Source organism: Methylocystis sp. Uni0008, assembly GCF_056838045.1.
In genome coordinates this window covers 1,771,831-1,985,951 of sequence record NZ_CM166370.1, presented here as the reverse complement: position 1 = coordinate 1,985,951, position 214,121 = coordinate 1,771,831, and the positions used below count along the sequence as shown (strand labels likewise).

The window sequence follows — 214,121 nt, the reverse complement described above, 5'->3', positions numbered from 1 at the left end:
GAGAGCCGGGCAAGCTGTTCGCGCATATAGGTCTCGAGTGCGTCGACAAGAGGGCGGCTCGAGGCATGTCGAACCGCAACGCGCTCCTGAGGGCTCCTGCCGTTGATCGCCCGCTCGATCGCAAACAGCGCGTCGATGCGACGAACAACCTCGATCGCGATCGGCGAGAGCGGTATCTCCTTCTTGCCGGAAGCCTTGCGACGCGCATTCTCCTCGAGATCAGCCATGGCGAAGAACGGTCGGCGTGCGTGAACCCAACAGGCCGCCTCCTGGATCGGACCCGGTTTGCGGTCCGCCAGATAAAGCTTGTTGTAGCCGTCATAGGCGTCGGCCTGCAGGATGCCGGCATAGCCCGCCAGATGGGTTTGCGGATGTTCGCCCTTCCGATCGCGCGAGTAGTAGAAGATCGCGGCCGGCGGCCCGGCGCCGCCGAACGGTCTGTCATCGCGAACATAAACCCAGCAACGCCCGGTGTCGGTCTTGCCCTTCGCCAGCACCGGCACTGTGGTGTCGTCCCCGTGCAACCGTTCGGCGGCCATTACATGGGCCTCGATGAGGCGACGGAGGGGATCGAGCGCCACGCAGACGGCGCCAACCGCGTCGGCCATTGTCGACAGCGCGATCGGCGCGCCCTCCAGCGCATAGCGCTCCGCCTGGCGGTTCAGCGGCTGGTGCTGTCCGAACTTCTCGAACACGATCATCGCCAGCAGGCTCGGCCCCGCCCACGCCCGCGGCACCGGATGGAACGGCGCCGGCGTCTGCGTGATCTTCTCGCAGTCCCGGCACGAGAACTTCTCCCGCACAGTCTCGATCACTTTCCATTGACGCGGGGTCGTCTCCAGCGTCCGCGTCACATCCTCGCCGAGCTTGCGCAAACGCGCGCCCCCACAGCATGCGCACGCGGTCGGTGGATCAATCACCACGCGCTCGCGTGGCAAATGCTCGGGGAATGTGTTGCGCTCCGGCCGCTTGCGCGTGAACCCCGCGACGGTGGTCGTTCTAGCGACAGCGTGCTCCGCGGCCAGTTCGTCTTCCGTCGCGTTTGCTTCCAGTTCTTCGAGTTCGAGCGACAACTGATCGAGCAGCCTTGCCGAGCGCTCCGACTTCTGCCCGTGAATCTGGCGCTGCAACTTTGCAATCTGAAGCCTCTGCGCGGCAATCAGCGCCATGTCTTCCGACGCTTTCGCCCGCGCCACGGCCAGCTCCGCTTTCAGCGCAGCGTTTTCGTCGAAAAGGGCTTTGGCCGCAGCATCCATGAAGCGAAGTGAATCACAAAACGCGTGATTTGTGGCGCCCCAAAATGCAGTCACCCCAGCTTTTTGCGCCTCACCCCGCGCTTTGCGGCCTGAAGGTGAGTTGCGGATTTCGCCAGTCGATCCCTTCCAGCGAAGGCATTCAGGAATATCCCCTCTGAGCAGGCTGATGAATCATCGGTCGTTCAGGTCCGCGACCCGCGACACCCGCTTTACGGGCGATCGTTTCGGGTCATCGGGCGCGCGAGATCTCCTGGCGGCGTCGTGTCCCCCTCATACGAGGTCGAATACCTGAAGGGCGCCAGTCTATTGATCCCAATAGCTGTAACGGAGCCCTATCAACAGGACACGAATCAAACTAAGCTGAGTATAGAGGCGCTTCGCGAGCTCGTTTCAGCCGCAGAATGTCTCGAAGGCGATGAGCATGGATCCGAAGGATCTTTGGGCGACGTTGCCGAACGCTCTGCGCCGCCAAGTCGTCGACGACGTCGCGGCCATTCTGGCGGAGCTCTCCCATGATGTCCGAACTGGTCAAGCCGGCTCACCTGGCGCGCAAGGCGGTCGTTTATATCCGTCAGTCGACGCCGCATCAGGTGGTGAGCAATCAAGAAAGCCTGAGGCTGCAATACGCGCTGCGTCAACGCGCTCGCGAGCTCGGATGGCGTGAGGCCGACATCGACGTGATCGACGCCGATCTCGGCCTCAGCGGAGCCTTCGCCGCCAAACGCAGCGGCTTCAAGGAACTCGTCGGCCGCGTCGGCCTCAGCGAGGTAGGGCTGATCCTGTCGATCGACGTGACGCGTCTCGCGCGCAATTGTTCGGACTGGTATCCGCTTCTCGATATTTGCGGCCTGCGCGGCTGTCTCATCGCCGACCGCGACGGCGTCTATGATCCCGGCAGCGCCAACGGCCGACTGCTCCTCGGCTTGAAAGGGACCATCTCGGAGCTCGAGCTCCACACCATTCGCAGCCGGCTCACGGCCGGCCTGCTCGCAAAAGCCGAACGTGGCGAACTCGCGCTCAATCTGCCCATCGGCCTGACGCGCGATCCCAGCGGCGTGGTCGTCAAAGATCCCGATATGGCGGTTCAGGACCGGCTCGGGCTGGTGTTCGAGCTGTTTCTGAAGTTCGGCGCCGCCGCCCAAGTCATGCGCAAACTCAACGAGCGCGGTCTCGATCTGCCGCGACGCGACCGGCGAGGCGATTCTTGCTGGGCGCGGGCGACTGTCTCGTCCGTGACCTCGATTCTGAAAAACCCCGCCTACGCGGGCGCTTTCGTCTATGGACGGACGCGGATGCATGCCGGCGGGCGCGAAGGCGCGTCGAAGATGAAGGCGCCGCGCCCCGTGGGTGAATGGCGCATTGTCGTGAAGGACCGATATCCCGCCTACATCGATTGGCCGACTTATGAAAAGATCAACGCCGCCCTGAAAGACAACCGAGCCGAGTACATGCGCATCAAGACCAGAGGCGCGCCTCGCGACGGCGATCTCTTGCTGCATGGGATCGCTTGGTGCGCACGTTGCGGACACAAGATGTACGTCCGTTACAAGAGTCGCGGCGGCGAATATGTCTGCAATCATCTGCGCTCCAACGAAGGTCTGCCGACCTGTCAGCACGTTCGCGCGGCGCCGGTCGACGCCGCCGTCGCCGAGGCGTTTCTGACGGCGTTGGCGCCGGCGGAACTCGATGCCCTGTCGAAGGCCCGTCGCGCACGATCCCAGGTGAACGCCGCCCTGCGGACGAGCGCCGAGCGCCAGCTCGAACGGAAGCGATACGAGGCGTCACTGGCCGAGCGACAGTTCAATCGCGTGGACCCCGATAATCGTCTTGTCGCCGCCGAGCTCGAACGCCGTTGGGAAGCGGCTTTGATCGAAGTCCGGGCAGCCGAAGAGGCGCTCGACCGTCAAGCTTCACCCGACGTCGGCGCGCGGCTCGGGATCGGTAAAGCCTTGGAGGGCAAAGTCATCAACTTGGCGGGACGTCTGCCGCAAATTTGGGACGACCCGGCCACTTCCGACGCCCGCCGGAAGGCGCTGCTGCGATGTCTCGTCGACAAGGTCATCCTCGATCGGGGCGGACACGACATCGCGACCGTCCGCATCGTCTGGCGTGGCGGCGCCGTTACCTGCCTCGAGGTCAGAATGAGAGTCGCCTCCCTCTCGAAGCTCGCGCGCGCCGAAGAAATGCGCGAGCGCGCGCTCACCTTGGCGCGCGAGGGTCTGTACGACGACGCAATCGCCGCCGTTCTCACGAGCGAAGGGCATCGCTCCCCGACATGCGAGGACAAGGTTCTCCCCGTCACTGTGCAGAAAATCCGGCTTGCTGCGCGCGTCGAACTCCCGCGCGCCCGCACGCGATGGACCCATAGCGCCGGCGCTCTTTCCGCGCAGGAGCTGGCGGCGAAGCTGAGCATCCCCGTAAACTGGCTGTATGTGCAAATTAGGAAACAGCGGCTGATGGTGGATCGGCAGCCCAATGGCGCGTATCTCTTCGGCGACGCAGAAAACGTCCTGGAGGGAGTTCGAGACCTTCGAAACCACATGATCGACAGCCTCGATCTCAGAATCTGTCGGCCTGACCAGGAGGGGCATCAACATGGGTGATCGAGCATATAGGCCATCTGCCCGGCCGAGATCGACACCGCGCCCGCGCTCGCCGCAGGCCAGATGAACTTTCCCCGGTCGAGACGCTTGGCGTAGAGCGACAGGCCGATCCCGTCGTGCCAGAGGATTTTGGCGAGATCGCCACGGCGTCCTCGGAAGATATAGAGATCGCCAGCATGCGGATCGCGCTTCAGCTGCTCCTGAACCTGAAGCGCCAAGCCCTGCATGCCGCGGCGCATGTCCGTGTGGCCCGTCGCGATCCAGACCCGGCAGCCCGCCGGCAGCGGGATCATCGGCGCAGCGCCTTCACGACCCGCGACAGCGCGGCTGTCTCGACATCGGCCCACACAATGATCCGATCCCCCTCGGCGAGCACGATCTCCATCTGGCCGGTCGACCCTGGAGCGGAATATTCCGACGTCGCGTCCGGCGTGATCGTTACGGGCAGGATCGGTGCGCGTTCCTGCGGCGTGGCCAGCTCGACGCCAAACTGCCGACGCCAGGTGAAGAGCTGGTTCGTGTTGAGGTCGTGCCGTCGCGCAACCTCGGCGATCGAAGCTCCATCCTCGAGGCTCTCGTCGACGATCCGGCGCTTCTCATCGAGAGACCAGGACCGGCGCCTGCGCCGGAGAGCCGGCGAATCGGCATCGTTGCGCGACATCGGCGATAGTGTCCGCTTGTAACAGTAGTGGACACGATCGTCGCGCCACCCGTCACGCAGCTATCTCAAAAACCGCAATCAACGCCAGGCGGCCCCCCGCGGAGGCATACAAAAGACCGGAGGTGACACTATTATAGCCAGAGTTAGAGCGTCCTATCCGGAGACTGAAAACGGCGATGCAAGAGGGGTCGGCCAAGGGGAAGCCTAAAAAGCTAACGCCGTGGCGACAGGAAATGGCTGAGTTCCCGGTCGCCTTCACCTCCGACGAATGGGAGGCGCTCAAGACCGCTGGGCACAACTCAACGGCAAGGATGCAGCACATTCTGCGCGAGGCGCTGTGCGTCTATCTCGCAACCAACAAAGAAGACTTCGGCAACCTTTCGGTTTTAATTCTCGAGAAAACCCTTCTGAGTCTGGACGCGCTCCAAAACCAAGCCGAGAGCTTGGATGAGCTTCAGGGCCAGGTTGAGAAAACGATTGCGGAGAAGGAGCAGTCTGACCGGCAAGATTGATGCGGCGGGATGCTATTCGTCGGACTACATTGGCGCGGAGTAGGAGGCGAAGAACGCGAAGCGCGGCATATGGTCGGGCGTGATGCGGCCGCCGTGGGAATGGCGAAAAGAACAACGAAGTGGTCTGTAGAAGGATTCGCGCGGTCCTCTTTTTTTATGTCGCCGTTCCTTTCGATGCGTCCGTTTGTGACCCGAACCAGTCACCTAGCTAACTCGCCGGCGTGCAAGAAGTGCTGGACGCGGAACAACAAAGCGGCGGTGTTTGGCGGCGGGGCGGTTATCGGAACGTTAGGCGGCCTGATAGGGCTCGGCGGGGCTGAATTCCGGCTGCCGTTGCTTATTGGCGCATTTCACTTCGCTGCGCTCGAAGCGGTCATCGTCAATAAGGCAACGAGCTTTGTGGTAGTTGCTTCGGCGTTGCCCTTTAGGGCAGCGGCGGTGCCGCTCGGCGATGTTGCCGCACATTGGCCGATTATTCTCAATCTGCTGGCCGGCAGCCTTCTCGGCGCATGGCTTGGGGCAGGCTGGGCAACGCGCCTCAGATCGGCAACGCTCTACCGTGTGATTGCCCTCCTACTCGTGGGCATCGCCGCCCTGCTGCTTCTCGGGCACGATCTGCACGCGGGTGGGCAAACTTTCGCAGCCGGCAATCTCCGAGTCGTCACAGGAGTGGTGGCGGGCTTCATCATCGGGGTCGCTGCCTCGCTTCTTGGAGTTGCGGGGGGCGAGCTTCTTATCCCGACTTTGGTTTTGTTGTTCGGCGTGAATATCAAACTCGCAGGAAGCCTCTCACTCGCGGTCAGTTTGCCGACCATGATTGTGGGCTGTCGATTTCCGCTGAGATTTGACCCGGGATTTCCATTGAGAACTGACCCGGCTTGAAGATGGTTTGAGGGTCAGGGGTTCGTCAAGTTCGGGTTTTCTCCTTTGCGGGTTTGTCGGCTTTTGCCGAGCTGTTTTTGAAGCGGAAGCTGTCGTTTCCGGTCTCGAGGATGTGGCAGCTGTGGGTGAGGCGGTCGAGCAGCGCTGTCGTCATCTTGGCGTCGCCGAACACGCTGGCCCATTCGCCGAAGCCGAGATTGGTCGTGATGATGACGCTGGTGCGTTCATAGAGCTTGCTCAGCAGGTGGAAGAGCAAGGCGCCGCCCGAGGCGCTGAACGGCAGATAACCAAGCTCGTCGAGGATGACGAGATCGGCATGGGTGAGCCGCGCCGCGATTTGCCCGGGCTTGCCTTGGAGCTTTTCCTGCTCGAGCGCGTTGACGAGTTCGACGGTGGAGAAGAACCGGACGCGCTTGCGGTGATGTTCGATGGCCTGGACGCCGATCGCCGTGGCGAGATGCGTCTTGCCCGTGCCGGGCCCGCCGACCAGGACGGCGTTGTGGGCGTCTTCCAGGAACTCGCAGCGGTGAAGCTGGCGAACGAGAGCTTCATTGACCTCGCTGCTGGCGAAGTCGAAGCCGGCGAGATCGCGATAGTTCGGAAAGCGCGCGGCCTTGAGCTGGTAGGCGGTCGATCTGACCTCCCGGTCCGCCGTTTCCGCTTTCAGAAGCTGCGACAGGATCGGCAGCGCGGCCTCGAAGGCCGGAGCGCCTTGCTCGGTCAGTTCGCTGACGGCCTGCGCCATGCCGTGCATTTTGAGGCTGCGCAGCATGATGACGATGGCGCCGGCGGCGGGATTATGACGCATGGCGCACCTCCCGGGCTTTGCGCAGGGCGTCGTAGCGCTCGACATTGGCCTGCGGTTCGGTCGTGAGCGTCAGCGCGTTGGGCGGCTTCACCGGCGGCGCGTCGACCGGCTTTCCGTCGACCAGCCGGCACAGCACGTTCAGGATATGCGTCTTGGTCGGCGCGCCCGCCTCCAACGCCAGTTCGACGGCGGTCAGCACGGCCTGCTCGTCATGCTGGAGGACCAGGGCAAGGATCTCGACCATCTCGCGGTCGCCGCCTGGCGTCTTGAGCATCCGCTGTTGCAAGGCGCGGAAGGCGGGTGGCAGTTTGGCGAAGGGCGCGCCGTTGCGCAGCGCGCCCGGCTTGCGCTGGATGACCGCGAAATAGTGCCGCCAGTCGTAGACCGTCGCGCCCTTGCGATCGTGGGAACGGGCGAAGACGCGCCGATGCTCGCAAACAACTTGTCCCTCGGCGACCACGACGATGCGCTCAGGATAGACCCGCACGCTGACCGGGCGATTGGCGAACGAGGCCGGCACGCTGTAGCGATTGCGCTCCAGGTGGATAAGACATGTCGGCGAGACACGCTTGGCGTATTCGACGAAGCCGTCGAAGGAGCGGGAAAGTTGCATCAAGTGCTGCGCTTCCTCGCGCCAGGCGTCGGCGACCGTACCCGGCTGCGAGCCATGCGGGATCTCGGCCCACAGCTCGCGGCACCGCGCCTCCAGCCAGTCGTTCAGCGCCGCCAGCGAGGGAAAGTTCGGCGTCGGCTGCCAGAGCCTGTGCCGCGCGTCCTGCACGTTCTTTTCGATCTGCCCTTTCTCCCAGCCGGAGGCGGGGTTGCAGAACTCGGCCTCGAACAGGAAGTGGCTGACCATGGCCGCAAAACGCGCATTGACTTGCCGCTCCTTGCCGCGCCCGACCTTGTCGACGGCGGTGCGCATGTTGTCGTAGATCCCGCGCCGCGGCACGCCGCCCAGCACGCGGAAGGCGTGGTTGTGGGCGTCAAACAGCATCTCATGCGTCTGCTGTGGGTAAGCCCGGAGAATGAAGGCCCGGCTGTAGGAGAGCTTGAACTGGGCGACCTGCAATTTGGTCCGCTCGCCCGCGATGACCGCCCAATCCTCCGACCAGTCGAACTGGAACGCCTCGCCGGGCAGAAACGCTAGCGGAACGAAAGCGCCGCGGCCACAGGTCTGTTGCTCCCGACGCCGCGCGGCTTTCCACTCGCGCGCGAAGGCCGCCACGCGGTTATACGAGCCGTCGTAGCCGAGGGCGGCCAAATCCGCGTGCAACTGCTTGAGCGTCCGTTTCTGCTTGCGCGACTGCGCCGCCTCCTGCCGCAACATCTGCGCCAGCTTGTCAGCATAGGGATCCAGCTTGCTCGGACGGTCAGGGATCTTGAACTTCGGCTCGACGCTGTCCGAGCGCAGGTGCTTGCGCACCGTGTTCCGCGACAGCCCCGTGCGTCGCGCGATCTCCCTGATCGAGAAATGTTGCCGATATCGCCAGCGCCGGATGACGCTCAATAACTCCATGTCGATCACTCCGCGTTCCCCCGCGATGGCCGAGGGGGAAAGGTTCGAACATGGGTCAGTTCTCGGTGGAAAAACCCGTGCTACCCGGGTCAACTCTCAGTGGAAATCAACACAAGCGGCGACACACCGGCAATGTGACACGGTCGGTCGTGATCGAAACCTCGCCGTTCATCGGCAATTTTTCCTTCGGCAAATCTGCGGGCTAGGCGAGGGCGCTCGGGCGTTTAGTGGGAAATTCCCAGTGTGTACTGAAAGACAATTCAGTGGCGTCCTTGCGCGGCGATATCCCCCATCGCCGCTATTACGAGAGCTTGAACGGTTCACCCCGACCGACGTCTACTTTGGACGTGGATCAAAAATCCGATCTGAGGAAATTTTCACTGATCCTTTCGACACAGTCGTCGGCTGCACTAAAATAGCAATGACTCGATTTCCGGAAGGACTCACAACCAATGATTTCGAGATCGGTGAACGTGATCGTGGGTCGAGAAAAGGCTTGGCAGCTAAGCTCTTCCGAATTGGTCAAGGTGCCCTATTCTCCGACGGCACATACTTCAACGACGGAACAACCTTTTCCGATGCGCCCGAGGTAGTTCAGATCGGCGTTCAAATCGCGCCGCTGCGTCATTCCCGCCAGCGGCTTTTACGAATGGACCGGCAAGCCCGGCGGGAAGACGCCGCAATATTTCTCGTCGCCTGACGGTCGCCCGCTCGCCTTCGCTGGATTATGGGAGGCGTGGCGCGATCATGAGCGCGGTGTGAAGATCGACTCGGCGACAATCATCGTCGGACCGGCGGGCGCGACGCCAGCGCATCGATGGCTGGGGACGACCTGGCGCGCTGTTGCGTCCGCCGCCCGAGATGGTAACGTTTCGGCACACACAAGTTCAATCTTCTTTCACAATTTGCGATCTGTGCTAAATTCAGGTGCGGCTTACTGGCGCTTCCAGGATGGCGTATATTTTGTAAGAGTACCGCGATGTTCGACTTGTCCGCATTGCTTGAGCGGCGCGGTTCACTACAGCCGCGGGCTGTTGTTTGCGCATTTTTGACAGCGATGTCGGCGATCCCCCCGGCAGGGGCGGAAGAGTCCAAGACAAAGCCGCCGATATCGCTTGAGGGGATCAGGGCGAGACCTGCCCCCAAACCAGAGCAGCCGCTGACGCGCGTTCAATCCGAAACCACTGCAAGCAAAGAGGCCGGTGAGAGGCGCCCCGACCAGACGCTTTACTGGGCCTGGGACGAGATCGAAAGCGTCCGCATCGGCTGGCACGTCAACGATACGACCACTGCCTTCAAAAAGGCGATTGACCGAAATGTTCCGTTGGTTCTCGTGGTCCACCAGGACTCGTGCGAGTACTGTTGGGATCTGATTGATGCTCTTACCTGTCCGAGCGTCAACCGCTTTGCCGGGAGCGCGGTGTTCGCCATCGGCTCTCACGAAACCGACAAGACGACCTCGGCCATCGCCTCCTCGCTCGATATTAACGCGTACCCCACTATTACGGTGCTCTATCCGGAAGCGCGGATGCTCGCCGAGGCCGGGCGAATAAACGGATATCATCCCGGCGACCAGATCGCCAAGTACTTGACCGAGGTCCAGGACACTTACAACCGCAAGAGTCACGATCACGTTGAGCCCAGTTGGCTGAAATCCTATGCCGAGTGGAAGCTCAAACCGGCGAGTTTGAATGCGGGCCTTTGGAAGCTGTCGAGGTCACCACGGCCGGCGCGGTGCGTCAAATGAGCCGTCAATCTTGCGTCTCGAGTTCCAGAACCAAGGGGGAAGTTATTTTGCGTTTCCTTATGGCTGCCGTGATCGGCATGCTCGTGCTTCTTGCGAAGCCCTCGCAATCTCAAGCGGAGGTGTACGAGCACATAAAATACTGCATGCGCTCTGCGAGAACCGCGATTGTCTGCGTCGTTCTGGAGCGCGGCGCGGAGATTGTCGTCGAGGTTGCTTTCAAGGCACTTTTCGACTCTGCGATTGAAGGTCGAGACAAAATTGAAGGCAAAAGGATTATTCCCGAGAAGAACGAGAAGGATCAGATCGAGCTTTACGGCGTGCGCTGGGAAGATCTCAAGCGCTTTCTCGTTTCGAACTCAAAAGAGTTCAAAGAGCCTGTCAATGAAGAGCAGGCCAGAAAGATACTCGCAGCATCCTGCGCCACAAAGATAACGGGCCTTTGCGCACTCCTCGACGTTTCGAGGTCCGCCGACTCTCTCCTGACCTGCTCCACGAACGCAACAAGAAGCGATTGTGACAAGAAGATCACCTGCAAGTGGACGGGTACGTCGTGCGTCTCCGTAGGCAGCGGCATGAAGGACCTTCTCAAGTAGCGCTGCGCATCCCAGCGTTCGACACGTTCATGGTCTGTCCCTGTCGAAAATTAGATCCGAGCATATTGATGATGCAGTCCGCCTAGCATCGGCATTGAGCGAATGGCTCCGCCGATCGCCTGTTGCTACATCCGCGCCCTCGGGCGTATCAAACACCGGAACACTAGTCGCCACTGGATGAAAGTTCGGGGGCATGTGTGGACATCCGATAATCGCGGTCGGCGCCTGATCATCCGATAGTGCCGCGATCCGGGTGGCGTCGCCCGGTGATTCGCACCATCTGAGGTTCATATGACCAATTTTCCACAATGCCGGCCGCAGACTTTGGCGGGGCCAGTGCCCCACAGTTCCGGAACAGATCGCCGCTATGGTGCGCGGACATGCAGGGGATGACGCCCGCATCGGCGTCGAGACCGGCGCGATGACGCCATGGCTCGTGCACGAACTCCGCAATCTAGCGGCTTGAAGTGATTTGTCTCGACGCAAGCGCAGCGATGGGGCGGCATTTCAAGCGCCATTTGCGAATGAACGCCTTTCGTTTCGTTTCGACATCCTGTTTCGTCGCGGCATAAATCATATCCTCGTAGTCATTCGAAATTTCCTCATGCAGCCATTCGGGCGCATGGGCGAGCAGATTGCGGTGCTTATGCAGCGTGCAGCGCTGGACCGGAACATTGGACCACAACGCCGCCAGCGCCTTTTCCAGACCGGGCGCGCCGTCGACGACCTCGTCAAGCGGTTTCGCTCTCGCCGCCCATGTTCTTGGTCGCCAGCAGCATCTTTGGGCCGTCGTCCCGCACGCCCAACGCAACGAGCAGCGAGATCGACGTGGCCTTCTTATCGAGCCGCTCACGCACAACCGTGCCGTCGAGAATGAGCCGAATGATCGGCTCATCTGTCCCAACCCGACCATTGAAATCGCTGTGCCTTTGTCGCGGTTTATTGTATGTATGCGGAGAACAGTAACGACCGGTTTACTGGGAGTGTGATGCGAACTGGTCAAATCGATCCGTGGTAGACGACTTCGCCGCGATAGAACGTGTCATGCGTTCGCACCCATTTACAGCGCCCCCAATTGCGCCGCACAAATGGATCTTTGACGCGTAACACGGGCGATCACACTAAAAGCCCAGAGCGCAGGCGTAAGCCATCAGCTCAGCATAGTGCCAAGAATCAGGTTTGAGAGTTGGAGCATGGCAAAATTACTTTTAACGGGGTTATTGCTGAGTTGCCTCGCAATCGCCTCAAGCCCAACTGATGCTCAACAATACGGGATTACGGTTTCTCCTGACCAGAGGTTCTCTGTTGACGGGTTGGCCGTCGGAGGCTCGGTCAACCCCGCGTCACGTGCATATAGATCGTATAAATGCAGACCCAGCGAGGACTACCCCGGGTTCACGTGGTGCGTGCGAAATCAGAGAAAGCACATCAATGGCGAAAAGGTCAGCGTGACGACGACTATTGTGCATTCGGCCGAGGGGTTCGTCGCTTACATCAACCAGTTCATCCAGCCCGCACATTTCACAATTCAAGAGATTGAAAACGAGCTCACTCGGCTCTCGACGCGGTTCGGGTCTGCGCCGCAAATGAAGAAAATGACGGACGGACCGGGCGGCTTGATGGCGCTTCTCGCCGCCTGGAACGATATCGACCTGCAGCCCTTAAATCGGCCCGATCTGAACGTGCTTGCCCAAGGTGGCTCTGTTCACGCTGGCGTTCTCGTCGATTTGATTGGAGACTTCCGCAACTCCGCACGGATGCAGCTGCCCGTGTATCGGGTTGCAGGCGGCAAAGGCTTTGTGTGGGTCGGAAGTTTCGATCAGCGGGGCAAGGGCAAACTTCGTTTCTTTGCTATGGACCCTTCTCTGATGCAGTTGAACACTGTCGCTATTCCACCCGCGCCGCAACCCAGGGAGATGCCAGACGACGGTGGAAAGCCTAACTCACGGGCGGGTGTATCTACTGGGACCGGTTTCTTTGTCTCGCAGAATGGTTTCGTGATCACCAATGCGCACGTTGTCGAGGGATGCAACGCCGTTCAGGTCAGCGGCGCGCTTTCAAAACCGGTAATTGCTGCCGTGACAACGCGAAACATAGCAGATGACTTGGCTCTGATAAAAACCGACTCCAAGCCGAGCATGTTTGCTTCACTTCGGGCCGGAGTTCGGCTCGGGGAAAGCGTCTCGGCATTCGGTTATCCCCTCACCGGCATCCTTGCGACGGGCGGCAATTTTACGACCGGAAACGTGTCCGCGTTAGCGGGACTTCGCAATGACGCCAAATATCTTCAGATCACCGCTCCTATACAGCCCGGCAACAGTGGCGGTCCGGTGCTCGACCAACAGGGTAATGTGGTGGGCGTAGTCGTTGCTAAGCTTAACGTAATTGAAATCGCTCAGGCGACGAATGATGTCGCTCAAAATGTGAACTTTGCGATCAAGGCATCGGTGCTGCTTAATTTTTTGGAAGCCAACGGCGTGCAGTATTCAACGGCGAGCTCGACGTTGCAGCATCTCCAGCCAGCTGACCTCGCCGACCGAGCCAAATCCATGTCCGTTCTGATCAGCTGCGCGACAAATCAGTAAAGCGAGCGGCTTTTTTTGACGAAGGGACCATTCTGGCGTCGACGCGTCAAGCACGCGCAGCCGGTGGGGATCGCACGCAACCAATGCGCTCAAAGGATTACGTCCTGGCGAGCCAAACCAGACGCCCGCACGCGCGGCGCGGCTCAGCTTTCTCAAGGGAGCGCTCGATATTGCCGCCACGGAGTCAAAAAAACGGTAAGCGCCGTTCCTCTCCCATGTCATTTGAAGCGTATGCATCCGGCGTGGGCCGCAGGGGCTGATCTCGCGCTGCGTCAGGCGTCCGCGCTCGATTTCAAGTCCTTGTGGATTTCGATGAGTTCGACGAGAGTTTCGATGCCGAAGTCGGTGAATGCGAGAACGCCGTCGTCTCCGATGCCGTAGACCCAGATGACGCCGTCCTCGGCATCCATTTCGAGAGCGACGTCGTGGATGAAGTCGACGCTCTCACCGAGACGTGCGGCGACGCGCTCGACGGTCGTGACGTGATCGACCTTGTTGACGTGCATGCTCAGGCCGCCAGCGCTGATGCCCGCTGAGCCGGCGGGCGCCAGTTCCACGGAAGCAGTTCATCAAGCCGGTGCGCGGGATGGGCGGCGATGCGCGCGAGGACATCGGCGAGCCATGCCTGCGGATCAACGCCATTCATCTTAGCCGTCACGATGAGGCCGTACATGGCCGCGGCGCGCTGTCCGCCGCGATCCGATCCGCAGAACAACCACGACTTTCTTCCCAAAGCGATGCCGCGCAATCCGCGCTCGGCGGCATTGTTGGACATGCAGACGCGCCCATCGTCGAGGAACAGCGTGAAGGCCGCCCAGCGCTTCAGCAAGTAGTTGATCGCCTTGGCCAGATCATGCCCGCGCGAGAGCCGGGCAAGCTGTTCGCGCATATAGGTCTCGAGTGCGTCGACAAGAGGGCGGCTCGAGGCATGTCGAACCGCAACGCGCTCCTGAGGGCTCCTGCCGTTGATCGCCCGCTCGATCGCAAACAGCGCGTCGATGCGACGAACAACCTCGATCGCGATCGGCGAGAGCGGTATCTCCTTCTTGCCGGAAGCCTTGCGACGCGCATTCTCCTCGAGATCAGCCATGGCGAAGAACGGTCGGCGTGCGTGAACCCAACAGGCCGCCTCCTGGATCGGACCCGGTTTGCGGTCCGCCAGATAAAGCTTGTTGTAGCCGTCATAGGCGTCGGCCTGCAGGATGCCGGCATAGCCCGCCAGATGGGTTTGCGGATGTTCGCCCTTCCGATCGCGCGAGTAGTAGAAGATCGCGGCCGGCGGCCCGGCGCCGCCGAACGGTCTGTCATCGCGAACATAAACCCAGCAACGCCCGGTGTCGGTCTTGCCCTTCGCCAGCACCGGCACTGTGGTGTCGTCCCCGTGCAACCGTTCGGCGGCCATTACATGGGCCTCGATGAGGCGACGGAGGGGATCGAGCGCCACGCAGACGGCGCCAACCGCGTCGGCCATTGTCGACAGCGCGATCGGCGCGCCCTCCAGCGCATAGCGCTCCGCCTGGCGGTTCAGCGGCTGGTGCTGTCCGAACTTCTCGAACACGATCATCGCCAGCAGGCTCGGCCCCGCCCACGCCCGCGGCACCGGATGGAACGGCGCCGGCGTCTGCGTGATCTTCTCGCAGTCCCGGCACGAGAACTTCTCCCGCACAGTCTCGATCACTTTCCATTGACGCGGGGTCGTCTCCAGCGTCCGCGTCACATCCTCGCCGAGCTTGCGCAAACGCGCGCCCCCACAGCATGCGCACGCGGTCGGTGGATCAATCACCACGCGCTCGCGTGGCAAATGCTCGGGGAATGTGTTGCGCTCCGGCCGCTTGCGCGTGAACCCCGCGACGGTGGTCGTTCTAGCGACAGCGTGCTCCGCGGCCAGTTCGTCTTCCGTCGCGTTTGCTTCCAGTTCTTCGAGTTCGAGCGACAACTGATCGAGCAGCCTTGCCGAGCGCTCCGACTTCTGCCCGTGAATCTGGCGCTGCAACTTTGCAATCTGAAGCCTCTGCGCGGCAATCAGCGCCATGTCTTCCGACGCTTTCGCCCGCGCCACGGCCAGCTCCGCTTTCAGCGCAGCGTTTTCGTCGAAAAGGGCTTTGGCCGCAGCATCCATGAAGCGAAGTGAATCACAAAACGCGTGATTTGTGGCGCCCCAAAATGCAGTCACCCCAGCTTTTTGCGCCTCACCCCGCGCTTTGCGGCCTGAAGGTGAGTTGCGGATTTCGCCAGTCGATCCCTTCCAGCATATAGGCCATCTGCCCGGCCGAGATCGACACCGCGCCCGCGCTCGCCGCAGGCCAGATGAACTTTCCCCGGTCGAGACGCTTGGCGTAGAGCGACAGGCCGATCCCGTCGTGCCAGAGGATTTTGGCGAGATCGCCACGGCGTCCTCGGAAGATATAGAGATCGCCAGCATGCGGATCGCGCTTCAGCTGCTCCTGAACCTGAAGCGCCAAGCCCTGCATGCCGCGGCGCATGTCCGTGTGGCCCGTCGCGATCCAGACCCGGCAGCCCGCCGGCAGCGGGATCATCGGCGCAGCGCCTTCACGACCCGCGACAGCGCGGCTGTCTCGACATCGGCCCACACAATGATCCGATCCCCCTCGGCGAGCACGATCTCCATCTGGCCGGTCGACCCTGGAGCGGAATATTCCGACGTCGCGTCCGGCGTGATCGTTACGGGCAGGATCGGTGCGCGTTCCTGCGGCGTGGCCAGCTCGACGCCAAACTGCCGACGCCAGGTGAAGAGCTGGTTCGTGTTGAGGTCGTGCCGTCGCGCAACCTCGGCGATCGAAGCTCCATCCTCGAGGCTCTCGTCGACGATCCGGCGCTTCTCATCGAGAGACCAGGACCGGCGCCTGCGCCGGAGAGCCGGCGAATCGGCATCGTTGCGCGACATCGGCGATAGTGTCCGCTTGTAACAGTAGTGGACACGATCGTCGCGCCACCCGTCACGCAGCTATCTCAAAAACCGCAATCAACGCCAGGCGGCCCCCCGCGGAGGCATACTTTGAAGCGGTGGAAGGGCTTGCAATCTTTTGCGACAAGGCATTGCATAGCTTTGGCGCAAAGCTTTGAAAACGATTGGTGGGTGTTGGGTTAGGTGATCAGGTCGTCGGCGCCGGCGGTGCGGATTTGAAGGCCCAGGGCATCAGCTCGTCGATGCGCGATTGCGGATGACCGTTGGCGATGGCCTCGAGAGTCGCCTTCATCCATGCGTAGGGCTCGACGCGATTCAGCTTTGCCGTGGCGGCGGCGATGCCCGCGCCCATTATCCCGAGCGCTGCAGCGGCGAACATCGCCCCGGCTGGATCGTAGCGATAACCGTAGCCTCGGCGGTAATAGCGACGGCTGGGGCTATCCCTATGGTGGGTGGGGGTGGGGCTATCCCTATGGCGGCTGGGGGTGTTGATAAAAGCGCTGTCAAAACATTTTTCGGTTTGAGAAGACGCTCATGAGTTCGGGGCGCCTCTCAATAGATGGGGCACTTTGAAAACAAAAGGCGCCGTATATCAACGGCGCCTTTTGTTTCTAACTGTCGGATTTCCTACTTGATCATCTTCACCGTGCGGCCGACTTCCGGTGCGCCTTGCTCGCCTTGCGGCGCTACCCAATCCGGGACCCAGGTGAGCGCGACGACCACAAACGCGGCGAAAGCGACCACCCACATGATGATCTTGCCGAGTTCCGCCCCGCTATGCACTGCAATCGCCATATCAGAACCTCCTCGATGCTGATCGGCCGCACCGCAATCGGCGCTCTGCGCCTTTTTTGCTGCGGCGGGCGAGGACCAACACATGGGGCGGGTTCAGGTTGGAAACAAGAACCAAAGCCAGAAGAAATTAAGCGAAACCATTGCGTTAGCCGAGGAAGCGATGACACCCCCGCCCTACGCTCTGCCGCTGCGGATCCCTGAGATGGTGCACAAGCTTTCGATGGCCGCGTTCCTGGCCGTGGTCTTAATTCTTCCCGGAACGGCCTTCGGCCAGACGTGCATCTACCGCCATAGTGATGCCGGGAGGTGTCGTGATGGCACTGGGACAGTCGAGTTTCACCGGATGGCCGTCCATATTGGCGCTACCAGAACGGCCGCTGACGGCATCGCGTTCAACGGGGCCGTTGGTAGGCGCGAGTGCTCTATTAGCGTCGACGAAAGGTATGGCGAACATGGCCAAATTTGATGCGGCCTCAATCATTCCCCTGCTTTTCTGGATTGTGTTCGTTGCGCTCGGCGTGGTGACGCATTTGGCTGGAGAGAAGCGCGTCGCTGATCGAGCTTACCCTGCAAGAGAAACAGCCGGCGAAGCGAACGCCACGACTAGATGACGAGCTTAGCGCTGTGGACGTGACGATAGCTTTAAATTAGGTCGCGCGGGGCTTCACGTCATATTCGCTCAGCGCTCGCCTGGACGCGTCCACATTTCGGGAGCGCGTCCATAGAGTGAAGAGGCGCGCTTAAATCAGCTTGTGCCTGCGGTCGGCGCGGTCGGCTTCGATTGCCCCGCGCATGCTAGCCGCGCTCTTGGTAGCGGCGATCTCGGATTGACGCGCGCCGCGTGAGTCCTCGTCCTCGATGCGCTCTTTGGCGAGTTGCTCCGCCGCCATGACGCCGTTGATTCTTGCCTGCAGTATCTTAGACGACTTGAAAACGACGACTAGCCTTGCTGAAACCGTGGCGTTCACGCCTGTTTTCGGATTGCGTCCGGGCCTCTCCTTTTTCGCACGCACCGAGAATGCGTAAAACGAAGAGAGCTTGACATCATCGCGCGCTACTAGGCGGTCGGAAATCTCGTCGAGCACCATGTCCACGTATTTCGCGGACTCAGCTTGCGACGTTCCGACTTTTTGATGAATTGCGTTTGCAAGGTCGGAGCGAGTCAAAGCGCGCTTAGAGCATTGATCGCCGAAACGGGGTCCATCAATCACCATCCAAATCACAATGCCCCAATGGATCGAAGCCAGACCGGCTCCCCTGTTGAAATTTCCAAACGGAATGCGTCTGAGCAGAGTTCATTTTCTGCTTACGTGAAGCTGCTCGCCAAGTTCGTAATTCTACTTAGTGTCCGTCCTGACATGCTCATCTCGTTCCAGAGTAGTTAGTTCTGGGCCTGCCGCGCTTGCTTGGGCACGCTCCAGAGCTAATTGGCTGTCGTGGCGACCTTTGTAACCTTCTTGCCGCGGTCTTCTGCCTTTATTCTGGCCAGGGACGCTCAAATCGTAAATGACGGGGCTTCCGCTTCCATTGCTAACGCCAGGTTGCTGATAGGCGGAACGGCGAACATGCCGTCGCGGGGTGGTCGAAATCCGATCCCTCGCCGACGCGCAATACACATCGCCGCACCGACAGTCTGTCGGGCTCGAACCTCGAAGGGATAGATCCTCATGGCCAAAGCCGAACTCGGCGAGAAGCGCCGTTACCAGTCTTGCGCGGCTCTCTTTTACGATCTCAATCGCGTGCCAATTGTCTGCCCCAAATGCGCCGCCGCCTTTCAGGTGATCGAGATCGTGCGTTCGCCGCCAAAGCGCGCGCCGTTTCCTCGGGCCGGTTTTGTGCGGCCGGCGCCCGTCTCGCCGGCGATCGCTGACGGCGTGTCATCGACGGACCATGCGCAAGAGGGTGAAAAGGAAGACGGCGAGGCTCCCGCGGTCTGAACCGTCGTCGTCTCCGCAGCAACCTCCATTGACGTTCGGCGCCAGCGCCGAGACAGTCGCCGAGAAATTGTGACATACGCCTTCGGTTGCTCGGCGCGGGTCGCGCGACGTGCATCTAATGCCGAATTGGCCGCGGCATCGTGCGAGCGCGGTCAATTCGGCCGCCGGCCCGCCCCGCTTGCCATTGAGGGATTAACGCATATGTAGCCGACGCCCTGTTGATCGGCAGGCATGTTCTGTCTGACTTGCCCGCGGCGTCATGGTCGCGGGCCTTTTTTCAGGCCGCTCGTGCGACGACGTGCCTAATTGAATTTCGCTGGGCTTGTGCAAAATTCGCGCATGATACGAGCGCCCATCGCGAATGCCTTGATCGCATCCGTCGTCTTCGCCGAAATTTTGGGCGGTATGATGCTGTTGCTTCAGCTTCAGCGCTGAGGCTTCCTAATCGACGCTTCGATTGGTCTCGGCCACACAAGCGAAGACGCCGACGCGTCGCCGAGCGAACGACGTGCTTCGCAAGACGGCATCGGCCCCAATCGCGGTTCCCAAAAACGCGCGTTCCGCAGTTCCGATCAAGTCGCCAACTTGGCGACATGCTCGGATCGCTTCACCGCCGACACAGCCGCGAAGACAGGACAGTCGGAGCGTGCCCCCGCGTTCATTGACCAGGCAAGGAAGCGCGAATGATTAGCTTCGCGCCTTGGCATTCAGCATAACCCAGCAGGCCCTTTTTCTGAGTTCCTGTGCCGGCGGGCGCATGGCCGCTCCACACGCAGCCCTTTTTCCCGTCGGACCGATCGTTCATTGTGACCGTATAAACGCCATCTGCGATCGAGCCTTCGAACTTATAGGTTAATTCACTGCCGTTGTTCGCCTGCATCGCCGCGGCGCCGCTGAGCTGGTTTCCTTCGATGTTAACGGTCCAATTCCCCTGTGAACCTCTGACTCCCCCCAAGTTTTCCTCCGTCACGAGCCATGTTTCACTCCCGGCCAAAGTTGGGCCGCCGAGCGCCAGGACCGCCGCCATAGTAGCGAGTGTGACCTTAAGCATGGTTTCCCCCTTTTGATGCGCCACTCATGACGCTAAGGCGCTCTGGGCGTTTCCGGTTAGGATTGGCGACGCGGACCGCCTGGCTCGCTTGCCATTGAGCGTGCGACATATATCTAGCGGACTCCTTTCAATCGCCAGGAGTCAGGTCCTTGCCCGCTGCCTGCCGAAGCCGCGCGGGCTCTTCGCGTGCGACACACGAAAAAGCCCGGCCATTGCTGACCGGGCGACATGGGCCGGCTGAGCCGGTCGAGACGAAGTCGCTACTGCCGCACGACGAGCACTGAGCATTTTGCGTGGTGAACGATGGCGCCGGCGTTGGAGCCAATGAGAAACCGATCCATTCCTGGCCGGTGAGAGCCTACGACGACGACTTCGGCGCCCCACTCCTCAGCCTCCGCCAGAACCTTTTGATAGACGGGACCGAACAGCACAACGGTCGAGATTCGGCCGGTCGGGAGATCGATGCTAGCCGCTAGGACCGCGATCTCCTTCTCAAGGCCTTGCCGGATATCCTTGTCGAAATTTCCTTTGACGCTTTGACGTAGTCGAGGAAGGCGATGGGAATAAGCGTCTGCACGTTGACCAGCCTGAGTTCGCTATTGAAAGCGCTGGCGAGCGCCGCTGCTTTGTCGATCGCCTGCTTGGTCATCTCAGATTCAGTGAGATCGATCGCGACAAGAATCTTTTTGAACATCGTCGCCTCCCTGGCTGACCCTTTTAGGAAGTAAGATGCGAAGCTCTAGTGCCGAGGCAACGGTCTCTTACGCACATCTTTGCGAGCATCGTGCTCTCCGCCGTTCGAAGGCGGCGGTCCAGGAACATTGCACAGGGTCCTGCGTTTACGGTGTGAATGGCGCCGCTGGCTTTTGCCTGGTGCGACGCGTCCGATCCATCTCAAAGAGCGTGAGAGGGAGTGTTGCTGGAAGGCGACGGGCGGCGTCCTACGCAGAGGAGAGCGCAATGGCGACTGCAACCTCAAATCCGAAAATCAACCTGATATCGAGCCAGCACATCGATGGCGCGGCCGTTTACGACAAGAGTGGCAAGGAAATCGGCAAGATCGACCATTTCATGATTGATATGGAATCGGGCCGAGTTCTTTATGCGGTCGTCGAATTTTGTGGCTTCATGTGCCTGCATCCCGGTCATCATCCATTGCCCTGGACATCGCTGAAATACGACAGAGACTGTCGTGGCTACTTCACGGATGTCACTCAGGACTTGGTTGAGAGCGCGCCAGACTACACCGAAGAAAGTTGGTTGGATCGCGAGTGGGAGACGCGCGTGCACCAGCATTATGCTGCTCGGCCCTATTGGCAGGAAGGGGCAGCCGCGACAAGGTGAGAGAAGAGAGTGCTCAATAAGCCTCAGTTAAGGCGTTGACGCATCTGGAAGCAGCAGAAGTAGCCAAGCCCGCAACAAAAACGCCCCGCCGTTACATCCACGGTCGGGCGTTCGCGACGGCGACGCCCGAAGCGTGGTCGAGGGGAAATCCGAGCATGCGGCGATACTTCGCTGCCCGTCGGCGATCGCGGCTACACGCTTTGCGGCCGGACGCAAGCGCGGGCCCGGCAGGCCGGCTCGATCGCTCCCGCGCGCTATCATCGCGTCGCCATCTGCGCTGGGCCCGCACCCTGGCGCGGCTAGGGTGACGAGAGGCATCCAACTCTCGTCGCCCGACCCGCGCACCACGCGAGGCAGCGCGCTCAGCTGGCAGAGGCGTCGACGGCCTTCCCGTTTTCTCGGTTCGGGCGCCGCACAGGACCGCTGCCTAAAGGTTCAGAACCTCGGTCCCAAGTATTTTCCGAACCAGCAAATAGGGGCCGGCGCACACACCGCTTATCCGCTGCGCCAGAGCGCATAGGCGAAGGTGATCACAAAAACCACGAAGAGCGCGACGCTCGGCCAATCGTAGCGCTCGCGAAGCGGCAATTTACGCCACTCACGTTCAGCGTCACGATCCCGGTTATCCTGCCCGCGCCAGCCCATGAACGATATTAGGCGAGTTTCTGGAGCCGCGGAAGCGATGCCACCCCCGCCCTCCGCCCCGCCGCTGCGGATCCGCAAGGCCGCCGAATCCTTCGTTGTCGAAGATGAGAACGGCGGCGCTCGCCTATGTCTATTTCGAGGAAGATCCGAGCCGACGCGGGCTCGTCAATCGGCTCTCTGGCGTCGACGCGAGCAGTGGCGCAGACGATAGCGCGGGCTTTGTCGGAGGTCTCCAGCACGTGAATTTTTCATGAAGTTGCAGAACGATTGTTCCGGGCTGGTAGCGCCCAAGGGGCGCAGCGTCAACGGAGTCGCCCATGCAACGCATTGTTTCCAGCTTTAGAATCTTCGCTGCATCGGCTGCGGTTCGCGTCCTTGGAGAGTTGCCGACGCGTGTTATCAGGCGCGTAAGGACTGCGCCCGAGGCATTTGTCGACGCGATAGAGCGCCTTGCGAAGTATTAGGAGGCGCACTTTGAGGAGCGGAAAACGCCAGCCGATCCATCCCTGGTCGGGGCGTTTCACGTGCACCTCTCCCGCACGAAAAGCCCGGCCATTTCTGACCGGGCTGAGGAACCAAGGAATTGCCGGCACACGCGGTGCCGGCGCATGCTTGTGAGATAGGGGCAAGCGCCCGGGACCGCAAGCTGCATTCCGCATGAAAAAGCCCGGTCGTCGCCGGCCGGGCTGGAAGTTAAGCCTAAAAGCGCCGACCCGGATGGCCCAACGCACGCCAAGTGTAGGCGCGTGAAGCCATCGAAGCAACCACCCGGGGGGCTTGTGCGATTGCTCCCGCGCGCTATCTCTGTCCGCCATCTGCGCCCGGGCCGCACCCTGGCGCGGCTAGGGCGACGAGAGGGGCATACATCTCTCGTCGCCCGATCTAGACGACAGGCTCATCCAATTCATGCGCCAGTCATCAAATGTCGTGGAATATCTCTCCCCGTTCCAGCGAGGAACGCTTACAGGAGGACATTTTGATGAACCGGAGAATTTTCGCACTCGCGTTGGGTTTGGGCGTTGCAGCATTCATCATCGCGCCCCGTGTCGCACTCGCAGAGGATCATTTGGCCGAGGCGATCAGCCATACCAAGGAAGCGATCGACCACGGCAAACAAGGTCATGCAGATGTGTTGGTGACGCATGCCGAAGCCGCGCTCAAACACGCTGAAGCGGCGGACAAAGCGAAGAAGAATGAGCACACCAAGGAAGGAATTACGCATCTGAAGGCGTCAATTACGGAAGGCAAGAAAAAGGACGCCAAAGCCGCGACCGGACACGCCGAAGAGGCGTTGACCCATCTCGAAGCGGCTAAGAAATAATCCAAACAACAAAAACGCCCCGCCGTTACATCCACGGTCGGGGCGTATGGCGTTGGGAGCGAATTCCGGCGCTCGGCGTCATGTCCGGGCGCGAGCCGCGCGTCAACAGACCCGATGTCGGCGATGACGATCCTACGCTGATTGCCGAGATTTTTGAGACCCGCGATTTTTAGGCGGAAAGTGCCTTGTGCCCCTCTTCGGAAGTCCAAGCCTCAATCAAGTTCGGCCCGTCGTAAAGTTCCACGCGGTGGCTGTCGGCTAAACCTCTATAGCGCGCGACGGCTCCGCCGAAGGAACTCCATGCCTGACTCGCACCGTGGTCTCGCAGTGTTCCGACTTGTTTGTCCTTTTTCCAGATGACGATGTTGTATCGAGGCTCGCTTGATCGATCGCCGTTCATTGTCGCGCTCCTAAATTCGAATCGCGTGAGACAATGCTCTCACGTTCGATGAGTCAGGATGATGGCGGCTTTGAGAACTTTCTGGCAGCCGAACTGCGCCCCGACGGTATCGCAAGCGCTAAGCCGCCAATGTAGGACAGCCGGCTTAGCTTGTTTGGTCGACGCGCCGCATCAACCCGACTTTCGGAGATATCGCCGATAGAAAAGGCCCCGCCGATGACGACGAGGCCTACGCCAAGTGAAATTGATGTTGTTCAACGTGACAATATTTGCTCTATCTGCGCCTTGGGTCAATCGGGCGCGTCCAAATTCCTTCAAAATTTTACGAACTTAGACGGGCTCGGTGTCATAATCGGTTCGCCGATGTCGGCCTCCAGAGCGCCGGCAATCTCGAGCAAGCAGTTTGAAGCGCTATGAAGCTTCTCCAGCAGGCCAACCTATCTTGCTGACAGGTCGTTGTGTTCAACTGGCGAAAGCGTTGTCCGCTTCGCGCCATAAGCCGCAGCCCGGCTGATTGTCACGGAGGACGGGAGCGGAAAGGGCCTCGACTCAAGAGCGATCCAAGAGCTGGCTGAGCGGCTCTTTGTGCGGTGAGCCAAAGCTCCGCAGTGCCGCGCGCGGATTCAATGCGGACGACGATCATTGGGGTTACCAATGCGTTTTGGCCGGAACGAGCGCGAAGCTAAACGTCCGCTTCGCGGCGCGTAGCCAAAGTGAGGTCAGGACATCGCTTACAAAAGAGGCGTCGCGGAGAGGAAAAAAAATTGAGTTTTTAGGCGCGGTCTCGCTACGCGGCTTCTCAGTCATTAGACGCCGGTTTGATCAGTCTAGCATTGTGCGTGCGTCAGCGCCCGGTGAGTCGGTAAACCAACAATCCGACATACTCCTTCACCGCAACATTCAACAACTCGAGGTTGCGTCCCAAATCTCACCCGATGTCGTCAGTAAACCGGCCGGAACGAAAATCTACGGGGAATGGAATAATGTGCCGCCAACCGGCAAGCTTGAAACTCCGCAGCGCTCGAGGCATGTGAAATGCGCTGGTCACCAAAACCCAGTTCTCATAGGGGCTTGGGCTGACCAACTCAAAGCTCAATTTGGCGTTTTCCGCAGTATTGCGCGATGCGCGCTCAAGAATGAGACGTTTGGGGTCAAGACCTTGCTCTTCGAATAATTGTTCGGCGATTTTAGCTTCTGATTGGTCAGCCTTGCCAAGGTCGCGCAGGCCGCCGCTACCGCCAGTGAAAAGAACGCGCGCATGCGGAAAGCGTCTTGCTAGTGCGAGCGCCGCCATATAGCGCTCTCCGGCTTCGTTCAGCAGCGGCTGACCCCAGAGAGCTGACTTACGCGCGTCTTCCGCGCCGCCGAGCACGATGATCCCTTCGACAAGAAAAAGCTGCGGATTGGGCGTGAAGCGCCCTTCCAGGGGCCGAAGCAGAAGCTCACCCAGTGGGAAAACCGCCATCACGACCGTAAAAGCGAAGGTCAGCATAACAGTGATCCGGGCCGACCTATGGCGTCCTCGAGAAAGTGCGAACCAAGTGAGCGCCAGACCAAAAACGATCCATGTTTCCGGCTCGATGATTGGCCAGATCAGCTTTGAGGCTATGAAGAATGCCGAGTCCCTTGTTCTCGCCAAAATTTCCGCAAGCAAAAAGTCCACTCCTCCGCCGAAAATGGATTGGATCTGCCAGGCATCTACGACCCCGACCAACGTAATTCCTTAGGGAAGAAGTCGGCGGTTTTGAAGGGACTTTCGGATGTTGAAACGACTCTTCGTTTGGCCCACTACATGGCCTTCAGCCTGGCCAAAACCTGAGCAGCCATTTCTTCTCGCCAGGTAAGAAGGGAGTCGGGCGGCCATTCACCCAGTCGTCATGTCCGAAATTATAGTATGGCGACAGCGGGTGCCCACTCTGGCCGGTCGGCATGTGAAAAACGCCTTTGTCCTCGTGTCCCGGCGCCACGACGAAGCGCTCCGCAGCGCCAAAGCCCGGACCAGAAACGCGGGGCTGATAGATGTCGCCCGCCAAAGGCTCGTCAGGCGGGTCGAGCAAGAGTCCGAGCGCGGGGACGGCCGAGGCCAAAGCATGCTTGATCGCAGTGTGGCTGAACGCCCCCCAGGTGAATGCTTGCAGTTTGCCACCGGCCTCGCTCTCGATCTCCAAGAGCAGTTTGGCGAGAGCCGCATCAATGACTTCGTCCCAGGTGGCGAAACCAGGCGGGACGAGGTGTCCAGGCCGTTCGCTGATTAGTCGCCAGGACGGTTCGTCGGCTTGAGGCGTCGCAAAGCGGCGCGCATGAGATCCCGCCTGCGGCGTTGCGATGACTGGCGTCGCCGCCGTGTAGCTGTCGTAGATCGACGCGATCAATTGATGCCGGAAGCTGCGCACGAGGCGATAGCCGATGGAATCGGGTGTCGCGCGGCCGCCCCAATTTTCGACCTGGAAAACGAGACCAGCATAGCGAGACTGATCCATCCGACTGCGCAACGACTGCAGCATGAGGTCCCGCCAACGCTCTAAAACCAATCCGCGATCGTCGAGCGCAATCGCGAGGAGGTCCCGCTCCTCGAAGCGCGGCTTCGCGAAAAGACCGTCTCTGATCTGCTTTGTGCGGGCGCCATGCGCATATCCACCGAACCCGAGCTTTTGCAGCGCCTCTCCTCGGTCGTGTCCCCAGTGATGGTGTAGCTGGGTGGGAGCAAGCCGTTCGCGACGCGCGCTTTTCATAGCGCCGTAGCGAGCGAGCGGCTTGCGGTGGTCATCGACGATTCGCCGGTAGGATCGGGTTGCGAGACTCTAACGCAACCGAGGAACCGCCGATGACCGATGAGATGATGAACCTGCGCGCGCTTGTGGAAAAGGCGCCCGACGCGGATATTTTGCGCGAGATGATCGGCTTCGCCGCCGAGCGGCTGATGGAGATCGAGATCGGCGCGCTGACCGGGGCCGCCTATGGCGAAAAGAGCGCCGAGCGCCTCACCCAGCGCAACGGCTATCGTGAGCGGACCTGGGAGACGCGCGCCGGCGCCGTGGAACTGCGTATCCCCAAACTGCGCAAGGGCAGTTACTTTCCCGGCTTTCTGGAGCCGCGCCGGATGGCCGAGAAGGCGCTGACCGCCGTCATTCAGGAAGCCTACATCCAGGGCGTTTCGACGCGCTCGGTCGACGATCTCGTCAAGGCCATGGGCATGAGCGGCGTCTCCAAGAGTCAGGTGAGCCGGCTGTGCGAGGAGATTGACGAGCGGGTGACGGCCTTCCTCGAGCGGCCGATCGAAGGCGACTGGCCATACCTCTGGATCGACGCGACCTATGTGAAAGCGCGCCAGAACGGCCGCGTCGTCTCGCTGGCGACGATCATCGCGGTGGGCGTCAACGCCGACGGCAGGCGCGAAGTGCTCGGCATGGATATCGGCCTCTCGGAGGCCGAGACCTTCTGGACCGAGTTCCTGCGCAAGCTGCGTCGCCGGGGACTGCGCGGCGTCAAGCTGGGCACCTCCAATAACCTGGCTTTTCGTGACTGGGTGTTGGGCGTGAGGCGGCTCGAGGCCATCCTTCCGGGGAGAATCGGTTCATGGGCTTCGAAAGCGGCGTCGCCCGGTGAGCGGCGCCGTCTTTGCCGCTAATTTTGCTACGCAGGCGCCCCTCTCTCGCGCAGCCAGACGAAGCGGCGCATGTTGTAGGCGAGATTGGCGAGCCCGATCTTGAGCCGCGCCCGCGCCAGGCCGATTGTTCGCACGAACAGGCCCATCAGCCCTTTCTGATGCGCGAACACATGTTCGACGGCGCTGCGCACTTTCGACTTCTGCGCATTGGCGATGCGCGTTCGCTCCGGCATCGGCTTGCCCTTGGGCTTCTTGCGATGAATGCGCGAGACGAAGCCGCGCCGCGACAGCATCGCTTCATTCTTCGCCGAGCGATACGCCGTGTCCGCATAGACCTCGCTCGCCGTGTTGGTTTTGTCGAGCACATCCTCCAGCCGCGCGCCGTCATGCGCGGCAGCGTGCGTCGCCGTCCATTTGCGGATCAGCCCATGCGCCCGGTCGATCGACACATGGTTCTTGTATCCGAATGCGGGGATGGCGAGATCGACCGGCGGAACAGAGCCGTCCTCCTCCCGCACTTTGGCTTTCGTATATTTGACCGTCCAACGCGCATCGCGATCTTTCTGTGCGAGCTTCGCCGGCTTGTCCTTCCAGCCCTCTGGAATGCGGCCGTCCTTGATCGCCTGCTTCTCGCCGTTCGTATTGCGCTGCTTGGGCGCGGCGACAATCGTGGCGTCGACGATCTGGCCCGACATCGCGAGAAAGCCGGCCTCGCGCAGCGCTGCGTCGAACTGCTCGAACAAGCGGTCGGCCGCATTTGCCTTCTTCAGCGCCTCGCGGAACGTCCAGATCGTATTGGCGTCGGGAACCGCGTCGGCCAAACCCAATCCGAGAAAGCGCATGAACGACAGGCGGTCCTTGATCAGATATTCGCAGCGCTCGTCCGACAGAGAATGCATTGCTTGCAGGATCAGCACCTTGAACATGAATACATGATCAAATGGCGGACGCCCGCCCTTGGAGCGGTCGGCCCGCGGGACTGCCGCCTCCAGCGCCGCCCGGAACATCTCGAAATCGACAAGCGCCTTCACGCGCTCCAGATCGTCGCCCTTCGCCGACAGCTCAGCCAGCCGTTCGTCGACATCAAAAAATCCGGGCGTTCCCTTCGCCATGGCCGCGATCCCCTTGCGACATGACCAAGTGAATCAACTCAACGCCGATTTGGCCAGAGGTTTTTGGAGGCGTCCAGCTTGTCGTCTCCGACGCGCATGAAGGGCTGAAGGCCGCGGTCGCCAAGGTTCTGCAATCGACCTGGCAGCGCTGTCGCGTCCACTTCATGCGCAATGCGCTCGCTCATGCCGGCAAGAGCGGCCGGCGCGTCGTCTCCGCCTTCATCGCCACCGCCTTCGCACAGGAAGACGCCGAGTCTGCGAAAGGCCAATGGCGCAAGGTCGCCGACCAGTTGCGGCCAAAGCTGCCGAAACTTGCGGCCTTCATGGACGACGCCGAGGCGCACGTGCTCGCCTATATGAGCTTCCCCGCCGCCCATCGTGCCAAGCTGCACAGCACGAACCCGATCGAACGGCTGAACGGCGAGATCAAGCGACGCACCGAGGTCGTCGGCATCTTCCCCAACGAAGCCGCCATCACCCGCCTCGTCGGCGCGATCCTGCTGGAACAGAATGACGAATGGGCCGTCCAGCGCAGCCGCTACATGACGCTGGAAACAATCGCGCCCTTGAGCGATGATCCCATCGTCGGGCTGCCTGCCGTGGCCGCCTGATCAACCCGGCCCAGACCGGCAAGCGTGATGACTGCGATCAGTTACACCACGCGCAGGGACACGATCCTCTCCTCCGACAACGCGCGCATTGGCGGTCCAAATCCGCCGGTTTTCGGGATTGAAAAGAGTTGGCGTTTCCTGCGGCGTAAGAAAGCCATTCCAACCCTTATCGCCACCCGCCCATGATGCAGGCGTGCGTCCGTCATGTCCGAAGCGGCGCGGTATGGCGCTCGTCACTGTCCAGCCGACGTTTCCGTCGGCGTCGCCCACCACGATATTTTGATGCGGTATGCCCATCCGATGCGCGATGTCGAGCGCTTCGCGCGCGCTTCGTGCGCGCTCTAATTCAAGAGAGCCTTGAAGATTGATGGCGATCGGATCATGGGCGACCCAGCGATAGGCGAGCTTGCGCCCCTTGGAATCCGACCCAATCACGGGCCCCCAAACGCTTTCCTCAACCATCAAGCTTTCGCTATTGGCGCAGGTGGCGCACAGCAGCTCTTCGATGCGATCCAGCTCCTTAGGGCCGTCCTGCGTTCGATAGCGATTTGTGTCTCCACCCGCCGGTTCGAGAACAACGACATCGCTTGTGTCCACCATGCTGTTTGTGAATCCCCATGCCACACGGCCATTGCTGCCGGCGACGACGGTCGGTGCGCCCGGCAGGGTCACGCCAGTGATGTCAAGCCACGGATCTTCCACCTTCAGCCGCGCCCTGAACCAGACGTTGGGTTCGCGCAGGCCCAGATGCATGTCGTTTTCGACGATCGCCGCGCCCCGCAGTCGCATCGCCGCTTCTGGCGTCTGTTGGCTTCGATCCAATACGCAAGCGACTTCGTCGATAGACATGACGTGCTCGATGGGAATGCAGCTCTCAATCGCGTCCAAAATTCGGTGGTGATATTCGACATAGAGTTTCGGCCGGGATTGGACCACGATCAACTCCGGGCACATCTTCCTGGCTTCGCCGATATTGGTTCCGGTCTTCACGCCATACGCCTTCGCCTCGTAACTGGCGGCGATCGCGCAGGTCGTATTCGATAGAAGGGGAGCGACTGCTATTGGCTTACCCCGCAGGTCCGGGTTTTCCTGCTGCTCACAGGACGCAAAATAGCTATTGAGGTCCGCGACCAGCCAACGCAGACGGGGCATATTGTTGGTCGAGGCTTTGAGCAGGCCCATACTTTGCCGCCCCCTCATGTCCTGGCGAATGCCTTGCCAGTCGTTCTTGCCGCCGAAATCTGTCTGTCCTCGCAACGACTCGCGGCGATCATGATCCTCGCGCAAGCCATCGCGTCGGATAAGGCTTCATGGTGATTGAGCTCAATCTCAAGTCTCTCACAGACGTTCGAAAGCTTCGTCGGATAAATGCCCCATGTCCGTCGAGCAACTTGTACGGTGCACTGAAATGGCTGTGATGGCATAGGAATCCCATAGGTTGCGCAACACGCTTGCAGGACCTTTTTGTCGAAGGCGGCATTGTGCGCAGCGAGAAATGTGGCCCCGCAAAGAAGCGATTCGACCTTTGACCAAATCTCTCCAAAATCGGCTTCCTTGGCCACGTCCTGCCAAGTCAGGCCATGGATATAGGTGAAGACAAATTCTTTCGTCGGCGGCTTGATCAAATGCACCGCTTTATCGACGATCATGCCGTCAACCACTTTCACGACGCCAAGGGCGCAGGCGCTGTTGGGTAGATAATTTGCGGTTTCGAAATCAATCGCTACGAAATTCATTGCCGTTCTCGGCCGCACGCTGAGAGCCATCTTGGATGGCGAAACCATTTCCTTGTTTCCTTTGCCGCAGCAAAGACCGTCAACCAGTCGCCTTGATGACGCTTTTCCTTGCATAGGCCCGAAGCGCAACGAGAAATTTTTCGCGGCTTTGTCCCATGGCGGTTCTCTTATTTCGGGGTTGGCTCAGGTAAACCTTTTGCTATCCTCGCAGAGCTCGGAAAAATCACAGCCTAGCTCTGGCGCCGGGTGACGTTTTACCTGGGCCGTAGGCTGTTCTAATCCCCCGGCGTCACCGCGGCAATGATCTGAGGCTTTCCCCTGAGCTCAGACACGGTCGTTTAGTGAGGAAAAATGCCCCAGGTGGATCTCAATCGAGAGCTATCCGATCAGGATTATGATGCGCTTGCCGCGATTCTCTCGCGCGTTATTGGCGGCAGGGTTCCAAATCTGGAGGCGCTCGACGGCTTTCTGACAGCCCTCGTCATTTGCCCTGAGCTCGTTCGGCCCAGCGAATTCGTCCCCTTCATTCTCTCCGGAAAGACCGAGGATGACGACCTTGTCTTCGAATCTGTTGAAGAGGCTGAAGGATTTTATGGCCTCTTGATGCGCTATTGGAATCAGATCAATCGCGCGTTTCACGAAGACGATGTTTATATGCCATATCTGCTTGAAGATGTGGAAGGCGTTGCACACGGAAACGAGTGGGCGAAGGGCTTTCTCGAAGGCACGCGTTTTCGCTATGACGCCTGGCAGGAAATCATCCATGATGAGGAGCGGAGCGGTCCATTCGTTCCAATCTGGGCGCTTGCTTACGAGAACGCCGAGGATCCGTCGCTTCGACCCTATAAGGAACCGCTATCAGTGGAAAAGCGGCAACAGCTGCTCGTGGCGATGATCGCGGGGGTAAAACATCTGTACGACATATTTCGACAGGATGCCGCGACTAGCCGTGCTCCGCATGCGCGCCCCTCTTCCCAAAAAGTTGGTCGCAATGACCATTGCCCCTGTGGCTCAGGAAAGAAATTCAAGAAATGCTGTGGCCAGATTACGTTTCATTGAACCCCAAAGCTATGGAGAGAGCATGATGGCTGACGACGCGAACCGGCCGCTCAACACATGGTGTGTTGGGGAAGAGGAAATTCGAATTCCGGATAAATCACTACAGGCTGCCGTGGAGTGGGCAGTCGTTTTTGAAAGACGGTTAAAAGAGAAGACTGTGGAATCAAATTCCCTGCTTGAGGAGTTGCGTGTCGCTCGTATTACCGCCGCCGTAACCGGCCAAATTTACGTAGAGGCATGGCACAAGCGCGGCGACATTGACCACAAGTTGGATCGGGGCGAAGAACTGATGCCACTATGGGAGGCCCGAGCATGAAGCGTCTCTGGCTCGTGCGGCTTGGTAAGCACGGTGAACAAGAAGCACATGCTCTTGATACAGGTGAGCTTGTCCTCGGTTTTCGTGTTGGGGACCTTATAACAGCCAAGGATCGTGAGGCCGTCCTGAAGCTTGTCGAGCAGGCGATGCCTGACGAGAAACACAAGACGCAGCTCAATTTCGCTGCACAGCTCAATCAGTTTAGCAACACGATCCAGACCGAAGACCTCGCTGTTGTCCCTTTAAAAACCTCGGGGAAAATCGCAATCGGTGAGATCGCCGGACCGTGTAAAATGACGGCGGAAGGATACCCCATGCGCCCTGTCCGCTGGCTCAAACCGGACTTGTCGCGGGATGATTTCCGGCAAGACCTTCTTTACAGCTTTGGCGCCTTCATGACTGTATGCGAGATTAGCCGTAATGATGCGCTTCAACGTGTTGCTGCGATCCTCAAGACGGGTCGCGATCCCGGATGGGAGAGCCGTGTTTCGGTAACCCCACGCCCGCTCGCATCAACTGACACCCCGAGTGGCGAAGACGTGGAGGTCGATCTTGAGGAGATCGCACGCGACCAAATCGAGCGGCGCATTGCTAGTGCCTTCGCTGGCCACGACTTCACGCGACTGGTTGGCGAAATCCTGAAAGCGCAAGGGCATGTTGTAAACATCTCACCCCCGGGTCCCGACCAAAGTGTTGACATTACCGCGGGTCGCGGAGGCCTTGGTTTCGAACCGCCCCGGCTTGTCGTTCAGGTCAAGTCTGGTGACTTCGTTGCGGACCAACCGACGCTTCAGGCGCTGATTGGCGCAGTTCACGACACCAGTGCCGATCAGGGTTTGCTCGTTTGCTGGGGTGGGTTTAAGCGGACCGTTGAGCAGCGTCGTAACGAGCTTTTCTTCCGCATCCGTCTTTGGGGACGGACCGAGATACTCGCGGCGCTTTTCGAGGTCTACGACCGACTGCCGGAACAGCTTCGCGCTGAATTACCACTACGTCGAACCTGGATGCTCGTTCCAAAAGATGAAGAGGTGGGCGCGTAATGGTACGCCCGCGCCGCAATGCGCGCAGCGGCAGGCTAAGCGTCGGTGGCGGACGACATAAGGCTTGACCGGCGGGATCTCGATCTCATCATATTCGCCAATCAATTCCATGTCGGCGTTCGGCGACACAGACCCGCCGCATAGGTCGCAACGAGTTGGTCTGTGGTCGCGGAACTCATCGGGATTGTCGGCCAGCCGACGATTGTGCGGCTCATGTCCAAGCTTCGCCCCGCCAGGACGGGAGTTCTCGCGTTTCTCTTTCTTGTCAGTCGAGGGAGGCTTCGACGAATTGCGCGACGTCTTATCCGGTCGTTGAAGCTGGATCACCAGCTCAATCAACTCGTCCTTGCTCAGGCGCTGCAAATCAGTGCGATCCATGCGCGCATGGATTCAGAGATCGGAGTCCGTGGCAAGGAGGACGCGCAAACCAGGAGCCGCGCCCTCGATCGGCACCCTAAAAAAGGGGGTGGGTAATTGCTGTTGTCGAGACCTTCCAAGATCGAAGCTGAAACGCCCTTCCAATCGCGTTCGAGACGGCGCGCGAGATTACGAATGAGCTTTTCGGCTTTGTCGGCGTCGTCCAGTTCCCAGGCTTGCCGCAAGACGCGCTTCACCGGCGCGCCTTGTGAATCTGGCAACGCTGGATCGCCGCATCGCGTCCGAAGGTCCGCCGGTTGGACAGTGCTTTCGAGCCGTCGATGATGAAGATCCGCGGCGCGCTGGGATCGAGCCCACGCTCGACGAGATTGTCGATGAGCGCCTTCACGGTCGTCGCGTTTTCCGTCGCGCCCTCGACGAGGCCGAGCGGGTGTTTGTCGCGGTTCGCGTCGACGCGGATCGCCGCGACGAGGATCAGGTCCTCGTCCATGTGAATGCCGTCGATCTGGATCGCCAGCAGATCGAGATCATCGAGCCTGCTTTCCATCCACGCCTTCATGCGCGAAGCCGACAGCGCGACGAAACGGCGGGACGTCGCCGACTTCGACAGCCCGGCCCCCTCGGGCGACGGAACGTCTCCTTGAGGCAGGCAGGCGAACCAAGACCTTCGGGAGTGTTGCCATGCCTGTAAATGCCGATGTTAATTTCCCCAGAAGCGCCGGAGTAAAATTCCCCAGTTGGCGGGCGTGGCGATCAGCCGAGGTCTTGATCGGCGCCTCCGTTTTTTGGCGGGCGTCCGCGACGACGCAGGGTCGGCGGGATTGGCGCGGGTTGGATGCTGGCTTTCGTCCGAACATGTTCGGGCAAGAGGTCGGCGTGCTCGCGCAGGCGATAGCTCGAGCCTTCGATCTGGAAGACGACGGCGTGATGCAGGAGACGGTCGAGGAGCGCCGTGGCGACGACTGGATCGCCAAAGATCTCGCCCCATTCCGCGAAGCCGCGGTTCGAGGTGAGGATCATGGCGCCCCTTTCATAGCGGGCGTTGACGAGCTGGAAGAACAGATTGCCGCCGCCGGGCGTAACCGGCAGATAGCCGATCTCGTCGACGATCAGCAGCGAGAAGCGGCAGAAGTAACGGATCTTCTCCCGCAGCGCCCCTTCGCGTTCGGCCTTGGCCAATGTTGTGATGATGTCGGCGAGGCAGGCGAAGTAGACGCTGCGGCCGGCTTTAACCGCCTCGACGCCGAGCGCCAGGCTGAGATGGGTTTTGCCTGTGCCGGGCGGTCCGATGAGATGAACCGCTTCGGCGCGATCGATGAACTGCAATTCGGCGAGCGCCATGACGCGGCTCTTGTCGAGCGACGGCTGGAAGGCGAAGTCGAAGCCGGCGAGCGTCTTGACGGCGGACAGGCGCGCCATCTGGAGCGCCATCCGGACGCGGCGGTTCTCGCGTAGCGTCAGTTCTTCGGTGAGCAGAATGTCGAGCGCGTCGAGCGCCGTAGTCTCGCCACGCTCGATGCCGCGCAGGGTGATGTCGAGGATTTCGAGGGCGCGCGGCATTCTCAGGCCGACGAGATTGCGTTTGACGCGGTCGATGACGGCGGAGGGCGTTGCATTCATCGTGAGCCTCCCTGCATCGCCAGCCGGCGCCCCACCGCGTCATAGAAGGCCAGCGGGCGTCTCGCGGCGTGATCGCCGGCGCGCAGCATGAGGGACGGCAATGCGTCGGGCGGCCGGCGACGATACGCTTGCAACGGCATTCTGCGATGCGCCGGATCGAGACGTTTTTCGCCGCGGCCTTCGAGCGGCGCATGGGCGGCGATCAATTCGCCGTCCTCGAAGATGCGGATGGCGTCGGCGAAGACATGGACATCAAGGACGCGTCGCCGGGTCGTGTCCGGGACGCTGTAGAGATTGCCGCCGACGCTGACCATGCCTTCATGCGACGCGCGCCGCTCGAGCCGAAGCACCGCCTGATAGGGCGTCGACGGCACCGGCTTGAGCGACGCCTTCTCTTCGGCGAAAGCCTCATCGACGACGCGCCTGGTCGTGGCGTGGACCCTCGGATTGGCGATCGTATCGAGCCAGATTCGGAGCTGGGCGTTCAGGTCATCAAGATTGCGGAAGGCGCCGCCGAGGAAAAAGTCTTCCCGGATGTAGCGGAAGGGCCGCTCAACCTTGCCCTTCGTTTTGGCGCGGTAGGGTTTGCAGGCGCGCGGCTGAAAGCCGTAATGGCGCGCCAGATCCAGTAGCGCGCGATTGTAGACAACGAGGCCATCCGGGTCTTCCCCGATAACGGCCGTCTTCATGCGATCGTAGAGGATCTCGCGCGGGACGCCGCCGAGCGCCTCGAAGGCGGCCATATGGCAGCGTAGGACGCTTTGCATATCCTGGTGCAGGACGAAGCGCGCCCAGATGAAGCGGGAATGCCCCAGGACCATGGAAAAGAGCCAGACGATCCGCTTGACGCCGAGCTCGTCGAGGAACTCGACATCGAAGCGGGCGAAGTCGACCTGAGCCTGTTCGCCAGGCGGCGTCTCGAAGCGCACCTCGAAGCCTTTCGAGCGCGGCGGCCGAAGTTCGCGCAGGAAGTCGGTGACCGCAGTGTAGCCGCCGGCATATCCGCGATCCTTGATCTCTCGCCATAGCCGGCGGCCGCTCAGCGCCGGATAGGCGACGAGGCGCTCCCGCAGATAGGCCTCGAAAGTTGCGATCGCGCGTTCGCGCGGCGGCCGCGCCTTGTAGCTGGGCGCCGTCAGCCCCGCGGCGATGTGCTTGCGGACGGTCTTCCGGTCGATTCCGAGCTGGCGCGCGATCGCGGACACAGAGACGCCCTGACGATGTAATTCCAGGATCATGACAATTTCCCCGAGTTTGATCACCGAGCCCTCCCTTCCGCCAAGGGGAGCAGCATCGGCGAGTCGGCGCCGCCCGGCCTTCCAGGGCATGCCCTGGAAGGCCGGGCGTCACGAAAACTGGGGATTTTTCAATCGGCACATTTGGGGAGTTTACGACCGGCACTCACACCATGCCAGGCTATTCGCATCTGCTTGATGATGAAAGAGACCAGATTGCCGTGATGCGGGCGGCTGGCCATTCGGTCAGCGCGTAGGGCCGCCAGCATCCCGTGGGTCGATGGGGCGTACGCCTTCCAAATTAGCCGGCCGATCAAGTTCTCTTCGCTCGGCGGGCGAAAGACGGGTTCGACATAGCGGATCGGGACAGTGGTCATGCGCGAGTGACGGGATTTACGGAACGGGCGCCGAGGAACAACGACCGAATTTAAGGCCACGAAAGCGATAAGCGGAAGCCTCTACAAGCAGACGCCCGTTCGCGGCATGCCAAAGCGTTTCAAACCTGGCGCGCGACACATTAAGACGAAGCGCCCTTGCTAAGAAGCAGTATCGCGCGCTGAAATGTGGCAAACAGGTATTATCGTAACGACAGACATCTATTTTAAGCTAATTTTGGCGCATGCAAGCTCTACAACTGCTTTGGCGTTGCAAATTATAGTGTATTTTAAGGCGCTTGACGCGGCGGCGCTGCTAGACTATACTTGTAACAACTGGCGGAAAAAGCGAGGCTAACGCTTAGCATCACCAACGCCATGGTGACATGTGCAAGGGCGCTGCGGCGCCTTTTGCGATTCATGGAGGGCGCACCTGACGTAACCTGAGCTTTTCAATCGACGAAATCGAAAGCCTAAGCGGCTCACAGGCCGCAATGACCGTCGGCGACGAGGGCAACATCACCCTGAAAAGCCGCCGGCCGTAACCATCATCCCTTGCCATCGAAAGCTTGTGCAAGCCGACGCCCTGGGCGGAGGTGGATGACTCACGCCCTGGCGTCATCAATGGAGACGCCAATGCTTGGCAAACAGGCCAAAATCATCTCGCCTGAAACCCTTGCGCGTATGCTCGATTACGCCAGCCAAACAAGGCAACCAAAGCGTGACGCCGTCATCGTGCTGTTGTCGGTGAAAGCCGGACTCAGGTCATGTGAAATCGCCGGCCTGCAATGGTCAATGGCGATGACCGACAATGGCGACATCGCCGATGTCATCGATATTCGCAGCGCCATCGCCAAAAAGGGGTCGGGGCGACGCATTCCCATGCACCCCAGCCTGCAACAGGCGCTGGGGGAATTGTGGCCAGTGAGGACATCCGACGTTCATATCGTCGCCTCGAACCGTGGCGGCCCCATGCGCCCCAACAGCATCGTCAATTGGTTCGTGACGATGTTTCATGACCTCAATCTCGAAGGCTGCTCATCGCATTCAGGCCGACGCACCTTCATCACCGCCGCCGCGAAAAATGTGCATCGAACCGGAGGAAGCCTGCGCGACGTGCAGTTGCTCGCCGGTCATCAGTCCATCGAAACCACCCAACGATACATCGACGGCGACAGCCAAAGTCAGCGTCAACTGGTGAACCTGTTGTGACGCGAAGGTCGCCGCTCGCCGAGTCATCGTCGCTGACTCCAACGAACCGAGCTTTCATCGCGAGGGAAAGGTCATGGGCAAAGCCGATCAACCACAGTCGCCCGAAAATTACACTGCTCGGGTGCGCGCGCTTAATGACACCCTGCGCACCACCCTGACCGGGGGCAAAGTGATGATAACGCGAGGGGTGGCGGCGCTTGAGGCCGAGGTTCTGCACCAAATCACCGACGCCCTGCGCGCCTACGATGATTTTGACGCCGACAACGACCCCTATGGCGAACACGACTTTGGCATGATCACTGTGGCAGGCCACGAGCTGCTGTTCAAAATCGACTACTACGACCGCGACCTTGCCCACCACTCAAAAAACGCCGCCGACCCCAATGTCACGAAGCGCGTGCTCACCATCATGCTCGCCGACGAATATTGAGCCACGGGGGAAAGCGGCATGCCAAATTTTCGCGTGAAGCTCGGCGCGTCGCTGCTTGAATCAATGACCCTGGCGACGGTCGAAGCCTTCAACTTTCGCGGCCCCCAATCGAGCAGTAAATGTGGGGTCGAAACCTATGGCTACATCTGGGGAAGCAAGAAGGCTTACCCGGACGGCCAAATCGCTTTTTTCCTCGACAAGCTCAGCGTCAGCCTCAGCGCCAAACGGGCGGCGTTGAGCGTTGTACCCAACCGTCGCGCCGGCAAAATCAAGGACGAACTGTTCAGGCAGTTGGCCCCTCACCAAACGCTACTCGCCGACTTTCATAGCCATCCCTACCCAAGTCACAAGGCCGTGGCGCAAAAGCTCGGGTTCGATTTTTCCGAAACCGATTTTGACGATTTCCTTAACGACGACTTCCTATGGGAAAGCGCCGACAACACCCCGATCATGCTGGTTCAATCCATATGCCGCCGCGAGCGGCAAAGCGCACATATGGGTTGGCGACGGCGAAACATTTTTCACTACGACGTTGCGGGATACAGGTTTTGGGTCAATGCAGCCGTCGGCTATCTTGATAGCAAGGGCAAGCGACGACACACCGGCAACCTGACGCGGTCGGTCGTTATCGAACCCACGCCATTCATCGGCAACTTCGCTATTTCCAGAATTGACTAACAACGCCGCTCAGGCTTTCAGTGCGTTTTTCCCCATCTGCACTGAAAGGCAAAAATCCAAAAATTCACTATGCCGATTGTCTTCTGGTCGGCGCGCTCCATTCTTCCCATAAGGTGTATTGCGTCTCGAGTGACACCCAAAACGGGGGCGGCAATGACCTACAGCAACCAAGATAGCGCTTCATCGCCACCCGACTGCAGCAGCGCGGTCTTTTTAGACGGAGCGGCCTTCAATGACGGGCAGATAGCGGATTTGTTAGAGGATGCGACAACCTCGGACGAATGGCGGCGCGCGGTGGCGGTGCTCGCTGAACAAGTGCTACTACGCATGGCCGGTTACACGGACAAGGAAGAGTTTGCAAAAGACGCCTGCAAATTCCTGTGGGATCGATTCCATTCCGATGCTAGAGCGGCTACACATAGAGGTCACTGAGGACGGATGGCTTCGACGCTGCATGTATTTGGCGCGAGTTCCAAGTCTGGGAAGAAGAAGGGCGGATGCATTGATTGCGTCTGCCTTTTTTGATCTGCGCCGCGCATGCCGCATTCTTGCCAGAGAAATTGAATTAGGACGCCTGTCGCGAAAGCGATATTCTAATTGAGGAAATGATGGTCGACAAAGCCAAACACGTTGCCTCCGCTGCTGATGCGCTTGCCGTATTTCAGCAGCGCTGCGGCACGAGTGACGAACATGCCGTCGCCGATCTCATTTGCGATCTTGGCCATTTGGCTATCGAGCGCGATCTCGACTTTCTTGGCGAGGTTAAGCGCGGCATTGGGCACTGGTTCGCGGAGCGCCATACGCTTGACGGCGATCGTCTCGGATCCGACGCATTCGTTGAAATCACAATTACGCCAAAATAGGCAAAATACCGCCAAGTCTCTTTGTCGCAGCCGCATGCGCGCTGGGCCGTGCTACCAACCCGAAGAAATAGTCGACTTTTGCGACGAGCAGGAAGCGCAACCAATGAACCACAAGCATCGGACAACCCTGCATGCGTTGTTCGCGCACCCCATGAGCAGCAACATCGATCCAAAGCTCGTCAAGTCAATGTTGGAAGAGCTTGGAGCTGAGATAACTCATACTCGGCACAACCATTTATTGGTTACGCTGAACGGCTTCACCCATGGATTCCACGACATCCATCATAGCCTTCCCAAAGACGAGGTTGCCGCCCTGCGCAAATTCCTGACGGATGCTGGGGTCGATCCTGCGCGCGACTATCCCCTTTAAACCCGCGCGGCGGCGCGCACGGGGCGCGGCTATTCAGGTTAATCCAGGCCCCTTCCAGTCTGTTTGAGTCGATCCCGCTGTTTTAATGGCGACAGTCAATCACCGAAATTCAGCAGTGATCATTGTCGCCAAATTAACCTCTCGGTTACTTTCGCAGCCATACCGTGCCTTTTCGACAATTGGAGAATACAGATGACCGACACGGTTGGGATCGCGGGTGATCGCATTCGCTCCCTCATTGAGCGCATCGAGCACATCGAGGAAGAGATCAAGGCGCTAAATGAGGGAAAAAAGGAAATCTTCGCTGAGGCAAAGGGCGAAGGATTCGATGTGAAGATTTTGAAGGAGATTTTGCGCCTGCGTAAGCAGGATAGAGACGAGCGCGACGAGCACGAAGCCCTACTCGATCTCTATCTCAGGGCGATGGAAGCCGCGGAACCTGAGCAAGCGAAAGCAGCATAGCGCAAAAACGCAGAAGACGTCGGAGGGCGCGCCACGCGAAGGAGATGGAGCGCCTTCCCGTGCCTTGTGCCCGGCCTCAGTTCTCGCCGAGCGCACGGATGCCGTCGAGTAAGACGCGCGTCGCAACGCAATCATCTTCGTTGTAGGCAAGGCTGCGATCTTTTGTTGCGATGTCATTGGTGCCGACTCAGTGGTTGTACCATTCGATAGATGCTGCGCCAGACGGGTTGGCGTCACGCCAGGTGAAGTCGAGGTACTTAGCAAGCGACTTGATCGAATAATCCCGCGTCGGCCACTCGGTAGCTCGTAGCACAACATCGAAATACAGGTCGATTGTCGGAGACCGCGTGGGGTCGAATAGTTCCTCGATTTCCTCAGATGCACACACCTCCGGGTATTTCGATTGCAACTTACGATACAGGGTGCGCTCATATTTCGAGTAGTAATAAATTGCCGCAGGACGCGATGATTTGATGTAGGCCCATGCATCGGCGAACGCTCGTCGCTCTGCCTCTTTTCTGTACGCGACGGCGCAATAATCGAGTGAGCGGCGCATATTGCGGCCGCGTGGCGGCGTAAAACCCGGCCAGTTTTAGGCTGTCTTCCCCAACTGGAAACGAGGTCGGAGCTGAAAACTGGGCGTCGCCCGCCTCCATCGTCGCGACGTTCAAGTTGAACAACGTCGATTTCCGTCGCTTACACCACCCAAACGCTGCAAGCGAAGCGCCTGAGTGCAGCAAACACGCTGCAGAGGATGTCATGGCGACGTTGTCGCAGTTACGTACGGCCCTCTTTCGCTAAGGCTAAGGTCCGAAATGTTGAACGGAACTGCGTGGAATTGACTCAAATTTTACCTAACAAAAATTTTGACGGCAGACCTTTCGAACTGTCGAATCAAAATCACTTTTTGCAGGCAATCCACGAACGGCCCGATTTGGCTGAAAGGTTGAACAGGAATTTTTCGGCAAGGGTTCGAGACTGCGAGAAAGGGATGTCACACGCCTACGTAATTGAGATCGAGCATGCGGCAGTTGGCCGGATCATCCGCGAAGCTGAAGGCTATCGCTTTTACGCCACCAAGCATTCGACGAGCTCACTGCAGCGAAATATGTTCGAGACCTCCTATCGAGCGTATCAGGCGGTTCTCGATCTGCATGGGCCCTCAATTGCCAATCGATCAAGGGTCACGCCGTTCCATTCGAGGGTCGCTGAAGAATGAGTGGGGATTCGAAACAGTGGAGTTTTGTAATGACCGCGCCGACCGCCACGGAATTGACCGAGCCGCAATCGCCCGAGCATGCATCCGACGTCCTACTTCGCCACTATCAAAAGATTGGCATCTCGGCAGTGGTTGCCGCCCTCAATGTGATAGCCGAGGCCGCACGATCAGAAGATGTTCAATCCGTCATAAAAGCCCACACCTCTCCACCTCGGTTCTTGGAGCCCGATGACCTTGCCGCTTGAACATGCGCGGCGAAACTTTCTTCACTCAAAGAAGCGATATATTGAGGCTCACGCGGACGCTCAGCGCCGTGTCGTCGAGTTAGTTTGACGCTCTCGCTCACGCTGGCAAACGTTGCTGAAAGATAGGCGAGATGGTGGCGCCGATCTTTCCCTTTGGCGATAACCCGATCTGGTTCAAGCTCTTGATCGCCGCCATCTGCCTATATTTCCTCGGCCCGCGCCTCGCGACAACCACGCTTTCGGCGGCTGGCCTAGCGGCGGAGGTTGACTGCCGACTTTTCCGTCTGCTGTCGTTCGTCTGTTCCGCAGCTGACTACCGTTCCGATCTCTGCGTCACCGCACGGACAGTCTCCGCTCTGCATGCTTGGGGGGAAAGAAATTTTTTACGGCGCCCCTTCCGCTGATTGTGAGCAATTACAACATTAGCGGCCGAAGCGGATACCGGATCCTGCGCATAATGCAAGTTCTGCAGCGAGGCCCTGGACCCAGCGCTGTGGTCCGTAGGATAGACGCATGAAATGAAGGGCGCCTCATGAATCTTCTCGACACCGCATATTCTGCACTGGCTTCCAACCAGCTTCTCGTTGGCGGCGTCGGCACTCTGGCTTTCGGCTCGTTGATGTACGTGCTTCGAACGGTTCCACAAAAAATGCTGGGCGTTGTCGAGAAGACAGTATGGACCACGGTGTCCGTCGAAAACATGTCCAACGAATATCGAGACGTCGATGCCTTCATTGAGCGACTGCGGCTCAATTTTTTCAGCAGATCTCTCGAGATCAAGGACGGCTACCTGAAAACGGGGTTCGGCGGGGGATGGGGAACCTATGATGGGATCCTCTTCAAATATTCGAAGACGAGATCCGAGCAGCGGCTCACGCATATCGAAACGATCGACATTTCCTTTTTGACTCGCGATCGAAGCATAGTCGAGCGGTTCATGAAGGACAGCAGGCCCGAGGAACACAAGAACTCCATTCACATTTCCCTGTATTCTGCCGCCGGAAGCGATGGTGGCCTTCGCAGGCGCAAGCGCGGACTCAATACCGTTTTCGTTGACGAGGAGATCAAGGATCGGCTCGTCCAACGCCTTACGTGGTTCATCAGCGCCGAAGAGTGGCACTCATCCCGCGGCATTCCATGGAAGCTCGGCATCATTCTTTACGGTCCGCCTGGAACTGGGAAGACGAGCCTGATACATGCGCTCGCTTCTGACTTCGGGTTCGACATCAAATATATCAAGTCGCTTCACGGAGTGGGTGCGGCATTCAAATCTGGAACTAAGAACGACCTGTTCGTGATCGAGGACATCGATACGATGACGGATCGCCTGAACCGAGCTGAGCCTAAGGAGAAGGAAGGAAGCAACCTCATTGAAGAAACTGCTGTGCGTGGCTCTCCGCTGCACGAGATCCTGAATTCTATGGACGGCATGCAGACGCCGGATGGTCTAAAATTCATTGTGACGACGAACCATCTCGACAAGCTCGATCCGGCGATTGTCCGACCGGGACGAATTGACGACGTGATCGAGGTCGGTCCGCTATCGCGCGAGAGCGCGCGGCAGATGTTCAAGGCGTTCTATGGACGCGACGGTATTGAGGGCTATTCACCGCGGACCGGCGCTGAGCTCCAGCAAATATTCTCGACGTTGGCGGCGGAGGACGCTGAGGCTGAGTTATCGCGAGCGGTGCCGAGCTCATCCGGCGGACTTCGCCATGTTGTCGAACGACGGACGCAACAGGTCGCGCTGCTGAGCGAGCTTACGCCGCGGCGGTCGCCGCAAGCCACGCCTCCATGGCCGAAGCTCGTAAAAGGCTTTGTCACGTTGTCGAACAATAGTCGCGAATGACCTGACGATCGCGCTCACGCTGCAGCAGCGGCCGAACGCCATGTGTCCAGGGATGATGCTCGAAAAGCTCGGTGCGTCCTCTCTGAGATGAGACGGCGCTGAACGTTGAACGTGTTGTGGACCGCTGCTTGGAAGGAGGCCGAAGGTTCTCTCGACGACCCAGCGTCGCGGCAGAACATTGAAGCCCGGATCGGCGTCGATCCTTCGCACGATCTCTACGGCGAACTCCTTGAACGCCGCCTTGTCCATGAGTTTTCTGCGATCATAGGCGCCGTCGGCGAACAGATGCTTGACACACGGCCAGCGCTTGCGGATGGCGTCGAGAATATGCTAAGCGCCCGCAGAGTCGGAAACATCCGCTGTCGTCAGATTGACCATGAACAGCCGTCCGTCCTCATCCACCGCAATTTGGCGCTTGCGCCCTTTGATTTTCTTGCCGGCGTCGTAACCTCGCGCATGCGCCGCCGGGGCCTTGGCTGTCGATGACGCCAGCCGAGGGACTCGAAGAGAGATATCTAAGTTAAAATCCCTGGTCTTCGCCATTGAGAGGTCGGCGAGCGGCGCTATTTTTCTCGGTGGTAAGGCGCTGCTCGAGTTTTTTTTTCGAAGGAGAATCGCAAATAGGAGGATCGCAAATGAGTTGGTTGAAAGCTATCACGGGTGGGGTAATCGGCGCTGAAGCACTGAGCCTTATCAAGCAATATGTTGAGAAAGAGGGCGGCCTCGACGCAGTCGTGAAGAATTTCCAGAATGGCGGCTTCAAGCGCCAGGTCGACTCTTGGATCTCGACGGGCAAGAACGAGGCGATCAGCGGCATCGAACTCGGTCAGGCGATCGGCATCGAAAAGTTGAAGAAACTGGCCGAAAGCGCGGGCGTCGACTTGAACAAGGCGCGCGACCTTATCGCCGAATACCTTCCAGTCGCCATCGACAAGGCGACGCCAGAAGGTAAGCTGCCGTCGCAAGATAAAGCGTAATCCGCCACGCGTCGTTGCGTTGAGTGGCGCTGGGGTGGCGTGTTCGAAGCCGCTGGTTGAGTTGCGGAGCCTTGCCCGCCCCAGTTCCTGGCGGCGGAAGGAACGCTGATGATCGGCATGCTCAGACATGAGTGGACAGGAAGCAAAGGTAATCCACGGTAATCCATGATAAAAATTGCCAAGTTCAACCTATGAGAAAAAAAATGAGCATCTTTGGATCCATAAAGGAAAAAATCTTCGGCAAAACAGCGACGGCCGCGTCGGTCCCCACGGGTTCGAGCGAGGCGGCCAAGATCGAAAACGTATCCATCGACCCAAATATGCCTGTCGTCGACATTGGCGCGCTACTCGATGGTCTTGCGGCGAAAGCGTCTCAAAAGCTGAACTGGAAAGTTTCCATCGTCGATCTGATGAAACTTCTAGACATAGATAGCAGTCTATCCGCCAGAAAGGAGCTCGCGAAAGAGCTGCATTATGAGGGCGATACGCATGATTCGGCCGCAATGAATATCTGGCTTCACAAGCAGCTCATGAAAAAATTGGCGGAACATGGCGGGAAGCTCCCGGAAGACTTGAAGAGCTGATCGAGAAAACCGCTCAATTCCGAATGGCTCAAAGGGCAATGTAGCAACCTAATTCTCGGGAGATATCGATGTCTATTATTACGGATTTGCTTGTACAGGCTGTCGCGGGAGCAATTGGCGGCAATGCCGTCGGTCGCGCATCCAAGAATATCGATCTAGGCCCGCTGGGAAATACAATCAGCGGTGCGCTTGGTGGCGGTATTGGTGGGCAATTGCTCAGTTCGTTGATCCCAGCATTAGCTGGTGCCGCATCAAGTGGCAATTTTGACATCGCGACCATGCTCGGTCAGGCGGCAGGAGGCGGCATAACGGGTGCTATCGTTACTGCCGTTGTCAGTGTTCTGAAGAAAAAACTCATGGGGTGATAACGGCTGAGCAATCCGATGCATGACACATAAGCACGCCGGGGAGACTGGGATGCTACAGGACTTCAAGAATTTCGTGCTTCGCGGGAATGTGGTCGATCTCGCGGTCGGCGTCATCATCGGCGCCGCCTTTGGCAAGATCGTGTCTTCGCTCGTCGACGATATCATCATGCCGTTCATTGGTAAGCTGACGGGCGGCCTAGACTTCTCGAACTATTATTACTCTTTCTCGCCCGCAGTGCATTCCGATATGACCTACGAGGAGGCAAAGAAACTCGGGGCGACCGTTGGTTTCGGGCAATTCGCGACGATCGTCGTCAATTTCCTTATCGTCGCTTTCGTTCTGTTCATTGTCATCCGTCAGTTCGAAAAGCTGAAGAAGCAAGCTCCAGCGGCTCCCCCGCCGCCCGCGCGCAACGAAGTGTTGCTCGAAGAAATTCGCGACGCCATTCGCGGACGCTCAAGCTCGCTCTGACTTGTCTGATCACGGGAGGCAGCGCCTCTGTCGCTTGGTTTACCTCGGACGCCGGCGTGATGTTGCCGGGGCAAGCCGAGCGCCGGCTGGGACTGGCGGACAAACTCGCCGCCGTCATCAAACTTGGCTTGTGACGGAGGAGACTGCGAGCCTCGATTTGATCATTTGATCGCCGCGTGATCGCCGCGCAATCCAGCGAGTTGTGCGCAAGTAGGCTCCAGTTCGACAAATTACTCAAAAAAAACCGCGCAGGGCGAGCGGTTTCCTTTGGCGAAAGCTCCAGAGGGGGTCCCTCGGCAGGAGTCAGTATTGCTTAGCTGCTCCAGCCGCCTTCTTGGAAGACGCGGGCGCTGCCGCTTTCGAAGGCGGCATCACTTCGGCCTCCGGAAAAGCGCCCTTCACTAAGTCGGAGTACATTTCTGCGATCTTTGTGCTCTGAGCGACGAAGTCATCATATGCAGACTTAACGAAATTAGACTGAAGCTGAACCGCGTCTTCGGCTGTCTTTACGCCGGCAAACTTTGCGAAATGATCGCGGCCCTTTTCGAATGACTTCTTTGCATAATCCGTCGTTTCGAAACTGATAGCCCCAAGCTTTGTAGCTGCTTCTCTTGTTGGTTTCGTGAACGCCTCAAAGGGGTTAGCGAAGTGCGACTGCATATCCTGGAATTTGTTAAACATGCGAAATCCTTCTTGCTCCGAGGGACAAGCGATATCTCGCTCCCCTCAAGTAAGCGCCATTTATGTGCATTGCACAATAAGGTCAAGAATCTTGGTGCAGCGCAAATGTCGCGTACGGAATTTCGATGCACTGGTGGGCCCTTTGGTACACACATTGGAGAGACCCGATGAAGCAGGAATGCGTGATAGCAATGGACGCGCTGTCGGTAAGATCACGGTGATTTCAAATTGGCAAGCATGAAGAACGTCTACAGCAATGGTAGGTAACCCGGTGCAGGGCAGGCGAATGCGATAGCACACGAGATGCGTAGTAGTTGACGAATATCAAACGTTAGGTGCTTAGAACGATCAAGGACGTGGCGGGTTGTGTGTTGACAATTTGCTCGCAAATCGTTGGTAACTAAATCGATGTTGACAACTGTGAAGCGCATAACACCCTGATTTATAACCATTAAAATGCGACTGAAAATCGCAGTGTCGGTGGTTCGATTCCGCCCCTGGGCACCATCAATCAGTTGAAAATCGGTTAGTTACGTTACGGATCGCGGCGCGGGCGCACCGGTCGTTTTCGGCTTGAGTCTCGTCCCACGCCGACCTCCGCTTATGCGCCTTTCGCCAGGTCGGGCATTTCGCGCGCGGCGATGCGCAGCTTTTCGCGAGCGCGTCGCGGTCGAGCTTCATTTCGGCGCATATGACTTTGAGCGACACTCCTCCGCGCTTCGCGGCTTCGTTGGCGCGCGCGGCTTGCGGGGCCTCGTTGCGCCGGGCTTGGTCGTTTCAGCTTTCCTGATCGTCCCTCCTTGGACGATCAGGAAGACGATGGATCGGGCGCGTCAGGCGAAATCCACAGCGCCGGCAGGTGCAGTTTGCGCGAGCATAAAGGGGGCCACGCCAGGGCCAACAGCTTGATATCGCCTTGCGGTTCGCATTAACTCGCCAATGGGACGCTCGGTAACAGTCGATGAGAGATTGGCGACTTCGGCCGCAATTGAGTTTCGGACATAAGGCTGCGCGCGAGGAGCGGGCGCGGCGTAATGAGCTTGCTCTACGCCTGGCGCTGCACACGGTACCCATGATCAGCTTCGAATGGGACATCGTGCGCGACATCGTGCGGCGCTTCGATCCATTTGACTCCGACCATTCCTCGAGCACAGGCATGTTTAGCCGTTTCGCCGCGGTCCGAGACGCTGTGCATCCGGAAGATAGAGGAAGGTTTTGTGCGGATATCGAAGCGGCGCTGCGCGGCGAGATGGAACGTTTTCAAACCGAAATCCGCGTCCTCAGTCCGCATGGACTGGTGACGTGGTATAGAGAACTGGGGATCGTCGAACGAGACCAGCTCGGGCGGCCGCTTCGGATGATCGGCGTCGCGCAGGATATTACGGCTCAGCGCGAGAAGCATGCACGGGAGCTAGCGCCGGCTCCAATCAGCGGGGACTCGATATTCCCGCTCAAGGCGCTGGTTATCGATAACGATCGCGACGCCGCGAACAGGCTTGCGCTGCTTCTTGGAACGGTCGGGATCTCTGTCCGGCTCGCGCGCAGCGGGGCGGAAGGCGTGGAGGCGCTGATCGAATTCGGGCCCCAACTGACGTTTGTCGAGATCAGCATTCCTTATATTGACGTAATTGAGATGATGCGTCGCATCCGTGAATTGCCCGACGGTAACAAGGTCTCGCTGGTGGCCCTCAGCACGCCGCATGTTGAGGCAGCCAGTCTATCGGGTTTCGACGGTCTGCTTACCAAGCCGGCCGGGTTTGAAGCGCTTCTCGATGTGTTGGAGAAGTTGACCTCGTCATGAGATGTCACGAGGCGAAAGGGCGCCGCAGCAGTCCGGATCGATCACCGAACGCTCGGCCAATTGGTTAACGGCGCGGATTTAGCTATATTAAGCGTTCCCGACCGCGGATGGTGAGCGCCCATGTCCCCCGTGAACCGCCATGTCCGAACCCTATTGGCGTCTGTGATCGCCGGCGCCTCGATTGCCGGTTGCGCCAGCACGCAGCCTTCTTCGACCTTGAACGCCTCCGCCACGGTCGCGCCGCCGCCTCAGGCCGCTCCGGGCGAGCCGGCGGGGCGCATGGACCTGGCCGCGGCGCCCGAAGGGAACCTCTACGGCGAGATGAAGGACGGCGGCTTCGTCGTTCCGGCGCTCAGACCGGGCCAGGTCGGTTCGGCGTTCCTCCGTAAGACCGTCGCCTATGCGACCAGGGAAGCGCCGGGGACGATCGTCGTCGATCCCACCAGGCACTATCTCTACTATGTCGAGGAAGGCGGCCGGGCGACCCGCTATGGCATCGGCGTCGGGCGCGAAGGATTCGCCTGGGCGGGCGAAGCGACGATCAAGAGCAAGCAGGAATGGCCTGACTGGTATCCGCCGAAGGAAATGGTCGAACGGCGGCCGGACCTCAAGAAACAGCTCGTTGAGCTGCAAAGCGGACTAGGGATGCACGGCGGTCCGGGCAACCCGTTGGGCGCTCGTGCGATGTATCTGTGGCAAGGGGATCGCGATACGCTTTTCCGCATCCACGGCACGAATGAGCCATGGACGATCGGGCAGAGCCAGTCGTCGGGCTGCATTCGGATGGTCAATCATGACGCCATGGATCTCTACCAGAAGGCGGCGGTTGGAACCCGGGTGGTCGTTCTTCCGGCCAGCGTCGCGCGCCGGTAAGCCTGCGGACGCTCAACGCGTCAGCTGCGCGCTTCGCCCTTTGCGCGCGGCTGAAGTCCGGCGCGCTCACTCGGCCAACGCCGGATAATCCGTGTAGCCCTCCGGACCCTTTGTGTAGAACGTCGCCGGCTGAGGCGCGTTCAAGGCGGCGTTGCTGCGAAATCGCTCGGGTAGGTCAGGGTTGGCGATGTAGAGCTTGCCAAAGGCCGCCGCCTCGGCGTCGCCGCTAGCGATCGCGGCTTCGGCGGTTTGCTTGTCATAGCCTTCATTGACGATATAGGCGCCGCCGAATTCGGTCTTGAGAAAGCGCCCGATGGCGTCGGGCCCGGCACGTTCGCGGGCGCAGATGAAGGCGACGCCGCGCTTGCCGAGTTCCCGTGCGACATAGCCGAAGGTCGCCTTTGGATCGGAATCGCCCATTGAGTGGGAATCGCCGCGCGGCGCCAGATGCATGCCGACGCGGCCCGGTCCCCACACGGAGATGGCGGCGTCGGTGGCTTCCAGCATCAGCCGCGCGCGGTTTTCGACCGGGCCGCCATAGCGATCCGTTCGCTTGTTCGCGCTATCCTGGAGGAACTGGTCGAGAAGATAGCCGTTGGCCCCATGCAGCTCGACGCCGTCGAATCCGGCGGCCATGGCGTTTTCGGCGCCGCGCCGATAGGCTTCGACGACTCCTGCGATCTCGGAAAGAGCCAGCGCCCGGGGAATCGGATAAGGTTGATAGGGGCGCAAGAGGCTCACATGGCCGGAAGGCGCGATGGCGCTCGGCGCTACGGGACGCGCGTCGTTGAGATAGATCGGATGCGACACGCGACCGACATGCCAGAGCTGCAGCATGATGCGACCGCCAGAATCGTGAACCGCGTCGGTGATGCGCCGCCATCCTTCGATTTGCGCGTCGGACCAGATCCCCGGCGTGTCGGGGTAGCCGACGCCCATCGGTTCGACGGACGTCGCCTCGGTGATGATGAGGCCGGCGGACGCGCGCTGCACATAGTAGTCTTTCATGAGCGCGTTCGGGACGCGTCCCTCGCTGGCGCGGCAGCGGGTAAGCGGCGCCATGATGACGCGGTTTGGCAGGTCGATCTCGCCGAGGCGCAGGGGCTGGAACAATGCTGACATCTGAGTCCTCGGAAGGCGTCGCTGACGGAGTGAAGCCGGAAATTGATCGAGACTTATCTATTTTCGCCTGAGCGGAAGCGAATGTCGCCTCCGCATCCGCCCATCCACTGGAACATTGGTCAATGACGACGAGCTACGACGCCATAGTGATCGGCGCGGGACAGAACGGCCTCACCTGCGCTTGCTATCTCGCAAGGGCTGGACTTTCGACGCTAGTGCTGGAGCAATATAGCGCGATCGGGGGCATGACCATTTCCGAAGAACTGACGCTGCCCCGCTTCCAGTCGGATGTGCACGCCAGCGGTTATCAGCTCGCCAACATTTCTCCGGTTCCCGCGGAACTCGATCTCGCGGGGCATGGCGTCGAGCTGATCGAGCCCGAGCGCGTCTATGCGCATGCTTTCCCAGACGGTCGCGCCATCGTGGTCGAGCGCGACTTGGACCGCACGATCGCGGCGCTCGAACCCTGGTCGCGTCGCGATGCGGAGACTTGTCGTCGGCTCTTCGAACTCTTCGGCCGAGAGAAGGCGAATCTCGTGCGAAGCATGTTCACCGCGCCGCCGAGTTTTGTGGCCACTGCACAGGCGCTGGCGTCGGCGCCGGGCGGTATGGCGCGGGAGCGGTTCTCACTACAGAGCGTGCGTTCATGGGCCAATGAAACCTTCGAAACCGAGGTCGTGCGGAGCCTCTTTGGCGCGTTCGGCCTCTTTGTCGGTTCGGCGCCCGACGACGCCGGCGGTGCGGAGATCGCCTGGCTCTTTGGAGCATTGCTGCAGCAGACCGGCAATAATCTGGTGCGCGGCGGCATGCATCAGGTGAGTCGCGCCCTGGGGCGCGTGCTCGCGGAACACGGCGGCGAGATTCGCACTGGCGCCGCCGTCGATCGCATCCTGCTCGACAACAACCGCGCTCGCGGCGTGCGGCTCGCGACCGGCGAAGAGATCGGCGCGCGAGAGGTCGTGGTCTCCTGCGCCGATCCCGGTCAGCTGGTGAACCGCTTTCTTGGCGCCGAAGTCGTCGGCAAAGAAATCGCGGACGCCATGGCCACCTATGAATGGGGCGACGCGACCATGGCGATGTATGTCGCGCTCGATCGCCCCGTCGAATTCGCCGCCGGCCCGGAGCTGCGGCAGGCGGCGCATGTTCATCTCAGTCCGCCGTCGATCGGCGCGATGGCTGAGGCCATGAATCAGTGCCGCGCCGGCGAACTCCCCAATGCGCCGCTCGTCGTCGCCTGGAATGAATCGGCCATCGATCCCAGCCGCGCCCCGGAAGGGAAGGCGCTCATGAAGTTCGTCGTGCTTGGGACGCCCTGGAATATCTCCGGCGACGCGACCGGAAAAGTCGCCGCCCGCGATTGGGACGCGGCGAAGGAGCCTTACGCCGCGCATCTTCTTGAATCGATCGAGCGCGACTATCTGCCGGGTCTGCGTCAGCACATCCTGAAATGCGCCGTCCATTCGCCGGTCGACATGAATCGCAAGCTGAGTAGCGCCGTCAAAGGCACGATCAGCCACGGCGCGATGCTGCCCTATCAGAAAGGTTCGATGCGTCCGGCGCCGGGCCTGGGGCAATACCGCACCCCGGTTCCGAACGTCTATCTTGGCGATTCAGGTTGCCATCCCGGCGCCGGCGTCTCCATGGCGCCCGGCCACAATGCGGCGAAGACGATTCTTTCGGATCTTAAGCTTGGATAGCGCCAGAGCGTCTACTTCGTGCAGCGTTCGGACAAAAACTTCGCGTCGATCGTGAAGCCCGAGCGACTGCCCTTCGCTGTCGCTCTCGATTGCGCGCGATACCAGCTCTGAAAGTCGCCGGTAAACAGCAAACTCGTCACTTCCCGCGACTCCTTCGGACCACATTCGAATGTGACGATGATCTGATCGTTCGCATGCGTGACGGAAGGCTTCGTGCAACTTTCGTCGTGAGCGCCGATGATGCTGTCGCCTTCCTCGATGCAGACGTCGTTGGACTGCAGCCCGACTTCGGGCGAGATCGTTGAAATGCGCCATAGCCCAGGACGGCGTTTCGGCAGTTCAGCGTCCGCGGCGATTACAGGCGAATGGGCTTGCGCGAACAGCGACAGAGCGACGGTGAAGGAAGTGAGGCGCCAGAGTTCCATCGACCTTCACTATCGCCAAAACGCAATTCGATCCACGTCGGACAACCGCGTTTCCGCTGTTTCCCGAATTGCGCAAGAGATTGTCCTGTTGCGTCCTTCCTTGTGTCGAACATAGGTTTTGAGCACGCGATGTGACGAGGTCCGAGGGATGCGATTGCTGGATGCGAAGCTGATCAGTCTAGCTCTTGCCGCGGGCGCGCTGCTCGTCGTCGCCGCGCCTGTTCGCGTCGGCTTTGCCGCTGAACTGTCGCGCGCGCAGATCGAACAAAAAATCGCGCAGTCGCACGGAAAGCCGATCGACCTCGCGGATCTCGATCTCTCCGGACTCGATCTTTCAGGCTTAGACCTGCACGGCGCAGACTTCTTCTCAGCCAGACTCGCGGACGCAAGGCTTGCAAAGGCGAATCTGTCGGGGGTCAATTTCACGCGCGCCGACCTGCAGAAGGCGGATTTCTCCGGCGCCCAGCTGAAGGCCGCGACTCTCTACGCTGCGCTTCTCGAAGGCGCCAATTTCGCGGACGCCGACCTTTCCGAGGCGCGGATCATCGGCGGCGGAAAGGGCGTGAATTTCCGCAACGCCAAGCTGATCGGCGCCGATCTCGGGGCCGATCCCGCCAATCAGGGCATGGTTCCCGTGCGCGCCGAACTGCCGGAGGCCAATTTCGACGGCGCCGATCTGACGCGCGCCAATCTCACGCATGCGGTTCTCACGGGCGCAAGCTTCACGGGCGCCATCGTAACCGGCGCGCGGTTCGATTATGCGGTGCTCGACGGGTCGAACCTTTCGCTCGGACGCTGACGCTGTCCTGCCAATCATTCCTGAAACGCCGAGGATTTTTTCCGCGAGACGTGAAGAGCGGCCTGAATTAAGAGCGCCCGAAGCCTTGCCCACGCGTCGTGATCATGAGCGCCAATCGTCTCCCATCGCACTTAGCCACGCCAGTCGCTCTGCTGGCGTTCTGGCTGTTTGGCGGACCGACCTGCGCGGCCGACCTCGAACGCGGTCGTTACCTCATTGAAGCGCTGACGGCTTGCGACAATTGCCACACGCCGCGCGGACCAGGCGGCTATGATCTCTCGAAACGCTTCTCCGGCGGCGCGCAGACGTTCACAGACAAGACCTATGTCGTGCGCGGTCCAAACATCTCGCCCGACGTTGAGACAGGGATCGGCGCGTGGACCGATGCAGAATTGCGGGCCGCCATCGTCGATGGCGTCGGACGCGAAGGACGCCTTGCGCCCGTCATGCCCTCGGACTCCTATAAGCCGCTGACGACAAGCGATCGCGACGCGATCATCGCGTTTCTGCGCTCGGCGACGCCGATCCGCGCGCCGCTTCAGTCGCCACAGCAGCGAAGCGGCGAATGGGCGCCGCATCCGATGCCCACAGCGACGGCGCGCTTTGATGAAGCATCCCTCGCAGACAAAACCACGCGCGGCCTCTATGTCGCGTCGCTCGCCCGCTGCATGGCGTGTCATAGCGAAGAGATCGACGGCGCGCTCGATTATGGCAATCGTCTTGGCGCGGGCGGCAAAATCTTTCGCAACGCCGCTGGCGTCGTCGTCGCCTCAAACATCACGGCGCATCCGGCCAGGGGCGTCGGCGACTGGTCTGACGATGAATTGAAGCGCGCGATCACAGAGGGCGTTTCGCGCGACCGCGCGCCGCTTCGGCCGCCGATGTCGACGCTTTCCAAAGCGCATTTCTCGAAAATGTCGTCCGAGGATCTCGATGCGCTCGTCGCCTGGATTCGGACGCTTCCGCCAAAGGAATGAATCAGCGCTGCTTCGATGCTGCGTCGCGTATCGCCGCCGCGAGCTCGCCTTCGAAAAGCATCGCCGAACCGAAATGCGTCTCGATATCGAAAGGCCGCTTGTGATTCATGTCCAGCGAAGCGCTGTGCATCGCGATGAGACGGCCGTCCTCGGTGAAGAGGCCGGAGCCCGAACCGCCGTAGCCATCGTTGCAATCGTGGCGCACGCGACGAACGTGGCCTTCGGTCGGTTCATCGACGCGATACACATCGCAGGATTCAGTCGTGGCGGGGAGGCGTGTATTGGCGTGTCCGGCCGGAGAGACCATCACGACCTTGAACCGCGCGCCAGTGACGATGTCCCTGACGTCCGGCGCGGGCTGAGGCCTCACGTTTTCGGGAGTCGGCTGCAGCAGGCGCAGCAAGGCCCAGTCGTCGGTTATGTGCAGACCCTTTGATTCGACAGAGGCGCCAATGCGCAGACTGTCCTCGTCAAAATAATAATCGCCGCCCGCAATCCTGAAAAAGCAATTCGTCACCGGATGCGTCGGCACGAGACGACGATCCACGAAATTATGCGCATTCATCACGACGAGATCATGCGAAGCGACGAGCCAGGCGGCCGCCGCGCGCTCCAGCGTGCCGAAATCGGAGTAGCACATGAGCACGCCGGCGCCCGAGAAACGATTTGCGTCACCCTCGGTCATCGCCTGGCGGCCGTCGCGAGGATAGAGCGCGGCCTGCGCCGTTTCCCCGGCGATGCGCGCCGCCATCGCCGCGGCCAGCGCTAGCATGATTACAGCGATCGCCCGGCGAACTTCGCGCCAGCGCAGGTTAGGCGGAAAGGAGGAATGAGCCTGGGATGCAGGCGAAGTTCTTGCCGTAAGAGCTTTCAACATTCGTTCTCTAGGTGGGGCGGGACAGATCCTCCTCAACAAAATCCGTGCGCGATTCCACGTCAAGCGCGCCGCCGATCGGGAAGCATCGGGAGCATCGATGCCGATCTTTCCCGAGACACATTACCGATAAATCGTGAAGACTCGGCCTTGCGCTTAAATTTATATGCCGGCGGATCGTCATCTCGAATTTGCGCCGACGCGCAGCGGGAATAAGCGACCGTCAATAAACCGTGACGGCTGCATTTTGGCCGTCTATCTGCGAGGCGACGTCGCCGTCCAAGAAGCCATGAAGGCGTCCGGGCGATGTTGCAGGAGGACTCGTCCATGAGGAAACTGCTGAATTCCGTGTCCTTGTTGTCCGTGCTGATGGCGGCGCCGGTCGTGACGATGTCCGCCGCAGTCGCCGAAGACAAGCTCGAAGCTCTGACGAAGAGCGAAAACAACTGGGCCATGCAGGGCAAGAACTACAGCGCCAATCACTACAGCGCGCTGAACCAGGTCAACGCCGACAACGTCAAGAATCTGAAGGTCGCCTGGTCCTTCTCGACCGGTCTCCTAAGCGGTCACGAAGGTTCGCCGATCGTCGTCGACGGCAAAATGTATGTCCACACGTCCTTCCCCAACAACACCTTCGCGCTCAACCTCGACGATCCGACCCGCATTCTCTGGCAGCACAAGCCCAAGCAGAACGCCGCCGCCCGCGCCGTCGCCTGCTGCGATATCGTCAATCGTGGCCTCGCCTACTGGCCCGGCGACGGCAAGACGCCTTCGCTCATCGTCAAGACCCTGCTTGACGGCCATGTCGTCGCGCTGAACGCCGACACCGGCGAGGAATACTGGAAGATCGAAAACTCCGACTTCAAGGTCGGTTCGACGCTGACGGTCGCGCCGCACATCTACAAGGACATCGTGCTCATCGGCAGCTCGGGCGCCGAGCTCGGCGTGCGCGGCTACATGTCCGCCTATGACGTGCGCACCGGCGAGCAGAAGTGGCGCGCCTATGCGACTGGCCCGGACTCTGACGTGCTGATCGGCGACGACTTCAACAAGGCCAATCCGCATTACGGCCAGAAGGGCCTCGGCACCGCGACCTGGGAAGGCGACGCCTGGAAGATCGGCGGCGGCACCAACTGGGGCTGGTTCGCTTACGACCCCGGCACCAATCTCGTCTATTACGGCAGCGGCAATCCTGCGCCGTGGAACGAGACGATGCGTCCCGGCGACAACAAGTGGACCATGACCATCTGGGGTCGCGATCTCAACACCGGCGAGGCGAAGTTCGGCTATCAGAAGACGCCGCATGACGAGTGGGACTACGCCGGCATCAACTTCATGATGCTCAGCGAGCAAAAGGACAAGGACGGCAAGCTGCGCAAACTGCTGACCCATCCGGACCGCAACGGCATCGTCTACACGCTCGACCGCACCGACGGCACGCTGATCTCCGCCGACAAGATCGACGACACGGTCAACGTGTTCAAGAAGGTTGATCTGAAGAGCGGCCTGCCCGTGCGCGATCCGGAATATGGCACGCGCATGGACCATCTCGCCAAGGACGTGTGTCCCTCGGCGATGGGCTATCACAACCAGGGTCTCGACTCCTACGATCCGACCAAGGAGCTGTTCTTCCTCGGCGTGAACCACATCTGCATGGATTGGGAGCCCTTCATGCTTCCCTACCGCGCGGGTCAGTTCTTCGTCGGCGCGACGCTGAACATGTATCCGGGACCGAAGGGCGACCGGCAGAAGGGTGAAGGCCTCGGCCAGATCAAGGCCTACAACGCCATCACCGGCAAGTTCAAATGGGAGAAGATGGAGCGCTTCGCCGTTTGGGGCGGCACCGCCGCCACGGCCGGCAACGTCGTCTTCTACGGAACGCTCGACGGCTTCATCAAGGCCCGTCACAGCGACACCGGCGAACTCTTGTGGAAGTTCAAGCTTCCGTCGGGCGTCATCGGCCATCCGATCGTCTATCAGCACAAGGGCGTCGAATATGTCGCCATCCTGTATGGCGTCGGCGGTTGGCCGGGAGTCGGCCTCGTGTTCGACCTCCAGGATCCGACGGCGGGTCTTGGCGCGGTCGGCGCCTTCAAGCAGCTCGCCAACTACACGCAGATGGGCGGCGGCGTGATGGTGTTCTCGCTCGACGGCAAGGGCCCCTACGACGATCTGAGCGTGGGCGAATACAAGGCGAACTGATCGCCTGCCGTTCCATCGATCGCTCCACCCCTAACAGGGCTGTGAGAAGCTGCTCGGACGCGCCCCCGTGCGTCCGAGCAGCGCGATCGAAACGATCACGGAAATAGAACCATGTCGCGTATCACTCGCTTGTCCATCGGCTTCGGCGGCGCTCTTCTGCTCGCTCTCGCGAGCGTCGGCGCGCAGGGCGCTTCTTTCGGCGGCTCCAGCGGCGCGGGGTCGGACGCCGCGTCGGAACAGGCGCCGCCTGCTGACCCCAATGCGCTGCGCATCTGCGCCGCGAAGAACCAGCCGCCGCTTTCAATGGAAGACGGCTCCGGACTTGAGAATAAGATTGGCGTCGCGCTTGCCGACGCCATGAAGCGCAAGGCGCAGTTCGTCTGGTCGCAGCGGCCGGCGATCTATCTCGTGCGCGACTCTCTCGACAAGAAGCTCTGCGACGTCATCATCGGCCTCGATACCGGCGATCCGCGTGTGGCGACATCGAAGCCTTACTACCGGACCGGCTATGTCTTCGTCACCCGCGCCGATCGCGACCTTGACATCAAATCCTGGTCCGATCCCCGCTTGAAGAAGCTCGGCCACGTCGTCGTGGCTTTTGGTTCGCCGGGCGAAGCGCTGCTCAAGGATATGGGCCAGTACGAAGACAACATGGCCTATCTCTACTCGCTGGTGAATTTCAAATCGCCACGCAATCAATACACGCAGATCGATCCGGCCCGGATGATCGGCGAGGTGGCGAGCGGCGCCGCCGATGTGGCGGTCGGATTCGCGCCGGACGTTGCGCGTTACGTCAAATCGTCGCCGACACCCCTCCGCATGAATCTGATCGAGGATGACGCGGTGAAGAGCAGCGGTGAAAAGGTGCCGCAGCGCTTCGATCAGTCGATCGCCGTGCGACGCGACGACAAGGCTTTGCTCACCGAAATCGACAGCGCTCTCTCCGCCGCTCAGCCGAAGATCGATGAAATCCTCAAGGGGGAGGGCGTGCCTCTCCTCCCCGTCACCCAATAGATGCGCGGCGCGCTAACGAACAGGACGAGAATTACGTGTTGAAAATGAAACGAAGCTTTTCCCTGTCCCTTGTCGGCGCTGCGGCGTGTCTCGTTACGCTGGGCGCCATCGCGGAAACCGCCGGGATTACGTTCCGCAACACGGTCACCGGCGAAGTGCTGAACTTCGACGACGCGCTGCCTGAGGGAAAAGACACTGAAGGCGTCAAGCAGTTCATGGCGTCCGGCAAGAATCCCTACAATGAGGATGCGAGCTGTCTGAAGCAGGGCGAACAACTGTTTCTTTCCGCCTGCTCAGGCTGTCACGGGCACCTCGCCGAAGGAAAGATCGGTCCCGGTCTCAACGACGACTACTGGACCTATCCGCAGAATGAAACCGACGAAGGTCTCTTCTCGACGATCTTCGGCGGCGCGCAGGCGTCGATGGGACCGCAGTATCAGAACCTCACGCTCGATGAGATGCTGAAGGTCATGGCCTGGATACGGCATCTCTTCAAGGATGCGCCGGAAAAGGCGAACTGGTTGACGGACGAACAGCGCAAAGCTTTCAAGCCTTATGCGGGTCACGAAACTCTGCCGGACAATCCGCCCGGCAAATGTCAGCCGAAGGCGAAGTAAGTTCCACGCCGCCGTCGCCGGGGGCGCAAGCACTGAGGCGCAAGCCTCAAATAAACGGAGGAAACAGGGATGCGTAAGATGCATTTCGCCGCGGCGCTCACCGTCGGCATTTTGTTCGGCGCGGGCAGCGCTCTCGCCTATGACGGCACCAAGTGCAAGGCGCCCGGCAACTGCTGGGAGCCCAAGCCCGGCTTCCCGGAAAAGGTCGAGGGTTCGAAATATGATCCCAAGCACGACCCGAAGGAAATCGCCAAGCAGCAGGCCTCTGTTCAGGGCATGGAAGAGCGCAACAAGAAGCGGGTCGAGAACTTCAAGAAGACCGGCAAGTGGGAATATGACGTGAGCAAGATCGCTCAATAGGTTTCATCGCGATGCAAACGCGATGATCTAGCGGCCACGATCTGGAGCCGGCGTATTCGACAACAGCGCATTGGCCCCATTCCCGAGATCGTGGCCGCCTTTTCTTTCTGGCGCGCTAAGGTCAGGCCTTGAACGATACGTTGCACGTCGTCCAGAAGCTCTCCGATTGGCGCGAGCGCGCCCTTGAGTTCGATCAGGAAATCCAGAAGGCTGTTATTGGCCAGGCGCGCGTCATCAGGCTGGTGACGATCTGCATTTTCGCGCGTGGCCATGTGCTGATCGAAGGCGACGTCGGAGTCGGCAAGACGACCTTGCTACGTTCGGTGTCGCGCGCGCTTGGCGGCGATTTCGCCCGCGTCGAGGGCACGGTCGACATGATGCCCAGCGACATTCTCTATCATACTTACATCGGCGAAGACGGACGTCCGCGGGTCGATCCCTCCGAACTGCTGCGTCTGGCCGAGACGCTGCCGGTTTTTTTCTTCAATGAGATCAACCGCGCCCGCCCGCAGGTTCATTCACTGTTGCTTCGGCTCATGGCCGAGCGAAGCGTATCGGCGTTTAACCGCCTGCATCACTTTCCCTATCTCAGCGTTTTCGCCGATCGAAACATGGTCGAGCGGGAGGAGACTTTCGAACTGCCCGCCGCCGCCCGCGACAGGTTCTTTATGGAAATTCCCATGGCGGCGCCCGACGATGAGGACGCGCGCCGCAGACTGGTGTTCGATCCTGGATTCCACGATATGGAAGCGCTCGTCGAGAGAGTGAGTTCGGGCTCGTTCGACTATCGCGAGATCCCCGCTGTGGCGCGCGTTATCCAGTCCCATGTGCGCTCCAGCGAGGCGCTTGAGCGCTATGTGCTGAAACTCTGGCAAGCTCTCGTCACGCCCGGTTCGGCTGGCGTATCGCTGCCCGACGTCGACGTCGACAGTCTCGTCAAGGGCGGCGCGAGCCCGCGCGGATTGGCGGCGCTGGCGCGGGCGGCGCGTGTGCGCGCCTGGCTCGAGGGACGCGACTATCTCGTTCCGGAAGACGTGCGTGACGTATTCATCGAAGTGATGGCGCACCGCATCTTTGTCGATCCGATCCATGCCCTGCGTGGCGATGACATCGTCAAGCGCCTGTGTCACGCGGCTTTCGACGCGACGCCGGTTCCATGAACGGCGTCGTCGATATTCTCTATCGGCCGCGCGGACGCTTCGCCGCCAATCACGTCGGCGCGCATACGTCGAGCGAAGTCGGCGGCTTTGGAGTTTTTCGCGACCAGGCCCCGTTCATGCGATACCCCGACGCGCGCCGCATCGACGTCCGCGCGACGCTGCGCGATCCGTTTGGCGGCACCTATGTGCGCCGGTTCGAACAAAGAGCTGCGGTCGATGTCTATGCGCTCGTGGACCTGTCCGCTTCGATGGGTTTCGTCGGCGCCGTCAGCAGATTTGAGATCGCGCTGGACCTTTGCGCTGCGCTCGCCTATTCGGCGACGCGGATCGGCGACCGTTTCGGCCTGTTCGCCTGCAACGAGGCTTTGATCGATCGGGCGACGTTTCTCGCGACGCGATCGCCAAGAGCGGCGCTCGCTAGCGTCGAAAAGCTCGGCGCGGAAGCGCCGTCTGGGTCGAGCGCCAAAGGCGTGCTCGCCGCTGCGGCGGCCCTCGGCTCCACCCGCAAGCTCGTGGTGCTCATCTCCGACTTTCGCTGGCCCGAGCAGCTGATCGAGCAGGCGTTCGAGGCGCTTTCGCTGCATGACGTCGCGCCGCTCGTTCTGATCGACTCGCTTGAAGCCGCGCCGCCGAAATGGGGAGCGCTGGAGCTTCGCGACGGCGAGAGCGGCCGCCGTCAATTCCTGGTGATGAGGCCCGCGCTCCAGCAGCGCTGGATTGACGCCGAGCATGCGCGTCGGCGCGATCTCGCCCGTCTCTCGGCGATGCGCAGTCGCGCGCCGATCTTCATTCAGGACAGTTTCGACCCCGACGATCTCAGCATTCGGCTGACGGCGGCGTGAGGTCGGCGATGCGCATCGCATGTGTCGTCCTCATGCTCGCCGCAACGCTGCCGGCGTTCGCGCAGGAAGCCACGGCACGCATCCGCTCGGCGCGGCCTTTCGGCTATTTCGTCGGCGATCTCATCCACGCGCGCGTCGACATCTCGGCGCCGCCCGGCGCGACGCTCTCTCGCGCCTCCTTGCCTAATCCGGGCGCGCTCACCGGTTCGCTCGATCTTCGAGACGTCATGCTTCGCGAGACGACCGAAAACGACGCGCGCTTGTGGCGGCTCGATCTCACCTATCAAAATTTTTACGTCGCGCTCGACGTGCGCGAAATTGAAATCCCCGGATTTGATCTCTCCATATCGACGGCGGTGGGCGCCGAGACCGTCGCAGTTCCGGCGTGGAGCGTCGGGGTCTCTCCCTTGCGGGAGATTGCGCCCAAGAAGCAGGAGCGCGCCGAGGACTATCTGCGACCCGACGGCTCGAGTTCATTCGCTGACGAAGCCACGCCGCGAAATCTCGCGGTGGGCGCCGGCGCCGGCGCCTTGCTGGCGCTTGCTTTCATTGCGCGTGATCGCGCCTGGCCGCCCTTCCGGCGGCGGAAGGCGCGCGTCTTCTCCGCGCTCGCCAATGATTTTTCGAGGCGGCGTATCATGGCCGCCGACGGCCATTTCGGCGCTGCGATCCAGTCGGTGCATCGCGCGCTCGATACGGCCCATGGCGCCACCCTGCTTTCGGGCGATCTTCCAGGTTTCCTGCACAAGCATCCAGAATTTGCGCCTTTGCGCGCCGACTTCGAGCGCTTTTTCACGGCCTCCAAGCGCCGCTTTTTCGGCGGCGAAACGTCGGGCGACGATTTTAGCGCGGAGCAGCTCGCACAATTCGTGAGCGCGCTCGCCAGGCGGGAGCGCGCGGGTTGAGCGGGCTCGGCTTCGATCACATTGAGCCGCTGTTTCTGGCGCCGCTGGCGTTGCTTCCCGTCTTGCGGACTGTCCTGCGCGGCGCGACGGTCCCTTCGCTCCTGTCTGCGCCCGCCGATGGGCTTTCAGCTATCGCGGGCGTTGTCCTGAAGCTCAGCGGCGTCGTCACGATCGGCGCCAGCCTCATCGGCGCGTCAGGCCCCTATATCGCCGGCGTAGCGGTGGAGCGCTTCGCTGAAGGCGCGCAGATCGTCATGCTGATCGACCGCAGCGGCAGCATGAACGAAACTTTCGCCGGCAGAACCCCGTCCGGGGACGAGGAATCGAAAGCGGCGGCGGCGAAACGCATTCTCAAGCGTTTCGTCGAAGCGCGTCGTCACGATCTCGTCGGCGTCGCGGCGTTTTCGACGGCGCCGATGCTGGTGACGCCGATCTCCGATCATGTCGGCGCCACCGAGGCCGCCATTGATGCGATCGATCGTCCCGGTCTCGATTACACGAATATCGCGCGCGGTCTTGCGATGGCGCTGTCGATGTTCAAGACGAGCGAGGCCGAACTGACGCGGGCCATCCTCCTCATATCGGACGGCGCCGGCGTCATCGATCCGAAGCTGCGCGACGATCTGCAGGCCGAATTTCGGAAGACCCATGTCAGTCTCTACTGGCTGTTCCTGCGCACGGAAGGCAGCAGAGGCATTGCCGATCAGCCATCGGGCGAAGACGAATCGCCGCAGGCCGCGCCGGAGCGCCATCTCGATCTCTTCTTTAAGAAGCTTGGCGTGCCATATCGGGCCTTCGAGGCTGAAAGCCCCGAAGCGACGGAGCGCGCGCTGAAGGAGATCGATCAGCTCGAACGCCATCCCGTCCGCTACGTCGAAGAATTGCCGCGCACGGACCTGAGCGCATGGGCCTTCGCCCTTGCGCTCGCCGCTGCGACGCTCCTCTTCGCAGCGAAGCTCGCTGAAGTTGGACTGGGCGTCGGAGGCCGCGCGCGATGACGGTTTTCTTGACGAAGATCGCGATCGTTCGAGACAAGGCGCGGGCGCTGTGGCGACAAATGCGATCGTTTGTTCTGATCGCGCTTTGCCTCGCTCTCGTCGTCACCACGGCCGTCTTGGTCTTCGAATGGCGAGGCGCCGTCGAGGCCAATGACACAATCGAAGCGCTGCGCGCGGGACGCGACATCGTCGTGGACGCCAACGCGAGGCCCGAGACGCTTCTCGCCCGCATCAGCTTTCTTGCGGCGCGAAGCGACGTCGATCGCGCGCGCGCGTCAGTAGAGGCGCTCGACCGCAGCGGGAGTTCCGAGGCGCGCGCGCGGGGACATTATCTCTTGGGGAACGCGCTGCTGCGCAAGGCGTTCGATCAGATTCAACGCTCGGAGCTCGAAGCGGCCAATCCATTCGTCAATCTCGCCAAACGTGAATACCGCCGCGCCTTGCAGCTCGCGCCGGACTATTGGGACGCCAAATTCAATCTCGACGTTGCGGCGCGGCTCGTCCGGGACTTTCCTGATTTCGAGAGAAAGAGCGGCGATGAATTGAGCGCCGATCCGAAGAAGCTCTGGACCGACATCCCGGGCAAGCCGAAGGGCCTGCCATGATGCGCCCGGATGTGCGCGATCCGAGACTCGCGCTGCTCGCCCTGGCGATGCTGTCGCTCATCGTCACCTTTCTGGCGCCGAGCGTAGTGATCCGGCGTCCGTCGTTCGATTTTCTCGCGGTCGTTGACATCACCGGCAGCATGAACGTTCGCGATTACGCGGCGTCAGGAAGGCCCGTCAGCCGTCTCGAGGCGGTCAAATCGGCGCTTCGCGTCATGCTCGCCGAGCTGCCATGTCCGTCGCATGTCGCACTCGGCGTTTTCAGCGAACGCAGGCCGTTCCTGCTTTTCGATCCGATCGACGTCTGCGCCGATTTCACGCCTCTGCAGGCCTCGATCGGCGCGCTCGACTGGCGCATGGCGTGGGAGGGCGACAGTCGGATTTCGGCGGGCTTTTTCCTCGCCGTCGCAATGGCGCGCGAGTTGAAGAGCGATCTTCTGTTTTTCACCGACGGCCAAGAGGCGCCGCCGCTGCCCGCTCACGGCGCGCCGACGTTCGAAGGGCGCGCAGGCGAACTGCGCGGCCTCGTTGTCGGCGTCGGCGGCTATGAGCTTTCGCCCATTCCGAAGTTCGACGACAGAGGCCGCGACATCGGATTCCTGGACGTCGACGACGTTCCGCACGAAAGCCGCTTCGGCTTGCCCCCGGAAGGCGCGGAGCGGCGCGAAGGCTACAATGCGCGTAACGCGCCATTCGGCGCGACGGCGGCCGTCGGCGTCGAGCATCTATCTTCCGTCAAGGAAGATTATCTGCGTTCGCTCGCCGAAAAGACGGGTCTCGCTTACGCGCATCTCGAAGACGGCAAGCGACTGTGGAAAGACTATGCCGCGATCGCCTCCGCCCGGCCGCGCGAAGCGGCGCTTGACTTGCGTCCGTTCTTTGGCGCCTTCGCGGCGATTTTCACCTTCTTGGCCGTCGCCGCGAATCTGCTCGCAAAGGCGTTCGTTCAGGCGCGCCGCTTCACACCATTCAACCGCTATCCGCAACCAGGGAGATCCAAATGAGAAAGATGCTGGGGCTTTTCGCCCTTCTGTTCTGCGCGCCCGCGCTGGCGCACGGTCCGACGCCGATCAAAGTCGACGAGTCGATCTTGATCGCCGCCGACCCCAAAGCCGTTTGGGCGGTGGCCGGGAAGTTCGACGGGCTCGCGAACTGGCATCCTGACGTTCAGAGCGTAAAGGCCCAGGGCGGAGACGCCGCCGGCTCCGAGCGCGAAGTGACCTTCAAGAAAGGCGGCGCCTTGAAGGAGGGGCTCGACGAATATGATCCGGCGGCCTCCAAGATGTCTTGGCGCATGTCGGATCCCAATCTCGATGCGCTGCCGGTCAGCTCCTACACGCTCACATTCACGATCGAGCCGACGCCAGCGGGCGGAAGCCAGGTGAAATGGTATGGCCGTCTCTATCGTGGCGACACGAGCAACGAGCCGCCGGAAAATCTCAATGACGACGCGGCGCGCACGGCGATGACGAACTACCTGCGCGACGGCCTCCAAGGCCTCAAGAAGAAGGTGGAAGGGAAATAGCCCGCGGCGATGCGCCTTCGAAAAGCGATCATTCTTGCGGGCGTCTGTGCGCTCTTCGCCGCTTGCGGCGAGGAGAGGCGCAGCGCCGAACAGGATGACGTCATCGAACCTGACGACCGCAAGGCGGCGGAGGTCTGGCTACGCGCCAACGATCATACGGAGCTCGCACTCTGGCTCGCTCAACGCGAAGCCGGCTCGGCCGTTGGCGAACGAGAACCCGCCGTCGAGCGCCTACGTGCAGCCTTGCGCTCGGCGCGCGCGCACTTTCTTGAATCCGACCGCATGCTCGCAAACCGCACCGCGCAAATCGGCGAGATGCTCGCGGCGGATGGCCATGCCGAGGATTTCGCGCAGCTGATCAACTCGCTCGTCGAGGTCGCCGCGTCGGCCGGGCAAAAGCAGACCTATGGCGAGCTTTGCCAGCACTATTACAATCTGCGTCACAGCGGAGTCGAACGCGACGAGGCGCTGCGCATGCTCGCTGACCGTTACAAGACGCAGAGGCAATTCAGGTAGCAGCGCTTAAACAAGCTTCATCGCGACCTTGTTTTCAACCGCGATGCGCAGAAGATCCGCCTTCGATCGCGCGCCGAGCTTGCGTTTGAGCAGGATGCAGTTGTTGGCGACCGTCTTGTAGGAGACCTTCAGAATATGCGCGATCTCCGTCATGTCCTTGCCGTCGGCGAGGTTGCGCAGGATCTCGATTTCCCGGCCGTTCAGCGCGTCGAGCGGGTTGCTGGCGCGCGCCTGGTCGGCGAAGGCGAGCTTCAACGCGAGCGTGCTTGAAAGATAGCGCTCGCCGCCCGCAACCACGCGGATCGCCTTGATGAAGACGCGTGGATCCTCGTTCTTCGCGACGTAGCCGCGAGCGCCGCCCTCGATCGCCCGCGCCGCGAATACCGGATCGTCGTTCATGGTGAAGACGATGATTTTCGCGTTGGCGTCGCGCTTCAAAATCCGGCGCAGAAGTTCGAAGCCGGAGACGCCCGGTAAATTGATGTCGAGCACCACCACGTCGGGCGCGGACGACGCATAAGCGTCCAGAGCTTCGTCGGCGTTGTGCGCCTCGAGCACTTCGATGTCTTTCTGCCCAGACAGCATGCCGCGGCAGCCCTCGATCACCATGGGGTGGTCGTCGACGATGAGAACGCGCATTCCTTTTTTCGCTTGTTTGAGGGCCAGAACGTATGTTGTGAGAACCGCGAGTCTTGTCAATCGACTGCAAGCGGCCGTCAACGGCAAAGCTGCTCGACGGCGAACAAGGGCGCCTATACATGCGCGGAATTTCGCTCAAAGCCCAATTGGGCGGACTGATCGGCGTCGTGCTCGTCGCGACCTTGCTGAGCAATCTTGCGATTCAGCTGCTGCACGCCGGTCCGCGCGTGCGCGCCGAAGCGGGAAGCAATCTCAGGCTGATGCGGGAAGTTGTCCTAACGACGCTTGCTAATCTTCCCCAAAACGAAGACCCCAGTCCCGCCCTGCGGCGTCTCTATGCGTCGCTTGGCGACCTTCGCCATGGGGATGTCGAGATCCTTGCGCCAAACGAAACTGCGCCCAGGGACTGGCTGGATAAAATCCGTCATTCCGATCGCGACGTTCCGGAGTGGTTCGTGAAGCTCGTTGGCGCCGCGCCGAGGGTAATGACAATCCCCGTCACCGTCGGCGGCCGCGCCTACAGCAATATCGTGGTGATCTCGAATCCGTTCGATGAGCTTGGAGAGATCTGGTCGGACATGGTGTGGCTTGCAGCGATCAGCCTTGCGGTCATGATTGTTTTCCTGACGATCGTCCTCCTGTTCCTGCGCTACTCGCTTGCGCCTTTCGATGCGCTGAAATCTGGTCTGGCGCAATTGGAAGCGGGCAAGAGCGGCGTGCGCCTATCGCTCAGCGGCGCGACGGAATTCAGATTGATAGCGGCCGCCCTGAATTCGCTCGGCGCGACGCTGGACCGCGTCAGGCGGGAAAATCGCGAGTTGGTCGACAGGCTCATTCAGGTGCAGGAAGGCGAACGCAAGGAAATCGCGCGCGATCTGCATGACGAGGCCGGTCCCTGCCTGTTTTCCATACGCGCCACATCGGCGGCGCTGCAGGAGCTTGTCGCGCATCCTGCGCCGGACATGGGGCGGCTGAGACAGATGAGCGCGACGATCGACAAGGCGAGCGAGTCGCTTCAGTCGCTTTTTAGGGGACTGCTGGGCCGGCTGCGGCCGAAGGGTCTCGAAGAGCTTGGTTTGGAGCCGTCGTTAAAAGCGCTCTTCGCGTCATGGGCGCTCACCCGTCCCGAGGTCGATCTGCGCCTCAACGTCCGTCATGATCTTTCTTCGCTCGACGAGGAGACGGCGCTCGCCGCCTATCGGGTGGTGCAGGAGGCGGTCACCAATATTTTTCGCCACTCCGGCGCGAATAAGGGCGAGGTCACGCTGGAATTCGGCTTCGACGCCGCGACGGAACCCTCCGAACTCGACGCGGAAACGCCGCCGCAACTGAAAATTACGATCGAGGACAATGGCGTCGGAATTTCGGAGCGCTTCGCCCCGGGAATGGGTCTGCTCGGCATGAATGAGCGCGTGCGCGCGCTTGGCGGCGCGCAGCGGATCGAACGGCCCCCGTCCGGCGGCACGCGGATCACGGTGACGCTTCCGCTGCGGGACGAGGGCGAGTGATCGGGCGCCGCGCAGGTCGGGAAAATACGGAAGCCTGAATGACGAAAGTTTGAAGGTGAAAGGCTGCGCGCCCTTCATTATTCTCGAACGGAGCCGCCCGTCGGCGGACACGAAATTGGAGGAGCAACGCCATGGCTTGGACGCAACCCACAATCGTTGAAATCTGTCTCGGTATGGAGATCACGAGCTACGAATCAGCTGAGATCTGATCAGCCGCCGTTCTCGGCGGGAGCCCCGTAAAGGGTCTGGCGTGAGCCGGGGAGTGGCTGCGCTGAGAAGCGCGATTGACGAGTGCACATGAGTCGGCGCCGTCGCTTGCGACGGCGCCGCTGCTTTATCAGAACTGAAGGCGGTTGACCGCTCGACGCGGGCGGCGGCGGTTGGCCGAGATGCGCCACGCGATCGTTGCTGGCGACACTCCGTAGGCGGCCCTAAACGCGAGGACCTGATGCGGCGCGCTCCGTCCCTTGAAGAGCGCTGGCGCCGCTCGCAGATTCGCTTTTTCGCCATCGCAGATAGGGGTTGGCGTTGCGCCGCCTCGAAAGCGCCGGTCGTCGAGCCGTCCTTCTGGCACTCGCGGCGCCTTGCTGCTAGCACATTGTTTTTGCAGGCCTTCGACGCTCCTGGCGCTTGCTCTCGACAAATTTGATCCTAATCTGGAGAGAATCGACCCGCCGAGGAGAATCGCATGGCGTCCAGCGATTTCCGTTTGCAGCTGGAAGGCTACGGCCTGACGACGGCAAATATTCTGTATCATCTGCCGGACTATCCCAAGATCATCCAGTCCTACGTCTGGCAGGAATACGATCTCCACCCTGACTTCCCCGAGTTAAGAAAATTTCTCGATTTCTGGGTGCGCAGCCTCGATGGGCCGTTGCATTCCGTGACCGTCGCGCATTCGCGCCTGATTAAGCCCGCCGAGATGAAGCTTCTCGGCGGCGAATTCAAAGTGCACTGACGTAGGCCGCCTTGCGAAAGGGGGCCCGCCGAGACAAAATCGGCGGGAGTGATCGCGAGGAAGGCCGTGAACGACGAGAAGGATACGAAATCATGGGTGGGCGCCCTGGAAGCGGCGGCGCTCGTCGCCGTCGTGGTCGCGGCGTTTCTGATCGCCAGGCACTATCGGGAGAGCCTAGCCGACGAAGAAGACTCGGCGCCGATCTCTCTGGCTTTGGAGCGAGAGGCGGCTGAGGTGAACGCGACGCTTCCCGAAATGGTCAGCGAAGGCGTTCGTCTGGACCAGACGAGCGCGGGCCCGGGCAATATCTTCAATTACAGCTATACCGTCGTCGACGACGAAGCGGCGCGCGCGTTGGTCGGCAACGCAAAGAAGCTCGCCGAGTTGAGAGCTCAGCTGCAGGAGCGCGTTTGTCTGACGATGCCGCACCATCGCACAAGCGGCACAACCATCCGATATTCGCTGAAGGACAATAGGGGCGAGACGATCGCCGACGTGTCAATCGAGGCGGGCGACTGTTGAGAAGAGGCCGCGCCCGCATTGGCGCGCCTCTTGGCTGCATGTGGGCTTCACTTGCCGGCGTTGTTTAGGGCAGGGGACGCTAGTCCTTTACGATGCGCGGCGATCCACCTTTCGAGCTCGGCGACGTGGCCGCGCTCTTCCTGCACGAACTCCTCGGCAAGCATTTTTATCTCCGGGTCTTGCGTCGTCTCTAGCACATGCTTGTAGTAATCGAGACCCGCGCGCTCAGCCTCGAGCGCGGTCTCCAACGCCTGTTCGCGGCCAATGAACGGGTCGGCGGCCCAGATCGCCGCCGTCTCGGGGCTCTCGATGTCGGGCCAGACGAATTCGGTCGGGCCCTTCTCGGGGATCTTTCGAAATCCGGCGCGCGCGCGGGCGTCCCCAAGATGGAGCCTCGAGTAGTCGGATAGCCGTCGAAACAGCCGCCCGACGTCGCGGTTGCCACAGGACTCCATCGCATCGGCGAGCTGTCCGAACCGCTCGGCGGCGTCCTGCTCCAACCTGATGGCGTAGGCGAGAAACTCCTCGACCGACTCCATATTCATTTCTCCTGGTGCGCGTTCAGCCCGGTCTTTGGCGTCGCTTACGCCACGTTCGCGCCTCTCGACGCCCATTCCTCTTGCGTGATCCAGGCCTCCAGCACCTTGACGTGCTCGGCCTCCTCCTTGACGAATTCCTTCGCCGCCGCCGCCACTTCCGGCGACTTCGCCATGGCGACGGCCGCGCAGTAGAATTCGTAGCCGCGCCGCTCCCCTTGTAAGGCCGCTTTCAAAGCCCCGAGGCGCATCAGCGCCGGGTCGCCGCGATGAGCGGCCTCTGGCGAGGCCTGGTTGGGCCAGGCGTAGTCCGGCGGAACGACCTTGTTTGAATCAATTGTTCCGGCGCGGGCTTTCGCTTCGGCGAGGTGACGCCGCGAGAAGGCTGCGAGCTGGTTGAAGAGCTTTGCGATCGCGTCGCCGCCGAATTGCTCGGCGGTCGTGGCGAGCGCTTCGAGATGATCAGCGGCGTCTTCTTCGACCTTGATCGCATAGCTCAACAACTCATCGACGGTCGCGATCTCCGTGCCGCCTTTGAAGCGGCCCGCCGCATGGGTGATATGCGGACCGGCGATAGGCAAAGTCTGGTCGCCCTCGAAACTGACGATGATGTCCTCGTGGCGCACGAAGCATTGGCACGCCAGCCGATAGCGCGGCGGCATATCGTTGACTTCCGCGTTTTCGATCTCTTCCTTGGTGATCTTGCCGAGTTGCTTCAGCATCTCCTTTTCCTTTTCGGTCAAGGCGACGCCGTATTTCGCGTGGCGATTGAGATGTCCGACCTCAACGAGGCAGGAGCCGCATTCGCCGTCCTGGCAGTCGAAGGGGATGGGTATCTTATGCGCTTTCGCAACGGCCAATATCGTTCCCCGATCGCCCGCGACGGCGTAGACGGTGATATCCCTCGGCATTACGGGCGACGAAAATGTGATGTTGGCCAATGTCTGCTCCTGTCGATGCGACCGCGTTCGGCGCACCGCCGTCGAGCAAGATGCAGACCAGTCAAAATTTTTTGACAAATGTAAAGGCGAGCCGCTCGCGGGCCGCATATGCGGACCGCCGCGGGTTACAATTGTCGTGTTTCCGACAGAGCTTTGACGCGCTGAGGGACTTAGAACTTCTTCACTTCGACGCCGTGCTTTTGCAGCGCGTAGCCGATCTGCCGAGGCGTTAGTCCAAGCAGCCGCGCCGCCTTCGCCTTGACCCAGCCCGCGCGCTCCATCGCGTCGATCAGACGGTCTCGATCCGAACGCGAGTCACGCTCGCCGACGCCGCAATTCTCAGCGCCTGGGCAGGCGTCGGGCGCAGCGTCGGCCGGGGGGCGCTCGCTTGTCGGAGGGGACGGCGGCGCCGGGGGCTGTCGGTCGCGCGGCGGCGCAATGATCGGCATGCCAGCGGCCGTTGCGGGAGCCGCCGATCGCTCCAGCGAACCGCTCCAGAGCACCGAGGAGAGACAGCCGTCGTTGCGACAGGAGAAATCCTTGTCGGTGATCACATTGCCTTGCGCCAGAGTCGCCGTGCGGAACACGCAATTCTCGAGTTCTCGGATATTGCCGGGAAAGGCGCAGGCGTTGAGCACATGCATGGCCGATTCCGAGAAGCTCAGCCGTCCGCCTTGCTCGGCGTTGAAGCGGCGAAGGAATTCCTGGGCGAGCGGCTCCAGATCGCCCTTGCGGTCGCGTAAAGGCGGCAGGAAGACAGGCACGACGCTGATGCGGTAGTACAAATCGGCGCGAAATTCATTTCGCTTGACCGCTTCTTCTAGATTTTTGTTCGTCGCGCACACAAGCCGGACGTCGACCTTCTGCGTGCGCGTGCCGCCCACGCGTTCGAACTCCCCTTCCTGCAAAACACGCAGCAGCTTCGCTTGGAAGGCGGGCGTGATTTCGCCGATCTCGTCCAGAAACAATGTGCCGCCGTCGGCCAGTTCGAAACGGCCCTTGCGCATGTTCACCGCGCCGGTGAAGGCGCCGCGTTCATGGCCGAAGAGTTCCGATTCCAGCACGCTTTCGGGGAGAGCCGCGCAATTGAGCTTGACGAAAGGCTTTGAGCGCCGCGCCGAGAGATTGTGAATCGCCGCGGCGAACAGCTCCTTGCCGGTGCCGGATTCGCCGCGCAGCAGCACGGTGGATTTGGCCTTGGCGACGACGCGGATCTTTTCGATCACCGCGCGCAGCGCCGGGCTGTTGCCGACGACGCCGTTGATGCCGCTGATCTTGGTTTCGACATGCGGAAGGCGGTCGCCTTTTTCGAGCCATGCCTTTTCCTGCATCAAGCGCTCGCGGTCGCGGGCGATGAGCTTGTGCAGCCGCAGGGTCTGCCCGACGAGATTGGCGATCATCGTCAGGAAGCGCACGTCATGATCGAACAGCGTCACTGAACGGTCGTCATAGACGCGATCCACCGTCAGCGTGCCGACGACGGCGTCACCCTCCTTGATTGGGACGCCGATCAGCGAGAAAGGCCGGCCGTCGGTCGGCCCCCATTCGGAAAAGTCTGAGCCCTGGAATAGCGGCGAGGCTGCGACGTTCTCGACGACGAGCGGCATTTTCGTCGCGACGATCTGCCCCACGGCGCGTTCCGGCAGCCTGTCGAAGAACCGCTTGGCGGAATCTTCGCTCCAGCCGGAGCCAACCACGATCTCGGGCTCGCCCGCCGCGCCGAGCAAAGCGACCAAGCCGTGCCGCATATCAAGAAAGCTCGAAAGCAGCGCCAGCACGCCTGCGAGCGTGTGTTCCAAACGGTTTGGCGACGCCAGGAGCTTCGATATTTCGTAAATGCCGACGAGAGCGGTGTCTCTCACGTCGAATTCGCGCGCCTTCGGCGCGCACGCGCCGCCTGCCAGCTGCAAACCCATCCGTTTTAGCCTCACGACATGCGTGGGTGTTTTCGCAGGTTTTGACGCAAGCATCGTGCCATACCGCTCTTGGCGGTTAGTCCGATGGAAAACAATGCGCTGCGGATGCAACGCGATCGGCGTGGGCGCGCATGCTTGATCAACTCTTGCGCCTTCTGCCGCGTCCTCCGGCGCCGCAGCCCGATCGAACGGCGGCTCGATCGCGCCGCCTTCCCTGCAATGGACGCCAATGTCGCCTTGCCGACGCAGGCGGCGGTCTCCGACACGCCCGGCGCCACGCAGCAAGCGTTTCCTACAGGCGCCGGAAGCCTGCGCGCATCGATGCATAATGGGATGCTGCGCAGGCCAATGCGGGTTCGCCACCATTTTACAGTTGGCGGAATAGGCTTCGAATTACGGAAGGCGCGTGGTATGCGCCCGGCGCCGCCGATGCTATAGACGAGATCGTGCAGTCCCATTGAATCGAAGGAAAGCCGGTGGAGTGGCTGATTATTGTGCCGCAGCCGTAGCGACGTCGGGCGCCGTCGAGGGGAGGCCATAGCCATAATCACTTCTCAGGAGCCGACGGCATGAAGATTTCCGCGCGTAACAGCCTTCCCGGGACGATCAAGAACATCCAGAAGGGCGCGACCACGGCGCATGTGACGATCGACGTCAACGGATTGACGGTCACAGCTGCGATCACCAATGAATCCGTTGATGAGCTTGGGCTCCGCGAGGGGTCCCAAGTCAAGGCGGTCATCAAGTCGTCGGACGTGATGATCGCGGTCGACTAGTTCCGACGCGGCCGATGGAAGCTATTGAGCGGGGACCCGCGAGGGCTTCCCATCGGCTCCGACGAAAGGAAACAGCCCCGCCTGAAAACATTGCGTCATGTGAGCGGCCTTAGCGGTCGCCTGCTCGGCCTGCGTTTTCGGCAATGTTTCACCGGCGGTTTCGCTAAAGAGTTCGAGCCAGCGCGTAAAGTGCGCAGGTTCTATCGGCAAATTGATATGCGCGGCGAAGGGCTGGCCCTGATAACGATCCGTGCCGAGCAGCGTTCTCGACCAGAAGTTCGCGACGATCCCCATGTGCTCTTCGAGACCGTTTATCGCCGTAAAGATCGGCCCCAATAGCGGGTCTTCGGCGCCCTTGGCGTAAAAGCGGCGCACGCAGTCGTCGATCGCAACCTCCAGTCTGGCGCGTTCAGCCGCGTCCTGAATCGGCGGAATGACCGGCTCCATGGCCTTCTCCCCTCGCTATGACTGGCGGCTGCGAACCTTCTCGCGCTAACGGGCGTTCAGAACGGCCAGCGGAGTCGTCACGACTTTCGTTCCTGGCGCTCAGCAGCGCATCGACGTTATCGCGCACAAGCTCGGTTCGCAGCGGCTTCGCCAGAAAACGATGCGCGCCGGCGGCCACGCACTCCTCGCCAAACCCGCTCGAAATTTGATCGACGATGACCAGGATTTCCGCATCTGGAATGCGCGCCAGAAACTCCTGGATCAGGTCCACGCCGTTGACGCGGATCACGCCTTCGGCAAGCACCAGCAGATCCGGCTGAATTCGTTCCGATTTTGCGAGCGCTTCGGTCGCGCTCGCAAGTTCATGCGCCTCATATGCGTCGTGGAGCGCGCATTGGATCGCCGCGCGGAACATTGCATTGTCGTCCACGACAAAGACGCGCCTGCGTTCGATGGCTTTCGCCATCCGTACGCCGATCTGCATGGCAGCCTCGCGCCTGATTTGACTCGATTAACTGAATGCAAGGCGCGTGCCGTTTGCGATCGCGCGGCTCCGGGCGCCAGAGCAGGGAAACAGCCGCGCGCGTTCAGCCGCACCCTCTGGCGCGCGGCTCTACGCCCTTTCCTGCTCGTGAATAGGAGGCCTGTCTAAGTAATGCCCGACAGTTTGGAATTAAAACGTTTCCAAACTAGCCTGTGTGGCAGCAAGGTGACAACTGTCGAAAAAAATACACGGCATCTGTCTGAAACTATACAGATTACAATACTTCCATTCGAACGTTTGTTCTGTTGACCAGCGTCACCGCCAAATTTAGCTTCAGTCAACTTCTTCGCGCAACGTGAAGATGGATAACGTATAACCCTCCCTGGCGGTTCCAATGAGCGACGTCAAATCTCCCCTTTCTCTAAGAATGTTGACCCAGTCGCTTCCGCGGAGTCGCGCCGGAGAGCTGACGTCGGTAAGGGCGCTGGGCGTCGCGGCGGCGCTTGCGTCGAGCGTCAGCGCTTCGGCTCTGGCGCAATCCGCTTCGACAACGCTGCCGCCGGTCAAAGTCGACGCGCCGCAGGAAAAGCCGCGAGCGACGGCGCCCGCCAAACCCAAGCCGATCGCCGCCGCTCAGCCGCGTCAGGCGCCCCATGCGGCCGCGAACCCCCAAGCGGCGGGTCAGCGCAGCGGCGCGCCAGGCGCTTCAGGCGGCGGCGGTCAGGGCGCGGGGAACGGCGGTTTGCCGATCCTTGCGACGGCGCCGAACGCCAATCCTTATGCTGATCCTGTCGCGCCCTATAAAGTCGACCGGCTGTCTTCCACGAAATTCACCGAACCGGTGCTCAATACGCCGCGCACGATCACGGTGCTCACCAAGGAAGTGCTCGACGACAAGAACGCCTTCACCCTGCGCGAGATCGGTCGGAGCGTGGCGGGCGTGACGCTGGGCACGGGCGAAGGCGGCAACGCCTTCGGCGATCGCTTCTTCATTCGCGGCTTCGACGTTCGCAACGACATTTTCGTCGACGGCATTCGCGATCCCGGCGTCAGCATCCGCGAGAACTTCTATACCGAGCAGGTGGAAATTCTGCGCGGGCCCGGATCGAGCTTCGCGGGCCGCGGAACCGCCGGCGGCGCGATCAACATCGTCACGAAACAGGCGACCGACCACGACTTCTACGATTTGAAAACGATCGGCGGCTTTTCCGATCACATGAAGCGCGTGACGCTCGACATCAATAAAGCGATCAGCCCGATCCTCGCGGTGCGCGTCAATGCGCTCTATCACGACTCAAATGTCGCGGGCCGCAGCTTCATCACCGACTATCGCGACGGCGTCGCCGGCTCGGTGGTGTTCAAGCCGCTCCCGGATCTGACGCTCACCGGGCAATATACGCATGTTTATCAGAACGGCCTGCCGGACTTCGGCGTGCCCTATAACCGGATCTGGAATCGACCGTTCCCGGAAGGCGTCGTTCCCCGCTACAACTGGTACGGATTCGTCGACCGCGACTTCCAGGTTGCGCTACAGAATTTCGGCACCTTCACCGCCCACTATCGCTACAACGACAATCTCGTCTTCGACAACCGCTTCCGGCAGAGCCGTTCGGTCCTGGATTATATCGGCTCGCTGACGCAAAGCGCCGACCTCTTTAGGGGCACGGTTAGAATCGGCGCGCAAAGCCGCTATCAGGTGGTGAACACTCTCGACAACCAGACGGAAGCGACGCTCAAAGTCGACACGGGACCTGTCAAACACGCGCTTGTTGCCGGCGTAGAATTCGCACGCGAAGGCGTGACGCGCACAAATTATCAGGGGCTGGCTTCGGAATTGAACGGCACGCCCTTCGTCGGCAACGCCGTGACCTGCAACCTCTACCTGCCGTGCACCTATCTGCCGTTTCCGAACACGCCCTATCGCAATCTCAATCCGACCCGCATCGCCGTCGACACGAAATCCGGCTATCTGATCGAGACGGCGAATTATCAGGACGTCGTGCTTGTTAATGGCGGCGCGCGTTTTGATGATTACAACATCACGAGCCGCACCGAGACGCTATCGACTTTCGCCTCAAACCACTCCGGTCTGTTCAACTGGAACGCCGGCGTCGTGTTCAAGCCGCTGCCGAACGTCAGCGCCTACGCGGCCTACGCCACCTCGGCGACTCCGGTCGGCGCGGAGCTCGACGGCGGCGCCGCGAACTACGGCGGCTTGACGACCGCGGCGCAAATCTTCGCTCCCCAGCTCAACAAGGCGGCGGAGGTTGGCCTCAAGTGGGAGCTGTTCGACAGGCATCTGCTCGCGACAGCAGCCTTCTTCAAGACGGATGTGAGCGGCGCGCGAGAAGTCAACTCTGGCGTGACCACGGGCAATGCGTCTTATTACGTCCAAGGCGTGGACCTCGAGGCCGCAGGCAATATCACAGACAAATGGATGATTCTTGGCGGCCTGGTGTTGATGGACTCGCGGGTGACCAGCTCCTATGCGCGAACGAATATCGGTCTTCAACTCGCCAATGTCGCGCATGAGTCGTTCAGCCTGCTGTCGAAGTATAAGGCTGGCGAACTGCTCGGCCTTGCGCCGGACGTTCTGGAAATCGGCGGGCAGGCCATCTATCGTTCGAGAATCTATGGCGGCAACAATATCGTCGCCAATGGCGGCACATCGTTCAACGCGTTCGGCTTGCCGAATCCCACGCTCACGAATCTCTTGAACGTCCCCACCGTACTGCCGTCCTACTGGCGCTTCGACCTTTTTGCGGAAGGCAAGATCGGCGATAACATCACCATGAAGCTCTCGGTCAATAACCTCTTCGATCGCACGATCTACGACGCGTTCTATCAGACCGCGACGCCGTTCACGCAGATGTCGCCCGGCCGCGCCGTCTACTTTGAAACGCGCGTCCTTTTCTAGGAGCCGCATAAATGCTCGCTCACATAAAAGGCGCGCTCGGCAGGGAGGACGTCAACGCCCTTCGCGAGGCGATGGCGCAGGCGCAGTGGGAGGACGGCGCTTCGACCGCAGGGGCGAACGCCGGCGGCGCGAAGCGCAATCAGCAACTCTCGCCGGACTCCGAGATTTCGCGCGCGCTCGGCAAGCGGCTGCTGTCGTCGCTCCTCGCCAATCCCCAGTTTGTTTCAACGGCCGTCCCGCTGCACATCTATCCGCCGTTGTTCAACCGTTACGGCGTCGGCGATCACTTCGATCCGCATGTGGACAACGCCATACGCGGCGACGCCCTGACCGGCGCGCGCATTCGCGTCGATCTCGCCGCCACTTTGCTTCTCTCTGACCCCAGCGAATATGAGGGCGGCGAACTCATCGTTGAAGACATCTACGGATCGAGGCGCTTCAAGCCGCCGGCCGGCGATCTCATCCTGTATTCGGCCGGTAGTCTCCATATGGTGACGCCGGTCACGAGCGGACAACGTCTCGCCTCATTCTTGTGGCTGCAAAGCATGATCCGCGCCGACGAGGCGCGCAGCCTCGTTTGCGACCTCGACGAGTCGATACAGGAGCTCGCGCCGCGCGTCGGCGCAGATGATCCGGATCTGCGCAAACTTGTGACCGTCTACCACAATCTCATCCGCTACTGGGGAGAAGCATAGCGCTTATGCTTATTTGCATACCCGAGGTTCTCTCCAAGCAGCAGGTGGCCTTTTTTCGCGCGGCCATGGACAAGGCGCCGTGGGTGGATGGCCGCGTTACGGCGGGCTCGCAGTCGTCGCTAGTCAAGAATAATTCTCAACTGCCGCAAGACGGCGGCGTTGCGCGCGAACTTGGCGAGCATGTGCTCGAGGCGCTCGCGCAGTCGCCGATGTTCGTCTCAGCGGCGCTGCCGCACAGAATTTTTCCGCCGCTGTTCAATCGCTATGGCGTCGGCCAGGACTTCGGTCTGCACGTCGACAACGCGATCCGCGGCATTCCGGGCACGCCTATTCGCATTCGCACGGATCTGTCGTGCACGCTGTTTCTTTCTGAAGCGGACGAATACGACGGCGGAGAGCTTGTGATCGAAGATCGGGTCGGGCAGCAGGAAGTGAAGCTTCCTGCTGGGGATCTCGTGCTCTATCCTTCGACCAGCCTCCATCTGGTCAGAGGAGTCACGCGCGGCGAGCGCATCGCCTCCTTTTTTTGGCTTCAGAGCATGATCCGCGATAATGTGGCGCGCGCTTTGCTTTTCGATCTCGACCAAGCGATTCAATCACTGACGACGCGATTTGGCGCGGGAGATCCCGCCTGCGTCAAACTGACCGGCGTCTACCACAATCTGATCAGGACATGGGCTGAAGCATGAAGAGTCTTTTGCAGTTTCTCGCGATCTCGATCACGGCGCTTCTTGTTGCGCAGAGGAGCGCCGGCGCCGCCCAGTGGACGCAAGCGCTCGACGCGGCGATCGCGGCGACGAAGCCTCACGATCTCTCCGTGTGGACGATGTTCGTCAACGCCGACATCGTCGTGAAGATCGTGATGCTCGGTCTGTTGCTGGCGTCGGTTGCGACGTGGACGATCCTGATCGCCAAAACGATCGAACTGAAGCGCGCGCGCGAACGCGTGTTGTCGGCGATCGGCCGCCTTTCGGAAGCGCGGGGACTCGCCGAGGCGCGGCTGGCGCTCGGCGGCGGCGACCGGTTGACGCAGGCGCTGCTTGCCGAAGCCACGCGTGAAACGAAGCTCTCATCCGATATTCTGATGGCGCCGGGCGTGAAGGAGCGCATCGCCGGCTGCTTCGCGGAAATCGAGCGCGCCGAAGCGCTCTCGATCAAGCGCGGCACCGGACTGCTGGCCTCCGTCGGATCGACAGCGCCCTTCATCGGTCTCTTCGGCACCGTGTGGGGCATCATGAACAGCTTCATCGGCATTTCGAAAGCGCAGACGACGAACCTTGCGGTCGTCGCGCCGGGCATCGCCGAAGCGCTGCTCGCGACGGCGGTCGGCCTGTTCGCCGCCATCCCCGCGGTGCTGATCTACAATCATCTTGCGCGTCAGTCGACGGCCTATCTCGAACTCGTCTCCAATCTCGCTGGCGAATTGTTGCGCATCGTGTCGCGCGATCTCGATCGCACGCGGCATGCGGCGACGAAAATCCACGCGGCGGAGTAGTAGCTGATGGCCGTCCAACTCAAGAGCGATCTTCAGGAAACCCACGAGATCAACGTCACGCCGTTCATCGACGTGATGCTTGTGCTGCTGATCATCTTCATGGTGGCGGCGCCGCTCGCCACCGTCGATCTGCCGGTCGATCTGCCGGCCTCGAACGCCGCGCCGCATGAGAAGCCCGACAAACCGACTTATGTGACGATCCAAGGCGACCTCGCGCTCGCCCTCGGCGAAACGCCGGTCAAGCGGAACGATCTCGTTTCGGCGCTCGACGCGCTTCTCGGCGACAAGTCGAAGCGAATTTATTTGCGCGCAGACTCCAGCGTGCCCTACGGGGAGATGATGGCGATACTGGAGCGCCTGCGCGCCGGCGGCTATCTGCGCGTCGCGCTGGTCGCGCTCGATGCTGGCGGCAGGCAGCCGGACGCGAAATGAGCGCCGCCGCCGCTCTCCAGAATCCAAAGTCGAACGGCAGGCTTTGGAGCGTCGCCGTCGCCTTCGCCGTGTTTCTGCATGTCGGCGGCGCCGTCGCCGCGCTGCTGACATTGCAGGGCGAGCTAGACGACGAAGCCTCCGGCGCGCCGGCGATCGAAATATCGCTCGAGCCCGCCGCGCCGCGTGACGCCGAAGCCGCCGATCTTCCGCCCGGGCCGCTGGCCGACGAAGCCGCCGCAGCGGCGCCGTCCGTCGCCGCATCCGAGGCGAAGGAGACGAATGAGGAGCGGATCACGCACACAGAGGCGGAGGAGGCTGAACTCACCCACACCGTGAAGCCCGACAAGCCGATCGAGGAGGAGAAAACGCATCAGGCGCAGCCGGTAGTGTCGGCGGAGTCGTCGGCCTCGGAAGCGACCGCGCCTCCGAAATCCGACGTTGATCGACAGTCCGACAAGCCCGTCGCGCCTGTCCAGGGCGCTGACGCCGCGGCCAACGCCGTCAAGCTGACCTGGCAAAAGGCCCTTCTGTCGCATCTCAATCGGCACAAGCGGTATCCCAGCGCCGCCGGCCGTCGTTCGGCTGAAGCAAGCGTCTCCTTCACGCTCGACAGGCGCGGCCGCGTGCTCAGCTACGCGATCAAGCGCTCGGCGGGGCATCCCGCGTTTGACGACGCCGCGCTCGCGATGATGAAGCGCGCGGATCCGGTGCCGCCGCCGCCGCCTGTGATGGCGGACGAAGGGCTGACGTTTGAAGTGCCCGTGCAGTTTCGCGCGGGAAAAAAATAGCCGCCATTTCTCGTAAGGAGGCGCGACGCGGCAGGCTGCAAGGTGTGGCCTGTGGCGTCTCTTTAGGTTCTCCACAACTCCTTTTTGCGGCTAAGCTTTTCTATTCCTTAAAAAATTCGGAGCATCGTCGGAACAGATTTTCGAATCAGCGCTTCAATAGCCGTGTGGAGGGCTACCGTGTCGCCACATGAAAGCATCGCAATGTTGACAGAGCCGACGATGAGGAATCATTCGCAGTGCGACGCGCGCGATATCGAGATGAGCGTGAAGCTGCTTGGCGACCAGCTGAAGCGGCAATTCCTACAGCAGGCTTTGGAGCCGCTGCCGGACGCTATGCGCGCGCTCTTGGAAGAACTCGACGAGAAGGCCGCGCAGTGACATAGGCGCGATGGTCTGGTCAGTGAGACTTGTTTGAACGCTCGCTGAAATCCAGTTTGATCAGGAGATCTTTGAGATCGTCCGGCACCGGCTTCATGATCAGATCGAGATACAAGAGCGAAAGGCGCTTACGCAGCGCTTCGCTCATCGACTGTAGAAGCAGCTCTCGCTTGCCATCGCGGCGATAGATTTTCGGAGAAGCGGCGGTCACAGCGGCCGCGCCTCCTGCTTGAAGAGAGCGTGCCAGGCGGCGAGTTCTTCGCGCATATCTTTGCCGGCGACCATGCGCTCGGCCGAGCGATCAGCGGAGCGAAACACATCGCCTCGGACTGTCCGCGACCTGCCGCGCTTCGAGCGATATTCGATGATGAACGGGCGAACGACCTTCTTCATTGCTGGACCTTCGTCTTAAGGGACCGCGTATCAAACTTCGGCGCCAGGCCAATTGTTCCGGCTCGTGCGCTCGAAAGCCGTTGCCAAGACCTGGCTCTATTCGGCAAACGAAAACGCCGGCGAGCGGGGCTCGCCGGCGTCCAGAAACTACGCGTTGAACTTAGTGTCGCGACATCCAGTCGTCGACCTGCTCTTTGGCCTTGTCCTTCGCCACGCCGTAGCGCTCCTGGATCATGCCTTCGAGCTGCTCACGATTGCCGTTGATGCGCGTAATATCGTCGTCAGTGAGCTTGCCCCACTGCTCCTTCACATTGCCAGTAAACTTCTTCCAGTTGCCTTCGATCGTGTCCCAGTTCATGGATTCCTCCTTGTCAGGAGGCGGCCGCTGTCGCGGCGGACGCCTTGGAAAGCGAGCCCGGGTCTAGCTTTCACGGTCCATTAACCTTTCGCTCGCGCAGATGTTCCATGTCGACCTGCACTCCCGCTCAAAATTAATTGACCGTCTAGTCGGCGTCTGCAGCGATCGTCCTTGTTCGTCAAACAGGCGCGTCGGCTACGTCTATGCTGTACTTATAAATTCGGTCCGGGAGAGCGGTTTTAAAACAACGGTCCTTCAATCTTGAAGCCGCGACGGCGGCGACGCTTCGCGAGCAAGTCACGTATGCTCGTCAAAGCGCCTGCGGCAGCGCGGCGACGGCCGTAGGGTCACGTTAACGCTGGAATCGTCGATCAACCGAACGTCGGTTTAAGCCTGTTGAGTAGAGCGTCGCGCGCGTTGACGACACGACGGTAATGTTCGCCGTCGCCCCCGGCGTCCGGATGCGCCGTTTTCGCCTGTCGCCTGAAGGCGGCGTTGATGTCCGATTGATTGAGCGGCCCCTCAAACGGCAGATCCAAAATCTCGCGATGGCGAAGGTCTTGGTCGGTGGTCGGTTGAAAGAAGAGTCTTCGGCGCCTTTCGGCCTCGAGACGCAGATCGACTTGATCATTCCGCCACCTCTGGCGCGACATGACAAGGCATTCGCCAAAGGCGATCCGGCCCTGCGTTTCAAGTTCGTCCAGACTGAACGGACCCACGACATCATAGGGCGGCGCCAGACATGCCTTCCTGCCGCTGTCGCCATGTTGGACGTCGCCGATCGCCGCAATGTCCAATATGCCCAGCGAGCCGTTCCAGACGACCCATTCCTGTTTGTTCGTCATGCGGAGCGCTCATGCATGGACTGACTCGCGCCTTGCCTCGTCGTTCAGAGGCCTTCGCAAGAGCTGAAGCAGAAGACCATGCAGGTTCGAAGCCAATGTGCGCGCGATCGCTTAGCCGTCGAGGCGGTAGAGGAATGGCGAGATTTTTGCTCTGATCGCCAGCGTTTAAGGCGCGCGAACGTATCTCTTTGCGGAAAGCGCCGCTGGCGGGGATGGAACGTATGACGGATCATAAGGTTACAGTTGAGCAGTTGCCCAGTGGCAAATGGGCCTGTTTCTTACACATCGCCGGACGAGACGAGCCGGTTAACCTCGGGCGCGAATTCAAGAACGACGAACAAGCGGAAAACTGGCTGAACGTATCCGAGTCGGTGACGGCGATTGAAATGATGCTCCGCAAATATCAGAAATAGCGGCGCAGAGATGTCGGACTCTGGACAGCCGTTCTGGAGCGCGCGATTTCCGCATGTCCGGGCGCGCGCAATGGCTGTCCCCGGCGATCGGTGGCGTCAGCCGCCAGAGAGCCGTCGGCCAGAGTGACGGGGCAGTTCACATCGCCGGTTTCGCCGCGCGCGCCTGACGGCCTTCTCGAAACCGGCGATCCATGCGCCGTGAGCGCGCCGCTGGACTTTTCGGGGTCATCGCTCTTGCCTTCAGAGAGGACTGTCGGATTGGCGCCTCACTCGAAGCAGCCGATACGCCCGCCGCAATCGCCGCCGACGCTTGCGGCCTACTCCGAAGCGCTATGCGCGAAGATCGCGCCCGTGTCCTTTGGCGACCGCGTCTTCCTGTATCCCTGCGAGGCGGACGCTTGGCGGTTCGCGGTGGAAATGGTTCGGCGTTACCATAAGATTGTCGGTCGCCCCAAGCGCCGCCGGTTCATCATATGCGTCGGGCCTTCAGATCGGATCGAGTGCGCGCCGCTTGGTCTGGAGGGCGATGACGAGATCACAATTCTTCGATCGGACGACCACGCCGCGCTGCAGGCGGAAATCGATGCGAGGACCGCTGGCGTTCTGATTGCGCCGGTCAGGACCAGAGCGCGTTTCGAGGTCGTTCCAGGCAGCTTGCTCGCTCGGTTGCGAGAGACCGCAGACGAATATGGGATCGTACTGGGCTTCGACGAAACCTTTTGCGGCCTTGGCCGCTCAGGCATGCTTTGGGCGCACGAATGGACAGGGGTCACCCCGGACCTGATGATCGCCAGTCATTCGCCTGCAGACGCCCCGCGACTGACCGCGCTCGTCCTCACGCAAAGAGTCGCGCGAGGGGCGCTCGGCTCCCCGCCGCTCGTTGACGCGGCTACGCTTGTGGTTGGGCACGCCCTTGTGGATGCTCTGTCGACGCCAGGCTTTCAGGAACGCGTGCAGAATCGAAGCTGGTATTTCGAAGACCAATTGTCCGCGTTGTTTTATCGGCGTCGTGAAGTCTTTACGGCGCTGAGCGGCCTTGGTCTGATGCAGGGATTAACGCTGGCGGGAGACGCGGAGCCTATGCGGGCCATGCTGGCGGAGCGCGGGCTCCTGACCCGTGCGATGGGACCGGTCCTAGGTCTTTTTCCGCCGCTTACAGTCGAGGAAAGCGAAATTGATGCGGCAGTGTCCGCCATCGATATGATTTGCGCGCAGAAAGAACGATGATGAATACGGTCGGTCCAATCGCTCGGGTCATCGCGCGCGATCCTGTTCCTCCAGCGCTGAGGCGATTCATCTGGGACATTCAGTCCATGGTCGAACTCGCCGAAAGCGAGCGCGAGATTTTGTTGATCGGTCGCGACCTCATGGCCCGCCTCGTCACGGCCGACGATTGGCTGCCTGCGGTTTTTGCCGCCGCAAGTCCCGGCGTGGGCCGACAATTCCAGATTTTTCGCGATGGGCTCGAACGGTTTTCCGTCGTGAGCACAGTTTTAGGCGGCGCGGCGAGCGTGACGATCTCTCAGCCTGCCATTTGGGAGATCGCCGGCGTGTTGCACGGCGCCGTCCTTCGTCAGCAATTCGATGGCTCCTCGTCAACTTGCGCGCAAGCGGGCGCGTCTCGTCTGCTGAAAGCGAACACGATCGAAGCACGCTCGTCCGGGAGCGGGGACGTCGTCAAATGCCGCAACGCGCTCGACGATCAGATATCTATCGTCGTTCATGTTTATGGCGGCGACATCGCGCGGATGACTCGTCGCTCCAATCCAGGTCGTGGCGGCATGAATGCGCCGTCAACGGGCTACGCCAATCCGGAAAGCGATCCTCCCTACGATATCTTTTCGATTCAGGCCGAGATCCGAGATTGAGGCGGCGACTACAGACGATCGCCGCCGTTGAGAGATTTCCGTGAGGAACAGACGCGCGGCGCTTGATTTCGCCTGATCGGCTCTCGCGCCGCGACTATCAATGTGGGGCGACTTCGTTGCTCGGGAGAACCTCGCGGATGCGCTTGCCTTCCACCCAGAAGAATGCCCCGGCGGGGTCGGCGCAGGCGACATCCTGTTCGACGATCAGCTTGTCGCAGAGCATGACGCAAATCGCGTCGATCGAGGCGCTTCTATCGTTTTCCTCGGTCATGCGGTCGATCGAGATTTCGCCCAGCTCTTCGTCGTCGACCAAATGGATGATAAACACTTCCTCATGCCCGGGCGCGCCATGCGCGTTCACCCGGAAGGTTTCCCCCTTGTAGCGGAATTCGCGTATCATTCCTGGCCCTTTTTCGTTTGTTGGTTTTGTCCGTGGTCGCGCGCCTTAGCGTTGGGGCGACAACCGCGTGCCCGGCGCGCACGCAAACTGCGTGCCATTTGTGCGGCCGAATCCAGGTTTTGTGCGAAGACGCGCCTGATCTGCTTTTGAAAAAGGCAAGAGGCGTTTGCCGTTTCAAAAGTCGTTAGCGATAACGCTCGATAGGGTTCCGTGCATGCCAGATAAAGGAAGGCGCTGACGGCAGGACGCCGCGCAGCCATCGCTCATCCTGGCTCAGCGGTTGCTTCAAGCCGGCTATGAACGCTGACCGCGCCGACGCCGTGAACTTCGGCGAACTCGACCCGAATACCAACGAACTTCTGCAACAGGGGGTCGTCGCCTATCGCACTGATCGCGAGAAGGCCGACAGTCTCTTCAAGCAGGCCCTGGCGCTGACGCCGGAAGAACTCGCGCCTTACTACTGCCTTTACAAGATCCACACGTATATGGGGAGCCTCGATTACGCCGCTGATGTCGCGGCGGAGGGCATGAAGCAGGCGTCGCGGCAGGCGGGATGGCCAAGCGATCCCGCGGCCTGGCCTGCGCAGGTCGGCGCGCAGGACGGCGCAGCGCGCTTCGCCCTCTACACGCTAAAGGCGCTGAGCTTCATCGAATTGAAGCGCGGCCACAGCGAAACCGCAAAGGAATATCTCGATATCCTCTCCCGCGCGGATCCGCAGGGCAGCGTCGGTTGGAAGGTCATCGAGGAACTCGCGCAGGGCAGCGCGCCGTAGCTGCAATGTGTGTCCGACAATGTCATAACTCCGACAAACCTCGGGCAAGCATCTGCTTCGGCCGAGGCTGCGCCGGTGATGTCGTAAACCCGACACGGCCTACCGCGCCCGACTGCGCAATCTCCCCATAAGCGTATCCCGGAGACACGGCATGGGCGGCGCCGTCCCCTTGCGCGAAGAAATGCGCTAGCGAGACAAAGCGCATCTGAACGTACCCGCTGATTGTCGCATTCAGGACATTGTTCGATTCATGCGGCCGAGCGGCCTGTGTCGGTCGCCTGAAAGGGCCGAACAATCGACTCTGCGGGCTCGCATGCCGTCATCCGCTTTCAATTCAGCGAGTTGCTCTACGCTCGGCAGGCGTGGACCGCATTGGCATGCGATTTGAAGGAAGTTGAGAGAACTTCCAGAAATGAACGAGGATTCGCGACATGGCATACAAGATTATCGCCTCGCAATGCACAGTGTGCGGGGCCTGCGAATTCGAATGTCCGAATGCGGCGATCCGCCTCAAGAATGACATGTACATCATCGACCCGAAGAAATGCACCGAATGCGAAGGGCATTTCGATAAGCCGCAATGTGCGGTCGTCTGCCCCGTCGAAAACACGTGCGTGCCGGCGTAACTTCAAAAGTGCGGGCTGGCGGGACGACGCATCGCATGGACGCCGTCGACTGGCTTGGAAACTTCCTGTCCTGCCGCGATTGTCCGCATGTGGAGATTCGCGAGAAAGGCCTCTGCGATCTCGGACAGACATGTGTGCGCGATCGGAGGGCCCGCCGGATAGACAGGTTCTTCGCGGCGAGTCCTCAGGAGTCTGCGAAATATCTCGATCATCCCTATTTCGAACTGCGCGTCGGCGCGGTGAAATATGCGAGCGTCTTTCAGTTGCGCGCGCTGATCGATGACGAAGAGCCGGACGTCAGAGCCATGGTGGCGCAGCGTCTGCCGCTACGGCTCGCAGAAAAAATGATTGGCGATCGCGACCGCAAGGTCCGCATGGCGCTGGCGCAGCGTGTCGAAGGCGCGAGCCTTGTGAAGCTGCTCTTCGATGAAGACAGCGGCGTGCGCCTGATTACAGCGCGCCGCGCGCCGTCCGACATTCTCGCCGGCGCGGCGACCGATGACGATCCACAAGTGCGATGCGAAGCGGCGCGCCGGATCGCTATCAGCAAGCTCCCGGCCATGGCGGCCGATCCCGAACCGCGCGTGCGCATGATTATTGCAGAGCGGTTGCTGCCGGCCCAGTTGGGACTGCTCGTCGCGGACGAAGACTTGCGAGTCCGCTTCCTGGTGGCGGAGCGATGTGAAACGGAATTGCTGGCGCGTCTGCGCGACGATCCCGATCCGGAAGTGAGGCGCCTGGTCCAGGACCGCCTGGACGAAGCGCAACAGTGAACGGAGAGCGAAATGGCGGCGGTGCAAGAGACAGTTGATCAAGTTCGCCGTGTTGGCGCTGACCAATATAAATACGGTTTCGTCACCGACATCGAATCGGACCTCGCGCCCAAAGGGCTTTCCGAAGAAGTCATCCGCTTCATTTCGGCGAAGAAGAGCGAGCCGGAATGGATGCTCGACTGGCGGCTCGACGCATATCGGCGCTGGCTGACCATGACCGAGCCGAAATGGGCGCGCGTTGAGTATCCGGCGATCGACTATCAGGATCTCTATTATTACGCGGCGCCGAAATCGACGGCCGGTCCGAAATCGCTCGACGAGGTCGACCCCGAGCTGCTGCGCACATACGAAAAGCTCGGCATTCCGCTGCATGAGCGCGAAATTCTCGCCGGCGTCGAGCGGCCCGAGGGCGAAGAGCGTCCACGCGTCGCGGTCGACGCGGTGTTCGACTCGGTTTCCGTCGCAACGACGTTCAAGGAAGAGCTGAAGAAGGCCGGGGTGATCTTCTGCCCGATCTCGGAGGCGCTGCGCGAGCACCCCGAACTGGTGCGCAAATATCTTGGCACCGTGGTGCCGACCTCCGACAACTACTTCGCGACGCTGAACAGCGCCGTGTTTTCGGACGGCTCGTTCGTCTATATCCCGCCGGGCGTGCGCTGCCCGATGGAGTTGTCGACGTATTTCCGCATCAACGAAAAGAACACCGGGCAGTTCGAGCGGACGCTCATCATTGCCGACCGCGGCTCCTACGTCAGCTATCTCGAAGGCTGCACTGCGCCCAAGCGCGACGAGAATCAGTTGCACGCGGCGGTCGTCGAGCTCGTGGCGCTCGACGACGCCGAGATCAAATATTCGACCGTGCAGAACTGGTATCCGGGCGACGAGAACGGCAGGGGCGGAATCTATAATTTCGTGACGAAGCGCGGCGATTGCCGCGGCGCGAATTCGAAGATCAGCTGGACGCAGGTCGAGACGGGCTCGGCGATCACCTGGAAATATCCGAGCTGCGTGCTGCGCGGCGATAATTCGCGCGGGGAGTTCTACTCCATCGCGATCTCAAACGGCCGCCAGCAGGTCGACTCCGGCACCAAGATGATCCATCTCGGGAAGGGCACGACGAGCCGCATTATCTCGAAGGGCATTTCGGCCGGCCGTTCGTCGAACGCTTATCGCGGCCTCGTCTCGGCGCATCGCAAGGCGGAAGGCGCCCGCAATTTCACGAATTGCGACTCGCTGCTCATCGGCGACGCCTGCAGCGCGCATACGATTCCCTACATCGAAGCGAAGAACCCGTCCTGCGTGTTCGAACATGAGGCGACGACCTCGAAGATATCTGAGGACGTCTTGTTCTATTGCATGCAACGCGGGCTCTCGCAGGAAGATGCGACCGCGCTGGTGGTCAACGGCTTCGTACGCGACGTGTTGCAGCAACTGCCGATGGAGTTCGCGGTCGAAGCGCAGAAGCTGATCTCGGTCAGTCTCGAAGGCAGCGTCGGCTGACGCCTCAACAGTTTGGGAGTGATGGGATGACGGCGCTACTGGAAATTCGCGACCTTAAGGCCGAGATCGCTGGCAAGCAGATACTGAACGGCTACGATCTCACCGTGAACGCCGGCGAAGTGCATGCGATCATGGGGCCGAACGGCTCCGGCAAATCAACGCTGTCCTATGTGCTCTCCGGCCGTCCGGGCTATGCCATCACCGAGGGGCAGGCGCTGCTCGCTGGCGCTGATCTGTCGCAGATGAGCGTCGACGAACGCGCCGCGGCGGGGCTGTTCCTTGCTTTTCAATATCCGCTGGAAGTGCCGGGCGTCGCGACGATGACCTTCCTGCGGGCCGCGCTCAACGCGCAGCGCAAGAAGCGCGGCGAGGAGGAAATATCCTCCCCCGATCTGATCAAGCGCGTCAAGGAGCTCGCCAAGATCCTCGACATGGACATGGAGATGCTGCGGCGCCCGGTGAACGTCGGCTTCTCCGGCGGCGAGAAGAAACGGGCCGAGACGCTGCAGATGATGCTGCTCGAACCCAAGGTGTGCATCCTCGACGAGACCGACTCGGGGCTCGACATCGATGCGCTGAAGGTCGTCTCCAACGGCGTCAATCAATTGCGCTCGAAAGACCGCGGCATCGTTGTGATCACTCACTATCAACGTCTCTTAGATTACATCACGCCGGACGTCGTCCATGTGCAGTCGGCCGGCCGCATCGTGCGGACCGGCGGGAAGGAGCTCGCCCTGGAGCTCGAGGAAACCGGCTACGCACGCTACCAGAATGAGGCAGCCTAAGTCATGGACAAGGCGCCAGTCACTCCCGCTCGCAAACTCACCGAAGCCGAGGCGCAGCTCGCCGAAATCTTCGCGCAACAAAGCGCCGGCGCGCCGCAAGTCGCCGAGCTGCGCACCGCCGCGTTCGAAGCCTTCTCCCGAACCGGCCTTCCCAACCGTCGCGACGAGGCCTGGAAATACACGGATCTGCGCGCCCTGCTGCGCGACGTAAAGCCTCTGGCGGCGCCGCCGGAGGAGAGCGCAAGACAAAGCGCCAAGGACGCCACGATTCTCACGGGCGTCGCCGCGCGCCGCATCGTCTTCGTCGGCGGCTATTTCGTCCCGGCGCTTTCTGATCTCGCCGATCTGGAAAAAGGCTTGAGCGTGATCTCGCTGTCGGAGGCCCTGGCCACCGGCGACGCCGCGACCGTTTCGCAGCTCGGGAAAGCGGGGAAGGTCGATGATCCGGCCTTCGCGCTCAACACGGCCTTCATGGGTGAAGGTGTCGTTATCCGCGTGGCCGCCGGGGCCTGTGTCGATCGACCGATACAGCTGGTCTTCGTCGCCGGCGCGCAGCCGGCAACCTATTTTCTCCGTTCGCTCATCATACTGGAAAAGGGCGCGCGGGCGACGCTGATCGAGAGCTTCGAGGGCGACGGGGCGGGGGACTATCATGTGAACGCGGCGACCGAGGTCGTGTTGGAAGAGGGCGCGTCGCTCGAGCGGCTCAAGATCAGCCGCGAAAGCGCCGCAGCGATGCACGTGTCAACCTTCGTCGCCTCGCTTGCCGCCGATAGCCAGCTGAATGATCTGGGGCTCAATCTCGGCGGCGCCCTGCTGCGTAACCAGTCCTTCATTGCTCTGAACGGGCCGGGAGCGCATGCCGCCCTGAGGGGCGCCAATATATTGAAGGACAAGGAGCACGCCGACGCGACCTTGTTCCTCGATCATGCAGCGGAGCGTTCCGAAAGCAAGGCGCTGTTCAAATCCGTGCTGAACGATGCGTCGCAGGCGGTGTTTCAGGGAAAGATCCTGGTGCGGCCTGGCGCACAAAAGACCGACGCGCGCATGATGGCGCGCGCGCTGTTGCTGTCCGAAGGCGCCCAGGCCAATTGCAAGCCGGAACTTGAAATATTCGCCGACGACGTTCAATGCGCACATGGTTCGACGGTCGGCGCGCTCGACGAGAACCTGATTTTCTATCTGATGGCGCGCGGGATTTCGCACGCGGAAGCTGAATCGCTGCTGACGGAAGCTTTCATCAGGGAAGTGATCGACGCCGTGGAGAATCGCAGCATTCGCGAAGCCCTGACCGCGCTCGTTTCTGAACGACTGAGAACGCGACAATGATCCGCAGCCTGTGAGCGGCTGTTCTTGTTCGAACCCGCGATAGCGCGTCGGACGCTCCTCTATGTGCGTAGAGGTTCACTGTCGTTCTCAATCCATCTGAAGAATGCGGCGTCGCCACATAAGTCTCGGATGGTTCTCGGTCTCACTCCGAGACTGGGGACATGAACTCTATCAGCAGTCCTCGATCCGGGCGTTTGAACGCGAATCGCTCAATAGGGCAGCGGGCGATTGCGCGAGGACACCTCTGTAAGAATTCTTCCGACGGCGTTGACCGTCGGTGCAAAGCGCCTCGAAGCTCGCCCGCGCCCATCAGCTCCGCAGCGGCAGCCAATGCGATCAGCGATGTTGAATCTGTCACAAGTGTCGCCATGCAGGAATAGTGACGTGTTTGAATATTTACATTGTTTGTTCGATATAACCAATTGAAGGAAAAGCGAAAACTACCGTTGAAGCGCTGGCATGGTTGTTGCGATCCCTTCCAAAGACTGATGCATCGGTCCGTCTCAGCCGGGAGTCGGCAAAGGCGACTTTGCAGCGACAGAAGGAAGCAAGGCCATGACGTCTCTGGATGTTGGAACGGCGGACGCAGTTGAAGAAGTGAGCGCCGCGGTCGCCATGAGCGACGTGATGCAGAAGATCGCCGAGCACAAGGGCTGCGGAACGTCGGGCGGCAGCGGAAAGGCGAGCTGCGGGTCGGGCGCCGGAGAGGGCGACCTTCCGACGGAGATTTGGGAGAAGGTCAAGAACCACCCCTGTTATAGCGAAGAGGCGCATCACCATTATGCGCGCATGCATGTCGCCGTCGCGCCGGCGTGCAACATCCAGTGTAACTACTGCAACCGCAAATATGATTGCGCCAATGAATCTCGCCCCGGCGTCGTCAGCGAGAAGCTGACCCCGGAGCAGGCCGCGAAGAAGGTTTTGGCCGTCGCTTCCACCATCCCACAAATGACGGTCTTGGGCATCGCCGGTCCGGGCGATCCGCTCGCCAATCCGGAAAAGACCTTCAAGACCTTCGATCTGATCTCGCGCACCGCGCCCGACATCAAGCTCTGCCTGTCGACCAACGGCCTCGCCTTGCCCGATCACGTCGACACGATCGCCGGCTATAACGTCGACCACGTCACGATCACCATCAACATGATCGATCCGGAAATCGGCGCGAAGATCTACCCTTGGGTGTTCTGGAAGCACAAGCGCTACACCGGGGTCGAAGCGGCGAAGCTCCTCACCGACCGGCAGCTCCTGGGTCTGGAGATGCTCACCGAGCGCGGCATTCTGTGCAAGGTGAATTCGGTGATGATCCCCGGGATCAACGACAAGCATCTCGTCGAAGTGAACAAGGCCGTTAAGTCGCGCGGCGCGTTCCTGCACAACATCATGCCGCTAATCTCGGCGCCGGAGCACGGCACGGTGTTCGGCCTCAACGGACAGCGCGGTCCCTCGGCGCAGGAGCTGAAGGCGCTGCAGGACAGCTGCGAAGGCGAGATGAACATGATGCGCCATTGTCGCCAGTGCCGCGCCGACGCCGTCGGCCTGCTTGGCGAGGATCGCAGCGCCGAGTTCACCACCGAGAAAATCATGGCCATGGAGGTCGATTACGACCTCGAGTCCCGCAAGGCCTATCAGGAGAAGGTCGAAGAGGAGCGTATCGCGAAGGTCGCCGCGAAACAGGAAGAGCTGGCGACGCTGGCTGGCGCGGCGAGCGACATCAAACTGCTGATCGCGGTTGCGACGAAGGGTTCGGGACTGATCAACGAACATTTCGGGCACGCCAAGGAGTTCCAGGTTTACGAACTCTCGACGTCTGGCGCGAAATTCGTCGGGCATCGCCGCGTCGATCTCTACTGTCAGGGCGGATATGGCGACGAGGACAGTCTCGAGACGGTGATCCGCGCGATCAACGACTGCCACGCGGTGTTCGTCGCGAAGATCGGCGGCTGTCCGAAGAACGACCTGCTGGAGGCCGGGATCGAGCCCGTCGATCAATTTGCCCATGAGTTCATCGAGAAGTCCGCGATCGCCTGGTTCAAGGCCTATCTCGACAAGGTGAACGGCGGAGAGATCGAACATAAGGAGCGCGGCGACGCGGAAATCCGTCAGGGCGCGCTGATCAGCGCCGCCTGAGACATGCGTCAGGGAACCAATCCAGGGAGCAAGACATGACGCTTAAGATCATCGCCTCGCAGTGCACAAGTTGTTCGGCCTGCGAGCCGGAATGCCCGAACGTGGCGATCACCGAGAAGAACGGCACGTTCGTCATCGATCCGAAGAAATGCACGGAGTGCATCGGGCATTTCGATGTGCCGCAGTGCGCGGCCGTCTGTCCCGTCGACAACACTTGTGTGATCGACAACGCCTATCCCCGCTACCAAGCGCCGGCTTGAGGAGGCCTGCATGAAATTTACGCTAACGCCGGCGGCACAGAAATTCATCCGGCGAATGATCCAGTTCAGCGCCAATCCGGGCGGCGGCTTTCGCTTGATGGTGTCCCCCGGCGGTTGCTCGGGGCTCAGCGCCCTCTTCGATGTCGAAGCTGCGCCGCGCGCTGGCGACCAGGAATTCGTCGTCGAGGGCGTGAAGTTCTTCCTGCCGGCCGAAAGCCGCCTGCTGCTCGACGGGGTGACGATTGACTTCACCGATTCCTCCTCAAGCGGAGGGCTCGTCTTTCACGACCCGAAGAACGCCGGATCGTGCAAGAGCATGAGCGCGCCCCTGTCGGAGGCAGCGCACTAAGGCGCGCGTCATGGCGAATGGCGAGCAGGTCGCTCTCAGCCCCGACGAGAAGGAACTTCTCGCCGGGGCGCTGCTCGGCGAGGGCCTGCCGCCGGAGGCCGAAGGATTTCTCCAACTCGCCAGCGAGACCTACGCCGATTCCGAAACGGCGGAGCGCTATTTGCGTCAGGCGCAGCAATGGGCTCCCGACCACGCGGCCGTGCTGATCGGCTTCTATCGCTTTTACTTCTACAAGGGCAGATTGCGAGAAGCCTTGGAGATCGCCAACCGCTGTCTCGAGAAGGCGACGCGCGAAAACAACATGCCGCGCGACTGGCGCCGCGCCTCGTCGTCGCATGCGGTATTCGATCGCTACGACGAAATGCTGCCGCGCTTCTTCCTCTTTACCCTGAAGGGCTATGCCTATCTGCAGATGCGTCTCGGCGAACTCGAGGAAAGCAGAGCGGCGATCGCGAAGCTGCTTGAGCTTGATCCAACCGACAAGATAGGGGCCAAGGTTCTTCTCGGCGTTCTCGACAGAATAGGGCTCGAAGATGACGCGTGAGATCGACGAGGCCCGCGACTGGCGCGGGTTGGACGTCGAATGCACGAGCTGCGCGCATCGGGAGTTGCTGGTCGTGGGGCGGTGCGAATTGCGCAAAGCCTGCGTGCACGATCGATATGCGCGGCGGATCGACCGGTTCTTCAATTGGAATCCAGAACTCGCCGACGCCTATCTCTCACATCCACACTTCGAAGTTCGCGCCATAGCGGCGAAGTTCGCCAATCCTTTTCTCCTGCCGCGCTTGTTATCGGACCCCGACGAAACCGTGCGTTGGGAAGCCGTGCGGCGATTACCTGCGCGCTATCAATGTGAATTACGCAATGATCCGCATCGTGAAGTGCGCATCCGCGTCGCCACTCTGCTCGATGACCCAGATCTCCTGCCGATGATGCAGGATGAGGACTATTACGTGCGGATCGTGATCGCCCGCAAGGTCGCGCCGGCGCTGCTGGTGATGATGCTCGCTGACCCGGAAGTGGAAGTGCGGCGCGTTGTGGCGCAACGGATCGACGCCCAGTGGCTCGGGCGAATATGTCGAGATCCGAACGCCGATGTCCGTCTCGAAGCCGCGCAAAGAATGACGCCGGAGCAATTGTTCGATTTGCGAGAGGACGCTGACTGGCGCGTGCGCCATTACGTCGCGACCAGATTGAACGTGGACAAAATCGGACATTTGATCAACGACAGCGATCCGCTTGTCGCGGAAGCGGCCCGCGAGCGTCTCGCGCGCGAGTCATCGAAGTGACGCGACGCGAATCGTCGGCGTTCCGCGGCTAACGCCGCTGCGTTCACGATACTTCCTTACCAGCTGGGCGCTGCCGTGATGCTGCGCGACCAGTCAGTGCCGGTGGGGCTCGGCGCGATTCGAGCCAGGCCCACCATTACCTTCTCGGGCCGAACTCGCCTTCGCGCGTCAGGCGTCATCAACCGCCACTGCGGCGCGCCAGTCTACTTCTTGGCCGACATCGCCTCCGTCCCAACGGACGAGAAGCACAGCAGATTTTTCCATCGCGTCCCGCAATAGATTGTCGTCCACAGCACAGGGTTGTTAGCTTTTTGACATCGAACGACGCGGCGCGCCGCTTTTGCGCAAGTATCTGAATACTAACCGGTAACAGCCATCGGCAAGCGCTGGCATGGACATTGCGAAAGTGGGACGTGCTCGACCGACATCGAGGGCCGTCGAAGAGAACCTCTTCTGGGGAGTCCTTCTCTAACTCGGCAGCGAAAGCAAGGCGCCGCGAGAGAGCTGCGGCCATGAGTAAGGGCTCAAGAGGAGACAGACATGTCGTCACTACGGCAAATCGCATTTTACGGCAAAGGGGGCATCGGCAAGTCGACGACGTCCCAGAACACGCTGGCCGCTCTGGCGGAGATGGGACATCGCATTCTGATCGTTGGTTGCGATCCGAAGGCTGACTCGACGCGCCTCATCCTGCACGCCAAGGCGCAGGACACGATCCTCAGCCTGGCGGCGAACGCCGGCAGCGTCGAGGACCTCGAAATCGAAGACGTGATGAAGGTCGGCTATCGCGACATTCGCTGCGTCGAGTCCGGCGGTCCCGAGCCTGGCGTCGGCTGCGCCGGCCGCGGCGTGATCACCTCGATCAACTTCCTCGAGGAGAACGGCGCTTACGAGGACATCGACTATGTGTCCTACGACGTGCTGGGCGACGTGGTCTGCGGCGGCTTCGCGATGCCGATCCGCGAGAACAAGGCGCAGGAGATCTACATCGTCATGTCCGGCGAGATGATGGCGATGTATGCCGCCAACAACATCTCGAAGGGCATTCTCAAATACGCCAACTCCGGCGGCGTGCGCCTGGGCGGCCTGGTCTGCAACGAGCGTCAGACCGACAAGGAGCTGGAGCTTGCGGAAGCTCTGGCCACGAAGCTCGGCACGCAGCTGATCTATTTCGTGCCGCGCGACAATATCGTTCAGCACGCGGAGCTGCGCCGCATGACGGTTCTGGAATATGCGCCGGAGTCCGATCAGGCGAACCACTACCGCAATCTGGCGACCAGGGTCCACGCCAATCAGGGCAAGGGCATCATCCCGACGCCGATCACGATGGACGAGCTCGAAGACATGCTGATGGAGCACGGCATCATGAAGGCGGTCGACGAGAGCCAGGTCGGCAAGACTGCGTCCGAACTCCAGGCGATCGCCTGATCCACCAATGCTCGCGCGTCGACCTCCCTCAAAAAGGGAGGCCGCGCGGAAATCCAGAGACATAAAGGAGACATCAAATGAGTGTTTCGCCCACATTGAGCGTCGCGGAGATCAAGGAGCGCAATAAAGCGCTCATCGAGGAGGTTCTGAAGGTCTATCCGGAGAAGACCGCCAAGCGCCGCGCCAAGCACCTCAACGTGCATCAGGAAGGCAAGCCGGATTGCGGCGTGAAGTCAAACATCAAGTCGATCCCGGGCGTGATGACCATTCGCGGCTGCGCTTACGCCGGTTCGAAGGGCGTCGTCTGGGGTCCGATCAAGGACATGATCCACATCAGCCACGGCCCGGTCGGCTGCGGCCAATATTCCTGGGCGGCGCGCCGCAACTATTATATCGGAACGACCGGCATCGACACTTTCGTCACGATGCAGTTCACTTCCGATTTCCAGGAGAAGGACATCGTCTTCGGCGGCGACAAGAAGCTCGCGAAGATCATGGACGAGATCCAAGAGCTGTTCCCGCTCAACAACGGCATCACGGTTCAGTCGGAATGCCCGATCGGCCTCATCGGCGACGACATTGAAGCGGTCTCGAAGGTCAAATCGAAGGAATATGATGGCAAGACCATCGTTCCGGTGCGTTGCGAGGGCTTCCGCGGCGTCTCCCAGTCGCTCGGCCATCACATCGCCAACGACGCGATCCGCGACTGGGTGTTCGACAAGATGGACCCCAACGCTGCGCCGCGTTTCGAGCCTACGCCCTATGACGTCGCCATTATCGGCGACTACAACATCGGCGGCGACGCCTGGTCATCGCGCATCCTGCTCGAAGAGATGGGCCTGCGCGTGATCGCGCAATGGTCGGGCGACGGCAGCCTCGCCGAACTCGAAGCGACGCCGAAGGCGAAGCTGAACGTTCTGCACTGCTACCGTTCGATGAACTACATTTCGCGTCACATGGAAGAGAAGTATGGCATTCCGTGGTGCGAATACAACTTCTTCGGCCCGAGCAAGATCGCCGAGTCGCTGCGCAAGATCGCAAGCTATTTCGACGACAAGATCAAGGAAGGCGCCGAGCGGGTTATCGCGAAATATCAGCCGTTGATGGACGCGGTGATCGCGAAATATCGGCCGCGCCTGGAAGGCAAGACGGTCATGCTGTTCGTCGGCGGCCTCCGCCCGCGTCACGTGATCGGCGCCTACGAGGACCTCGGCATGGAGGTCGTCGGCACGGGCTACGAATTCGGCCACAACGACGACTATCAGCGCACCGCGCAGCACTACGTCAAGGACGGAACGCTGATCTACGACGACGTGACCGGCTACGAATTCGAGAAATTCGTCGAGAAGGTCCAGCCCGATCTCGTCGGTTCAGGCATCAAGGAAAAATACGTCTTCCAGAAGATGGGCGTGCCTTTCCGTCAGATGCACAGCTGGGACTATTCGGGCCCGTACCATGGTTATGACGGTTTCGCGATCTTCGCGCGGGACATGGACATGGCGATCAACTCGCCGGTCTGGAAGATGACGAAGGCGCCTTGGAAGACCGAGGAACAGCCGCTGCTCCAAGCCGCGGAATAAAACAGCGCCGGCGCGTCGCGAGAGCGCGCGCCGGGCCCCCCAATGCATGACGCGAGGGTTCGACCATGCCGCAGAGCGCAGAACACGTCCTAGACCATTTCGACCTCTTCAGAGGTCCCGAGTACCAGCAGATGCTGGCGAACAAGAAAAAGATGTTCGAAAACCCGCGCGATCCCGCAGAAGTGGAGCGCGTTCGGGAATGGGCTAAAACCCCCGAATATCGCGAGAAGAACTTTGCCCGTGAGGCGTTGACGGTCAATCCCGCCAAGGCCTGTCAGCCGCTCGGCGCGGTTTTCGCCGCGGTCGGCTTTGAGCAGACCATTCCCTTCGTGCATGGCTCGCAGGGTTGCGTCGCTTACTATCGCAGCCATCTGTCGAGGCACTTCAAGGAGCCCAGCTCCTGCGTGTCATCGTCGATGACGGAGGACGCGGCGGTGTTCGGCGGCCTCAACAATATGATCGACGGCCTAGCCAACACCTACAACATGTACAAGCCGAAGATGATCGCCGTCTCGACCACCTGCATGGCGGAAGTGATCGGCGACGATCTGAACGCGTTCATCAAGACCTCGAAGGAAAAGGGTTCGGTTCCGGCCGAATACGACGTTCCCTTCGCCCACACCCCAGCCTTCGTCGGCAGCCATGTCACCGGCTACGACAATGCGCTGAAGGGCATCATCGAGCATTTCTGGGACGGCAAGGCCGGCACTGTCGATAAGCTCGAGCGCAAGCCGAATGAGAAGGTCAATTTCATCGGCGGCTTCGACGGCTACACGGTCGGCAATATGCGCGAAATCAAGCGCATGTTCGGGCTGATGGGGATCGACTACACGATCCTTGCCGACAACAGCGAAGTCTTCGACACACCCACGGACGGCGAGTTCCGCATGTATGACGGCGGCACGACGCTCGAGGACGCAGCGAATGCGATCCACGCCAAGGCGACGATCTCGATGCAGGAATATTGCACCGAGAAGACGCTGCCGGTGATCGCTGCGCATGGTCAGGAAGTCGCAGCTTTCAATCACCCGATTGGCGTCTCCGCGACTGACAAGTTCCTCATGACCTTGTCGCGCATCACCGGCAAGCCGATCCCCGAGGAGCTGGCGCGCGAGCGGGGTCGTCTCGTTGACGCGGTCGCCGATTCGAGCGCGCATATTCACGGCAAGAAGTTCGCGATCTACGGCGATCCGGATCTCTGCCTCGGCCTCGCCGGCTTCCTGCTGGAGCTCGGCGCCGAACCGACGCACATCCTCGCGACCAACGGCGGCAAGGCGTGGGCGGAGAAGGTGCAGAAACTGCTCGACTCCTCGCCCTTCGGCCAGAATTGCCATGTCTATCCGGGCAAGGATCTCTGGCACATGCGCTCGCTGCTCTTCACCGAGCCGGTGGATTTCCTGATTGGCAACACCTATGGGAAATATCTCGAGCGCGACACCGGCACGCCGCTGATCCGTATCGGTTTCCCGATCTTCGATCGCCATCATCACCACCGCTATCCGGTGTGGGGCTACCAGGGCGGCCTGAACGTTCTGGTGTGGATCCTCGATCGCATCTTCGAATCGATCGACGCCACCACCAATGTGCCGGCGAAGAGCGACTATAGCTTCGACATCATTCGATAAGGCGTTCCCGCTCCCGCCGCCATGGCGGGAGCGGTCTACATCTTGCTTTGCAATGACAAGTCGCAGCGCGAAGGAGAAGATGCATGAGTTCGCTTTCGGCCACGATCCAGGACGTTTTCAACGAGCCGGGCTGCGGCAAGAACGCGAACAAGTCGGAGGCCGAGCGCAAGAAAGGTTGCACCAAGCAACTGCAACCCGGCGGCGCGGCGGGCGGTTGCGCCTTCGACGGCGCCAAGATCGCCCTTCAACCGCTCACCGATGTCGCCCATCTCGTCCACGGCCCCATCGCCTGCGAGGGCAACAGCTGGGACAATCGCGGCGCGAAGTCGTCGGGCTCCAATCTGTGGCGCACCGGCTTCACCACCGACATCAACGAGACGGACGTGGTCTTCGGCGGCGAGAAGCGTCTGTTTAAATCCATCCGCGAGATCATCGAGAAATACGATCCGCCCGCGGTCTTCGTTTATCAGACCTGCGTGCCCGCGATGATCGGCGACGATATCGACGCGGTGTGTAAAGCGGCGCGCGAGAAATTCGGCAAACCCGTCATCCCGATCAATTCGCCGGGCTTCGTGGGGCCGAAGAATCTCGGCAACAAGCTTGCCGGCGAGGCGCTGCTCGAACATGTGATCGGCACGGAGGAGCCTGAATATACGACGCCCTATGACCTCAATATCATCGGGGAATACAATCTTTCGGGGGAACTATGGCAGGTGAAGCCGCTGCTCGACGAACTCGGCATTCGCATCATGGCCTGCATCTCCGGCGACGGCAAATACAAGGAGGTCGCCTCGTCGCATCGCGCCAAGGCCGCGATGATGGTCTGTTCCAAGGCGATGATCAATGTCGCGCGCAAGATGGAAGAGCGCTACGGCATACCCTTCTTCGAAGGCTCATTTTACGGCATCGAGGACAGCAGCGACTCGCTTCGCGAGATCGCGCGAATGCTGATCGAGCGCGGTGCGCCTGCTGAATTGATGGATCGAACCGAGGCGCTGCTTGCGCGGGAGGAGGCGAAGGCCTGGGCGGCGATCGCCAAATACAAGCCGCGCTTTGAAGGGAAAAAGGTGCTGTTGATCACCGGCGGCGTCAAATCCTGGTCGGTCGTCGCCGCCTTGCAAGAGGCTGGTCTCGAACTTGTCGGCACGTCGGTCAAGAAGTCGACCAAGGAAGACAAGGAGCGCATCAAGGAGCTGATGGGCCAGGACGCCCATATGATCGAGGATATGACGCCGCGCGAAATGTACAAGATGCTCAAGGATGCGCGCGCCGACATCATGCTCTCGGGCGGCCGCTCGCAATTCATCGCGCTGAAAGCGTCGATGCCTTGGCTCGACATCAACCAGGAGCGGCATCACGCCTATATGGGCTATGTCGGCATGGTGAAGCTCGTCGAAGAGATCGACAAGGCGCTTTACAATCCCGTTTGGGCGCAGGTGCGCAGGCCGGCCCCCTGGGAGAAGTCCGGCGACAATTGGCAAAGCCGCGCGATGGCGCAGGCGGAAGCGGAGGCGGCGGCGCTCGCCGCCGATCCCGTGAAGGCCGAAGAGGTTCGCCGCGCGAAAAAGATCTGCAACTGCATGAGCGTCGAACTCGGCGTGATCGAGGATGCGATCATCGGCAACAGCCTTTCGACGGTCGAGGGCGTGCGCGAAGCGACGAACGCCTCGGGCGGTTGCGGCGCCTGCGCCATGCGCATCGAGGAAATCCTCGCGCAAATGGTCCCGGCCTCTCACGCAATCGCGGCGGAGTAGGGCGAGATGGCGACCGTCACAGTCAGCAAGAAGGCCTGCTCGGTCAATCCGCTCAAGATGAGCCAGCCGATCGGCGGCGCATTGGCGTTCATGGGCTTGCGGGGCGCCATGCCGCTCCTGCACGGATCGCAGGGCTGCACGTCTTTCGGCCTGGTGCTGTTCACGCGGCACTTCAAGGAAGCCATTCCGATGCAGACGACCGCGATGAGCGAAGTCGCGACCGTGCTCGGCGGCTACGAAAACGTCGAGCAGGCGGTGCTCAACATCTATAATCGCACGAAGCCGGAGATCATCGGCATTTGCTCGACCGGCGTCACCGAGACCAAGGGCGACGACGTCGACGGCTACATCAAGCTGATCCGCGAGAAGCACGCTGCGGTCGCGCATCTGCCGATCGTCTACGTCTCGACGCCAGACTTCAAGGACGCCTTCCAGGACGGCTGGGAAAAGACCGTGACGCGCATCGTCGAAACGATGGTCGACACGCCAAAGAGCGCCGCACGCCGCGATCCGACCAAGATCAACGTGCTGCCAGGCTGCCATTTGACGCCCGGCGATCTCGACGAATTGCGCACGATCATCGAGGATTTCGGCCTGGAGCCGACTTTTCTGCCGGATCTCGCCGGTTCGCTCGACGGCCACATACCGGACGATTTCACCCCGACGACGATCGGCGGCGTCGGGGTCGAAGAGATCTCGGCAATGGGTCAGGCCGGGTGGACGATCGCCATCGGCGCTCAGATGCGGCGCGCCGCCGAAGCCATGCAACAGAAGACCGGCGTTCCATTCCGGCTATTCGAGCGACTCTGCGGGCTCGAGGCCAATGATGCGCTGATGGCCTTTCTGACCGAGATTAGCGGCCGGCCGGCGCCGATGAAATATCGTCGGCAACGCGGCCAGCTCGTCGACGCGATGCTTGACGGTCATTTCCACATCGGCGGCCGCAAGCTCGCGGTCGGGGCCGAGCCGGATCTGCTCAACGAGATCGGCGGTCTGCTGACCGAAGTGGGCGCGCAGCTTCTCGTCGCGGTGACGACCACGCAGTCGACGGTGCTCGAACGACTGCCGACCGAGGAAGTGCTGATCGGCGATCTCGAAGACCTCGAAACTCTGGCGAAGGCCAAAGACTGTGATCTGATCGTCACCCATTCGCACGGCAGGCAGGCGGCCGCTCGCTTGAAGATTCCGTTCTTTCGCATGGGCATTCCGATGTTCGACCGCCTCGGCGGCGGACATCAGTTGATGGTGGGCTATCGCGGCGCGCGCGATCTGATCTTTGACGTCAGCAATCTCTTGATGGCCGATCACGAAGAGAACCATGAACCGACGCCCGACAGCTGGCGCGATGGCGTCGGCGCGTCGCACGCCGCAACCTCGCACTAGGGCGAAATCGGAGGCGCTATGAAAGTCGCATTCGCAACCCAGGACCTGAAACGCGTCGACGCGCATTTCGGCTGGGCCAAGAACATCGCAATCTATGAGATCGGCCCGGAAGGCCATGAATTCCTCGAGGCCATACAATTCGACGGCGATCTCAAGGAAGATGGCAATGAGGACAAGCTCGCGCCGAAGATCGACGCGATCAAGGATTGCGCCATTCTCTACGTCGCTGCGATCGGCGGCTCCGGCGCGGCGCGCGTCGTCGCCAACAACATCCATCCTATGAAGGTCAATCAGCCGGAGGCCATCTCCGATCTCCTCGACAAGCTCCAGGAAGTGCTGAGAGGCGTGCCGCCGCCATGGCTGCGCAAAGCGCTGACCAAGGGAAAAGAGCGCGTGCTCGATTTCGAAGAGTGAGGAACGCCCAATGTCTGAACCTAGCGACGTGCTCGAAAAAACTTCGGTAGCCGAGCTTCCTTTCATCAAGGAGCTCATCAAGATCTGGCGCGCCCAGGACACGCATGGGACTTGGGAGACGAAGTCCGATCTCGATCTCCTGGCTCCCTACGTCCTCGACAAGGAGGCGCGCCGCGCGCTGCCGATCATCGGCGATCCAGACCCGGAGACGATCTGGCGCATGGAGCTCTTCTTCAATGCGGTCGCGCTCTCCATCGAACGCGCCACCGGCGTCATGATCGCGCCCATGCTGAAGATGAGTCATGAAGGCTTCGGCCGCATGGTGCTGATCGGCGGACGCCTGATCGTCGTGAACAAACAGCTGCGCGACGTGCACCGCTTCGGATTCGACAGTTTCGAGAAGCTCGCGGCGGAAGGCGACAAATATGTCAAGTCCGGCGTCGAGATGATCGAGAAATTCCCAGACGTCGCGAAATACTGAGGTGGGCGATGAGCGAGATCGACGAGTTGAAGGCGGAAATCAAGAAGCTCTCGGCAAAGGCCATGCAGGCGAAAATGGACCTGCATGATCTTTCCGAAGAGCTGCCGATCAATTGGCCCACCATCCCGGAGGTTGCACAAAAGGCGCACGACGCTTTTGCCGAACTGGAGACGAAGCGCGCGAAGCTTAAGTCCCTGGAGACGGTCTAACTCGAGAAAGTAAGCTCACGGCCATGTCACAAGCGACGCGCGATGGGCGCGACTGGTGTCCGGAATATCTTGTCGCGATCGATCCGGCAAAATGTATCGGCTGCGGACGCTGCTACAAGGTATGCGGTCGCGACGTGATGACCCTGAAAGGGATTAACGAGGACGGCGATCTTGTTGCGCTCGACGACGACGAGGATGATGAGGTCGAAAAGAAGATCATGGTGATGAACGACATCGGCGCCTGCATCGGCTGCGGCGCCTGTGCGCGCGTTTGTCCGACCAATTGCCAGACTCATGCGGCGGAAGACGTCGCGCTGGTCTGATCAAGAATGCGGGCCTCCTTAGCGAGGCTCGCACGTAAAACGTCAAGCAGATTACTCGATGCCTTGCTCGCGCGCCTTCCACATGGCGGCGATGCGGAATCGCTCGGCGATCGCGATCGGATCGGCCAGCATCATCGCCTCGGCTTCCTTGAGCGCCTTTTTGACGATCTCCGTCTCTTCCGCATTCAGCGCGACGCGGCCGGCCACATGAGTGGCGTCCGGCATGATCGACCAGATTTTTCGCTTCGCGGGGTGCATCTTCACCTCGGTGAGGTCGACCGCTTCGAGGACGCCGTCAAGATAGAGCGCAAAGCCTTTCACTTCGAGCTTTCGTCCGTCCTCGGTGATCTTCACGAGAGTCGTCATCGTCACTCTTCCTGTTGTGCGAGCCAGCCGTAGCCGCCCTGATCCCAAAGTTGGGCGAGCAGCTTGTCGGCATTCCAATCGGGAAATTGGATCTTCAACGCGTCGTAGTCCTGAATAAAGCGCGCGTCGTCGTCGTCGCGCAGTTCGGCGATCATGCGATCGGTTTTGTTGTGGAGCGTGAAGCGCGTGCGGTCCGGCGCGGCGGAGAGCGCATATTCTTCTCCCGTTTCGAGCTGATGGTCATCGAGACCGCCCACGCGCTGCACTCCTGTTAGGCCGCCGCGGCCGCCGTCTGTTCGGTGCGCTCCCATTCCGCCCATGAGCCGTCGTAGACCGCGACATCGGCGCGTCCGAGGAGATAAAGGGCCAACGCATCCATGCAGGACGTCATGCCCGAAGCGCAGGTGGTCACGATCGGCTTGCCAAGATCGACGCCAGCCGCTTCGAACCGCGTGCGCAACGCCTTTGCGTCGAGCAGCACGCCCGTCTGCGGATCGACCAGATCGGCCCAAGGGACGTTCACGGCGCCCGGGATATGTCCGAGTTTCTTGAAAGGAAAAACGTCGGCTTGCGAGCCGTCGAATTTCCCTGGCCCCCGCGCGTCGACGATCTGCTCGCCACCGCTCGCGACAGCGCTCTTCATTTCATCGAAATTACGGATGAGCTCCGGCCTGAACCTCGGCGTGAATGTCTTAGGTTGCGGACGCACCGGCGACATTTCGGTTGGATGCTTGGCGGCGACCCATTGGTTAAACCCGCCATCGAGCATTGCGACATTGTCGTAGCCGAAGACGCGGAACATCCACCACACGCGCGCGGCCGCCGAACCGCCGAAAAGCCGGTCGTAGACGATCACGCGATCGCCGTCTCCAACGCCGAGCAGTCCGACTTTCTTGGCGAAGTCTGTTTCATTGGGCAACATGTGCGGGAGATCGGAATTCGGATCGGCGACATGGTCGATGTCGAAGTGCACCGAGCCCGGCAAATGCCGACCGCGATATTGATTGCGGCCGTCGAGATTGGTGCTGGGATGATGCCATGTGCAGTCCAGAACGCGAATATCGCCGTCGCTCAGATGCTCGGCAAGCCAAGCCGCGCTGACGAGCGGGCCGGTCAGGGTTTCAGCCATGATTCAGACCTCTTGTCTGCAAGTTCACAATAGCCACGCCTCGCCAAGCGTCACCGCGCGACGGGAAGCGGATAGCCGGAGCGAGGACGCGTGCCGTAGTAGTCGGGACGTTCCGGCCAATCGCCCTGCTTGATGGTGAACTTGACCACCTTCACGGGCGCGCCGGGCGAGCAGGAGACTTCGGCGAATTTGATTTCACGATCGCCGCTGCCTGCGGAGAAGTCCGCGACCACCGTGCCGTCGGCCTTGCGCGCGCGCGCGAAACCCGGCGTGCCGGTCGTGGCTGCCGGCACTGAATCGGCGACGAACAGGGGCGTATCAACGCCATCGGTCGCGGGACCAAACGCCGGCGAGCCGAAAGTGAAGACCGCGAGCACGCCGCTGCGATCGACCGCTATGTCCGCCGTTGCGGGGCGCGCGACGGAATAGACGGTCAACGTGCCGCCGCTCAGCAATTCCTTCAACTCGTCCGGCGAGCAGTTGGCGAATTCGGTGGCCAGATTCATATTCGACTCCTTAGCTGTAGAACTCCAGCCGGAAGGTTCAATTTTCGTGCCATAGCGCACGACGGTTCAGGCGTTCGCGCTCGCCGCGAATGTTGCACGTTAATTGCTATTCACTGCATCGAATGAGAGCGGACGGCGCAAACATGTTGGATGTGGCGATCATCGGCGGCGGTCTATGCGGCGTGGCGCTGGCGCGAAAGCTTCACCTGCGCCGCCGCGACTTAGCGCTCTTCGAGGCGCGAGATCGGCTCGGCGGGCGTATTCTCACCGTTGCGCGCGGCGATGGCGGCGGCTTTGACCTCGGGCCCACCTGGTTTTGGCCGAAGACGCAGCCGCTGATCGTGCAACTCGTCAACGAACTGGCGCTGCGGGATTTCGCGCAGCATGACGAAGGCGCCGTGCTGCATTTGCGGGAGGCCGAAAAGAGCGCCGAACGCATCGAAGACAAACGCCTGTATGACGGCGCGCGTCGCCTGCATGGCGGAATGGCGACGCTGGTGGAGGCGCTCGCCGCCGCGTTGCCAGCGGGCGCCGTGCATCTTGGTCACGAGCTGGCGAGCCTGCGCGACTGCGGCGACCATGTGATGCTCGAATTCAAGACCGGCGAAGAACCCATGGAGATCGCCACGCGCCGCGTCGTTCTGACGCTGCCGCCGCGCTTGCTGCGCGAGACCGTTAGCTTTTCGCCCTCTTTGGATGATGCAACGGACCAAGCCATGCTTGGCGCCGAGACCTGGATGGGAGCGCAGGCGAAGGTGGTGCTGGAGTATCGCGACGCCTTTTGGCGCGAACAGGGTCTCTCCGGCTCCGCTTTCGTCACGCATGAACAAGCCGTGATCGGCGAAATCTTCGACGCCTGCGACACGGCGGCGGGTCTTCACGCGCTCGGCGGCTTTCTCGCCCTCGACGCCGACACGCGCGAGTCCTTCGGCGTGGGTCTGCCGATTTTGCTGGAGAGTCAGATCTGCAATGTGTTCAGCCGCAATGTTGAACCGCTGAAAATTCATTATCAGGATTGGGCCAGGGAGCGGCTGACGTGTAGCGCCGCCGATCGCGCGCAGCAGGGCGGCGACGGCTCGCACGACGTGGCGAATCCGCTGTTGCGCCAGGCGCTGTGGGATAAGAAGCTTTTTCTCGGGGGCTCGGAAACTGCCGCGCGCAACGCCGGCTATCTGGAAGGCGCTCTCGACGCCGCCAAACGCATCGAGCGCGCCTTGGCGGCGCTCGAGGCGAAAAAGGCGATTTCCGGCGACGCTCTCTTCGACGATATGCCGGTGAACGAGGCCAGTCTGGCGCGTTTCGCCGCTTGGGTGGACTCCCGCGCAGATGAGGTCTTCGACGACTATCGCCGGCGGCTGAACCGCGCGCTGGCGTCGCAAGAGCGCGACAATCTCACGCAGGTGGCTGTGCTCGGAGCGGTGGAGGACGTGTTCCAGCAGGCGCTGCGCCTGTTGACGACGCTTCCCTTCCAAATGGACGATGTCCCGGTCGAACGCGGCCGCACGGCGCTGACGCCGCGCATCCAAAAGCCTTTCGGCGACTTGCTGCAGTCGATCATGGACGACGTGGTCGCCTTCAATCAGACGTCCTGCGCCCTTTCCAACTTCCCCGCCGAACATAAATTGTCGCGGGACTACACTCGGGTCATCATGCAGGACATCGCCGCGGCTTGGCGGGAATTCTCGCTTGCGGCGAATGGATTGTTGCTGGCGAAGCGGGACGAAGCGCAGAGGCGGGAGACGTCGCGATGAGCGAGCAGGGAACGATGGCGGGGCAGGAAGACGCGGCGCCGGAAGTCGTCGTCTACGCTATTTGCGCGATGAGCGACATTCCGAGCCAGAAGGCGAGAGGCTTCAATCTCGTGCGGCTCGACGACAACGGCGAAGAGAAGCCGTTCCCCATCGTCGTCGTGCGTTGGGGCAAGCAAGTGTTCGGCTATGTGAACAAATGCCCGCACGACGGCGTCAATCTCGATTGGGAGCGCAATACGTTCCTCGAACCCAATTACGGACTGCGCTTGATGTGCGGCAAGCATGGGGCGCTGTTCGAGTTCGGCACCGGCATGTGCATTGAAGGCCCGTGCAAGGGGCGCGGACTCACCCCGGTGGATCTCGTGGTCGTCGACAACGACATCTGCGTGGTCGGCGTCAAACTCGCCGAGGACGGCGACGAAGACCTCGAAGAAGGGGAGTGCGCAGGCGAATGAGGCGGATCTGATCCGCTTGCGCGCTCCTGAGCAATGAACAGGAGCGCAGAGCCGGCGTCATTCAGACAGGCCGACTCCGCGATACGGCGAAGGTCAGACCGGCCGGTTCTCGTTGCGGTTCTTGACGGGCTCCATGCGCTCGACGCCCTGCTGATAGGCGATGACCTCGTATGCGTCGTTGAAGTTCAGCGCGCTGTCGAGAAGAACGTCGAGTTTGCCGCCGGTGTCGAGCTTCTTGATGTCGTTCTTGTCGACCATGGCGAGATCCATCATCTCCTTCCACACAGTCGATTCATCGCAGGGCAGCACATTATAAGTGATTTCGCCGAGCTTGACGCGGAACTTCGTGAGCAAGTCGATGTTGTTGCAGAACATGAAGTAAGCGCCAGTCGGCGAGAGGAGATCGCCGATGACTTCATGGGCGGTTTCCAGATAGGCGAAATTATGCAGATAGCCGGCGAGGATCGGAATTGTCGCTTCGCCTTCGTTCGCGAAGGTGAGCACCTGCTCAACGCAAAAATCCGGCGGCCGCTTCTCGTCGGCGACCTGCGATTGGAATTTTAGGGCGATATCGCCGCGAAATCCGAAACGCCCCGGCTTCCCGGTCGGCCCCTTCAGCACTGCGTTGAGCAGGCGGCCCTCCCGATCCAACCGAGCGAGGGCAGTCTTCTCAATTTGAGTCATCGACAGTTCTCCGCTTTGCAATTCGTACGCAGCATCCGCTCGGGGATATTTCGTCACGCCTTGCGTCCGTAACCTCGTGCGTCATGCAAGAAGTTCGCCGGAGTTTGGCGGCGTCGACTCAAGGATCAGGGCGACGGAAGCGACACGGCGTGGCGACCAATGTCTGAAACACGACAAAACGGCCGGCTTTTCCGAATTTCCCACGCCGTTTAGCGCGCAATGTTGCGGCACATGAATTGCTTCGAACAGTTCAGCCGCGTTCGTTACTGGAAGAGCGACATGATCAACCTTACCGACAGCGCCATCAACGCAGTGCAGACCGCCATTGCCAGCGCCGTCGATCCTGTCGACGGGCTGAGGATCATGGTGGAGGCGGGCGGTTGCGCCGGCTATCAATACAAAATGGGTCTCGTGCGCGAAGCCAGTCCCGACGACACGGTCATCGAGCGCAGCGGGGTCAAGGTGTTCATCGACAACACCAGCCATGAACTGCTGACCGGCACGACCATCGACTATGTCGTCGCGGTGCAGGGCTCCGGTTTCACCTTCGACAATCCGAACGCGCAGTCGAGCTGCTCCTGCGGCAAGTCTTTCGGATAGTTGGGCCCCCACCTTAAGGTTTATGAGAGCGCGTCCGCGGGACGGCGCGGCGGAAGGACCAGACGATGTTGCAGAATGATCAAACTAACGAACAGGCTGGCCAGAGCGGAACGGCTTCATCGCCCGAGCGCGAGCAGGTCATTCGCGCGGTCATTGACGAGATTCGTCCCAATCTGCGCCGCGACGGCGGCGATTGTGAACTCATCGAGATCTGCGGCAACAAGATCATGGTGCGACTGACAGGCGCCTGCGTGCTCTGCAAGCTGAGCAGCGCGACGCTTGAAGGCATTCAGGCCAAGCTGATCGAAGAACTCGGGGAATTCGTGCGGCTGGTGCCTGTGCCGGGCGCGGCGGCGCGTCTTTGAGCGAGAGTGTCGATGCGGCGCGTCTATCTCGACAATAACGCGACGACGCGCACCGACCCCGAAGTCGTGGCGAAGATGCTGCCGTTTTTCAGCCAGGAATTCGGCAATGCGTCTTCATCTCACAGATTCGGCGTCGAGGTCTCAGGAGCGGTGCGAGAGGCGCGGCGCAGCGTCCAGAAGCTGCTCGGCGCGGCGCATGACCACGAGATCGTATTCACTTCAGGCGGTACGGAATCCGACAATGCGGCGATCATGGCCGGGCTCGTGGCGCAAGAGGGACGCGACGAGATCGTGACCACCGCCGTCGAGCACCCGGCAATCCTGTCTCTCATCGAACATTTGCAGAAGACGCGTGGCCTTACCGCGCATCTCATTGGAGTCGACGCGCGCGGGCGCATCGATCTCGACGCCCTTCGCGCCGCGCTGGGCCCGAAAACCGCCATCGTTTCGGCGATGTGGGCGAACAACGAAACTGGCACGCTGTTTCCCATCGACGAGCTGTCGCGTCTCGCACACGAGGCGGGAGCTCTGTTTCACACCGACGCCGTGCAGGCGGTCGGCAAAATTCCGATGGATCTGAAAGCCACCCAGATCGATTTTCTCTCGCTTTCCGCGCACAAGCTGCATGGTCCCAAGGGAATCGGCGCGCTCTACGTGCGTAAGGGAACGAAGTTCAACGCTTTCATCCGCGGCGGCCACCAGGAACGGACGCGCCGGGGCGGGACGGAGAACACGCCCGGGATCGTCGGACTGGGGGCGGCGGCCGAATTGGCGGGACTGCGTCTGCAGGAAGACGCCGCCCATATCGCAGCATTGCGTGACCGGCTCGAACGCGGCGTGACGCAGCGGATCAGCGGGTGTCGCATCTCTGGCGACGTCGACAATCGTCTCGTCAACACATCCAACATCGCCTTTTGCGATGTCGAAGGCGAGGCGGTGCTGACCCATCTGGATCGCGCCGGGATCGCCGCCTCGACCGGCTCCGCCTGCACAGCGGGATCGACTGAGCCTTCGCATGTGTTGCGCGCGATGCGCGTGCCGGAAGAGGCGTTGCATGGCGCCATACGCTTCTCCTTCTCGCGGGAGAATACGGTTGAGGAGGTTGACGACGTGCTGGAGACGCTGCCGGGCATCGTCGCCAAGCTAAGGGACATTGCGCGGGCGTCGCGCCACACCGAAGCGCAGCTTCTCGCGAACTAGCGCAAGGCGCGATAAGCGCGCCAAAGGAGTCGAAGTAATGAAGATCATGATCCGCCGTTCTCCAGAGACCGGCTTGTCGATCTACGTCCCAAAGAAGGACTTGGAAGAGCCGATCGTCGAAAGCGAGCACGAAAGCCTGTGGGGCGGCTGGATCAAGATCGCCAACGGCTGGGTTCTCGATCTGCCCGAGATGGCGGCCGGCACGTCGCTTCCGATAACGGTCAACGCGCGCAAGCGCGGCGATGATGCGGAGTGATCGCGATGAATGCGCCATTTGATGGCTACGCCCTGCTCGAAGGCGACGCAGCCGAAGCGGCGCTCGGCAAAATCGCCGAGGAGCTGAAGACGGGAACTATCATTCCCTATATCGGCCCCGGGTTGACGCAGCTCTCGCCAACCGAGGTTCCGATGACGCCCGAGGCGCTCGCCGCGTTTTTCGGGACCAAGGTGGCTCTGCCAAGGCGCGCCAAGGGAAACGCCTGGGCAAGCGCCCAGCACATCGAGAGCATGAAGCATCGCTCGACCGTCTCGGCTCTGATGTCCCAGGCCTTCGCCGACAGCATCGCGCCGACCCCGCTGCATGTCTATCTTGCGTCGCTGCAGCTGCCGATGATCGTCGACACCTGGTACGACGCGACGATGCGTTCGGCGTTCGAAGGCCGTGACGACTGGGGCGAAATCCAGGGCATCACCCGCGCCGGCATCGGCGAGGACCGCTGGTACCGGTTCTACGAAGCCGACGGCGCGGAAGCCAGCAAGGAAAAAGCCGAGACCTGGAAGACGATCCTCTACAAGCCGCATGGGGGCATCGCGCCGGCCAAGAACTTTCTGATTTCGGACGCGGACTATGTCGAGGTATTGACGGAAATCGACATTCAGACGCCCTTGCCTGACGCTGTGAAAGATCGCCGGTCCGAGCGCAGTTTCCTGTTCATCGGCTGTCGCTTTCACGATCAGCTGCTCCGCACTTACGCGCGGCAGATCATGAAGCGCTCGGCGACGATGCATCATGCCATCGTCGATCCGGCCGCGCTGACGAAAAACGAGCTGAAGTTCCTCACCATTCAGGGAATCATACCGCTCGCGATGCCAATTGATCGCGCCTGCGAAATCCTGATCGGCTGAACGAAGCGCTAACGAACCATGTGGGCCGCAGCCCAGGAGGGCGCCAAAGCGCGCAAAACACTCGTGCGCGCTTTGCAAGAGATATGAACGAGCTTGCGGTCAACCTTTGAGCCAAAAGCGCACTGAGACGATTTTTGGGCGATGTCGAATTTCTGACATCCAGTCGCCCACGCGGGCGTATGTTTGCCGGCCCAGAACGCCCCTTCGATCAATCTATTGACGCCGCCGCGTGGCACGCATGTTGCCTCCAATTCGGAACGATTCTCGGCGGCACGAGCGGCGCATCGCCAACGAAGGTCGCTTTTTGGAAGAAGACAGCGATGAGCAACATCGTCCGCGACAGCGAAGTTTGTGAACTGACTGCGCCGCCAGTCTTTTCCTACGGCGAGAAAGTGAAGGCGAAACGTACGATCCGCAACGACGGGACTTACGCAGGCAAGGAGATCGGCGAGATTCTCGCCAAGAAAGGCGAAGAGGGCTACGTCGTCAGCATCGGCACCTTTCTCCAGCAATTCTATATCTATGGCGTCGAGTTCATCGACAGCGGCAATCGAGTCGGCATGAAGCGCAAGGAGCTCGATCCCGCTCATCCGCGCGAAGATGTCGATCTCCCGCTGCCTTGAGGAGTCTGACCGTGTTCGAACCACGCATGCCGAAATATCAATGGGGTCAGCGAGTGAAGACGCTCGTCGATCTCATCAACGACGGGAGCTATCCCGACGCGCAACCGGAAGCGCTGCTCGTCGCCAACGGCGGCCTGGGCGAAATCGTGCAAGTCGGATCGCATACGGACTCGAATACGCCGATCTATCTCGTGGAATTCAGCGACGGCCGCGTCATCGGCTGTCTGGAGGAAGAGATCGCACCCTTGTAGGAGCGATGGCGAGCATGCGACGGACAGTCACTGAGACGCATAGCGTCGCATCGGCCCAGCCGAACGAATTCGACCACAGACGGATCGCGCGTGCGCTCGAGCAACGGCGGCGCTACCGCTATGTCACGCCGCTCGTGCTCAAGACCGCGAACGGCTACCGCATTCAGAGCCCCTGTTGTTCGCGAAACGTTGATGCGGACGGCGGCGTCATCGATATCGCCTTGCTCCTCTTCGACGACCGCAAAGGCAACTGGCGCCTTCTTCGCAAGGACCATGCAATCGGCGTGTGGGAGCTGGACAGCGAATTTGCCCGCCTGGCGGAGTTGCTCGACCATCTCAAAGAAGACGCCGAGCGGCGCTTCTGGCAGTGAGTTCGATCTCTCAAGAGGATAGATCATGGCGATCAGCGACGTGGAATTGACGGAGATCGAAAGACTGCTTGGCGACGAGCGAACGCCCGAGCTGTCCGAGTTGCGCGCCGCATTTTCCCATCTCTCATGGACGCGTTGCGACGTGTCGGACGTGATCGAAACGCCCTTCCGCAGTTACACGAACTGCGACCTGCATCTGCTCGACGGGGCCGATCATTGCGTGACGGTTACTGACAATCCGGCGCGCGCCACGGGCGTCATCGTCGCTTATCGAGGGAGTCTGCGATGAACGCGAGCGTCGAGGTGGACGACGAATTCGAAGCAGAGCCGCCGTCCATTGAAGCCTCGGGCGGCGATGTCATTCCGCTCTCCGATCCCGATATCACGATCGGCGATATCGCTGCAGTGGAGGAGGTGCTGCGCTCCAGCCGTTTGTCGAGCGGGCCGGTGATGGAGGCCTTTGAAGCGGCCTTCGCTGCTTACCTCGGACGCAAATACGCCGTGGCGGCGCCAAGCGGCACGATGGGGCTGCTCCTCGCGCTCGCCGCCTACGAGATTGGTCCGGGCGACGAAGTGATCGCTTCTCCGCACTCTTTCCGCGAGACAGTGCACGCAATCGCGCTTGCCGGCGCCAAGCCGGTCTTCGCCGACATCGACTATTGGTCCGGTGTCATTGCGAGCAGTAAGATCGAGGCGTTGATCACTGATAAAACGCGCGCGATCGTCGGGAGCAACACCAATGGTCATCCCGCGCAGTGGGCGGAGCTGCGCGAAATCGCCAACAGGCGCCGCCTGATCCTGCTGGAGGACTCCACCGAAGCGATCGGCTCGAAATACAAGGGCGCGCTTGTCGGCGCTTTCGGAGACGCTGCGGTATTCGATTTCTCGCAGCCTGGGCCGCTGGTCTGCGGCGAAGGCGGCATGGTGGTCACCGACGACATCGACGTCGCCGTGGCCATGCGGCGGTTCCGCGCGCATAGACCGAGCGAGAGAGCATCGGTCGTGGTGGGCTCCAGCGCGCCATATCAGGCGCCGATGAGCGACATCAGCGCTGCGCTGGGCTTGGCGCAGCTGCGAAGGCTGGACGAGATTCTCGAGAAGCGCAAGCTGATCGAGCACTACTACTTCAAGCACATCAAATCGTTTGAAGGCATCAAGGATCCGTTCATCGCGCCGGAAGTCGACGAGGTGCACTGGTTCCTTTACGTCGTTCATCTCGGCACGCGCTTCAGCAAATCCAGCCGCGACTCGATCGTTGAGGATCTGCTCGTCGAAAAAGTCGAAGCCGCCGCTTACAGCAATCCCTTGCATACGCAACGGCGCTATTTCGCCTATGGATATCGTCGCGGCAGTTTTCTCGTCGCGGAAAAGGTTGCGGACCGCGCCGTCGCGATGCCCTTCCACGTCCATCTGCAAGAGCGCCAGATCGCATTCATCGTGCAGACGATGAAGGAAGCGTCGATCAATGTCGGCGCCGGCGCCGCCATTTACTAACCGTCCAGATCCCAAAAAAGGAGTGTTGAAATGCCGACCGTAACGATCATGCCCTCAGGAAAAACGGTGGACGCCGCGGAGGGCGCGACCTTGCTGCAGATCATCATGTCGAGCGGCGAGGAAATCAATCACAAATGCGATGGCAAGGCGGAGTGCGGCTCTTGCCATATCTTCGTGCATGAGGGCCGCAAGGGCATTTCGAAGGTGGCGCGGGAGGAGAATGAAAAGCTCGACTCCATCGTCGGCGTCGGTTCGAAGTCCCGGTTGGCCTGCCAGGCGAAAATTCTCGGCACGGAAAACATCAAAGTCGAACTGCTCGGCTTCTCGTCGGGCTTCTAAATTAGAGGAGGGAGAAATGTCTTCCGACATCGTAATGCTTCATGTCCGCTTTGCGCCCAACGGCGGCGTCGTGGAAATCAGCGAACGCCCCGCGCCGAATTCGGCGCAGGAATGGTTCGACTGGGTCAGTCTGAACGCGCCCGACGCCTATCAGGCGCTTTCGGGCGGACGCGGCGTGTTCCGCATTCCTCGCGATAAGCTCGAGGAGCTTCGCGCCGGCATCGCCGCGAAGAGCGCGGCCGCCTGAACCCGCCAGGCCGCGCTCGAATTGATCCCTTCCGCAGAGGACTCCTTGCGGAAGGGAAGCTTGGTTTCACGTCAGGAAAACTTCAGCGAATCGGGCGCGTTTCGCGTCAGTATCAAGACCATTCGCGATCGGCCATTTGTTTTCATAAAAGAGCGTATTGACCGCGCGGGTGACTTCCTTGCCGCGCAAATACCAGCGCGCCACGCCATCCGGGAATATCACCGCCGGACCGTCTTCGCGATGCACGACGCCCTCTTCGACGCTGACCCGCGTCCCCGTGTAAAGATAGCAGCCGGCGAGGCGCGAAAGATCGTCCTGATTGCGTTCGTCAACCTGCAACATGACCACTTTGCGCCTCCGCCATACGTTCTCTCATGGGCGCTATCAAGCAATAATCACGCTCGGCGGAGCCACGCGGCAAGAATAATGCTTGTTGCCACGACAATCGCTGCTCGAGCAAGATTGTCCTCTTGCAGACACTATCGGGCGCAGAGAATCGGCTCTTAGCGCGTTGTGCACGCGAGAGAACGAACAGAAGTCGACGGAGATCTAGGCATGCAGGGCGACGTGAATCTCTACGTCATTTGCGCGCTCGACAGTCTTGCGCCCGGCCAAGCGACGCCCTTCAGCCTTTCGCGGGTTACCGAAGAAGGAGAAACGCGCCCCTTTTCGATTTTCGTCGTCAGGACCGAAAGGGATCATTGCTTAGGCTATGTCAACGTCTGCCCGCACCAAGGCTCCTGGCTGAACATCGGCGACGGCAAGTTCTTCAGTGAGGACGGTCAGAGGCTGCGTTGCGGCAGGCATAAGGCCGAATTCGACGTGGAGACAGGTTTGTGCGTCAAGGGGCCGTGCGTGGACAAAATGATGGAGCCCGTTGCGCTCGTCGTCATGGACGGCGACGTGTGCCTGTGCGGGATCAAACTCGCCGAGGAAGAGATTTACGACGACGATGATCTCGACGAGACCATGGAAATCATGATCCACCCCGGCTGAATTTTGGGCTGTAAGGCAAGCTTGGAAGGCGCGCGATGACCGTGGCTGAATTGATCGTGAAATTGGCGGAGTTGCCGCAGGAGGCGGTTGTATTGATGGACAGCGACGGTGGACTTTCGCGTGTGAGCGGGCTGGATTTCATCGAGGCGCAAGGACCGGGCGCACCCGCGGAAGTGATCCTCGCGCCCAGCCTTGACGAATGAACCCTTGAATGTCGGCGGCGCTGTTTTTCAGTCCCTGCTCGCGGGGATCTCTCCGTGCAGCGGTATTCCAAAAAAGGCTTCGTCGTCGCCGCCCCACGCCTTATGCAGCGCGAAAGCCTCACGCCAGCGTGTTTGCTCCGCTTCCGTCGCGGCGCGATGGGTGACTTTCCCGGCGGGCTTCTCGGCGAGAAGAAACGCTTTGCCATTGCGCAGGAATCGATTGAGATCCTTTGTGTCGACAGGACGCACAACACAGCGCGGACTTTCGTCGATCAGAATAGTCGTCGGCAGCATGAGCGCAGCTCCCGTTGGCTAATCAAAAACCTTCCGCCTTGCTCCCCCAGGGATGCGAACCGGAGACCAGCGACGCCTTGATGCCCGCCTTTTCGATGTCGGCGAGAGACTTGTAGTAGGTCCCTTCATGCATGAGCGCGCCGGTCTTGGTCATGATCGCCACATAGCGCGCGACTGTATCGGCCTCGCATGAATAGCCGCCGCCCGGATCGCTGACGCTGCGCGCATTGCCGTCCCAGTCGATGAAATAGCCCTCGACAGCCATGTTCCCTCTCGCTTTCGCGTTGAAACGTCACGCAGCAGGGGAGCAAGTTTCTTGCCATGGTCTTCGATTTTGCAGCAGGGAATAAGACTTGCTTCCCAGGAAGGCGTATGCGCGCAAAAGCATCCGACGCGCGCAAGTCGAAGGAGAAGCAGATGGCTGAACTCGCGCTTAGAAAGGCGTCGCTCGACGATATGGGAGCTCTTTGGGCCTTAATGAAACAGACGGCCGCAGACATTCCCTGTCCGATCGAAACCGAGAGCGAGCAGGAGCGGGCGCTGACGGAGATCATGAAGTGCTGCACGGCGGAATTCTCGCCGATCGTTCTCGATGCGAAGTATAACGTCGTTGGGGCTTTGTTGGCGCGTCGCGATGAACTCGACTGGGGTCTGCGCAACGCTGAAACGATCAGCGTCTCGCTGGCGGCGTTGTCCGCCAGCGGTCGCGAGGAGGGCGCATTCAAAGTGCTAATCGAAGCGATATTGAAACGCAACGCGCCGGTTTATGTGGAAGTGAAAGCCGGCGAGGCGCAGGGGCTTGCGGCGGAGCTCAAAGGCTGCGGCTTTTCGCTGACCAAATCGGAAGACGGCGCAGAGTTCTACAAATGGGTGCCGGCGGCGGAAGCCAAAGCCGCGTGAATGATCCCTCGCGTCACGGAGCGCGCATTGCGCAAAGAGGCGCTTTCACCCCTCTCGCCGCGCGCTAGGCGTCCTCGTCCGACGCTCCAAATTCCGCATAGGCTTTCTCCAGCAAGGCGACACAGCGCTTGAGACGCTGATAGTCCGCCTTCGCGACCAGGATGTTCTCCACATCGGCCGCCGCGCCCGGCAGCGGAGCTTTGGCGGCCTGGATCGCCTCGAACATTGCCGCTTGCAGGCGGAAGATGCGCTCGCTCGCCCGCTCGAGATAGGGCAGCGGATTGGCGCGGATATTCGCCTCATGCAGGGCGTCGAGCGTCAACAATTTGCCAAAGCGCCGTTCTGTCGCGCGTTTCGTCAAGCCGAAATCATGTTCGATGACGCTCATGATCAGTGCTCCGTCTCGGCCGGATCTCCGCGGCTATTCGCCGATGGACTTTCAGTCTTGCTTCACGGCGCGCATAGCATGGCGCGTCAATTGCACGAGGCGTCATGCGCTCCTGAGGCAACGTGATCGTGCAAGGGTCGCGCCAGACGCGGAGACGGTGAATGATCGAACTCTATGCGGTTTGCCAGACCGGCGAGATCGAAGACGGCGAGGCCGCCGGCTTCCTGCTGATGCGAATCGAAGAGACCGGCGAGGCGAAGCCCTGGCCAATCCTGATCACGCGCAAGGGCAATAGCTTTTATGGCTTTGAGAACGCCTGTCCACACAAGGGCGAACGTTTGGACGCGGAGCCGGGGCGCTTTCTCAATGAGGAGGGGAATTTCCTGACCTGCGGCCATCATCAGGCGCAATTTGATCTCGACACGGGACACTGTTTCATCGGTCCATGCCAGGGCGAGAAGTTGAAGTCCCTCGAGATCGTCATCGACGACGGCGACGTTTGTCTCACGGGCGTGCAGCTCGCAGAGGAGGATGGTCTGGGTCTCGAGGAGCCGGACGAAGCCCCCGAAGTCATGATCACCTCTGACTGACACTCGCCCAGTCGCCTGCGCACCGCGGCGCTCGGCGAACGCATGCAAATCCGACTGTGCGCGCTACGGAGCGATGGCGGGGACGCGCTCAACCGCTCCAATTCGTAGCCCCGCTCCGAAGCGCATGCTCACGCGTCCGGCGGACCCATATCGTCGCCGCCCTTTTTCTTTTTCTTGTCGGTCTTGGCCTGCGCATAGGCGCCTGAGTTCTTCAGCGCGATCGGCTGCTGACCCTCGACATATTGCGAAATCCAAAACAAGGTGCGCTCGCGCGCTGATTGCGCAGCGGCGGCGTCGAAACTCTCCGCGGCGTCGAAATTGAAGCCGTTGCGGGCCTCGGGATAGGAGAAGGCGCTTACGTCGGGCCGCTGCGCGCGAAATTGGATGATTTCATCCATCGGCAGTGACGGGTCGTTCTCGGGAAAGTGCAGCAGCGTCGGGATTTTCCGCTTCACCCAACGTTCCTCCGAAATTCCGGCGGGATAATAGCTGATCGCGCAGGCGACGTCGCTGAGACGATTGGCCGAAACATACGCGAGATAGCCGCCCCAGTCATAGCCGACGATCGCCACCTTGCCGAGGCTCTTCACGGCGTCGACAGTGGTCTGAATGTCTTGCAAAGCGGTCGTGACGGAAGAGCCGTCGGCCTCGCCCTCCTGCGGCGCGATCGCCGGCGCGATCGCGACGTAACCTTCGGCGGCGAAACTGTCGACTTCCTTCTGCAGATGTGGCGTGACGCCGTAGACGTCTGGGAGCACCACGACGGCCCCCTTCGGAGAGTCGGCGGGTTCGGCGCGATAGGCGGAAAAACTGCGTCCGTCTTCGGAAGTAAGTTCGATCATGACGGCCTCGATGTGCTGGAAGACTGCGGAAGCTCTCAAAGAGAGACCGGCGGAATCATCTCTCGCCTGCACACCTACGTTGCGAATATCATGCCTGTAGTTAAGGAGACGGGTCGTTCGACATGTTCCCGCTTGAATCCTCCCCGCCAAGCCCTTCGATTCAGCAGTCGAAAAACCCCAGTTCCAGCTTCGCCTCGTCGCTCATCATGCTCTGGTGCCACGGCGGATCGAACACGAGACTTATTTTCACGCTCGCGACGCCATCGACCGCGTCGACGGCCTTCTTTGTCATCCCGACCATTTCGCCGGCGACGGGACAGCCCGGAGCGGTCAGCGTCATGTCGATGTCGATGTCGCGTCGATTGATGACGTCGATCCGATAGATCAGCCCCAGATCGTAAATGTTCACTGGAATCTCCGGATCGAATACGGTTCGCAGCGCTGCGACGACGTCTTCATAAAGCGCCTGCGCCTCCGTTGAGTCATCGGCGCGCCCAACACGGCTGTCCGGTTCGGAGAGCTTTGTCATGTCGCTTTGTGATTCCATCTCAGTTTCCTGTATGGCCCGAGTCGAATTCTCGACCGCTCGATGGCAGCGGACTCGATGTCAGCGAGCAAGTAAGGCGCCAGCAGACTTTGTCGTGGCTGGACCGGAATTTGCAATTATTCCACGTTCACGGTCCGCGGCGTCGGGGCGTTTTCGTTACGAAGCGCATGGCTCGCAGGGCGCCTGTTACAATCCTCACAATGACTCGGTGCAGTATGTCGGAAACGTCGGAAGAAGAATTTGAGCTGCCTCAACTTTACAAGCGACATGTCTTTGCGTGTTTCACGCAGCGGCCGCCGAACCATCCGCGCGGCAGCTGCGGCGCGCTCGGCGCGCAGCCGCTTTGGGAGCGGCTGGGCAAGCGCGTCGAAGCCGACGGCGGCGGCGAGATCGGTTTCACCTCCGCGGGCTGCATGGGCTTCTGCTCGGCGGGGCCGCTGATGGTGGTTTATCCAGAGGGCGTCTGGTACCGTCCGACGACGACTGAAGACATCGACGAAATCTACGACTCGCATCTTAAAGGCGGCAAGCGCGTCGACCGCCTGGTGATGATCTTGTCCCGCTGACGAATGTCAGGCGCTCAAGACACCGCGCTGGAGGCTGCGAGCAACTCGCGCGCCTCCGCGTGGATGCGTCCAACCATCGACTTGAAGCCGTTGGAGCGTTGCGGCGTCAGATGATCGCGCAGGCCGAGCCGCTCGAACAGCGCAACGGGATCAGCTTTCAGAATTTCCGCGCCGGTCTTGCCGGAACAGAGCGCCAGCAAGATCGCAACGAGGCCGCGCACGATATGGGCGTCGCTGTCGCCGCGGATCATCAGCGCCGGTTCCCGCCCTTCGGCATGGGAAATTGTCGTCGCCAGCCAGACCTGGCTCGCGCAGCCCGAAACTTTGTTCTCATCATTCTTCAACGCGTCGGGCAGCGGCTCGAGCATCTTGCCAAGTTCGATGACATAGCGGTAGCGGTCCTCCCAATCGTCGAGCAGGGAGAAATTATCGATGATGTCGTCGATCGTCGTCATGTTTCGATCATTCCTTCAGCTTTGCGCGGATCGCCGCCCACGAGACGCGGCGCGCAACACTTGCAGGCATTCGAAGTTCGCCGCGAGATCGAGCGCGGAAAATCCGTCGACGTTTTCCTGCAGGGGATCCGCGCCGAGCGCCAGCAAGAGCGTCACGACCGCAGTCTTGCCCGCGGAAGCCGCATAGATCAGCGCCGTGGAGCCGTCGGCGTTACGATGGTGAATATTGGCTCCGGCCGCGGCGAGCAGCTTGATGGCCTCCACCCCGTCCAGTTTGCACGCCAGCCACACCGCGTCGTTGCCGTCGCGCGTCGTCGCCCCAAGATCGCCGCCTTCCGCGATGATCTCGCGTAACGTGTCGACGTTTGCCTCGGCCGCGGCTCGAAGAAGCGGCGTGAGGCTGCCCGCGCCGATGGCGTTGAGGGCTTCCGGTCGAAAGCCTTGCGTCGTCAGCCATTGCGCCAGCTGCGGGGTAATGCCGTTCACTCCATCGCAGCGCCGCTGATACGTCGGCGCGTTCTAACTAGAGCAGCCCCAGTTGCACGAGCGGCTTGGCGCCGCCCCGCCCGAGGACCGTATCAACTTTCTGCCGAACGTTTTCGATCGTCAGCGGTTTCACCAGCGTTCCATGCGCGCCATATTTCATCGCGTCGACCGCCAGCGCCTCGTCAGCCTTGTCGCAGACGACCAATATGCGCACCCCGCCGAAACGCTCCGCGAAATCCTTCAGGATCGACGCGCCATTGCTCTTTAGAAAGGAAGCGCCGAGCAGAACGACGTCCGGCTTCAGCCAGCCGACGCCTTTGTCATAGGCTTCCTCGATGCTGGCGATTTCGTGGGTTTCGATCTCGTCGTGCAGCATGAACTGGAGCGCCGCGCGCACGATCTCGTCTTCGTCGAGGACGAACACCCGCCGCTGATCGACCGCCTTCGCGGTTTCGACGCCAATCTGCATCCCTGCTCCTTTCGAAGATACGCCGCCAATTGCCGTGTGCAGCATAAGAAGCAAGCTCTGTTCCACGCATCGCGGAATAACCGCGGCGGGCCGATGTTGTGTTCGCAACAATGTCGAGACTGTCGGCTTCCCTCACATACACAATAGATGTTCGTCAGCGCCTATCGATTGATCAATTTCATAAAAAACAATGGACTAGGCGCAAATGCCGCATTGGCATGGCGGTTGCTACCTGTCCAGCGCGAGTGAGGGCTGAGCGCACGCCTACGTTTCGCCGAGCGATGTGTTCCTTCCCGCAACCCGCGACCAGTTTCTGATGCAGAGGAACTGCCCAGCATATCTCTGGGTAGTGTCGAAGGGCTCAAGAGGAGACAGACATGTCGTCACTACGGCAAATCGCATTTTACGGCAAAGGGGGCATCGGCAAGTCGACGACGTCCCAGAACACGCTGGCCGCTCTGGCGGAGATGGGACATCGCATTCTGATCGTTGGTTGCGATCCGAAGGCTGACTCGACGCGCCTCATCCTGCACGCCAAGGCGCAGGACACGATCCTGAGCCTGGCGGCGAACGCCGGCAGCGTCGAGGATCTCGAAATCGAAGACGTGATGAAGGTCGGCTATCGCGACATTCGCTGCGTCGAGTCCGGCGGTCCCGAGCCTGGCGTCGGCTGCGCCGGCCGCGGCGTCATCACCTCGATCAACTTCCTCGAGGAGAACGGCGCTTACGAGGACATCGACTATGTGTCCTATGACGTGCTCGGCGACGTCGTCTGCGGCGGCTTCGCGATGCCGATCCGCGAGAACAAGGCGCAGGAGATCTACATCGTCATGTCCGGCGAGATGATGGCGATGTATGCCGCCAACAACATCTCGAAGGGCATTCTCAAATACGCCAACTCCGGCGGCGTGCGCCTGGGCGGCCTGGTCTGCAACGAGCGTCAGACCGACAAGGAGCTGGAGCTTGCGGAAGCTCTGGCCACGAAGCTCGGCACGCAGCTGATCTATTTCGTGCCGCGCGACAATATCGTTCAGCACGCGGAGCTGCGCCGCATGACGGTTCTGGAATATGCGCCGGAGTCCGATCAGGCGAACCACTACCGCAATCTGGCGACCAGGGTCCACGCCAATCAGGGCAAGGGCATCATCCCGACGCCGATCACGATGGACGAGCTCGAAGACATGCTGATGGAGCACGGCATCATGAAGGCGGTCGACGAGAGCCAGGTCGGCAAGACTGCGTCCGAACTCCAGGCGATCGCCTGATCCACCAATGCTTGCGCGTCGACCTCCCTCAAAAAGGGAGGCCGACGCTCTTTTCTCAGCGGAGCGTGACGTGATGGTGCGCGCCTTTCCGGATATGGACGGCAGAAGCGGCTTCGCGTCTGCGGCGACGGAAAGCGGGCCCAACGTTAGTGACGCGGCGCGCGCCTATCGGGATCTGACCGGGGTCTTGCCAGAGGCGGCAAGCATCGATGGCGACGCCAATTTCGACCGCCACGTTCTGGCTTCGATTCTTGCCTTGGCGTCCAGCGAGGGCGGGCGCCTCGCGACGCAAGCCGGTCTGACGGAAGCGGAACTCGCCGGTCTCTTTTCTTACTGCTTTCCTGCGCGACGCATCGAATCCCGCGGCGAAGACGTGGGGAATCTCGTCGATGCGGACGAAATAGAAATGGTCCGGGAGCTTCTCCTTGAGAACCGCTCCAGCGAGGGCGACTGCGGCCGCTGGCTCGCCGCGATGATTGCGCGCCGCGCGATGGAGCCGAACCATCTCTGGGAGGATCTCGGACTTCGCGACAGATCCGAATTGACGCGGCTGATCGCGCGTCACTTCGCGCCGCTCGCCAGACGCAATGACAAGAACATGCGCTGGAAGCGGTTCATCTATCGCATGATGTGCGAGGACGATGGTTTCGTCATGTGCAGCACGCCGGTGTGCACGAACTGCGCCGATTACGAACTCTGTTATGGCGCGGAATCCGGGAACAGCCGCATTGCGTCGGCGACGCAGCCCCCTGCGACGCCCGACGTCGGACAGATCGTGTAGGTTCATTCGAACAACGTCTGTCGAGTTTTCGACAATTCGCTTAATTGGCTGTCGGACTGGCGGTATCTGGCCAGAGACGGGATGGCATGTCGATTGCTTGTTATAGGCGCAAGCAAATTCATCCCGGAGTATCCAGTATGATCACGGTCTCGCAGGCAGCCGTCGCCGCAGTAAAGGATGCGATGACGCGGGCCTCTCAACGAGAAGGTGGTCTGCGCATCCTGGTCAAGGAAGGCGGCTGCGCCGGCTACGAGTATGTTGTCGATCTTGATCCGCAGCAGAGAACCGATGACACGGTCGTGGAGGCGGACGGCATACGCGTGCTGATCGATCCGGCTTCGCGTCCGCGCCTCGAAGGCATGACGCTTGGCTTTCGTCAGGATCTCGCCGGATCCGGCTTCACCTTTGAAAATCCCAATGCAAGCTCCACCTGCGGCTGTCAAAAGTCCTTCAGCTGACGGCTGCCCGGATGCGTGATGCGGTTGTGCGATTGTTCCTTGGTAGCAGGAAAGCGGCGTCTTGGGCGCTCGTATGAGTCGATGACGAACGACATTCCCATAGAGACTTCGCGCAGTGTCGCCGCTTCGTCGGCGCAGAGCGTGCTGGACGTGGTCTTGAACGACACGACGCTGCGGGACGGCGAACAGGCGCCGGGCGTCGCCTTCACCTGCGAAGAAAAACTCGAGATCGCCCGCGCCCTGGCGCGCGCCGGAGTCACCGAACTCGAAGCCGGCACGCCGGCGATGGGCGGCGTGGAGATCGCGATGATCCGGACGATCGTCGACGCCGAATTGCCGCTGCGGGCGATCGCCTGGTGCCGGATGCGCGTCGAGGACGTCGATGCGGCGCTGGCGTCGGGCGTCTCGATGGTGAATCTGTCCGTGCCAGTCTCCGAGACGCAGATCGGCGCCAAGCTGCGCGGCGGGCGCGCTCAGGCGCTGGAGATGACGCGGCGGGTCGTTGGCTACGCGCACGAGAAGGGCCTCGACGTCGCGGTCGGCGGCGAGGATTCTTCGCGCGCCGAGCCCGAATTCCTGATGGAGATGATGGCGGTCGCGAAAGCCGCCGGCGCCCGCCGGTTCCGCGTCGCCGACACGTTGAGCGTGCTCGATCCTTTCGCCGCGTTCGAGCTGATCGCCAAGCTGCGCGCGGAGAGCGACCTCGAAATTGAAATTCACTGTCACGACGATCTTGGCCTCGCGACCGCCAATACGCTGGCGGGCATTCGGGCGGGCGCGACGCATGCGTCGGTCACCGTCATCGGACTCGGCGAGCGCGCCGGCAATGCGCCGCTGGAGGAAGTGGCCGTAGCTGCGCGTCAGCTGCACAAATACGAAACCGGCATTGTGCTCACCGAATTGCGCAACGTCGCGGCGCTGGTCTCCGCCGCGGCGCGGCGACCGATTCCGCTGAACAAATCCATCGTCGGCGAGCACGCCTTCACACATGAATCCGGGATTCACGTCGACGGGCTGCTTAAAGACCCAAGCACCTATGAAGCCTTCGATCCCGGCGTGCTCGGCCGCGCGCATGAAATCGTGATCGGCAAACATTCCGGCTCGGCGGCCGTCACTGCGATGCTGCGACGATTGAATTTATCGGTGAACGTCGAGGAGATCGGCGAAATCGTCTCCTGCGTGCGCGCGCATGCGCTCGATCACAAGGGGCCGGTCAGCGGCGAGGCCTTGACTTCGATCTGGCGCAGCGTCTGCGCGAGCGCGCACGCGAGAGGCATGTGAGGCGTCATGCTCGAACGAGTCGCCACCATGACGGACGATGCGGGGCGCGCTGAGGCGTCGACAGCGCCGAAAGAACCCACGCGTTTGCAACTGATCCGCGAGGACCTGGCTTGTGTCGCGACGCGCGATCCCGCCGCCCGCGGACGTTTCGAGACGCTGCTCACCTATCCCGGGCTGCATGCCGTCATCTGGCATCGCCTCGCCAACTGGCTGTGGATCAATGATCATCGCTTTGGCGCGCGTCTCCTCTCCTGGCTCGCGCGCTTGCTGACCAATGTGGACATTCATCCTGGCGCGACGATCGGCCGACGCTTTTTCATCGATCATGGCGCCGGCGTCGTCATCGGCGAGACAGCGGTCGTCGGCGATGACGTGACGCTCTATCATGGCGTAACGCTCGGCGGCGTGTCCTGGTCGCCCGGCAAGCGCCATCCGACGCTTGAAGACGAAGTGATCGTCGGGGCCGGCGCGAAGATTCTCGGGCCAATCACCATCGGCCGTAATGCGCGCGTCGGGGCCAATTCCGTCGTGATCGAAAGCGTGATGCGCGATGCGACGGTGGTCGGCATTCCGGCGAAGGTCGTGCATCGCGACATTGGCCGCTGCACGTTCGACGGCCGCATCAACCTCAATCACCACCTGATGCCAGATCCGGTTGGCGAGGCGTTCTCGGTTCTGCTCGATCGCGTCGAGTTTCTGGAGACGCGCGTGTCGCATCTGCAGAGGCGCCTGCGAGAGCGCGAACGGACACTCAAGGCGCCCGATGGCGCCGCGCCAAAGGGGGACGCGGCGGAAATCGCATGAAGGAGACCGAAATGTCCGAGCCCGCCATTCTGGAGCAATTGAAAAAGGCGTCCTGCGCCGAAGAATTCTTCGCGCTGCTCGGCGTCGATTTCGATCCGAAGGTCGTCAATGTCGCGCGTCTCCATATCCTGCGGCGCATGGGGCAGTATCTGTTCAGCGAGGATCTCTGCGAATTGGACGAAGCCACGGTGACCCAGCGCTGCAGGGACTTCCTGGAGCGCGCCTATCAGGACTTCTTGACGTCGACGCCGATAAACGAGCGCCTGTTCAAGGTCCACAAGGACGCCGTCAAGCCGGCGCCGACGCCGAATCTCGTGCAGCTCAACGTTCTGAAGTGAACGCTCAAGGATAACGGGGACCATTCGAATGCATATCGTCGTCTGCATGAAGCAAGTGCCCGACTCGGCGCAGATTCGCGTTCACCCGGTGACCAACACGATCATGCGCCAGGGCGTTCCGACCATCATCAACCCCTATGATCTCTTTGCGATCGAAGAGGCTCTGCGGCTGCGCCAGCAGTTCGGCGGCGAAGTCACCATTCTCACCATGGGTCCGCCCTCCGCCGAGGACAGCCTCCGCAAGGCGTTGAGCTTTGGCGCCGATCGCGCGGTGCTCCTGACTGACCGCTTCTTCGCCGGCGCCGACACGCTGGCGACGACCTATGCGCTGGCGACCGCGATTCGCAAGATCGGCGTCGAGTTCGGCCCGCCCAACATCGTCTTCACAGGCAAGCAGACGATCGACGGGGACACGGCGCAGGTGGGGCCGGGCGTCGCCAAGCGGCTTGGCCTGATGCAGCTCACCTATGTCTCGCACATCGACGCAGTCGATCTTGAGGCCGGCACGATCGACGTCGAGCGGCGCAGCGAAGGCGGCGTGCAGAAGCTGCGCAGCAAGATGCCCTGCCTGATCTCCATCCTCGAAGGCGTCAACGAGCTGCGCATTGGTTCGCTGAGCGACGCATTGGCTGCGGCGCGCGCGACGATCGTCAAATGGAGCGCGCAGGACGCCGGCGTCGAGGACATCACCAAATGCGGCCTGCGCGGGTCGCCGACCATCGTCAAGCGCGTCTTCGCGCCGAAGCCGCGTGCGGAAAAAGCCCAATTCATTGAACTTGGCGACAAGCCTGGAGACGCCTTCGTCGATGAATTGTTCAAGCGCCGACCCGCGCTCGAAGCCGAGCTCGGCCAATTGACCCGCGGCTATTGATCTCGAAACAGGAGCGCCACTGATGAACGACACACCAAAGGCTCCTGCTCCGGCGGGGCGCGCCGCGGCGAAGAAAGAGCTGCCCGAACATCTCAAAGCCTACAAGCATGTCTGGGTCTTCATCGAGCAGGAGCGCGGACAGGCGCACCCGGTGTCGTGGGAGTTGATGGGCGCCGGGCGGATTCTCGCCAATAAGCTCGGGGTCAATCTCGCCGCGGTGGTCATCGGCGCGCGCAACGAAGCGACGCAGGCCGTCGTGCGGGAAAGCTTTAACTATGGCGCAGACGTCGCCTACCTCGTCGAGGACGACATCCTCGCCGATTATCGCAACGAGAGCTACACCAAGGCGATGACGGATCTCGTCAACGCCTATCAGCCGGAAATCCTGCTGCTCGGCGCGACGATTTTGGGGCGCGACCTCGCCGGCTCGGTGGCGACCACGCTGCTGACCGGCCTCACCGCCGATTGTACGGAACTCGACGTCGACGCGGAAGGCTCGCTCGCCGCGACGCGTCCGACGTTCGGCGGCTCGCTGCTCTGCACGATCTTCACGCTGAACTACCGTCCGCAGATGGCGACCGTGCGTCCGCGCGTAATGCCGATGCCGGAGCGCGTCGAAAAGCCGATCGGCCGCGTCGTCGAACATCCTCTCAACATGATGGAAGACGACATTGTCACGAAAGTGCTGTCGTTTCTGCCTGACCGCGATTCGACAAAATCCAACCTGGCCTTCGCCGACGTGGTCGTCGCGGGCGGCCTCGGTCTCGGCTCTCCGGAAAATTTCCAACTTGTGCGTCAGCTCGCGAGCGCGATCGGCGCGGAATTCGGCTGTTCACGCCCGCTCGTGCAGAAGGGATGGGTCAGCTCCGATCGACAGATCGGCCAGACCGGCAAGACCATCCGCCCCAAACTCTATATCGCGGCGGGGATTTCTGGCGCGATTCAACATCGCGTCGGCGTCGAGGGCGCGGATTACATCGTCGCGATCAACACCGACAAGAATGCGCCGATCTTCGACTTCGCTCATCTCGGGATCGTCACCGACGCGGTACGGCTTTTGCCTGCCCTCACTGAAGCGTTCTCGAAACGATTGTCTCCGCATCAGCGCGATCGTCTAGCGAGCTAGAGGAGATAGGCATGATCGACGAAAGATTCGACGCGATCGTTGTTGGCGCCGGCATGGCCGGCAACGCCGCCGCTCTCACGCTGGCGCGCAAAGGCCTCAAGGTCCTGCAGTTGGAGCGCGGCGAATATTCCGGCTCCAAGAACGTGCAGGGTGCGATCCTCTATTCCGACATGCTCGAGAAGCTTGTCCCGGACTTCCGCGAAGATGCGCCGCTGGAGCGCCATCTGGTCGAGCAGCGCTTCTGGATGATGGACGACAACTCCCATACGGGACTGCATTACCGCTCCGATGAATTCAACGAGGAGCGTCCCAATCGCTACACGATCATCCGCGCGCAATTCGACAAATGGTTCTCCAAGAAGGTTCAGGAGGCCGGCGCGGTCGTGCTGTGCGAAACAACAGTCGTCGAATTGTTGCAGGACGCCTACGGGAAAGTGATCGGCGTGCGCACCGACCGCAAGAACGGACAGGTCGGCGCAGACGTCGTCGTGCTGGCGGAAGGCGTCAGCGGGCTCCTCGGCACAAGAGCCGGACTGCGCAAGACGCCTGACAAGAACAATGTCGCTCTGGCGGTGAAGGAAATGCACTTCCTTCCGCAGGAAACGTTGGAAGCCCGCTTCAATTTGCGCGGCGACGAGGGTGTGGTCATCGAGGCGGTCGGCACCATCTCGCAGGGCATGACCGGCATGGGTTTCATTTACACCAACAAGGAGTCCATCTCGCTCGGCATCGGCTGTCTCGTCGCGGACTTCGAGAAGACGGGACAGACGCCGTACGGACTGTTGGAGAAGTTCAAGCAGCATCCCTCCGTGGCGGCGCTCATCGCAGGCTCGGAAGTCAAGGAATACGCCGCGCATCTGATCCCCGAGGGCGGCTTCAAGGCGATCCCGCAGCTCTATGGCGACGGCTGGGTCGTCGTTGGCGACGCCGCGCAATTGAACAACGCCGTGCATCGCGAGGGATCAAATCTCGCGATGACCTCCGGACGTCTCGCCGCGGAAGCGATCTTCCAGATCAAATCGCGCCGCGATCCGATGACCAAGGAAAATCTCGCGCTCTACAAGAAGATGCTCGATGAGTCCTTCGTGATGAAGGATCTGAAGAAGTATCGCGACATGCCGGACCTGCTCCACATCCAGGCGCAGAACTTCTTCCTCACCTATCCGCAGCTCGTCTCCAAGGCGATGACGAATTTTCTTCGCGTCGACGGCACGCCGAAACGCGAAAAGGAGAAGACCACGTTCCGCTCCTTCCTCGCGGCGCGTTCGCTGACTGGTTTGGTCGGCGACGCCTTTCGTCTGGCGCGCGCGTGGAGGTAGTCGGGCGCGATGCCCTCTAGCAACGGAGAAGGACAATGAGCGCAGATTCAGCTGTCCGGGTGGAGGACAAGCTATACCTCAATCGCTATCTCGTCGACGCCGGCCGCGCCCACATCAAGGTGCGTCCGCACAGCAAGCCTTCGCCGCAACTGCTCAGCCTGCTGAACGTCTGTCCGGCGCATTGTTATGAAATGAACTCGGCGGGGCAGGTCGAGATCGCCACGGACGGCTGCGTCGAATGCGGCACTTGCCGGATCATCGCCGAGCCGAGCGGCGACATCGAATGGAACTATCCGCGCGGCGGCTATGGCGTGCTGTTCAAATTCGGCTGAGATCGCTTCCGCCGATCGGACGCCCGCCAAGCGAGCCGGGAATGAAATTTTACATGACGCCCGGATCCTGCTCCACGGGCATACACATTCTACTGGAAGAGATCGGGCTGGTCTTCGAGGCCTATATCGTCAATCTCGTCAAAGGCGATCACCTCAAGCCGGATTATCTGGCGATTAACCCGAATGGGACGATACCGACTCTTCTGCGCGACGACGGCGTCGCGCTGACGGATTTTCACTCGATCGCCTTATGGCTCGCGGAGGCCTATCCGCGCCGCAAGCTGCTACCGGAGGACGCGGAAGCGCGCGAGGCGGCGCTGGGCGCCATGCGCTTCTGCGTCCAGCACATTCACGGCGAAGGCTTTCGACGCGTGTTCACGCCGGAGCGCTATGCCGGGCGGCAGCGCGACGTACAGGCGATCAAGACCGAAGGACGCGAGATCGTCGCATCGGCGCTGATCGCGATCGATGCTGAACTCGCGGGCAAGGACTATGTCGCCGGCGGCTTTTCGATCGCCGATGCGGCGCTGTTCTATGTGGAGTTCTGGGCTGACAAGACCGGCATGACGCTGCCCCGTAACTGCCGGGCGCATTATGAGCGCATGAAAATGCGTCCAGCCGTCCGCCAGGTGCTCGCTGAGGAAGGTTATCGCAGCTGATGTGATGCGCGCGCTAGGACAGGGGGTCCTCTGAGAGGCGCAGCTGCTCCGCGCTCAATGACGCTTGTCATGCGCATTATCCGGGTCATTGCGCATCCAATCGGCGAGCTTAGCGAGATTTTCGCGCAGACCTTCGCGTATGCCCGCGTCTTCGATCGTCGCATCCAGCGCGCCGTTCATGCACAGCATCCAGGCGTCACGCTCGGCCGGACCGATTTGCAAATGCCCATGCCGCATACGCAGGCGTGGATGTCCCTTCTTGGCGGAATATTCCTTGGGGCCGCCGAGCCACTCGGCCAGATAGACCTTCAAAATGGCGCGCGTCGGTCCCAGGTCATCCGCGTGAATGGCGCGTATGTCGCGTGCTTCCGGTAGTTCATCCATGTTGCGATAGAAGGTGTCGACAAGCCGGTCGATCGTGTCGGAGCCGCCGATACGGTCGTAGATCGATACGGAATTGTCGAGCGTGGCCGTGGTCACAGCTTAAGCCTCAATGGTAACTTTCGGTAACGGGCCGCGCCCAGAAGCGTTGGTGGGCGGCCTTGGCGATCACGCGGAAGGCGGCGTCCGCTATGGCGCGTCCATGTTCGTCTGAGCCCGTCCAATTTGAGGCGCGCCCACGTGGATCGACTTCGACGAGTTTGACGTTTTGTGGCACGACGGCGCCGTCGCGCGCAATGCCGCGCAGGAATCCGTCCATCGGCGAAAGCACACGATGACCGTCGAGGAGCCCCAGGAGATAATCCTTGAAGGTTCGCGCGCCGATGTCGAGCGGCGTGCGCCAGACGCCCGCTCGTGCGGAATACACGAAGCGGCCGCGGCCGACGCCGCCGAGGTAGCGCGGAATATGGTCCTTGGGCCGGGTTTCGCCGCTCTCGACAAGTTCGCCGGCATGTTCGGGATGCGTCTCTATGGCGACGTCGCAGTTCAGGCCGGCATTGAAACCGGGGCCGAGGCCGATGGCCAGATTGGCGATGTTGCGCAGATTCGTGGTCATGCAGTTTTTCTGCATCCGGGCGTCGATCAGCGCGTCGGGCGTGCGGAGCGCGATGAGATCGGTCAGTTGCAGCGAGGTTACTGCGACGACCCCAGTTCGCGTCAACACCTGTACGATTTCCAGCGCAGTCTCGCCGCGGCGACCCTGAATGCCATCGACCTCGGCGCGATCCTGGAAAAGAGCGTCGTGGAAGGCCATGCCGCGCCGGATGATGGGCGGGTTAGGGTCATGACTGAGCACGACGCGGCAGCCTTCCCGCGTCAGGCGCGCAGCGACCGCCGACGCAATCTCATTCGTGCCCAGAACGATCACGAAAGGCGCGCTTCGACTGGACAAAAATTCGCGGAATCGCTCGTGTGACATCGTCCCCCTGCGCTCGGCAAAAGCAAAAAGCGCACCAGCGACTGAAGCGGCGCGCGTCGCTCGGCGTCGGAATTCGCTACAAAGCCACGTAAACGAATTTTCCTGCTTTCGGCTGTGGATAGTTTTCGCGCAGGGCTTTCGCGATTTTTTCGACGAGGCTCTTGTCGGCGGCGGCCGAAGCGCCGACGAAATCTGTACCCTGCATCCAGGTTTCGAAGAAACAATGCAGCGACTCGTCATAGTCCGCGCCGGTGGGATTGGCGGTCTTGTCGCTAAGATCGGCGACGCCTTCGGCGCTGACCTCGAGCCGCCAGTCGCGATCGTCTTCGACGGAAGCCATCAGCCTGGCGAGATCGTCGTTCGTCCAATCCGTCTTCAAATCCACCGCCATGCTCGCCAACCTTTTCTGACGCGATCGCGCCTGCGAAATATACGGACCAGAGTTGCTTTTCAGGGTTCTGCGAAGATCGGCGCGACGCCTTCGGCGTCGATATAGACGACGCCGTCTTCAATCCGGAGGGGATATTCGGCAAGCGGCGTCGCATGCGGATGGGTGGGCTGGCCGCTGTTCAAGTCCCAGGACCACAAATGCCGCGGACAGGTGAGCGTCGCCCCGTCGAAATCGGCGTCCGCCAAGGGGATGTTGGCGTGCGGACAGACTCCCTGAAACGCCCTGACGATGCCGTTTTCCGGCCAGGCGAGAACGATCAGTTGCGCGTCGGCGATGACAATGCGCATCCCGCCCTCCATGAGGGTGTCTTCCTTGCAGACGCGAACGAACATGAGGGCGCTCCGTAAGGCTGGCTGCGAATTTGCTTCGACGGCGAGCAAGATTCGAGCCGCTATCGCCGGAGGCAGGGGAGACTGCGCGTGACTATGGAAGACACGGCGTTGCTGGAGTCAGCGAGCTGCGTCAACGCCGTACCCGCGCTGCGCATTCCTATGGGGTTCCGCTTGCTGGCGCTGCGCTGCTTTCACAACGATCCTGATCCGCCTTCCTTTGCCTGGCTGAACCAGCGCATCTTTCGCACGCCGGATCGCATGGGCCGGCACGGGCTGTTTTTTGGCGCCGCCTTTCGCCCCGAAGTCATGGACTGGCTGATCGCGCGCGTCGGCCGGCCGTCCTCGCGCGAGAGCGGCAAGCCGCTGCGCAATCCCGATTGGCCAGAGGTTGTCTGGCGTCGCACGGAACGCGTCTGGCCTGACGCTACGCGCACCACTGAATGGTCGATAGAGGTCGTCTTTGCGAACGAGTCGCTGGCGAACGCCTTCCGCGAGCGCTGGCGGGAGCGGCTGGCCGGCAAATCCGATGGTTGAAGCTTACGTTCGCGCGCGCAGTTCTTCGGGGTAGGCGGGGAGCGTCAATATGCGTGCGTCTTCCAGCGCGGCGCCGACGGTGAAGTGGTAGACGTCCTGAAAGGCGTATTGTTCTGGCGACAGGCCAAGCATCGCGTGGATCTCGTCGTCGAAGAAGCAACCAATGCCCGTGCCGGAAAGGCCGATGGCGCTGGCCCAGAGATAGAGCGCCTGGCCGATCGCGCCGGCCTCCCAGTGCAGCCGGCGATAGCCGAAGTCGCCGTCTTCTCGAAGCGTGCGGTCGAAATCGGCGATCATCGCAATGGAAAAACAGCCCTTGCCGGCGATCGCCTGGCGGCAGGCGTTCATGCTCGCCTCGCGTTCGACAGAGCCGCGCCGCAGACGGAAGAGTTTGAGAGGGCCGATCTCCATCGGCGTCCAAAGCAAGGCCAGCGCCGACATCTCGCGCAGCCGCGCGACGGCTTCGGCGTCGCGTTGCAGAAGGTAGAGACCCGGCTCCAGGCCATCGACGCGATGCACGAAGAGCAGCAGGTTCAGGCGTGGCGGCCATGAGAAGGGCGCAAGGCATGGCTCGGCGCCGGGAAGCGTCGCCGCGAGCATCGCGCAAAACGCTTCATGCGAAAGGCGTGCGACGCCGTCCATGCGTTGCGCGCTGCGCCGACGCCGCACCACGCGCCCGATGTCCGGCAGCGGGAAAGGGACTGCGGGCTTTGGCGCAAGTGGCGACACGCGCTCCAGCGCCGGCGTGCGGGTCTTGACGCATAGTCGCGTGGCCCGGTCGACGAGCGGCCAGCCGTCGTGATCTTCGCTCAAGCGATTTGCGGCTCCCGTCCACGCGCGCGGCGCTTGCGCCAGCCGCGCGACGTCTATGACGGGCGGCGCATTCGCATCCGTGGCGATCCACAACAGCGCATCGGGATGTTCTTCTTCGCGCCGATGCGCGGCGTCCGGCCGATCGAGACCGAGGAGCGCCGCGATTGCAGCGTCGCCAGGTTCACACAGGAGATGCGCGCGCCAGCCGAGCGCGACGGCGGCCTGCGCCGCGGCGGCGATCGCATGGCCGACATCGAGCTGGCAATAGCGAAACGCGCGCTCGCCATATTTCCAGCTCTCGCGCCACGCCACCGAACTCAGACCGAGCACGAAGCCGCCCTCGGGAAGAACGCCCGGCTTTTCAAAGACAGCGCGACGTTCCAGCGCATGATCTTCCGGCGCATAGTGATGAAGGGCGGCGTATTCGCCGAGCCCCTCGGCGGCGTTGGCGAGGAGATAGATTTCGGTCGGATGCAGGTTGCCGGAAGATGGATTGTTGCGCAGCGCCCAAGCCGAGCCTTCGTAAGATTTCCAGGCGCTGATTCCGAAGCCGAGCTCCAGAAACAGGCCGAGCGCCATGCGGTCCAGCGGGGCGGAGCGCAGCGCAGGGCCCGGGAAGGGCGCGGTCTCTTCGCGATCGCGCAGCGGCAGTTCGATGCGCGGCGCGCCGTCGAAGCGGCGGAAGGGCGAAGGCTGCGAGGACCAATCGAGAAAGGCCGGCCCGAGCGCATAGCGCGTCGGCGCATGTTTGGTGCGCTTGTGATAGCCGCGGATGTCGCTTGGCAGCGCGTCGGCGTCCACCAGCCGTTCCTGCAGACTCTGGATTTCAGTCTCCGCTTCAGCCATGCGGCCTCCTCATCGCATCGTCAATTCAAGAACGGCGCCCAGTTTGGGGCGTTGAGAATGGCAAGCGAGATCAAGGGTTTTTTGTCGCGTGCGCAAGGATGCCGCGCTCGGCTTTGGCCGGTTGGCGACATTGTCGGTTCCCCGCCAGCCTAAGCGCGCGAAGATGACTTCGCATTCGCCGTCGGATGCGCGGATGCCGCACAGCGAGGTCGCACCACGTGCGCTCGAGGCGCTGTTCGCGGGACGCGACAGCCGCCAGCGGGCGAGGGCCTTGATCCCTGGCGCGATCTGCGGCGATCGCAGGGTATGCTTCTTGCTACTTTCTGCGCTCTGTTTCGCATCTGATCGGACGACGCGATGGACGACGCCCTGCGTGAAGTGATTGTGGCCAAGAAGACGGAAGAGGCCCACAATATGGCCTCGTTCGAACTGGTCGATCCAACTGGCGCCGAGCTGCCGGCCTTCTCGCCTGGCGCGCATGTCGACGTCACGCTTCCCGGCGGCTTGGTGCGCCAATATTCCTTGTGCAACAGCGCGACGGAACGCCATCGCTATGTCATCGGCGTATGGAATGACGCCAATAGCCGCGGCGGCTCCAAGGCGCTGCACACCCAGGTGAATGTCGGCGACAAATTACAGGTGGGCTTGCCGAGAAATCGGTTTCGCGCGCCGCGGCAAACGAAGCGGGCGATCCTGATGGCGCGAGGCATCGGCGTGACGCCGATCCTGAGCATCGCGGATCATCTCAAGCGCCAGGACATTCCGTTCGAGCTGCACTACGTCTACGCGATGATGTCGCCGGGCTCCTTCAGCGAGATGATCGCGACATCAAACTTCGCCGACGACACGAACTATTATTATGAGGCGAGCGAACGCGATCAGCTGCTCAATCCCGCCGCTCTCCTGCAGGACCAGCCGGAAGACACGCAGCTTTTCATCTGTGGCGTTGACTGGTGGCAGGATCCGATCATCAACCTGGCGGAGCAGAAGGGCTTCACGAAGGAGCGGATCCACGTCGAAAGATTCACGGCGAAAGTGCCGCCGGCGGCGCTCGACAAGGTCTTCGAAGTTAAAATCGCCAGCACTGGAGCCGTGTATAAAATCCCCGGCGACAAGACCGTCACGGCTTTCCTCGAGGAGCAGGGCGTGAAGATCCCCACGTCCTGCGAGCAAGGCATGTGTGGAACCTGCAAGGTCCAGGTCATCGAAGGCGAGGCGGACCATCGCGACAAGCGTCTTTCCGATCAGGAAAAGGCGGAAGGCTTTTTTCTGGCCTGCGTATCGCGGGCCAAGAGCGACCTGCTGGTTCTGAATTTGTAACCCCGCGGCCGCGGTCGGCGGACAGGCGGTTAGACTCTCCCTTGATCGTTCGCGCTGGTCGCGTTACTGTCTACTTATGTTGACACTGGCTGAGCGTCCCCGCTTTGCGGCGGCCTCCGGTAGGAAGCCGCGCGCCGTCGTGATCGGCAGCGGCTTTGGCGGGCTCGCAGCAGCCGTGAGGCTTGGCGCGCGCGGCTACAGCGTCACCGTTCTCGAGAAACGAGACGCGCCGGGCGGCCGCGCCTATGTCTATCGTCAAGATGGCTTTACGTTCGACGCCGGCCCGACAATCGTCACCGCGCCATTCCTCTTCGAGGAACTCTGGGCGCTGTGCGGGCGCGACATGGCCGACGACATCGAGTTGCGTCCGATGTCGCCCTTCTACCGCATCCGCTTCGCCGACGGCGCCTGCTTCAACTACAGCGGCGACATGGAGGCGATGCGCGCCGAAGTCGCGCGCTTCTCGCCGCAGGACGTCGATGGCTTTACGCGCTTCATGGACAAAAGCCGCGAGATCTGCCGCATCGGTTTCGAAGAACTTGGCGACGTTCCTTTCTCTTCGCCGTTCGATATGGCGCGGGTCGCCGGCGACCTCATCCGACTTCAAGGCTATCGCAGCGTCTACGCGCTTGTGTCGCAATTTTTACGCGACGAACGGCTGCGCACGGTCTTCAGCTTTCATCCGCTGCTCATCGGCGGCAACCCCTTCCGCGCCAGCGCGATCTATTGTCTGATCGCGGCGCTGGAGAAGCGCTGGGGCGTGCATTTCGCCATGGGCGGAACGGGCAGCCTGGTCAAAGGGCTTGTCGATCTCATTGAAAGCCAGGGCGGCGGGATTCGCTGCGACGCCGAGGTCGATTCGATCATCGTCGAAAATGGCGCCGCCAAGGGCGTGCGTCTCGCCTCGGGCGAGCGCATCGCCTCCGACATTGTCGTATCCAACGCCGATTCGGCCTGGACCTATCGTCACCTGCTGCATCCTTCCGAGCGGCGACGCTGGAGCGATCGCAAGCTCGAACGCGCCAGCTATTCGATGGGCCTCTTCCTCTGGTATTTCGGAACGCGGCGCAGATATGAAGACGTCGCGCATCACACGATTCTGCTCGGGCCGCGCTATCGCGAACTGCTCAAAGACATCTTCGAGCGCAAGACGCTCGCGGATGATTTCAGCCTCTATCTGCATCGACCGACGGCGACGGACGCGACGCTCGCGCCGCCCGGCTGCGATGCATTTTACGTGCTTTCGCCCGTGCCCAATCTCGAGGGTGGACAGGACTGGACGGCGCTCGCCGAGCGCTATCGCCGACGAATCGAAGACACCCTCCAAGCGACGATCTTGCCGGGCCTCGCTTCTGAAATCGTCACGTCGCGCATCGCGACTCCGCTGAATTTCGAAGCCGAACTCAACGCCTTCCGCGGCGCGGCCTTTGGGCTCGAGCCGATATTGTCGCAAAGCGCGTGGTTTCGTCCGCATAATGTGAGCGAGGACGTGCGCAATCTTTTTCTGGTCGGGGCGGGCACGCATCCCGGCGCCGGACTGCCGGGCGTTCTGTCGTCGGCGCGGATTCTCGACAAGGTGGCGCCCGATGCATCCGTCTTCGCCTGACGCCGCGCTCGCTGCGCGAGAGGATTACGTCGCCTGCCGAGAAGCGATCCGACAGGGTTCGCGTTCTTTCTTCGCGGCGTCGCTGTTATTGCCAGGCGAGGTGCGCACGCCGGCTTACGGGCTTTACGCCTTCTGCCGACTCTCTGATGACGCCGTCGATATCGAGGGCGGCTCCCCGGACGCAGTGGACCGGCTGCGCAAGCGACTGTCGCGCGCCTATGAGGGCGTTCCGCACCCCGTCGCCGCCGACCGCGCCATGGCGGATCTCGTTTGTCGCTACGCCATTCCTCGCGCTGTGCCTGAAGCGCTGCTCGAAGGCCTCGCCTGGGACGCCGAGGGGCGGCGTTATGAGACGCTCGACGAACTCCACGATTACGCCGCGCGCGTCGCCGGAGCCGTCGGCGTGATGATGACGCTGATCATGGGCGTGCGCGATCCGCAGACATTGGCGCGCGCCTGCGATCTCGGAAGCGCGATGCAACTCACCAATATTGCGCGCGACGTTGGCGAGGACGCGCGCGCCGGCCGGCTCTATCTGCCGCTCTGCTGGCTGCGCGAGGCGGGCGTTGATCCCGAGGCTTTCCTCGCGAACCCCGTGGCGACGCCGGCGCTCAAAAGCGTCGTGCGTCGGCTGCTGGGCGAAGCCGACGCGCTCTATCTGCGTGCGCGGCGCGGCATTGCGCGACTTCCTCTTTCCTGCCGGCCCGCCATTCTCGCCGCCGCGCTGCTATACGCCGAAATTGGCCGCGAACTCGACCTGCGCTACGGGCTCGACTCGGTGACGCGCCGTGCGCGCGTCGGTTCGGCGCGCAAACTCGCGCTGGTCGCGAAAGCCTGTGCGGCGTCGCCGCTGCTTTCGAGCGACTCGCAGACGCCGCCGCTCGAGGCCGCGACATTTTTGATCCAGGCGGTGGCGCGACATCCAGTTCGGCCGCGGCGCCCGAAAGCCGACGGCGTCGTCCCGCAATTCCTGCGCGTGCTCGAAATCTTCGAACGTCTCGAACGCGCTGAACGTTGAAGCGACTGGCGCGATGTCAGATGAATATTTCGGCGTGGTCGAGATGGTGTTTTCCTTCGGCCTGATCATCATTCTAGGCGTTTGGCAGCTCCTGTCGCTGGAGAAGGCAAGGAAGCGGCTGCGCGATGAGCAGTCAAAGGCGGACGACAAGCGTTGACTTCGCTTGGTTCAGGCGCGGCGCGGCATCCGGAACGGCAGCATCAGTCGCACGAGCGGATTCGCGAAGCGCTCGAGCGACAGGCTCTCGTTGACCCAGCGGATGGTTTCACCGCCAAACTTCGCCGAAACAAGCGAGCGGGAATAGAAGGGCGCATCCTCGAAGCTGCGTAGCGCCTGCGCTCTTCCATCATCGGCGCGCGTGCGGCGTTGAACGCGCCATTTCGTCGAAGGCAGCGGCGCGAGGGGCGGAGGATCGAGCGTCTCCAATTCGCCCGACCGATTGAAACGCAAGGCCAGCGACAGCGGCGCTTCGCGGCGTCGCTCGGCGTCGTAAAGGATGGCGGCGCGGTCTCCGAGATTGGCGCGCGACCAGGTCCAGAATGAAAAGCCCTTTTCGAGCGGTTCGTCGCCGGAATTCGTGTCGAAATAGCCGTGACCCTTCCAGCGCAGGTCGGGCGCATCGAGATCGAGCGAGACGCGCGCCATGGGGGCGATCGGCCGCCAGAGGTGGCGTCCGTGAGCTTCAAGCATGAACTCCTGCATGTTGATGGCGCAGGGCTCGAGGCGAATTTCGCCGCGGACAGGCTTCGGCAGCGGCGCCGCGATCTCATTGATGCGGATCGTCAGAACGCCGTTGCGCCATTCGAGCGAACTCGGTCCGATCAGCAGAACGTCGCGGGTGCGTTTCAGGCTCCTGCGGCCGCGCTCGGTCATCGCCCAGCGCGCGCCGCGGGGGCCATAGAGCGCGACATTGACGGCGCAATGGTTGAAGGGATCGGCCCAGCCTGACCAGGCGTAGTAGGGCGAGAAGACACTGCCGATGAAGGCGATGACGGTCACGCCATATTCGCCATCATCGCTCAGCGCGTCGACATACCACCAGCGATAGCCGCGCGGCGCGACCGGCGCGTCGAAGCAAGGTCCGCCATCAGGCTCTGCGCCGCGAGCCGACCCGAGATCGCCGCCATCGGCACGCCCGGTCCCGGATGCGCGCTGCCCCCCGCGAGATAAAGACCCGGGACTCGTGTGCGGGATCCCGGCCGCGTGAAGGACGCCATCCAACCGTGCGACGCCTGGCCGTAGATCGCCCCGCCAGACGCCGGAAACAGATTGGCGAAATCCTTCGGCGCCGTTCGCGTGATCGCTTCCGGCGAGGCTGTGATTTCGAGACCGCAGTCGGCGAGAAATCGAAAGGCCGTCTCCTCGCATTGGCGTAACTCCTCGGACGAGATGTCTCGCGCGCCGTCGGCTGCGGGCGCATTGACGAGCGCGAACAGCCTTTCGTCGTCGGGATGTGAATCCTCGTCGCCGCGATCCTGCGCGCAGACATAGATCGTCGGCGCGCGCGGCAGCCGTCGATCGCGAAAGACGTCTTCGAATTCGGCGCGATAGTCGCGCGAAAAGAACACATTGTGATGGACGAGCGGAAAGCCGCGCGTCCGCGCGCGCATCGCGAATGTCGCCGCCGACAGAGACGGCCGCGCGCGCGGCGCGCCGCTCAGCGCCGCCGTCGCCGGCGCGCCGAGAAGTCCGGCGCGCAATGCGGCGACGTCGCCGTTCATCACCACTGCGTCGGCGCTGATGACGTCGCCTTGGTCGGTCTCGACGCCAGCGGCGCGCCCGCCCTCGATGAGAATGCGTTTCGTGTGTCGTCCATAAAGGATCTTCGCGCCGCGGGCGCGCGCGAGATCGGCGAGAACAGCGGCGAGACGATGCATGCCGCCTTCGATGCGCCACACGCCGTCCATCTCGACATGCGCGACGAGCATCAGGGTCGCGGGCGCCTGAAAGGGCGAAGAGCCGCAATAGGTCGCGTAGCGCCCGAAGAGCTGTCGAAGGCGCGGATCGCTAAAATATTTGCCGAGTTCGTCCCACATCGACGCAAAGGGCGAGATGCGCGTGAGATTGGCGAGGCCTGATACGCCAGCATGGCGCACGAGATCGATCGGACTCGGCCGCTGCGCGAGAATGAAGGAATCGCGGAGCGTCTCGTAAATGCCGCGGGCGCGCGCGCAGAAGCGCGCGAAGCCTTCGGCTTCCGTCTTGCCGGCGAAGGCGTGGATGGCCTCGAAGCTGCGCGCCGGATCGGCGAAGAGATCTAGTCTTTCATTTGCGCTCCAGGCGTGGCGCGCGAGCGTCTCGAGGCGAAGCAGTTTCACGCAGTCGGAGAAATCGGCGCCGGCGTCGTCGAAGATCTGATCGAAGACCCAGCGCATCGTCATTACGGTCGGGCCGGCGTCGAGCAGCGCGCCGCCCGCCTCGACCTGCCGCATCTTGCCGCCGGGGGACTGCGCCCGTTCGAGCACGGTGACGTCGAAGCCGCGCGCCGAAAGCAGCAGCGCGGAAACGAGCCCGCCGATTCCAGCGCCGATGACGGCGATGCGATGCGTTGCCATGCGCTCATCCGAAAAGGCGCGCCTGCGCCCCTGAAAAGAGTTGATCTAACCTTCCCTCTATGTCAATCTAAATTGACACAAAGTAGAGCTACATAGATTTACATAACGGAGGCGGGCCATGCAGATTGCCGACCGTATCGAAGCGGCGCTCGACGAGGCCGTCGCGCTGGCGCAAGGCCCGGGGGCGCCGCCGCTGCTCGCGTCGGCCCTGCGCTACGCCGTCTTCCCGGCGGGCCACCGGATCCGACCGCAGCTCTGCCTCGCCGTCGCCGGCGCCTGCGGCGACAGTGACCCGGAGGCGGCCGACGCCGCCGCGTCGGCGATCGAGCTGCTGCATTGCGCCTCGCTCGTGCATGACGATCTGCCCTGCTTCGACGATTCGCCGCTGCGTCGCGGCAAGGCTTCGGTCCATGCCGAATATGGCGCTCCCATCGCCGTGCTGACCGGCGACGCGCTGATCGTCCACGCCTTCGCGACGCTGCGGACGGTGGCGGCGCGCGACCCGGCGCGGATGGCAGCGCTGCTCGGCATCGTCGCCGAAGCGGTCGGTTCGCCCAGCGGCATCGTCGCCGGACAGGCCTGGGAATGTGAAGTCGCCGTGCCGCTTACCGATTACCAGCGGGCAAAGACCGGCGCCTTGTTCGTCGCCGCGACCCGCGCCGGCGCGGCTGCGGCCGGCGCCGACGCGGAGCCCTGGCGCACGCTCGGCGAAAAGCTGGGCGAAGCCTATCAGGTCGCCGACGATCTGCGCGACGTGCTTTGCGACGCGGACGAACTCGGCAAGCCGATCGGCCAGGACGCTGTACGCCTTCGGCCCAACGCCGCGGCGCAGCTTGGCGTGGCCGGCGCCAAATCAAGGCTCGAGGAGCTGGTCAAGGCGGCCGTCAACTCCATTCCCGATTGCCCCGGAGCGCCCGAGCTGCGCATGCTGATCAAGGCGCAGACCGCGCTGTTCTTTCCCAAACAGCTCGCGCGCGAAGCGGCCTGAGCGGCGCGTCGATGTCAGCCGCCTCGCATCCGGTGCCCGGCGGCTTTGCGGCGTGGCGCGAACGCTGGCTCAACTGGCGTAACCGCCTCGTCGCGGACGCAGGGTTTCAGCGCTGGGCGGCGGTTTCGCCGTTCACGCGCTTTATCGCCCAGCGCCGCGCCAAGTCGCTTTTCGATCTCTGCGCCGGCTTCGTCTATTCGCAGATCTTGCTCGCCTGCGTGCGGCTGCGCCTCTTTGAGACGCTGGCGGCGGGCCCGCAGCACGTAAGCGACATAGCCGCGCGGCTCGCCCTTCCGCCCGAGGCCGCGCAGCGCCTGCTGCGCGCCGCGGCGTCGCTCAAGCTCGTGCGCGCGCTGCCGAACGACCGCTTTGCGCTCGACGACCTCGGCGCGTCGATGCTGGGCAATCCTTCCGTCGCCGCCTTCGTCGAACACCATACGCTGCTCTATGACGATCTGCGCGATCCGGTTGCGCTGCTGCGCGGCGAGACGACGACGCGGCTCGCGCAATTCTGGCCCTACGCCACCGGCCGATCCGGCGACGACGCGGCGTGGGGCGCCTATAGCGAGCTGATGGCGCGCTCGCAAAGGCTGATTGCCGAAGACGTGCTCGACGCCTATGCGCTTGACCGCCACCGATGTCTGCTCGATCTCGGCGGCGGCGAGGGCGCATTCCTCTCGGCCGTCGCGGCGCGCCATCCGGCGCTGCGGCTGCAGCTCTTCGACCTGCCGCCCGTCGCCGAGCGGGCGCGCCCCTTGCTCGCCTCGCAAGGGCTGTCGAGGGTCGAAATCCACGCCGGGAGCTTTCTCGAAGCGCCGCCGCCCACAGGCGCCGACATCGTGACGCTCATCCGCGTGCTGCATGATCACGACGACGAGAAGGCGCTCGCGGCGCTGCGCGCCGCCTACGCCGCGCTGCCGCCAGGCGGCGTGCTGCTCGTCGCCGAACCGATGGCGGAAACGCCGGGCGCCGAAGCGATCGGCGACGCCTATTTCGGCTTCTATCTGCTCGCCATGGGCAGCGGCCGACCCCGCCGACAAGGCGAAATGACGCAGCTTCTCCAATCGGCCGGTTTTGAACGCGTTCTCTTCCTCAAATCGCCGCGACCGCTCTTCGCCAGCGTGCTGACGGCGCGCCGAGTGTAATATTTACTTGACGCAATAATATGTCATTATAGACTGACGATCGCTCCAGAGTATGGCGCGGCGGGTGCGCGAAAGGTCGATGATGTTGGAAACGCTGGCCATCGTCCTTGAACAGCCCGGCCGGCTGGCGTTGAGCCGCTTGCCGCTCGATGCGCCCGGCGCCGACGACGTCGTCGTCGAAACCGCGTGGAGCGGAATCAGCACCGGCACCGAGCGGCTTCTCTATAGCGGGCGCATGCCCGACTTCCCCGGCATGGGTTATCCGCTCGTCCCCGGCTACGAGACAGTTGGCGAAATCGTCGAAGCTGGTCCCGAGAGCGGCTACAGCGTTGGTCAACGCGTCTTTGCGCCGGGCGCGACCTGCTATGGCGCCGTACGCGGACTGTTTGGCGGCGCCGCTTCGCATCTCGTCGTCAAAGGCTCACGCGTCGCCGCCATTCCCCGCGAACTCGGCGACAGCGGCGCGCTTCTCGCCCTCGCGGCGACCGCGCAGCACGCGCGCGGCGATGTCGCAACGCAAGGCGCAGAACTGATTGTTGGCCATGGCGTTCTTGGACGACTGCTCGCGCGTCTTTCCGTCGCCGCCGGGGGCGCGCCGACCGTATGGGAGCGCAATCCGCAACGCGCGGACGGCGCGGACGGCTATTCCGTCACCACGCCGGAGGAAGATCAGCGCCGCGACTACCGCGTCATTTATGACGTGAGCGGCGATGCGACGATCCTCGACGCTCTGATCGCGCATCTTGCGCCCGGCGGCGAAATTGTTCTCGCGGGTTTCTACGAGCGTCCTCTCGCCTTCGCTTTCCCGCCCGCCTTCATGCGCGAAGCGCGCCTGCGCGTCGCGGCTCAATGGCGCCCCGGCGATCTTGCGACGGTCATTCGTCTTGTCGAAGACGAGCGTCTTTCGCTCGACGGGCTGATCACGCACCGGCGCTCTGCGCGGCAGGCGGAGGACGCCTATCCGGTCGCCTTCGACGATCCGCGCTGTCTCAAGATGGTTCTCGATTGGAGAGCGGCAGCATGAATTACGCGCAAGGCTTCCTCACGGCCGCCGAACTCGCCAGTCCTCCCACGCATCTTCTGCGCGAGGAAGCCGCGATCGAGCCGGACCCCGCGCCGGAAACTGCGACGAAGGAAACGCAGATCATCGCGATCTATGGCAAGGGCGGCATCGGCAAGAGCTTCACGCTCGCCAATCTCTCCTACATGATGGCGCAGCAGGGAAAGAAAGTGCTGCTCATCGGCTGCGATCCGAAGAGCGACACGACATCGCTGCTCTTTGGCGGCCGCGCCTGCCCGACGATCATCGAAACCTCGACGAAGAAAAAGCTCGCCGGCGATCAGGTCGCGATCGGCGACGTGTGCTTCAAGCGCGACGGCGTCTTCGCGATGGAGCTCGGCGGGCCCGAAGTCGGACGCGGCTGCGGGGGACGCGGCATCATTCATGGGTTCGAGCTTCTGGAAAAGCTCGGGTTCCATGAATGGGGCTTCGATTACGTTCTGCTCGACTTTCTCGGCGACGTCGTGTGCGGCGGCTTCGGCCTGCCGATCGCGCGCGACATGTGCCAGAAGGTCATCGTCGTCGGCTCGAATGATCTGCAGTCGCTCTACGTCGCCAACAATGTCTGCTCCGCGGTGGAATATTTCCACAAACTCGGCGGCAATGTCGGCGTCGGCGGTCTCGTCATCAACAAGGACGACGGAACCGGCGAGGCGCAGGCCTTTGCGCAGGCCACGGGCATTCCGATCCTCGCGTCGATTCCCGCGGACGACGACATTCGCCGCAAGAGCGCGAATTACGAAATCATCGGCCGTCCGGACGGACGCTGGGGCGCGCTCTTCGCCGAACTTGCCGCCAATGTCGCCGACGCAAAGGCGAATCGTCCGTCGCCGCTGACGCAGGATGAACTGCTCGGGCTTTTTTCTGGCGACTCGGTCGGACGCGACGTCGTGCTCGAGCCTGCGACGCCCCAGGACATGAGTGGCGGCGCGGTGACGCAGAAGCCCTCCCTCGAAGTCGTCTACGAATCGATCTGAGAGGAAGAAGATGGACGATTTCGCCTCTCACCTGACATCTCAGTCGCCCGCGCTTCCCCTCGAGGGAGAAGATCGTTCGGCAAGCGCCCGCGCAGGCGCCGGCGATGTCTCGAACGGGGGAGGAGACGTCAATCTTGCGGCGACGCAGGCGGACGGTCTCGGCTGTCATGCAGGAAAAGACAGGCTGCGGTCAGCCGCGGAAGCCGCCGGCATGAGCGAAACGCTCGGCCAATATGCGAAGGACTATCCGCAAGGCCCGCATGATCAGCCGCAGAGCATGTGTCCCGCCTTCGGTTCGCTGCGCGTCGGCCTGCGCATGCGGCGCACGGCGATGGTGCTTTCAGGCTCTGCCTGCTGCGTCTACGGGCTCACCTTCACGTCGCACTTCTACGGCGCGAAGCGCACCGTCGGCTATGTCCCGTTCAATTCGGAGACGCTTGTCACCGGCAAATTGTTCGAGGACATCCGCGAGTCGGTTCACGCGCTCGCCAGGCCTGAGGATTACGACGCGATCGTCGTGATCAACCTCTGTGTGCCGACGGCGTCCGGCGTGCCGCTGCGTCTGCTGCCGAAAGAGATCAACGGCGTGCGCATCATCGGCATCGACGTGCCGGGCTTCGGCGTGCCGACTCACGCCGAAGCGAAAGACGTGCTCGCCGGCGCGATGCTGCGCTTCGCGCGGCTCGAGGCGGAGCGGGGCCCGGTTCAGGCGCCGCGCGCGCCGCGCGCCGACAAGCCGACAGTGTCATTGCTCGGCGAAATGTTCCCCGCCGATCCGATGCAGATCGGCGCGATGCTCGATCTGCTGGGGCTCGCCGCCGGTCCTGTGACGCCGACCCGCGAATGGCGCGAGCTCTACGGCGCATTGGACTGCGCCGCCGTCGCGGCGATCCACCCGTTCTACGCCTCCTGCGTGCGTGAATTTGAAGCTGCGGGGCGTAGCGTCATCGGCTCCGCGCCCGTAGGCCATGACGGAACGGCCGCCTGGCTCGACGCGATCGGCGGCGTTTGCAATGTCGCGCGCGGAACGATCGACGCGGCGAAAAATCGCTTGCTGCCGGCGATCAAGGCCGCCCTGTCGGCGACGCCGATCACGGGCCGCGTGACGCTTTCCGGCTATGAAGGCTCCGAGCTTCTCGTCGGACGCCTGCTTGTCGAATCCGGCGCCGATCTGCGTTATGTCGGCACGGCCTGTCCGCGCACGCGCTTTTCCGACGCTGATCGGGAATGGCTCGAGGCGAAGGGTGTGCATGTGCAGTTCCGCGCATCGCTCGAGCAGGATTTCGCCGCCTTCGACGAATTCAAGCCGGATCTCGCCATCGGCACGACGCCTGTCGTGCAGAAGGCGAAACAGAATTCGACGCCGGCGCTCTATTTCACCAATCTCATCTCAGCGCGTCCGTTGATGGGCGTCGCCGGCGCCGGTTCGCTTGCGAAAGTCATCAACACGGCGATCGCCAATCGCGCGCGCTTCGACGCGATGAATGACTTTTTCGAAGGCGTGGGGTCAGGATTCGCGGCGGGCATATGGCAGGACGTTCCGCGCGATCGTCCGGAGTTCCGCAAGAAGCAGCGCGCGAAACTGGCGGCGAAGCCCATCGAGGAGATGGGCGCATGCTAGTCCTCGACCACGATCGCGCCGGCGGCTACTGGGGCGCCGTCTATGTCTTCACGGCGATCAAAGGCCTGCAGGTCGTCATCGACGGTCCGGTAGGCTGCGAAAACCTCCCCGTGACGTCGGTGCTGCATTACACCGACGCGCTGCCGCCGCACGAGCTGCCGATCGTCGTCACCGGACTGGCGGAGGAGGAGCTCGGCCGTCATGGCACCGAGGGCGCGATGAAACGCGCCCATGCCACGCTCGATCCGGAATTGCCGAGCGTCGTCGTCACCGGCTCCATCGCCGAGATGGTCGGCGGCGGAGTGACGCCGGAAGGGACAGGTATCCAGCGCTTCTTGCCGCGCACGATCGATGAAGATCAGTGGCAGTGCGCCAACCGCGCCATGAGCTGGCTCTGGAGCGAATATGGCGTGAAGAAGGGCAGAGCGCCGAAGCGCAAGGAGCGCGCGGCCGGCGAGAAGCCGCGCGTCAACCTCATCGGCCCCTGCTATGGCGTGTTCAACATGCCGTCCGATCTCGCCGAGATGAAACGTCTCGTCGAAGGAATCGGCGCCGAGATCAACATGGTCTTTCCGCTCGGCAGCCATATCGCCGACACGCCGAAACTCGCCGACGCCGACGTCAACATCTGCTTGTATCGCGAATTCGGCCGCCAGCTGTGCGAGGCGCTGGATCGTCCGTATCTGCAGGCGCCGATCGGCCTGCACAGCACGACGAAATTCCTGCGCAGGCTCGGCGAAGAGCTGGGGCTGGATCCTGAGCCGTTCATCGAACGCGAGAAGCACACGACGATCAAGCCGCTGTGGGATTTATGGCGGTCGGTGACGCAGGACTTCTTCGGCACCGCCACTTTCGGCATCGTCGCGACCGACACCTATGCGCGCGGCGTGCGGCATTTCCTCGAAGACGAAATGGGTCTGCCCTGCGCCTTCGCCATCAGCCGGCGCCCGGGCGAGAAGACCGACAACGCCGCCGTGCGCGCAGCGGTCAAGAGCGCGGCGCCGCTCGTTCTCTTCGGTAGCTACAATGAGCGCATGTATGCGGCGGAAGCCGGCGGACGCTCGATCTATATCCCCGCGTCTTTTCCGGGAGCGATCATCCGGCGCCACGTCGGCACGCCCTTCATGGGATATTCGGGCGCCGTCTACCTCGTGCAGGAAGTCTGCAACGCGCTGTTTGACGCGCTCTTCAACATTCTGCCGCTCGGCACTGAACTCGACAAGGTCGACCCCACTCCGGCGCGTCTGCATCGCGAGATCGCCTGGGACGAATCCGCAAAGTCGATGCTCGACGAACTCGTCGAGGCGACGCCGGTGCTGGTGCGCATCTCCGCCGCGAAGCGGCTGCGCGACGCCGCTGAACGCGCGGCGCGCAGCGCCGGCGAAGACATGGTCACGGCGGCGCGCGTCGAAAGCGCCCGCGATCTGGCGATGGAGGGCCGCGGCGCATGATCCGGCGCGACCATCCCGCTCTGACGTTCGTTCCCGCATGGAAGGAGAAGCCATGAGTTCCGCGATCTACTCGACGAAAGGTCTTCGCGCGACGGAATTCAAATTCCAGCTGCTGCTCGGTCTGCTCTTCCCGATTCTTCTCGTGATGACGGCGGCGCAGCGTCTTCTCTTCCACGCGCGAGAGCACGGCGACGCCCCCCGGGCTTCGGTGATGGCCGAAGCGCGCGAGAACATGCTGACGGTGATCTCCTACGCCATGATTGCGCGCGCGATGTTGCAGAGCTTCGCCCGGGATAACCGGGCGGAACGCCTGTCGTGACTAAAAAGTCGCGATGCTTCCGCCGCGTAAGGCGTGCGCGGCAATCGTAACGGAGGTCAACATATGGCCATCGACAAAGAAAGGAGTTCTCTGTCGGGTCTGACAGAGGCAGAGGCTATCGAATTCCATAGCCTCTTCGTCAAGAGCTTCCTGATCTTCACCTTCATCGCGATCATCGCGCATGTGCTGGTGTGGTTCTGGCGGCCTTGGTTGCCGGGTCCCAAGGGCTACGCTCTGCTCGACGGCGTGACAAACGTCGCTCACGCGGCGCTGTCGCTCCTCGGCTGATAGGAGATCGGCATGCACAAAATATGGCTGCTTTTCGATCCGCGTCGCACGCTGGTCGCGCTGTTTACCTTCCTGTTCACGCTGGCGCTGCTGATTCATTTCATTTTGCTCAGCACCGACCGCTTCAACTGGCTGGAAGGTCCGCGGCCGGCGCGCACGGGACAGATCGAACAGACGATTCCCGGCGGTCCCCCCGCCGCGTTCGGCTGATCGACGACGCACATCACGCGCTGCGGACGGACGCGTTTCGCTTCCGCCCGCGGACGCAACACATTTGACGGCATCCGAGGGAGGCGCGGCCATGGCCATGCTGAGTTTCGAAAGAAAATATCGCGTGCGCGGCGGCACGCTCATCGGCGGCGACCTCTTCGATTTCTGGGTCGGCCCCTTTTACGTCGGCTTCTTCGGCGTCACCACGATCATCCTCTCGACGCTCGGCACGGCGTTGATCATCTGGGGCGCGGCGATGGGCCCGACCTGGAACATCTGGCAGATCAACATCGCGCCGCCCGACATCAAATACGGTCTCGCGCTCGCGCCGCTGAAGGAAGGCGGGCTCTGGCAGATCATCACCCTTTGCGCAACCGGGGCGTTCGTCTCATGGGCGCTGCGCCAGGTCGAAATCTGTCGCAAGCTCGGCATGAACTATCACGTGCCCGTCGCATTCGGCTTCGCGATCTTCGCCTATGTGTCGCTCGTCGGCATCCGGCCGCTGTTGCTCGGCGCCTGGGGCTACGGCTTCCCCTACGGCATCATCAGCCATCTCGATTGGGTGTCGAACACCGGCTACCAATATCTGCACTTCCACTACAATCCTGCGCATATGATCGCGGTGTCGTTCTTCTTCGCGACATGCTTCGCGCTGTCCCTGCACGGTTCGCTGGTGCTTTCCGCGACCAATCCGGGCAGAGGCGAGGTCGTCAAGTCGCCCGAGCACGAAGACACGTTCTTTCGGGACGCGATCGGCTACTCGATCGGCACGCTCGGCATTCATCGGCTCGGCCTGTTCCTCGCGGTTTCCTCCGCCTTCTGGAGCGCGGTGTGCATGATCATCAGCGGCCCGTTCTGGACTCGCGGCTGGCCCGAGTGGTGGAACTGGTGGCTCAATCTTCCCGTCTGGCGCTAACGCGTAAGGGAGACGACCCGTGGCCTATTATCAGAACATCTTTACGCAGATTCAGGTCCGAGCCGAGGCGCCCGACCCGGGCGTCCCGGTTCCCGGAATGAAGCGAACGAGCTATGCGACGTTTTCGCATCTTCTCGGACGCATCGGCAATGCGCAGATCGGGCCGATCTATCTCGGCTATATCGGAACGCTGTCGCTCGTCTTCGGATTCATCGCCTTCGAGATCATCGGCCTCAACATGTGGGCCTCGGTGAACTGGGATCCGGTGCAGTTCGTCAGGCAATTGCCATGGCTGGCGCTGGAGCCGCCGAAACCACAATATGGCATCAAGATCTTCCCGCCGCTCAGCGAAGGCGGCTGGTGGCTGTTCGCCGGCTTCTTCCTGACCTCCTCCGTGCTGCTGTGGTGGTGGCGCATGTATCGCCGGGCGCGTGCGCTTGGTCTCGGCACGCACACCGCATGGGCCTTCCTCTCGGCGATATGGCTCTATCTCGTGCTGGGCTTCATCCGTCCGCTGCTGATGGGCAGTTGGAGCGAGGCGGTGCCTTTCGGCATCTTCCCGCATCTTGATTGGACGGCGGCGTTCTCGATCCGCTACGGCAATCTCTTCTACAACCCGTTCCACATGCTTTCGATCGCCTTCCTCTACGGATCGGCGCTGCTGTTCGCCATGCATGGCGCGACAATTCTGGCGGTGGGCCGTTTCGGCGGCGAGCGCGAGATCGAGCAGATCCTCGATCGCGGCACGGCCTCGGAGCGCGCGGCGCTGTTCTGGCGCTGGACGATGGGCTTCAACGCAACGATGGAGTCGATCCATCGCTGGGCGTGGTGGTTCGCCGTGCTGTGCCCGTTGAGCGGCGGCATTGGCATTCTTCTCACCGGCACGGTCGTCGACAATTGGTATCTCTGGGGCGTCATGCATGGCATCGCGCCGGAATATCCCCATGTCTTCGCGCCGGTCGTCGATCCCGCGCTCGCTCCAGGAGGCGCGCCATGAGACTGGCTTTTTCTCTCCTCGGCATCGTTGTGGCGTCGCTGCTGACGGTCGCCATGCTGTTCACCCCCGGCTGGGTTCGCCCGCCGATCATCGGCGTGCAGACCGGCTACCGTGGCACCGGCCAGGACCAGCTCATCAGCGTGCAGAATAAGCGCATCCTTGAAGCCGCCAACGCGCTGCCGGCGCCGATCGACAGGGCGTCGCCTTCGGGCGAGCGTGCGACGGCCACATACAAGAATGTGAAAGTGCTGACCGACCTCAGTACGGATGAGTTCAACCGCCTGATGGTCGCCATCACCCAATGGGTGTCGCCCGAACAGGGCTGCGCCTATTGTCACACCGACGATCTTGCCGACGACAGCCTCTACACCAAGGTCGTCTCGCGGCGCATGATCGAGATGACGCGCGACATCAACAAGGACTGGACGTCGCATGTCGGCGACGTCGGCGTGACGTGCTACACCTGCCACCGCGGCCAGCCCGTTCCCAAGAACGTCTGGTACGAAAATCCGGGCAGGCCGCATGCCGGCGGCATGGCGGCGCATAATTATGGCTTCGGCCATCCGTCCGCATCGAATGGAACGACGGCGCTTCCCATCGACCCCTTCACGCCGCATCTTCTTGGCGACGACAGCATCCGGGTCGAAGGAAAATCCGCCTTGCCGACGGGCCTGGGCGCCTCGATCCAGCAGACGGAGCAGAGCTACTCGCTTATGATGCACATGTCACAAGCGCTCGGCGTGAATTGCACCTTCTGTCATAACACCCGCGCATTTCTGGAATGGTCCCAGAGCGCGCCGCAGCGCTCGGTCGCCTGGAACGGATTGCAGATGGTGCGGGAGCTGAACGCCGTCTATCTCGAAACCCTGAAATCCGTCTATCCCGCCAACCGCTTAGGGCCGCTCGGCGACAATCCGAAAGCCAATTGCGGGACCTGTCATCAGGGCGTGAGCAAACCGCTTTACGGCCAAAGCATGTTGAAGGACTTCCCCGAACTCGGCGGCAGGGCTGCGCCCTGACCGTCGGCTCTTCGCCCGGCCGACAGTCACAGCGGCCGGGCGCTCTTCGAGCTCTTCAAAAAAAAGAATGGTTAACAAGGATTTCAATTTCGGTGGTTTTGAGCTTTGCTTTCGTTTCGCTGAGCGCAAGCAGGGAGGATGACGCCGTGTGTTCGGTAGACAGCGCGTTGCAAGACGATTGCGTCAGGGTCGTTCAAAGGCAGGACGACGAAGGCGCTTACATGATTCGGATCGGAACCCTTGAGACGATCGTCACCATTCGACTGCGCCGGACATGGGGATCGCGCACGGCCTACCGCCTGAGTCACGCCATCAAGACGCCGCGTCAGCCGAGCCCCTATTGGAGCTGCGCATCGGAGGCCGAGACGCCGGGAGACGCGTTGCGCAAGGCGATCAGCGGCTTCACGATGCATTATCGCAAGGCCGTCGGCGAAGGCTATGCGCCAGCCGAAGACTGGCTCGTTCCGGCAGGAAGCTAGAAGACGCGTCGTTACTTCGAGACAGGAAGCGACGAAGCAATCTGGGGCCGCTTTATGGCGCTGGACTGCTTTGCGTCGCTAGCGATGACGCGCTTACCAGCGCACCTCGAAAACGCAGGCCGGCGCGCCGGTCGCTTCGCACTCGACTTCGGCGACGCTCAGAGCGGGCCCCAGCATTTCCGCGAACACCCGCTCGAACGTCGCGGCGAAATAGGCGCAGGCCGGCGTTTCCGTGTGGAGCCCTTTGCAGATCGGCGAACCGGCGATGCGTAGACGCAGATGCGGCGAAAATTCATAGGAGAATTCGCCGCTTCCTGAAAATGTCCACGCGTGGCGCGCAATCGCCGCGGCGAGAATGCGCGCCGCGAGCGGACGCGGCGTGACTTTCAGCATGCGCTGCGCAAGAGAGGGAATGCGGTTGGCGAGTAGATAATCGCCCGTGCGTCGTCCCGCTTCCCGCGAAGTCTCGGCGGCCTGCGCCTCGCCGAGCCGGTCGATCGCTGCGCGATGCAGCCGCGCGACATCGTCTTCAGGCGTCATATGCGTCGGCGGCGCCGCCAGATAGCGCGCGAGGCCGGCATCGTCGAAAATTTCATGGCGCAACCGTTCGCCGCAGATGGCGGACAGCGCCGCCGCCATCTGCGTGATGGCGTTTGGTCCGATCAGGCCAACTCCGATCGGGCCAAGTCGCGTCTTCTCGGCTTCAGTGTGCGCGATGCTCATGCGGCGCCGCCGGTTCGCGCAGGACGACCGAGGCGAGCGGCGCTTCGTCCAGCTCCTCGGCGAGCTGTTCCTTGCCGCCGCCGCAGGCCATCGCCTGCGCCGCTTCATGCATGGTGCTGGCGGGACGCTTATGCGTGACCTGCCATTCGACGTCTTCATCCGCGGCGCGCTGGCGTGTCGCGTCGAAGTTGAACTTCACCTTGGAGCGCGACTGTGGTCCCCAATAGTCGACCTTGCCGAGATCGTAGAATTTCCGCTCGAAGCCAGCTTTGAGGAACGCCTTGAGGCAGCCGAGGAGATAGCGTCGGCGTTGTCCGCTGCCTGCCCAGGGATAGGAGAAGAAAGCCTTCTTCATGTAGAAGCGGCGGTAGTTGTTCATCACCCGGTCGAGCAATTCGCCACGATCCATCGCCTGTGGTTTGATGATCGGCGTGACGAAATTGTATTTTTCATAGTCGAAGATCTCGACCTTGTCGCCGAGCTCCTTGAAGAGATCGGAGAACGGCCAGGGCGTATACATCGACCAATTGGCGAGGTCAGGCTTCCAGTCCTGCGCCATTTGATAGGTCTCTTCCAGCGTCTCCGCCGTCTCGTTTTCGAGGCCGACGATGAATTGCGCCTCGACGACGATGCCGGCGTTGCGCAGCAGTTCGACCGCCTTCTTGTTTTGCGCGACGGTCGTCTCCTTGTTGAAGAGATCGAGCTTTAATTGCGCCGCCGCCTCGGTGCCGAGCGAAACATGGATCAATCCGGCCTTGCGGTAGAAGGGCAGCAGCGCTTCGTCGCGCAGAATGTCGGTGACGCGCGTGTTGATGCCCCAGAGAATATCGAGCTTGCGGTCGATCAGCTCCTGACAGAAGGCGACGAATTTCTTCTTGTTGATGGTCGGCTCTTCGTCCGCGAGGATGAAGAAGCCGACGCCGTGATCGCGCATCAGCGTTTCGATCTCATCGACGACCTTCTTCGGATCGCGAATGCGGTAGTCGCGCCAGAATTTCCACTGACTGCAGAAGCTGCAAGTAAAGGGACAGCCGCGCGCCATGTTTGGAATGGCGACCTTCACGCCGAGCGGGATGTAAGTGTATTTGTCCCAGTTGAGCAGGCCCCAGTCGGCGACGATGGAGTCGATGTCCTTCACCGTCGGCGCGGCGGCGGTGGCGACCACTTTGCCGGCCGCCGCATAGGCGAGACCCTTGATCTCGTCGCGTCGCGCCGGCCATCCGCCCTCGTCGATCGTGCGCACAAGATCGACGATGATCTCCTCCCCTTCGCCGCGCACGATGGCGTCGATCCACGGCGCTTCGGCGAGCACCTGGCGATACATGAAGGTCGCATGGACGCCGCCGAGCACCGCGACGGCGGTCGGCGCCGCCTCCTTGGCGATCTGCAGCACGCGCTCCGCCTTGTAGATCGACGGCGTGATCGAAGTGACGCCGACGACGTCCGGCGCGTAATCGGCGATTGCTTTGCGCAAATCTTCTTCGCCGATGTCGAAGGTCATCGCGTCGATGAATTTGATCTCGGCGTAGCCTGCCTTTTTGAGCGCGCCGGAAAGATAGGCCACCCAGGCCGGCGGCCAGTTGCCGGCGATTTCGGCGCCGCCGGAATGATAATTCGGATGGATGAAAAGGATGCGCATCGCATGTCCCTTTCTCGGCGGTTGTCAATCTAGCTAAGCGTAAAGCAAGTGTGACGCTTTGCAACGGCGATTGACGTTTTCGCGGATCAAGAGCCGCGACCGATCGCCTCACGACGCCTGAACGGCCAGACGCTCGAGTTCCTGGCTACCCATGTCCTGACGTTCCGGCCCGTCCCAAATCTGAAAAATCAGCCTTGCGTGCGCCTCGGGCGCTTCCTCATGCGCCAAATGGCCGAGGCCGCCGATTTCAACGACGCGGGCGTTCGGCAGACGCGCCGCGATCTTGAGCGCGCTCTGCGGCCGCACCGCGCGGTCATTGGCGCCGACGATCATGGCGAGCGGCGTTGCGAGGCGCGGCAGATCACGATTGAGCGTATGCAGATCCCAATGCGCCATCATACCGAGCGCGCCTTCGACATGCGCCGGATTGCTCATGAGTCTGGCGTAAAGATCGACGCCGCGCGCATCGATCCTGGAGCCGACGCCGGTGAGAAGCCGCGCGACCGCGGCGCGGTCGGCCGACCAGGCGAAGTAGCGGGGCGCGAAGGGATTGAGGAACAGCGCCTTGGCGAGCGGCGGCAGCACATGGCTGGCGACGCCGCCGAATGGCGTGAAGGCGCCGTTGAGCGAGACGATCAGTTTCGGCGTGATCGCCTTGTCGAGGACGAGCCGCGCGAGAACCGCCGCGCCGGCGGAGTGACCGATGGCGATCTCGGGCGCGGCGCCGAGCGCGCGCAACAGGCTCGCGACCGCCTTCGCCATGCCGGGCAGCGACTGCGTCCATGCTCCGCGCGACGACGAAAAGCCGTGGCCGGGGAGATCGGGCGCGATCACGCGAAAGCGCGACGCAAGCAGCGGCGCAAGGTCGCGATAGGAATGCGTCGAGGCGCCGGCGCCATGCAGCAGCAGCAGCGGCGGACCTTCGCCCAGCACCTGCACATGCCAGGAGACGCCGCCGGCGTCGAGCATGCGGCTCGCCGCTCGGTTCGGCCAATCGGCGCCATCCCGCTCAAGAGAAAGACGGGCCGCGGGCGCGAACAAGTGTGGGACGATCACGGCCCCGGCGCGGCGGCGCGCACCGCCTCCGAAAGCATCGCCGCCTGGGCGATCGGCATTTTGAGATAGCGGCCATTCATCGCCTCGGCGATTTTGCGCGTCGGCGCGTCAACGCGCGTCGCCCCCGGGGCCGAAGAGTCGATGGCCAGCGCGGACAATCCGAGACCGCGAAGCCGCCGCGCGGCGTCGAGCGCGTCGTCAAGCGCTTGCGCGCGACCCGGAGCGCCCGTGCGGTCGATATTGCCGCGACCGTCGGTGAGCAGCACCAGGAGCGGCGTCTGGCCCTTGCGCTTGACGCTTTCGGCCAGCGCGGCGGCCGTATCGAGCCCATGCGCCAGCGGCGTGCCGCCGCCGCCCGGCAGCGCCGCCAGCAGACGCTTGGCGCGCGCCAGCGAACGTGTCGGCGGCAGCAGGATTTCGGCGCTTTTGCCGCGGAAGGCGACGAGCGCGACGCTGTCGCGCCGCACATAGCAGTCGGCGAGCAGCAGTTCGATCGCGCCCTTCACTTCGCCCAGTCGCTGCATGGCGGAGGAGCCCGAGGCGTCCACCACGAAAATCGCGGTGGTTTCGCGACGCTCGCGAAACCGCGTGATGCGAAAATCGTCGGCGCGCACGCGCACCGCCATCGACGCATCGCCCTCGGCCCGCGCGCGACGCAGACCTTGCCACGGCGCGGCGGCGCGCAGCGTTTCGATGAGGGCGAGTCGGCCTTCGCGCAGCGCGCCGCGCCTTGCGCCCAGCGGCCGTCCGCGCCGGGCGGACATGAGCGCGGCGCCGGATTTTCCGCTGCGCGCGGAGGGCGCGCGGGGCAGCGCGCCGGTCGCGAGCCGCGCCAGGAGATCAGCCGGGATCGCGGCGCGCGCCGCGGCGACGACGACCTCGTCGAGCGATTGCGCCGGCTGCGGCTGCGCATCGTCGTTCTGCGCATCGGCGTCTTCTGTCGTCGGGCTGTTCTCTCCCGACGCCTCTTCGGGAACGGCGTCGGTCTCTTCGATCGCCGGCGCGCATGTGGCGCGCGGCGCGAAGACGAAAGCCGCCGCCTCGGCGAGATCTTCGTCGTCGACCTCGCCCGCGCCGCGCAGCGCGCAGCAGGCGCGGGCGACGCGCAGCGCCAGCAGCGGCGCACGCAAGGATATAACCCCCAGCCGGGCGGCGGCCGCGACCAGCGCGTCGATCGCGCCCCGCGGCGCGGTAATCGAGCGCAGTCGCTGGCGCGCCGCCGCAACCTGCGCGGCGCTTACCATGGGCTTTGCGATGTCGCGATGGCCGATCGCGTCGAGATCGAGATGGAAAGCGAGGCGGTCGAGCAGCGTCTGCGGCGGCCGCTCGTCGTCGTCGCGTCCTTCGTCAAGAGCGACGACGCCGATGCGCGCGCGCTGGCGCCCCGACAGACCATCGCGCGCGAGTTCGATCTCGCCCGCGTCGAGCGCCGCCGCGACGCGCGCCGCCGTCGCGCCGCCGAGCCGCTCGGCCATGGCGAGAACGACGATTCCCCCGTCCGCTTGCGCGAGGAGACCGGTTTCGGCGATGGGACGGCCGGCGCGCAGCGTCGCGGTCAGATCAAGTCCGCCGAGGAGACGGTCGTCAGTGATGGAGAGCGGCGCGCGGCGCACCGGCGCGTCGCGCGGGAGATAGTCGCGCAGCAGCGCCAGCCAGGCGTCTCGCGCGGGGCCGGTCGGCGCGCGCAGCGACACGCCGGAACATGATGGATCGGCGGCGAACAGCGCCGCGGCGCGGCTCGCGCGCGCCCAGGCGTCGCCGTCGTCCGCGCCGCTCATGCGGCGAAAATTTCGTCGACGGCGCGCGCGACGCGCGTTCCCGAGCCGCTGTCGTCGAGCGGGTTGCGCCGCAGCCGATGGCCGAGCGCGAGCGGCGCCACGCGCCGCAGCTGTTCGTCGCTGACGCGCGCCTCGCCTTCGAAGCTCGCGAGCGCGCGGGCGGCGCGCAGCAGCGTCAGTTCGCCGCGCAGGCCGTCGACGCCAAGCGCGACGCAGAGCCTCGCAGCTTTCTCGAGCGCGTCGTCAGACGCCTCGACGACGACATTGCGTTCGCGCGCCGTAGAAATTCGGCGCCGCAACTTGTGCTCTTCGACGGACCAGGCCTTGGCGAAGCGCGCCGGATCGCGTTCGAAGGCGTCGCGGCGGCGCACGACTTCGATCCGGGTCGGAATGTCCATTGGCGTCTTCACCTCGACGGCGAGGCCGAAACGGTCGAGAAGCTGCGGCCGCAGCTCGCCTTCTTCCGGATTGCCGCTGCCGATCAGGACGAAACGCGCCGGATGGCGCACGCTCAATCCCTCGCGTTCGACGACATTCTCCCCGGACGCGGCGACGTCGAGCAAAAGATCGACGAGGTGATCTTCGAGAAGATTCACCTCGTCGATGTAGAGAAAGCCGCGGTTCGCGCTGGCGAGCAATCCGGGTTCGAACGACTTTTCGCCCTGGGTCAGCGCCCTTTCGAGATCGAGCGCGCCGACGACGCGATCCTCGGTGGCGCCGAGCGGCAGATCAATGACCGGCGCCGCGCGCAGCGTCGTCTTGACCGCGCCCTGCGCCGCGCGCTTTTTGCATCCGTCGCACTGCGCGGCGGTCGTGGCGGGATCGCAATTATAGGCGCAGCCGACGACCGCGCGTATGGGCGGCAGCAGACGCGCCAACGCCCGCACCGCCGTGGATTTGCCGGTTCCCCGATCGCCGAACGCCAGCACGCCGCCGATGGACGGATCGATCGCGGCGATCACGAAGGCGAGCTTCATGTCGTCCTGGCCGACGATGGCGGTGAAGGGAAATGGCGCCTGTGAGTCGGACGACGAGAAATCCCGCGCCGCGAGGTCGTCCGAAGCTTGAACGCGGCGCGCGTCCACCGCGCGCGACGTTGTTCGCGGTAGCTTGACCGGAAGCGACGACATGCTCGGCCCTTTCGGCTTGACGCGGGTGAATGGCCTGACGCGCCGTGTGTCACCATAAATTGACACTTTTGGCGCTCCCACGCAAGCGCGCATGACGGATTCAGTCAAAAATCGCGCAAATTTTGCGGCGCAGGCGTAGTATTCTGCAGCGGCGCGGTCCATTGTGTAAGATGCGCTGAACGAAACGGGGGCTCGGTGATGTCTGCTGGCGGTAACGCCGGACGCGATAGGGTCTTGGAGCGCGCGCTCATGCGCCCCGCCCCCGACCCAAGCGGGATCGGCCATGCCGGATAGGTCTGAAGCCGGCCCGGATCTGACGCTGACGCTCGACCAGGACGGCGTCATCAAGAACGTCGTCATGGCGAAGTCGCTGGCGCAGGAGCCGCTCGACGGGTGGCTGGGCAGGCGCTGGGGCGACATGATGGAGCCGGCGATCGACGACGTCGCGCTGCAGAAGATCGAGGACGTGCGGCTGCACGGCGATTCTTCCTGTTTTCGCGTGCGCCAGCGGTTTCCCAGCGGCCGCGAGCTCGCGATGGAATACACGACCTTCAGCCTCGGCAAGAAGGCGGGCTTCGTCGCGATCGGCCGCAGTCTCGAGGCGATCAGCGAATTGCAGTCGCGTCTCCAGCTCGCGCAGGAGGCTCGCGAGCGCGACTACTGGAAAATGCGCGAGATCGAGACGCGCTACCGGACGCTGTTTGATGCGACCAGCGAGGCGGTGGCTCTGGTCAGCGTCGCCGATCTGCGCGTCGTCGACGCCAATCTCTGCGCGGCCAAGAACCTCGATCTCGCCCCCGGCGCGCCCTTCCTGCCTCGGCTCGAGGAACGCGACAGGCGCGTCCTCGACGACATGCTGGCGAAGACGCGCGAAGAAGGACGCGCGCCGGGCGTCGTGCTGCGCGTAGCGCCTTTTGGCGGACTGTGGAGCCTGCGCGCGTCGTTGATGAACGCGGAGTCCGGCGCGCTCTACCTGTGCCAGCTCGCCCCGATGCGAGAACTGAGCGGCGAAGCTGACAAATCCGACCGCCTCTCGATGAGGAGCTTCATCGATAGGATGCCGGAAGGCTTCGTCATCATCGACCGCGACGGCGTCGTTCAGACCGCCAATGGCGCTTTTCTCGATCTCGTGCAGATCGGATCGGAGGCGGCTGCGATAGGCCGCAAATTGATGCGTTGGCTTTCAAGCCCCGGCGCGGACGCCAATGTGGTGATTTCCCTCATTCAGAAGCACGGGGATGTGCGGCGCTTTCAGACGGCGATCGAAGGAGAGCTTGGACAGTCGACCGCCGTCGAGATTTCCGCCGTCGGCGACGACGCCTCTGAGCCGAGCTACTTCGGCTTGCTGATCCGCGATCTTGCCCATCAACGCGCGCAGGCGGCGGATTCTGCGCGAGCGGCGGCCGAAGCGCCGTCGATGGTCGAGGATTTCGACAATCGCACGCTCGAGCAGATCGTCAAAATGACCACGGAAAGGATCGAGCGCAAAGCTATCGCGCGCGCCCTCGAACGGTTCCGCGGCAATCGCACCGCCGCCGCGCGCCACCTGGGTCTCAGTCGGCAGAGCCTGCACACAAAGCTAAAGAAATACGAACGAGAATAAACAAATCGCCCATACACTAGCCAGGCAGGGAGGCTAACGTCGTGACGCTCGATCCCGCCTCGCCAGCCTTCGGTCAGGCGAACCTTTCGAATTGCGAACGCGAGCAGATTCATCTCGCCGGCTCGATTCAGCCGCATGGCGCGCTTCTGGCGGTTCGCGAAGCGAACGGCGTCATTGTGCAGGAGAGCGGCAATGCGGCGGCCTTTCTGGGCTATCCGCGACCGCTGCGCGGCTCTCACCTGCGCAATCTTGGCGGCGACCTTTGGGACTTGAGCCGCCCCTACCTTGACCGCGCGAGCGACGCCATTCCCGTCGCGCTGCGGTGCATGGCCGGAACTCGGGGAGAACCGCTCAATGCGCTGTTGCATCGCGCGTCTCGCGGCGGCCTGATCGTCGAACTGGAGCATGCCGGGCCCTTCGTCGACTATACGCTCGCGATCCAGCGCGGAGTCGACACGATTCTCTCAGCGTCGACGCTGCGCGCGCTTTGCGATTCCTGCGCGGGGATGTTTCGCGATTTGACGGGCTACGACCGCGTCATGGTCTACCGCTTCGACGACGAGGGTCATGGCGAGGTTTTTTCGGAGACGAGACGCCCAGAGCTCGAAGCGTTTCTCGGCAACCGCTATCCCGCCTCCGACATTCCGCATATCGCGCGACGGCTATATGAGCGCAATCGCGTTCGGTTGCTCGCAGACGTCGGTTACACGCCCTCGGCGCTCGAACCGCGTCTTTCGCCTCTCACGGGCGAAGAACTCGATATGTCGATGTGCTTCCTGCGCAGCGTGTCGCCCATCCATATCCAATATCTGCAGAACATGGGCGTCGCCGCCACGCTGGTTGTGTCGCTCATGGTCGGTGGAGATCTGTGGGGCCTGATCTCCTGTCATCATTATTCGCCCCGCCTTATCCATTTCGAGATGCGCGCCGTCTGCGAACTGCTGGCCGAGGTCATGGCCACCCGCATCGCGGCGCTGGAGAGCTTCGCGCAGGGCCAGGCCGAACTCTCGGTGCGCCGGCTGGAACAGCGGATGATTGAAAGCGTGACGCGCGAGGGCGACTGGCGGGGCGCGCTCTTCGACCGCGCGCGTTCGCTGTTGCTGCCGCTCAACGCGAGCGGCGCGGCGCTGCTGTTTGAAGGAAAGATCCAAACCGCCGGCGACGTGCCGGGTTCTGAAGAGATCTGCGCCTTGGGTCGATGGCTGGAGGACCGGCTCGATGACGGCGTTTTCGCCACGTCCGCCTTGGCCTCGCAAGAACCCGCTTTCGCGCCGTTAACCGGCGTCGCCAGCGGCGTTATCGCGACGCGCATTTCGAGCGAAGCCGGCGAGTTGCTGATCTGGTTCCGCAAGGAGCGGGTGCGGACCGTGACGTGGGGCGGCAATCCGTTCAAGGCGCCCTCCGACGGAGACGACCCCAACGAGCTGTCGCCGCGCCGTTCTTTCGCGCAATGGCATCAAGTCGTCGAGGGAACGTCCGACCCCTGGACCGCCGCTGATCGCGCGGCGGCGCGTCTGATCGGAGAAAGCGTCACAGACGTCGTGGCGCAGTTTCGCTCCCTGCGGATTCTTGTGGCGCAGGATCAGCTTCAACATGTCTTGCGACAGGTTCACTCCTCCAGTCAGCAGATCGTCGTCGCGGGGGCGGACGGCGGCGTGCTCGAGGCGAATTCGGCTTTCAACCTGCTGCTGGGTCTGTCGCGACCGCTTCGTCATCTCGACGAATTGAGCGTCCATTTCGCCGATCCCGATGAGGTGGAGAGAAGGTTGCGGGCGCTGCGCGAGCGCCGCACGCCCTGGCGCGGCGAAGCGCTGCTTCTCGACCGACATGGCGCAACACGTCCGATCGCCGTGCGCGCCGATCCCGTGCTGGCCTCGCGCGATCGCGTTTTGGGATATGTCATTCTCTTCACAGACCTTGCCGAGCGCAGGGCTGCGGAGGCCGCGCGACGGAATTTTCGCGACAATCTGGTCTTGAGCCAGCGGCGGCTGATGCGCCGGATCGACTCCAGCGCCGCGCTTGCCGTTGAGAATGTTATGTCGAGCATCATCGACAATGCGCAACTCGCCGCTCTCGAAATCGCCGACGGTCTCGACACCGCCGGCATTCCCGAGACGCTGGAGAGCGTCCGGGCTTCGGTGGCCCGCGCCGCGGAGGTGCTTGAACAAATCTCGCTCGGCGCGTCAGACAGGCGCAACGCAGCTTCGGCTTCGAAAAGCTGCGGCGAAAAGAAATGAGCGGGAGCGCGATGGTTCACGATGAGCTGCGCGCCGCCACGGGGGCGATACATCGGCGTCTGCATCGCCATCCCGGACTTGCCGCGGCGGCGCGCGGCGCGATCGGTCTCGACGATTACCGCCAATTGCTGGGGCGGCTTTACGGCTTTCACCGGGCCTTCGAGAATGTCTACGTCGGCGCCGCGCAGCGACTGCGACCTGTCGCCGGATCGCGCGCCGAACTCATCGCGCTGGATCTCGCGGCGCTCGGAGCCATGCGCGCCGACATTTCCCGACTGCCGCTGTGCGCGATGCGTCAGCCTTCGGGCGAGCCTGCCGCGCTCGGGGCGCTCTATGTGGTGGAGGGCTCGGCGCTGGGGGGCGCGCTGATCGCGCAAGCGCTCGCGCCGGTCGTCGGCGAGGCGCGCCGCTTTTTTCTCGGCTGCCCGTCGCGGGGCGATATCTGGCCGGCGCTTTTGGCGCGCGTCGAAACGCTGTCGCCCGGGGCGCAGCGGGCCAGCGCCGTAGAAGCCGCCGTCGAGACGTTCCAGGTTTTCGAGGAATGGATGCGGGACTGGCGCGCGGCGCCGAACTGCGTCGCGGGCCTGGCGATCGAGGAGAAGCGCGAGACTAAAGGCGGCGTTCCGCAATAGCGGCGCGCCCTGGCGCGCACGACTGACGCAGGACCAGCTTTTTCGCGAGAATGGTGGCGGTCGCGGCATCCGGCGCCGTGGCGTCCGCGCCGACCTGCGCGACCAGATTGGGATTGCGCTTGAAGAGCGGCCCGCCGACCATCACGCCGAGTTCGGCGTTCGCTGAAGATTCCCGCACCGCCTGAATCGTCCGCGCCAGCCTCTCCAAATCCGACTCGGCGCTCAGCGTGATCCCAAAGACGCCGAACCATTCGCCGGCCGAAACGCCGGCGACGTCTTGGGCGTCGAGATCCTTCTGGAGGCGGACGTCCCAGGCGGCGTTGCGCAGGAACACCGTGACCATGTCGACGCCAAAAACGTGCTTTTCGCCGGGCAGCGTCGCGAGCAGCGCGCGCTGTCGTGGATCGCAGGCCGCCGGCTCGTCCACGCCGCCGAAGCGGCACATCAGCTTCTGCATCCGCGCGACGCCGAGCGTGACGTCGACGAAGTCGCAGCGATCTTCTTCCCAAAGCGCGCCGAGATGGCGCGCGGCTTCGGCGAGGAGGCCGACAAACAGCGTCTCGAGCGAATGGCCCCTGTCGCGCATCCTGTCGAAGAAGACCGCGGAGCCTTCGCCGTCGTCACGTGTGAGAAGCGCGCCAAACGCTTCGATTTCTTCGGTCTCGAAGGCGCTCTCCGCCTCCTGCGCCGAAAGCGCGTGATGCATCAGCTGAAGACGCGGAACGATGTCGTCGAGGATGACGCAGGCGAGTCGCTCCCGCCGATCGTCGCGGTCCGATCGCAGAAAATCGTTCCGCTCGGGCCATCCAAATTCATTCGGGCAGGAGGACGCGCGCGGCGGCGCGCGTCGGGCGGAAACCGGGTCGAATTCCCCTAGATCGGTCATACAATGGCCTCCCGGACCATCCGCGGCGATGGCTCGCCAGCGTGCAGCCCCGAAATCATCGCTCGCCGCTTTCCGACCTCGCCGAATGGACATCCCAAGCGCCGCATCTTGACAGCCATCCGGTTGCGGGCGAGCGGTCCCGCCTCGTAATTTGATGAGAATGAACGATTTTTCGTTTCTTAATTGCGCCTTTTCGGCTTGGGGCGGGCGTTCGCCTGCCGTGACCCATTGAAACGCACAATAATGCGATAGTAAAGCTTAATTGACGGTAGCTGCGCCATAACGTTCGTTGTGTCATGCAGCACGGACACACCGGAGCGTTCGCCAATGAGCTTTAGAATCCGCTTCCTATCGCGCCGCGCAGGGCAGCAGCGATGACGCGTTTGCGCGCGATTTTTTTTACCGCGATCGCAGCAGGCGCGGTGTTGATATCGCTGTGGCGCTTATCGGAATCCGAAGCCGGCCTTTCGATCGACCATCTTCACGTCGGCGAAACGCCGGTGAATGTGATGCGCAGGAGCGACAGCCAGCCTGCGCCGGTCATCATTATCGCCCACGGCTTTTCCGGCTCACAGCAATTGATGGCGCCGCTCGCAACGACTCTCGCGCGCAACGGCTATGTCGCCGTCACCTTCGACTTCTCGGGACATGGGCGCAACCCGACGCCGATGCCGGGCGGCCTCGCCAAGCTGGAAACGAGCACGGCGGCGCTCCTCAACGATATCGACGAGGTCGTGCGCTTCGCGCGAACTCACCCCTGGTCTGATGGGCGCATCGCGCTCGCCGGCCATTCGATGGCCACCGACCTCGTCGTGCGTTACGCCATCCGCGAGCCTGAGATCGCCGCCGTCGCGGCGCTCTCGTTTTTCGGCCAGGGCGTCAAGCCCGAAAGCCCGAAGAATCTCCTCATCATCGACGGCGCATGGGAATCGCAGCGGTTGATCGACGCCGGCGCGCGCGTCGTTTCTCAGACGGCCGGCGCGCCGGCGCAAGCAGGGGTCACTTACGGCGACATCGCTGGCGGAACCGGGCGCCGGCTCGTGATCGCGCGCGGCGTCGAACATATCAGCGTTCTCTACAGCCGCGACGCGATGCGCGAGACGCTCGGCTGGATGAACGCCGTTTTCGGTCGAGAAGAGGCCGGCTATATCGACGCGCGCGGCCCCTGGATCGCGCTGCTTTTTGCGGGTCTGATCGCCTTGATGCGGCCGCTCGCGCAATTGTTGCCGCAAGTCTCGCCCGCGCCGCTCGGCGCCGGTCTGCCCTGGCGGCGTTTCGCGCCGATCGCCGTCGCGCCCGCTCTGCTCACGCCGCTCATTCTTTGGAAAGCGCCGACGGATTTTTTGCCGATCCTGCTTGGCGATTATCTCGTCCTGCATCTTGCGGTGTATGGCGCGCTGATTTTTGTAGGGCTTTGGCTCGCGCAAGGCTGGCGCGCGGTTTTTCCGCGGCCGCGCTGGAAAGCTTTGCTGATCGCGGCGGCCGCGCTCGCCGCCTATTACACGCTCGTCCTCGGCCTGCCGCTCGACGCCTACGTCGTCTCTTTTCTGCCGACCGGCGTTCGCGGCCCGCTCATCCCGGCGATGTTCATCGGCTGCGCGCTCTATTTTCTCGCCGATGAGTGGCTGACGCGGGGACCCGGCGTCGCGCCGGGCGGCTATGCATTCAGCAAATTCTGCTTCATCGCCTCGCTGGGCATCGCCGTCGCGCTCAACCCGAGGCGATTGTTCTTTCTTGTGATCATCGCGATCGTGATCGTCATCCTGCTGACGGTCTACGGTCTCGTCGGCGGATGGGTCTATGCGCGCACGCGCGATCCGCGCGTCCCGGCGCTGGGCGCGGCCTTCGGCCTCGCCTGGGCGCTCGCCGTCACCTTTCCGATCGTCGACTGACGCTCGGCGGGCGGCGACTCCCAGCGCAGCGCGAGATCGGCGAGATGCGCGACGAAGGCCATGGCGAGACTTGCGGCGATCGCCCACGAGGAATCGCCGGCGAGCGCGCCGCGCAGCGCCAGCAGCAGCGCCGCGCCGGCGAGCAGGTTACAGAGAAAGCCGGCCGGCGGCGGCCCGCGCCGCCATAGACGGCGAAGGGCGAGCGCGCCGACGGCTTCGAAGGCGACGAGCAGCAAAATCCAGTCGACGAGTCGGGGATCGACAAAGGCGCTCATGTGGGTTCCGTCCGGCGTTTGGCGCTCGGCCAATAGGTCGCGAATGGCTTGTTCAGCTCAACCATGCGCCAGTTGAGGAAGCCCGCGAAGCTGACCCAGGCGAGATAGGGCGCCAGCAATGCGGCCGCGGATGGCGAGATCGCGCCGACGGCGACGATGAGCGACACGATCGACAGCCAGAGAAAGACGAGTTCGACCAGCGCCCAGTCGGGCCGCCGCAGCTTGAAGAAGAGCGGGCTCCAGGCGACATTGAGCACGGCGTTGATCGCAAAGAGCGCAAAGAGCCAGAGGCGCGCGCCATCGTCCGGCGCCCGCTCCCAGGCGAGAACGCCGCTCGTCGCGGTCAGCAGAAAGATGAGCGTCCAGGCCGGGCCGAACAGCCAGTTCGGCGGTCGCCAGCTTGGAAAGTTCAAGCCCTCGTACCAATCGCTGATCTCAGTGGCGAGACCGCCGAGCAGCGCGACGAGCGCAACGATCGCGGTGGCGACGGCGACCAGCGTCCAGCGATCGGCGGCGAGCGAGTCCATCATGGCGAGGCGAGCCTCAGGAGATGGGCGAGGTCCTTGAAGAAGATGCGCACATGCGCCATCGGATCCGCGCGCACGAGCTCCTTGTTCATATACGCCTCCCAGGTGAGGCGCTGAACGTCCGGATCCTTGCAGATGCTGACGAAGGCTTCGCGCAGCCGGTCGTTGCGATACCAGAAATGTTGCATGATCCCGAGGATGAAGAAGACCCGGCCGTGCAGCTTCATGAAACGTTTGCGCGCCGTTGCCAGCGCGCGAGCGTCGCCTGTGCGCAGACATTCGTCGACGGAATCGGCGGAGAGCCGGCCGCCGAGCATGGCGTAGTAAATGCCTTCGCCCGAGGCCGGCGCGACGACCCCCGCCGCGTCGCCGGCCAGAATGACGTCGCGGCCATTGTCCCAGTGTTTGAGAGGCTTCAACGGAATCGGCGCGCCCTCGCGCCGAACCGTCGAGGCGCCCGCAAGTCCCGTGTCGTCGCGCAGATCGCGCACGGAGTTCTTCAGCGAAAAGCCCCTGTTCGCGCTTCCTGTTCCGACGCTCATCGTGTCGCCATGCGGAAAGATCCAGGCGTAGAAGTCCGGCGAGAGCGCGCCGCGATAATGAATTTCACAGCGATCAGGATCGCTCTTTTCCGCGGGCGGCGTCTCGATCACTTCGTGATAGGCGAAGACGAAACGCGTCTTGTCGCCGCCGGGCACTTCCTGGCGGCTGACCTGGGAGAGCGCGCCGTCAGCGCCGATGACGAAACGCGCGCGAAGCGTCCGCGGCTCGGATTCGCCCTTGGCGCGATAATGCAGGCGCACGACGCCGTCTTCGTCGCGCGTGATTTTTTCATAGGCGCCGGTCACGCGCGTCGCGCCGCAAGCGGCGGCGCGAGAGCGCAGCCACTCGTCGAATTCGCAGCGGTCGACCATGCCGACGAAACCGCCCTTGATCGGCATGTCGACGGCGACGCCTTTCGGAGAGATCATCCGGGCTGACGAGACGCGCGCCTTCAGCAGATGCTCGGGTATCGCGAAGTCGCGGATGAGCCGCGGCGGGATGGCGCCGCCGCATGGCTTGATGCGGCCCGCCTTGTCGATGAGCGCGACTTTGCGGCCGCGCCGCGCGAGATCATGCGCCGCCGTCGCGCCTGCGGGCCCGCCGCCGACAATGGCGACGTCAAAGAGCGCGTCCTCACTCATGAGCGCCTCCTTCAGGACTGGGCCGTCGCGACATGCGACGGCAATGGCGCGCTCGCGCGCGCCGGCTGCGGCGCCGCTATTCGGCTCGCGAGCGCGGCCGAGACGACGAACAGCAGCGCCTCTCCAAGAAAGACCAGCGAATAGGCCGCGAGCGGCGTCGCGACGACGAGCTTCGCCAGATCGACAAGCACGGTTGCGACGAAGCCGCCAAGGCCAAAGGCCACGGCTTGCGCGGCGCCCCACAGGCCCATGCGCGTGCCCGCGCGCTGATGCGCGCCTTCGCCGGCGAGTCCCATCATCGAACCGATGGCGGCGACCGCGAAGGCGCCGTTCGAGAGACCGAGCGCAAAAACGCAGATGCGCAGCGCGAGAGAAAGTCCCGCGTAGCCGCTGGCGGCGACGGCGATGAGCGCACCGCCCGACGCGAGACAGCCGCCGACGGTCCATAGCCGCAGCGAGCCGAGACGCGGTCCGCCGATGCCGGTCGCGGCGAACGCCACGCCGATCATGCCGAACAGCACGCCGCCGTGCTGAATCCCCGCGAGCTTCGTCGTCGATCCCGGAGTCATGCCGAAGACGACGCCGGCGAAGGGCTCGACGAGCAATTCCTGCATGCTGTAGGCGAGCATCGAAACGAAGATGAAGATGGTGAATCGGCGCGCCGCGGGCTCGCTCCAGACCTGAAAAAAGGCTTCCCGGAAGGGCGGCCGCTTCGCGGAGAGGACCGGCGACGGCGCTTGCGTCTCGAGGCCAATGACCGCGACGGTGGCGATCAGCCAGGCGGCGCCGCACACGCAGGCGGTGACGAGGACAAGGCGCTGCATCGAGAACGGATCGAGGAAATGGCCGGCGAGCGGGGCGCTCACCGCGAAGCCGAGGATCATCATCACCCAGACCGTGGTGGCGGCGGCCGCGCGGCGCTCCGGCGCGACTCGCGTCGCTAGCATCGCGAGCACCGAGGTGCCTGCCGAGCCGGCGCCCATGCCGACGAGAAGAAATGCGAGCGCGGCGAGCGCAAGGCCGGCGGGGAGATTGGTCGCGGCGAGCGCGGTGGCGAGCGCCGCGCCGATTCCGCCGAGCGCCAATGCGGCCAGCCCGCCGAGGATCCAGGGCGTTCGGCGTCCGCCGACGTCGGCGCCATAGCCCCAGGCGGGGCGCAGAATCTGGATTGCATAATGCGAGGCGACGAGGATTCCCGGCACGAAAGCCGGCAATGCGAGTTCAATGACCATCACCCGATTGATCGTCGATGTCATCAGAACGACGACGGCGCCGAGCGCGGTCTGAACAAGTCCCAGCCGGACAATGCCGGACCAAGCGAGCGGCGGCGCGTGCATCGGTGTTCCTATCCGCGCATGGCGAAAGCGCTGACGAGCATGCCGAGCACGTAAAGAGTCGTGCCCGTGGCGTTGTAGAAGGGTGCCTGTTCGCGCGGATTGGCGAGCAGGCGGCGCATCAGCGCGAATTGTCCCGCGAGCAGCGCCGCGACGATCGCCGCAAAAAGCGGATGTCCCCAATAGGCCAGCAGCCCGACGACGACGAACTGCGGCGCCGCCATGACGTAACAGGCGAGACGCGCCGCCTCGCCGACGCCGAGTTGCACGGGCAGCGACATGACGCCCATGCGCCGGTCGCCCTCGACCGACTTGAAGTCGTTCAAGGTCATGATGCCGTGCGCGCCGAAGCTGTAGAGCAGCGCGAGCGCGATGATGCGCCAGTCCGGAAGCGAGGCGGCCATCACCGCCGCCCCGGTGAACCATGGCAGCCCCTCGTAACAGAGCGCGACGGCGGAATTGCCCCACCAGCCATTCTGCTTCAGCCGCAGCGGCGGGGCGCTGTAGACCCAGGCGAGGAGGAGGCCGAGCGCCGCGGCGGCGAAGGCCCAGAGACCGAGCGCCGCTGCCACTGCGAGCGACAGCAAGGTCCACAGACAGGCGATATAGAAGCCCCAGCGGCCGGGAATGCGTCCCGAGGGGATCGGCCGGTTCGGCTCATTGATCGCGTCGACGTGGCGATCGTACCAGTCATTCACCGCCTGGCTCGTCGCGCAGACGAGCGGTCCGGCGAGGATCACGCCGGCGAGCGCAAAGGACCAGCGGGAGAGCGGCGAGACGCCCGAGGAAACGATGCCGCAGGCGAAGGCCCACATCGGCGCGAACCAGGTGATGGGCTTGAGAAGCTCGAGAACGGCTGCAGGTTTCGGCGTCCGCATGGTGGAACGCTACGCTGGACGCCAATGCCTGTCAATTAAGATTTACACAGCACAGTATGACGAGCTTGACGATCATTCGCCGTCGCCGCCGCCTTCCTCATCGTCGAGGTCGCCCAATCCATAGCGCCGCAGTTTGGTGTAGAGGCCCTGTCGGCTCAGGCCGAGCATCTCAGCCGCGGACGCGCGATTGTCGCGCGTCAGTTCGAGCGCGGCCTCGATGCACAGCCGCTCGATGAGATCGGTGGTTTCGCGCACCAGATTCTTCAGCGGCACGCGGCCGACGAGATCGGCGAATTGCTCCGCCGTGCGCGGCAGCTCATGGCCGCCAAGCCGGTCGCGACCGGCGCGCCAGCCGGCGTTTCGGATAGAGAAGCCGAGATAGTGGCGCGCGCCGTCGGCGACCTCGACAGCGGAGAGCTCCACATCTTCCGATGAGCCATACTGGCCGCGGAAGATCGTTGAGAAATGACGCACGACGCCATGCGTCTGGAGATTGGCGAAGAGGACATCGGAGTCGACGCCCGGCCGTCCAATCCAGCGTTCGATTGGTTCGCCGCGCAGCTGCTCCGCCGAGCCTGCCTGCGCCAGTTCGACAAAGGCGGCGTTGGCGGCGACGATGCGCCGATTGGAGTCGGTCAGCGCGAAGGCGTCCGGCAGGCGTTCCAGCGCGCTGAGCATGCCGGATTTTTCGCCCGAGAGCGCCGAGGCGCCGCCCATGCGCGACAACATGACGAAAATATTGGCGGCGCCGTCCTGACGAAACAGCGCGCCGGAAAGAAGCAGGGATTCCTTGGTCTCGGCGAGCTGAGCGTGGACATTGTCGACGCGCGGCGCGACGAGCAGCGCGGTAACGAAAGACTGCGCGGCGCGGCGGCTCGCCTCGTCGAAAAGATCGCCGAAATTGGCGCCGATGATCTTCTTGGCGGCTTTGCCGATCAGCGCGACGGCGGCAGGATTGGCTTCGGCGACGCGCTGGGCGGCGCCGTCGAGGATCAGGATCGCCTCCGAGGAGAGCTGAAACAACAGCCGGTAGCGCTTCTCCGCGTTGCGGATGCGATTATATTCGCGCTCCATTTCCTGCTGCGCCTCGGCGACGCGCTGCTGCAGCGCGGCGAGGGGCCGAAGATCGCGGCCGAAGGCGACAATGGCGCCGTCTTTTCCCGCCTGCACGGCGCTGTAGCGGACCGGCAGGTCGGGGCCGGGCGGCGCCGGGTGATTGACCTGGCGCCCGCGCGGCGCCGCGCCCTTCTGGGCGTCGCGCAGCAGCGCCTCGATCTTTGGGCGGCTCTCGACGGTCACCGTGTCGATCCACGCGCGGCCGATCCATTCGCGCGCCGGCGCATTGCATTCGGCGCTCGCCGCGGCGTCGACAATGACGCCCTTGGCGTCGATGACGAGCGTCAAATCCGCGGCGGCGGCGATGAGGCCCGCGACTCTCTCCGCCTGAAGCGCGCCGAGTCGCGCGTCGGCGCTCAGAAAGCTCGTCGTCGTCGCGGAGGAGGGGGCGTCGCTCAACAGCGTTTCTTTCGGTTCCGACCAGTTACTCCGACAGATCGTCGTGTACGTAGATGCTTACAAACTTGCCCAGAGCTTAGCAAGACGGGGGCTTGCGCGTCGCCTGCGAAGAGCTTTTGAATCAGTGACTTCACCAAATTTCGCGCGCACTGCCGAAGACCTTCCCGCCTAAGCCGCTTTCCGCCATCTGCGCGAGCGTCGCGACCAAGCCTCGCGTCCAATGAAAAATTTGCGCCAAGTGCAATTCGGGCGCTCAGCGGCGCCTTCCCGCCAGAAGCATAAACCACAGCCGCTGTTTTGTCATGCAAACATAACGTCAATTGTAGTTGACACATTCCCGCAAGCGGCTTTAAGCTTCTCGAAGGGTGAGGCCCGCCGCGTGCGACGACGAAAATCATCCCCAAAAGCAGGGCGCTGCGAGGAAGCGGGCATGAGCGACTACCGGCCTCAAAATGCCAGACCGCTGTATACGGCCGACGAGCGCCGCCGGCGCGATGCGTCGGTCTGGACCTTGGTCCAGGGCGTGCTCGCGCCTACGCAGTTCTTCATCTTTCTCGTCAGTCTGATTCTCGTGCTGCGCTATCTCGCGACTGGAGAAGGCGAGACCGCCGCGACGGCGTCGGTCGTCGTCAAGACGCTCGCGCTCTACGCCATCATGATCACCGGCTCCATTTGGGAGAAGGAGGTCTTCGGCCGCTATCTCTTCGCGCCGGCGTTCTTCTGGGAAGACGTGTTCAGCATGCTGGTGCTGGCGCTGCACACGGCCTATCTCGGGGCGCTTGCCCTCGGTTGGCTCGATGCGCGCGGGCTCATGTTCCTCGCGCTCGCCGCCTACGCCGCCTATGTCGTCAACGCCACGCAGTTTCTGCTCAAGCTGCGCGCCGCGCGCTTGCAGGAGCCGGCGCGCGAAAAATCCGAAATGGAATGCGCGCTATGAATGCGCTCGCGCCGCTTTCGGGACTCGCCCATGGCGCATGCGACGCCGCGCCGATCCGGCAGGAGCGCGGCCAGCGTGAAGTATTCTGCGGATTGACCGGCATCGTCTGGCTGCATCGCAAGATTCAGGACGCCTTCTTTCTTGTCGTCGGTTCGCGCACCTGCGCGCATCTCATCCAGTCGGCCGCGGGCGTGATGATCTTCGCGGAGCCGCGCTTCGCCACCGCCATTCTCGAGGACCGCGATCTCGCCGGCGTCGCCGACATCGACGACGAACTCGACGCCGTCGTCGATCGGCTGCTGGCGCGGCGCCCCGACATCAAGCTCCTGTTCCTGGTCGGCTCCTGCCCCTCGGAAGTGATCAAGATCGATCTTTCGCGCGCCGCCGCGCGCCAGTCGCGCCAGCATGCGCCGAATGTGCGCATTCTCAGCTATTCGGGCAGCGGGATCGAGACGACATTCACCCAGGGCGAGGACGCCTGTCTCTCCGCTCTCGTCCCGACGCTTCCGCCCGAGGCGGAAGGCGCCGGGCCTTCGCTGCTGGTCGTCGGCGCGCTCGCCGACATCGTTGAAGACCAGTTCGCCCGCCTCTTCGACGCGTTGGGCGTCGCGCCCGTTCGCTTCCTCCCCATGCGGCGCGCGTCCGATCCGCCCCCGGTCGGCCCCAACACGTCGTTTCTTCTCGCGCAGCCTTTTCTCGGCGATACGGCGCATGCGCTGCAGGAGCGCGGCGCGCGCTGGATCCCGGCGCCTTATCCGCTGGGCGCCGAGGGCGTTACGCTCTGGCTGCGCGCCGCTGCGCAGGCCTTCGGCGTGTCCGAGTCGCGTTTCGACTCGGTCACCTCGCCGGCGCGGGCGCGCGCCGAGCAGGGGCTCGCCCATTATCGCGACGCGCTGGCCGGCAAACGCATCTTCCTCTTTCCGGACTCGCAGCTCGAGCCCGCGCTCGCCCGCTTTCTCGCGCGCGAGATGGGGATGCGCATCATTGAGATCGGCACGCCCTATCTGCATCGCCGGCACATGGCGGCCGAACTCGACCTGCTGCCAAAGGACGCGCCGATCGTCGAAGGGCAGGACGTCGAGAGGCAGCTCGATCGCTGTCGCGCGGCGCGCCCCGATCTCGTCGTTTGCGGGCTTGGCCTCGCCAATCCTTTGGAGGCGGAGGGCTTCGCGACGAAATGGTCGATCGAACTCCTGTTCTCGCCCATCCAGGGCTACGAGCAGGCCGGCGATCTCGCGGAACTTTTTGTGCGGCCACTCAAGCGCCGCGCGCGGCTCGAGGTCTAGGCCATGCAGCTGACGCTCTGGACCTATGAAGGACCGCCGCATGTCGGCGCCATGCGCGTCGCCGCCTCGATGCGCGGCCTGCATTACGTGCTGCATGCGCCGCAGGGCGACACCTACGCCGATCTTCTTTTCACGATGATCGAGCGGCGCGCGACGCGGCCTCCCGTCACCTATACGACGTTTCAGGCGCGCGATCTCGGCGCCGATACGGCCGAACTGTTCAAAACCGCGGCGCGCGAAGCCTATGAGCGATTCTCCCCGCAGGCGATGATCGTCGGGGCGTCCTGCACGGCGGAGCTGTTGCAGGATGATCCCGGCGGTCTCGCCAAGGCGCTCGATCTTCCCTGTCCGGTCATCCCGCTCGAATTGCCCGCCTATCAGAAGAAGGAGAACTGGGGCGCCTCAGAGACTTTCTATCGCCTCGTGCGCGGCCTCGCCGGCGCGCGTCGCGAAAGGCCGCTGCGCGATCGCAAGAGCTGCAATATTCTCGGGCCGACCTCGCTCGGCTTCCGCTGCCGCGACGATGTGCGCGAGATCGAAAAGCTGCTTGCCGCGCTTGGCGTCGACGTCAATGTCGTCGCGCCGCTTGGCGCAAGTCCGCAGGACCTCACGCGTCTCGGCGACGCCGACTTCAACGTGCTGCTCTATCCGGAGATCGCGCTCGTCGCCGCGCAATGGCTCGAGCGCGCGCATGGCCAGCCGTTTACGCGCATGGTCCCCATCGGCGTCGGCGCGACGCGCGACTTTGTCGCTGAAGTGGCGCGGCTCGCCAACATCGATCCCGCGCCGGCGCTGGAGGCGACCGAATCGCGCCTGCCCTGGTATTCGCGCTCGGTCGACTCGACCTATCTCACCGGCAAGCGTGTCTTCATCTTCGGCGACGCTACCCACGCCATCGCCGCCGCGCGCATCGCGCAGGATGAGCTCGGTTTCGATGTCGTCGGCCTCGGAACCTACGCGCGCGAACTGGCGCGCGACGTCCGCGACGCCGCCGCGCGCTACGGCGTCGAGGCGCTGGTCACCGATGACTATCTCGACGTCGAAGCGAAGATCGCCGAACTGCAGCCGGAACTCGTGCTCGGAACGCAGATGGAGCGCCATATCGCCAAACGGCTTGGCGTTCCCTGCGCAGTGATCTCGGCGCCGGTGCATGTGCAGGATTTCCCCGCCCGCTATTCGCCGCAAATGGGCGTCGAAGGTGCGAATGTGATCTTCGACTCCTGGGTTCATCCGCTGATGATGGGGCTCGAGGAACATCTTCTGACGATGTTCAGGGATGACGCGGAATTCCACGACGCCGCCGCGCCATCGCACCTCGGAGAAAAAGAGACTCATCGGCAGCCGTCCGCGGCGGTCATCAGCGACATCGTCGTCGCCTGGGCTGACGACGCCGAGAAGGAGCTTAAGAAAATCCCCTTCTTCGTGCGCGGCAAAGCGCGCCGCAACACCGAGAAATTCGCCGCCGCGCGCGGCCTTTCGACCATCACCGTCGAGACGCTCTATGACGCAAAAGCGCATTTCGCACGCTGAGGCGACGCCCGTGAAGGTCGTCATCGTGACGATGGACACGCATGTGGCCACCGCCGCCGACCGCGCGCGTCGCACGCTTATCCGCGAAGTCCCCGGACTGACGCTCAGCGTTCATGCCGCGTCTGAATTCGCCGCGAGCCCGAAGGCGCTCGAAGCCTGCCTCGCAGCGATCGCCGAGGCCCACATCATCGTCAACGCCATGCTCTTCCTCGAGGAGCATTTCAAGCCGCTGCTCGCGGCTCTCGGCGCGCGTCGCGGCGACTGCGACGCCATGGTCAGCATCATGTCGGCGGGCGAGGTCGCCAAGCTGACCCGCATGGGACGCTTCGACATGAGCGCGCCGACCTCCGGCTTCATGTCGCTCCTGAAGCGGCTGCGCGGAAAGAAGGGCAAGTCCGAAGCCGCCGGCGCCAAGCAGATGAAAATGCTGCGTCGTCTGCCGAAAATCCTGCGTTTCATTCCCGGAACGGCGCAGGATGTGCGCGCCTATTTCCTCACGCTGCAATATTGGCTCGCGGGCTCCGACGAAAACATCGCCAACATGGTCCGCTTCCTCATCGACCGTTATGCGGACGGACAACGGCTGGGATTGCGCGGCGCGCTGACTTACCATGCGCCCGTCGAATATCCGGAGGTCGGCCTCTACCACCCGCGGATGTCGGGCAGGGTGAGCGAAAGGCTCGATCAATTGCCTCGCCCGGCGGATGGCGGCAGCGCGACGATCGGCCTCCTCGTGCTGCGCTCCTATGTGCTCGCCGACAATGCCCGCCACTATGACGGCGTCATCGCGGCGATGGAGGCGCGCGGGCTGAGAGTCGTTCCGGCTTACGCCACCGGGCTCGACGCGCGTCCGGCGATCGAGAAGTTCTTCATGCGCGACGGCAAGCCGACGATTGACGCGCTTGTTTCGCTCGTCGGTTTCTCGCTCGTCGGCGGTCCCGCTTACAATGACGCGAAAGCGGCCGAGGAAATACTCGCCCGGCTCGACATTCCCTACATTGCCGCGCATCCGGTCGAGTTTCAGACCCTGTCGGAATGGCGTGGCTCGGATCGCGGCCTGCTGCCGGTCGAATCCACCATCATGATCTCGATTCCCGAACTCGATGGGGCGACGGGCCCGATGGTCTTCGGCGGACGTCCCCAGGACGCGGGGTCTTGCGCGGCATGCGCGCGCCATTGCGTTTTCCCGGCAAGCGACAGTTCGCGGGACATGCAGTCCTGCGTGGAGCGTTCGGAAAAGCTTGCCGCCCGGGTCGAAAAGCTCGTCGTGCTGCGGCGCTCGGCGCGTGCGGCGCGCAAGGTTGCGATCGTTCTCTTCAACTTCCCGCCGAACGCCGGCGCGGTCGGAAGCGCCGCCTTTCTCTCCGTCTTCGAATCGCTTCATCTTCTGCTGCAGGAGATGAGGCGCAGCGGCTATGTGGCGGATCCGCCCGCGACGGTCGAGGAGCTGCGCAAGGCCGTCGTCGAAGGCAATGCGGCGCTTTATGGCGCGCAGGCGAATGTGCATGCGCGTGTCGCCGCCGACGATCATGTGCGCCGCGAGACCTGGCTTGGCGAAATCGAGGCGCAGTGGGGTCCGGCGCCGGGTCGGCATCAAAGCGACGGCGGTTCGATCCAGATCTATGGCGCGTGTTTCGGCAATGTCTTCGTCGGCGTGCAGCCTGCCTTCGGCTATGAGGGCGATCCGATGCGGCTGCTGTTCGAAAGGGGTTTCGCGCCGACGCACGCCTTCTCGGCCTTCTATCGCTGGCTTCGAGAAGATTTTGGCGCCGACGCAGTGCTGCATTTTGGCACGCATGGCGCGCTTGAATTCATGCCCGGCAAGCAGACGGGCCTCTCCGCTGACTGCTGGCCGGACCGGCTCATCGGCGATCTGCCGAATTTCTATCTCTACGCTTCCAACAATCCTTCCGAAGGCGTTCTGGCCAAGCGTCGTTCAGGCGCAACGCTCATCAGCTATCTGACGCCGCCGGTCGCCAACGCCGGTCTCTATCGCGGACTGAACGATCTGAAGTCCTCGATCGATCGCTGGCGCGGGCTCGCTCCCGCAGAGGCGGGCGAGCGCAATGAACTCGCTCAACTCATCCAGACTCAGGCCGCAGAACTCGACCTCTGCGCGGCGGAGCCGGCCTGGCGCGACGCGGCGGAGCAGCAGATAACAAAACTCGCAAGAGCCGTGCTTGAACTCGAATACACGCTCATTCCGCACGGCCTTCATATCGTTGGCGAACCCATGACGCCGGACGCCCGCGTCGACATGCTGATGGCGATGGCGGACGCGAGCGGCGCGCAGATCGCGCGCGAAACGATCGAAGCGCTGACCAGCGGCGCTTCGCCCGAAAGCCTCGCCGATGACGATGCGACAGCCGAAACGCTGCGGACGCTCGCGCGCGCCGACGCAGCGCTTGCGAAGGATCACGAACTTGCCGCGCTGATCCGCGCGCTCGACGGGCGCTTCGTGCGGCCCGCGCCGGGCGGCGACGTGCTGCGCACGGTCGACGTGCTGCCGACCGGCCGCAATCTGCATGGCTTCGATCCCTTCCATATTCCCAGCGTCTTCGCCGTCCGCGACGGCGCGCGACAGGCGGCGCGGCTGATTGAACGCCATATGAGCGACGGCGCCGCCCTGCCTGAGACGATTGCTCTGGTGCTCTGGGGGACCGACAATCTCAAGACCGAAGGCGGACCGATCGCGCAGGCGTTGGCGCTGATCGGCGCCGAGCCGCGGTTCGATGGGTACGGTCGTCTCGCAGGCGCGACGCTTATCCCGCTTGAAACGCTGGCCCGGCCGCGGATCGACGTGATGATTTCGCTCTCCGGCATTTTCCGCGATCTTCTGCCGCTGCAGATCAAACTTCTGGCGCAGGCTTGCCTGCTTGCGGCCTCCGCCGATGAGCCGGTCGAACAGAATTTCGTCCGCAAACATGCGCTCGCTTTCATCGCCGAATTCGGCGGCGACATGGAGACGGCGGCGCTACGCGTTTTTGGCAACGCCGACGGCGCCTATGGCGCAAACGTCAATACGATGATCGACGGCGGCTGCTGGGAGGACGAGGATCAGCTCGCCGAGACCTATATGCGGCGCAAGGGCTTCGCCTATGGCGTTTCGGGCAGTCCGATCAGGCGCAACGAGGTGCTGCACAGCGTTCTCTCCGGCGTCGACTTCGCCTATCAGAACCTCGATTCGGTCGAACTCGGCGTCACCACCATCGACCATTACTTCGACACGCTTGGCGGCGTCAGCCGTTCCGTGAAGCGCGCCAAGGGCGTCGCCACGCCTGTCTATATCAGCGACCAGACCAGGGGCGAGGGCGTCGTGCGCACGCTCAACGAGCAGGTGTCGCTGGAGACCAGAACGCGCGCGCTGAACCCGAAATGGTACGAGAGCATGTTGAAACATGGCTACGAAGGCGTGCGCCACATCGAGTCGCATGTGACGAATACGCTGGGCTGGTCGGCGACGACGGGACAGGTCGAGCCGTGGGTCTATCAGCGCCTGACCGAAACCTATGTGCTCGACGCGGAGATGCGCCATCGTCTCGCGCAGCTCAATCCCACAGCCTCGGCGAGGATCGCCAACCGGCTCATCGAGGCGCATGAGCGTCGCTACTGGACGCCCAATGCAGAAACGCTGGCGGCGCTACAGCAGGCGAGCGAAGAACTCGAAGATCGGCTTGAGGGCGTCGTCGAGGAGATCGCGGCATGAATCTCCAGATCCGCAAACCGGTCGAAACCGATTCCTTCCAGGTGGAGCTCGATCCAACGATCAGCATCGGGACGGCGAAAGTCTTCGCGGTTTATGGCAAGGGCGGCATCGGCAAGAGCACGACGTCATCCAATCTTTCCGTCGCCTTTTCGAAACTCGGCAAGCGCGTGCTGCAGATCGGCTGCGACCCCAAGCATGATTCGACCTTCACGCTGACCAAGCGCCTCGCGCCGACGGTCATCGACGCGCTTGAGTCCGTGAAGTTTCATTCCGAGGAGCTGCGCGTCGAGGACTTCGTCGTCGAGGGCTACAATGGCGTGATGTGCGTCGAGGCGGGCGGCCCGCCCGCCGGCACGGGCTGCGGCGGCTATGTCGTCGGCCAGACGGTGAAGCTCCTCAAGGAGCATCATCTCCTTGAGGATACGGACGTCGTCATCTTCGACGTGCTCGGCGACGTCGTCTGCGGCGGCTTCGCGTCGCCGCTGCAACATGCCGGCCGTGCGCTGATCGTCACCGCGAATGACTTTGATTCGATCTTCGCGATGAATCGCATCGTCGCGGCGATCCGCGCAAAGTCGAAGAACTATGAGGTGCGGCTTGGCGGCGTCATCGCCAATCGCAGCGGCAAGACCGACGAGATCGACCGCTATAACGAAGCGGTCGGCCTCAAACGCGTTGCGCATTTTCCCGATCTCGACGTCATCCGCCGTAGCCGCCTCAAGAAATCTACGCTCTTTGAGATGGAGCCTTCGCCGGAGCTTGAGGCGGTGCAGAACGAATATCTGCGCCTCGCCGACGAATTGTGGAACGGCTACGAGCCGTTCGACGCCGCGCCCATGAAGGACCGCGATCTCTTCGAATTTTTGGGATTCGACTGATGACGACGCCAAGCTATGTCGCAAGACGCGGTGAACTCGAGGCCTATTTCGACCGCACCGCGGTCGAGGCCTGGAAACGCCTGACCTCCGACGCGCCGGTCAACCGCATCCGCGCGACGGTGCGCGCCGGCCGCGACGCCATGCGCAGCAGGCTTCTCTCATGGCTGCCGCAGGATCTTCGCGGTCAGCGTTTGCTCGACGCCGGCTGCGGCACGGGAGCGCTCGCGATGGAGGCGGCGCGTCGCGGCGCCGAGGTGACCGCCGTCGATCTGTCGCCGACCTTGATCGCTCTCGCGCAGGAGCGCGCGCCGCGCGACCTCGGCGCCGGCCGCGTGACCTTCGCCGTCGGCGACATGCTTGATCCCGCTTTCGGCCGTTTCGATCACGTCGTCGCGATGGACAGTCTGATCCATTACGAGGGCGCGGACATCGCGCGAACGCTCGCCGCTCTGGCGCCGCGCGTCGACGGCAAGCTGATCTTCACCATCGCGCCGCGCACGGCGGCTCTCGCGGCGATGCACGCCCTCGGTCAGTTCTTCCCGCGCGGCAACCGATCGCCGGCGATCGCTCCCATCGCGCTCCCGGCGCTCGAACGCCACATGGCGGCGGAGAAAGCGCTCGAGGATTGGCGCATCGCGCAAAGCGGGAAGATCGTCAGCGGATTTTACATCTCGCAGGCTGTGGAGGCGCGACGCTCATGAATCGCGCCAGCGCCGCCCTGGTGAAAAGCCTGATGCGCATCGGTCCGAGCATTCTGCCCTTCGCGGACGCCGGCTCCGCCGAACTGCCGATGCCGCGGCTGCTGCGGCTCTCGCTCTTCCAGGTCACGGTCGGCATGGCGGCGGTGCTGCTCATCGGCACGCTCAACCGCGTGATGATCGTCGAACTCGGCGTGCCGTCCTGGCTCGTCGCGCTGATGCTGTCGCTGCCGCTGCTCTTCGCGCCGCTGCGCGCGCTGATCGGCTTTCGTTCGGACACCCATCGCTCGGTGCTGGGCTGGCGACGCGTGCCATACATCTGGTTCGGCACGATGCTGCAGTTCGGCGGCCTGGCGATCATGCCGTTCTCGCTGCTCATCCTCTCGGGCGACACGACAGGACCGATCGTCATCGGACAGGCTGCCGCGGCGTTGGCCTTCCTTCTCGTCGGCGCGGGGCTGCATACGGTGCAGACGGTCGGCCTCGCGCTCGCGACCGATCTCGCGCCGGCGCATACGCGGCCGCGCGTCGTCGCGCTGCTTTGCGCCATGCTGCTCGTCGGCATGGGCGTGAGCGCGCTCGCCTTCGGCGCGCTGCTTGCGAAATTCAGCGCCATTCGGCTGATTCAGGTCGTGCAGGGCGCGGCCGTCGTGACAATGATCCTGAATTGCGTCGCGCTGTGGAAACAGGAGGCGCGCGGCGCGCTTCCGCCCGCAACGGATGTGGATTTTTCGCAGGCGTGGAAGCGATTCGCGACGACTGGCCGCGCGCGTCGGCGCCTGTTCGCGACGGCGCTCGGCACCGCGGGCTTCAGCATGCAGGACATTCTGCTCGAGCCCTATGGCGGGCGCGTGCTGCATCTGCCCGTGAGCGCGACGACGGCGCTCACCGCGATGCTGGCGCTCGGCAGCGGCGTGGGACTGGCGATCGCCGCGCGCTGGCTGACGCGCGGCGCGGATGCGCATCGCGTCGCCGGCGTCGGCGCGGTCGTCGGCATTGTCGCCTTTTTCGCCGTAATCTTCGCGGCGCCGGCGGACTCCTCGGCGCTGTTCAGCGTCGGCGTCACGCTGATCGGTCTCGGCGGCGGCCTTTTCGCGCATGGCACGCTCACCGCCTCAATGGAAACTGCGCGGCCGGAAGACCGCGGTCTGGCGCTCGGCGCATGGGGCGCTTCGCAGGCGACGGCGGCGGGCCTCGCCATTGCGGCGAGCGGTCTCGTCAACGACGTGGGCGCAATGCTCGCGACAAGCGGCGCGCTGGGCGAGGCGCTTGTCAGTCCGGCAACCGGATACGCCATCGTCTACGTCATAGAAATCTTCCTGCTGGTTGCGACGATCATTGTGATCGGACCGCTCGTTCGCTTTGCGAAGCAGAGTGGCGAGACGCAGGCGGATTTCGACTTCGTTCCCTCGTCGAGCTTCAACTCCGGAGTGATGCAATGATACGCGGAGCCATCACCAGCAACATCGATGTCGCGCAGGTTGTTCTTTACGCCTTCTTCATCTTCTTCGCGGGCCTCGTTTTCTATCTGCGCCGCGAGGATCGCCGAGAAGGCTATCCGCTGGAGTCCGAAGTCGGCCCGCAAAGGGATCGCGGCTTCCTGCTGATTCCGACGCCGAAGACGTTTCTGCGCGGCGATGGCGAGGAGATTCAGGCCCCCAACTTCAAACCTGATCCCCGAACGCCGAACGCCACGAAAGTGGCCGTATGGCCTGGCGCGCCATTGACGCCGAACGGCGATCCGATGCTCGCCGAGGTCGGGCCCGGCGCCTATGCGCTGCGCGTGGACACGCCAGAAAAATTGTTCAGAGGCGGCAATCTGATCGCGCCGCTGCGCGTCGCGACGAATTTCGCGGTGTCGCGCGAAGACGCGAATCCCATCGGGATGGAAGTGGTCGCCGCCGATCGCCGCGTCGCCGGGGTCATCAAGGACATCTGGGTGGATCGAGCGGAAAGCTTTATTCGCTTCTACGAAATCGCGCTGGCGGACGGCGGCGGCGACGTTCTCATGCCGGCGCCTTTCGGCCTCGTCGATCGCGCGCGGCGGCGGATCCAAGTCGACGCGATCCTCGCCGATCAGTTCGCCAATGTGCCGAAGCTGCGCGATCCCGATCAGGTGACGATGTTCGAAGAAGAAAAGATCGCCGCCTATTACGCCGCGGGCACGCTCTACGCGACGCCTGCCAGAGTGGAGCCGCTGCTGTGAAAGCCGTCAATCTCGAAAAGCTTCTGCCGGAAGACATCCCGCAAGGCGAACGCATCCTGTGGCATGGCCGTCCAAGGTGGGTGAATCTTTTTCGCCGCGCCTACCGGGCCGATTTCGTCGCTGCCTACTTCGCTCTGCTGACCGCCTGGAACGTCTTCGACGCTGCGGTCGAGAACGGCGCCGCCGCGGCGGCTCTGGCGGGCCTCAGGACGATCGCGATCGCGACCGCCGCGCTCGCTCTGCTGGCGTTGCTCGCCTGGGCGTCGGCGCGCACCGCGCTCTTCGTCATCACCTCGCGCCGCGTGGTGCTGAAAATCGGCGTCGCCTTGCAGGTCTTCTACAATCTGCCTTTCTCGCAGATTAAGGCCGCGACTCTGCGCGTCGAAAGCGACGGTGGCGGCGATGTGACGCTGGCGCTCTCGCCGAGCCAACACATCGGCTATCTGCATCTTTGGCCCTTTGCGCGACCGTTTCGCTTTGCGCATCCGGAGCCGGCGCTGCGCGGCCTCTCCGACGCACGGCAGGTCGGCGAAACCCTCGGGCGCGCTCTCGTCGCGGCCGCAGCCGAGCGCGGCGATCTCTACGCCGCCGGCCAGGATGATGCGGCCACAGGCGGCGCAGGCGCCGAGGCTCGAATGCCGACCGGCGACGCGATCGCGGCGTGAAGCACGGCAAGGGGTGGAGATCATGAGCGAAGCTTCGATCGGCAAGAACGAAACTCCCGCAAGCGCGCATGACGGCGTGCCACGCCCCGTCCTGCGCGGCGCGGCCGTGCTTATCGGTTTCGCGCTGCTGACGACGGGACTCGCGCACCTCACCGACGTCGGCACGCTGCATATGCCCGTGGCGAACGCGATCGAAAGTCTCGCGCTGCGCTTCGAGGATCGCGACGACGGCGCGATCGCCGTACGCGATGCGCGCGACGGCTCCGCCTTTTATGTCGTTCAGCCGGGCGCCTATGGCTTCATCCGCTCGACTCTTCGGGGGCTTGCGCGCGAGCGGCGCCGCTCGGGCCTCGACGCCTCGACCCCCTTCGCCTTGACGCGCTGGAGCGACGGCACGCTTTCGCTCGAAGATGCGGCGACGGGCAGACGCGTCAATCTCGACGCTTTCGGGCCGGACAATTCGCGCGCCTTCGCGCAACTCTTTGCCGAACGGAGGCGCCAGCCATGAACTGGTTGCTGCCTCTTACGCGCCAGACGTTCGAAGCGCCATGCACTGTCGAAATCGGCCATACCGCCGAGAGCCTTTTTGCCCATGTCGAGATCGAAGGAGATTTCGAGATGCGTCCCGGCGATCGCGTGCTCGTGCAGAACGCGCCGACCGAAACGCCTTTCGGGTATCGCATTACGGTCGAGCGCCGCGCGACCATCATTCGCGCGGGATTCATCGAACGGCTGTGGACTCGGTTCCTCGGCAACTTCGAACTTACCGAACTCTATGACGTCAGCTTCACGAACAGGAGAGCGCTATGAATGCTCCGTTGCGCCAAAATGTCTCGCTCGAAGCGACCCGCGTCGCGCAGGAAGATACGCTTCTCAGTCCGCGCTTCTACACAACGGACTTCGCAGAACTCGACAAGACCGACGTCTCGCCCGTGCGCGCCGAATGGGACGCGCTGATGGACGAGATGCGTTCGGATCCTAACAACAAGCATTTTCAGCGCACGGCCGAATTCGACGGCGACTTCGTCTATCCCGAGGATCTCGACAAGGAATTCCGCGACTTTCTCATCAGCTCGATCACCGCGGAGTTCTCCGGCTGCGTGCTCTATGCCGAAATGAAGAAGCGCGCGCACAACGAGGATATGAAGAACCTCTTTGCCTTCATGAGCCGCGACGAGGCCCGCCACGCGGGCTTCATCAACGATACGCTAAAGGATTTCGGCATTGGCGTCGATCTGAGCTTTCTGACGAAAGCGAAGAAATACACCTACTTCAAGCCGAAGTTCATCTTCTATGCGACCTATCTCTCGGAGAAGATCGGCTACGCCCGCTACATCACGATTTATCGCCAGCTGGAGCGCCATCCCGAGCGGCGCTTCCATCCGATCTTCAAATGGTTCGAGAAGTGGTGCAATGACGAGTTCCGTCATGGCGAAGCCTTCGCGCTGCTGATGCGCGCCAATCCGAAGCTCGTCTCGGGCTTGAACGTCTACTGGATCAAGTTCTTTCTCCTTGCCGTCTTTGCGACGATGTATGTGCGCGATCATTGCCGGCCTGCGTTTCACGCGGCGATCGGCATGCATCCTGACGACTACGACTTCAAGGTGCTGCGCCTGACGACGGAAATCTCCCGCCAGGTGTTTCCGATCACGCTCGATCTCGATCATCCGGCGTTCAAGCCGGGCCTCGATCGTCTCGTCGAGATCGAACGCGCGATCGCGGAAGCAAAGAAGCGCAAGGGCGTCGTCGCCAGGGTCAAACAGGCGACGCTGGCGGCCGCCGCGGCGATGACCTTCGCGCGCCTCTATGCCTTGCCGGCAAAGTCCAATGCGCTGCCGGTCGAAATTCGTCTCGCGCCGGTCTGGTGAGAACGTCGATGTTCGATTATGTCCCGCCAATCCTCGCAACGCTCCTCGTCTGGTGGGGAAGCACCGGCGCGATTCTCTATCTCGACGGGCTTTCTCGCCGCTCCTTCGCATGGAGCATGGCGGGCGCTACAGCGCTCTTTGCGCTGTCGCTCTGGGGTTTTGTTGCAACGAGCGCCGAAACGACGGCGTCTGCCGCCTACTATGCGTTCCTTTGCGGACTGACCGCCTGGGCCTGGCAGCTCGTGAGCTACTACATGGGGTTCATTACCGGACCGCGGAAAACGGCCTGTCCCCCGCAGTTGCGCGGTTGGCCGCGCTTCGTCGAGGCGGTGCGCACGAGCCTCTATCACGAGATCGCGATCATCCTGTGCGCCATCGCGCTCGTCGCTCTGACGCGCGGTCAGCCGAATCAGATCGGCGCGTGGACGTTCCTCGTCCTCTGGTGGATGCATACGAGCGCCAAACTCAATCTCTATTTCGGCGCGCCGAACTTGAGCGAAGAGCTTCTGCCGGAGCATTTGCGTTACCTCGCGACCTACATGACCCGCAGGCCGATGAATCTGTTCTTTCCGCTCTCCGTCACCGCCTCGACCGTCGTCACCGTGCTGATCGCGCAGAAGGCGCTCGCCGCGACGACGGCGTTCGAGCTTGTCGGCTACACGATACTCGCGACGCTCATGGCGCTTGCAGTCGCCGAGCACTGGTTTCTGGTTGCGCCGCTGCGCGCCAATGCGCTCTGGTCCTGGGGCGTCAAGGAGATTCATCCGACGGATGAAGAGAATAGCTGTGATTCGCTTCGGGTCGTCGCAATCGAAGCGACGCTTCGCCGCTCCCGAATGAACGGAATTTAGGCGTTACGCAGAATGGCGCGTCAAGGGAAGTTATTATGCCGATGGAGACTCAAATGAATCCGATGGCCCTGAGCTACAACCACCATTTCCAGTCGGCGATTGCGCGCTTGAAGATGGAAAAGCGTTACCGGATCTTCGCCAATCTCGAACGCGACGCCGTCCGATTCCCGACTGCGCTGTGGCGGCCCGAGGGCGAAGAAGATTCGCCGCGCGAGGTCACGATCTGGTGCTCGAACGACTATCTCGGCATGGGCGGCCATCAGGCCGTGATCGACGCCGCGCGGAACGCGCTGGACCGCCATGGCGCCGGAGCAGGGGGCACGCGCAACATTTCCGGCACACACAATCCGATCGTCGAGCTTGAAGCGGAGCTCGCTGATCTGCACGGCAAGTCCGCCGCGCTCGTCTTCACCTCCGGCTGGATTTCCAATCTTGCCGGCATTTCGACAGTGGCGTCGCTGCTGCCGGATTGCCTCATCCTTTCGGACGCGCTCAATCACAATTCGATGATCGAGGGGGTTCGCCGTTCGGGGTGCGAGAAGCAGATCTGGCGTCACAATGACGTCGTTCATCTCGAGGAATTGCTTAAGGCCGCCGGTAAGGAACGCGCCAAGCTCATTGTCTTCGAAAGCCTCTATTCGATGGACGGCGACATCGCGCCGGTCGCGGAGATCGTCGCACTCGCTGAGAAGTACAACGCGCTCACCTATGTCGACGAAGTTCATGCGGTCGGCATGTATGGCGCCAGAGGCGGTGGAATCTGTCAGCGCGAAGGCGTCGAAAGCCGCGTCGACATCATCGAGGGCACTCTCGCCAAGGGGTTCGGCGCGCTCGGCGGCTACATTGCCGCAAGTCCGGCGATCGTCGACGCGGTGCGCAGCTATGCGCCACAGTTCATCTTTACGACCACGCTGCCGCCGATGGTCGCCGCGAGCGCCCGCGCCGCCGTGCGCCATCTCAAACATTCCGGAGAAGAGCGCGCCCGTCATCAGCACATGGCGATGCTGACGAAACATGCGCTGCGCGCGGCCGGCCTGCCGGTGATGGACAACAATTCGCATATCGTGCCGGTGATGGTTGGCGACGCGGCGCTCTGCAAGGAGGCGAGCGATCTGCTGCTGCGGCGCCATTCGATCTATATCCAGCCGATCAACTATCCGACCGTGGCGCTCGGCACGGAGCGTCTGCGCATCACGCCGACGCCGCGTCACGGCGAAGCCCATGTCGCCGAGCTCGTCGAGGCGCTGGTTGACGTCTGGTCGACGCTGGGCCTGCCCTTTATTGAAGCGAAGGTCATCCCGCTGCGCCCGCGCCAGACAATGGCCGACGCGCACTGCACCTATCCGGAAATGAAGCAGGCGGCCGAGTAAAGCGAGGCCGCCGGGTCTCAAGGCGCGGCGATCACCGTCGGGTAGAGCGTGCGCGTCAGAGGATCGAGACTGCCGAGGCCCAAAAGGATCACAAGCCAAAGCGCCGCCGCGGCAGCGAACAGCCAGACGGTCGCGCCCTCTCGCCCCAGGTCCATGAGTCCGAACGCGGCCACGCCGACCATTGTCGCCGCGACGACGGCGACGCCGGCGCGTCCCCACCCCGGAAAGGCGAAGGTCGCTGCAAGCTCCGCGGCGAGCAGCGCGAACATCAGCGACGCGACCGCCAGAAGGCGAATGACGGCCGCTGTCATGTCGCGCGTCCGATCAGATAGATCAGCGGAAAGAGAATGAGCCAGACGATGTCGACAAAGGTCCAATAGAGGCCGACGACGCGGACCGGCGTGTGACGCTCGGCCGTAAATTGTCTCGCTCGCACGATGATCCAGGCGATGAGCCCGAGCCCCACGACGAGATGCAGGCCATGCAGAGCCGTGCTGAAAAAGTAGAACGTGAAGAAGAGTTGCGCGCCGCTTCTCGCGGGACCCTGAATGGCAAAATTCACGCCGGGAAATAGACCTTCCTTGAGATCCATCCGCCATTCCACGCCGAATTTGAGGCCGAGGAAGGCGGCGCCGAGCGCACAAGCGATCAGCAGCGAGATCACCATCCCGCGACGGCGGCCCAAGCCGATATACGCCAGTGCGACGCCATAGGCGAAACTGCTCGCGATCAGCAGCGCCGCGTTCGTCAAGCCGATCATCAGCGCCGTCCGTCGAGCGGCGGCGTCGAAGGCGCTCGGATCGGCAAGGCGAGCAAAGATCCACGCCAGAAAGATCGGGCCAAAGAACAGCGCCTCGGTCGCGAGGAAAAGCCAAATTCCGGAGATCGCCGTTTCACGCTGATGTTCGGCGCTGGCGAATTGAAATTCATGAGCGGCGGCGTCACTCATGGGCGGCGGCCTCCATCTGCTTGTACTGATAAGGCTCTTCAGTGACCGTCGGCGTCACGGGGAAATTCTCCGTCGGCGGCGGCGATGGCGTCGTCCATTCCAGGCCGGTGGCGCTCCATGGATTCGCCGGCGCGCGTTCGCCATAGAAGAGCGACCAGGCAAAATAGCCGAGCGGCAGAAGATAGCCGATAGCGAGCACCAGCGCGCCGGCGGAAGACAGCAGGTTCAGCGGTTCGAATTGCGCCGGGTAGGCGAAATAGCGCCTCGGCATCCCGAAATATCCAAGCAGGAACTGCGGAAAAAAAGTGACGTTGAACCCCACGAACATGATGATTGCCGCGGCGCGTCCCCACATCTCCGGATAGAGCCGTCCGGTAATCTTCGGCCACCAGAAATGCAGGCCGGCGAAATAGGCGGAAACCATGCCGCCGACCATCACATAATGGAAATGCGCGACCACGAAATAGGTTTGCGTCAGATGAACATCGGCGGCGAGCGCCGCGACGAAGAGGCCGGTGAGGCCGCCGGTGGTGAACAAGCCGATAAAGCCGATCGCATAGAGCATCGGCGAGTCGAAATGAATGTAGCCCTTATGCATCGTGCCGATCCAGTTGAAGACTTTGATGGCCGACGGCACCGCGACCATGTAGCTGAGGAGCGAAAAGACGAGCGCGGAATATAGCGAGGCCCCCGCGACGAACATGTGATGGCCCCAGACGAGGAAGCCGATCACGGCGATCGCAATGCTTGCCCAAACGACGAATTTGTAGCCGAAGAGCTCCTTGCGAGAGAACGCCGGGATGATCTCGCTGATGACGCCAAAGCCCGGCAGAATCATCACATAGACCGCGGGGTGCGAATAAAACCAGAAGAGATGCTGAAACAGCAGCGGGTCGCCGCCAATCGCCGGATCGAACACACCGATCCTGAAGATGCGTTCAAACGCGAGCAGCAGCAAGGTCATCGCGAGCACGGGAGTCGCGAGCACAAGGATCACGCTCGTCGCATAGAGCGACCACAGGAAGACCGGCATTTTATACCAAGTCATGCCTGGAGCGCGGAGCTTGTGAATAGTGACGATGAAATTGAGCCCCGTCGCGATCGACGAAAATCCCGCTATGAAGATGGCGACGACAGCCGCAACCACATGCCCCTTCGAGAAAAGAGAGGTGAGCGGCGTATAAAAGGTCCAGCCGGTATCGACGCCGCCGACGACGACGGCATAGAGCGCGACGAAGCCGGCGACCATGAACAAATACCAGCTCAGCAGATTGAGGCGCGGAAACGCGAGATCGCGGGCCCCGAGCATCAGAGGCGTCAGAAAATTTCCCAGCGTCACAGGCACAGCGGGAACGAGGAAAAACCAGACCATCAATATGCCGTGCATCGAGAAAAGACGGTTGTAGGTCTCTGCCGATCCGAGCAGGCCATGCGAAGACATCAAATTGTAGCGCATGAGAAAGGCTGCCAAGCCGCCAGCGAAGAAGAAGAAGGTGATGGCGACGAGGTAGAGAATGGCGATGCGCTTGTGATCCGTCGTGAGCAGCCAGCTGCGCAATGTATAGCCATCTTCGAGATAGGAAACCTGCGGCGCTGAATGCGTCATGTCCGGCCCCCGGATTTCAGCGATTTGATATAGGCGATGAGCCGCAGCACTTTTTCTTCGCTGATCTGGCCCGAGAAGGACGGCATGATCAGCGGATAGCCCGCGACAGGCGTCTTGTCGGGCGTGAGGATGCAGTCGCGGATGAATTTCTCGTCGGCCGTTACGGTCGCGCCGGTCTGCAGTTTGACCGGGCGGCCGAAAAGCCCTGCTAGCGCCGGCGCGGAAATCCCCGTCGTCTCGGGTGAACCTCCGACGCCGCCGTCCCCGTGACAGCCGCTGCATCCATGTGCGGTGAAGAGTTCCTTCCCGGCCGCCGCCATGTCTTCGCGTCCGCCCGTCGGCGCATCGCCAGAAAGCCACTTCTCGAAATCCGGCTGCGACATCGCGATGACCTTGCCCGTCATCGTGTAATGTCCAACGCCGCAGAGCTGGGTGCAGAAGAGTTCGAACGTCCCGGGGATCTCGACCTGGAACCACAGGGTCTCGTACCGGCCCGGCAGGACGTCATGCTTGATGCGAAACGCCGGCACGGAGAAATCATGAATGACGTCCTCCGACGTCATCACCAGCTGGATCGGCCGACCAACCGGAATGTGGAGAGCGTTGATTTCGCGCTGACCGCCGAGATGTTCGACCTTCCACATCCATTGCTTGCCAACGACATAGAGCTGCAACGCGTCGGCAGGCGGCTGGAACAGGCGCACGTAGAGGTCGCCGCCCCAGATAAACAGGCCAAAAAAAACCGCGAGAGTGGCCGCGGTCCAGCTGATCTCGAATCCCCATGTCTTCCCAGACGGCGCGCCGCGATGGGCGCGGCTCCCGGCACGGTAGCGAACCATGTAGAGAAGGATGAGCCCGAAGACGAGAGCAAGCACGGCGCAGGAGACGAGCAAAAGGGCGAGAATCAGAAAGTCGACTTCACGCCCCTCCACCGTCGCGCTCGGCCAGTAGCCATTCATGCCCGCGCCCCTTTCCGGAACTCGCGGTAGATCATTGCGGCGAGCGCAAGCGCGGCGACGAGGACGCCGAGGCGCAAGAATTTGATGATGGCGAATGTGTATCGGCCGGTCGACGAATCGAAGTCGAAACAGAGCAACAGCGCAGGCGACCCGCGTGACTCAATGTTCTGCTCGGCGGCGGCGGTAATAGCGCGCGCCATCTCTTCGGGTGAGGTCCCGATGCCGGATAGATAGCTGGAGACGACGCCCTGCGCCGTGACGATAACTGCGCCGATCGGATGAACATAGGTCTGCGATCGCGCGCCGCCGCGATAGGAATATCCGACTGCGTCGGCCAAAGCGCGGATGTCCGCCTGCTTCCCTGTGAGATAGTGGAAGTCATCAGTCGCGCCGCTCGGAGACGCCGCGGCGAAGTCGATGTCACGCGCGCTTCGTGCGGCGTCGAAAGTTTCCTGCGGATCGATGCTGACCGCGACGAACACATAGTCGGCGCCCGCCGACAGGCCGGCCTTCTGCGCGGCGCGCAATGTTGCCAGCCGCGTCATGCCGCAGAGCTTTTCGCAATGGAAATAGCCGAATACGAGAATGATCGGCGCGCGATTGAACAATTCACCAATACGAACGCCATGTCCGTCTCCATCGAGGAAGGCGTTTTCGGACGGAAGGCGCGCGCCGAGTTTCTTCTCGTAAGCAATCCCCGTCGTGTTTGGCGTTTGTTGCGCATGGACCGGGGGAAAGGGATTGAGAAGCAGCAACGCCGCCAGCGTAAGGAGCAGCTTCATTTGCATTCTCCTTCAGCGGCTGAGCAGCGCTCGGCCAGTCAGAAATGCCCTGCTGGGCGATTTTCCGCATCGCGACGTCGATCGGAATATGCGCAAGGCCTTTCGACTGATCGATCCAGCCGTCGCTGTTCAAGCGCGCCAGTTCGCGCCGGTGGAAGTCCGCCCAGTCTTCGCCAGGATTGATCTGCAGCCGCGGTTCAGGATAAGGCGGCAGTGGCGCATTGAGCGTCCTGTCGACAAGCGAGCCCGGGTAGATGGCCAACGCCATAATGGCGAGGGAAACGACGCCGAGGGTCGTGGAGACGAAACCGATCGCAATGAAGCGGCCGCCGACATCGCTTACTTCGTGCGAAGCTGGCGCAAGGTCATCCTCCTGCATTGCGCTAAGCCTCAACCATATTCCAAATCCGTTTTGTCCACCGCGACATCACGGACGACGTGCAGAACATCGCCAGCAGGGCGGAAAGCGTGAGCAGCGCGATTACCCCTGATTTAGCGCCGGCGGCGGGGGCGACTAGCCAGAACTGATGAAGAATTCCGCCCAGGATTGTCGACGCGGCGGCGAAACCCAGGGCTTTCGGCGAGCGTTGCGCTCTGTTCGAAAGCAGCGCAAAAAAAGGCGCGATGAAATGCGTCAAGACAATCACCCAGGCGATCATGTCCCAGCCCTGCCGCCAGCGTGGGAGATACCAGGCGACTTCATGCGGAAGGTCCGACTGCCACACGATCAAAAGCTGCATGAAGGCGAGATAGCTCCACAGGAAGATGAAGGCGAGAAGCACCCGGGCAAGCTGGCGTAACGCTTCGGGGTCTGGAGCAGATGAAAAGATCAGCGCGAGTATCGCGATGGAGAGCGAGAGCGCGCCGATCTCGCTTATGAATACAAGACCGAACAGGCTGGACGAGAAATTCGGATCAAGCGACATGATCGCGTCGATGACGGCGAAGGTGGTGGTCAGGGCGAGAGCGATGAGGCCAGCCGGCGCAATCCGCGCGAGTTCCCTGCGGTCGTCAGCCGCGCGCGCCATGAGCGCCGCTAGAATAAGCCAGATCAGCATATAGATCACGCCGCGCAGCACGAGACCGGGGGCGTTGAGATAGATTGCGTTGTGAAATTGCGCGGTGCCCTGCAGCCAGGGATATATTTGATGCGCGGTCAGCGCGTAAGGAATGACAAAGAGCGGGAGCAGAAACGCGCTCCTCACGCCAGCCGCGAGAACATCGTGAATGGCGTATCCCCAGCGTCCGCCCGTCAGCGCATGGATCAGCGTCAGCGCCATTGCGCCGAGCGGCCAAGCGATCCATACGCTGATCGCAACCAGCCAGGCAAAGCCGAAACTCGTCGGAGCCAGGGTCCAGCCGAGAAACGCTCCGGCATATCCCGCTGCGCCCGCCAGGATCATGAGAATGCGGCTCATCGCGCAGCCTCCCCTTTCGACGCCGCAAGATCCGCCGCGGACGCATTCTGACTCTTCTGCAAGGCTCGGATGTAAGCGGCGATCGCCCAGCGGTCAGCCGGCGGGACGCGCGCCGCATAGGAATACATGGCGCCGTGGCCTCGCGCGATCACATCGACGAAGTGACGCGTCGGCGCTTTCAGCAATCGCTCGCTGTCATAGGAAGGCGGCGCAGGGAAGCCGCGCTGGACGATCATGCCCTGGCCGTTGCCAAGTTCCGAATGACAGGGCGTGCAGAAAATCCGGAAGCGCTGCTGTCCGCGCTCGACCAGCGCGAGCGTCAAAGGCGGCGCGGGCGGTTCGCGATACAGAAAGGCGACGACGTCCGACGGCGTCTGTGCAGGACCGACGAGCGGAGAATAGCTGCGCTGCTTCGGCTGGTTGCTCATGTCGCTGCACGCGGCCAAAGCGCACAGAGCGATGATGGGGGAGACCCGCGTCACAGCTCGACCTCTTCGATCGCGCGGGCGCCGCTACTCTGTTTCAGGAGTTCCCGCGCCGTCGTCAGGGCCTCGGAATTCGCCGTGCGCAGGATGATCACCCAACGATCGATCATCGCGTCCCGTATCGCTCGGGTCTCGTCGACCCGGTCGTAATAGCGCAGGAAACCGCAGAGCGCGCCCGCGCCGATAATGGTGGTGAGCACGACGGCGAGAAAGCCGGCTTCGAAAGCGATGGGAATGAACGACGGCCAGGAAAACGGCGGCCTGCCGCCAATATCCAGGGGATAGGCTTTGACGTTCGCATAGGTTTGCAGTCCGAAGGACGCTGCGCCGCCGAGAAGGCCCATCGCCAGCGCCATTGCCGGGAGCCGGGTCCGCATCGGCGGTTCGGACGGCGGAACAGGGCTGAAGAGCTGTGCGTCGCCGACATCGGCGTCATCGAGCCGCGCGAGCGCCGCGAGCGCAGCTTCCTCGGAGAGGAAAGACGCTGTCAGTGCGTTCGGCGTCGCCCGCGCCTCGGCCACGGCGCTCATCTTTCGCGCTCCGCATTGCGCAAGATCACTTCGCGCATCTCGAACATTGAAAGCGTGGGCAGCAGGCGAATGGCGACCAGGAAACCGGCGATGAAAAGACCGATGGTGCCGAACAACGTGAGCCAATCCCAGATCGTCGGCGTATAGCCGCCCCAGGCGGACGGCAGATGCGTGTGGCGCAAGCTCATCACGACAATGACGTAGCGCTCGCACCACATCCCGACGATCACGACGAGGCTGATGGGAAGAACAAGCATCTCGCTAAGCCGGACTCGGCGCCACCACATCAGTTGCGGAGCGAGCACATTGAAGAGAATGGTCGCCCAGTAGACCGGCGCCAGCTCGCCCGTAATCTTGTTGATGAAAAGCCGCTTCTCGGCGGCGTCCGGCCCATAGAAGGTCGTAAACGCCTCCATCAGATAGGCGTAACCCACGCACAGACTGCTCGTCAGCAAGAGCTTGCCGAGGATGTCGAAATGGCGGCCGGTGATGAAATCCTCAAGCCCGAGCAGTCGCCGCAGCGGCACAACGAGCAGCATCACGCTCGCAAAGCCGGACAACAGGGCGCCAAAAACGAAGAAGGGTGGAAACTGCGTTGAATGCCATCCGACGGTCGCGGCGCCGGCGAAGTCGAGGCCGACGATGCTGTGCACCGAAATCACGAGCGGCGTCATGACCGCGGCGAGCAAGCCATAGCCGACACGGTAGTAGCGCCAGTCGTTGCGCGAGCCTCTAAAGCCCAGAGCGAGCAGACCGTAGAAGCGGCGCTTGAGCGGAGTCACGGCCTTGTCGCGCATCGTCGCGAGATCGGGGACAAGGCCGAAATACCAGAAGAGGATGGAGGAGATGACGTAGACGAGGATCGCGACGAAGTCCCAGAGCAGCGGGCTGCGGAACTGCGGCCAGAGGGTCATGGTGTTGGGATAGGGGAACAGCCAGTAGAACAGCCACGGCCTGCCCAGGTGCAAAACCGGATAGATCGCTGCGCAGGCGGCGGCGAAGACTGTGATGGTCTCGGCGATTCTGTTGAGCGCGCTACGCCATTCCACTTCGGCGAGATAGAAGAGCGCCGAGATGAAAGTTCCGCCCGACGCGATCGCGATCCACCAAACATAATTGATGATCGCGAAACCCCACACGACGGGCCAGTCGACGCCCCAGACGCCAACGCCGGCATAAAAGAGCCAGCCGCTGGCGACGACGAGAACAAGCACGAAGAAAATCGCCGCGCTGAGGCTGAGCCTCCACCATAAGGGCCATTTCTCCTGCAGCGGCGGCGCGGATATTTTCTCAGTCAGTGTCGATATGGTCTGCTCGGGCGCCACGATCGGATCATTGGCGCGCGGCCGCCTGCCTCTCGCGGAGACATCGAGCGTCGACGCTGCCTGCCACACCGTCATTTCTGTGTCTCTTTCACGGGCTCGACGTTGAAAATGTGCGCTTCATAGGTGACGCGCGGCCTGGTGTTCTGATCGGCGAGCAGCGCGTAGGACAGCGGTCCGGCGCGACGCGCGGCGACTTCGCTTCCTTTCTCCGCAAGGTCGCCGAAAGTGAACGCCTGCGTCGGACAGGCTGCTTCGCAGGCGGTGACGACCGCGGACGCCTTCCCGTCCTCGCGATCGGCGACGATGCGCGCGGCGGCGATGCGCTGCAGGCAGAAGGTGCACTTCTCCATGACGCCGCGCGCGCGCACGGTGACCTCGGGGTTTCGCGACTCGATTGCGCGCCGCTCCTCGCCGGCGAAGTCAAAGTAATTGAAGCGGCGAACCTTGTAGGGGCAATTGTTCGAGCAGAAGCGCGTGCCGATGCAGCGGTTGTAGACCATGACGTTGAGCCCTTCGGCGTCATGCATTGTCGCGCCAACCGGACACACCGGCTCGCAAGGCGCCTCCTCGCAGTGCATGCAGAGAACGGGCTGAAAGTTGACTTTCGGCGACTCGGGCGATCCATCGTAATAGCGGTCGATGCGCAGCCAATACATTTCGCGCTCGCGCAGCATCTCCGCCTTGCCGACGACTGGAATATTGTTTTCCGCCTGGCAGGCGACCACGCAGGCGCTGCAGCCGATGCAGGCGTTGAGGTCGATGCTCATGCCCCAGGCGGCGGGACCTTCCGGCCGCCATTCATAAAAGGATGGCTGTGGCTCCTGGTCTCCTCGAACGAAGCTGGGATCTCTGAGGAACTGCGACAGCACGCCATGGCGCGCATAGACGCCGCCTTCGTCGAAGATCGTAGAGTGGTGCTGCGTGCTCGCCAGCTCTTCCGTTGCGCCGGTTTTCTGAATGTCCGCAGAGCCGCACGATCGACCGGTGAACGCAAAGAAATCGACGCCGATATTCTGCCCGACCGGGCCTGCGTGGCTTCTGCCGAATCCAAGGAGCGCAACGACGCAGTCGTTCGACTGACCCGGCGCAATGACGATCGGCGTCGTCGTATGCACGCCGTCAACGGCGATCCGAACGATGTCGCCGTCCGTCAGCGACAGCTGGCGGGCGCGTTTGGCCGATATCATCAGCGGATTGCCCCAGCTGATCTTGGTCAGCGGCCGGGGCAGTTCCTGGAGCCAGGGATTATCCGCGTAACGCCCGTCGAGGAGATAGGGATCGGGGCGAAGCAGCAGGACCGTCGCGCCTGTGGGCGGATCGGGAAGTCGCGCGCGCCCCGCAGCGTCGCGCAGCGGCCGTCGGCTCGGGGGACCGGCGCTACTGGGGATGACGCCTTGAGCCAGCGCGTCGGCCCAAGCTTCACTGCCGAGCTGATCCTTCCACGTCTGCCGCACGAGATCGAAGTCGCTCGGCGGATCAGGTCGAAGCAGCAGTCCCAATACGCGATGCGGGTCGACGCCCTGATAGAGGGGCAGCGCTTGCGGCTGCATGACGCTCGCCGTGCCGTCGAAAGCGCGCGCGTCGGTCCAGCCCTCCCAAGGATGAATCATCGGCGTGGCCCAGAGCGATGCGGCCGTTGTTTCGTTTGTCGTCGTGCTGAGGCAGAGGCTGAAATCCACGCGACCCAGAGCCTCCGCGAAGCCGAGAGCGCCCGGCGCGGCATAGGCCGGATTGCTGTCGATGATGAGCAGGGAGCTGACCCGACCCGCGCGCATATCTTCTACGAGCGCGCCGAGGGAGAGGGATTCGTCCGACGACGCGAGCATCGCGGACTCGAGCAGCGCGTAGGTGGCGTCGCGTCCGCCGAGCGCCTCGTTCATGGAGGATACGAGCGCATGCGCTTCCGGCGAGTGATCTGGTCCCAGGTGAATGAAGGCGCGGCCGCGATTGGCTTTGAGATCCGACGCGATCCTTTCGAGCCAGGGCGGACCTTCCACGCTCGGCCCGCCGAGCAGCGCGCCGGAGAGCGCAAGCAGGATCCGGTGGGATTCTCGCGGTCCGGCGATGAAGCGCTCATCGGCGACGACGCCGGTAAGCGACGGCGTGGCTTCTATCGCGTAAAGTCGGTTCATCTTCGCGCGCGTCGGATTGCGTCGCGCCGCAAATTCGCGCGCTATGCGCAGATGACCCGGCGCGGCGCTCAGGAGATCGCTGTCGATGGCCAGAATGACGTCGGCGTTCTTAAGTTGCGGCTTGAGTTCAAGACGCGCGCCATAGGCCAGCGCCATGCCTCCTTCGACGTTTTTGCGCCCGATCGCCTCCCAATGCAGCCAGCGAATCTGCGGATAGGAATCACGAAGCGCGCGGAGCTCCGCGCCCAGCGTCGGCGATGTCGAAGCGCCGGTCAGGATCACGAAGCCTGCGCCGCCAGTCGCCGCGAGTTTATCCCGCTGCTCGCCGAGGGCCTGCTCGAGCGCCGCTCGGCTTCGCGGGAGATTGCCTTGCGTCACGCCCCAGGAACGGCGCGGATCGTAGAAGTTGAGGAGTTCAGCCTGCGCCATCGGGCTCGTCGCGCCGAGGCTCGCCGGATGAAAGGGATTGCCTTCGACTTTGATTGGCCGTCCCATGAAATGTTTGATGACGGTTCCGGCGGCGTAGCCGCCCTCGATATGCGCGCTGCTGTAGTCGTCGGGCGCGCCCGGAACCATGCCCGGCGGCATGCGAACGGCGGGAGTGAGATGTCCTTCGGGCGCGCCGTCGCATCCGCCGAGGCCCGCGCCCGCGAGCGCCAATGAGGCGGCCATCAGCGCCAGCGCCTGCCGGCGATCGCGCGGCGCTGAAAGCGCTTCGCCCAGCATCGGGAATTCCCGCCCGACGCGCGACAGGAATTCCGCATCCCGCGCCAGTTCCTCCAGACTACGCCATTGCCCATTCACCTGTGACATATCGAACAGTCCGTCAGGTTTCTCTGCGGAACGCCATATTGGGCGAGCAGGAGTTCGGGCGCCGGCGTTGACTCGTTGCGCGTCCAGTCAGTGTCGTAGATCTTGTCCTTTGGCCTTAAATGCGGGCCAGGATCGCGATGGCAGTCGAGACAGAACTGCATCGTCAGCGATTTGGCCTTGTAGGTGAGCGCCATATTGGCCACGTCGCCGTGACAGCTCGAACAGCCGACCCCTTTGGCGATGTGAATGCTGTGGTTAAAGTAAACGTAGTCCGGAACGTCGGTGACCCGCCGCCAGACGACCGGCCGATTTTCCTTCAGACTGTTGCGCACCGGCTCCAACAGCGCGGCGTTGGTCCAGATCTGCGAATGGCAGCTCATGCAGGTATAAGTAGGGGGCATGCCTGCGTTGGCGGAAACTTCGACTCCGTTATGACAATAGCGGCAGTCGATCCCCAATCCGCTCACGTGATGTTGGTGGCTGAACGGGACCGGTTGGGCAGGCGCCCAATTCACGCGTCGCGCATAATCGCTGTGCGGCCAAAGCCAAATAGCGAGTAGAAAGGCCACGAGCGCCAGCCCCAGAATGAGGAGTGCAAGCGATGCCCAGAAATTCGCGGCGGGTCGAAAGACTGAGCCCATGAACCGCTCCGCTTCCGCCAACGCCTCGCTTGGCGGTGCGGCTAGATCCAAGCTTACAACTGGTTCAGCACGCGCCTGCGGCAAGCGCTCGACGATCGCATCGAAGCGTTCAGTGGGAACTCACAGTTTGGTCTGCGCACGTGCGAAACGCGCGAAGAGGCAGCTGGCGATCAATCCCAAAATCGCGAACAGGGCGACGGCCCAAAACACGCGATTGTGTCCGGCGGCCCCAGGCCACTCATCGAGCAGATAGCCCATCAGCGGCCCCATGAAAATGTCCGGAGCGAAGCCGACGACCGAGACGAAGCCCACCACGATCCCGGTATGCTCTACTGGAATTTGGGTGTCCTGCATGATCGCGAAATACAAGCCGCGCAGCCCGAATACCCCGGCGCCGCTGAGAACGATCGTCAAGAGGAACGCCCAAACCATGCCGGCTCCAAGGGCGCCGGAGGCGAGTATGAAACTGCCGGCTGCGAGCAGCGCGAAGCAGACGACCGTCATAATCGTCGCGCCAATACGCTCAGCAAGATAGCCGACGCCAATGGCCGCAAACGGTCGTATCCAGAGCGATGTGACGCCGGCCCGCGCTGAGTCCACCTCGTCAAGTCCGATGACCTGGTGCGCATACAACGAAAAGTCATCGATTGCTTTGAATCCGACATAGGCGCAGAGAATGATTGCCGCCTGAAGCCAGACGGATGGCATGGCGAACATGCGAGCGGCGCCGCTTATCGACATGTCGCTTGATGACGGCGCGTTGCGCTCCGGCAGCGCCAGCCAGATCAGCAGGGCGGCGGCGCAGGTCATCGCGGACAGCGCCACGATGATCAGTCGCAATGAGTCCGTGCGCTGTGCGAGACTTACCGTTTCGCCGTCTGTCGGCAGCGCCGCGGCGAAGAGAATCACCATGAACGACGCCATGACGGCGGCCAGCGCGCCTCTGCCGCCTTCGAGCAAGCCAAAGGCGCGGCTTTGTGAAGAGTCGAGCCCCCACTCACGCGTGGCGCGTATCAACGGCGCCCAGAAGAGGGCGATCGTGGTGACGCCCCAGTAGCCGTACAGCAGCGCAAGCGTCGATGGGGAAGGAATCGCCGTCATAACGGCGCCGCCGGCGGCGGTCGACGTCAATGCGACGATCAACATCGTGCGCGCCGGAAAACGATCAGCCAGCAGGCCGCCAAGTAAATACGCCGCCACTGCGATCACCCCGTAAACCGCATAAGCGGCGCCAAGTTCAAAATTGGTGAGGTGAAAGACTTCGAGAAGCGTCGGTCGGAAGACGCGCGCCAATACGAACGGCAGCAGAAAAACCGACTCGCCGGCGATGATCAGCGCTGCGAGCGCCAATGCTCGCCGGTGCGCTTGTGTCCCGCCAACAGTCATGCCGGGCATGGGCGAGCAGCATGTCCGGGCTTCGCCTCGAACAGAACGCCTCTGTGGCAGGGAGCGTGATTTTGCCGGCCCTCCTTCATGAGACGTCTGAGGCGCATCGCTTCGACCATAGGCTTGTCATTTTTCCCTAAGGCTCCAATTATTCGTTGTTTTGGGTCGGAAGCCAAAGCACATCGAGATTGCTTCCAGGCGTACGCTCCGCCGGCTTCGGCGGAGCGTCGAGGCGCGGCCCATGTATCGAAAAAGGAGATCGGAATGCGCTCTATCTTGATGGCGTTGGCGACGGCTGGGTTGTTTAGTCTGTTCCTAAGCGCGGCGCCCGCGACTGCAGCGCCGGCGAACGGCGCCGCAATCGGAGAAGCCACGGCGGTCTCGTCGATGGTTCAGGAGGCCAGGTGCCGCGTATGGCGGCGGTGCTGGCACGGTGCTTATAGCGGCCGTCGCTGCCGCGTGTGGCGCCGCTGCTGGTAGCAGGCCGCGCGCTCACCGGATTGGCGCCGCTTTGCTGCGATGGCGGGCGGCGCCGCCCTCTCGCCGGACGGGGTGGCCCAGGAGGCCGCCTCTCCCGTCATCATTGCTTGCGAGGCACCTGTAGTAAGTCGGCGGCAGACGAGCGCCGGTTGCGCATCTGTACAACGCATAAAGATCGTTTCGCGTTCTATAGCGAATGTAGGGGTGGATCAGATAGCGCCCGCTGCCATCGACGAAATTGCCGAAGCGATCGATGTCGCCTTTGACGGCGGGGTCCGAGTCGACGATCGCGTGTCGCAGCTTTTCGCCTTCGACAAAGTTTTCCGGCAATTGGTCGAACGGACCATCGAAATATGTATTCAGACGCGAATCTTCTTCGCGCACGCCTATCAGTATGCGGCGTTCGCGCCAATGATCGCGGTAGAACGCAAAGCCGGACCTTCGGCCGACGACAAGTCGATCCGTGCGCCGGGACCGGACCAATTCGTCTGCGCCGGCCGAACTCTCGTCGAGAACATAATGGAAGAGCTTTAGTCGTGAATTGTAGACGAGGTAGAATCGTATCCCCGATTCATCGATGATGGGTCCAAGAAATTCTTCATCGGGACCGACGGCGCTCGCAGGCGGCTGCGCCTTCGACAAATCCTCGAGCGCAAATATGACGCTCTTTGCGCCCTGCGAAACCCGATAGAGTAGGGGAGCGATCCGCTCCACTCTGACGCCCTGCGAAGCGCCGAGCGTCGTGTGATGGGCGTTGCCGGGCGCCGCCCACGCGCTCGGCTCCTGAAAATATTCGAAACGAAGTTCGCCGCGGTCACGATCGGCCGCCGGCAGGCGGATATTGCCTGAATAGCGGCTCCCATTGAGGAAGAAGCTGAAATAGTAATAATTCTCTGTCGGATAGACTCGAACTTGCTCTGGAAGAGCGCCGAGCACGAAGGCGAAGACGGCGATGGGGTCGTCGATGGCGAGCTCCGCCTTTCGCGTCACATCCTCGATTAGCGCCTCATTTGTGTAGAGTCTCGGAAGCCGCGCGTCTTGCGCGGCTGCTACTTCTGTCGTTGTGGCGGCGATCAGCGGCAGCAGTCCCAAGACCAATCGGAGTCGAATCGCCATCAACGCCGTTCCGCGGATGCCTGCGCTGCGCCACCATTGGGCCTCGCGATCCGGCGCACAACTGCAAAATGCCGTCGGCCTTGAACATTCTAACAGCGAAACGCCGGGCTCTGCGAGCACGCTAAACGCCGGAGCAGCTCCATTCCAGAGCGCCCGTCGCCGACGTTGATCGGTTGCGACAGCGACAAATCTCGAGAGCCAATTGCCCGAACAGCGGCGCGTCGCAGAAGCGCCGTCATGCGCCTCCTGACATGATGTCGTCCTCGGCGCGCGGCGTGCTGCGCGAGGCGTGGCCTCCCTTTTTGCCCGCCTGCGACGCAAGCTGGCGATCGATGGAAAAACTGCGCTTGGCCGCGCTGACGGCTAAGCCGCCCTTGCGTCCCGCAGTCGAGGCGAGTTCGGGATTCTTCGCGAAGCTGCGCTGTTCGCTCGGGACGCTCTTGCCGCCCTTGCGCGCAATTTCACGCCGTCGCTCCAGCGGCATCGACGCAAAACCTCTCCGTGACTTGTTGACCGCAGTGCCCATATGATTCGCTCCAGTTTCGCTCCAACTATTCTTCCGCACCTCCGAACTTGTAGAAGTTTGTTCAGTAACTCGGGAAGAAGGAAGCAAGGGGACGCCCGCCGCTCGCCGAAACGCACAGGCTGAGCAATGTTCATATTTCGCTGAGACTAGGCTGCTGCCAAGCTGGTAATCTTACGTAGAAATTGAATTTTTAGCGATATCAGAGTCAATCAGGGTTTTATTGGTCGCCGAATCGCACGCGATCCTCGGCCTTTCCTCTCGGCGCGCGCGTTGTTTCGCCGATGGCCTTACCGCATGATGAAATCACGACCAGGACTGGTCTGACCCAATCTCTTTTACGTAAGTCTACCAATTTTGCTTTACATGCGAGCGTGCTTCTATGGCTCTGTTGTCCAAACTCAAGTGAAACGCCGCCACGTCAGTGGCGGGCAAGCATTGCAGCAAGGCGCGCAAGAACGGCGGGAGCGTTCGATATGTCCATGTCGTGGTGTGCGGAGCGGTCGAGTCTCAAAGCTCACCAAGAGCTTTCCGGCGCTATGCTTTCTTTGAAGCAGAAGCGCCTGCTCGCGAGCTATCTGCTCAATCTGCGCAGGGGCGAGTGGTTCGTGTTCGAGATGATGGTCTCGGATATCCGACGGCTTCTGGACCTCGGCGCAGAGGCGCTGGCGACGGACGTGTTCCTCCTTCTCGGACTCTTCATGCGGGACCGTCCGCAATTGAATGGCCACGCCCAGCGCGCCCGCGCCTTCGAGAGCCTGTACCGAGGTCAATCGGCGCGTCGCACGATCGCTTCGCACTTTATGGCGGGCGAGGGGACGCGCGCCGAGGGCTCGATGGAGACGCAGAGCCACAACTAGCGAGGGACCACGGCCGCGCGTGGAAATTTCCCCGCGCGGCGTGAGCGTCGTCGCAGCCTCAGCGCCGCCCCTCTGCGAGCGAGCGACAATGCCCAGAAAAGCCGTCTGCGCGGCTGCAGCGGTTAAGCTTGTGGGCGGGTTCGTGGTGGGCTATCGCTTTACCAGCGCCGAGCGCCATTGCAGTCGGCGGCGGATGCGGCGTAATTTCCACGTCAGGTTATGCCAGTAGGGTGGCTTCGGTGGATGATGCTGGCCGCAATGTTCTTGGCGCCGGGCGGGGCGAACTCGAACGATTGCGAGCGGTCAGCGGATTGGCGGACACTCTCGCCCATGAAATCAATCAGCCCTTGACCGCGGCGAGCGCCTATCTGAGAGCCGCGCAACGCCTCACAGGCGGGCTCCCTAGGGAGTCGGTCGCGCCGATCGTCGACGCGCTCGACAAGGCTTCGGTGCAGATCATCCGGGCGGGGCAGGCGGTCCGTGGGCTGAGCGAGCTTGCCGCGCTGGGCGAGCCCGACAAGACGGATGTCCGGCTCAATTCTTTAATCGAGGAGACGCTCGACCTTATGGCCGCGGAAGCGGCCGAAGCCGGCGTCTCGATCAGCAAACGTCTGACGGAAGAAGACGACGGCATCGTCGCCGACCGGATCCAGATCAAGCATGTCCTGGTGAACCTTCTGCGAAACGCGATTGGGGCGATGCACGGATCCGCGCGACGCGAGCTGCTGATTTCCACAGCGACGGATGCTGCGGGAGCGATCCGATTTGAAATTCAGGATTCCGGCTGCGGGGTCGGCGAACGGGAGGACGCTGATCTGTTCGAGTTTTTTGCGACGCAGCAAAAAGGGGCCGGCATCGGGCTGCTCATTTCGCAGGCAATCGTAGAGGCGCATAATGGGCGCCTATGGGCTAAGGCCAACCCTGACGGGGGCGCTATATTCTCCTGTGATCTTCCGTTGCGAGGGCGAGAGTTCAACGGATGAACCCAGGAACGGTTTTTGTCGTCGACGACGACCCGGCGGTGCGCGACGCGCTTCAGTTTCTCCTCGAATCTGAAGGCTACGCCGTGTCGAGCTTTCCGTCCGCGCCATCCATGCTTTCGGCCGTCGGGCCGGAGAGCGCCGGGTGCGTGATCGCCGACGTTCGCATGCCGGAGGTGAGCGGACTTGATCTCATTCTCGAGATGAAAAACCGAAATCTTCGATTGCCGATCATCATCATCACGGGTCATGGCGACGTGCCGCTCGCCGTGGAGGCGATGAAGCGGGGCGCCGTGGATTTCCTGGAAAAGCCTTTCGACGACGATGCGCTTTTCGCAGCCGTCAAGCGGGCGCTGTCGCGGGACGCCGCCGAGCAGTCGCGCTATTCGGACGAGCGGCGGATGTCCGAAAGGTTCATGTCGCTGACGAAGCGAGAGCGAGAAATTCTTGAAAGGCTCGCTGAAGGCTACTCGAACAAAGTGATCGCCCATGATCTCGGCATCAGCGTGCGCACCGTCGAAGCGCACCGCGCCAATGTGATGGCCAAGATGCGCGTCAGAAACCTCGCGGAACTGGTCCGAATGGTCCTCAACGGGCGAGATGTTTTGGAGTCGGCGAGCGGCGCCGGGGACCGCGGCTCCCGAAAACCTGCGTCGCCAATCCTGCGTCGCGACTAGTTTCTGTTGGTAAGGACACGCATTGCCAATGTGCGTGGTTCGGTATTCAAATCCGGAAGACCGAGCGTAGAGGAGCAAATTGGTCATGAGAGAGCGGATCTCGCAAACGGATGCCGTCGAACAGAATGGCCGTCCCTTTGCCGCTCAGTCGGCGCCGCGCGTGGTCGTCATCGATGACGACAGGGATGTCGCCGATAGCCTGGCGATGCTGCTCGACTTGCTGGGATGCGACGTGAAGACGGCTTATACGGGAGCCGTGGGCGCTTCTCTTGTGGCGGAATTTCAGCCAACGATCGTCTTCCTGGACCTCGGCATGCCCGATATGAACGGCTACGAAACCGCACGCCGCATTCGCAGCGAGCCGGCCGGTCGGCAGGCGCAGCTTATCGCGCTTACCGGCTGGGGGCAGGACGTCGACAAAAAGCGCACCCGCGAGGCCGGCTTCGACCGTCATCTCGTCAAGCCCGCCGATATCGATATTTTGGAAGAAATCATCGCTGCCCATCGGGAAGACTGATCGCCCGAGCGGCCTAACGCCGCAGGTAGACCGGTTCGCTTAGAATATCTCCCCCCGCCTACGCAGTTCGCAGGGGCTTTTTTGCGCTTGTTTTATTTGCCTCAGCGCGCGCCGCTGCAAAGGACTTCCCAAAGCCGAAGCTTCAGCTCGGGCTTAGACATCGTCGTGGCTTAGCTGGATTCCGCACACACGCCAGCGTAGTAGTTCGAGAGGCGCGATCGGTCTGGGGCTCATCGGCCAGAATTCCAGGGAGCGATGCGACTTGGCGTGTCGGCGCAGACAGCTAAGGAAAGCTCGGACAGAGAGCGGGAAGCGCTCGAAGCTCGTGTTCGAGCGCTGCGGCGGCATCGATCCTTTCGACCCAATATCCGACCTGGACAGCCCAACGATCGCGAGCCCGCCCGGTCGAACGCGCCGGCCGCGGCCAATGTCTACTGGATAGCAAATGAATTTTTCAAACACGGACAGATTTTGGGTTGTAAATTGGTCGACAGATTGTGACGGGCGTTGCGCCTCCATCGACCCGCAGTGGCGAGGGATTACGGGTCAAAAACCCGAACGTGCGCTTGGCGAGGGATGGCTCGAAGCCGTCCACCAGGACGATCAGGAACAAGCGAGGACCCAGCTGGCGCGCGCGCGGCGGTCGGAGCGTTCGTTTCAGGTCATCGTAAGGCTTCGGCAGGCGGATGGCCAGTTCCGCTGGGCGCTGGCGGTCGGCGCGCCGCGCTATGATGCGCAAGGCGCATGTATCGGCCACAGCGGCGCCATCATCGATTTTCATGACCGGATAGCCGCTCAACGCGAACTCAGCGAAGCGCGGCAAAGGCTGGAAGCGGTGATGAACGCCGCGCCCGTTGGTCTCAGTTATTCCACCGATCCAAGCTGCGCCTTCATCACCGGCAACAAGGAACTCTTCACGCAGTTCGAGATTGACGCCTCGGACAATGCGTCCGCATCGGCTCCCGACCCGGGCGCCGCGGGACGTCGGATTCGCTATCTCAAGGATGGACGCGAACTGACGGAGTCGGAACTCCCTTTGCAGGTGGCGTCGCGTGAAGGTCGCGCCGTCCAACCGATCGAGATGGAAGTCGAATTGCCGAGTGGACGCCGATGGCGCCTGGAAGCATCGAGCGCGCCGATCGTTTCCCCCGATGGTGGGGTCCTTGGCGCCGTCGCCGTGACGGTCGACGTGACGGAAGGCAAGGAGCGGCTCGATGAATTACGCTTGAGCGAACAGCGCTTTCGCACGCTCTTTGAATCGAGCCGCGACGGAATCGTCACCGTCGACATGAGCGGACGCATCATCGAGGCGAATCCCGCATATCAGGAGATGCTCGGCTACACGCTCGAAGAGCTGAAGCGTCTCACCTACCAGGAGCTGACGCCGGAAGTCTGGCGCGAGATGGAAGCTGCGATCGTGCGGGAGCACATTCTTCCGCGCGGCGAATCCGCCGAATATGAGAAGGAATATATCCGCAAGGATGGACGCGTCTTTCCAATAAGCTTGCGCACCTGGGTCGTTACCGACGACCAGGGCCGGATCGTCGGCATGCGCGCGTTCGTGCGCGACATCACTGAACGCAAGGCGGCGGAGGCGGCGTTGCGCGACAATGAGCAGCGCATGCGTCGCTTTTACGACTCCGGCCTGTTGGGCGTCATCTATTGGAATGTGGCTGGCGCGGTCACCGACGCCAACGACAGGTTTTTGGAGATGGTCGGCTATACGCGCGCTGACCTCCAGGAAGGACGCATCAACTGGCTCGAACTGACGCCGCCGGAACTCCTGCATCTCGATGAAGCCGCCATTCGAGAAGTGAAGGCCACCGGCTTCAACGCTTCACCGTTCGAGAAGCAATTCTTCCATAGGAACGGTTCGCGCGTGCCGGTTATTGTCGCCGGCGCCATGCTCGATGAGGCGCGGTTCAATGGCGTGGCCTTCGTGCTGGACATCACGGAGCGCAAGCAGGCCGAGGCGGCGCTGCGCGCGAGCGAACGGCGCTTTCGCGCCATCTTCAACCAGCAGTATCAGTACAGCGCTTTGTTGAGCGCCGATGGACGCGTAATCGAAGTCAGCGAATCTGTCATTCACGGCACGGGCGTTCCTCGGGAGGAGATTGTAGGCAGGCCGCTGCTCGACGCTCCGTGGTGGCGAAACGTTCCGGATGCGCGCGCACGTTTGCAGGCGCAGTTCGACGAGGCGCGGGCGCGACCCAGCCCGTCACACGGCGAAGGGGCTTACGAGACGCGCGACGGCGCGCAGCGCTATGCGCTCAACACCGTGACCGCACTGCGCGACGAGTGGGGAGAAATCGAGTTTCTACTCGTCGAAGGCATCGACATCACGGAGCGCAAGCAAGCTGAACTGGCTCTGCGGGACAGCCAGCAGCAGCTTGCACTGGCGCTCGAAGCTGGCCAGCTGGGGTTCTGGGACTGGGACGTGCCCAGCGGCCGCGTCCAATTCGGCGGCCGCTGGGCGTCAATGCTGGGCTACGAGCGCAGCGAGATCGAGCCGCATCTCCGAGCCTGGGAGACGCTTATTCATCCGGACGAGAGGGAGGCGGTTGCGGCGAGAGTTTCCGCGCACCTGGAGGGGAGAACTGAATTCTACGAATGCGAGCACCGCTTGCGGCACAAAGACGGCTCCTGGCGGTGGATCCTCGACCGGGGCCAAGTGGTGGAGCGGGACGCTCAAGGGAAGCCGCTACGCGCCATCGGCACCCATGCCGACGTCACCTCGCGACATGAGGCCGAGGCGGGAGTGCGTGACAGCGAGGAGCGCTTTCGCGCGTCATTCGCCAACGCTTCGATCGGTTTCGCGATGAACGGACCGGACTATCAGTTCTTGGACGCCAACCCCGCCTATTGCGCCCTGACGGGTTACTCGCTCGAAGAACTTCGCGCTCACAAGGGTTCGGAACTGATCCATCCTGACGACTGGCCGGCCAATGAGGCCTTGGTCAAACGGATGGCCGTCGGCGAAATACCCGGCTTCGTCATCGAAAACCGCTATGTGCGCAAAACCGGCGAAGACATCTGGGTCCGCAAAAGCGTCTCGCTTATTCGTCACGCTGACGGGTCGCCGCGGTGGCTCATCACGCTGGTCGAGGACGTCACCGAGCGCAAGCAGGCCGAGGAGGCGCTGCAGCAAAGCCGCAACGACCTTGACCGCGCGCAGGAGGTCGGAAAGATCGGCTGGTGGCGTCTCGACGTCCGCCAGAACGTGCTGACCTGGTCGGACGAGAATTATCGCATCTTCGGCGTGCCCAAAGGAACGCCGCTGAGCTACGACATTTTTCTCTCGATGGTGCATCCCGACGACCGGGACTATGTCGATGCGCAATGGCAGGCGGCCCTGCGCGGCGAGCCTTACGACATCGAGCATCGCATCGTGTCCGGAGACGACGTCAAATGGGTGCGTGAAAAGGCCTATCTGGAATTTGACGCGGCCGGCGTGTACGCGGCGGCGCAATAATCGGCCATTGAGCGGCGCATATTGCGGCCGCGTGGCGGCGTAAAACCCGGCCAGTTTTAGGCTGACTTCCCGAACATTGATTCGGGAGGGCGGCCGGGGATGTTTGCGGTGGAGATTTACGCGGCGGTTCGACGCTTTGTTTTCATTGAGGGCAAGAGCCGGCGTGAGGCGGCGCGCGTGTTCGGACTGAGCCGGGACACGGTGGCGAAGATGTGCCGCTATTCGGCGCCGCCGGGTTACGTGCGCACCAAGGCTCCGGAGCGGCCGAAGCTGGGGCCGTTGCTTCCGGCGATCGACGCCATCCTGGACACCGACAAGATGGCGCCGCCGAAGCAGCGGCATACAGCGAAGCGGATTTTCGAACGGCTGCGGGATGAGCACGGCTTCGCCGGCGGCTACACCGTGGTGAAGGATTATGTGCGGCTGGCGCGCACGCGCTCGCGCGAGGTATTCGTGCCGCTCGCGCATCCGCCGGGTCATGCGCAGGTCGATTTTGGCGAATGCGTCGGCGTCATTGGCGGCGTGCGGATGAAGCTGCCTGTGTTCTGCTTCGACCTGCCGCAGTCGGACGCCTGCTTTATCAAGGCCTATGCGGCGGAGACGACGGAAGCTTTTCTCGACGGCCACGTCTCGGCCTTCGCGTTCTTTGGCGGCGTTCCGCTGTCGATCCTCTACGACAATCTCAAGATCGCCGTGGCGAAGATACTGGGCGGCGGCGAACGGCGGCGCACGCAGGCCTTTACCGAACTCGTCAGTCATTTTTTGTTCGACGACCGCTTCGGGCGTCCCGGCAAAGGCAATGACAAGGGGAAAGTAGAAGGGCTGGTAAAATATTCGCGGGCCAATTTTCTGACGCCCGTTCCGCATGCGCCGTCCATCGAAGCACTCAACGCCAGGCTCGCGGAGCGCTGCCGCGCTCGCCAGAACGAGCGCGCCGGCCGGCATCAGCAGACGATCGGCGAGAGGCTCGTCGCCGACATGGCCGCCTTTCGAGAACTTCCCGCCGCGCCGTTCGAGGCTTGCCACAAGGTCGCGACAAAGGTCTCGTCCCTGTCGCTCGTCCGCTATCGCACGAACGATTATTCGGTTCCCACAAAGTATGGCTTTCGCGACGTGCTGGCGAAAGGCTTCGTCGACGAGGTCGCCATTTTCTGCGACGGCGCCCTGATCGCCCGTCATGCGCGCAGCTACGCCCGCGACGATTTTATTTTTGAGCCGCGTCACTATCTAGCGTTGCTCGAGCAAAAGCCTGGCGCGCTGGATCAAGCGGCGCCCTTGCAGGGCTGGACGTTGCCCGAGACGCTCGCGCATCTGCGCCGACTTCTGGAAACGCGCATGGGCAAGCGCGGCAAGCGCGAGTTCATTCAGGTGCTGCGACTGACGGAAGTGTTTCCCGAAGCCGTCGTCATCGGCGCGGCGCTCGACGCCATAAGGCTGGGCGCCATCGGTTTCGACGCAGTCAAACAACTCGTCATCGCAAGAACTGAGAACAGGCCCGCGCGTCTCGATCTTTCCGCCTATCCCTACTTGCCGTCACTGAACGTCAAGACGACATCGCCCGCCGATTATCTCGCGCTCGTTTCCAGGGAGGCGGCATGACCACGTCCGCCTCTGCCGATATCCCTGCGCCGCCGCGGGTTTTGCTCGGCCATCATCTGCGGCAGCTCAAATTGCCGACGATCCTGCGGGAATACGAGAAGGTCGCCGCCGAGGCGGCGCGCGAAGGTCAGGATCACGTCCGATACCTTTTACGCCTCGTCGAACTCGAACTCATCGACCGCGAACGACGCATGGTCGAGCGGCGTATCCGCGCCGCGCGCCTCCCGGCGGTGAAAAGCTTCGACACATTCGACTTCGCCGCCATCCCATCGCTCAACAAACCGCTCGTTCTCGAACTCGCCCGTTGCGAATATATCGTCGCCCGCGACAACATCATCGCCCTCGGCAACAGCGGCACGGGCAAGACGCATGTCTGCCTGGCGCTCGGCCTCGCCGCCTGTCAACGGGGCCTTTCCGTCGCCTTCACGACAGCCGCCGGGCTCGTTCATCAACTGATGGAGGCGCGCGACGAAAAGCGTCTGCTCAGGCTCCAGGCGCAACTCGCCGCCGTCAAGCTGCTCATCGTCGACGAACTCGGCTATGTGCCACTGTCGCAGACCGGCGCCGAACTACTTTTCGAAGTGTTCAGCCAGCGCCACGAACTCGGATCGACGATCGTCACGTCCAATCTGCCGTTCGACGAATGGACGAGCGTCTTTGGTAATCAGCGTCTCACCGGCGCGCTGCTCGACCG

Annotated in this window: 242 protein-coding genes, 1 tRNA gene and 6 pseudogenes (2 of these 249 only partly in view); 158 read left to right on the top strand and 91 right to left on the bottom strand. The window is 62.2% G+C overall.

Annotated features, from left to right (window positions below):
- Positions 1-1,256: the 5' portion of an IS66 family transposase gene (tnpC, locus tag AC0X69_RS09895; protein ID WP_482607327.1), read on the bottom strand. Its footprint begins 355 nt before the window's first position; the window shows 1,256 of its 1,611 coding nt (coding positions 1-1,256); it begins with the start codon at positions 1,254-1,256; its stop codon lies off the left edge, out of view.
- Positions 1,257-1,768: 512 nt separating this feature from the next.
- Here tnpC (AC0X69_RS09895) and AC0X69_RS09890 point away from each other — a divergent pair.
- Complete coding sequence (locus AC0X69_RS09890) at positions 1,769-3,859, top strand: recombinase family protein (protein ID WP_482608605.1); 2,091 nt, start codon at positions 1,769-1,771, stop codon at positions 3,857-3,859.
- Here AC0X69_RS09890 and tnpB (AC0X69_RS09885) read toward each other — a convergent pair.
- Both tnpB (AC0X69_RS09885) and tnpA (AC0X69_RS09880) read right to left on the bottom strand, forming a co-directional pair.
- Positions 3,847-4,152 (bottom strand): IS66 family insertion sequence element accessory protein TnpB, encoded by a 306-nt coding sequence (tnpB, locus tag AC0X69_RS09885; RefSeq protein ID WP_482608606.1) that lies wholly within the window; start codon positions 4,150-4,152, stop codon positions 3,847-3,849. The two genes, AC0X69_RS09890 and tnpB (AC0X69_RS09885), sit on opposite strands and share 13 nt — an antisense overlap.
- Positions 4,149-4,520, bottom strand: a complete 372-nt coding sequence (gene tnpA / locus AC0X69_RS09880; RefSeq protein ID WP_256035853.1) for an IS66-like element accessory protein TnpA — start codon at positions 4,518-4,520, stop codon at positions 4,149-4,151. Before tnpA (AC0X69_RS09880) ends, tnpB (AC0X69_RS09885) begins: the two co-directional genes overlap by 4 nt.
- Positions 4,521-4,753: 233 nt before the next feature.
- Here tnpA (AC0X69_RS09880) and AC0X69_RS09875 point away from each other — a divergent pair, with 233 nt between their 5' ends.
- Both AC0X69_RS09875 and AC0X69_RS09870 read left to right on the top strand, forming a co-directional pair.
- Positions 4,754-5,032, top strand: a complete 279-nt coding sequence (locus tag AC0X69_RS09875; RefSeq protein WP_482613258.1) for a hypothetical protein — start codon at positions 4,754-4,756, stop codon at positions 5,030-5,032.
- A 9-nt stretch (positions 5,033-5,041) separates the two neighbouring features.
- On the top strand, positions 5,042-5,914 hold the full coding sequence (locus AC0X69_RS09870; RefSeq protein ID WP_482613257.1) for a sulfite exporter TauE/SafE family protein: 873 nt from the start codon (positions 5,042-5,044) through the stop codon (positions 5,912-5,914).
- Positions 5,915-5,939: 25 nt separating this feature from the next.
- On the opposite strand, the gene istB (AC0X69_RS09865) is transcribed toward AC0X69_RS09870, so the two are convergent.
- Both istB (AC0X69_RS09865) and istA (AC0X69_RS09860) read right to left on the bottom strand, forming a co-directional pair.
- Positions 5,940-6,722: an IS21-like element helper ATPase IstB gene (gene istB / locus AC0X69_RS09865; protein ID WP_482613256.1), complete on the bottom strand. Its 783-nt coding sequence runs from the start codon at positions 6,720-6,722 to the stop codon at positions 5,940-5,942.
- Positions 6,712-8,181, bottom strand: a complete 1,470-nt coding sequence (istA, locus tag AC0X69_RS09860; RefSeq protein ID WP_482613352.1) for an IS21 family transposase — start codon at positions 8,179-8,181, stop codon at positions 6,712-6,714. Before istA (AC0X69_RS09860) ends, istB (AC0X69_RS09865) begins: the two co-directional genes overlap by 11 nt.
- On the opposite strand from istA (AC0X69_RS09860), the gene AC0X69_RS09855 reads away from it, so the two are divergent.
- From AC0X69_RS09855 to AC0X69_RS09840, 4 genes are read left to right on the top strand one after another with little or no spacing between them, the layout of a single operon-like run.
- On the top strand, positions 8,105-8,941 hold the full coding sequence (locus tag AC0X69_RS09855) for a hypothetical protein (RefSeq protein WP_482613469.1): 837 nt from the start codon (positions 8,105-8,107) through the stop codon (positions 8,939-8,941). The two genes, istA (AC0X69_RS09860) and AC0X69_RS09855, sit on opposite strands and share 77 nt — an antisense overlap.
- Positions 8,868-9,293 carry an SOS response-associated peptidase family protein gene (locus tag AC0X69_RS09850; protein ID WP_482613350.1) on the top strand — a complete coding sequence of 142 codons (426 nt, stop codon included), beginning with the start codon at positions 8,868-8,870 and terminating at the stop codon, positions 9,291-9,293. Before AC0X69_RS09855 ends, AC0X69_RS09850 begins: the two co-directional genes overlap by 74 nt.
- The gene (locus AC0X69_RS09845; RefSeq protein ID WP_482613255.1) at positions 9,221-9,988 is read left to right on the top strand and encodes a hypothetical protein; all 768 of its coding nucleotides are present in this window, start codon (positions 9,221-9,223) and stop codon (positions 9,986-9,988) included. Before AC0X69_RS09850 ends, AC0X69_RS09845 begins: the two co-directional genes overlap by 73 nt.
- Positions 9,943-10,581, top strand: coding sequence for a hypothetical protein (locus tag AC0X69_RS09840; RefSeq protein WP_482613254.1), 639 nt, complete (start codon positions 9,943-9,945; stop codon positions 10,579-10,581). Before AC0X69_RS09845 ends, AC0X69_RS09840 begins: the two co-directional genes overlap by 46 nt.
- 490 nt (positions 10,582-11,071) lie before the next feature.
- On the opposite strand, the pseudogene AC0X69_RS09835 reads toward AC0X69_RS09840, so the two are convergent.
- Positions 11,072-11,477: pseudogene (locus AC0X69_RS09835) on the bottom strand (transposase); the annotation flags it as partial.
- 552 nt (positions 11,478-12,029) lie between these two features.
- On the opposite strand from AC0X69_RS09835, the gene AC0X69_RS09830 reads away from it, so the two are divergent.
- Positions 12,030-13,166, top strand: coding sequence for a S1 family peptidase (locus AC0X69_RS09830; RefSeq protein WP_482613253.1), 1,137 nt, complete (start codon positions 12,030-12,032; stop codon positions 13,164-13,166).
- A gap of 272 nt (positions 13,167-13,438) precedes the next feature.
- Here the strand turns inward: AC0X69_RS09830 and AC0X69_RS09825 are convergent, their stop codons facing one another.
- The 6 genes and pseudogenes from AC0X69_RS09825 to AC0X69_RS09800 all read right to left on the bottom strand — a co-directional run bounded on the left by AC0X69_RS09825 (position 13,439) and on the right by AC0X69_RS09800 (position 16,887).
- Positions 13,439-13,672, bottom strand: coding sequence for a hypothetical protein (locus tag AC0X69_RS09825; protein WP_256032252.1), 234 nt, complete (start codon positions 13,670-13,672; stop codon positions 13,439-13,441).
- 2 nt (positions 13,673-13,674) lie between these two features.
- Complete coding sequence (gene tnpC, locus AC0X69_RS09820) at positions 13,675-15,285, bottom strand: IS66 family transposase (protein WP_482607327.1); 1,611 nt, start codon at positions 15,283-15,285, stop codon at positions 13,675-13,677.
- A gap of 70 nt (positions 15,286-15,355) precedes the next feature.
- On the bottom strand, positions 15,356-15,703 hold the full coding sequence (gene tnpB, locus AC0X69_RS09815) for an IS66 family insertion sequence element accessory protein TnpB (protein ID WP_482607326.1): 348 nt from the start codon (positions 15,701-15,703) through the stop codon (positions 15,356-15,358).
- A complete protein-coding gene (gene tnpA / locus AC0X69_RS09810; protein ID WP_256035853.1) occupies positions 15,700-16,071 on the bottom strand; it encodes an IS66-like element accessory protein TnpA in 372 nt (123 codons plus the stop codon). The genes tnpB (AC0X69_RS09815) and tnpA (AC0X69_RS09810) overlap by 4 nt, the downstream gene beginning before the upstream one ends.
- A gap of 208 nt (positions 16,072-16,279) precedes the next feature.
- Positions 16,280-16,420 (bottom strand): annotated as a pseudogene (locus AC0X69_RS09805) (transposase domain-containing protein); the annotation flags it as partial.
- Positions 16,421-16,719: 299 nt separating this feature from the next.
- On the bottom strand, positions 16,720-16,887 hold the full coding sequence (locus AC0X69_RS09800) for a hypothetical protein (protein WP_482613252.1): 168 nt from the start codon (positions 16,885-16,887) through the stop codon (positions 16,720-16,722).
- An 82-nt stretch (positions 16,888-16,969) separates the two neighbouring features.
- Between AC0X69_RS09800 and AC0X69_RS09795 the strand changes: the two genes are divergently transcribed.
- The gene (locus AC0X69_RS09795) at positions 16,970-17,353 is read left to right on the top strand and encodes a hypothetical protein (protein ID WP_482613251.1); all 384 of its coding nucleotides are present in this window, start codon (positions 16,970-16,972) and stop codon (positions 17,351-17,353) included.
- Positions 17,354-17,627: 274 nt separating this feature from the next.
- Here the strand turns inward: AC0X69_RS09795 and AC0X69_RS09790 are convergent, their stop codons facing one another.
- Positions 17,628-18,101 (bottom strand): HU family DNA-binding protein, encoded by a 474-nt coding sequence (locus tag AC0X69_RS09790; RefSeq protein ID WP_482613250.1) that lies wholly within the window; start codon positions 18,099-18,101, stop codon positions 17,628-17,630.
- 453 nt (positions 18,102-18,554) lie between these two features.
- Here AC0X69_RS09790 and AC0X69_RS09785 point away from each other — a divergent pair, with 453 nt between their 5' ends.
- Complete coding sequence (locus tag AC0X69_RS09785; protein WP_482613249.1) at positions 18,555-18,824, top strand: FYDLN acid domain-containing protein; 270 nt, start codon at positions 18,555-18,557, stop codon at positions 18,822-18,824.
- Between the two features lie 658 nt (positions 18,825-19,482).
- On the opposite strand, the gene AC0X69_RS09780 is transcribed toward AC0X69_RS09785, so the two are convergent.
- From AC0X69_RS09780 to AC0X69_RS09770, 3 genes are all read right to left on the bottom strand, one after another.
- Complete coding sequence (locus AC0X69_RS09780; protein WP_482613248.1) at positions 19,483-19,875, bottom strand: hypothetical protein; 393 nt, start codon at positions 19,873-19,875, stop codon at positions 19,483-19,485.
- A 260-nt stretch (positions 19,876-20,135) separates the two neighbouring features.
- Positions 20,136-20,306, bottom strand: coding sequence for a universal stress protein (locus AC0X69_RS09775; protein ID WP_482613247.1), 171 nt, complete (start codon positions 20,304-20,306; stop codon positions 20,136-20,138).
- A gap of 41 nt (positions 20,307-20,347) precedes the next feature.
- The gene (locus AC0X69_RS09770; protein ID WP_482613246.1) at positions 20,348-20,569 is read right to left on the bottom strand and encodes a universal stress protein; all 222 of its coding nucleotides are present in this window, start codon (positions 20,567-20,569) and stop codon (positions 20,348-20,350) included.
- Between the two features lie 266 nt (positions 20,570-20,835).
- Here AC0X69_RS09770 and AC0X69_RS09765 point away from each other — a divergent pair, with 266 nt between their 5' ends.
- The 3 genes from AC0X69_RS09765 (at position 20,836) to smbP (ending at position 23,185) form a co-directional block, all read left to right on the top strand.
- On the top strand, positions 20,836-21,219 hold the full coding sequence (locus AC0X69_RS09765) for a PRC-barrel domain-containing protein (RefSeq protein ID WP_482613245.1): 384 nt from the start codon (positions 20,836-20,838) through the stop codon (positions 21,217-21,219).
- A 740-nt stretch (positions 21,220-21,959) separates the two neighbouring features.
- Complete coding sequence (locus AC0X69_RS09760; protein WP_482613244.1) at positions 21,960-22,118, top strand: hypothetical protein; 159 nt, start codon at positions 21,960-21,962, stop codon at positions 22,116-22,118.
- A gap of 668 nt (positions 22,119-22,786) precedes the next feature.
- Positions 22,787-23,185, top strand: a complete 399-nt coding sequence (smbP, locus tag AC0X69_RS09755; protein WP_482613243.1) for a small metal-binding protein SmbP — start codon at positions 22,787-22,789, stop codon at positions 23,183-23,185.
- 169 nt (positions 23,186-23,354) lie between these two features.
- Here the strand turns inward: smbP and AC0X69_RS09750 are convergent, their stop codons facing one another.
- From AC0X69_RS09750 to AC0X69_RS09740, 3 genes are all read right to left on the bottom strand, one after another.
- On the bottom strand, positions 23,355-23,585 hold the full coding sequence (locus tag AC0X69_RS09750) for a hypothetical protein (RefSeq protein WP_482613242.1): 231 nt from the start codon (positions 23,583-23,585) through the stop codon (positions 23,355-23,357).
- Positions 23,586-24,513: 928 nt separating this feature from the next.
- Positions 24,514-25,299: a YdcF family protein gene (locus AC0X69_RS09745; RefSeq protein ID WP_482613241.1), complete on the bottom strand. Its 786-nt coding sequence runs from the start codon at positions 25,297-25,299 to the stop codon at positions 24,514-24,516.
- 85 nt (positions 25,300-25,384) lie between these two features.
- Entirely contained in the window at positions 25,385-26,317 is a 933-nt protein-coding gene (locus AC0X69_RS09740; protein ID WP_482613240.1) for a penicillin acylase family protein, read from the bottom strand.
- A gap of 92 nt (positions 26,318-26,409) precedes the next feature.
- On the opposite strand from AC0X69_RS09740, the pseudogene AC0X69_RS09735 reads away from it, so the two are divergent.
- A pseudogene (locus AC0X69_RS09735) lies at positions 26,410-27,090 on the top strand (IS256 family transposase); the annotation flags it as partial.
- 128 nt (positions 27,091-27,218) lie between these two features.
- Here AC0X69_RS09735 and AC0X69_RS09730 read toward each other — a convergent pair.
- On the bottom strand, positions 27,219-28,304 hold the full coding sequence (locus AC0X69_RS09730; protein WP_482608161.1) for a transposase: 1,086 nt from the start codon (positions 28,302-28,304) through the stop codon (positions 27,219-27,221).
- A 68-nt stretch (positions 28,305-28,372) separates the two neighbouring features.
- Between AC0X69_RS09730 and AC0X69_RS09725 the strand changes: the two are divergent.
- Positions 28,373-28,915: pseudogene (locus AC0X69_RS09725) on the top strand (transposase); the annotation flags it as partial.
- Here AC0X69_RS09725 and AC0X69_RS09720 read toward each other — a convergent pair.
- Both AC0X69_RS09720 and AC0X69_RS09715 read right to left on the bottom strand, forming a co-directional pair.
- A complete protein-coding gene (locus AC0X69_RS09720; RefSeq protein ID WP_482613239.1) occupies positions 28,916-30,097 on the bottom strand; it encodes a penicillin acylase family protein in 1,182 nt (393 codons plus the stop codon). It abuts the pseudogene before it with no gap.
- A 14-nt stretch (positions 30,098-30,111) separates the two neighbouring features.
- A complete protein-coding gene (locus AC0X69_RS09715) occupies positions 30,112-30,699 on the bottom strand; it encodes a 3'-5' exonuclease (protein WP_482613238.1) in 588 nt (195 codons plus the stop codon).
- A 303-nt stretch (positions 30,700-31,002) separates the two neighbouring features.
- Between AC0X69_RS09715 and AC0X69_RS09710 the strand changes: the two genes are divergently transcribed.
- From AC0X69_RS09710 to AC0X69_RS09700, 3 genes are read left to right on the top strand one after another with little or no spacing between them, the layout of a single operon-like run.
- Positions 31,003-31,710: a UPF0149 family protein gene (locus AC0X69_RS09710; RefSeq protein ID WP_482613237.1), complete on the top strand. Its 708-nt coding sequence runs from the start codon at positions 31,003-31,005 to the stop codon at positions 31,708-31,710.
- A 22-nt stretch (positions 31,711-31,732) separates the two neighbouring features.
- A complete protein-coding gene (locus AC0X69_RS09705; RefSeq protein WP_482613236.1) occupies positions 31,733-32,026 on the top strand; it encodes a hypothetical protein in 294 nt (97 codons plus the stop codon).
- Complete coding sequence (locus tag AC0X69_RS09700) at positions 32,023-33,066, top strand: restriction endonuclease (protein WP_482613235.1); 1,044 nt, start codon at positions 32,023-32,025, stop codon at positions 33,064-33,066. Before AC0X69_RS09705 ends, AC0X69_RS09700 begins: the two co-directional genes overlap by 4 nt.
- Here the strand turns inward: AC0X69_RS09700 and AC0X69_RS09695 are convergent.
- The 4 genes and pseudogenes from AC0X69_RS09695 to istA (AC0X69_RS09680) form a co-directional block, all read right to left on the bottom strand.
- The gene (locus AC0X69_RS09695) at positions 33,016-33,444 is read right to left on the bottom strand and encodes an IS66 family transposase zinc-finger binding domain-containing protein (RefSeq protein ID WP_482613234.1); all 429 of its coding nucleotides are present in this window, start codon (positions 33,442-33,444) and stop codon (positions 33,016-33,018) included. The two genes, AC0X69_RS09700 and AC0X69_RS09695, sit on opposite strands and share 51 nt — an antisense overlap.
- A gap of 104 nt (positions 33,445-33,548) precedes the next feature.
- Positions 33,549-34,093, bottom strand: a pseudogene (locus AC0X69_RS09690) (transposase); the annotation flags it as partial.
- A gap of 104 nt (positions 34,094-34,197) precedes the next feature.
- Complete coding sequence (gene istB / locus AC0X69_RS09685) at positions 34,198-35,064, bottom strand: IS21-like element helper ATPase IstB (protein WP_482607322.1); 867 nt, start codon at positions 35,062-35,064, stop codon at positions 34,198-34,200.
- Entirely contained in the window at positions 35,061-36,326 is a 1,266-nt protein-coding gene (gene istA, locus AC0X69_RS09680) for an IS21 family transposase (protein ID WP_482609828.1), read from the bottom strand. The genes istB (AC0X69_RS09685) and istA (AC0X69_RS09680) overlap by 4 nt, the downstream gene beginning before the upstream one ends.
- A gap of 983 nt (positions 36,327-37,309) precedes the next feature.
- Between istA (AC0X69_RS09680) and AC0X69_RS09675 the strand changes: the two genes are divergently transcribed.
- The 4 genes from AC0X69_RS09675 (at position 37,310) to AC0X69_RS09660 (ending at position 39,425) form a co-directional block, all read left to right on the top strand.
- On the top strand, positions 37,310-37,885 hold the full coding sequence (locus tag AC0X69_RS09675) for a tyrosine-type recombinase/integrase (RefSeq protein ID WP_482613233.1): 576 nt from the start codon (positions 37,310-37,312) through the stop codon (positions 37,883-37,885).
- Between the two features lie 73 nt (positions 37,886-37,958).
- Complete coding sequence (locus AC0X69_RS09670) at positions 37,959-38,315, top strand: DUF3768 domain-containing protein (RefSeq protein ID WP_482613232.1); 357 nt, start codon at positions 37,959-37,961, stop codon at positions 38,313-38,315.
- An 18-nt stretch (positions 38,316-38,333) separates the two neighbouring features.
- Positions 38,334-38,993: a hypothetical protein gene (locus AC0X69_RS09665; protein ID WP_482613231.1), complete on the top strand. Its 660-nt coding sequence runs from the start codon at positions 38,334-38,336 to the stop codon at positions 38,991-38,993.
- Between the two features lie 153 nt (positions 38,994-39,146).
- A complete protein-coding gene (locus AC0X69_RS09660; RefSeq protein ID WP_482613230.1) occupies positions 39,147-39,425 on the top strand; it encodes a hypothetical protein in 279 nt (92 codons plus the stop codon).
- A 161-nt stretch (positions 39,426-39,586) separates the two neighbouring features.
- On the opposite strand, the gene AC0X69_RS09655 is transcribed toward AC0X69_RS09660, so the two are convergent.
- Complete coding sequence (locus tag AC0X69_RS09655; RefSeq protein WP_482613229.1) at positions 39,587-39,793, bottom strand: hypothetical protein; 207 nt, start codon at positions 39,791-39,793, stop codon at positions 39,587-39,589.
- A gap of 4 nt (positions 39,794-39,797) precedes the next feature.
- On the opposite strand from AC0X69_RS09655, the gene AC0X69_RS09650 reads away from it, so the two are divergent.
- Both AC0X69_RS09650 and AC0X69_RS09645 read left to right on the top strand, forming a co-directional pair.
- Positions 39,798-40,226: a hypothetical protein gene (locus AC0X69_RS09650; RefSeq protein ID WP_482613228.1), complete on the top strand. Its 429-nt coding sequence runs from the start codon at positions 39,798-39,800 to the stop codon at positions 40,224-40,226.
- A gap of 192 nt (positions 40,227-40,418) precedes the next feature.
- Positions 40,419-40,688, top strand: a complete 270-nt coding sequence (locus AC0X69_RS09645) for a DUF2312 domain-containing protein (protein ID WP_482613227.1) — start codon at positions 40,419-40,421, stop codon at positions 40,686-40,688.
- 187 nt (positions 40,689-40,875) lie between these two features.
- Here AC0X69_RS09645 and AC0X69_RS09640 read toward each other — a convergent pair whose 3' ends face one another.
- Positions 40,876-41,244: a ribonuclease H-like domain-containing protein gene (locus tag AC0X69_RS09640; RefSeq protein ID WP_482613226.1), complete on the bottom strand. Its 369-nt coding sequence runs from the start codon at positions 41,242-41,244 to the stop codon at positions 40,876-40,878.
- A gap of 276 nt (positions 41,245-41,520) precedes the next feature.
- Between AC0X69_RS09640 and AC0X69_RS09635 the strand changes: the two genes are divergently transcribed.
- The 4 genes from AC0X69_RS09635 (at position 41,521) to AC0X69_RS09620 (ending at position 44,001) form a co-directional block, all read left to right on the top strand.
- Positions 41,521-41,907: a hypothetical protein gene (locus tag AC0X69_RS09635; RefSeq protein WP_482613225.1), complete on the top strand. Its 387-nt coding sequence runs from the start codon at positions 41,521-41,523 to the stop codon at positions 41,905-41,907.
- Between the two features lie 29 nt (positions 41,908-41,936).
- Positions 41,937-42,152: a hypothetical protein gene (locus AC0X69_RS09630; protein ID WP_482613224.1), complete on the top strand. Its 216-nt coding sequence runs from the start codon at positions 41,937-41,939 to the stop codon at positions 42,150-42,152.
- 131 nt (positions 42,153-42,283) lie between these two features.
- Complete coding sequence (locus AC0X69_RS09625; protein WP_482613223.1) at positions 42,284-42,556, top strand: hypothetical protein; 273 nt, start codon at positions 42,284-42,286, stop codon at positions 42,554-42,556.
- A gap of 128 nt (positions 42,557-42,684) precedes the next feature.
- Entirely contained in the window at positions 42,685-44,001 is a 1,317-nt protein-coding gene (locus tag AC0X69_RS09620) for an AAA family ATPase (RefSeq protein ID WP_482613222.1), read from the top strand.
- Positions 44,002-44,139: 138 nt separating this feature from the next.
- On the opposite strand, the pseudogene AC0X69_RS09615 reads toward AC0X69_RS09620, so the two are convergent.
- Positions 44,140-44,506: pseudogene (locus tag AC0X69_RS09615) on the bottom strand (transposase); the annotation flags it as partial.
- Positions 44,507-44,636: 130 nt separating this feature from the next.
- On the opposite strand from AC0X69_RS09615, the gene AC0X69_RS09610 reads away from it, so the two are divergent.
- The 4 genes from AC0X69_RS09610 (at position 44,637) to mscL (ending at position 46,402) form a co-directional block, all read left to right on the top strand.
- A complete protein-coding gene (locus AC0X69_RS09610) occupies positions 44,637-44,978 on the top strand; it encodes a YidB family protein (protein ID WP_482613221.1) in 342 nt (113 codons plus the stop codon).
- Positions 44,979-45,181: 203 nt separating this feature from the next.
- A complete protein-coding gene (locus AC0X69_RS09605; RefSeq protein ID WP_482613220.1) occupies positions 45,182-45,562 on the top strand; it encodes a DUF3597 domain-containing protein in 381 nt (126 codons plus the stop codon).
- 68 nt (positions 45,563-45,630) lie between these two features.
- Positions 45,631-45,927 (top strand): hypothetical protein, encoded by a 297-nt coding sequence (locus tag AC0X69_RS09600; RefSeq protein ID WP_482613219.1) that lies wholly within the window; start codon positions 45,631-45,633, stop codon positions 45,925-45,927.
- Positions 45,928-45,979: 52 nt separating this feature from the next.
- On the top strand, positions 45,980-46,402 hold the full coding sequence (mscL, locus tag AC0X69_RS09595) for a large conductance mechanosensitive channel protein MscL (protein ID WP_482613218.1): 423 nt from the start codon (positions 45,980-45,982) through the stop codon (positions 46,400-46,402).
- Between the two features lie 303 nt (positions 46,403-46,705).
- Here mscL and AC0X69_RS09590 read toward each other — a convergent pair whose 3' ends face one another.
- The gene (locus AC0X69_RS09590) at positions 46,706-47,083 is read right to left on the bottom strand and encodes a phasin family protein (protein ID WP_482613217.1); all 378 of its coding nucleotides are present in this window, start codon (positions 47,081-47,083) and stop codon (positions 46,706-46,708) included.
- 385 nt (positions 47,084-47,468) lie between these two features.
- On the opposite strand from AC0X69_RS09590, the gene AC0X69_RS09585 reads away from it, so the two are divergent.
- The 3 genes from AC0X69_RS09585 to AC0X69_RS09575 all read left to right on the top strand — a co-directional run bounded on the left by AC0X69_RS09585 (position 47,469) and on the right by AC0X69_RS09575 (position 49,757).
- A tRNA-Ser gene (locus AC0X69_RS09585) sits at positions 47,469-47,590 on the top strand.
- Positions 47,591-48,155: 565 nt separating this feature from the next.
- Complete coding sequence (locus AC0X69_RS09580) at positions 48,156-48,884, top strand: PAS domain-containing protein (RefSeq protein WP_482613216.1); 729 nt, start codon at positions 48,156-48,158, stop codon at positions 48,882-48,884.
- A gap of 120 nt (positions 48,885-49,004) precedes the next feature.
- On the top strand, positions 49,005-49,757 hold the full coding sequence (locus AC0X69_RS09575; RefSeq protein WP_482613215.1) for a L,D-transpeptidase: 753 nt from the start codon (positions 49,005-49,007) through the stop codon (positions 49,755-49,757).
- A gap of 66 nt (positions 49,758-49,823) precedes the next feature.
- On the opposite strand, the gene AC0X69_RS09570 is transcribed toward AC0X69_RS09575, so the two are convergent.
- Positions 49,824-50,879 (bottom strand): alkene reductase, encoded by a 1,056-nt coding sequence (locus AC0X69_RS09570; protein ID WP_482613214.1) that lies wholly within the window; start codon positions 50,877-50,879, stop codon positions 49,824-49,826.
- A gap of 122 nt (positions 50,880-51,001) precedes the next feature.
- Here AC0X69_RS09570 and AC0X69_RS09565 point away from each other — a divergent pair, with 122 nt between their 5' ends.
- On the top strand, positions 51,002-52,576 hold the full coding sequence (locus AC0X69_RS09565; protein ID WP_482613213.1) for a phytoene desaturase family protein: 1,575 nt from the start codon (positions 51,002-51,004) through the stop codon (positions 52,574-52,576).
- An 11-nt stretch (positions 52,577-52,587) separates the two neighbouring features.
- Here the strand turns inward: AC0X69_RS09565 and AC0X69_RS09560 are convergent, their stop codons facing one another.
- Entirely contained in the window at positions 52,588-53,001 is a 414-nt protein-coding gene (locus AC0X69_RS09560; RefSeq protein ID WP_482613212.1) for a DUF3617 domain-containing protein, read from the bottom strand.
- Between the two features lie 148 nt (positions 53,002-53,149).
- On the opposite strand from AC0X69_RS09560, the gene AC0X69_RS09555 reads away from it, so the two are divergent.
- Both AC0X69_RS09555 and AC0X69_RS09550 read left to right on the top strand, forming a co-directional pair.
- Entirely contained in the window at positions 53,150-53,800 is a 651-nt protein-coding gene (locus AC0X69_RS09555; protein ID WP_482613211.1) for a pentapeptide repeat-containing protein, read from the top strand.
- Between the two features lie 104 nt (positions 53,801-53,904).
- Positions 53,905-54,777 (top strand): c-type cytochrome, encoded by an 873-nt coding sequence (locus tag AC0X69_RS09550; protein WP_482613210.1) that lies wholly within the window; start codon positions 53,905-53,907, stop codon positions 54,775-54,777.
- A 1-nt stretch (position 54,778) separates the two neighbouring features.
- Here the strand turns inward: AC0X69_RS09550 and AC0X69_RS09545 are convergent, their stop codons facing one another.
- Positions 54,779-55,549: a trypsin-like serine peptidase gene (locus AC0X69_RS09545; protein ID WP_482613209.1), complete on the bottom strand. Its 771-nt coding sequence runs from the start codon at positions 55,547-55,549 to the stop codon at positions 54,779-54,781.
- A 429-nt stretch (positions 55,550-55,978) separates the two neighbouring features.
- Between AC0X69_RS09545 and AC0X69_RS09540 the strand changes: the two genes are divergently transcribed.
- From AC0X69_RS09540 to AC0X69_RS09485, 12 genes are all read left to right on the top strand, one after another.
- Positions 55,979-57,853: a methanol/ethanol family PQQ-dependent dehydrogenase gene (locus tag AC0X69_RS09540; protein ID WP_482613208.1), complete on the top strand. Its 1,875-nt coding sequence runs from the start codon at positions 55,979-55,981 to the stop codon at positions 57,851-57,853.
- A 111-nt stretch (positions 57,854-57,964) separates the two neighbouring features.
- Positions 57,965-58,867 (top strand): methanol oxidation system protein MoxJ, encoded by a 903-nt coding sequence (moxJ, locus tag AC0X69_RS09535; protein ID WP_482613207.1) that lies wholly within the window; start codon positions 57,965-57,967, stop codon positions 58,865-58,867.
- Positions 58,868-58,911: 44 nt separating this feature from the next.
- Positions 58,912-59,484 (top strand): cytochrome c(L), periplasmic, encoded by a 573-nt coding sequence (gene moxG / locus AC0X69_RS09530; RefSeq protein ID WP_482613348.1) that lies wholly within the window; start codon positions 58,912-58,914, stop codon positions 59,482-59,484.
- 69 nt (positions 59,485-59,553) lie between these two features.
- Positions 59,554-59,844, top strand: a complete 291-nt coding sequence (locus AC0X69_RS09525; RefSeq protein ID WP_482613206.1) for a methanol dehydrogenase [cytochrome c] subunit — start codon at positions 59,554-59,556, stop codon at positions 59,842-59,844.
- Between the two features lie 128 nt (positions 59,845-59,972).
- Positions 59,973-61,004 carry an AAA family ATPase gene (locus AC0X69_RS09520; RefSeq protein WP_482613205.1) on the top strand — a complete coding sequence of 344 codons (1,032 nt, stop codon included), beginning with the start codon at positions 59,973-59,975 and terminating at the stop codon, positions 61,002-61,004.
- Entirely contained in the window at positions 61,001-61,846 is an 846-nt protein-coding gene (locus AC0X69_RS09515; RefSeq protein WP_482613204.1) for a DUF58 domain-containing protein, read from the top strand. The genes AC0X69_RS09520 and AC0X69_RS09515 overlap by 4 nt, the downstream gene beginning before the upstream one ends.
- Positions 61,847-61,854: 8 nt before the next feature.
- Positions 61,855-62,751 (top strand): nonribosomal peptide synthetase MxaA, encoded by an 897-nt coding sequence (locus AC0X69_RS09510; protein ID WP_482613203.1) that lies wholly within the window; start codon positions 61,855-61,857, stop codon positions 62,749-62,751.
- Positions 62,748-63,749, top strand: a complete 1,002-nt coding sequence (locus AC0X69_RS09505; protein ID WP_482613202.1) for a vWA domain-containing protein — start codon at positions 62,748-62,750, stop codon at positions 63,747-63,749. Before AC0X69_RS09510 ends, AC0X69_RS09505 begins: the two co-directional genes overlap by 4 nt.
- Positions 63,746-64,354 carry an MxaK protein gene (locus AC0X69_RS09500; protein WP_482613201.1) on the top strand — a complete coding sequence of 203 codons (609 nt, stop codon included), beginning with the start codon at positions 63,746-63,748 and terminating at the stop codon, positions 64,352-64,354. Before AC0X69_RS09505 ends, AC0X69_RS09500 begins: the two co-directional genes overlap by 4 nt.
- Entirely contained in the window at positions 64,354-65,358 is a 1,005-nt protein-coding gene (locus tag AC0X69_RS09495) for a vWA domain-containing protein (RefSeq protein ID WP_482613347.1), read from the top strand. Before AC0X69_RS09500 ends, AC0X69_RS09495 begins: the two co-directional genes overlap by 1 nt.
- Positions 65,355-65,879: an SRPBCC family protein gene (locus tag AC0X69_RS09490; RefSeq protein ID WP_482613200.1), complete on the top strand. Its 525-nt coding sequence runs from the start codon at positions 65,355-65,357 to the stop codon at positions 65,877-65,879. The genes AC0X69_RS09495 and AC0X69_RS09490 overlap by 4 nt, the downstream gene beginning before the upstream one ends.
- 9 nt (positions 65,880-65,888) lie before the next feature.
- Complete coding sequence (locus AC0X69_RS09485; RefSeq protein WP_482613199.1) at positions 65,889-66,395, top strand: hypothetical protein; 507 nt, start codon at positions 65,889-65,891, stop codon at positions 66,393-66,395.
- A 6-nt stretch (positions 66,396-66,401) separates the two neighbouring features.
- On the opposite strand, the gene AC0X69_RS09480 is transcribed toward AC0X69_RS09485, so the two are convergent.
- The gene (locus AC0X69_RS09480; RefSeq protein WP_482613198.1) at positions 66,402-67,034 is read right to left on the bottom strand and encodes a response regulator transcription factor; all 633 of its coding nucleotides are present in this window, start codon (positions 67,032-67,034) and stop codon (positions 66,402-66,404) included.
- Positions 67,035-67,153: 119 nt separating this feature from the next.
- Between AC0X69_RS09480 and AC0X69_RS09475 the strand changes: the two genes are divergently transcribed.
- The 4 genes from AC0X69_RS09475 (at position 67,154) to AC0X69_RS09460 (ending at position 70,022) form a co-directional block, all read left to right on the top strand.
- Positions 67,154-68,542: an ATP-binding protein gene (locus AC0X69_RS09475; RefSeq protein WP_482613197.1), complete on the top strand. Its 1,389-nt coding sequence runs from the start codon at positions 67,154-67,156 to the stop codon at positions 68,540-68,542.
- Between the two features lie 131 nt (positions 68,543-68,673).
- Entirely contained in the window at positions 68,674-68,751 is a 78-nt protein-coding gene (gene pqqA, locus AC0X69_RS09470; RefSeq protein ID WP_482613345.1) for a pyrroloquinoline quinone precursor peptide PqqA, read from the top strand.
- A gap of 479 nt (positions 68,752-69,230) precedes the next feature.
- Complete coding sequence (locus tag AC0X69_RS09465; RefSeq protein WP_482613196.1) at positions 69,231-69,500, top strand: usg protein; 270 nt, start codon at positions 69,231-69,233, stop codon at positions 69,498-69,500.
- A gap of 66 nt (positions 69,501-69,566) precedes the next feature.
- Complete coding sequence (locus tag AC0X69_RS09460; RefSeq protein WP_482613195.1) at positions 69,567-70,022, top strand: hypothetical protein; 456 nt, start codon at positions 69,567-69,569, stop codon at positions 70,020-70,022.
- Between the two features lie 47 nt (positions 70,023-70,069).
- On the opposite strand, the gene AC0X69_RS09455 is transcribed toward AC0X69_RS09460, so the two are convergent.
- The 3 genes from AC0X69_RS09455 to nifA all read right to left on the bottom strand — a co-directional run bounded on the left by AC0X69_RS09455 (position 70,070) and on the right by nifA (position 73,415).
- Entirely contained in the window at positions 70,070-70,561 is a 492-nt protein-coding gene (locus AC0X69_RS09455; RefSeq protein WP_482613343.1) for a ferritin-like domain-containing protein, read from the bottom strand.
- 44 nt (positions 70,562-70,605) lie between these two features.
- The gene (locus AC0X69_RS09450) at positions 70,606-71,499 is read right to left on the bottom strand and encodes a 2Fe-2S iron-sulfur cluster-binding protein (RefSeq protein ID WP_482613194.1); all 894 of its coding nucleotides are present in this window, start codon (positions 71,497-71,499) and stop codon (positions 70,606-70,608) included.
- Between the two features lie 170 nt (positions 71,500-71,669).
- Positions 71,670-73,415 (bottom strand): nif-specific transcriptional activator NifA, encoded by a 1,746-nt coding sequence (gene nifA / locus AC0X69_RS09445; RefSeq protein ID WP_482613342.1) that lies wholly within the window; start codon positions 73,413-73,415, stop codon positions 71,670-71,672.
- Positions 73,416-73,984: 569 nt separating this feature from the next.
- Here nifA and AC0X69_RS09440 point away from each other — a divergent pair.
- Positions 73,985-74,191, top strand: coding sequence for a TOBE domain-containing protein (locus AC0X69_RS09440; protein ID WP_482613193.1), 207 nt, complete (start codon positions 73,985-73,987; stop codon positions 74,189-74,191).
- Positions 74,192-74,212: 21 nt separating this feature from the next.
- Here AC0X69_RS09440 and AC0X69_RS09435 read toward each other — a convergent pair whose 3' ends face one another.
- Together AC0X69_RS09435 and AC0X69_RS09430 are read right to left on the bottom strand one after the other, a co-directional pair.
- Entirely contained in the window at positions 74,213-74,638 is a 426-nt protein-coding gene (locus tag AC0X69_RS09435) for a group III truncated hemoglobin (RefSeq protein WP_482613192.1), read from the bottom strand.
- Positions 74,601-75,122, bottom strand: coding sequence for a response regulator (locus AC0X69_RS09430; RefSeq protein WP_482613191.1), 522 nt, complete (start codon positions 75,120-75,122; stop codon positions 74,601-74,603). The genes AC0X69_RS09435 and AC0X69_RS09430 overlap by 38 nt, the downstream gene beginning before the upstream one ends.
- Positions 75,123-75,516: 394 nt before the next feature.
- On the opposite strand from AC0X69_RS09430, the gene AC0X69_RS09425 reads away from it, so the two are divergent.
- From AC0X69_RS09425 to AC0X69_RS09395, 7 genes are all read left to right on the top strand, one after another.
- Entirely contained in the window at positions 75,517-78,039 is a 2,523-nt protein-coding gene (locus AC0X69_RS09425) for a TonB-dependent receptor (RefSeq protein ID WP_482613190.1), read from the top strand.
- 11 nt (positions 78,040-78,050) lie between these two features.
- Positions 78,051-78,734: a Fe2+-dependent dioxygenase gene (locus tag AC0X69_RS09420; protein ID WP_482613189.1), complete on the top strand. Its 684-nt coding sequence runs from the start codon at positions 78,051-78,053 to the stop codon at positions 78,732-78,734.
- A 5-nt stretch (positions 78,735-78,739) separates the two neighbouring features.
- Complete coding sequence (locus AC0X69_RS09415) at positions 78,740-79,423, top strand: Fe2+-dependent dioxygenase (protein ID WP_482613188.1); 684 nt, start codon at positions 78,740-78,742, stop codon at positions 79,421-79,423.
- A complete protein-coding gene (exbB, locus tag AC0X69_RS09410) occupies positions 79,420-80,229 on the top strand; it encodes a tonB-system energizer ExbB (protein ID WP_482613187.1) in 810 nt (269 codons plus the stop codon). Before AC0X69_RS09415 ends, exbB begins: the two co-directional genes overlap by 4 nt.
- 6 nt (positions 80,230-80,235) lie before the next feature.
- A complete protein-coding gene (exbD, locus tag AC0X69_RS09405; protein ID WP_482613186.1) occupies positions 80,236-80,661 on the top strand; it encodes a TonB system transport protein ExbD in 426 nt (141 codons plus the stop codon).
- Entirely contained in the window at positions 80,658-81,449 is a 792-nt protein-coding gene (locus AC0X69_RS09400; RefSeq protein WP_482613185.1) for an energy transducer TonB, read from the top strand. Before exbD ends, AC0X69_RS09400 begins: the two co-directional genes overlap by 4 nt.
- Positions 81,450-81,668: 219 nt before the next feature.
- The gene (locus AC0X69_RS09395) at positions 81,669-81,827 is read left to right on the top strand and encodes a hypothetical protein (RefSeq protein WP_482613184.1); all 159 of its coding nucleotides are present in this window, start codon (positions 81,669-81,671) and stop codon (positions 81,825-81,827) included.
- 19 nt (positions 81,828-81,846) lie between these two features.
- Here AC0X69_RS09395 and AC0X69_RS09390 read toward each other — a convergent pair whose 3' ends face one another.
- The 4 genes from AC0X69_RS09390 to AC0X69_RS09375 all read right to left on the bottom strand — a co-directional run bounded on the left by AC0X69_RS09390 (position 81,847) and on the right by AC0X69_RS09375 (position 83,423).
- Positions 81,847-82,038, bottom strand: a complete 192-nt coding sequence (locus tag AC0X69_RS09390) for a hypothetical protein (protein ID WP_482613183.1) — start codon at positions 82,036-82,038, stop codon at positions 81,847-81,849.
- Entirely contained in the window at positions 82,035-82,220 is a 186-nt protein-coding gene (locus tag AC0X69_RS09385; RefSeq protein ID WP_482613182.1) for a hypothetical protein, read from the bottom strand. Before AC0X69_RS09385 ends, AC0X69_RS09390 begins: the two co-directional genes overlap by 4 nt.
- 160 nt (positions 82,221-82,380) lie before the next feature.
- Positions 82,381-82,578, bottom strand: a complete 198-nt coding sequence (locus AC0X69_RS09380; protein WP_482613181.1) for a CsbD family protein — start codon at positions 82,576-82,578, stop codon at positions 82,381-82,383.
- Positions 82,579-82,949: 371 nt separating this feature from the next.
- A complete protein-coding gene (locus AC0X69_RS09375; protein ID WP_482613180.1) occupies positions 82,950-83,423 on the bottom strand; it encodes a J domain-containing protein in 474 nt (157 codons plus the stop codon).
- A gap of 221 nt (positions 83,424-83,644) precedes the next feature.
- On the opposite strand from AC0X69_RS09375, the gene AC0X69_RS09370 reads away from it, so the two are divergent.
- From AC0X69_RS09370 to AC0X69_RS09360, 3 genes are all read left to right on the top strand, one after another.
- Positions 83,645-83,836, top strand: a complete 192-nt coding sequence (locus tag AC0X69_RS09370; protein ID WP_482613179.1) for a hypothetical protein — start codon at positions 83,645-83,647, stop codon at positions 83,834-83,836.
- Positions 83,837-84,094: 258 nt separating this feature from the next.
- Complete coding sequence (locus tag AC0X69_RS09365; RefSeq protein WP_482613178.1) at positions 84,095-85,063, top strand: aminotransferase class III-fold pyridoxal phosphate-dependent enzyme; 969 nt, start codon at positions 84,095-84,097, stop codon at positions 85,061-85,063.
- On the top strand, positions 85,060-85,704 hold the full coding sequence (locus AC0X69_RS09360; protein ID WP_482613177.1) for a cysteine dioxygenase family protein: 645 nt from the start codon (positions 85,060-85,062) through the stop codon (positions 85,702-85,704). The genes AC0X69_RS09365 and AC0X69_RS09360 overlap by 4 nt, the downstream gene beginning before the upstream one ends.
- 97 nt (positions 85,705-85,801) lie before the next feature.
- On the opposite strand, the gene AC0X69_RS09355 is transcribed toward AC0X69_RS09360, so the two are convergent.
- Positions 85,802-86,104 carry a hypothetical protein gene (locus tag AC0X69_RS09355; RefSeq protein ID WP_482613176.1) on the bottom strand — a complete coding sequence of 101 codons (303 nt, stop codon included), beginning with the start codon at positions 86,102-86,104 and terminating at the stop codon, positions 85,802-85,804.
- Positions 86,105-86,400: 296 nt separating this feature from the next.
- Between AC0X69_RS09355 and AC0X69_RS09350 the strand changes: the two genes are divergently transcribed.
- From AC0X69_RS09350 to fdxB, 20 genes are all read left to right on the top strand, one after another.
- On the top strand, positions 86,401-86,877 hold the full coding sequence (locus AC0X69_RS09350) for a hypothetical protein (protein WP_482613175.1): 477 nt from the start codon (positions 86,401-86,403) through the stop codon (positions 86,875-86,877).
- Between the two features lie 431 nt (positions 86,878-87,308).
- The gene (locus tag AC0X69_RS09345; protein WP_018406744.1) at positions 87,309-87,503 is read left to right on the top strand and encodes a 4Fe-4S binding protein; all 195 of its coding nucleotides are present in this window, start codon (positions 87,309-87,311) and stop codon (positions 87,501-87,503) included.
- Between the two features lie 35 nt (positions 87,504-87,538).
- Positions 87,539-88,276 (top strand): 4Fe4S-binding leucine-rich repeat protein, encoded by a 738-nt coding sequence (locus AC0X69_RS09340; protein WP_482613174.1) that lies wholly within the window; start codon positions 87,539-87,541, stop codon positions 88,274-88,276.
- 12 nt (positions 88,277-88,288) lie between these two features.
- Positions 88,289-89,776: a Fe-S cluster assembly protein SufB gene (gene sufB / locus AC0X69_RS09335; RefSeq protein WP_482613173.1), complete on the top strand. Its 1,488-nt coding sequence runs from the start codon at positions 88,289-88,291 to the stop codon at positions 89,774-89,776.
- 26 nt (positions 89,777-89,802) lie between these two features.
- Complete coding sequence (gene sufC / locus AC0X69_RS09330) at positions 89,803-90,561, top strand: Fe-S cluster assembly ATPase SufC (protein WP_482613172.1); 759 nt, start codon at positions 89,803-89,805, stop codon at positions 90,559-90,561.
- Positions 90,562-90,564: 3 nt separating this feature from the next.
- On the top strand, positions 90,565-91,890 hold the full coding sequence (gene sufD / locus AC0X69_RS09325; RefSeq protein WP_482613171.1) for a Fe-S cluster assembly protein SufD: 1,326 nt from the start codon (positions 90,565-90,567) through the stop codon (positions 91,888-91,890).
- 615 nt (positions 91,891-92,505) lie between these two features.
- Positions 92,506-94,017 carry a nitrogenase cofactor biosynthesis protein NifB gene (gene nifB / locus AC0X69_RS09320; RefSeq protein WP_482613341.1) on the top strand — a complete coding sequence of 504 codons (1,512 nt, stop codon included), beginning with the start codon at positions 92,506-92,508 and terminating at the stop codon, positions 94,015-94,017.
- 35 nt (positions 94,018-94,052) lie between these two features.
- The gene (locus AC0X69_RS09315) at positions 94,053-94,277 is read left to right on the top strand and encodes a 4Fe-4S binding protein (RefSeq protein ID WP_482613170.1); all 225 of its coding nucleotides are present in this window, start codon (positions 94,053-94,055) and stop codon (positions 94,275-94,277) included.
- A 10-nt stretch (positions 94,278-94,287) separates the two neighbouring features.
- Positions 94,288-94,626, top strand: coding sequence for a HesB/IscA family protein (locus tag AC0X69_RS09310; protein ID WP_482613169.1), 339 nt, complete (start codon positions 94,288-94,290; stop codon positions 94,624-94,626).
- A 10-nt stretch (positions 94,627-94,636) separates the two neighbouring features.
- Entirely contained in the window at positions 94,637-95,170 is a 534-nt protein-coding gene (locus AC0X69_RS09305) for a tetratricopeptide repeat protein (RefSeq protein WP_482613168.1), read from the top strand.
- A complete protein-coding gene (locus tag AC0X69_RS09300; protein WP_482613167.1) occupies positions 95,160-95,915 on the top strand; it encodes a 4Fe4S-binding leucine-rich repeat protein in 756 nt (251 codons plus the stop codon). The genes AC0X69_RS09305 and AC0X69_RS09300 overlap by 11 nt, the downstream gene beginning before the upstream one ends.
- A gap of 540 nt (positions 95,916-96,455) precedes the next feature.
- Positions 96,456-97,343: a nitrogenase iron protein gene (nifH, locus tag AC0X69_RS09295; RefSeq protein ID WP_482613125.1), complete on the top strand. Its 888-nt coding sequence runs from the start codon at positions 96,456-96,458 to the stop codon at positions 97,341-97,343.
- Between the two features lie 77 nt (positions 97,344-97,420).
- Entirely contained in the window at positions 97,421-98,923 is a 1,503-nt protein-coding gene (gene nifD, locus AC0X69_RS09290; protein ID WP_482613166.1) for a nitrogenase molybdenum-iron protein alpha chain, read from the top strand.
- A 65-nt stretch (positions 98,924-98,988) separates the two neighbouring features.
- Positions 98,989-100,548, top strand: coding sequence for a nitrogenase molybdenum-iron protein subunit beta (nifK, locus tag AC0X69_RS09285; protein WP_482613165.1), 1,560 nt, complete (start codon positions 98,989-98,991; stop codon positions 100,546-100,548).
- 83 nt (positions 100,549-100,631) lie between these two features.
- Positions 100,632-102,302, top strand: coding sequence for a nitrogenase iron-molybdenum cofactor biosynthesis protein NifE (gene nifE / locus AC0X69_RS09280; RefSeq protein WP_482613164.1), 1,671 nt, complete (start codon positions 100,632-100,634; stop codon positions 102,300-102,302).
- A gap of 6 nt (positions 102,303-102,308) precedes the next feature.
- On the top strand, positions 102,309-103,685 hold the full coding sequence (gene nifN, locus AC0X69_RS09275) for a nitrogenase iron-molybdenum cofactor biosynthesis protein NifN (protein WP_482613163.1): 1,377 nt from the start codon (positions 102,309-102,311) through the stop codon (positions 103,683-103,685).
- 18 nt (positions 103,686-103,703) lie between these two features.
- The gene (nifX, locus tag AC0X69_RS09270; RefSeq protein ID WP_482613162.1) at positions 103,704-104,099 is read left to right on the top strand and encodes a nitrogen fixation protein NifX; all 396 of its coding nucleotides are present in this window, start codon (positions 103,704-103,706) and stop codon (positions 104,097-104,099) included.
- Between the two features lie 10 nt (positions 104,100-104,109).
- Complete coding sequence (locus AC0X69_RS09265) at positions 104,110-104,580, top strand: NifX-associated nitrogen fixation protein (protein ID WP_482613161.1); 471 nt, start codon at positions 104,110-104,112, stop codon at positions 104,578-104,580.
- 8 nt (positions 104,581-104,588) lie between these two features.
- On the top strand, positions 104,589-104,789 hold the full coding sequence (locus AC0X69_RS09260; RefSeq protein WP_482613160.1) for a CCE_0567 family metalloprotein: 201 nt from the start codon (positions 104,589-104,591) through the stop codon (positions 104,787-104,789).
- A gap of 23 nt (positions 104,790-104,812) precedes the next feature.
- Complete coding sequence (fdxB, locus tag AC0X69_RS09255; protein ID WP_482613159.1) at positions 104,813-105,112, top strand: ferredoxin III, nif-specific; 300 nt, start codon at positions 104,813-104,815, stop codon at positions 105,110-105,112.
- 51 nt (positions 105,113-105,163) lie between these two features.
- On the opposite strand, the gene AC0X69_RS09250 is transcribed toward fdxB, so the two are convergent.
- The 4 genes from AC0X69_RS09250 to AC0X69_RS09235 are packed head-to-tail and all read right to left on the bottom strand — an operon-like array spanning position 105,164 to position 107,113.
- A complete protein-coding gene (locus tag AC0X69_RS09250) occupies positions 105,164-105,478 on the bottom strand; it encodes a hypothetical protein (RefSeq protein ID WP_482613158.1) in 315 nt (104 codons plus the stop codon).
- Positions 105,479-105,480: 2 nt separating this feature from the next.
- A complete protein-coding gene (locus AC0X69_RS09245) occupies positions 105,481-105,735 on the bottom strand; it encodes a hypothetical protein (RefSeq protein ID WP_482613157.1) in 255 nt (84 codons plus the stop codon).
- 14 nt (positions 105,736-105,749) lie between these two features.
- Complete coding sequence (locus tag AC0X69_RS09240) at positions 105,750-106,607, bottom strand: sulfurtransferase (protein WP_482613156.1); 858 nt, start codon at positions 106,605-106,607, stop codon at positions 105,750-105,752.
- 50 nt (positions 106,608-106,657) lie between these two features.
- A complete protein-coding gene (locus tag AC0X69_RS09235) occupies positions 106,658-107,113 on the bottom strand; it encodes a hypothetical protein (RefSeq protein ID WP_482613155.1) in 456 nt (151 codons plus the stop codon).
- A 143-nt stretch (positions 107,114-107,256) separates the two neighbouring features.
- Here AC0X69_RS09235 and AC0X69_RS09230 point away from each other — a divergent pair, with 143 nt between their 5' ends.
- On the top strand, positions 107,257-108,864 hold the full coding sequence (locus AC0X69_RS09230) for a flavin monoamine oxidase family protein (RefSeq protein WP_482613154.1): 1,608 nt from the start codon (positions 107,257-107,259) through the stop codon (positions 108,862-108,864).
- On the top strand, positions 108,861-109,319 hold the full coding sequence (locus AC0X69_RS09225) for a Rieske (2Fe-2S) protein (RefSeq protein ID WP_482613153.1): 459 nt from the start codon (positions 108,861-108,863) through the stop codon (positions 109,317-109,319). The genes AC0X69_RS09230 and AC0X69_RS09225 overlap by 4 nt, the downstream gene beginning before the upstream one ends.
- A 93-nt stretch (positions 109,320-109,412) precedes the next feature.
- Here the strand turns inward: AC0X69_RS09225 and AC0X69_RS09220 are convergent, their stop codons facing one another.
- Positions 109,413-110,003 carry a hypothetical protein gene (locus AC0X69_RS09220; protein ID WP_482613152.1) on the bottom strand — a complete coding sequence of 197 codons (591 nt, stop codon included), beginning with the start codon at positions 110,001-110,003 and terminating at the stop codon, positions 109,413-109,415.
- A gap of 279 nt (positions 110,004-110,282) precedes the next feature.
- On the opposite strand from AC0X69_RS09220, the gene AC0X69_RS09215 reads away from it, so the two are divergent.
- The 12 genes from AC0X69_RS09215 to AC0X69_RS09160 all read left to right on the top strand — a co-directional run bounded on the left by AC0X69_RS09215 (position 110,283) and on the right by AC0X69_RS09160 (position 116,618).
- Positions 110,283-110,603, top strand: a complete 321-nt coding sequence (locus AC0X69_RS09215) for an iron-sulfur cluster assembly accessory protein (RefSeq protein WP_482613151.1) — start codon at positions 110,283-110,285, stop codon at positions 110,601-110,603.
- Positions 110,604-110,668: 65 nt separating this feature from the next.
- A complete protein-coding gene (locus AC0X69_RS09210) occupies positions 110,669-110,968 on the top strand; it encodes a NifU family protein (protein WP_482613150.1) in 300 nt (99 codons plus the stop codon).
- Between the two features lie 12 nt (positions 110,969-110,980).
- Entirely contained in the window at positions 110,981-112,168 is a 1,188-nt protein-coding gene (nifS, locus tag AC0X69_RS09205) for a cysteine desulfurase NifS (protein WP_482613149.1), read from the top strand.
- A gap of 37 nt (positions 112,169-112,205) precedes the next feature.
- Positions 112,206-112,424 carry a putative nitrogen fixation protein NifT gene (gene nifT / locus AC0X69_RS09200; RefSeq protein WP_482613148.1) on the top strand — a complete coding sequence of 73 codons (219 nt, stop codon included), beginning with the start codon at positions 112,206-112,208 and terminating at the stop codon, positions 112,422-112,424.
- Between the two features lie 5 nt (positions 112,425-112,429).
- A complete protein-coding gene (locus tag AC0X69_RS09195) occupies positions 112,430-113,293 on the top strand; it encodes an SIR2 family NAD-dependent protein deacylase (RefSeq protein WP_482613147.1) in 864 nt (287 codons plus the stop codon).
- Positions 113,294-113,613: 320 nt separating this feature from the next.
- Positions 113,614-113,916, top strand: coding sequence for a nitrogen fixation protein NifZ (locus AC0X69_RS09190; protein ID WP_482613146.1), 303 nt, complete (start codon positions 113,614-113,616; stop codon positions 113,914-113,916).
- A gap of 11 nt (positions 113,917-113,927) precedes the next feature.
- The gene (locus AC0X69_RS09185) at positions 113,928-114,167 is read left to right on the top strand and encodes a nitrogen fixation protein NifZ (protein WP_482613145.1); all 240 of its coding nucleotides are present in this window, start codon (positions 113,928-113,930) and stop codon (positions 114,165-114,167) included.
- A gap of 14 nt (positions 114,168-114,181) precedes the next feature.
- Positions 114,182-114,538 carry a DUF3024 domain-containing protein gene (locus AC0X69_RS09180; RefSeq protein WP_482613144.1) on the top strand — a complete coding sequence of 119 codons (357 nt, stop codon included), beginning with the start codon at positions 114,182-114,184 and terminating at the stop codon, positions 114,536-114,538.
- A gap of 25 nt (positions 114,539-114,563) precedes the next feature.
- Positions 114,564-114,827 carry a DUF6129 family protein gene (locus AC0X69_RS09175; protein ID WP_482613143.1) on the top strand — a complete coding sequence of 88 codons (264 nt, stop codon included), beginning with the start codon at positions 114,564-114,566 and terminating at the stop codon, positions 114,825-114,827.
- Positions 114,824-116,032, top strand: a complete 1,209-nt coding sequence (locus AC0X69_RS09170) for a DegT/DnrJ/EryC1/StrS family aminotransferase (RefSeq protein ID WP_482613142.1) — start codon at positions 114,824-114,826, stop codon at positions 116,030-116,032. Before AC0X69_RS09175 ends, AC0X69_RS09170 begins: the two co-directional genes overlap by 4 nt.
- Positions 116,033-116,062: 30 nt before the next feature.
- Entirely contained in the window at positions 116,063-116,371 is a 309-nt protein-coding gene (locus AC0X69_RS09165; protein ID WP_482613141.1) for a 2Fe-2S iron-sulfur cluster-binding protein, read from the top strand.
- A 16-nt stretch (positions 116,372-116,387) separates the two neighbouring features.
- On the top strand, positions 116,388-116,618 hold the full coding sequence (locus AC0X69_RS09160) for a hypothetical protein (protein ID WP_482613140.1): 231 nt from the start codon (positions 116,388-116,390) through the stop codon (positions 116,616-116,618).
- Positions 116,619-116,684: 66 nt separating this feature from the next.
- On the opposite strand, the gene AC0X69_RS09155 is transcribed toward AC0X69_RS09160, so the two are convergent.
- A complete protein-coding gene (locus tag AC0X69_RS09155) occupies positions 116,685-116,960 on the bottom strand; it encodes an aldehyde dehydrogenase (RefSeq protein ID WP_482613139.1) in 276 nt (91 codons plus the stop codon).
- A 213-nt stretch (positions 116,961-117,173) separates the two neighbouring features.
- Here AC0X69_RS09155 and AC0X69_RS09150 point away from each other — a divergent pair, with 213 nt between their 5' ends.
- The gene (locus AC0X69_RS09150; RefSeq protein ID WP_482613138.1) at positions 117,174-117,614 is read left to right on the top strand and encodes a Rieske (2Fe-2S) protein; all 441 of its coding nucleotides are present in this window, start codon (positions 117,174-117,176) and stop codon (positions 117,612-117,614) included.
- Between the two features lie 35 nt (positions 117,615-117,649).
- Positions 117,650-117,817: a hypothetical protein gene (locus tag AC0X69_RS09145; RefSeq protein WP_482613137.1), complete on the top strand. Its 168-nt coding sequence runs from the start codon at positions 117,650-117,652 to the stop codon at positions 117,815-117,817.
- A 27-nt stretch (positions 117,818-117,844) separates the two neighbouring features.
- On the opposite strand, the gene AC0X69_RS09140 is transcribed toward AC0X69_RS09145, so the two are convergent.
- Both AC0X69_RS09140 and AC0X69_RS09135 read right to left on the bottom strand, forming a co-directional pair.
- Entirely contained in the window at positions 117,845-118,111 is a 267-nt protein-coding gene (locus AC0X69_RS09140; RefSeq protein ID WP_482613136.1) for a hypothetical protein, read from the bottom strand.
- 22 nt (positions 118,112-118,133) lie between these two features.
- Entirely contained in the window at positions 118,134-118,376 is a 243-nt protein-coding gene (locus tag AC0X69_RS09135; RefSeq protein WP_482613135.1) for a hypothetical protein, read from the bottom strand.
- A gap of 107 nt (positions 118,377-118,483) precedes the next feature.
- On the opposite strand from AC0X69_RS09135, the gene AC0X69_RS09130 reads away from it, so the two are divergent.
- Positions 118,484-119,011 (top strand): hypothetical protein, encoded by a 528-nt coding sequence (locus tag AC0X69_RS09130; protein WP_482613134.1) that lies wholly within the window; start codon positions 118,484-118,486, stop codon positions 119,009-119,011.
- Positions 119,012-119,075: 64 nt separating this feature from the next.
- Here the strand turns inward: AC0X69_RS09130 and AC0X69_RS09125 are convergent, their stop codons facing one another.
- Positions 119,076-119,399: a hypothetical protein gene (locus AC0X69_RS09125; RefSeq protein WP_482613133.1), complete on the bottom strand. Its 324-nt coding sequence runs from the start codon at positions 119,397-119,399 to the stop codon at positions 119,076-119,078.
- Positions 119,400-119,560: 161 nt separating this feature from the next.
- Here AC0X69_RS09125 and AC0X69_RS09120 point away from each other — a divergent pair, with 161 nt between their 5' ends.
- Positions 119,561-119,989: a Rieske (2Fe-2S) protein gene (locus AC0X69_RS09120; RefSeq protein ID WP_482613132.1), complete on the top strand. Its 429-nt coding sequence runs from the start codon at positions 119,561-119,563 to the stop codon at positions 119,987-119,989.
- 128 nt (positions 119,990-120,117) lie between these two features.
- Here the strand turns inward: AC0X69_RS09120 and AC0X69_RS09115 are convergent, their stop codons facing one another.
- On the bottom strand, positions 120,118-120,831 hold the full coding sequence (locus tag AC0X69_RS09115; RefSeq protein ID WP_482613131.1) for a dienelactone hydrolase family protein: 714 nt from the start codon (positions 120,829-120,831) through the stop codon (positions 120,118-120,120).
- Positions 120,832-120,991: 160 nt separating this feature from the next.
- Positions 120,992-121,378 (bottom strand): SUF system Fe-S cluster assembly protein, encoded by a 387-nt coding sequence (locus AC0X69_RS09110; RefSeq protein WP_482613130.1) that lies wholly within the window; start codon positions 121,376-121,378, stop codon positions 120,992-120,994.
- Positions 121,379-121,593: 215 nt separating this feature from the next.
- Between AC0X69_RS09110 and AC0X69_RS09105 the strand changes: the two genes are divergently transcribed.
- Complete coding sequence (locus AC0X69_RS09105) at positions 121,594-121,944, top strand: (2Fe-2S) ferredoxin domain-containing protein (protein WP_482613129.1); 351 nt, start codon at positions 121,594-121,596, stop codon at positions 121,942-121,944.
- 14 nt (positions 121,945-121,958) lie between these two features.
- Here AC0X69_RS09105 and AC0X69_RS09100 read toward each other — a convergent pair whose 3' ends face one another.
- From AC0X69_RS09100 to AC0X69_RS09090, 3 genes are read right to left on the bottom strand one after another with little or no spacing between them, the layout of a single operon-like run.
- Positions 121,959-122,399 (bottom strand): SufE family protein, encoded by a 441-nt coding sequence (locus AC0X69_RS09100; protein WP_482613128.1) that lies wholly within the window; start codon positions 122,397-122,399, stop codon positions 121,959-121,961.
- Between the two features lie 15 nt (positions 122,400-122,414).
- Positions 122,415-122,885, bottom strand: coding sequence for an ankyrin repeat domain-containing protein (locus tag AC0X69_RS09095; protein WP_482613127.1), 471 nt, complete (start codon positions 122,883-122,885; stop codon positions 122,415-122,417).
- Between the two features lie 37 nt (positions 122,886-122,922).
- Positions 122,923-123,354 carry a response regulator gene (locus AC0X69_RS09090; protein ID WP_482613126.1) on the bottom strand — a complete coding sequence of 144 codons (432 nt, stop codon included), beginning with the start codon at positions 123,352-123,354 and terminating at the stop codon, positions 122,923-122,925.
- Positions 123,355-123,731: 377 nt separating this feature from the next.
- On the opposite strand from AC0X69_RS09090, the gene nifH (AC0X69_RS09085) reads away from it, so the two are divergent.
- The 11 genes from nifH (AC0X69_RS09085) to AC0X69_RS09035 all read left to right on the top strand — a co-directional run bounded on the left by nifH (AC0X69_RS09085) (position 123,732) and on the right by AC0X69_RS09035 (position 132,588).
- Positions 123,732-124,619: a nitrogenase iron protein gene (nifH, locus tag AC0X69_RS09085; protein ID WP_482613125.1), complete on the top strand. Its 888-nt coding sequence runs from the start codon at positions 123,732-123,734 to the stop codon at positions 124,617-124,619.
- 73 nt (positions 124,620-124,692) lie between these two features.
- On the top strand, positions 124,693-125,400 hold the full coding sequence (locus AC0X69_RS09080; protein ID WP_482613124.1) for a nitrogen fixation protein NifQ: 708 nt from the start codon (positions 124,693-124,695) through the stop codon (positions 125,398-125,400).
- Positions 125,401-125,537: 137 nt separating this feature from the next.
- Positions 125,538-125,858: a HesB/IscA family protein gene (locus AC0X69_RS09075; RefSeq protein WP_482613339.1), complete on the top strand. Its 321-nt coding sequence runs from the start codon at positions 125,538-125,540 to the stop codon at positions 125,856-125,858.
- Positions 125,859-125,939: 81 nt separating this feature from the next.
- Entirely contained in the window at positions 125,940-127,139 is a 1,200-nt protein-coding gene (gene nifV, locus AC0X69_RS09070; protein ID WP_482613123.1) for a homocitrate synthase, read from the top strand.
- 27 nt (positions 127,140-127,166) lie between these two features.
- The gene (gene cysE / locus AC0X69_RS09065) at positions 127,167-127,943 is read left to right on the top strand and encodes a serine O-acetyltransferase (RefSeq protein ID WP_482613122.1); all 777 of its coding nucleotides are present in this window, start codon (positions 127,167-127,169) and stop codon (positions 127,941-127,943) included.
- On the top strand, positions 127,940-128,281 hold the full coding sequence (nifW, locus tag AC0X69_RS09060) for a nitrogenase stabilizing/protective protein NifW (protein WP_482613121.1): 342 nt from the start codon (positions 127,940-127,942) through the stop codon (positions 128,279-128,281). The genes cysE and nifW overlap by 4 nt, the downstream gene beginning before the upstream one ends.
- Before the next feature lie 28 nt (positions 128,282-128,309).
- Positions 128,310-129,152 (top strand): electron transfer flavoprotein subunit beta/FixA family protein, encoded by an 843-nt coding sequence (locus tag AC0X69_RS09055; RefSeq protein WP_482613120.1) that lies wholly within the window; start codon positions 128,310-128,312, stop codon positions 129,150-129,152.
- A gap of 22 nt (positions 129,153-129,174) precedes the next feature.
- Positions 129,175-130,278, top strand: a complete 1,104-nt coding sequence (locus AC0X69_RS09050; RefSeq protein ID WP_482613119.1) for an electron transfer flavoprotein subunit alpha/FixB family protein — start codon at positions 129,175-129,177, stop codon at positions 130,276-130,278.
- 11 nt (positions 130,279-130,289) lie between these two features.
- Positions 130,290-131,597 carry an FAD-dependent oxidoreductase gene (locus tag AC0X69_RS09045; RefSeq protein WP_482613118.1) on the top strand — a complete coding sequence of 436 codons (1,308 nt, stop codon included), beginning with the start codon at positions 130,290-130,292 and terminating at the stop codon, positions 131,595-131,597.
- 35 nt (positions 131,598-131,632) lie between these two features.
- Positions 131,633-131,929, top strand: a complete 297-nt coding sequence (locus tag AC0X69_RS09040; RefSeq protein ID WP_482613117.1) for a ferredoxin family protein — start codon at positions 131,633-131,635, stop codon at positions 131,927-131,929.
- 41 nt (positions 131,930-131,970) lie between these two features.
- On the top strand, positions 131,971-132,588 hold the full coding sequence (locus AC0X69_RS09035) for a glutathione S-transferase family protein (protein WP_482613116.1): 618 nt from the start codon (positions 131,971-131,973) through the stop codon (positions 132,586-132,588).
- Between the two features lie 54 nt (positions 132,589-132,642).
- Here AC0X69_RS09035 and AC0X69_RS09030 read toward each other — a convergent pair whose 3' ends face one another.
- The 4 genes from AC0X69_RS09030 to AC0X69_RS09015 form a co-directional block, all read right to left on the bottom strand.
- A complete protein-coding gene (locus AC0X69_RS09030) occupies positions 132,643-133,068 on the bottom strand; it encodes a group II truncated hemoglobin (protein WP_482613115.1) in 426 nt (141 codons plus the stop codon).
- Between the two features lie 10 nt (positions 133,069-133,078).
- Complete coding sequence (locus tag AC0X69_RS09025) at positions 133,079-133,948, bottom strand: xanthine dehydrogenase (protein ID WP_482613114.1); 870 nt, start codon at positions 133,946-133,948, stop codon at positions 133,079-133,081.
- A 76-nt stretch (positions 133,949-134,024) separates the two neighbouring features.
- Positions 134,025-134,339: a hypothetical protein gene (locus AC0X69_RS09020; protein WP_482613113.1), complete on the bottom strand. Its 315-nt coding sequence runs from the start codon at positions 134,337-134,339 to the stop codon at positions 134,025-134,027.
- A 59-nt stretch (positions 134,340-134,398) separates the two neighbouring features.
- Positions 134,399-134,731, bottom strand: coding sequence for a monooxygenase system ferredoxin subunit (locus AC0X69_RS09015; protein ID WP_482613112.1), 333 nt, complete (start codon positions 134,729-134,731; stop codon positions 134,399-134,401).
- Positions 134,732-134,824: 93 nt separating this feature from the next.
- Between AC0X69_RS09015 and AC0X69_RS09010 the strand changes: the two genes are divergently transcribed.
- Positions 134,825-135,265 carry a hypothetical protein gene (locus AC0X69_RS09010; protein ID WP_482613338.1) on the top strand — a complete coding sequence of 147 codons (441 nt, stop codon included), beginning with the start codon at positions 134,825-134,827 and terminating at the stop codon, positions 135,263-135,265.
- Positions 135,266-135,268: 3 nt separating this feature from the next.
- Here the strand turns inward: AC0X69_RS09010 and AC0X69_RS09005 are convergent, their stop codons facing one another.
- Complete coding sequence (locus AC0X69_RS09005) at positions 135,269-136,924, bottom strand: SagB/ThcOx family dehydrogenase (protein WP_482613111.1); 1,656 nt, start codon at positions 136,922-136,924, stop codon at positions 135,269-135,271.
- A 357-nt stretch (positions 136,925-137,281) separates the two neighbouring features.
- Between AC0X69_RS09005 and AC0X69_RS09000 the strand changes: the two genes are divergently transcribed.
- From AC0X69_RS09000 to AC0X69_RS08985, 4 genes are all read left to right on the top strand, one after another.
- Positions 137,282-138,244, top strand: coding sequence for a PDR/VanB family oxidoreductase (locus tag AC0X69_RS09000; protein ID WP_482613110.1), 963 nt, complete (start codon positions 137,282-137,284; stop codon positions 138,242-138,244).
- 76 nt (positions 138,245-138,320) lie between these two features.
- The gene (locus tag AC0X69_RS08995; RefSeq protein ID WP_482613109.1) at positions 138,321-139,850 is read left to right on the top strand and encodes a phytoene desaturase; all 1,530 of its coding nucleotides are present in this window, start codon (positions 138,321-138,323) and stop codon (positions 139,848-139,850) included.
- Positions 139,831-140,868 (top strand): phytoene/squalene synthase family protein, encoded by a 1,038-nt coding sequence (locus AC0X69_RS08990; RefSeq protein WP_482613108.1) that lies wholly within the window; start codon positions 139,831-139,833, stop codon positions 140,866-140,868. Before AC0X69_RS08995 ends, AC0X69_RS08990 begins: the two co-directional genes overlap by 20 nt.
- 13 nt (positions 140,869-140,881) lie before the next feature.
- Positions 140,882-141,025, top strand: coding sequence for a hypothetical protein (locus tag AC0X69_RS08985; protein WP_482613107.1), 144 nt, complete (start codon positions 140,882-140,884; stop codon positions 141,023-141,025).
- A gap of 11 nt (positions 141,026-141,036) precedes the next feature.
- Here AC0X69_RS08985 and AC0X69_RS08980 read toward each other — a convergent pair whose 3' ends face one another.
- Both AC0X69_RS08980 and crtD read right to left on the bottom strand, forming a co-directional pair.
- On the bottom strand, positions 141,037-141,867 hold the full coding sequence (locus AC0X69_RS08980) for a carotenoid 1,2-hydratase family protein (RefSeq protein ID WP_482613106.1): 831 nt from the start codon (positions 141,865-141,867) through the stop codon (positions 141,037-141,039).
- 20 nt (positions 141,868-141,887) lie between these two features.
- Positions 141,888-143,423: a 1-hydroxycarotenoid 3,4-desaturase CrtD gene (crtD, locus tag AC0X69_RS08975; RefSeq protein WP_482613105.1), complete on the bottom strand. Its 1,536-nt coding sequence runs from the start codon at positions 143,421-143,423 to the stop codon at positions 141,888-141,890.
- A gap of 118 nt (positions 143,424-143,541) precedes the next feature.
- Between crtD and AC0X69_RS08970 the strand changes: the two genes are divergently transcribed.
- From AC0X69_RS08970 to AC0X69_RS08910, 13 genes are all read left to right on the top strand, one after another.
- Positions 143,542-144,411: a polyprenyl synthetase family protein gene (locus tag AC0X69_RS08970; RefSeq protein ID WP_482613104.1), complete on the top strand. Its 870-nt coding sequence runs from the start codon at positions 143,542-143,544 to the stop codon at positions 144,409-144,411.
- A gap of 11 nt (positions 144,412-144,422) precedes the next feature.
- On the top strand, positions 144,423-145,556 hold the full coding sequence (locus AC0X69_RS08965; RefSeq protein WP_482613103.1) for a methyltransferase: 1,134 nt from the start codon (positions 144,423-144,425) through the stop codon (positions 145,554-145,556).
- Between the two features lie 85 nt (positions 145,557-145,641).
- Positions 145,642-146,580, top strand: a complete 939-nt coding sequence (gene bchC, locus AC0X69_RS08960) for a chlorophyll synthesis pathway protein BchC (RefSeq protein WP_482613337.1) — start codon at positions 145,642-145,644, stop codon at positions 146,578-146,580.
- Positions 146,577-147,593, top strand: a complete 1,017-nt coding sequence (locus AC0X69_RS08955) for a chlorophyllide a reductase iron protein subunit X (protein WP_482613102.1) — start codon at positions 146,577-146,579, stop codon at positions 147,591-147,593. Before bchC ends, AC0X69_RS08955 begins: the two co-directional genes overlap by 4 nt.
- A gap of 10 nt (positions 147,594-147,603) precedes the next feature.
- Entirely contained in the window at positions 147,604-149,214 is a 1,611-nt protein-coding gene (gene bchY, locus AC0X69_RS08950) for a chlorophyllide a reductase subunit Y (protein WP_482613101.1), read from the top strand.
- Positions 149,208-150,665 carry a chlorophyllide a reductase subunit Z gene (gene bchZ, locus AC0X69_RS08945; RefSeq protein WP_482613100.1) on the top strand — a complete coding sequence of 486 codons (1,458 nt, stop codon included), beginning with the start codon at positions 149,208-149,210 and terminating at the stop codon, positions 150,663-150,665. Before bchY ends, bchZ begins: the two co-directional genes overlap by 7 nt.
- A 52-nt stretch (positions 150,666-150,717) precedes the next feature.
- Positions 150,718-150,984, top strand: a complete 267-nt coding sequence (locus AC0X69_RS08940; protein WP_482613099.1) for a hypothetical protein — start codon at positions 150,718-150,720, stop codon at positions 150,982-150,984.
- Between the two features lie 63 nt (positions 150,985-151,047).
- Positions 151,048-151,272, top strand: a complete 225-nt coding sequence (gene pufB / locus AC0X69_RS08935) for a light-harvesting antenna LH1, beta subunit (protein ID WP_482613098.1) — start codon at positions 151,048-151,050, stop codon at positions 151,270-151,272.
- A gap of 12 nt (positions 151,273-151,284) precedes the next feature.
- Entirely contained in the window at positions 151,285-151,482 is a 198-nt protein-coding gene (gene pufA / locus AC0X69_RS08930) for a light-harvesting antenna LH1, alpha subunit (protein WP_482613097.1), read from the top strand.
- Positions 151,483-151,573: 91 nt separating this feature from the next.
- Positions 151,574-152,398, top strand: coding sequence for a photosynthetic reaction center subunit L (gene pufL / locus AC0X69_RS08925; protein ID WP_482613096.1), 825 nt, complete (start codon positions 151,574-151,576; stop codon positions 152,396-152,398).
- Between the two features lie 19 nt (positions 152,399-152,417).
- Positions 152,418-153,395 carry a photosynthetic reaction center subunit M gene (pufM, locus tag AC0X69_RS08920; RefSeq protein WP_482613095.1) on the top strand — a complete coding sequence of 326 codons (978 nt, stop codon included), beginning with the start codon at positions 152,418-152,420 and terminating at the stop codon, positions 153,393-153,395.
- Positions 153,392-154,414, top strand: a complete 1,023-nt coding sequence (pufC, locus tag AC0X69_RS08915) for a photosynthetic reaction center cytochrome PufC (protein WP_482613094.1) — start codon at positions 153,392-153,394, stop codon at positions 154,412-154,414. The genes pufM and pufC overlap by 4 nt, the downstream gene beginning before the upstream one ends.
- A gap of 221 nt (positions 154,415-154,635) precedes the next feature.
- Positions 154,636-154,893, top strand: a complete 258-nt coding sequence (locus AC0X69_RS08910) for a hypothetical protein (protein WP_482613093.1) — start codon at positions 154,636-154,638, stop codon at positions 154,891-154,893.
- Between the two features lie 93 nt (positions 154,894-154,986).
- Here AC0X69_RS08910 and bchJ read toward each other — a convergent pair whose 3' ends face one another.
- From bchJ to bchI, 5 genes are all read right to left on the bottom strand, one after another.
- Entirely contained in the window at positions 154,987-155,616 is a 630-nt protein-coding gene (gene bchJ, locus AC0X69_RS08905; protein ID WP_482613092.1) for a bacteriochlorophyll 4-vinyl reductase, read from the bottom strand.
- On the bottom strand, positions 155,597-157,255 hold the full coding sequence (gene bchE, locus AC0X69_RS08900) for a magnesium-protoporphyrin IX monomethyl ester anaerobic oxidative cyclase (protein WP_482613091.1): 1,659 nt from the start codon (positions 157,253-157,255) through the stop codon (positions 155,597-155,599). The genes bchJ and bchE overlap by 20 nt, the downstream gene beginning before the upstream one ends.
- A 108-nt stretch (positions 157,256-157,363) precedes the next feature.
- Positions 157,364-158,224, bottom strand: coding sequence for an alpha/beta fold hydrolase BchO (gene bchO, locus AC0X69_RS08895; RefSeq protein ID WP_482613090.1), 861 nt, complete (start codon positions 158,222-158,224; stop codon positions 157,364-157,366).
- A gap of 83 nt (positions 158,225-158,307) precedes the next feature.
- Positions 158,308-160,089: a magnesium chelatase subunit D gene (locus tag AC0X69_RS08890; protein ID WP_482613089.1), complete on the bottom strand. Its 1,782-nt coding sequence runs from the start codon at positions 160,087-160,089 to the stop codon at positions 158,308-158,310.
- A complete protein-coding gene (bchI, locus tag AC0X69_RS08885; RefSeq protein ID WP_482613336.1) occupies positions 160,086-161,066 on the bottom strand; it encodes a magnesium chelatase ATPase subunit I in 981 nt (326 codons plus the stop codon). Before bchI ends, AC0X69_RS08890 begins: the two co-directional genes overlap by 4 nt.
- A gap of 436 nt (positions 161,067-161,502) precedes the next feature.
- On the opposite strand from bchI, the gene ppsR (AC0X69_RS08880) reads away from it, so the two are divergent.
- Genes ppsR (AC0X69_RS08880) through AC0X69_RS08870 form a run of 3 tightly spaced genes read left to right on the top strand, consistent with a single transcriptional unit; the run spans position 161,503 to position 165,691 of the window.
- Positions 161,503-162,822: a transcriptional regulator PpsR gene (gene ppsR / locus AC0X69_RS08880; RefSeq protein ID WP_482613088.1), complete on the top strand. Its 1,320-nt coding sequence runs from the start codon at positions 161,503-161,505 to the stop codon at positions 162,820-162,822.
- A gap of 41 nt (positions 162,823-162,863) precedes the next feature.
- Positions 162,864-165,059, top strand: a complete 2,196-nt coding sequence (locus AC0X69_RS08875) for a GAF domain-containing protein (RefSeq protein ID WP_482613087.1) — start codon at positions 162,864-162,866, stop codon at positions 165,057-165,059.
- Positions 165,056-165,691, top strand: coding sequence for a biliverdin-producing heme oxygenase (locus AC0X69_RS08870; protein WP_482613086.1), 636 nt, complete (start codon positions 165,056-165,058; stop codon positions 165,689-165,691). Before AC0X69_RS08875 ends, AC0X69_RS08870 begins: the two co-directional genes overlap by 4 nt.
- Here AC0X69_RS08870 and AC0X69_RS08865 read toward each other — a convergent pair.
- On the bottom strand, positions 165,669-166,577 hold the full coding sequence (locus AC0X69_RS08865) for a cobalamin B12-binding domain-containing protein (protein WP_482613085.1): 909 nt from the start codon (positions 166,575-166,577) through the stop codon (positions 165,669-165,671). The two genes, AC0X69_RS08870 and AC0X69_RS08865, sit on opposite strands and share 23 nt — an antisense overlap.
- Before the next feature lie 374 nt (positions 166,578-166,951).
- Between AC0X69_RS08865 and AC0X69_RS08860 the strand changes: the two genes are divergently transcribed.
- On the top strand, positions 166,952-168,469 hold the full coding sequence (locus tag AC0X69_RS08860) for an alpha/beta hydrolase (RefSeq protein WP_482613084.1): 1,518 nt from the start codon (positions 166,952-166,954) through the stop codon (positions 168,467-168,469).
- Here AC0X69_RS08860 and AC0X69_RS08855 read toward each other — a convergent pair.
- From AC0X69_RS08855 to ppsR (AC0X69_RS08830), 6 genes are all read right to left on the bottom strand, one after another.
- The gene (locus AC0X69_RS08855; RefSeq protein ID WP_482613083.1) at positions 168,376-168,744 is read right to left on the bottom strand and encodes a hypothetical protein; all 369 of its coding nucleotides are present in this window, start codon (positions 168,742-168,744) and stop codon (positions 168,376-168,378) included. The genes AC0X69_RS08860 and AC0X69_RS08855 overlap by 94 nt on opposite strands.
- The gene (locus AC0X69_RS08850) at positions 168,741-169,274 is read right to left on the bottom strand and encodes a TspO/MBR family protein (protein ID WP_482613082.1); all 534 of its coding nucleotides are present in this window, start codon (positions 169,272-169,274) and stop codon (positions 168,741-168,743) included. The genes AC0X69_RS08855 and AC0X69_RS08850 overlap by 4 nt, the downstream gene beginning before the upstream one ends.
- On the bottom strand, positions 169,271-170,455 hold the full coding sequence (locus AC0X69_RS08845; RefSeq protein WP_482613081.1) for a geranylgeranyl diphosphate reductase: 1,185 nt from the start codon (positions 170,453-170,455) through the stop codon (positions 169,271-169,273). Before AC0X69_RS08845 ends, AC0X69_RS08850 begins: the two co-directional genes overlap by 4 nt.
- Before the next feature lie 11 nt (positions 170,456-170,466).
- Positions 170,467-171,792 (bottom strand): BCD family MFS transporter, encoded by a 1,326-nt coding sequence (locus tag AC0X69_RS08840; protein WP_482613080.1) that lies wholly within the window; start codon positions 171,790-171,792, stop codon positions 170,467-170,469.
- A gap of 8 nt (positions 171,793-171,800) precedes the next feature.
- The gene (chlG, locus tag AC0X69_RS08835) at positions 171,801-172,667 is read right to left on the bottom strand and encodes a chlorophyll synthase ChlG (protein ID WP_482613079.1); all 867 of its coding nucleotides are present in this window, start codon (positions 172,665-172,667) and stop codon (positions 171,801-171,803) included.
- A 72-nt stretch (positions 172,668-172,739) separates the two neighbouring features.
- Positions 172,740-174,182 carry a transcriptional regulator PpsR gene (ppsR, locus tag AC0X69_RS08830; RefSeq protein ID WP_482613078.1) on the bottom strand — a complete coding sequence of 481 codons (1,443 nt, stop codon included), beginning with the start codon at positions 174,180-174,182 and terminating at the stop codon, positions 172,740-172,742.
- A 430-nt stretch (positions 174,183-174,612) separates the two neighbouring features.
- On the opposite strand from ppsR (AC0X69_RS08830), the gene bchF reads away from it, so the two are divergent.
- The 14 genes from bchF to hemA are packed head-to-tail and all read left to right on the top strand — an operon-like array spanning position 174,613 to position 190,177.
- Positions 174,613-175,119 (top strand): 2-vinyl bacteriochlorophyllide hydratase, encoded by a 507-nt coding sequence (gene bchF, locus AC0X69_RS08825; RefSeq protein WP_482613077.1) that lies wholly within the window; start codon positions 174,613-174,615, stop codon positions 175,117-175,119.
- Positions 175,116-176,405 (top strand): ferredoxin:protochlorophyllide reductase (ATP-dependent) subunit N, encoded by a 1,290-nt coding sequence (locus AC0X69_RS08820; protein WP_482613076.1) that lies wholly within the window; start codon positions 175,116-175,118, stop codon positions 176,403-176,405. Before bchF ends, AC0X69_RS08820 begins: the two co-directional genes overlap by 4 nt.
- A gap of 3 nt (positions 176,406-176,408) precedes the next feature.
- Entirely contained in the window at positions 176,409-177,935 is a 1,527-nt protein-coding gene (gene bchB, locus AC0X69_RS08815; RefSeq protein WP_482613075.1) for a ferredoxin:protochlorophyllide reductase (ATP-dependent) subunit B, read from the top strand.
- Complete coding sequence (locus tag AC0X69_RS08810) at positions 177,907-181,641, top strand: magnesium chelatase subunit H (RefSeq protein ID WP_482613074.1); 3,735 nt, start codon at positions 177,907-177,909, stop codon at positions 181,639-181,641. Before bchB ends, AC0X69_RS08810 begins: the two co-directional genes overlap by 29 nt.
- Positions 181,638-182,519 (top strand): ferredoxin:protochlorophyllide reductase (ATP-dependent) iron-sulfur ATP-binding protein, encoded by an 882-nt coding sequence (bchL, locus tag AC0X69_RS08805; RefSeq protein WP_482613073.1) that lies wholly within the window; start codon positions 181,638-181,640, stop codon positions 182,517-182,519. The genes AC0X69_RS08810 and bchL overlap by 4 nt, the downstream gene beginning before the upstream one ends.
- The gene (bchM, locus tag AC0X69_RS08800; RefSeq protein WP_482613072.1) at positions 182,519-183,220 is read left to right on the top strand and encodes a magnesium protoporphyrin IX methyltransferase; all 702 of its coding nucleotides are present in this window, start codon (positions 182,519-182,521) and stop codon (positions 183,218-183,220) included. Before bchL ends, bchM begins: the two co-directional genes overlap by 1 nt.
- Positions 183,217-184,659, top strand: coding sequence for an MFS transporter (locus AC0X69_RS08795; RefSeq protein ID WP_482613071.1), 1,443 nt, complete (start codon positions 183,217-183,219; stop codon positions 184,657-184,659). Before bchM ends, AC0X69_RS08795 begins: the two co-directional genes overlap by 4 nt.
- Positions 184,656-185,423 carry a photosynthetic reaction center subunit H gene (puhA, locus tag AC0X69_RS08790; RefSeq protein ID WP_482613070.1) on the top strand — a complete coding sequence of 256 codons (768 nt, stop codon included), beginning with the start codon at positions 184,656-184,658 and terminating at the stop codon, positions 185,421-185,423. Before AC0X69_RS08795 ends, puhA begins: the two co-directional genes overlap by 4 nt.
- The gene (puhB, locus tag AC0X69_RS08785) at positions 185,420-186,088 is read left to right on the top strand and encodes a photosynthetic complex putative assembly protein PuhB (protein ID WP_482613069.1); all 669 of its coding nucleotides are present in this window, start codon (positions 185,420-185,422) and stop codon (positions 186,086-186,088) included. Before puhA ends, puhB begins: the two co-directional genes overlap by 4 nt.
- A 22-nt stretch (positions 186,089-186,110) precedes the next feature.
- Positions 186,111-186,596: a photosynthetic complex assembly protein PuhC gene (puhC, locus tag AC0X69_RS08780; RefSeq protein WP_482613068.1), complete on the top strand. Its 486-nt coding sequence runs from the start codon at positions 186,111-186,113 to the stop codon at positions 186,594-186,596.
- On the top strand, positions 186,593-186,898 hold the full coding sequence (locus AC0X69_RS08775) for an O2-dependent cyclase accessory protein (RefSeq protein ID WP_482613067.1): 306 nt from the start codon (positions 186,593-186,595) through the stop codon (positions 186,896-186,898). Before puhC ends, AC0X69_RS08775 begins: the two co-directional genes overlap by 4 nt.
- Positions 186,895-187,956 (top strand): magnesium-protoporphyrin IX monomethyl ester (oxidative) cyclase, encoded by a 1,062-nt coding sequence (acsF, locus tag AC0X69_RS08770; protein ID WP_482613066.1) that lies wholly within the window; start codon positions 186,895-186,897, stop codon positions 187,954-187,956. The genes AC0X69_RS08775 and acsF overlap by 4 nt, the downstream gene beginning before the upstream one ends.
- 8 nt (positions 187,957-187,964) lie before the next feature.
- Positions 187,965-188,807 (top strand): putative photosynthetic complex assembly protein PuhE, encoded by an 843-nt coding sequence (gene puhE, locus AC0X69_RS08765; RefSeq protein ID WP_482613065.1) that lies wholly within the window; start codon positions 187,965-187,967, stop codon positions 188,805-188,807.
- 53 nt (positions 188,808-188,860) lie between these two features.
- Positions 188,861-190,177 (top strand): 5-aminolevulinate synthase, encoded by a 1,317-nt coding sequence (gene hemA / locus AC0X69_RS08760; RefSeq protein WP_482613064.1) that lies wholly within the window; start codon positions 188,861-188,863, stop codon positions 190,175-190,177.
- Positions 190,178-190,194: 17 nt separating this feature from the next.
- Here hemA and AC0X69_RS08755 read toward each other — a convergent pair whose 3' ends face one another.
- The 14 genes from AC0X69_RS08755 to AC0X69_RS08690 all read right to left on the bottom strand — a co-directional run bounded on the left by AC0X69_RS08755 (position 190,195) and on the right by AC0X69_RS08690 (position 205,325).
- Positions 190,195-190,488 (bottom strand): hypothetical protein, encoded by a 294-nt coding sequence (locus AC0X69_RS08755; protein ID WP_482613063.1) that lies wholly within the window; start codon positions 190,486-190,488, stop codon positions 190,195-190,197.
- Positions 190,485-191,126: a cytochrome c oxidase subunit 3 gene (locus AC0X69_RS08750; protein ID WP_482613062.1), complete on the bottom strand. Its 642-nt coding sequence runs from the start codon at positions 191,124-191,126 to the stop codon at positions 190,485-190,487. Before AC0X69_RS08750 ends, AC0X69_RS08755 begins: the two co-directional genes overlap by 4 nt.
- On the bottom strand, positions 191,119-192,732 hold the full coding sequence (locus AC0X69_RS08745) for a cytochrome c oxidase subunit I (RefSeq protein ID WP_482613061.1): 1,614 nt from the start codon (positions 192,730-192,732) through the stop codon (positions 191,119-191,121). Before AC0X69_RS08745 ends, AC0X69_RS08750 begins: the two co-directional genes overlap by 8 nt.
- A complete protein-coding gene (gene coxB / locus AC0X69_RS08740) occupies positions 192,729-193,691 on the bottom strand; it encodes a cytochrome c oxidase subunit II (protein WP_482613060.1) in 963 nt (320 codons plus the stop codon). The genes AC0X69_RS08745 and coxB overlap by 4 nt, the downstream gene beginning before the upstream one ends.
- Entirely contained in the window at positions 193,688-194,473 is a 786-nt protein-coding gene (locus tag AC0X69_RS08735) for an SCO family protein (RefSeq protein ID WP_482613059.1), read from the bottom strand. Before AC0X69_RS08735 ends, coxB begins: the two co-directional genes overlap by 4 nt.
- A gap of 383 nt (positions 194,474-194,856) precedes the next feature.
- The gene (locus tag AC0X69_RS08730) at positions 194,857-195,891 is read right to left on the bottom strand and encodes a hypothetical protein (protein WP_482613058.1); all 1,035 of its coding nucleotides are present in this window, start codon (positions 195,889-195,891) and stop codon (positions 194,857-194,859) included.
- Positions 195,888-196,319: a c-type cytochrome gene (locus AC0X69_RS08725; RefSeq protein ID WP_482613057.1), complete on the bottom strand. Its 432-nt coding sequence runs from the start codon at positions 196,317-196,319 to the stop codon at positions 195,888-195,890. Before AC0X69_RS08725 ends, AC0X69_RS08730 begins: the two co-directional genes overlap by 4 nt.
- Before the next feature lie 50 nt (positions 196,320-196,369).
- Positions 196,370-196,906 carry a DUF3341 domain-containing protein gene (locus tag AC0X69_RS08720; RefSeq protein ID WP_482613056.1) on the bottom strand — a complete coding sequence of 179 codons (537 nt, stop codon included), beginning with the start codon at positions 196,904-196,906 and terminating at the stop codon, positions 196,370-196,372.
- The gene (nrfD, locus tag AC0X69_RS08715; RefSeq protein ID WP_482613055.1) at positions 196,903-198,306 is read right to left on the bottom strand and encodes an NrfD/PsrC family molybdoenzyme membrane anchor subunit; all 1,404 of its coding nucleotides are present in this window, start codon (positions 198,304-198,306) and stop codon (positions 196,903-196,905) included. Before nrfD ends, AC0X69_RS08720 begins: the two co-directional genes overlap by 4 nt.
- Complete coding sequence (locus AC0X69_RS08710; protein WP_482613054.1) at positions 198,303-201,176, bottom strand: TAT-variant-translocated molybdopterin oxidoreductase; 2,874 nt, start codon at positions 201,174-201,176, stop codon at positions 198,303-198,305. The genes nrfD and AC0X69_RS08710 overlap by 4 nt, the downstream gene beginning before the upstream one ends.
- The gene (locus tag AC0X69_RS08705; RefSeq protein WP_482613053.1) at positions 201,164-201,817 is read right to left on the bottom strand and encodes a cytochrome c3 family protein; all 654 of its coding nucleotides are present in this window, start codon (positions 201,815-201,817) and stop codon (positions 201,164-201,166) included. The genes AC0X69_RS08710 and AC0X69_RS08705 overlap by 13 nt, the downstream gene beginning before the upstream one ends.
- Positions 201,818-201,937: 120 nt before the next feature.
- Complete coding sequence (locus AC0X69_RS08700; RefSeq protein ID WP_482613052.1) at positions 201,938-203,212, bottom strand: MFS transporter; 1,275 nt, start codon at positions 203,210-203,212, stop codon at positions 201,938-201,940.
- A gap of 483 nt (positions 203,213-203,695) precedes the next feature.
- Positions 203,696-204,799 carry a hypothetical protein gene (locus AC0X69_RS08695; protein WP_482613051.1) on the bottom strand — a complete coding sequence of 368 codons (1,104 nt, stop codon included), beginning with the start codon at positions 204,797-204,799 and terminating at the stop codon, positions 203,696-203,698.
- Positions 204,800-205,034: 235 nt separating this feature from the next.
- Positions 205,035-205,325 (bottom strand): con-10 family general stress protein, encoded by a 291-nt coding sequence (locus AC0X69_RS08690; RefSeq protein ID WP_482613050.1) that lies wholly within the window; start codon positions 205,323-205,325, stop codon positions 205,035-205,037.
- Between the two features lie 536 nt (positions 205,326-205,861).
- On the opposite strand from AC0X69_RS08690, the gene AC0X69_RS08685 reads away from it, so the two are divergent.
- The 7 genes from AC0X69_RS08685 to istB (AC0X69_RS08655) form a co-directional block, all read left to right on the top strand.
- Entirely contained in the window at positions 205,862-206,182 is a 321-nt protein-coding gene (locus AC0X69_RS08685) for a hypothetical protein (protein WP_482613049.1), read from the top strand.
- 239 nt (positions 206,183-206,421) lie between these two features.
- Positions 206,422-207,165, top strand: coding sequence for a sensor histidine kinase (locus tag AC0X69_RS08680; protein ID WP_482613048.1), 744 nt, complete (start codon positions 206,422-206,424; stop codon positions 207,163-207,165).
- The gene (fixJ, locus tag AC0X69_RS08675) at positions 207,162-207,839 is read left to right on the top strand and encodes a response regulator FixJ (RefSeq protein WP_482613047.1); all 678 of its coding nucleotides are present in this window, start codon (positions 207,162-207,164) and stop codon (positions 207,837-207,839) included. Before AC0X69_RS08680 ends, fixJ begins: the two co-directional genes overlap by 4 nt.
- 85 nt (positions 207,840-207,924) lie before the next feature.
- Positions 207,925-208,356 carry a response regulator gene (locus tag AC0X69_RS08670; protein ID WP_482613046.1) on the top strand — a complete coding sequence of 144 codons (432 nt, stop codon included), beginning with the start codon at positions 207,925-207,927 and terminating at the stop codon, positions 208,354-208,356.
- A gap of 445 nt (positions 208,357-208,801) precedes the next feature.
- A complete protein-coding gene (locus tag AC0X69_RS08665) occupies positions 208,802-211,828 on the top strand; it encodes a PAS domain-containing protein (RefSeq protein WP_482613045.1) in 3,027 nt (1,008 codons plus the stop codon).
- 99 nt (positions 211,829-211,927) lie between these two features.
- Positions 211,928-213,427, top strand: coding sequence for an IS21 family transposase (gene istA, locus AC0X69_RS08660; protein ID WP_482613044.1), 1,500 nt, complete (start codon positions 211,928-211,930; stop codon positions 213,425-213,427).
- Positions 213,424-214,121, top strand: partial view of an IS21-like element helper ATPase IstB gene (istB, locus tag AC0X69_RS08655; RefSeq protein ID WP_482613043.1) — the 5' portion only. 142 nt of this gene lie beyond the right edge of the window; the window shows 698 of its 840 coding nt (coding positions 1-698); the start codon lies at positions 213,424-213,426; its stop codon lies off the right edge, out of view. Before istA (AC0X69_RS08660) ends, istB (AC0X69_RS08655) begins: the two co-directional genes overlap by 4 nt.

What these genes read in the sequence shown, in the direction of transcription:
- tnpB (WP_482607326.1), bottom strand. Translation starts at nt 15,703, where the DNA reads ATGATCCCGCTGCCGGCGGGCTGCCGGGTCTGGATCGCGACGGGCCAC.
- bchE (WP_482613091.1), bottom strand. Translation starts at nt 157,255, where the DNA reads ATGCGCATCCTTTTCATCCATCCGAATTATCATTCCGGCGGCGCCGAA.
- AC0X69_RS09010 (WP_482613338.1), top strand. Translation starts at nt 134,825, where the DNA reads ATGGAAGACACGGCGTTGCTGGAGTCAGCGAGCTGCGTCAACGCCGTA.
- AC0X69_RS09570 (WP_482613214.1), bottom strand. Translation starts at nt 50,879, where the DNA reads ATGTCAGCATTGTTCCAGCCCCTGCGCCTCGGCGAGATCGACCTGCCA.
- AC0X69_RS09350 (WP_482613175.1), top strand. Translation starts at nt 86,401, where the DNA reads ATGAACGCTGACCGCGCCGACGCCGTGAACTTCGGCGAACTCGACCCG.
- AC0X69_RS09435 (WP_482613192.1), bottom strand. Translation starts at nt 74,638, where the DNA reads ATGGAGCCGGTCATTCCGCCGATTCAGGACGCGGCTGAACGCGCCAGA.
- coxB (WP_482613060.1), bottom strand. Translation starts at nt 193,691, where the DNA reads ATGAATGGCTACTGGCCGAGCGCGACGGTGGAGGGGCGTGAAGTCGAC.
- AC0X69_RS08685 (WP_482613049.1), top strand. Translation starts at nt 205,862, where the DNA reads ATGCTTTCTTTGAAGCAGAAGCGCCTGCTCGCGAGCTATCTGCTCAAT.
- nifH (WP_482613125.1), top strand. Translation starts at nt 96,456, where the DNA reads ATGTCGTCACTACGGCAAATCGCATTTTACGGCAAAGGGGGCATCGGC.
- AC0X69_RS09715 (WP_482613238.1), bottom strand. Translation starts at nt 30,699, where the DNA reads ATGGTTTCGCCATCCAAGATGGCTCTCAGCGTGCGGCCGAGAACGGCA.
- chlG (WP_482613079.1), bottom strand. Translation starts at nt 172,667, where the DNA reads ATGCGGACGCCGAAACCTGCAGCCGTTCTCGAGCTTCTCAAGCCCATC.
- AC0X69_RS09425 (WP_482613190.1), top strand. Translation starts at nt 75,517, where the DNA reads ATGAGCGACGTCAAATCTCCCCTTTCTCTAAGAATGTTGACCCAGTCG.
- AC0X69_RS09050 (WP_482613119.1), top strand. Translation starts at nt 129,175, where the DNA reads ATGAACGACACACCAAAGGCTCCTGCTCCGGCGGGGCGCGCCGCGGCG.
- nifX (WP_482613162.1), top strand. Translation starts at nt 103,704, where the DNA reads ATGAAAGTCGCATTCGCAACCCAGGACCTGAAACGCGTCGACGCGCAT.
- AC0X69_RS08820 (WP_482613076.1), top strand. Translation starts at nt 175,116, where the DNA reads ATGAATGCGCTCGCGCCGCTTTCGGGACTCGCCCATGGCGCATGCGAC.
- AC0X69_RS09155 (WP_482613139.1), bottom strand. Translation starts at nt 116,960, where the DNA reads ATGTTGCAGGTTGACGAACGCAATCAGGACGATCTTTCGCGCCTCGCC.
- AC0X69_RS09100 (WP_482613128.1), bottom strand. Translation starts at nt 122,399, where the DNA reads ATGACGACGATCGACGACATCATCGATAATTTCTCCCTGCTCGACGAT.
- puhC (WP_482613068.1), top strand. Translation starts at nt 186,111, where the DNA reads ATGAGCGAAGCTTCGATCGGCAAGAACGAAACTCCCGCAAGCGCGCAT.
- ppsR (WP_482613088.1), top strand. Translation starts at nt 161,503, where the DNA reads ATGCCGGATAGGTCTGAAGCCGGCCCGGATCTGACGCTGACGCTCGAC.
- AC0X69_RS08795 (WP_482613071.1), top strand. Translation starts at nt 183,217, where the DNA reads ATGAATCGCGCCAGCGCCGCCCTGGTGAAAAGCCTGATGCGCATCGGT.
- nrfD (WP_482613055.1), bottom strand. Translation starts at nt 198,306, where the DNA reads ATGACGGTGTGGCAGGCAGCGTCGACGCTCGATGTCTCCGCGAGAGGC.
- AC0X69_RS09455 (WP_482613343.1), bottom strand. Translation starts at nt 70,561, where the DNA reads ATGGAGTCGGTCGAGGAGTTTCTCGCCTACGCCATCAGGTTGGAGCAG.
- AC0X69_RS09135 (WP_482613135.1), bottom strand. Translation starts at nt 118,376, where the DNA reads ATGGCTGTCGAGGGCTATTTCATCGACTGGGACGGCAATGCGCGCAGC.
- AC0X69_RS09765 (WP_482613245.1), top strand. Translation starts at nt 20,836, where the DNA reads ATGGCGACTGCAACCTCAAATCCGAAAATCAACCTGATATCGAGCCAG.
- bchY (WP_482613101.1), top strand. Translation starts at nt 147,604, where the DNA reads ATGGACGATTTCGCCTCTCACCTGACATCTCAGTCGCCCGCGCTTCCC.
- AC0X69_RS08850 (WP_482613082.1), bottom strand. Translation starts at nt 169,274, where the DNA reads ATGATGGACTCGCTCGCCGCCGATCGCTGGACGCTGGTCGCCGTCGCC.
- AC0X69_RS09340 (WP_482613174.1), top strand. Translation starts at nt 87,539, where the DNA reads ATGGACGCCGTCGACTGGCTTGGAAACTTCCTGTCCTGCCGCGATTGT.
- AC0X69_RS09240 (WP_482613156.1), bottom strand. Translation starts at nt 106,607, where the DNA reads ATGGCTGAAACCCTGACCGGCCCGCTCGTCAGCGCGGCTTGGCTTGCC.
- AC0X69_RS08870 (WP_482613086.1), top strand. Translation starts at nt 165,056, where the DNA reads ATGAGCGGGAGCGCGATGGTTCACGATGAGCTGCGCGCCGCCACGGGG.
- AC0X69_RS08810 (WP_482613074.1), top strand. Translation starts at nt 177,907, where the DNA reads ATGACGCAAAAGCGCATTTCGCACGCTGAGGCGACGCCCGTGAAGGTC.
- AC0X69_RS09485 (WP_482613199.1), top strand. Translation starts at nt 65,889, where the DNA reads ATGCGCCTTCGAAAAGCGATCATTCTTGCGGGCGTCTGTGCGCTCTTC.
- mscL (WP_482613218.1), top strand. Translation starts at nt 45,980, where the DNA reads ATGCTACAGGACTTCAAGAATTTCGTGCTTCGCGGGAATGTGGTCGAT.
- istA (WP_482613044.1), top strand. Translation starts at nt 211,928, where the DNA reads ATGTTTGCGGTGGAGATTTACGCGGCGGTTCGACGCTTTGTTTTCATT.
- AC0X69_RS09315 (WP_482613170.1), top strand. Translation starts at nt 94,053, where the DNA reads ATGACGCTTAAGATCATCGCCTCGCAGTGCACAAGTTGTTCGGCCTGC.
- AC0X69_RS09670 (WP_482613232.1), top strand. Translation starts at nt 37,959, where the DNA reads ATGGGCAAAGCCGATCAACCACAGTCGCCCGAAAATTACACTGCTCGG.
- sufB (WP_482613173.1), top strand. Translation starts at nt 88,289, where the DNA reads ATGGCGGCGGTGCAAGAGACAGTTGATCAAGTTCGCCGTGTTGGCGCT.
- istB (WP_482607322.1), bottom strand. Translation starts at nt 35,064, where the DNA reads ATGAATGCAACGCCCTCCGCCGTCATCGACCGCGTCAAACGCAATCTC.
- AC0X69_RS09890 (WP_482608605.1), top strand. Translation starts at nt 1,769, where the DNA reads ATGATGTCCGAACTGGTCAAGCCGGCTCACCTGGCGCGCAAGGCGGTC.
- AC0X69_RS09605 (WP_482613220.1), top strand. Translation starts at nt 45,182, where the DNA reads ATGAGCATCTTTGGATCCATAAAGGAAAAAATCTTCGGCAAAACAGCG.
- AC0X69_RS09845 (WP_482613255.1), top strand. Translation starts at nt 9,221, where the DNA reads ATGTTCGACTTGTCCGCATTGCTTGAGCGGCGCGGTTCACTACAGCCG.
- AC0X69_RS09645 (WP_482613227.1), top strand. Translation starts at nt 40,419, where the DNA reads ATGACCGACACGGTTGGGATCGCGGGTGATCGCATTCGCTCCCTCATT.
- AC0X69_RS09660 (WP_482613230.1), top strand. Translation starts at nt 39,147, where the DNA reads ATGACCTACAGCAACCAAGATAGCGCTTCATCGCCACCCGACTGCAGC.
- AC0X69_RS09175 (WP_482613143.1), top strand. Translation starts at nt 114,564, where the DNA reads ATGGCGATCAGCGACGTGGAATTGACGGAGATCGAAAGACTGCTTGGC.
- AC0X69_RS09235 (WP_482613155.1), bottom strand. Translation starts at nt 107,113, where the DNA reads ATGAATCTGGCCACCGAATTCGCCAACTGCTCGCCGGACGAGTTGAAG.
- AC0X69_RS09160 (WP_482613140.1), top strand. Translation starts at nt 116,388, where the DNA reads ATGTCTTCCGACATCGTAATGCTTCATGTCCGCTTTGCGCCCAACGGC.
- AC0X69_RS09400 (WP_482613185.1), top strand. Translation starts at nt 80,658, where the DNA reads ATGAGCGCCGCCGCCGCTCTCCAGAATCCAAAGTCGAACGGCAGGCTT.
- bchM (WP_482613072.1), top strand. Translation starts at nt 182,519, where the DNA reads ATGACGACGCCAAGCTATGTCGCAAGACGCGGTGAACTCGAGGCCTAT.
- moxG (WP_482613348.1), top strand. Translation starts at nt 58,912, where the DNA reads ATGAAACGAAGCTTTTCCCTGTCCCTTGTCGGCGCTGCGGCGTGTCTC.
- AC0X69_RS09590 (WP_482613217.1), bottom strand. Translation starts at nt 47,083, where the DNA reads ATGTTTAACAAATTCCAGGATATGCAGTCGCACTTCGCTAACCCCTTT.
- AC0X69_RS09510 (WP_482613203.1), top strand. Translation starts at nt 61,855, where the DNA reads ATGCGCATCGCATGTGTCGTCCTCATGCTCGCCGCAACGCTGCCGGCG.
- AC0X69_RS09020 (WP_482613113.1), bottom strand. Translation starts at nt 134,339, where the DNA reads ATGGCGGTGGATTTGAAGACGGATTGGACGAACGACGATCTCGCCAGG.
- AC0X69_RS09785 (WP_482613249.1), top strand. Translation starts at nt 18,555, where the DNA reads ATGGCCAAAGCCGAACTCGGCGAGAAGCGCCGTTACCAGTCTTGCGCG.
- AC0X69_RS09195 (WP_482613147.1), top strand. Translation starts at nt 112,430, where the DNA reads ATGAATGCGCCATTTGATGGCTACGCCCTGCTCGAAGGCGACGCAGCC.
- AC0X69_RS09190 (WP_482613146.1), top strand. Translation starts at nt 113,614, where the DNA reads ATGAGCAACATCGTCCGCGACAGCGAAGTTTGTGAACTGACTGCGCCG.
- sufC (WP_482613172.1), top strand. Translation starts at nt 89,803, where the DNA reads ATGACGGCGCTACTGGAAATTCGCGACCTTAAGGCCGAGATCGCTGGC.
- AC0X69_RS08990 (WP_482613108.1), top strand. Translation starts at nt 139,831, where the DNA reads ATGCATCCGTCTTCGCCTGACGCCGCGCTCGCTGCGCGAGAGGATTAC.
- hemA (WP_482613064.1), top strand. Translation starts at nt 188,861, where the DNA reads ATGAATCCGATGGCCCTGAGCTACAACCACCATTTCCAGTCGGCGATT.
- AC0X69_RS08690 (WP_482613050.1), bottom strand. Translation starts at nt 205,325, where the DNA reads ATGGGCACTGCGGTCAACAAGTCACGGAGAGGTTTTGCGTCGATGCCG.
- bchL (WP_482613073.1), top strand. Translation starts at nt 181,638, where the DNA reads ATGAATCTCCAGATCCGCAAACCGGTCGAAACCGATTCCTTCCAGGTG.
- AC0X69_RS09630 (WP_482613224.1), top strand. Translation starts at nt 41,937, where the DNA reads ATGACCGCGCCGACCGCCACGGAATTGACCGAGCCGCAATCGCCCGAG.
- AC0X69_RS09640 (WP_482613226.1), bottom strand. Translation starts at nt 41,244, where the DNA reads ATGCGCCGCTCACTCGATTATTGCGCCGTCGCGTACAGAAAAGAGGCA.
- AC0X69_RS08730 (WP_482613058.1), bottom strand. Translation starts at nt 195,891, where the DNA reads ATGAGCCGCATTCTCATGATCCTGGCGGGCGCAGCGGGATATGCCGGA.
- AC0X69_RS09370 (WP_482613179.1), top strand. Translation starts at nt 83,645, where the DNA reads ATGACGGATCATAAGGTTACAGTTGAGCAGTTGCCCAGTGGCAAATGG.
- AC0X69_RS09750 (WP_482613242.1), bottom strand. Translation starts at nt 23,585, where the DNA reads ATGAACGGCGATCGATCAAGCGAGCCTCGATACAACATCGTCATCTGG.
- AC0X69_RS09120 (WP_482613132.1), top strand. Translation starts at nt 119,561, where the DNA reads ATGATCGAACTCTATGCGGTTTGCCAGACCGGCGAGATCGAAGACGGC.
- AC0X69_RS09780 (WP_482613248.1), bottom strand. Translation starts at nt 19,875, where the DNA reads ATGCTTAAGGTCACACTCGCTACTATGGCGGCGGTCCTGGCGCTCGGC.
- AC0X69_RS08970 (WP_482613104.1), top strand. Translation starts at nt 143,542, where the DNA reads ATGCAGATTGCCGACCGTATCGAAGCGGCGCTCGACGAGGCCGTCGCG.
- acsF (WP_482613066.1), top strand. Translation starts at nt 186,895, where the DNA reads ATGAATGCTCCGTTGCGCCAAAATGTCTCGCTCGAAGCGACCCGCGTC.
- AC0X69_RS09170 (WP_482613142.1), top strand. Translation starts at nt 114,824, where the DNA reads ATGAACGCGAGCGTCGAGGTGGACGACGAATTCGAAGCAGAGCCGCCG.
- AC0X69_RS08775 (WP_482613067.1), top strand. Translation starts at nt 186,593, where the DNA reads ATGAACTGGTTGCTGCCTCTTACGCGCCAGACGTTCGAAGCGCCATGC.
- AC0X69_RS08745 (WP_482613061.1), bottom strand. Translation starts at nt 192,732, where the DNA reads ATGACGCATTCAGCGCCGCAGGTTTCCTATCTCGAAGATGGCTATACA.
- AC0X69_RS09500 (WP_482613201.1), top strand. Translation starts at nt 63,746, where the DNA reads ATGACGGTTTTCTTGACGAAGATCGCGATCGTTCGAGACAAGGCGCGG.
- AC0X69_RS09740 (WP_482613240.1), bottom strand. Translation starts at nt 26,317, where the DNA reads ATGAAAAGCGCGCGTCGCGAACGGCTTGCTCCCACCCAGCTACACCAT.
- AC0X69_RS09525 (WP_482613206.1), top strand. Translation starts at nt 59,554, where the DNA reads ATGCGTAAGATGCATTTCGCCGCGGCGCTCACCGTCGGCATTTTGTTC.
- AC0X69_RS09395 (WP_482613184.1), top strand. Translation starts at nt 81,669, where the DNA reads ATGAGGAATCATTCGCAGTGCGACGCGCGCGATATCGAGATGAGCGTG.
- AC0X69_RS09165 (WP_482613141.1), top strand. Translation starts at nt 116,063, where the DNA reads ATGCCGACCGTAACGATCATGCCCTCAGGAAAAACGGTGGACGCCGCG.
- AC0X69_RS09360 (WP_482613177.1), top strand. Translation starts at nt 85,060, where the DNA reads ATGATGAATACGGTCGGTCCAATCGCTCGGGTCATCGCGCGCGATCCT.
- smbP (WP_482613243.1), top strand. Translation starts at nt 22,787, where the DNA reads ATGTCGTGGAATATCTCTCCCCGTTCCAGCGAGGAACGCTTACAGGAG.
- bchF (WP_482613077.1), top strand. Translation starts at nt 174,613, where the DNA reads ATGAGCGACTACCGGCCTCAAAATGCCAGACCGCTGTATACGGCCGAC.
- AC0X69_RS09580 (WP_482613216.1), top strand. Translation starts at nt 48,156, where the DNA reads ATGATCAGCTTCGAATGGGACATCGTGCGCGACATCGTGCGGCGCTTC.
- pufB (WP_482613098.1), top strand. Translation starts at nt 151,048, where the DNA reads ATGGCCATCGACAAAGAAAGGAGTTCTCTGTCGGGTCTGACAGAGGCA.
- AC0X69_RS09125 (WP_482613133.1), bottom strand. Translation starts at nt 119,399, where the DNA reads ATGAGCGTCATCGAACATGATTTCGGCTTGACGAAACGCGCGACAGAA.
- AC0X69_RS09260 (WP_482613160.1), top strand. Translation starts at nt 104,589, where the DNA reads ATGAGCGAGATCGACGAGTTGAAGGCGGAAATCAAGAAGCTCTCGGCA.
- nifV (WP_482613123.1), top strand. Translation starts at nt 125,940, where the DNA reads ATGACGAACGACATTCCCATAGAGACTTCGCGCAGTGTCGCCGCTTCG.
- AC0X69_RS09145 (WP_482613137.1), top strand. Translation starts at nt 117,650, where the DNA reads ATGACCGTGGCTGAATTGATCGTGAAATTGGCGGAGTTGCCGCAGGAG.
- AC0X69_RS09540 (WP_482613208.1), top strand. Translation starts at nt 55,979, where the DNA reads ATGAGGAAACTGCTGAATTCCGTGTCCTTGTTGTCCGTGCTGATGGCG.
- AC0X69_RS09150 (WP_482613138.1), top strand. Translation starts at nt 117,174, where the DNA reads ATGCAGGGCGACGTGAATCTCTACGTCATTTGCGCGCTCGACAGTCTT.
- AC0X69_RS08840 (WP_482613080.1), bottom strand. Translation starts at nt 171,792, where the DNA reads ATGCACGCGCCGCCGCTCGCTTGGTCCGGCATTGTCCGGCTGGGACTT.
- nifN (WP_482613163.1), top strand. Translation starts at nt 102,309, where the DNA reads ATGGCGACCGTCACAGTCAGCAAGAAGGCCTGCTCGGTCAATCCGCTC.
- AC0X69_RS09035 (WP_482613116.1), top strand. Translation starts at nt 131,971, where the DNA reads ATGAAATTTTACATGACGCCCGGATCCTGCTCCACGGGCATACACATT.
- AC0X69_RS08860 (WP_482613084.1), top strand. Translation starts at nt 166,952, where the DNA reads ATGACGCGTTTGCGCGCGATTTTTTTTACCGCGATCGCAGCAGGCGCG.
- AC0X69_RS09015 (WP_482613112.1), bottom strand. Translation starts at nt 134,731, where the DNA reads ATGTTCGTTCGCGTCTGCAAGGAAGACACCCTCATGGAGGGCGGGATG.
- puhA (WP_482613070.1), top strand. Translation starts at nt 184,656, where the DNA reads ATGATACGCGGAGCCATCACCAGCAACATCGATGTCGCGCAGGTTGTT.
- AC0X69_RS09115 (WP_482613131.1), bottom strand. Translation starts at nt 120,831, where the DNA reads ATGATCGAACTTACTTCCGAAGACGGACGCAGTTTTTCCGCCTATCGC.
- AC0X69_RS09795 (WP_482613251.1), top strand. Translation starts at nt 16,970, where the DNA reads ATGGGGCGGGTTCAGGTTGGAAACAAGAACCAAAGCCAGAAGAAATTA.
- bchJ (WP_482613092.1), bottom strand. Translation starts at nt 155,616, where the DNA reads ATGAGCATCGCGCACACTGAAGCCGAGAAGACGCGACTTGGCCCGATC.
- AC0X69_RS09130 (WP_482613134.1), top strand. Translation starts at nt 118,484, where the DNA reads ATGCGCGCAAAAGCATCCGACGCGCGCAAGTCGAAGGAGAAGCAGATG.
- AC0X69_RS09870 (WP_482613257.1), top strand. Translation starts at nt 5,042, where the DNA reads ATGCTATTCGTCGGACTACATTGGCGCGGAGTAGGAGGCGAAGAACGC.
- AC0X69_RS09040 (WP_482613117.1), top strand. Translation starts at nt 131,633, where the DNA reads ATGAGCGCAGATTCAGCTGTCCGGGTGGAGGACAAGCTATACCTCAAT.
- AC0X69_RS09575 (WP_482613215.1), top strand. Translation starts at nt 49,005, where the DNA reads ATGTCCCCCGTGAACCGCCATGTCCGAACCCTATTGGCGTCTGTGATC.
- AC0X69_RS08705 (WP_482613053.1), bottom strand. Translation starts at nt 201,817, where the DNA reads ATGGGCTCAGTCTTTCGACCCGCCGCGAATTTCTGGGCATCGCTTGCA.
- AC0X69_RS09080 (WP_482613124.1), top strand. Translation starts at nt 124,693, where the DNA reads ATGGTGCGCGCCTTTCCGGATATGGACGGCAGAAGCGGCTTCGCGTCT.
- fdxB (WP_482613159.1), top strand. Translation starts at nt 104,813, where the DNA reads ATGTCACAAGCGACGCGCGATGGGCGCGACTGGTGTCCGGAATATCTT.
- AC0X69_RS08725 (WP_482613057.1), bottom strand. Translation starts at nt 196,319, where the DNA reads ATGAGCAACCAGCCGAAGCAGCGCAGCTATTCTCCGCTCGTCGGTCCT.
- nifE (WP_482613164.1), top strand. Translation starts at nt 100,632, where the DNA reads ATGAGTTCGCTTTCGGCCACGATCCAGGACGTTTTCAACGAGCCGGGC.
- AC0X69_RS08955 (WP_482613102.1), top strand. Translation starts at nt 146,577, where the DNA reads ATGAATTACGCGCAAGGCTTCCTCACGGCCGCCGAACTCGCCAGTCCT.
- nifH (WP_482613125.1), top strand. Translation starts at nt 123,732, where the DNA reads ATGTCGTCACTACGGCAAATCGCATTTTACGGCAAAGGGGGCATCGGC.
- AC0X69_RS09230 (WP_482613154.1), top strand. Translation starts at nt 107,257, where the DNA reads ATGTTGGATGTGGCGATCATCGGCGGCGGTCTATGCGGCGTGGCGCTG.
- AC0X69_RS09250 (WP_482613158.1), bottom strand. Translation starts at nt 105,478, where the DNA reads ATGACGACTCTCGTGAAGATCACCGAGGACGGACGAAAGCTCGAAGTG.
- sufD (WP_482613171.1), top strand. Translation starts at nt 90,565, where the DNA reads ATGGACAAGGCGCCAGTCACTCCCGCTCGCAAACTCACCGAAGCCGAG.
- AC0X69_RS09310 (WP_482613169.1), top strand. Translation starts at nt 94,288, where the DNA reads ATGAAATTTACGCTAACGCCGGCGGCACAGAAATTCATCCGGCGAATG.
- nifS (WP_482613149.1), top strand. Translation starts at nt 110,981, where the DNA reads ATGCGGCGCGTCTATCTCGACAATAACGCGACGACGCGCACCGACCCC.
- AC0X69_RS09800 (WP_482613252.1), bottom strand. Translation starts at nt 16,887, where the DNA reads ATGGCGATTGCAGTGCATAGCGGGGCGGAACTCGGCAAGATCATCATG.
- nifW (WP_482613121.1), top strand. Translation starts at nt 127,940, where the DNA reads ATGAAGGAGACCGAAATGTCCGAGCCCGCCATTCTGGAGCAATTGAAA.
- AC0X69_RS09675 (WP_482613233.1), top strand. Translation starts at nt 37,310, where the DNA reads ATGCTTGGCAAACAGGCCAAAATCATCTCGCCTGAAACCCTTGCGCGT.
- AC0X69_RS08910 (WP_482613093.1), top strand. Translation starts at nt 154,636, where the DNA reads ATGATTCGGATCGGAACCCTTGAGACGATCGTCACCATTCGACTGCGC.
- AC0X69_RS09225 (WP_482613153.1), top strand. Translation starts at nt 108,861, where the DNA reads ATGAGCGAGCAGGGAACGATGGCGGGGCAGGAAGACGCGGCGCCGGAA.
- exbB (WP_482613187.1), top strand. Translation starts at nt 79,420, where the DNA reads ATGAAGAGTCTTTTGCAGTTTCTCGCGATCTCGATCACGGCGCTTCTT.
- AC0X69_RS09415 (WP_482613188.1), top strand. Translation starts at nt 78,740, where the DNA reads ATGCTTATTTGCATACCCGAGGTTCTCTCCAAGCAGCAGGTGGCCTTT.
- istB (WP_482613256.1), bottom strand. Translation starts at nt 6,722, where the DNA reads ATGCGTCATAATCCCGCCGCCGGCGCCATCGTCATCATGCTGCGCAGC.
- AC0X69_RS09430 (WP_482613191.1), bottom strand. Translation starts at nt 75,122, where the DNA reads ATGCAGATCGGCGTACGGATGGCGAAAGCCATCGAACGCAGGCGCGTC.
- AC0X69_RS09825 (WP_256032252.1), bottom strand. Translation starts at nt 13,672, where the DNA reads ATGCACGTCAACAAGGTCGATCACGTCACGACCGTCGAGCGCGTCGCC.
- pufL (WP_482613096.1), top strand. Translation starts at nt 151,574, where the DNA reads ATGGCCATGCTGAGTTTCGAAAGAAAATATCGCGTGCGCGGCGGCACG.
- AC0X69_RS09305 (WP_482613168.1), top strand. Translation starts at nt 94,637, where the DNA reads ATGGCGAATGGCGAGCAGGTCGCTCTCAGCCCCGACGAGAAGGAACTT.
- AC0X69_RS09545 (WP_482613209.1), bottom strand. Translation starts at nt 55,549, where the DNA reads ATGCTAGCGCTGGCCGCGGCGATGGCGGCGCGCATCGCCGGGGAAACG.
- AC0X69_RS09220 (WP_482613152.1), bottom strand. Translation starts at nt 110,003, where the DNA reads ATGACTCAAATTGAGAAGACTGCCCTCGCTCGGTTGGATCGGGAGGGC.
- AC0X69_RS09710 (WP_482613237.1), top strand. Translation starts at nt 31,003, where the DNA reads ATGCCCCAGGTGGATCTCAATCGAGAGCTATCCGATCAGGATTATGAT.
- AC0X69_RS09180 (WP_482613144.1), top strand. Translation starts at nt 114,182, where the DNA reads ATGCGACGGACAGTCACTGAGACGCATAGCGTCGCATCGGCCCAGCCG.
- AC0X69_RS09265 (WP_482613161.1), top strand. Translation starts at nt 104,110, where the DNA reads ATGTCTGAACCTAGCGACGTGCTCGAAAAAACTTCGGTAGCCGAGCTT.
- AC0X69_RS09090 (WP_482613126.1), bottom strand. Translation starts at nt 123,354, where the DNA reads ATGCAGATTGGCGTCGAAACCGCGAAGGCGGTCGATCAGCGGCGGGTG.
- AC0X69_RS08670 (WP_482613046.1), top strand. Translation starts at nt 207,925, where the DNA reads ATGAGAGAGCGGATCTCGCAAACGGATGCCGTCGAACAGAATGGCCGT.
- nifD (WP_482613166.1), top strand. Translation starts at nt 97,421, where the DNA reads ATGAGTGTTTCGCCCACATTGAGCGTCGCGGAGATCAAGGAGCGCAAT.
- nifK (WP_482613165.1), top strand. Translation starts at nt 98,989, where the DNA reads ATGCCGCAGAGCGCAGAACACGTCCTAGACCATTTCGACCTCTTCAGA.
- AC0X69_RS08665 (WP_482613045.1), top strand. Translation starts at nt 208,802, where the DNA reads ATGAATTTTTCAAACACGGACAGATTTTGGGTTGTAAATTGGTCGACA.
- AC0X69_RS09515 (WP_482613204.1), top strand. Translation starts at nt 61,001, where the DNA reads ATGAACGGCGTCGTCGATATTCTCTATCGGCCGCGCGGACGCTTCGCC.
- AC0X69_RS08965 (WP_482613103.1), top strand. Translation starts at nt 144,423, where the DNA reads ATGTCAGCCGCCTCGCATCCGGTGCCCGGCGGCTTTGCGGCGTGGCGC.
- AC0X69_RS09110 (WP_482613130.1), bottom strand. Translation starts at nt 121,378, where the DNA reads ATGGAATCACAAAGCGACATGACAAAGCTCTCCGAACCGGACAGCCGT.
- AC0X69_RS09210 (WP_482613150.1), top strand. Translation starts at nt 110,669, where the DNA reads ATGTTGCAGAATGATCAAACTAACGAACAGGCTGGCCAGAGCGGAACG.
- AC0X69_RS09075 (WP_482613339.1), top strand. Translation starts at nt 125,538, where the DNA reads ATGATCACGGTCTCGCAGGCAGCCGTCGCCGCAGTAAAGGATGCGATG.
- AC0X69_RS09565 (WP_482613213.1), top strand. Translation starts at nt 51,002, where the DNA reads ATGACGACGAGCTACGACGCCATAGTGATCGGCGCGGGACAGAACGGC.
- AC0X69_RS09380 (WP_482613181.1), bottom strand. Translation starts at nt 82,578, where the DNA reads ATGAACTGGGACACGATCGAAGGCAACTGGAAGAAGTTTACTGGCAAT.
- AC0X69_RS08890 (WP_482613089.1), bottom strand. Translation starts at nt 160,089, where the DNA reads ATGAGCGGCGCGGACGACGGCGACGCCTGGGCGCGCGCGAGCCGCGCC.
- AC0X69_RS09600 (WP_482613219.1), top strand. Translation starts at nt 45,631, where the DNA reads ATGTCTATTATTACGGATTTGCTTGTACAGGCTGTCGCGGGAGCAATT.
- bchZ (WP_482613100.1), top strand. Translation starts at nt 149,208, where the DNA reads ATGCTAGTCCTCGACCACGATCGCGCCGGCGGCTACTGGGGCGCCGTC.
- exbD (WP_482613186.1), top strand. Translation starts at nt 80,236, where the DNA reads ATGGCCGTCCAACTCAAGAGCGATCTTCAGGAAACCCACGAGATCAAC.
- AC0X69_RS09770 (WP_482613246.1), bottom strand. Translation starts at nt 20,569, where the DNA reads ATGTTCAAAAAGATTCTTGTCGCGATCGATCTCACTGAATCTGAGATG.
- AC0X69_RS08720 (WP_482613056.1), bottom strand. Translation starts at nt 196,906, where the DNA reads ATGAGCGCCGTGGCCGAGGCGCGGGCGACGCCGAACGCACTGACAGCG.
- AC0X69_RS09005 (WP_482613111.1), bottom strand. Translation starts at nt 136,924, where the DNA reads ATGGCTGAAGCGGAGACTGAAATCCAGAGTCTGCAGGAACGGCTGGTG.
- pqqA (WP_482613345.1), top strand. Translation starts at nt 68,674, where the DNA reads ATGGCTTGGACGCAACCCACAATCGTTGAAATCTGTCTCGGTATGGAG.
- AC0X69_RS08940 (WP_482613099.1), top strand. Translation starts at nt 150,718, where the DNA reads ATGAGTTCCGCGATCTACTCGACGAAAGGTCTTCGCGCGACGGAATTC.
- pufA (WP_482613097.1), top strand. Translation starts at nt 151,285, where the DNA reads ATGCACAAAATATGGCTGCTTTTCGATCCGCGTCGCACGCTGGTCGCG.
- AC0X69_RS09420 (WP_482613189.1), top strand. Translation starts at nt 78,051, where the DNA reads ATGCTCGCTCACATAAAAGGCGCGCTCGGCAGGGAGGACGTCAACGCC.
- AC0X69_RS09215 (WP_482613151.1), top strand. Translation starts at nt 110,283, where the DNA reads ATGATCAACCTTACCGACAGCGCCATCAACGCAGTGCAGACCGCCATT.
- AC0X69_RS09610 (WP_482613221.1), top strand. Translation starts at nt 44,637, where the DNA reads ATGAGTTGGTTGAAAGCTATCACGGGTGGGGTAATCGGCGCTGAAGCA.
- AC0X69_RS09720 (WP_482613239.1), bottom strand. Translation starts at nt 30,097, where the DNA reads ATGGGCCTGCTCAAAGCCTCGACCAACAATATGCCCCGTCTGCGTTGG.
- AC0X69_RS08755 (WP_482613063.1), bottom strand. Translation starts at nt 190,488, where the DNA reads ATGACAGCGGCCGTCATTCGCCTTCTGGCGGTCGCGTCGCTGATGTTC.
- moxJ (WP_482613207.1), top strand. Translation starts at nt 57,965, where the DNA reads ATGTCGCGTATCACTCGCTTGTCCATCGGCTTCGGCGGCGCTCTTCTG.
- AC0X69_RS09665 (WP_482613231.1), top strand. Translation starts at nt 38,334, where the DNA reads ATGCCAAATTTTCGCGTGAAGCTCGGCGCGTCGCTGCTTGAATCAATG.
- bchO (WP_482613090.1), bottom strand. Translation starts at nt 158,224, where the DNA reads ATGCTCGACGCCGGCGGCGTCTCCTGGCATGTGCAGGTGCTGGGCGAA.
- fixJ (WP_482613047.1), top strand. Translation starts at nt 207,162, where the DNA reads ATGAACCCAGGAACGGTTTTTGTCGTCGACGACGACCCGGCGGTGCGC.
- AC0X69_RS08750 (WP_482613062.1), bottom strand. Translation starts at nt 191,126, where the DNA reads ATGAGTGACGCCGCCGCTCATGAATTTCAATTCGCCAGCGCCGAACAT.
- AC0X69_RS09790 (WP_482613250.1), bottom strand. Translation starts at nt 18,101, where the DNA reads ATGGTGATTGATGGACCCCGTTTCGGCGATCAATGCTCTAAGCGCGCT.
- AC0X69_RS08695 (WP_482613051.1), bottom strand. Translation starts at nt 204,799, where the DNA reads ATGGCGATTCGACTCCGATTGGTCTTGGGACTGCTGCCGCTGATCGCC.
- AC0X69_RS09695 (WP_482613234.1), bottom strand. Translation starts at nt 33,444, where the DNA reads ATGGATCGCACTGATTTGCAGCGCCTGAGCAAGGACGAGTTGATTGAG.
- AC0X69_RS09140 (WP_482613136.1), bottom strand. Translation starts at nt 118,111, where the DNA reads ATGCTGCCGACGACTATTCTGATCGACGAAAGTCCGCGCTGTGTTGTG.
- AC0X69_RS08735 (WP_482613059.1), bottom strand. Translation starts at nt 194,473, where the DNA reads ATGAAGCTGCTCCTTACGCTGGCGGCGTTGCTGCTTCTCAATCCCTTT.
- AC0X69_RS09625 (WP_482613223.1), top strand. Translation starts at nt 42,284, where the DNA reads ATGGTGGCGCCGATCTTTCCCTTTGGCGATAACCCGATCTGGTTCAAG.
- AC0X69_RS09730 (WP_482608161.1), bottom strand. Translation starts at nt 28,304, where the DNA reads ATGGCGAAGGGAACGCCCGGATTTTTTGATGTCGACGAACGGCTGGCT.
- AC0X69_RS09875 (WP_482613258.1), top strand. Translation starts at nt 4,754, where the DNA reads ATGGCTGAGTTCCCGGTCGCCTTCACCTCCGACGAATGGGAGGCGCTC.
- tnpC (WP_482607327.1), bottom strand. Translation starts at nt 15,285, where the DNA reads ATGGATGCTGCGGCCAAAGCCCTTTTCGACGAAAACGCTGCGCTGAAA.
- AC0X69_RS09700 (WP_482613235.1), top strand. Translation starts at nt 32,023, where the DNA reads ATGAAGCGTCTCTGGCTCGTGCGGCTTGGTAAGCACGGTGAACAAGAA.
- tnpA (WP_256035853.1), bottom strand. Translation starts at nt 4,520, where the DNA reads ATGTCGCGCAACGATGCCGATTCGCCGGCTCTCCGGCGCAGGCGCCGG.
- cysE (WP_482613122.1), top strand. Translation starts at nt 127,167, where the DNA reads ATGACGGACGATGCGGGGCGCGCTGAGGCGTCGACAGCGCCGAAAGAA.
- AC0X69_RS08995 (WP_482613109.1), top strand. Translation starts at nt 138,321, where the DNA reads ATGTTGACACTGGCTGAGCGTCCCCGCTTTGCGGCGGCCTCCGGTAGG.
- puhE (WP_482613065.1), top strand. Translation starts at nt 187,965, where the DNA reads ATGTTCGATTATGTCCCGCCAATCCTCGCAACGCTCCTCGTCTGGTGG.
- crtD (WP_482613105.1), bottom strand. Translation starts at nt 143,423, where the DNA reads ATGGCAACGCATCGCATCGCCGTCATCGGCGCTGGAATCGGCGGGCTC.
- AC0X69_RS09655 (WP_482613229.1), bottom strand. Translation starts at nt 39,793, where the DNA reads ATGGCGCTCCGCGAACCAGTGCCCAATGCCGCGCTTAACCTCGCCAAG.
- AC0X69_RS09385 (WP_482613182.1), bottom strand. Translation starts at nt 82,220, where the DNA reads ATGAAGAAGGTCGTTCGCCCGTTCATCATCGAATATCGCTCGAAGCGC.
- AC0X69_RS09105 (WP_482613129.1), top strand. Translation starts at nt 121,594, where the DNA reads ATGTCGGAAACGTCGGAAGAAGAATTTGAGCTGCCTCAACTTTACAAG.
- nifA (WP_482613342.1), bottom strand. Translation starts at nt 73,415, where the DNA reads ATGGGTTTGCAGCTGGCAGGCGGCGCGTGCGCGCCGAAGGCGCGCGAA.
- AC0X69_RS09555 (WP_482613211.1), top strand. Translation starts at nt 53,150, where the DNA reads ATGCGATTGCTGGATGCGAAGCTGATCAGTCTAGCTCTTGCCGCGGGC.
- AC0X69_RS09045 (WP_482613118.1), top strand. Translation starts at nt 130,290, where the DNA reads ATGATCGACGAAAGATTCGACGCGATCGTTGTTGGCGCCGGCATGGCC.
- AC0X69_RS09465 (WP_482613196.1), top strand. Translation starts at nt 69,231, where the DNA reads ATGGCGTCCAGCGATTTCCGTTTGCAGCTGGAAGGCTACGGCCTGACG.
- AC0X69_RS09440 (WP_482613193.1), top strand. Translation starts at nt 73,985, where the DNA reads ATGAAGATTTCCGCGCGTAACAGCCTTCCCGGGACGATCAAGAACATC.
- AC0X69_RS09480 (WP_482613198.1), bottom strand. Translation starts at nt 67,034, where the DNA reads ATGCGCGTTCTCATCGTCGACGACCACCCCATGGTGATCGAGGGCTGC.
- AC0X69_RS09705 (WP_482613236.1), top strand. Translation starts at nt 31,733, where the DNA reads ATGATGGCTGACGACGCGAACCGGCCGCTCAACACATGGTGTGTTGGG.
- tnpB (WP_482608606.1), bottom strand. Translation starts at nt 4,152, where the DNA reads ATGATCCCGCTGCCGGCGGGCTGCCGGGTCTGGATCGCGACGGGCCAC.
- AC0X69_RS09490 (WP_482613200.1), top strand. Translation starts at nt 65,355, where the DNA reads ATGAGAAAGATGCTGGGGCTTTTCGCCCTTCTGTTCTGCGCGCCCGCG.
- AC0X69_RS08700 (WP_482613052.1), bottom strand. Translation starts at nt 203,212, where the DNA reads ATGCCCGGCATGACTGTTGGCGGGACACAAGCGCACCGGCGAGCATTG.
- bchB (WP_482613075.1), top strand. Translation starts at nt 176,409, where the DNA reads ATGCAGCTGACGCTCTGGACCTATGAAGGACCGCCGCATGTCGGCGCC.
- AC0X69_RS09025 (WP_482613114.1), bottom strand. Translation starts at nt 133,948, where the DNA reads ATGTCACACGAGCGATTCCGCGAATTTTTGTCCAGTCGAAGCGCGCCT.
- AC0X69_RS09560 (WP_482613212.1), bottom strand. Translation starts at nt 53,001, where the DNA reads ATGGAACTCTGGCGCCTCACTTCCTTCACCGTCGCTCTGTCGCTGTTC.
- AC0X69_RS09345 (WP_018406744.1), top strand. Translation starts at nt 87,309, where the DNA reads ATGGCATACAAGATTATCGCCTCGCAATGCACAGTGTGCGGGGCCTGC.
- AC0X69_RS08710 (WP_482613054.1), bottom strand. Translation starts at nt 201,176, where the DNA reads ATGTCACAGGTGAATGGGCAATGGCGTAGTCTGGAGGAACTGGCGCGG.
- AC0X69_RS08845 (WP_482613081.1), bottom strand. Translation starts at nt 170,455, where the DNA reads ATGAGTGAGGACGCGCTCTTTGACGTCGCCATTGTCGGCGGCGGGCCC.
- AC0X69_RS09055 (WP_482613120.1), top strand. Translation starts at nt 128,310, where the DNA reads ATGCATATCGTCGTCTGCATGAAGCAAGTGCCCGACTCGGCGCAGATT.
- nifT (WP_482613148.1), top strand. Translation starts at nt 112,206, where the DNA reads ATGAAGATCATGATCCGCCGTTCTCCAGAGACCGGCTTGTCGATCTAC.
- AC0X69_RS09475 (WP_482613197.1), top strand. Translation starts at nt 67,154, where the DNA reads ATGCGCGGAATTTCGCTCAAAGCCCAATTGGGCGGACTGATCGGCGTC.
- AC0X69_RS08865 (WP_482613085.1), bottom strand. Translation starts at nt 166,577, where the DNA reads ATGACCGATCTAGGGGAATTCGACCCGGTTTCCGCCCGACGCGCGCCG.
- nifB (WP_482613341.1), top strand. Translation starts at nt 92,506, where the DNA reads ATGAGCGACGTGATGCAGAAGATCGCCGAGCACAAGGGCTGCGGAACG.
- AC0X69_RS09620 (WP_482613222.1), top strand. Translation starts at nt 42,685, where the DNA reads ATGAATCTTCTCGACACCGCATATTCTGCACTGGCTTCCAACCAGCTT.
- AC0X69_RS09375 (WP_482613180.1), bottom strand. Translation starts at nt 83,423, where the DNA reads ATGACGAACAAACAGGAATGGGTCGTCTGGAACGGCTCGCTGGGCATA.
- AC0X69_RS09550 (WP_482613210.1), top strand. Translation starts at nt 53,905, where the DNA reads ATGAGCGCCAATCGTCTCCCATCGCACTTAGCCACGCCAGTCGCTCTG.
- bchI (WP_482613336.1), bottom strand. Translation starts at nt 161,066, where the DNA reads ATGAAGCTCGCCTTCGTGATCGCCGCGATCGATCCGTCCATCGGCGGC.
- AC0X69_RS09355 (WP_482613176.1), bottom strand. Translation starts at nt 86,104, where the DNA reads ATGATACGCGAATTCCGCTACAAGGGGGAAACCTTCCGGGTGAACGCG.
- AC0X69_RS09300 (WP_482613167.1), top strand. Translation starts at nt 95,160, where the DNA reads ATGACGCGTGAGATCGACGAGGCCCGCGACTGGCGCGGGTTGGACGTC.
- tnpA (WP_256035853.1), bottom strand. Translation starts at nt 16,071, where the DNA reads ATGTCGCGCAACGATGCCGATTCGCCGGCTCTCCGGCGCAGGCGCCGG.
- AC0X69_RS08855 (WP_482613083.1), bottom strand. Translation starts at nt 168,744, where the DNA reads ATGAGCGCCTTTGTCGATCCCCGACTCGTCGACTGGATTTTGCTGCTC.
- AC0X69_RS09000 (WP_482613110.1), top strand. Translation starts at nt 137,282, where the DNA reads ATGGACGACGCCCTGCGTGAAGTGATTGTGGCCAAGAAGACGGAAGAG.
- AC0X69_RS08985 (WP_482613107.1), top strand. Translation starts at nt 140,882, where the DNA reads ATGTCAGATGAATATTTCGGCGTGGTCGAGATGGTGTTTTCCTTCGGC.
- pufC (WP_482613094.1), top strand. Translation starts at nt 153,392, where the DNA reads ATGAGACTGGCTTTTTCTCTCCTCGGCATCGTTGTGGCGTCGCTGCTG.
- AC0X69_RS09495 (WP_482613347.1), top strand. Translation starts at nt 64,354, where the DNA reads ATGCGCCCGGATGTGCGCGATCCGAGACTCGCGCTGCTCGCCCTGGCG.